General features: G+C 49.5%; 188 protein-coding genes and 7 rRNA genes (2 of these 195 only partly in view). 114 read left to right on the top strand and 81 right to left on the bottom strand.

What is annotated here, in order from left to right; all coding sequences use genetic code 11:
* Window positions 1-535, bottom strand: the 5' portion of a protein-coding gene (locus HRM2_RS23480) for a TRAP transporter substrate-binding protein (RefSeq protein ID WP_015906508.1). 473 nt of this gene lie to the left of the window's left edge; only the first 535 of its 1,008 coding nucleotides appear in the window; its start codon is at window positions 533-535; its stop codon lies off the left edge, out of view.
* Between the two features lie 669 nt (window positions 536-1,204).
* Between HRM2_RS23480 and HRM2_RS23475 the strand changes: the two genes are divergently transcribed.
* Window positions 1,205-2,914, top strand: coding sequence for an acyl-CoA dehydrogenase family protein (locus HRM2_RS23475; RefSeq protein WP_232364137.1), 1,710 nt, complete (start codon window positions 1,205-1,207; stop codon window positions 2,912-2,914).
* Between the two features lie 71 nt (window positions 2,915-2,985).
* Window positions 2,986-4,053: an AI-2E family transporter gene (locus HRM2_RS23470; protein ID WP_015906506.1), complete on the top strand. Its 1,068-nt coding sequence runs from the start codon at window positions 2,986-2,988 to the stop codon at window positions 4,051-4,053.
* On the opposite strand, the gene arfB is transcribed toward HRM2_RS23470, so the two are convergent.
* Entirely contained in the window at window positions 4,048-4,470 is a 423-nt protein-coding gene (gene arfB / locus HRM2_RS23465) for an alternative ribosome rescue aminoacyl-tRNA hydrolase ArfB (protein WP_015906505.1), read from the bottom strand. The two genes, HRM2_RS23470 and arfB, sit on opposite strands and share 6 nt — an antisense overlap.
* Window positions 4,471-4,742: 272 nt before the next feature.
* Here arfB and HRM2_RS23460 point away from each other — a divergent pair, with 272 nt between their 5' ends.
* The 4 genes from HRM2_RS23460 (at window position 4,743) to HRM2_RS23445 (ending at window position 12,788) form a co-directional block, all read left to right on the top strand.
* The gene (locus HRM2_RS23460; protein ID WP_015906504.1) at window positions 4,743-5,915 is read left to right on the top strand and encodes an efflux RND transporter periplasmic adaptor subunit; all 1,173 of its coding nucleotides are present in this window, start codon (window positions 4,743-4,745) and stop codon (window positions 5,913-5,915) included.
* On the top strand, window positions 5,912-9,163 hold the full coding sequence (locus HRM2_RS23455; RefSeq protein WP_015906503.1) for an efflux RND transporter permease subunit: 3,252 nt from the start codon (window positions 5,912-5,914) through the stop codon (window positions 9,161-9,163). The genes HRM2_RS23460 and HRM2_RS23455 overlap by 4 nt, the downstream gene beginning before the upstream one ends.
* 120 nt (window positions 9,164-9,283) lie before the next feature.
* Window positions 9,284-10,642 carry a TolC family protein gene (locus HRM2_RS23450; RefSeq protein ID WP_015906502.1) on the top strand — a complete coding sequence of 453 codons (1,359 nt, stop codon included), beginning with the start codon at window positions 9,284-9,286 and terminating at the stop codon, window positions 10,640-10,642.
* 451 nt (window positions 10,643-11,093) lie between these two features.
* Complete coding sequence (locus HRM2_RS23445) at window positions 11,094-12,788, top strand: potassium channel family protein (RefSeq protein WP_041273469.1); 1,695 nt, start codon at window positions 11,094-11,096, stop codon at window positions 12,786-12,788.
* Window positions 12,789-12,962: 174 nt separating this feature from the next.
* On the opposite strand, the gene HRM2_RS23440 is transcribed toward HRM2_RS23445, so the two are convergent.
* The 10 genes from HRM2_RS23440 to HRM2_RS23395 form a co-directional block, all read right to left on the bottom strand.
* Window positions 12,963-14,510 carry a bifunctional GNAT family N-acetyltransferase/carbon-nitrogen hydrolase family protein gene (locus tag HRM2_RS23440; protein WP_187149308.1) on the bottom strand — a complete coding sequence of 516 codons (1,548 nt, stop codon included), beginning with the start codon at window positions 14,508-14,510 and terminating at the stop codon, window positions 12,963-12,965.
* A 30-nt stretch (window positions 14,511-14,540) separates the two neighbouring features.
* Window positions 14,541-15,377 (bottom strand): SIR2 family NAD-dependent protein deacylase, encoded by an 837-nt coding sequence (locus tag HRM2_RS23435; RefSeq protein WP_015906499.1) that lies wholly within the window; start codon window positions 15,375-15,377, stop codon window positions 14,541-14,543.
* 412 nt (window positions 15,378-15,789) lie between these two features.
* Window positions 15,790-16,689 (bottom strand): GTP-binding protein, encoded by a 900-nt coding sequence (locus tag HRM2_RS25690; RefSeq protein WP_015906498.1) that lies wholly within the window; start codon window positions 16,687-16,689, stop codon window positions 15,790-15,792.
* A complete protein-coding gene (locus HRM2_RS23425) occupies window positions 16,686-18,044 on the bottom strand; it encodes a uroporphyrinogen decarboxylase family protein (RefSeq protein ID WP_015906497.1) in 1,359 nt (452 codons plus the stop codon). Before HRM2_RS23425 ends, HRM2_RS25690 begins: the two co-directional genes overlap by 4 nt.
* A gap of 868 nt (window positions 18,045-18,912) precedes the next feature.
* Window positions 18,913-19,473 (bottom strand): tRNA (N6-threonylcarbamoyladenosine(37)-N6)-methyltransferase TrmO, encoded by a 561-nt coding sequence (gene tsaA, locus HRM2_RS23420; protein ID WP_015906494.1) that lies wholly within the window; start codon window positions 19,471-19,473, stop codon window positions 18,913-18,915.
* Window positions 19,474-19,520: 47 nt separating this feature from the next.
* Window positions 19,521-20,333, bottom strand: coding sequence for an ABC transporter ATP-binding protein (locus HRM2_RS23415; protein WP_015906493.1), 813 nt, complete (start codon window positions 20,331-20,333; stop codon window positions 19,521-19,523).
* Window positions 20,330-21,400 (bottom strand): FecCD family ABC transporter permease, encoded by a 1,071-nt coding sequence (locus HRM2_RS23410; protein ID WP_015906492.1) that lies wholly within the window; start codon window positions 21,398-21,400, stop codon window positions 20,330-20,332. The genes HRM2_RS23415 and HRM2_RS23410 overlap by 4 nt, the downstream gene beginning before the upstream one ends.
* A 20-nt stretch (window positions 21,401-21,420) precedes the next feature.
* Window positions 21,421-22,542 (bottom strand): iron ABC transporter substrate-binding protein, encoded by a 1,122-nt coding sequence (locus tag HRM2_RS23405; RefSeq protein WP_015906491.1) that lies wholly within the window; start codon window positions 22,540-22,542, stop codon window positions 21,421-21,423.
* 110 nt (window positions 22,543-22,652) lie between these two features.
* Window positions 22,653-25,073: an ATP-binding protein gene (locus HRM2_RS23400; RefSeq protein WP_015906490.1), complete on the bottom strand. Its 2,421-nt coding sequence runs from the start codon at window positions 25,071-25,073 to the stop codon at window positions 22,653-22,655.
* Between the two features lie 28 nt (window positions 25,074-25,101).
* Complete coding sequence (locus HRM2_RS23395; RefSeq protein ID WP_015906489.1) at window positions 25,102-25,683, bottom strand: PhnA domain-containing protein; 582 nt, start codon at window positions 25,681-25,683, stop codon at window positions 25,102-25,104.
* 208 nt (window positions 25,684-25,891) lie between these two features.
* On the opposite strand from HRM2_RS23395, the gene HRM2_RS23390 reads away from it, so the two are divergent.
* On the top strand, window positions 25,892-26,569 hold the full coding sequence (locus HRM2_RS23390) for a methyltransferase (RefSeq protein ID WP_015906488.1): 678 nt from the start codon (window positions 25,892-25,894) through the stop codon (window positions 26,567-26,569).
* 64 nt (window positions 26,570-26,633) lie between these two features.
* Here HRM2_RS23390 and HRM2_RS23385 read toward each other — a convergent pair whose 3' ends face one another.
* The 7 genes from HRM2_RS23385 to HRM2_RS23355 form a co-directional block, all read right to left on the bottom strand.
* Complete coding sequence (locus tag HRM2_RS23385; protein ID WP_041273468.1) at window positions 26,634-27,440, bottom strand: energy-coupling factor ABC transporter ATP-binding protein; 807 nt, start codon at window positions 27,438-27,440, stop codon at window positions 26,634-26,636.
* Window positions 27,437-28,288 (bottom strand): energy-coupling factor ABC transporter ATP-binding protein, encoded by an 852-nt coding sequence (locus HRM2_RS26315; RefSeq protein ID WP_015906486.1) that lies wholly within the window; start codon window positions 28,286-28,288, stop codon window positions 27,437-27,439. The genes HRM2_RS23385 and HRM2_RS26315 overlap by 4 nt, the downstream gene beginning before the upstream one ends.
* Complete coding sequence (locus tag HRM2_RS23375; RefSeq protein ID WP_015906485.1) at window positions 28,285-29,070, bottom strand: energy-coupling factor transporter transmembrane component T family protein; 786 nt, start codon at window positions 29,068-29,070, stop codon at window positions 28,285-28,287. Before HRM2_RS23375 ends, HRM2_RS26315 begins: the two co-directional genes overlap by 4 nt.
* Before the next feature lie 27 nt (window positions 29,071-29,097).
* Window positions 29,098-29,700: an ECF transporter S component gene (locus HRM2_RS23370; protein WP_015906484.1), complete on the bottom strand. Its 603-nt coding sequence runs from the start codon at window positions 29,698-29,700 to the stop codon at window positions 29,098-29,100.
* Window positions 29,701-29,702: 2 nt separating this feature from the next.
* Entirely contained in the window at window positions 29,703-30,101 is a 399-nt protein-coding gene (locus HRM2_RS23365; protein ID WP_015906483.1) for a PPC domain-containing DNA-binding protein, read from the bottom strand.
* A 412-nt stretch (window positions 30,102-30,513) separates the two neighbouring features.
* Window positions 30,514-31,350 (bottom strand): HDOD domain-containing protein, encoded by an 837-nt coding sequence (locus HRM2_RS23360; RefSeq protein ID WP_015906482.1) that lies wholly within the window; start codon window positions 31,348-31,350, stop codon window positions 30,514-30,516.
* 5 nt (window positions 31,351-31,355) lie between these two features.
* A complete protein-coding gene (locus tag HRM2_RS23355) occupies window positions 31,356-33,227 on the bottom strand; it encodes a GspE/PulE family protein (RefSeq protein ID WP_015906481.1) in 1,872 nt (623 codons plus the stop codon).
* Window positions 33,228-33,553: 326 nt separating this feature from the next.
* Between HRM2_RS23355 and acsA the strand changes: the two genes are divergently transcribed.
* Both acsA and HRM2_RS23345 read left to right on the top strand, forming a co-directional pair.
* Entirely contained in the window at window positions 33,554-35,320 is a 1,767-nt protein-coding gene (gene acsA, locus HRM2_RS23350) for an acetate--CoA ligase (protein ID WP_015906480.1), read from the top strand.
* Between the two features lie 45 nt (window positions 35,321-35,365).
* Window positions 35,366-38,059, top strand: coding sequence for a bifunctional acetate--CoA ligase family protein/GNAT family N-acetyltransferase (locus HRM2_RS23345; protein WP_015906479.1), 2,694 nt, complete (start codon window positions 35,366-35,368; stop codon window positions 38,057-38,059).
* On the opposite strand, the gene HRM2_RS23340 is transcribed toward HRM2_RS23345, so the two are convergent.
* On the bottom strand, window positions 38,049-38,819 hold the full coding sequence (locus tag HRM2_RS23340) for a radical SAM protein (protein WP_015906478.1): 771 nt from the start codon (window positions 38,817-38,819) through the stop codon (window positions 38,049-38,051). The two genes, HRM2_RS23345 and HRM2_RS23340, sit on opposite strands and share 11 nt — an antisense overlap.
* 371 nt (window positions 38,820-39,190) lie before the next feature.
* Here HRM2_RS23340 and HRM2_RS23335 point away from each other — a divergent pair, with 371 nt between their 5' ends.
* Window positions 39,191-44,413: a RecQ family ATP-dependent DNA helicase gene (locus HRM2_RS23335; RefSeq protein WP_015906477.1), complete on the top strand. Its 5,223-nt coding sequence runs from the start codon at window positions 39,191-39,193 to the stop codon at window positions 44,411-44,413.
* Window positions 44,414-44,472: 59 nt separating this feature from the next.
* On the opposite strand, the gene HRM2_RS23330 is transcribed toward HRM2_RS23335, so the two are convergent.
* The 6 genes from HRM2_RS23330 to HRM2_RS27975 form a co-directional block, all read right to left on the bottom strand.
* Window positions 44,473-44,727: an acyl carrier protein gene (locus HRM2_RS23330; RefSeq protein WP_015906476.1), complete on the bottom strand. Its 255-nt coding sequence runs from the start codon at window positions 44,725-44,727 to the stop codon at window positions 44,473-44,475.
* A gap of 123 nt (window positions 44,728-44,850) precedes the next feature.
* Window positions 44,851-45,279, bottom strand: a complete 429-nt coding sequence (locus HRM2_RS23325; RefSeq protein WP_015906475.1) for a cytochrome c3 family protein — start codon at window positions 45,277-45,279, stop codon at window positions 44,851-44,853.
* Between the two features lie 24 nt (window positions 45,280-45,303).
* Window positions 45,304-46,065 carry a 4Fe-4S dicluster domain-containing protein gene (locus HRM2_RS23320; RefSeq protein WP_015906474.1) on the bottom strand — a complete coding sequence of 254 codons (762 nt, stop codon included), beginning with the start codon at window positions 46,063-46,065 and terminating at the stop codon, window positions 45,304-45,306.
* Complete coding sequence (gene fdnG / locus HRM2_RS23315) at window positions 46,065-49,124, bottom strand: formate dehydrogenase-N subunit alpha (protein WP_015906473.1); 3,060 nt, start codon at window positions 49,122-49,124, stop codon at window positions 46,065-46,067. The genes HRM2_RS23320 and fdnG overlap by 1 nt, the downstream gene beginning before the upstream one ends.
* 218 nt (window positions 49,125-49,342) lie before the next feature.
* Window positions 49,343-50,272: a formate dehydrogenase accessory protein FdhE gene (locus HRM2_RS23305; protein ID WP_015906472.1), complete on the bottom strand. Its 930-nt coding sequence runs from the start codon at window positions 50,270-50,272 to the stop codon at window positions 49,343-49,345.
* A 156-nt stretch (window positions 50,273-50,428) separates the two neighbouring features.
* Entirely contained in the window at window positions 50,429-50,626 is a 198-nt protein-coding gene (locus HRM2_RS27975) for a hypothetical protein (protein ID WP_041273465.1), read from the bottom strand.
* 43 nt (window positions 50,627-50,669) lie between these two features.
* Here HRM2_RS27975 and HRM2_RS23295 point away from each other — a divergent pair, with 43 nt between their 5' ends.
* Window positions 50,670-51,743: a patatin-like phospholipase family protein gene (locus HRM2_RS23295; RefSeq protein WP_015906471.1), complete on the top strand. Its 1,074-nt coding sequence runs from the start codon at window positions 50,670-50,672 to the stop codon at window positions 51,741-51,743.
* Between the two features lie 5 nt (window positions 51,744-51,748).
* Here the strand turns inward: HRM2_RS23295 and HRM2_RS23290 are convergent, their stop codons facing one another.
* From HRM2_RS23290 to HRM2_RS23265, 6 genes are all read right to left on the bottom strand, one after another.
* Window positions 51,749-52,699 carry an AEC family transporter gene (locus HRM2_RS23290; RefSeq protein ID WP_015906470.1) on the bottom strand — a complete coding sequence of 317 codons (951 nt, stop codon included), beginning with the start codon at window positions 52,697-52,699 and terminating at the stop codon, window positions 51,749-51,751.
* 75 nt (window positions 52,700-52,774) lie between these two features.
* Complete coding sequence (locus HRM2_RS23285; protein ID WP_015906469.1) at window positions 52,775-55,348, bottom strand: hypothetical protein; 2,574 nt, start codon at window positions 55,346-55,348, stop codon at window positions 52,775-52,777.
* A gap of 2 nt (window positions 55,349-55,350) precedes the next feature.
* Window positions 55,351-58,179, bottom strand: a complete 2,829-nt coding sequence (locus HRM2_RS23280; RefSeq protein WP_015906468.1) for a DEAD/DEAH box helicase — start codon at window positions 58,177-58,179, stop codon at window positions 55,351-55,353.
* 87 nt (window positions 58,180-58,266) lie between these two features.
* On the bottom strand, window positions 58,267-59,661 hold the full coding sequence (locus HRM2_RS23275) for an aminopeptidase P family protein (protein WP_015906467.1): 1,395 nt from the start codon (window positions 59,659-59,661) through the stop codon (window positions 58,267-58,269).
* A gap of 18 nt (window positions 59,662-59,679) precedes the next feature.
* Entirely contained in the window at window positions 59,680-60,456 is a 777-nt protein-coding gene (locus HRM2_RS23270) for an enoyl-CoA hydratase (protein WP_015906466.1), read from the bottom strand.
* A gap of 12 nt (window positions 60,457-60,468) precedes the next feature.
* Window positions 60,469-61,476, bottom strand: coding sequence for a methyltransferase (locus tag HRM2_RS23265; protein ID WP_015906465.1), 1,008 nt, complete (start codon window positions 61,474-61,476; stop codon window positions 60,469-60,471).
* A gap of 490 nt (window positions 61,477-61,966) precedes the next feature.
* Here HRM2_RS23265 and HRM2_RS23260 point away from each other — a divergent pair.
* The 4 genes from HRM2_RS23260 (at window position 61,967) to HRM2_RS23245 (ending at window position 67,974) form a co-directional block, all read left to right on the top strand.
* Window positions 61,967-63,529, top strand: a 16S ribosomal RNA gene (locus HRM2_RS23260).
* Window positions 63,530-63,829: 300 nt separating this feature from the next.
* A 23S ribosomal RNA gene (locus tag HRM2_RS23255) occupies window positions 63,830-66,821 on the top strand.
* Between the two features lie 84 nt (window positions 66,822-66,905).
* Window positions 66,906-67,022 (top strand): 5S ribosomal RNA (gene rrf, locus HRM2_RS23250).
* The 16S, 23S and 5S rRNA genes sit together here, the layout of an rRNA operon.
* Window positions 67,023-67,521: 499 nt before the next feature.
* Window positions 67,522-67,974, top strand: a complete 453-nt coding sequence (locus HRM2_RS23245) for a hypothetical protein (RefSeq protein ID WP_202944674.1) — start codon at window positions 67,522-67,524, stop codon at window positions 67,972-67,974.
* An 837-nt stretch (window positions 67,975-68,811) separates the two neighbouring features.
* Here the strand turns inward: HRM2_RS23245 and HRM2_RS23235 are convergent.
* Window positions 68,812-69,315, bottom strand: coding sequence for a rubrerythrin family protein (locus HRM2_RS23235; protein ID WP_041273462.1), 504 nt, complete (start codon window positions 69,313-69,315; stop codon window positions 68,812-68,814).
* A gap of 773 nt (window positions 69,316-70,088) precedes the next feature.
* Here HRM2_RS23235 and HRM2_RS23230 point away from each other — a divergent pair.
* The 11 genes from HRM2_RS23230 (at window position 70,089) to HRM2_RS23180 (ending at window position 83,905) form a co-directional block, all read left to right on the top strand.
* Window positions 70,089-70,778 carry a GntR family transcriptional regulator gene (locus HRM2_RS23230; protein WP_083776641.1) on the top strand — a complete coding sequence of 230 codons (690 nt, stop codon included), beginning with the start codon at window positions 70,089-70,091 and terminating at the stop codon, window positions 70,776-70,778.
* Between the two features lie 313 nt (window positions 70,779-71,091).
* Window positions 71,092-71,736, top strand: coding sequence for an acetate uptake transporter family protein (locus tag HRM2_RS23225; protein WP_015906463.1), 645 nt, complete (start codon window positions 71,092-71,094; stop codon window positions 71,734-71,736).
* A gap of 55 nt (window positions 71,737-71,791) precedes the next feature.
* Window positions 71,792-73,222, top strand: a complete 1,431-nt coding sequence (locus tag HRM2_RS23220; RefSeq protein WP_015906462.1) for an FAD-binding oxidoreductase — start codon at window positions 71,792-71,794, stop codon at window positions 73,220-73,222.
* Between the two features lie 50 nt (window positions 73,223-73,272).
* Entirely contained in the window at window positions 73,273-74,469 is a 1,197-nt protein-coding gene (locus HRM2_RS23215) for a (Fe-S)-binding protein (RefSeq protein ID WP_015906461.1), read from the top strand.
* Window positions 74,470-74,977: 508 nt separating this feature from the next.
* Window positions 74,978-76,540 (top strand): 16S ribosomal RNA (locus HRM2_RS23210).
* A 300-nt stretch (window positions 76,541-76,840) separates the two neighbouring features.
* Window positions 76,841-79,831: ribosomal RNA gene (locus HRM2_RS23205) — 23S ribosomal RNA — on the top strand.
* An 84-nt stretch (window positions 79,832-79,915) separates the two neighbouring features.
* Window positions 79,916-80,032 (top strand): 5S ribosomal RNA (gene rrf, locus HRM2_RS23200).
* A gap of 72 nt (window positions 80,033-80,104) precedes the next feature.
* A 5S ribosomal RNA gene (gene rrf / locus HRM2_RS23195) occupies window positions 80,105-80,221 on the top strand.
* A gap of 443 nt (window positions 80,222-80,664) precedes the next feature.
* Window positions 80,665-81,477, top strand: coding sequence for a methyl-accepting chemotaxis protein (locus HRM2_RS27265; RefSeq protein ID WP_015906460.1), 813 nt, complete (start codon window positions 80,665-80,667; stop codon window positions 81,475-81,477).
* Between the two features lie 260 nt (window positions 81,478-81,737).
* Window positions 81,738-82,820 carry an FUSC family protein gene (locus HRM2_RS23185; RefSeq protein ID WP_232364133.1) on the top strand — a complete coding sequence of 361 codons (1,083 nt, stop codon included), beginning with the start codon at window positions 81,738-81,740 and terminating at the stop codon, window positions 82,818-82,820.
* Window positions 82,820-83,905 (top strand): FUSC family protein, encoded by a 1,086-nt coding sequence (locus HRM2_RS23180; protein ID WP_015906458.1) that lies wholly within the window; start codon window positions 82,820-82,822, stop codon window positions 83,903-83,905. The genes HRM2_RS23185 and HRM2_RS23180 overlap by 1 nt, the downstream gene beginning before the upstream one ends.
* 156 nt (window positions 83,906-84,061) lie before the next feature.
* Here the strand turns inward: HRM2_RS23180 and HRM2_RS23175 are convergent, their stop codons facing one another.
* The 5 genes from HRM2_RS23175 to HRM2_RS23155 form a co-directional block, all read right to left on the bottom strand.
* Window positions 84,062-84,808, bottom strand: a complete 747-nt coding sequence (locus HRM2_RS23175) for an N-acyl homoserine lactonase family protein (RefSeq protein WP_015906457.1) — start codon at window positions 84,806-84,808, stop codon at window positions 84,062-84,064.
* A 5-nt stretch (window positions 84,809-84,813) separates the two neighbouring features.
* Entirely contained in the window at window positions 84,814-85,194 is a 381-nt protein-coding gene (locus tag HRM2_RS23170; protein ID WP_015906456.1) for a CGGC domain-containing protein, read from the bottom strand.
* 47 nt (window positions 85,195-85,241) lie between these two features.
* On the bottom strand, window positions 85,242-85,814 hold the full coding sequence (locus HRM2_RS23165) for a NifB/NifX family molybdenum-iron cluster-binding protein (RefSeq protein WP_015906455.1): 573 nt from the start codon (window positions 85,812-85,814) through the stop codon (window positions 85,242-85,244).
* A 313-nt stretch (window positions 85,815-86,127) separates the two neighbouring features.
* Window positions 86,128-87,513, bottom strand: a complete 1,386-nt coding sequence (locus HRM2_RS23160) for a sigma-54 interaction domain-containing protein (RefSeq protein WP_015906454.1) — start codon at window positions 87,511-87,513, stop codon at window positions 86,128-86,130.
* A 112-nt stretch (window positions 87,514-87,625) separates the two neighbouring features.
* Window positions 87,626-89,722: an ASKHA domain-containing protein gene (locus HRM2_RS23155; RefSeq protein ID WP_015906453.1), complete on the bottom strand. Its 2,097-nt coding sequence runs from the start codon at window positions 89,720-89,722 to the stop codon at window positions 87,626-87,628.
* A gap of 233 nt (window positions 89,723-89,955) precedes the next feature.
* Here HRM2_RS23155 and HRM2_RS23150 point away from each other — a divergent pair, with 233 nt between their 5' ends.
* The 6 genes from HRM2_RS23150 (at window position 89,956) to HRM2_RS23125 (ending at window position 96,467) form a co-directional block, all read left to right on the top strand.
* The gene (locus tag HRM2_RS23150; RefSeq protein ID WP_015906452.1) at window positions 89,956-91,485 is read left to right on the top strand and encodes an ATP-binding protein; all 1,530 of its coding nucleotides are present in this window, start codon (window positions 89,956-89,958) and stop codon (window positions 91,483-91,485) included.
* 15 nt (window positions 91,486-91,500) lie between these two features.
* A complete protein-coding gene (locus HRM2_RS23145; RefSeq protein WP_015906451.1) occupies window positions 91,501-92,853 on the top strand; it encodes a sigma-54-dependent transcriptional regulator in 1,353 nt (450 codons plus the stop codon).
* The gene (locus tag HRM2_RS25685) at window positions 92,850-93,392 is read left to right on the top strand and encodes a hypothetical protein (protein WP_049770505.1); all 543 of its coding nucleotides are present in this window, start codon (window positions 92,850-92,852) and stop codon (window positions 93,390-93,392) included. The genes HRM2_RS23145 and HRM2_RS25685 overlap by 4 nt, the downstream gene beginning before the upstream one ends.
* Window positions 93,393-93,539: 147 nt before the next feature.
* Window positions 93,540-94,148, top strand: coding sequence for a hypothetical protein (locus tag HRM2_RS23135; protein ID WP_015906449.1), 609 nt, complete (start codon window positions 93,540-93,542; stop codon window positions 94,146-94,148).
* Between the two features lie 355 nt (window positions 94,149-94,503).
* A complete protein-coding gene (locus HRM2_RS23130) occupies window positions 94,504-95,334 on the top strand; it encodes a rhodanese-like domain-containing protein (RefSeq protein ID WP_041274284.1) in 831 nt (276 codons plus the stop codon).
* 14 nt (window positions 95,335-95,348) lie between these two features.
* Window positions 95,349-96,467: an NAD(P)/FAD-dependent oxidoreductase gene (locus tag HRM2_RS23125; RefSeq protein ID WP_015906447.1), complete on the top strand. Its 1,119-nt coding sequence runs from the start codon at window positions 95,349-95,351 to the stop codon at window positions 96,465-96,467.
* Between the two features lie 2 nt (window positions 96,468-96,469).
* On the opposite strand, the gene HRM2_RS23120 is transcribed toward HRM2_RS23125, so the two are convergent.
* Window positions 96,470-97,387, bottom strand: a complete 918-nt coding sequence (locus HRM2_RS23120; RefSeq protein ID WP_015906446.1) for a glycine cleavage system protein H — start codon at window positions 97,385-97,387, stop codon at window positions 96,470-96,472.
* A gap of 270 nt (window positions 97,388-97,657) precedes the next feature.
* Here HRM2_RS23120 and HRM2_RS23115 point away from each other — a divergent pair, with 270 nt between their 5' ends.
* A complete protein-coding gene (locus tag HRM2_RS23115; protein ID WP_015906444.1) occupies window positions 97,658-98,470 on the top strand; it encodes an HAD family hydrolase in 813 nt (270 codons plus the stop codon).
* Here the strand turns inward: HRM2_RS23115 and HRM2_RS23110 are convergent.
* Window positions 98,458-99,639: a BaiN/RdsA family NAD(P)/FAD-dependent oxidoreductase gene (locus tag HRM2_RS23110; RefSeq protein WP_015906443.1), complete on the bottom strand. Its 1,182-nt coding sequence runs from the start codon at window positions 99,637-99,639 to the stop codon at window positions 98,458-98,460. The two genes, HRM2_RS23115 and HRM2_RS23110, sit on opposite strands and share 13 nt — an antisense overlap.
* 418 nt (window positions 99,640-100,057) lie before the next feature.
* Here HRM2_RS23110 and HRM2_RS23105 point away from each other — a divergent pair, with 418 nt between their 5' ends.
* The 6 genes from HRM2_RS23105 to HRM2_RS23080 all read left to right on the top strand — a co-directional run bounded on the left by HRM2_RS23105 (window position 100,058) and on the right by HRM2_RS23080 (window position 105,156).
* A complete protein-coding gene (locus HRM2_RS23105; RefSeq protein ID WP_015906442.1) occupies window positions 100,058-101,215 on the top strand; it encodes an ABC transporter substrate-binding protein in 1,158 nt (385 codons plus the stop codon).
* A 10-nt stretch (window positions 101,216-101,225) separates the two neighbouring features.
* Window positions 101,226-102,101 carry a branched-chain amino acid ABC transporter permease gene (locus HRM2_RS23100; protein WP_015906441.1) on the top strand — a complete coding sequence of 292 codons (876 nt, stop codon included), beginning with the start codon at window positions 101,226-101,228 and terminating at the stop codon, window positions 102,099-102,101.
* Complete coding sequence (locus HRM2_RS23095) at window positions 102,098-103,063, top strand: branched-chain amino acid ABC transporter permease (RefSeq protein WP_015906440.1); 966 nt, start codon at window positions 102,098-102,100, stop codon at window positions 103,061-103,063. Before HRM2_RS23100 ends, HRM2_RS23095 begins: the two co-directional genes overlap by 4 nt.
* Complete coding sequence (locus HRM2_RS23090) at window positions 103,035-103,826, top strand: ABC transporter ATP-binding protein (RefSeq protein WP_015906439.1); 792 nt, start codon at window positions 103,035-103,037, stop codon at window positions 103,824-103,826. The genes HRM2_RS23095 and HRM2_RS23090 overlap by 29 nt, the downstream gene beginning before the upstream one ends.
* A 198-nt stretch (window positions 103,827-104,024) precedes the next feature.
* Entirely contained in the window at window positions 104,025-104,324 is a 300-nt protein-coding gene (locus HRM2_RS23085; RefSeq protein ID WP_015906438.1) for a YciI family protein, read from the top strand.
* A gap of 13 nt (window positions 104,325-104,337) precedes the next feature.
* Entirely contained in the window at window positions 104,338-105,156 is an 819-nt protein-coding gene (locus tag HRM2_RS23080; protein ID WP_015906437.1) for a DUF3786 domain-containing protein, read from the top strand.
* Window positions 105,157-105,164: 8 nt separating this feature from the next.
* Here HRM2_RS23080 and HRM2_RS23075 read toward each other — a convergent pair whose 3' ends face one another.
* Window positions 105,165-106,175 carry a tetratricopeptide repeat protein gene (locus tag HRM2_RS23075; protein ID WP_015906436.1) on the bottom strand — a complete coding sequence of 337 codons (1,011 nt, stop codon included), beginning with the start codon at window positions 106,173-106,175 and terminating at the stop codon, window positions 105,165-105,167.
* A 117-nt stretch (window positions 106,176-106,292) separates the two neighbouring features.
* On the opposite strand from HRM2_RS23075, the gene HRM2_RS23070 reads away from it, so the two are divergent.
* Window positions 106,293-107,885, top strand: a complete 1,593-nt coding sequence (locus HRM2_RS23070) for an HDOD domain-containing protein (protein ID WP_015906435.1) — start codon at window positions 106,293-106,295, stop codon at window positions 107,883-107,885.
* A 141-nt stretch (window positions 107,886-108,026) separates the two neighbouring features.
* Window positions 108,027-110,237 carry a vitamin B12-dependent ribonucleotide reductase gene (locus HRM2_RS23065; protein WP_015906434.1) on the top strand — a complete coding sequence of 737 codons (2,211 nt, stop codon included), beginning with the start codon at window positions 108,027-108,029 and terminating at the stop codon, window positions 110,235-110,237.
* Between the two features lie 48 nt (window positions 110,238-110,285).
* Here the strand turns inward: HRM2_RS23065 and mutY are convergent, their stop codons facing one another.
* From mutY to HRM2_RS23045, 4 genes are read right to left on the bottom strand one after another with little or no spacing between them, the layout of a single operon-like run.
* Window positions 110,286-111,380: an A/G-specific adenine glycosylase gene (mutY, locus tag HRM2_RS23060; protein WP_015906433.1), complete on the bottom strand. Its 1,095-nt coding sequence runs from the start codon at window positions 111,378-111,380 to the stop codon at window positions 110,286-110,288.
* Between the two features lie 36 nt (window positions 111,381-111,416).
* Window positions 111,417-112,751, bottom strand: coding sequence for a TRAP transporter large permease (locus tag HRM2_RS23055; RefSeq protein WP_015906432.1), 1,335 nt, complete (start codon window positions 112,749-112,751; stop codon window positions 111,417-111,419).
* Window positions 112,748-113,164: a TRAP transporter small permease subunit gene (locus tag HRM2_RS23050; RefSeq protein ID WP_232364306.1), complete on the bottom strand. Its 417-nt coding sequence runs from the start codon at window positions 113,162-113,164 to the stop codon at window positions 112,748-112,750. Before HRM2_RS23050 ends, HRM2_RS23055 begins: the two co-directional genes overlap by 4 nt.
* Window positions 113,165-113,220: 56 nt before the next feature.
* Window positions 113,221-114,204, bottom strand: a complete 984-nt coding sequence (locus HRM2_RS23045; RefSeq protein WP_015906430.1) for a TRAP transporter substrate-binding protein — start codon at window positions 114,202-114,204, stop codon at window positions 113,221-113,223.
* 558 nt (window positions 114,205-114,762) lie between these two features.
* Between HRM2_RS23045 and HRM2_RS23040 the strand changes: the two genes are divergently transcribed.
* Window positions 114,763-115,254, top strand: a complete 492-nt coding sequence (locus HRM2_RS23040; RefSeq protein WP_015906429.1) for a hypothetical protein — start codon at window positions 114,763-114,765, stop codon at window positions 115,252-115,254.
* Between the two features lie 342 nt (window positions 115,255-115,596).
* On the opposite strand, the gene HRM2_RS23035 is transcribed toward HRM2_RS23040, so the two are convergent.
* Complete coding sequence (locus HRM2_RS23035; protein ID WP_015906428.1) at window positions 115,597-116,337, bottom strand: PEP-CTERM/exosortase system-associated acyltransferase; 741 nt, start codon at window positions 116,335-116,337, stop codon at window positions 115,597-115,599.
* A gap of 300 nt (window positions 116,338-116,637) precedes the next feature.
* Between HRM2_RS23035 and HRM2_RS23030 the strand changes: the two genes are divergently transcribed.
* Window positions 116,638-118,683 carry a ThiF family adenylyltransferase gene (locus HRM2_RS23030; RefSeq protein WP_015906427.1) on the top strand — a complete coding sequence of 682 codons (2,046 nt, stop codon included), beginning with the start codon at window positions 116,638-116,640 and terminating at the stop codon, window positions 118,681-118,683.
* A gap of 870 nt (window positions 118,684-119,553) precedes the next feature.
* On the opposite strand, the gene HRM2_RS23025 is transcribed toward HRM2_RS23030, so the two are convergent.
* Window positions 119,554-120,810, bottom strand: a complete 1,257-nt coding sequence (locus HRM2_RS23025) for an IS110 family RNA-guided transposase (protein WP_015903451.1) — start codon at window positions 120,808-120,810, stop codon at window positions 119,554-119,556.
* 784 nt (window positions 120,811-121,594) lie between these two features.
* On the opposite strand from HRM2_RS23025, the gene HRM2_RS28170 reads away from it, so the two are divergent.
* Complete coding sequence (locus HRM2_RS28170; protein ID WP_269719598.1) at window positions 121,595-121,726, top strand: hypothetical protein; 132 nt, start codon at window positions 121,595-121,597, stop codon at window positions 121,724-121,726.
* Between the two features lie 271 nt (window positions 121,727-121,997).
* Complete coding sequence (locus HRM2_RS25680; protein WP_015906426.1) at window positions 121,998-122,444, top strand: universal stress protein; 447 nt, start codon at window positions 121,998-122,000, stop codon at window positions 122,442-122,444.
* 415 nt (window positions 122,445-122,859) lie between these two features.
* On the opposite strand, the gene HRM2_RS25670 is transcribed toward HRM2_RS25680, so the two are convergent.
* The 4 genes from HRM2_RS25670 to HRM2_RS22995 all read right to left on the bottom strand — a co-directional run bounded on the left by HRM2_RS25670 (window position 122,860) and on the right by HRM2_RS22995 (window position 125,974).
* Window positions 122,860-123,318, bottom strand: coding sequence for a SoxR reducing system RseC family protein (locus HRM2_RS25670; RefSeq protein WP_015906423.1), 459 nt, complete (start codon window positions 123,316-123,318; stop codon window positions 122,860-122,862).
* Window positions 123,319-123,418: 100 nt separating this feature from the next.
* Window positions 123,419-124,474 (bottom strand): 5-oxoprolinase subunit C family protein, encoded by a 1,056-nt coding sequence (locus HRM2_RS23005; protein WP_015906422.1) that lies wholly within the window; start codon window positions 124,472-124,474, stop codon window positions 123,419-123,421.
* Window positions 124,452-125,204 (bottom strand): 5-oxoprolinase subunit PxpB, encoded by a 753-nt coding sequence (pxpB, locus tag HRM2_RS23000; protein WP_015906421.1) that lies wholly within the window; start codon window positions 125,202-125,204, stop codon window positions 124,452-124,454. The genes HRM2_RS23005 and pxpB overlap by 23 nt, the downstream gene beginning before the upstream one ends.
* Entirely contained in the window at window positions 125,201-125,974 is a 774-nt protein-coding gene (locus HRM2_RS22995) for a LamB/YcsF family protein (RefSeq protein ID WP_202944672.1), read from the bottom strand. Before HRM2_RS22995 ends, pxpB begins: the two co-directional genes overlap by 4 nt.
* 156 nt (window positions 125,975-126,130) lie before the next feature.
* Between HRM2_RS22995 and metX the strand changes: the two genes are divergently transcribed.
* From metX to HRM2_RS22965, 6 genes are all read left to right on the top strand, one after another.
* The gene (gene metX, locus HRM2_RS22990) at window positions 126,131-127,342 is read left to right on the top strand and encodes a homoserine O-acetyltransferase MetX (RefSeq protein WP_015906419.1); all 1,212 of its coding nucleotides are present in this window, start codon (window positions 126,131-126,133) and stop codon (window positions 127,340-127,342) included.
* Window positions 127,332-127,970, top strand: coding sequence for a methionine biosynthesis protein MetW (metW, locus tag HRM2_RS22985; protein ID WP_015906418.1), 639 nt, complete (start codon window positions 127,332-127,334; stop codon window positions 127,968-127,970). Before metX ends, metW begins: the two co-directional genes overlap by 11 nt.
* A 19-nt stretch (window positions 127,971-127,989) precedes the next feature.
* Window positions 127,990-129,720, top strand: a complete 1,731-nt coding sequence (locus tag HRM2_RS22980; protein WP_015906417.1) for a YcaO-like family protein — start codon at window positions 127,990-127,992, stop codon at window positions 129,718-129,720.
* Window positions 129,721-129,874: 154 nt separating this feature from the next.
* Window positions 129,875-130,333: a FecR family protein gene (locus HRM2_RS22975; RefSeq protein ID WP_015906416.1), complete on the top strand. Its 459-nt coding sequence runs from the start codon at window positions 129,875-129,877 to the stop codon at window positions 130,331-130,333.
* A gap of 12 nt (window positions 130,334-130,345) precedes the next feature.
* On the top strand, window positions 130,346-130,936 hold the full coding sequence (locus HRM2_RS22970) for an OmpA family protein (protein WP_015906415.1): 591 nt from the start codon (window positions 130,346-130,348) through the stop codon (window positions 130,934-130,936).
* Between the two features lie 21 nt (window positions 130,937-130,957).
* A complete protein-coding gene (locus HRM2_RS22965; protein ID WP_015906414.1) occupies window positions 130,958-132,946 on the top strand; it encodes a CHASE2 domain-containing protein in 1,989 nt (662 codons plus the stop codon).
* Here the strand turns inward: HRM2_RS22965 and HRM2_RS22960 are convergent.
* On the bottom strand, window positions 132,941-134,236 hold the full coding sequence (locus HRM2_RS22960) for an ammonium transporter (RefSeq protein WP_015906413.1): 1,296 nt from the start codon (window positions 134,234-134,236) through the stop codon (window positions 132,941-132,943). The two genes, HRM2_RS22965 and HRM2_RS22960, sit on opposite strands and share 6 nt — an antisense overlap.
* Window positions 134,237-134,658: 422 nt before the next feature.
* Between HRM2_RS22960 and HRM2_RS22955 the strand changes: the two genes are divergently transcribed.
* The 8 genes from HRM2_RS22955 to HRM2_RS22920 all read left to right on the top strand — a co-directional run bounded on the left by HRM2_RS22955 (window position 134,659) and on the right by HRM2_RS22920 (window position 142,115).
* Window positions 134,659-135,996 (top strand): glycosyltransferase family 2 protein, encoded by a 1,338-nt coding sequence (locus tag HRM2_RS22955; RefSeq protein ID WP_232364131.1) that lies wholly within the window; start codon window positions 134,659-134,661, stop codon window positions 135,994-135,996.
* Window positions 135,997-136,153: 157 nt separating this feature from the next.
* Window positions 136,154-137,182 (top strand): amino acid ABC transporter substrate-binding protein, encoded by a 1,029-nt coding sequence (locus HRM2_RS22950; protein WP_202944671.1) that lies wholly within the window; start codon window positions 136,154-136,156, stop codon window positions 137,180-137,182.
* 10 nt (window positions 137,183-137,192) lie between these two features.
* The gene (locus tag HRM2_RS22945) at window positions 137,193-138,344 is read left to right on the top strand and encodes an amino acid ABC transporter permease (RefSeq protein ID WP_148214697.1); all 1,152 of its coding nucleotides are present in this window, start codon (window positions 137,193-137,195) and stop codon (window positions 138,342-138,344) included.
* Window positions 138,345-138,346: 2 nt separating this feature from the next.
* Window positions 138,347-139,501, top strand: a complete 1,155-nt coding sequence (locus HRM2_RS22940) for an amino acid ABC transporter permease (protein WP_015906409.1) — start codon at window positions 138,347-138,349, stop codon at window positions 139,499-139,501.
* A gap of 16 nt (window positions 139,502-139,517) precedes the next feature.
* Window positions 139,518-140,255, top strand: a complete 738-nt coding sequence (locus HRM2_RS22935) for an amino acid ABC transporter ATP-binding protein (RefSeq protein WP_015906408.1) — start codon at window positions 139,518-139,520, stop codon at window positions 140,253-140,255.
* Between the two features lie 21 nt (window positions 140,256-140,276).
* The gene (locus HRM2_RS22930; RefSeq protein ID WP_015906407.1) at window positions 140,277-141,122 is read left to right on the top strand and encodes a DMT family transporter; all 846 of its coding nucleotides are present in this window, start codon (window positions 140,277-140,279) and stop codon (window positions 141,120-141,122) included.
* 229 nt (window positions 141,123-141,351) lie between these two features.
* Window positions 141,352-141,561: a SlyX family protein gene (locus tag HRM2_RS22925; protein WP_015906406.1), complete on the top strand. Its 210-nt coding sequence runs from the start codon at window positions 141,352-141,354 to the stop codon at window positions 141,559-141,561.
* 152 nt (window positions 141,562-141,713) lie between these two features.
* Complete coding sequence (locus tag HRM2_RS22920) at window positions 141,714-142,115, top strand: sensor signal transduction histidinekinase (PAS/PAC domain-containing protein) (protein ID WP_015906405.1); 402 nt, start codon at window positions 141,714-141,716, stop codon at window positions 142,113-142,115.
* Between the two features lie 307 nt (window positions 142,116-142,422).
* On the opposite strand, the gene HRM2_RS22915 is transcribed toward HRM2_RS22920, so the two are convergent.
* From HRM2_RS22915 to HRM2_RS22895, 5 genes are all read right to left on the bottom strand, one after another.
* Window positions 142,423-143,091, bottom strand: coding sequence for an ATP-binding protein (locus HRM2_RS22915; protein ID WP_041273016.1), 669 nt, complete (start codon window positions 143,089-143,091; stop codon window positions 142,423-142,425).
* 1 nt (window position 143,092) lies between these two features.
* Complete coding sequence (locus tag HRM2_RS22910) at window positions 143,093-144,781, bottom strand: integrase (RefSeq protein ID WP_015906404.1); 1,689 nt, start codon at window positions 144,779-144,781, stop codon at window positions 143,093-143,095.
* Entirely contained in the window at window positions 144,768-145,349 is a 582-nt protein-coding gene (locus HRM2_RS22905) for a hypothetical protein (RefSeq protein ID WP_015904472.1), read from the bottom strand. The genes HRM2_RS22910 and HRM2_RS22905 overlap by 14 nt, the downstream gene beginning before the upstream one ends.
* The gene (locus HRM2_RS22900) at window positions 145,349-145,720 is read right to left on the bottom strand and encodes a CHC2 zinc finger domain-containing protein (protein ID WP_015904473.1); all 372 of its coding nucleotides are present in this window, start codon (window positions 145,718-145,720) and stop codon (window positions 145,349-145,351) included. Before HRM2_RS22900 ends, HRM2_RS22905 begins: the two co-directional genes overlap by 1 nt.
* Before the next feature lie 300 nt (window positions 145,721-146,020).
* On the bottom strand, window positions 146,021-146,419 hold the full coding sequence (locus HRM2_RS22895) for a hypothetical protein (protein WP_015906403.1): 399 nt from the start codon (window positions 146,417-146,419) through the stop codon (window positions 146,021-146,023).
* 227 nt (window positions 146,420-146,646) lie between these two features.
* On the opposite strand from HRM2_RS22895, the gene HRM2_RS22890 reads away from it, so the two are divergent.
* From HRM2_RS22890 to HRM2_RS22875, 4 genes are all read left to right on the top strand, one after another.
* Complete coding sequence (locus HRM2_RS22890) at window positions 146,647-147,198, top strand: helix-turn-helix transcriptional regulator (RefSeq protein ID WP_015906402.1); 552 nt, start codon at window positions 146,647-146,649, stop codon at window positions 147,196-147,198.
* Window positions 147,199-147,322: 124 nt separating this feature from the next.
* A complete protein-coding gene (locus HRM2_RS22885) occupies window positions 147,323-147,517 on the top strand; it encodes a hypothetical protein (protein ID WP_015906401.1) in 195 nt (64 codons plus the stop codon).
* Between the two features lie 321 nt (window positions 147,518-147,838).
* Window positions 147,839-148,417, top strand: coding sequence for a YaeQ family protein (locus tag HRM2_RS22880; RefSeq protein WP_232364130.1), 579 nt, complete (start codon window positions 147,839-147,841; stop codon window positions 148,415-148,417).
* Window positions 148,418-148,419: 2 nt separating this feature from the next.
* Window positions 148,420-148,620: a YwbE family protein gene (locus HRM2_RS22875; RefSeq protein WP_015906399.1), complete on the top strand. Its 201-nt coding sequence runs from the start codon at window positions 148,420-148,422 to the stop codon at window positions 148,618-148,620.
* On the opposite strand, the gene HRM2_RS27965 is transcribed toward HRM2_RS22875, so the two are convergent.
* Window positions 148,604-148,768, bottom strand: a complete 165-nt coding sequence (locus tag HRM2_RS27965) for a hypothetical protein (RefSeq protein WP_232364129.1) — start codon at window positions 148,766-148,768, stop codon at window positions 148,604-148,606. The genes HRM2_RS22875 and HRM2_RS27965 overlap by 17 nt on opposite strands.
* A gap of 94 nt (window positions 148,769-148,862) precedes the next feature.
* Here HRM2_RS27965 and HRM2_RS28165 point away from each other — a divergent pair, with 94 nt between their 5' ends.
* The 6 genes from HRM2_RS28165 to HRM2_RS22845 are packed head-to-tail and all read left to right on the top strand — an operon-like array spanning window position 148,863 to window position 154,881.
* The gene (locus HRM2_RS28165; RefSeq protein ID WP_269719597.1) at window positions 148,863-148,994 is read left to right on the top strand and encodes a hypothetical protein; all 132 of its coding nucleotides are present in this window, start codon (window positions 148,863-148,865) and stop codon (window positions 148,992-148,994) included.
* 12 nt (window positions 148,995-149,006) lie between these two features.
* The gene (locus HRM2_RS22865; RefSeq protein WP_015906398.1) at window positions 149,007-149,999 is read left to right on the top strand and encodes a BMP family protein; all 993 of its coding nucleotides are present in this window, start codon (window positions 149,007-149,009) and stop codon (window positions 149,997-149,999) included.
* Window positions 150,000-150,043: 44 nt separating this feature from the next.
* Complete coding sequence (locus tag HRM2_RS22860; RefSeq protein ID WP_015906397.1) at window positions 150,044-151,621, top strand: ABC transporter ATP-binding protein; 1,578 nt, start codon at window positions 150,044-150,046, stop codon at window positions 151,619-151,621.
* Window positions 151,593-152,660 carry an ABC transporter permease gene (locus HRM2_RS22855; protein WP_202944670.1) on the top strand — a complete coding sequence of 356 codons (1,068 nt, stop codon included), beginning with the start codon at window positions 151,593-151,595 and terminating at the stop codon, window positions 152,658-152,660. The genes HRM2_RS22860 and HRM2_RS22855 overlap by 29 nt, the downstream gene beginning before the upstream one ends.
* A gap of 5 nt (window positions 152,661-152,665) precedes the next feature.
* Window positions 152,666-153,607: an ABC transporter permease gene (locus HRM2_RS22850; protein ID WP_015906395.1), complete on the top strand. Its 942-nt coding sequence runs from the start codon at window positions 152,666-152,668 to the stop codon at window positions 153,605-153,607.
* A 2-nt stretch (window positions 153,608-153,609) separates the two neighbouring features.
* The gene (locus HRM2_RS22845) at window positions 153,610-154,881 is read left to right on the top strand and encodes an amidohydrolase family protein (protein ID WP_015906394.1); all 1,272 of its coding nucleotides are present in this window, start codon (window positions 153,610-153,612) and stop codon (window positions 154,879-154,881) included.
* A 409-nt stretch (window positions 154,882-155,290) separates the two neighbouring features.
* On the opposite strand, the gene HRM2_RS22840 is transcribed toward HRM2_RS22845, so the two are convergent.
* Window positions 155,291-155,476 carry a rhodanese-like domain-containing protein gene (locus HRM2_RS22840; RefSeq protein ID WP_015906393.1) on the bottom strand — a complete coding sequence of 62 codons (186 nt, stop codon included), beginning with the start codon at window positions 155,474-155,476 and terminating at the stop codon, window positions 155,291-155,293.
* Between the two features lie 165 nt (window positions 155,477-155,641).
* Here HRM2_RS22840 and nth point away from each other — a divergent pair, with 165 nt between their 5' ends.
* Window positions 155,642-156,280 carry an endonuclease III gene (nth, locus tag HRM2_RS22835; protein ID WP_015906392.1) on the top strand — a complete coding sequence of 213 codons (639 nt, stop codon included), beginning with the start codon at window positions 155,642-155,644 and terminating at the stop codon, window positions 156,278-156,280.
* A gap of 65 nt (window positions 156,281-156,345) precedes the next feature.
* On the opposite strand, the gene HRM2_RS27260 is transcribed toward nth, so the two are convergent.
* Window positions 156,346-156,501 (bottom strand): hypothetical protein, encoded by a 156-nt coding sequence (locus HRM2_RS27260; protein WP_187149306.1) that lies wholly within the window; start codon window positions 156,499-156,501, stop codon window positions 156,346-156,348.
* Between the two features lie 385 nt (window positions 156,502-156,886).
* On the opposite strand from HRM2_RS27260, the gene HRM2_RS22830 reads away from it, so the two are divergent.
* Both HRM2_RS22830 and HRM2_RS22825 read left to right on the top strand, forming a co-directional pair.
* The gene (locus HRM2_RS22830) at window positions 156,887-157,384 is read left to right on the top strand and encodes a GatB/YqeY domain-containing protein (protein WP_015906391.1); all 498 of its coding nucleotides are present in this window, start codon (window positions 156,887-156,889) and stop codon (window positions 157,382-157,384) included.
* 136 nt (window positions 157,385-157,520) lie between these two features.
* Window positions 157,521-158,369 carry an amino acid kinase family protein gene (locus HRM2_RS22825; protein WP_015906390.1) on the top strand — a complete coding sequence of 283 codons (849 nt, stop codon included), beginning with the start codon at window positions 157,521-157,523 and terminating at the stop codon, window positions 158,367-158,369.
* 45 nt (window positions 158,370-158,414) lie between these two features.
* Here the strand turns inward: HRM2_RS22825 and HRM2_RS22820 are convergent, their stop codons facing one another.
* Window positions 158,415-158,627: a hypothetical protein gene (locus HRM2_RS22820; RefSeq protein WP_015906389.1), complete on the bottom strand. Its 213-nt coding sequence runs from the start codon at window positions 158,625-158,627 to the stop codon at window positions 158,415-158,417.
* A gap of 106 nt (window positions 158,628-158,733) precedes the next feature.
* On the opposite strand from HRM2_RS22820, the gene HRM2_RS22815 reads away from it, so the two are divergent.
* Together HRM2_RS22815 and HRM2_RS22810 are read left to right on the top strand one after the other, a co-directional pair.
* On the top strand, window positions 158,734-159,096 hold the full coding sequence (locus tag HRM2_RS22815; RefSeq protein ID WP_015906388.1) for a PadR family transcriptional regulator: 363 nt from the start codon (window positions 158,734-158,736) through the stop codon (window positions 159,094-159,096).
* Window positions 159,097-159,245: 149 nt separating this feature from the next.
* Entirely contained in the window at window positions 159,246-159,995 is a 750-nt protein-coding gene (locus HRM2_RS22810) for a hypothetical protein (RefSeq protein WP_015906387.1), read from the top strand.
* Between the two features lie 232 nt (window positions 159,996-160,227).
* Here HRM2_RS22810 and HRM2_RS22800 read toward each other — a convergent pair whose 3' ends face one another.
* Window positions 160,228-162,402 (bottom strand): acetate--CoA ligase family protein, encoded by a 2,175-nt coding sequence (locus HRM2_RS22800; RefSeq protein ID WP_015906386.1) that lies wholly within the window; start codon window positions 162,400-162,402, stop codon window positions 160,228-160,230.
* Window positions 162,403-162,995: 593 nt separating this feature from the next.
* Between HRM2_RS22800 and HRM2_RS25665 the strand changes: the two genes are divergently transcribed.
* Both HRM2_RS25665 and HRM2_RS22790 read left to right on the top strand, forming a co-directional pair.
* Window positions 162,996-164,180 (top strand): C40 family peptidase, encoded by a 1,185-nt coding sequence (locus tag HRM2_RS25665; protein WP_187149305.1) that lies wholly within the window; start codon window positions 162,996-162,998, stop codon window positions 164,178-164,180.
* A 42-nt stretch (window positions 164,181-164,222) separates the two neighbouring features.
* The gene (locus tag HRM2_RS22790) at window positions 164,223-164,762 is read left to right on the top strand and encodes an FmdE family protein (RefSeq protein WP_015906383.1); all 540 of its coding nucleotides are present in this window, start codon (window positions 164,223-164,225) and stop codon (window positions 164,760-164,762) included.
* 35 nt (window positions 164,763-164,797) lie between these two features.
* On the opposite strand, the gene sixA is transcribed toward HRM2_RS22790, so the two are convergent.
* On the bottom strand, window positions 164,798-165,262 hold the full coding sequence (gene sixA, locus HRM2_RS22785; protein ID WP_015906382.1) for a phosphohistidine phosphatase SixA: 465 nt from the start codon (window positions 165,260-165,262) through the stop codon (window positions 164,798-164,800).
* A gap of 146 nt (window positions 165,263-165,408) precedes the next feature.
* Here sixA and HRM2_RS22780 point away from each other — a divergent pair, with 146 nt between their 5' ends.
* From HRM2_RS22780 to HRM2_RS22760, 4 genes are all read left to right on the top strand, one after another.
* Window positions 165,409-166,332 (top strand): PHP domain-containing protein, encoded by a 924-nt coding sequence (locus tag HRM2_RS22780; protein ID WP_015906381.1) that lies wholly within the window; start codon window positions 165,409-165,411, stop codon window positions 166,330-166,332.
* Entirely contained in the window at window positions 166,332-167,054 is a 723-nt protein-coding gene (locus tag HRM2_RS22775) for an ABC transporter ATP-binding protein (RefSeq protein ID WP_015906380.1), read from the top strand. The genes HRM2_RS22780 and HRM2_RS22775 overlap by 1 nt, the downstream gene beginning before the upstream one ends.
* 286 nt (window positions 167,055-167,340) lie before the next feature.
* Window positions 167,341-168,453: an alanine dehydrogenase gene (gene ald / locus HRM2_RS22765; RefSeq protein ID WP_015906379.1), complete on the top strand. Its 1,113-nt coding sequence runs from the start codon at window positions 167,341-167,343 to the stop codon at window positions 168,451-168,453.
* A gap of 2 nt (window positions 168,454-168,455) precedes the next feature.
* Entirely contained in the window at window positions 168,456-169,505 is a 1,050-nt protein-coding gene (locus HRM2_RS22760; protein WP_015906378.1) for an ABC transporter permease, read from the top strand.
* Here HRM2_RS22760 and HRM2_RS26760 read toward each other — a convergent pair.
* Window positions 169,491-169,661: a hypothetical protein gene (locus tag HRM2_RS26760; protein WP_187149304.1), complete on the bottom strand. Its 171-nt coding sequence runs from the start codon at window positions 169,659-169,661 to the stop codon at window positions 169,491-169,493. The two genes, HRM2_RS22760 and HRM2_RS26760, sit on opposite strands and share 15 nt — an antisense overlap.
* Before the next feature lie 369 nt (window positions 169,662-170,030).
* Here HRM2_RS26760 and HRM2_RS27960 point away from each other — a divergent pair, with 369 nt between their 5' ends.
* The 3 genes from HRM2_RS27960 to HRM2_RS22730 all read left to right on the top strand — a co-directional run bounded on the left by HRM2_RS27960 (window position 170,031) and on the right by HRM2_RS22730 (window position 177,541).
* Window positions 170,031-170,264: a hypothetical protein gene (locus HRM2_RS27960; RefSeq protein ID WP_232364128.1), complete on the top strand. Its 234-nt coding sequence runs from the start codon at window positions 170,031-170,033 to the stop codon at window positions 170,262-170,264.
* Window positions 170,265-170,546: 282 nt separating this feature from the next.
* On the top strand, window positions 170,547-174,467 hold the full coding sequence (locus HRM2_RS22740) for an OmpA family protein (protein WP_015906376.1): 3,921 nt from the start codon (window positions 170,547-170,549) through the stop codon (window positions 174,465-174,467).
* Window positions 174,468-175,111: 644 nt separating this feature from the next.
* Complete coding sequence (locus HRM2_RS22730) at window positions 175,112-177,541, top strand: PEP/pyruvate-binding domain-containing protein (protein WP_015906375.1); 2,430 nt, start codon at window positions 175,112-175,114, stop codon at window positions 177,539-177,541.
* A 206-nt stretch (window positions 177,542-177,747) separates the two neighbouring features.
* On the opposite strand, the gene HRM2_RS22725 is transcribed toward HRM2_RS22730, so the two are convergent.
* The 5 genes from HRM2_RS22725 to HRM2_RS25660 form a co-directional block, all read right to left on the bottom strand.
* On the bottom strand, window positions 177,748-178,326 hold the full coding sequence (locus tag HRM2_RS22725; RefSeq protein ID WP_408605321.1) for a dihydropteroate synthase: 579 nt from the start codon (window positions 178,324-178,326) through the stop codon (window positions 177,748-177,750).
* A gap of 243 nt (window positions 178,327-178,569) precedes the next feature.
* Complete coding sequence (locus tag HRM2_RS22720; RefSeq protein WP_015906373.1) at window positions 178,570-179,202, bottom strand: corrinoid protein; 633 nt, start codon at window positions 179,200-179,202, stop codon at window positions 178,570-178,572.
* A gap of 96 nt (window positions 179,203-179,298) precedes the next feature.
* Window positions 179,299-180,393 (bottom strand): aminomethyltransferase family protein, encoded by a 1,095-nt coding sequence (locus tag HRM2_RS22715; protein WP_015906372.1) that lies wholly within the window; start codon window positions 180,391-180,393, stop codon window positions 179,299-179,301.
* 317 nt (window positions 180,394-180,710) lie between these two features.
* A complete protein-coding gene (locus HRM2_RS22710) occupies window positions 180,711-182,111 on the bottom strand; it encodes a sigma-54-dependent transcriptional regulator (protein ID WP_015906371.1) in 1,401 nt (466 codons plus the stop codon).
* Between the two features lie 76 nt (window positions 182,112-182,187).
* Complete coding sequence (locus tag HRM2_RS25660; RefSeq protein WP_015906370.1) at window positions 182,188-184,716, bottom strand: ATP-binding protein; 2,529 nt, start codon at window positions 184,714-184,716, stop codon at window positions 182,188-182,190.
* A 424-nt stretch (window positions 184,717-185,140) separates the two neighbouring features.
* On the opposite strand from HRM2_RS25660, the gene HRM2_RS22700 reads away from it, so the two are divergent.
* Together HRM2_RS22700 and HRM2_RS22695 are read left to right on the top strand one after the other, a co-directional pair.
* Entirely contained in the window at window positions 185,141-186,562 is a 1,422-nt protein-coding gene (locus HRM2_RS22700) for a trimethylamine methyltransferase family protein (RefSeq protein WP_015906369.1), read from the top strand.
* Window positions 186,563-186,582: 20 nt separating this feature from the next.
* Complete coding sequence (locus tag HRM2_RS22695; RefSeq protein ID WP_015906368.1) at window positions 186,583-188,127, top strand: BCCT family transporter; 1,545 nt, start codon at window positions 186,583-186,585, stop codon at window positions 188,125-188,127.
* Window positions 188,128-188,320: 193 nt separating this feature from the next.
* Here the strand turns inward: HRM2_RS22695 and HRM2_RS22685 are convergent, their stop codons facing one another.
* Genes HRM2_RS22685 through HRM2_RS22665 form a run of 5 tightly spaced genes read right to left on the bottom strand, consistent with a single transcriptional unit; the run spans window position 188,321 to window position 192,953 of the window.
* The gene (locus HRM2_RS22685) at window positions 188,321-189,628 is read right to left on the bottom strand and encodes a CCA tRNA nucleotidyltransferase (protein WP_015906367.1); all 1,308 of its coding nucleotides are present in this window, start codon (window positions 189,626-189,628) and stop codon (window positions 188,321-188,323) included.
* The gene (locus tag HRM2_RS22680) at window positions 189,628-190,236 is read right to left on the bottom strand and encodes a UbiX family flavin prenyltransferase (RefSeq protein WP_015906366.1); all 609 of its coding nucleotides are present in this window, start codon (window positions 190,234-190,236) and stop codon (window positions 189,628-189,630) included. Before HRM2_RS22680 ends, HRM2_RS22685 begins: the two co-directional genes overlap by 1 nt.
* Window positions 190,233-191,156: a UbiA-like polyprenyltransferase gene (locus HRM2_RS22675; RefSeq protein WP_015906365.1), complete on the bottom strand. Its 924-nt coding sequence runs from the start codon at window positions 191,154-191,156 to the stop codon at window positions 190,233-190,235. The genes HRM2_RS22680 and HRM2_RS22675 overlap by 4 nt, the downstream gene beginning before the upstream one ends.
* An 11-nt stretch (window positions 191,157-191,167) precedes the next feature.
* The gene (gene amrS, locus HRM2_RS22670) at window positions 191,168-192,178 is read right to left on the bottom strand and encodes an AmmeMemoRadiSam system radical SAM enzyme (RefSeq protein ID WP_015906364.1); all 1,011 of its coding nucleotides are present in this window, start codon (window positions 192,176-192,178) and stop codon (window positions 191,168-191,170) included.
* Window positions 192,147-192,953: a class I SAM-dependent methyltransferase gene (locus HRM2_RS22665; RefSeq protein WP_015906363.1), complete on the bottom strand. Its 807-nt coding sequence runs from the start codon at window positions 192,951-192,953 to the stop codon at window positions 192,147-192,149. The genes amrS and HRM2_RS22665 overlap by 32 nt, the downstream gene beginning before the upstream one ends.
* A 150-nt stretch (window positions 192,954-193,103) precedes the next feature.
* Here HRM2_RS22665 and HRM2_RS22660 point away from each other — a divergent pair, with 150 nt between their 5' ends.
* Entirely contained in the window at window positions 193,104-193,841 is a 738-nt protein-coding gene (locus tag HRM2_RS22660; protein WP_015906362.1) for a hypothetical protein, read from the top strand.
* Between the two features lie 398 nt (window positions 193,842-194,239).
* On the opposite strand, the gene HRM2_RS27955 is transcribed toward HRM2_RS22660, so the two are convergent.
* Window positions 194,240-194,440 carry a hypothetical protein gene (locus tag HRM2_RS27955; protein ID WP_232364127.1) on the bottom strand — a complete coding sequence of 67 codons (201 nt, stop codon included), beginning with the start codon at window positions 194,438-194,440 and terminating at the stop codon, window positions 194,240-194,242.
* Window positions 194,441-194,557: 117 nt separating this feature from the next.
* Between HRM2_RS27955 and yedF the strand changes: the two genes are divergently transcribed.
* A complete protein-coding gene (gene yedF, locus HRM2_RS22650; RefSeq protein ID WP_015906361.1) occupies window positions 194,558-195,274 on the top strand; it encodes a sulfurtransferase-like selenium metabolism protein YedF in 717 nt (238 codons plus the stop codon).
* A gap of 14 nt (window positions 195,275-195,288) precedes the next feature.
* Here the strand turns inward: yedF and HRM2_RS22645 are convergent, their stop codons facing one another.
* From HRM2_RS22645 to HRM2_RS22635, 3 genes are read right to left on the bottom strand one after another with little or no spacing between them, the layout of a single operon-like run.
* A complete protein-coding gene (locus tag HRM2_RS22645) occupies window positions 195,289-196,557 on the bottom strand; it encodes an SPOR domain-containing protein (RefSeq protein WP_015906360.1) in 1,269 nt (422 codons plus the stop codon).
* Window positions 196,554-198,551 carry a transglycosylase domain-containing protein gene (locus HRM2_RS22640; protein ID WP_015906359.1) on the bottom strand — a complete coding sequence of 666 codons (1,998 nt, stop codon included), beginning with the start codon at window positions 198,549-198,551 and terminating at the stop codon, window positions 196,554-196,556. Before HRM2_RS22640 ends, HRM2_RS22645 begins: the two co-directional genes overlap by 4 nt.
* Window positions 198,548-199,420, bottom strand: coding sequence for a hypothetical protein (locus HRM2_RS22635; RefSeq protein WP_148214696.1), 873 nt, complete (start codon window positions 199,418-199,420; stop codon window positions 198,548-198,550). Before HRM2_RS22635 ends, HRM2_RS22640 begins: the two co-directional genes overlap by 4 nt.
* A gap of 261 nt (window positions 199,421-199,681) precedes the next feature.
* Between HRM2_RS22635 and HRM2_RS22630 the strand changes: the two genes are divergently transcribed.
* The 8 genes from HRM2_RS22630 to HRM2_RS22595 all read left to right on the top strand — a co-directional run bounded on the left by HRM2_RS22630 (window position 199,682) and on the right by HRM2_RS22595 (window position 209,790).
* Window positions 199,682-200,113, top strand: coding sequence for a 4Fe-4S binding protein (locus HRM2_RS22630; RefSeq protein WP_015906357.1), 432 nt, complete (start codon window positions 199,682-199,684; stop codon window positions 200,111-200,113).
* Complete coding sequence (gene mnmA / locus HRM2_RS22625) at window positions 200,110-201,132, top strand: tRNA 2-thiouridine(34) synthase MnmA (RefSeq protein WP_049770503.1); 1,023 nt, start codon at window positions 200,110-200,112, stop codon at window positions 201,130-201,132. The genes HRM2_RS22630 and mnmA overlap by 4 nt, the downstream gene beginning before the upstream one ends.
* A complete protein-coding gene (gene mtaB / locus HRM2_RS22620) occupies window positions 201,129-202,442 on the top strand; it encodes a tRNA (N(6)-L-threonylcarbamoyladenosine(37)-C(2))-methylthiotransferase MtaB (RefSeq protein ID WP_015906355.1) in 1,314 nt (437 codons plus the stop codon). The genes mnmA and mtaB overlap by 4 nt, the downstream gene beginning before the upstream one ends.
* A 17-nt stretch (window positions 202,443-202,459) precedes the next feature.
* Window positions 202,460-203,359, top strand: a complete 900-nt coding sequence (locus HRM2_RS22615; RefSeq protein WP_015906354.1) for an ABC transporter substrate-binding protein — start codon at window positions 202,460-202,462, stop codon at window positions 203,357-203,359.
* Window positions 203,360-203,435: 76 nt separating this feature from the next.
* Complete coding sequence (locus tag HRM2_RS22610) at window positions 203,436-205,109, top strand: ATP-binding protein (protein ID WP_232364126.1); 1,674 nt, start codon at window positions 203,436-203,438, stop codon at window positions 205,107-205,109.
* On the top strand, window positions 205,102-206,499 hold the full coding sequence (locus HRM2_RS22605) for a sigma-54-dependent transcriptional regulator (protein ID WP_015906352.1): 1,398 nt from the start codon (window positions 205,102-205,104) through the stop codon (window positions 206,497-206,499). The genes HRM2_RS22610 and HRM2_RS22605 overlap by 8 nt, the downstream gene beginning before the upstream one ends.
* A gap of 350 nt (window positions 206,500-206,849) precedes the next feature.
* Window positions 206,850-208,154 (top strand): dicarboxylate/amino acid:cation symporter, encoded by a 1,305-nt coding sequence (locus tag HRM2_RS22600; RefSeq protein ID WP_015906351.1) that lies wholly within the window; start codon window positions 206,850-206,852, stop codon window positions 208,152-208,154.
* 271 nt (window positions 208,155-208,425) lie between these two features.
* Entirely contained in the window at window positions 208,426-209,790 is a 1,365-nt protein-coding gene (locus HRM2_RS22595) for an aspartate kinase (RefSeq protein WP_015906350.1), read from the top strand.
* A gap of 88 nt (window positions 209,791-209,878) precedes the next feature.
* On the opposite strand, the gene HRM2_RS22590 is transcribed toward HRM2_RS22595, so the two are convergent.
* A complete protein-coding gene (locus HRM2_RS22590; protein WP_015906349.1) occupies window positions 209,879-210,646 on the bottom strand; it encodes a sirohydrochlorin cobaltochelatase in 768 nt (255 codons plus the stop codon).
* A gap of 79 nt (window positions 210,647-210,725) precedes the next feature.
* Window positions 210,726-211,328: an LOG family protein gene (locus HRM2_RS22585; RefSeq protein ID WP_041274262.1), complete on the bottom strand. Its 603-nt coding sequence runs from the start codon at window positions 211,326-211,328 to the stop codon at window positions 210,726-210,728.
* A 92-nt stretch (window positions 211,329-211,420) separates the two neighbouring features.
* Between HRM2_RS22585 and HRM2_RS22580 the strand changes: the two genes are divergently transcribed.
* Both HRM2_RS22580 and HRM2_RS28160 read left to right on the top strand, forming a co-directional pair.
* Window positions 211,421-212,218 carry a S1C family serine protease gene (locus HRM2_RS22580; protein ID WP_015906347.1) on the top strand — a complete coding sequence of 266 codons (798 nt, stop codon included), beginning with the start codon at window positions 211,421-211,423 and terminating at the stop codon, window positions 212,216-212,218.
* Between the two features lie 163 nt (window positions 212,219-212,381).
* On the top strand, window positions 212,382-213,080 hold the full coding sequence (locus HRM2_RS28160; RefSeq protein ID WP_015906346.1) for an FKBP-type peptidyl-prolyl cis-trans isomerase: 699 nt from the start codon (window positions 212,382-212,384) through the stop codon (window positions 213,078-213,080).
* Window positions 213,081-213,082: 2 nt separating this feature from the next.
* On the opposite strand, the gene HRM2_RS22570 is transcribed toward HRM2_RS28160, so the two are convergent.
* Window positions 213,083-213,568, bottom strand: coding sequence for a CYTH domain-containing protein (locus tag HRM2_RS22570; protein ID WP_015906345.1), 486 nt, complete (start codon window positions 213,566-213,568; stop codon window positions 213,083-213,085).
* A gap of 375 nt (window positions 213,569-213,943) precedes the next feature.
* Between HRM2_RS22570 and glnA the strand changes: the two genes are divergently transcribed.
* The 17 genes from glnA to HRM2_RS22485 all read left to right on the top strand — a co-directional run.
* On the top strand, window positions 213,944-215,272 hold the full coding sequence (gene glnA / locus HRM2_RS22565) for a type I glutamate--ammonia ligase (RefSeq protein WP_015906344.1): 1,329 nt from the start codon (window positions 213,944-213,946) through the stop codon (window positions 215,270-215,272).
* Between the two features lie 280 nt (window positions 215,273-215,552).
* Window positions 215,553-215,780, top strand: coding sequence for a hypothetical protein (locus HRM2_RS22560; protein ID WP_041273446.1), 228 nt, complete (start codon window positions 215,553-215,555; stop codon window positions 215,778-215,780).
* A gap of 448 nt (window positions 215,781-216,228) precedes the next feature.
* Window positions 216,229-217,122: an OmpA/MotB family protein gene (locus tag HRM2_RS22555; RefSeq protein ID WP_041273445.1), complete on the top strand. Its 894-nt coding sequence runs from the start codon at window positions 216,229-216,231 to the stop codon at window positions 217,120-217,122.
* 191 nt (window positions 217,123-217,313) lie between these two features.
* Complete coding sequence (locus HRM2_RS25655; protein WP_232364125.1) at window positions 217,314-217,838, top strand: LPP20 family lipoprotein; 525 nt, start codon at window positions 217,314-217,316, stop codon at window positions 217,836-217,838.
* Window positions 217,839-217,884: 46 nt separating this feature from the next.
* Entirely contained in the window at window positions 217,885-218,817 is a 933-nt protein-coding gene (locus tag HRM2_RS22545) for an OmpA/MotB family protein (RefSeq protein ID WP_015906340.1), read from the top strand.
* Between the two features lie 139 nt (window positions 218,818-218,956).
* Window positions 218,957-219,907 (top strand): radical SAM protein, encoded by a 951-nt coding sequence (locus HRM2_RS22540; RefSeq protein ID WP_015906339.1) that lies wholly within the window; start codon window positions 218,957-218,959, stop codon window positions 219,905-219,907.
* Between the two features lie 33 nt (window positions 219,908-219,940).
* Entirely contained in the window at window positions 219,941-221,482 is a 1,542-nt protein-coding gene (locus HRM2_RS22535) for a hypothetical protein (protein WP_015906338.1), read from the top strand.
* A complete protein-coding gene (gene cobS, locus HRM2_RS22530; protein ID WP_015906337.1) occupies window positions 221,469-222,230 on the top strand; it encodes an adenosylcobinamide-GDP ribazoletransferase in 762 nt (253 codons plus the stop codon). Before HRM2_RS22535 ends, cobS begins: the two co-directional genes overlap by 14 nt.
* A 13-nt stretch (window positions 222,231-222,243) precedes the next feature.
* Entirely contained in the window at window positions 222,244-223,359 is a 1,116-nt protein-coding gene (locus HRM2_RS22525; RefSeq protein ID WP_015906336.1) for an aminotransferase class I/II-fold pyridoxal phosphate-dependent enzyme, read from the top strand.
* Window position 223,360: 1 nt separating this feature from the next.
* On the top strand, window positions 223,361-224,314 hold the full coding sequence (gene cbiB / locus HRM2_RS22520) for an adenosylcobinamide-phosphate synthase CbiB (RefSeq protein WP_015906335.1): 954 nt from the start codon (window positions 223,361-223,363) through the stop codon (window positions 224,312-224,314).
* A 14-nt stretch (window positions 224,315-224,328) separates the two neighbouring features.
* Window positions 224,329-225,141 carry a cobamide remodeling phosphodiesterase CbiR gene (gene cbiR, locus HRM2_RS22515; protein ID WP_015906334.1) on the top strand — a complete coding sequence of 271 codons (813 nt, stop codon included), beginning with the start codon at window positions 224,329-224,331 and terminating at the stop codon, window positions 225,139-225,141.
* A gap of 8 nt (window positions 225,142-225,149) precedes the next feature.
* Window positions 225,150-226,784 (top strand): ABC-F family ATP-binding cassette domain-containing protein, encoded by a 1,635-nt coding sequence (locus tag HRM2_RS22510; protein ID WP_015906333.1) that lies wholly within the window; start codon window positions 225,150-225,152, stop codon window positions 226,782-226,784.
* A 253-nt stretch (window positions 226,785-227,037) separates the two neighbouring features.
* Window positions 227,038-227,376, top strand: a complete 339-nt coding sequence (locus tag HRM2_RS22505) for a P-II family nitrogen regulator (protein ID WP_015906332.1) — start codon at window positions 227,038-227,040, stop codon at window positions 227,374-227,376.
* A gap of 67 nt (window positions 227,377-227,443) precedes the next feature.
* The gene (locus tag HRM2_RS22500) at window positions 227,444-228,757 is read left to right on the top strand and encodes an ammonium transporter (protein WP_015906331.1); all 1,314 of its coding nucleotides are present in this window, start codon (window positions 227,444-227,446) and stop codon (window positions 228,755-228,757) included.
* A gap of 323 nt (window positions 228,758-229,080) precedes the next feature.
* Window positions 229,081-230,151, top strand: coding sequence for a DctP family TRAP transporter solute-binding subunit (locus HRM2_RS22495; RefSeq protein ID WP_015906330.1), 1,071 nt, complete (start codon window positions 229,081-229,083; stop codon window positions 230,149-230,151).
* 32 nt (window positions 230,152-230,183) lie between these two features.
* Window positions 230,184-230,657, top strand: coding sequence for a TRAP transporter small permease (locus HRM2_RS22490; RefSeq protein ID WP_015906329.1), 474 nt, complete (start codon window positions 230,184-230,186; stop codon window positions 230,655-230,657).
* A protein-coding gene (locus HRM2_RS22485) for a TRAP transporter large permease (protein WP_015906328.1) crosses the window boundary here: on the top strand, window positions 230,657-230,686 show its 5' portion. 1,263 nt of this gene lie beyond the right edge of the window; the window shows 30 of its 1,293 coding nt (coding positions 1-30); it begins with the start codon at window positions 230,657-230,659; its stop codon lies beyond the right edge, outside the window. Before HRM2_RS22490 ends, HRM2_RS22485 begins: the two co-directional genes overlap by 1 nt.

The following is a 230,686-nucleotide window of genomic DNA, read 5'->3' as shown; positions in this document are numbered from 1 at the left end:
GGGCTTCAATGCATCGCATTTGAAGACCTTTGTAATCGGCTACACCCTTGATGGGATGTTTGGAATTGGTGGTATTGTTAATGCCGTCATCAAAAAATGCCAGGGCTTTAAATCCGGCGCTGTCCAGTTTGTTGAGAATTTCTCTTCCAATGGGGCCGTCAAGGACGGCATCCAGGTGGTTTGTGTTGCGAAAAAGGAAAGGGAGTTCCAACAGGTCTCCCGTCGGCTCAAAGGCTGACACCGGGCCAAGGGTTGCTGCAGAAGCGTCGATTATGCCACCCTGGATACCTTCCAGAATTTCCCGGTCGTTCCCCAGTTGGCGCTGGGGGAAAATTTGAATTTTGAGTCGCCCTTCCGTACCTTTTTCAACAAGTTCTTTGAACTTTAGTGATGTTGCATGATATGGATTGTCTGGTTCAGCTACGCACACATGTGCCAATTTCCACGTCTGCGCGGCCATTCCATTGCCTAAAAATGCCAGTGAGAAGACCATCACAAGAACCGTCATCGCAAATAGTTTAAATACTTTGTTCATCGGTTTGTTCCTTTGTTTAAGGGTTTACAACATATTTACTCAACTTTCGGACTTTAACTTTGATGATCGGGGGCAGGCTTGTGTTATTGGAGGCTGAATTTTTTATCAGGCTCCATGCTTTTGAACAATATCTTGTCTGCTTTCTAAACCGAACAAAAGTGCAATAATGCAAGCCTGACCCCCACCTAAACAGCCAATCCAAAAGTTGAGTTTAAATTTTATACTAAAATAGCAGGGCAATTGAGCCTTTGATGCAACGTTGCAGATGGGCCAAAAGACAAGCAAGTCAGTTCAAGTTATAAAATTTATGGTCCTTAACCTCTTTACAGGAACTTAAACCTGAGTTCAATAAAAATAATATCATTCCTAGGATTTTGAAGCACTGGTTCAGTTCATTTGGCCTCCCAGGTGTAGAGGGATCTGGGCTTTTTGGTGTTGTGAATCTGGAGGGGGGCAGTCGTTCCAATACTGAGTTATTGTCATGGCAGTATGCAGCCGTATTTAAAAAAATGCTTAAGTTTTGACATTTGGCTTATGAGGCGCTATATAGAATATCGGTTCTAGTTGATATCATGAAATTATTTAGTATATGTGGGCGCATCCAAACGGAGGTACCCGTTACATGATTTGGAAACATTTAGATCTTAAAGGCTTAGACTTAAGGAGTGAATGATGCTGCTGCTGAATCCCAAGAACTACCAGGAAAGAAACTACCCCGACGAAAGATCCAGAGAAATTATGCTCAAGACCATTGAGTGGTTTGAGAATAAGGGACACAAGAAGATGAAGGAAGATTTCTTGACGCCGGAATTCACCTATGATTTTGCCGATTTCATCAAACGAGAAAAAATTTTTGAGACCCTTTTTCTTCCTGAGGGATACGGCGACAAGGGCCAGTACTACAGCACCTACAGGATGTTCGAGTTCTCGGAAATCTGCGGATTCTACGGCAGCGCTTACTGGTACATGTACCATGTCTCTACCCTGGGCCTTGATCCGGTATTTCTGGGGGACAATGAAGCGCTTAAACACAGGGCCGTGGAAGTTCTCAAGGGCAACCCGCTTTGTGCCTTTGGTCTTTCCGAAAAAGAACATGGGGCTGACATCTATTCCTCGGATATGAAGCTGTATCGCCAGGCAGACGGGACCTACCTGGCAAAGGGCTCGAAGTATTACATCGGCAATGCCAATGAAGCCAGCACCATTACGGTTTTTGGCAAGATCGCCGACACGGATGAGTATGTGTTCTTTGTTGTTGATTCAAAACATGAAAAATTCGAATGCATCAAAAACGTCATCCATGCCCAGAACTTTGTGGCCGAATTTGCCCTCCACGACTACCCCATCACCGATGCTGACATCAGCTCCCGGGGCCCCAAGGCATGGGACGACATGCTCAACACCATCAATATCTGCAAATTCAACATCGGTTCCGGCGCCATCGGAATTGTAACCCACTCTTTTTACGAAGCCCTGAACCATGCATCCAAGCGAAACCTCTACGGGAAATACGTCACTGAATTCCCCCATGTAAAACAGCTGTTCGTGGATTCCTTCTGCCGCCTGGGCGCCATGAAGCTCTTTGGCCTCAGGGCCACTGACTATATGAGGGCGGCGTCGGCAGATGACAAGCGCTACCTCCTCTATAATCCGATTATGAAGATGAAGGTCGCCATCCAGGGCGAAGTGGTCCATGAGCTTCTCTGGGATATCATTGCCGCCAAGGGGTTTGAAAAAGACACCTACTTCAGCCAGGCGGTTTTCGAGCTCAAGGGGTTTCCGAAACTTGAAGGGACAAGACATGTCAACATGGCCCTGATTGCCAAACTGATTCCGAACTACATGTTTAACCCCAAAGAGTATCCCGAGATTCCCAGGCTCACCGGCAACGAAAATGACGACTATCTATTCAATCAGGGCCCCACAAGGGGATATGCAAAAATCCAGTTCCATGACTTCCGTAAGACATATGCAACAAAAGAGCTGCCCAATATCGAGATTTTTAAAGATCAGATCAAGGCCTATGAGGAGTTCCTCATCGGCTCAGGCATGGCCCTTGGTGAACAGATGATGAATGATTTTGCCTTTCTTCTGGGTGTGGGTGAAATTTTTACCCTGATCGCATACGGACAGCTGATCATTGAGAGTGCTGCCATGGAGAATATAGATGATGATCTCCTGGACCAGATGTTTGATTTCATGGTCAGGGATTTTTCCGCATACGGCGTGGATCTTCTCGGCATGCCCACCACCACCGAGGTCCAGCAGTCTGCATGCCAGAAAATGATCAAGCGACCTTTTGCCAATGCAGCGCGTTTTGAAAAGGTATTGAAAGATCATGTATACTCCCTGGTTGATACCTACGCGATGACGGAATAGATATTCAGATATCTCCTGAAAAACAAGGCGGGGGGCCTTCTCCGCCTTCACCTATTAGAAAGGCTTGTACGATGATTATTTCCGTCCGTGATTGGGTAAAAAAAAATATTTCGGACCCAAAATTATTCTATCTGTTCTTATCGATTTCTTTTGGTCTGGCTGTGATTTATCTCTTTGGAGAGATGCTTACACCGGTGCTGGTTGCCGTTATTATTTCCTATCTTCTGGAGGGGCTCATCCTGCAGTTGATGCGGCTTAAAGTTCCCCGAATCGTTTCTGTGACCATGGTTTTCATGGTATACCTGATCGCTTTCACCATTACCGTCATCTGGTTTATTCCTTTGATTTCCAGGGAGATCATTCAATTGTTCCAGCAACTTCCTTCAATGCTGGCCAGGGCACAAGGGCAGCTGGAGTCGCTGCCGGAGCACTACCCCGAACTGGTAACGGTTTCACAGGTTCAGGAGCTTTACGCCTTTATTTCTTCCTCTTTGTCGGCCATCGGCAAACAGGTGCTTGCCTTCTCCTTCTCATCAGTGAAGGAGCTTGCAACATTCACAGTCTACCTTGTGCTTGTTCCGTTTCTAGTGTTTTTTCTTCTCAAAGATAAGGAAATGCTCATCGGGTGGATCAATCGATATTCACCGCCTGCAAACGACCTTGTAACCACCGTCCTTACCGCGGTCAATCTTCAGATTGCAAATTACATCCGCGGAAAAGGGTGGGAAGTCCTTATTATCTGGGCCGGGACATGGGTATGCTATCATCTGATAGGGGTACAGTACGCCCTGTTGCTTTCATTTCTTTCGGGGATTTCGGTGATCCTGCCCTATATCGGGGTTACCGTCGTTTTTTTACCGACGATTCTGATTGGCTATTTCCAGTTTGGATGGGATGTCCGGTTCTTGTATACTGTTTCCGCCTACTCGGCTGTTCAGCTCCTGGATGGCTTCATTCTTGCGCCGCTCCTGCTCGCCGGGGTGGTAGACCTGCACCCTGTTGTCATCGTCATTGCTATTCTCTTTTTTGGGAATCTTTGGGGGCTATGGGGATTATTTTTTGCGATCCCCCTGGCAACGCTGGTGAAGGCACTCCTTGATATCTGGATGGTGCGGCAGAGGGAGAGAGGCAGTCTATAAATCACGGGTGCGAATTTTGCCCCTGAGTTTTTTAAGCTGGGCCCTTTGGGTTTTGCCTTCCAGGCGGCGTCGCTTAGACCCGGCCGTGGGTCGTGTTTTGCGTCGTTTTTTAGGGGTGACCATGCATTGGTGTATCAGGGCGACAAGCCTTGCAAGGGCCGCCTCCCGGTTCATCTCCTGGCTGCGGTGTTCCTGGGACTTGATGATGACGACGCCGTCGTTGGTAATCCTCTGGTCGTTGAGTCCCAAAAGCTTTTCCTTGTAGTACTCAGGCAGGGACGAAGCCCGGATGTTGAACCGCAGGTGAATTGCGGATGAAACCTTGTTGACGTTCTGCCCGCCTGCGCCCTGGGCACGGACGGCCGTCATTTCGATTTCTGCATCTGGGATGGTGATCTTGTTTGAAATTTTAAGCAAAATACCCCTTGGAAAAAATCATAATCATGGCCCGGGTATACCCCGGGGTCCATGGCGTTTTTAATTGTCCTGATTCCAAATGGACGATAACATTTGAGGCATAGGTTTACAATTGTTATTGCCCGCCAATACCCCATGGTCGACAGGGGCATTTTTTTGATTTTGCAATTGTTAAATTAAATGAGCATGTGGTAATAAACAGATGCAGCTGAGATTTCCATATTTGAGCTGCGTCTGGCGAAAAAACTGTAAAAAAAAATAAGGAGAAAACCGTGGGCAAAAAATCGCTGTTCGGGATATTGATCCCATTGGCTGTCATCTGTTCATTCATGGGCTGTGGCGATAAGATCGAACCTGGTACCACCCCAGCAGCTGCGACAACAGTCATTAAAACCCCTGTGGCCGTTGCAACCATAACTACTCAGCCTTTTGTCTACGAAGCCCTTGGTACAGTAACAGCCCAGAACGCCACCACCCTGTCGGCCAAGATCATGGGAACCGTGCGGGGGGTGAACGTCAAGGAGGGTGATCGTGTTCGCCAGGGGGACGTGCTGGTGGTGCTTGATAAACGACAGGTGGCCTCAGGGCTTCGCCAGAGTGAAGCCGGTCTGGCCGAGGCTGGAAAAACCGAAAATGCCGCCGTTTCAGCCCGGAATGCGGCCCGGGCAGGGGCGGACCTGGCAGAGGCCACCTACAGGCGTTATCAGAAACTCTTCCAGGAAGACTCCGCCACCCGCCAGGAATTTGAAGAAGCCGAAGCCCGTCATCTCCAGGCCCGGGCGGCCCTGGCCCAGGCCGAGGCCATGGTGGCCGCGGCCCGATCCCGTGTCGAACAGGCCCAGGCAGCGGTGTCCGGGGCTGGAGTCTCCCAAAAGGATGCCACCATCCTTGCCCCCTATGACGGTATTGTCACTGCCAAGATGATCAACCTAGGTGATCTGGCATCCCCCGGGACTCCCCTTGTTACCCTGGAAAAGTCAGGCGGATTCCAGGTGGAATTCCTGCTGCCCGAACATCATATCCAGGCAGTGGAGACGGGCCAGGTCATACAGGTCACTATTCCGGCACTGGAAAAGGCCCCGGGGATTACCGGTACTGTTAAAACCATTGCACCGGGAGCGGATGCAAAGAGCCGATCGTTTACCGTCAAAGTCGTGCTTCCGGAAAACACCCTGCTTCGTTCGGGCATGTTTGCCAGGGTCACCATTCCGGTGGGTCAGGGCGGCATGCTCCTGATGCCCCAGTCCGCCCAGGTGGTCCAGGGTCAACTCACTGGATATTTCATGGTGGATGACAAGAACAATGCTCATTTCCGCCTCATGAGAATCGGCAGGCAATTCAAGGATACGGTTGAAGTCATTTCAGGCATAAAACCCGGTACCCGTTACCTGGTGTCCCCCCCGGCCGGATTAAAGGACGGGGTTAAAGTGGAGGGGGCATCATGACCATCAAACAAGGCCCGGCTGGTAAAATCGCCGCATTTTTTATTGACTCCAAACTCACGCCCCTGATCATCATTGCCTCCATTCTTCTGGGTATTGCAGCGGTGATCGCCCTGCCCAGGGAGGAAGAACCCCAGATTATTGTTCCCATGATTGATGTATTTGTAAAAATGCCCGGGGCCAGCGTTAAAGAGGTTGAACAGCGGGTGACCAAACCCATGGAAAAACTGCTCTGGGAGATCCCCGGGGTGGAGTATATCTATTCCACATCCATGCCCGGCATGTCCATGGCCGTGGTGCGTTTTCTGGTGGGACAGGACGAGGAGGCGTCGATTGTCCGGCTGCAATCCAAGCTCATGGCCAACTATGACCGGATTCCAACCGGAGTGAGCCCTCCCCTTATCCGTCCCAGATACATTGATGATGTGCCCATTCTGGCCCTTACTTTCTGGAGCGAAGAGGTTGACCATTACCAGCTCAGACGACTCACCGCCGAGGTCGAGGATTTGGTGAAACGAGAGCCCAATGTCTCCATCACCAGTATCATCGGTGGACAATCGCGCCAGGTCAGTGTCCGCCTGGACCCCACCCGTCTGGCCGCCTATGGCCTGGATGTGGAACAGGTATCAGCCCTTGTGTCTGTGGCCAACCAGGCCTCTGATTCCGGCAGTTTTCCGTCACGCCAGGGTCAGATTGTCATCCACACCGGTGGTCTGCTTAAGGATGCAGAAGAGGTGGGCCGGGTGGTGATCAACGTCTCCAACGGCCATCCTGTATATCTCAGGGATGTTGCTGAGATTGAAGACGGTCCATCTGATCCAGAACAATATGTTTTTTTCGGTACCGGCCCTGCTGCCGGGGAAAAAGAGATTCCTGAAGTCCATGCCTCCCGGGGTGTGTTCCCGGCCGTTACCCTGACCGTGGCCAAAAGAAAGGGTACCAATGCCATCAGCGTGGCGGAAAAGGTGCTGGAACGGGTCGAGGATGCCCGGGGGAGGATCATACCGGATAACATCCACATGACCATCACCCGCCATTACGGCGAAACCGCTGAAGAAAAATCCAACGAACTGCTGTTTCACATGCTCATTGCCGTGGTGTCCGTGACCATTCTTATCTGGTTTACCCTGGGCCACAGGGAATCCGGCGTGGTGGCCTTTGCCATTCCCGTCACCCTGGCCCTGACCCTGACCACCTTTTATCTTTATGGATACACCCTGAACCGCATCACCCTGTTTGCCCTGATCTTTTCCATCGGTATTCTGGTGGATGATGCCATTGTGGTGGTGGAGAATGTGGTGCGCCATTACCGCCTTGTTGAAAATCAGGGCCGCTCAAAATTCAAGGTGGCCATTGAAGCCGTGGATGAGGTGGGCAATCCCACCATCCTTGCCACCCTTGCCGTTATTGCCGCCATTCTTCCCATGGCCTTTGTGGGTGGCCTCATGGGGCCCTACATGCGCCCCATCCCCATGGGGGCATCGGCGGCCATGTTCTTTTCCCTGCTGGTGGCATTTATTGTCACCCCCTGGGCTTCAGTACGAATGATTAAATTTGAATCTGGTCAGGGTCATACCGGGCACAATGACCATGACGGTGATGACTGGTCCATAAGGTTATATCGGAAAATCATGGACCCCCTGCTCCATAAACCCTTTTGGCGATGGAGTTTTCTTCTTACAGTAACACTTCTTTTGATCCTGGCCTGCGCCATGGTTGGGGTGGGGCTGGTCCGGGTAAAGATGCTGCCCTTTGACAACAAGAGCGAATTTCAGGTGATTCTGGACATGCCGGAAACCGCCACCCTGGAAGCGACAACGTCAGCGGCCATGGATATGGGGGAATACCTGAAAACCGTCAATGAGGTGGTGGATTACCAGATTTACAGCGGGACATCGGGCCCCTTTAATTTCAACGGCCTGGTGCGTCACTATGACCTGAGAAAGGGGCCCAACATGGCCGACATCCAGGTGAACCTTGCCGAGAAAGGTCATCGAAAGGATCAGAGCCACGCCATTGCAAGAAGGGTGAGACCTTCTTTGAAAGCCATTGCTGACCGGTATGGGGCACGGGTGAAGATTGCAGAGGTACCCCCGGGACCCCCGGTGTTATCCACCCTGGTGGCGGAAATTTATGGGCCTGACTACCCAGGGCAAAAGGATCTGGCCCTTAAGGTTAAACATATATTTGAGACCACCGAAGGGGTGGTGGATGTGGACTGGTACATGGAAGAGGATCAGGTGCGGTTTCAGCTGGATATTGACCAGGAAAAGGCGGCTGTCAATGGCATCAGTGTCGGAAGGATTGCCCGAACCCTCAAGCTTGTCCTGGAGGGTCAGCAGGCAGGGCTTCTCCATCAACCCCTGGAGAAGGAGGATGTGCCCATTGTGCTCCAGCCGACCCTTGCCAACCGGGCCGGGGTGGACCGGCTGGGAGCGGTTATGCTGCCCGCTGGTGACGGCACCCTTGTTGCCCTGACCTCCCTGATCCGAATCACCGAAACCGAACCTGACCGGAGCATTTATCACAAGAACCTGATGCCCGTGGTCTATGTCACCGGCGATGTGGCCGGCGCCAAGGAGAGTCCGGTGTACGCCATCCTGGAGATGTGGAAGAAAATCGACGCCATTACCACGGAACAGGGATACAAAATTGTCCAACATACGGCTGCCCTTCCGGAAAGTGACCGACAACTGTCCATGAAATGGGACGGGGAATGGCACATCACCTATGAGGTGTTCCGGGATCTTGGCCTGGCCTTTGGTGTGGTTTTGGTCCTGATCTTTGTCCTGGTGGTGGGGTGGTTTCAGTCGTTTTCAACGCCCTTTGTAATCATGGTGGCCATTCCCTTTTCCCTGATCGGGATTCTGCCTGCCCACTGGGCCATGGGTGCCTTTTTTTCCGCCACCTCCATGATCGGCTTCATTGCCGGGGCCGGTATTGTGGTACGAAATTCCATTATTCTGGTGGATTTCATTGAGCTTAGAATCGAACAGGGCATGCCCCTTGACAAGGCAGTGATCGATGCCGGAGCCGTGCGGTTCCGGCCTATGATGTTGACGGCGGCCGCCGTGGTGGTTGGGGCATCGGTGATTTTGTTTGACCCTATTTTCCAGGGACTTGCCATTTCCCTCATGGCAGGGGAAGTGGCATCGTTGGTCTTTTCCCGCATGACGGTGCCGGTGCTCTATTTCTTGGATAAACGCTGGGAGTCGGCCCATATCAAGGCGGCTGATACGCCCACGGAATGATTATCTTGTCGATTATTCAAAGGCCCAGGAATGGGGGGGCAGGGTTTTTGGTGATGGGTCCATGGAATGATTATAGTGCCGTTGATGCCCCAGGGCATTTTTGCTTGCAAGGAGGAATAGATGATGCAACTTTTTAAAACGAACAAGGGGCTGCCCTGGTTAATATGGCTGATACTGGCAGGGTTCATGGTCTTTCCCCCCCAGAATCTGGCAGCGGATCTTACCCTTGCCCAGGCCGTGGACACGGCCATTTCCCTGAACCCTGGACTCCAGGCCGCCCAGTTCAGGACCCATTCCGCCGGGGAGAAGGTTGTCCAGGCCCGTTCCGGAGCGCTTCCCCAGGTGCAGTTTATGGAGCAGGTGAACCGAACCACCAACCCCATGTGGGCCTTTGGTACCCGCCTCAACCAGGAAGTCATCACGACCCAGGATTTTTATCCCGACAGCCTTAATGATCCGGATGCCATTACCAACTACGCAACCCGCGTTGCCGTTGACTGGCCGGTGTATGACAGCGGTCAGACCTGGTACGGGGTGCAGCAGGCGAACCTCAACCAGGAGGCTACAGCTTTTTTACAGGAACGTATCCGCCAGCAGGTCATTGCCAATACCATAACTGCCTATCTTCGTACCCTGCTTGTCCGGGAAAATCACATTGTCGTTGGTCAAATTCTGGAAACGGCCCGGGCCCACCTCAAGATGGTACAATCCCGGTATGACGGGGGTTTTGTGGCCAAAAGTGACCTGCTCCGGGCCCAGGTACACATTGCCGATCTGGAGCAGCAGCTGGCTGAAAGCAGAAGCCAGACCGACATTGCCAGATGCATGCTCAACATTGCCATGGGAGGCGCCGGGAACCTGGACAAAACTCTGACAACCCCCCTGGAAGCCGGAGCCCCCATGCCCGGCACCCTGGACGACTGGATCAGTAAAGCCCTGTCCCACAGGCCGGACCTGAAACAGCTCATGGCCCAGAAGCGCATTGCCGAAAAAGAGATCGATAAATCCAGGGCGGCCCGTCTGCCCTCGGTGCGTCTTTCCGGAAACTATGAAATCAACACCGAGGATTTCAGTGATTCCGGCAACAACTACACCGTGGGTGCCGTGGCATCCCTTACCCTGTTCACCGGTGGCCGAATTTCGTCAGCCATCCGGGAAGCAGATCTGAATCTGAAACAGATCAACGCCACAATCCAGGCCATGGACCAGCGTATCTGCGGTGAGACCCGCCAGGCCTTTTTCAGTGCACAAAGTGCCTGGAAACGCATCCAGGTGGCCCAGGCGGCCATTGGTCAGTCCAGGGAATCGCTTCGAATCGTTAAAAATAGGTATAACAACGGTCTTTTCACCATCACAGATCTCCTGGACGCTGATGTTCTGGTACAACAGAGCCTGACCCATCATCTTAAGGCCATCCACGACTATCGGGCTGCCATGGCACACCTTGAACTGGCAGCGGGCACAATCGATAAACAATAAATAAGGGTCAACAGAAGGCAGGTTCGTAAAATTTTTCTTCCACCAATGCTTAAGTCTGAAAGTTGAGTTAAGAATAATTTGACCGGCAGCAGGAGATTCCCCTGCCGGTTCTGATCTTCCATGGATCTGGGAATTCCATTGTAAATCCCCTGGGTTTTTGATAAAAATATCTATGATTTTAACCTGGAAATTGACCATCATTTTTCAAAGGTTTCATCCAGATTGGGTTGCAGGATATAAATATTATTTTCGTGCAAAGCCACAAAGGCTATGATCCTTTTTGTGGCTTTGTGCGAATTTTTAAATGGACATGCACAGGAAGGCCTTTAGTCATATAGATCACCAGAGTGATTGATTTAAAGGGTACGGTATTCGTATCCGGCAAATGAGGTGATGGGCACTCCCATTGCCGGACCACACGAATGAGAGGAAGAGGTACGAGCGGCTGACCATGAAAACCGTAATTCCCCAGCTGGCCTATTTTTTCGGCAACAACACCTCCAGAAGAAATGTATTTCTGCTGGTGAGATTTTTTCTGGTTCTTGTGGTGATTGTCACTGTTTACAGTGTGATGTTCCACGTCCTCATGCTGCTGGAGGGCAAGGAGTACTCATGGATCACCGGATTTTACTGGTCGCTGACCGTCATGTCCACCCTGGGGTTTGGGGACATCACCTTTACCAGTGATATCGGCCTGGTCTTTTCCATTATTGTGCTGCTCACCGGGATCGTCTACCTGCTGGTCATGCTCCCCTTTACCTTTATCCAGTTTTTCTACGCCCCCTGGCTGGAGGCCCAGTCCCGGGCAAAAACCCCCAGGGAGCTTCCGCCGGAGACCAAAAATCATATCATTTTGACAGCCCTGGATCCCATCACCACCAACCTTATCAAAAAACTGATTTTCCATAAATATGAGTATGTGATTCTGGTGGATGACCTGCAACAAGCCCTGGAACTGCACAACCTGGGGTATAAAACCGTGTTTGGGGATTATGGGGACCCTGACACCTATCGCCGGCTTCAGGTGCAGAATGCCGCCATGGTGGTGGCCACCCATGATGACATGGTCAATACAGGGATTGCTTTTACCATCCGGGAGATCTGCAGGGAAATTCCCATTGTCACCTCTGCCGACAAGGCGCACTCCCTGGATATTCTGGAATTTGCCGGCAGCAACCATATTTTCCAATTCAGCAAGATGCTGGGAAAATCACTGGGGCGTAGGGTACTGGGGGTGAACATGGGGGCCAACATCCTGTGGCGGCACGAACAGCTTCTCATTGCCGAGGCCCCTGCCATGAGAACCGCTTTGGAAGGGAAAACTCTGGTTGCGACACGGCTTCGGGAAAAAACCGGGGTGACGGTGGTCGGTATGTGGGAGAGGGGGAAGTTTGAAGCCACGGGTCCCAATACCCTGATCACCGCCTCCACCGTCCTGGTGCTGGCCGGGTCTGCCGAGCAGCTGGAAGCATTTGACCACCATTTTTCCATCAGCAGTAAAAAGTTCTCCCATGAGTTTCCGGCCCTGATTCTCGGCGGGGGCCGGGTGGGGAAGGCAGCGGCAGGTGCCCTTAAAGAGCAGAAGATTCCCTACAAAATTGTGGAAAAAAGTCCCACACGGACCCTGGAGAGGGAGAACTACATCCATGGAAATGCCGCCGATATAGATATCCTGCAAAAAGCAGGTATAGGCAAAGCCCGATCCGTCATCATCACCACCCACAATGACGACATGAATGTCTATCTGACCATTTACTGCCGCCAGCTGCGGCCGGACGTCCAGATCATCAGCCGGGCCAACAGTGAACGGTCCGTGGCCAAGCTTCACCGGGCCGGGGCAGATCTTGTCATGTCTTTTGCCTCCATGGCCGCCAATACCATCGTTAATCTGCTCAGCAAGGAGCAGGTGCTCATGATGGTGGAAGGGCTCAGCATCTTCAAGGCCACAGCACAAAACCTCGGGGGAAAGTCCCTGGTCGAGAACCAGGTGCGGGAGAAGACCGGGTGCTCTGTGGTGGCCATCACCCGGGAGGAGGGGTTGATCCTCAACCCAGATCCGTTCACCCCCCTTGAAAAAACAGATGCGCTCATTCTCGTCGGTACGGTGGAGGCTGAAAAAACCTTTATGGAAAGATATGGAACATAGTCTGCTCTTGGCGAAAGTGCCCCATGGAGATGCTGCCCTCTAATGGGTCTTTTTTCCTTAAAACATGGAAAACATGGGGTAAATCGAATTAATATATCAAAAAGATTCCAAAACAGGTTAATTACGTCTAAAGAAATTCGGAATTTTCGAGTTTCAGCAAAAAGCCCCGAATTTCTACAATCCTGATTTGTCTGATGCAGTCCACACCAGATTATAGAGATCGGTTCGTCGGCTTTCCATGTTCCGGACACTTCCCTTGGCTCGCAGTTCTTTGATCAGATCCAGATCCAGATCTGTTATCAGTGTGGTTTCAACACCGGGGGTTGCTTCGGCAGCGATGGCATCGTGGGGAAAGGAAAAGTCGGACGGAGTAAAGATGGCGGCCTGGGAATACTGAATTCCCATGGTTTCAACCTTTGGGATATTGCCGACACTGCCGGAAATGGCCACATAGCACTCATTTTCAATGGCCCGTGCCTGGGCGCAGCGGCGCACCCTGAGGTAGCCGTTTCGGGTATCGGTCCAGAACGGTACCAGTAAAATTTTCATACCTTTTTCGGTTTGAAGCCTTGCCAGTTCCGGAAACTCCACATCATAACAGATTAAAATGCCGATTTTTCCAACATCGGTTTCAAATACCTTGAGTTTATTTCCACCGGTAAAATTCCAGTGAATCTCCTCATCAGGGGTGATATGCAGTTTTTCTTGACAGTCCCAGGTGCCGTCACGTCGGCACAGATAGGCCACATTCATCAGATCCCCGCTGGTGCTGATGGCAGGCACGCTGCCAGTCACAATGTTGATATTGTAGCTCAGTGCCATCTCCACCATGGCTGTCCGCATATTTTCAGTATGTTCAGCCAGCATCATCATGGCCTCTGATGGACTTTTTTCTTTGTACGTATGGATCAACGGGGCATTGAACAATTCTGGAAAAAGGACAATGTCAGATTTATAATCTGATACGGTATCTACAAAAAATTCCACCTGCTGCATGAAATCGTCAAAGGATACAAACCGGCGCATCTGCCATTGGACCACGCTCACCCTGGCAATGGATTTGGTTCCTCCGATGAGGCGTGTTTTTTTTTGATAATAAATATTCAGCCATTCAAGCAGCACGGCATTTCCCCGGGAATGACGGTCTTCAAGCCAGTAGTTGTCAAGAAGATTGAGCACATGAAAGTCATTGGAAAGTTGAAAGGTGAGTACATTATCCACCACTTCCCTGTTTTGAACCTTTAAAATATATGCCTGTGCTGACATGTGATGGGCGTATTCCTTATACCCGGGAATCCTGCCGCCAAGAAGAATCCCTTTGAGGTTCAGGCTGACGGCCAACTCTTTTCGAGCATCATACAGTCGCCGTCCCAGTCGCATACCACGATAATCTGGATCCACAAAAACCTCGATTCCATAGAGGTAGTCTCCCTCCGGGTCATGGGATCTGAACGTCCCCTTTCCGGTAATCTGGTCATAGGTGTGGTGTTTTCCAAACAGGCTGAAGGTAATTGTGATGGATAATGCCACCGCCACCGCTTTTCCTTTGTCTTCAATGCAGATCTGACCTTCACCGAAGCGGTTGATAAGGTTGTTGATCTCCTTTTCCGTCCACGGAGCAGATAATCCTTTGTAGACCTTGGCGCTGATTTGACGGACAGCATCATAATCCTCTATTGTCAGGTTCCGCAGATTCAGTTTGTGGGTTGTTTCAGTGCTCATATTACTGTTCATACTCCTTTGATGGGAAGGCTATCGGATGGATAGAGCATGGTTCTTCCAGGTGGAAACCATCTTATTTAAATGGTCGCCGGCCGGGCCGTCCAGCACCACCCCCCTGGGATGATTTCGGGCAAGGGTACGAAAGGGGTTGTCCGTTATATTGATGTCCACCAGAATCGCCCGGGGGTTTTTAAAAATCATATGGCCGATGTGCATGGGCAGAGTGGTGGCTCCGGCGGTACCCACCACCACCAGCAGATCCGTGGTAATGGCCCATTGAAAGGCTGTTTCCGCCTGGAACAGGGCTTCATCATAGTATTCGTCAAACCACAACACATGGGGACGGGCAAGACCCCGGCACCGGGGACAGCGCAACAGCTCTTTTTCCACCGGGGTGACCGCCTGATTTTTCTTCTTATATTCCACCTGATCGGGAAAGGGAAAAAGCGTGTTGCAACAGCCCTGGGCGCATCTCATGAAATTGAGGTTCCCGTGAATCTGAAAGGTTCTGGACGGACTGTTGCCCGCATTAAGATGCAGTCCGTCCACGTTCTGGGTCACCAGGCGGAATCGATCGCCCAACAAAGCCTCCATTTCCACAATGGCCCGGTGTCCGTGGTTGGGAGCAGCACTGGCACAGACGGTTCGTCGATAAAGATACCATGCCCACACCTCCCAGGGGTCCCGGGAGAACATGGCGTGGGTGGCCATCTCTTCTGGCCGATATTCCCGGGAACCAATGGTCCAGTAACCTTCAGGGCCTCTGAAGGTGGGGATGCCGCTCTCGGCGGATATCCCGGCACCGCTCAGCACCGTCAATCGGCCATTGCCATCCATGAACGCTTTCAAAAGATTTTCAAATGTCATTGTCACCCCTAGGATGAACGTCTTTCAAAACTTCATCGTTAATTCTTCTACCAATCTAACGGAAATCTTTGGGTCCCATTGTGAGCCTTTTCGTAATTTTGACATGATTCTTTAACCTCCCCCCCTTGTAATCTTCTCTCTTTTAATTCATATCTGCCACGATATTGTCATCTTAAGCTTTAAAGCAGTTTTACACCCAGTGCAGGGTACAAATAGCCTGGAGAATAGATATCCGAATTCCCATGGATAAAATATCATAAAATGAGAAAGATAAAAATCCCTACTTGGCGAAGAGCTATTCAGTCAGATGTTTACCCAGGGAGGGAGACCGGAACCCGACGTGACCAGGCCCGATACCGGTATTCTGTACCGGTATCAGGCTGGGGGCTTTTTCTCAACCAATGGTAACTTTTTAGAGAAAGCCCAGTTCGAACTGCAGGTTCTGGTCATGGGTGATGACCACCAGGCCCGGATCCATATGGCGCGGGGGCTTGCGCATCTCAATACCGGCTGAGGTTCCGTCAAAAAAGAGGGAACCGCGGTCGGTGGTTTCCACCTCTCCCTTGATACGGTAGAGTCTGCCCAGGTAAGGTGTCAGGCTTTGGTGCATTTCCCTGGCCGTTCTCCGGTGGGGGGTTATGACAAAGGATGTGGGCCGCCCTTTCTTGCCCCATCCGTTGAACCGGTCGGTGTCCAGGGAGAGGTAAGCATCACGGCGTTTGGCGAGGAGGTCAAGAAGATCGCCGTCGAATTTTCCACGGGTTGAGAAGAGAATCTCCTTGAAGGGGTAACGTTGGGTCAGATGGAGGAACAGTTCATCCCTGGCAGGTGTCTCCAGGAGGTCTGCCTTGGTGATCAAAAGTACGTCGCTGGCCTCCATCTGCTCGGTGAGTACCATGAGGCTTTGTTCCATCTGCATGTGGCGCTCCCCGTCCACGAGGCAGACCATCCCGCCGCAGGTGAATTCTCCCGGGGCTTCGAGGTCTATGGCCCGCGTGATATCCCTGAGGCCGGAGGGCTTGGCCAGGCCGGAGCACTCCACGATGAGCAGTTCGGGTTTTATTTCCCTGTAGGCCAGGACCGATTTTACAAAGGAGCCGGAGAGGCAGGAGCAGAAGATTTGTCCAGCCTTGAGTTCCTGGATTTCTTCTTCCAGGTCAAAGGTGTCAATGAGGGATGTGTCTATTCCCATTTCGCCGAAGTCGTTCACGATGACCCCGATCCTCATTCCTTTGTAGGTTTTGAGAAGGGTGTTGAGAAGGGTGGTCTTTCCTGATCCGAGAAATCCGCTGAGAAAAATATAGAGTGTCATAATACCTCCCTGATTTCAGTGAAGAGTTCTTGCTGGGAGGGGATGATCGACGAGTGCTTGAGTTCACCATTGATATAGATGGAGGGCAGCTGCTTGACACCCATGATGCGACAGCGGGCAATGTTTTCGGGAAGGGTGTACTTGTGCTCCACCACATCGATCTCTTCACCGAATTCCGCCTGGGCGTCCATGCCCACGGCCAGCATGTAAGTGCAGGCAGCGCAGGCCACAGAATCCAGGGTAAAGACTTCGACCAGGGGTTTGTCCAGGTTGTCGTAATCCGGCAGTTCCCCAGTGAACTCTGCTTCGGTGACTTCGTAGTTTTTCACCATCTCCCGTACCGATGCCGTGTTGTGTACGGCCTGTTCCGCGGCGAGCACATTCTCTATGGGGGTGGCGTAGGGCATGTCGCACCCGGGAGCGATGATAAGGTTGTGCTTTGTCTCCACGGAGTCGATGAGATCCACCACGGCCTTCATGTTGTCCTGCTGGGTACCGAAGAGCATGGCGGTGGTCAAAGGGATGTTTCCGCCCAGTACCACATCGTGGATGTCACAGATCCTCTTGGCCTTGGCCAGGTCCACGTTTTCGTCCACCGATATGGAGTCACAGCCGGTGCGGCACATGGCATCCAACTTTTGTGTGGCGTTTCCGCAGACAAAAAACGAGGATTTGGCGCCCCGCTCCCGGATATAATCAAAGACCCGCTTGAAGGGCAGGGCCATGTACTCCTCAAAATGGGCCGGCGAGATCTGAGAGATCATCGGGTCCACCAGCGCCACCACATCCATTCCCGTGTCAAGGGTATATCCGGCAATGGTGACAGCCACCTCTGCACAGTAGTTAAGGAGTCTGTGCATGTAACCGGCATCGGTCATCATGTCCATGAAGATGTTGGTTCCCCGCAGGTGGAGGGCCAGGGTGAAGGGACCGGTGATCAGACCGTAAAGAGCGGTAGTTTCTCCGAACTCCGCCTTCATGCGTCGCATGACGTCGAGCTCCATGGGCAGCCTTCCCTCAGCCGGTGACGGGATCTTGGTGGGGATTTCCTTGGTGTCTGCCAGGGGATGAGTGATGACTGTGGGGGGCGAATCTTTGGCCCAGAGCAGTTCACATCCCAGGATTTCCGCCTCCAGCTGGAGATCAAATATGATGGGCTGGCCATCGGGTTTGTAGAGCTGGTTGACTTTCTTGAGAGACTCGAAACATTTGTCGCTGTCCTGGTAGACTTCGTCTGCATCGTACCCGGTCAGAAACCCTGAATGGACACCTGCGAAGGGGACCCAGGGCAGGGAGTCTGCTTTCTTTCTGTTTAAAACTGTCATGATTCGTTCTCTGCCTGTCATTTTCTGCATTTTATTTCTCCTTAAGCATTTTTCTGTTCTTTTTCATCTGGTCCGCTGTTTTGCTTCCAGAGAATTGTCCGGTTTCTGCTTCCCATCCGGTGTTCCGGTTTTGTGCCGGAATGCTCCACTCGGAATTGAAGACGTTTCCTGTATAGCATATCTTGTGCCAATGCCTTCATGCAGGGGGTGGAGCGTATGCAGATCCGGACTGCGGAGGATACGCATGGGATCTGGGACCGCCATTGATTTTGTGTTTGTGTGGAAAAAGAAAAAACGGATTATCTTTTTGTATCAGGAGATATTTTCTAAATTATTTTATAATTGTTTTTATAAAATATAACGTTTTTGAAATATAGGGATCGTATAATTACATTTTTGTCGAAAATAATAAATGGGCAGCTGAAATTAAACAGCTAAAATCATAGTGTTATGTACTTGTTTGTTCTGCAGGACCTTCTGGTTGCATTGGTTTTAAAACCGGTTGTTTATCCATGCTTTTGAAAAAAATGTTTATAAGTATGGTCTTATCAACATTTTATCGGCATTGTTTTCAACAAAAAAAGCATGATGGCCTTTTAAATCACCATGTTTTTTAACCTGTGTTCATAAATCTTGAGTTTTGAACATTTTTTAAACAGGTGGGAATTATAGTTGAACCCAGTCCTCCATGGCCTGAAGATTCTGGAATGTCCAGATGTCTGATATCTGTCGTTTGATATAGGCCGAATACTGCCCCTATAATTTCAAAAACAGTGCTGCACAGAAAGACCGTGTTCAAAACGTGCGGTTGAGGAGTGGGCATCCAAGGATGTGCACCTGGATTTCAGGCTCGTTGGCAAACGGATGCTGGGCACAATCGACACGCAATAACCAAGGCTCAGATACCGAGTTCCTGGTTGATTTTCTGCATCCATTCCGGGAACCTGAGACCCTCTTTTTGCATATAGTGGGCGCTGTAGGGTTTGATATCAATAACCGGGCTCTGGTCAACGGCTTCAAAGCCCTTGACGATCAATGTGTTTGCTTTTCGCCCCACCAACGGCACGGCAGACACCAGAATTGGATTGGGCCGGGCCGGGCTGCAGGTGGCAAATATGCCCTGGAGGGGGATCTCCTGTCTGCCCATGGGATGAACCTGCTGGAGCTTTCTTCGTTCAGGATCAATCAGGTGGGGCCAGTAGAGAACCAGAATGTGGGAAAAGGCTTCGATCCCCTTGAGAAGCGGCTCCCATGGCTTGAATACCTGGATTTCAACCAGGGTGTTTTCAAGTTCCTGGTGCTTTTTTTTAAAGTCTTCCATTGAATGGGCATTTTCAAGATTCTCATCGTTGGCCCTCATGGTCGGTGTTTTCAGGGGGCTGTTGACTATGCCCACGGGTACAAGGTTCATCGCCGGCCAGTTAAACTGTTTGGGGTCGTAGGATTCCTGGTCATTCATTTTTATTGCTCCTTTGCATCGTTTCTGGGTTTGTCTGGGTACAAAAATCAGGCGGCCTGCTCAACCATTGCCGGCATCACCCTCTTTGTCCGGGAATCGTGATGGTCGTCCATGGGGATCACAATGGGAAGGCCCCTGTGGTGGGTGATTTCAACCTTGACACCGTATACTGCCTCGACCATTTCCGGGGTGATGTCAAGGATATTTCCGGCCGAATAAATGGTGGCCTCCTTCAGAAAAATATATTTGTCCGCATACCGCATGGCCGCGTTCAGGTCGTGCATGGTCATGATTGCGGCCATCTGATGATCCTTGATGATGTGGCGGATCAGGCCCAGAATCTGGGTCTGGTTCTTCAGATCCAGGCTGGCCGTGGGTTCGTCAAGGAGCAGCAGGTCGGTCTGCTGAACCAGTGCCCTTGCAATGCACACCTTCTGGAGTTCGCCGCCGCTCATTTGATCCAGGTATTTGAGGCTGAACTTTGAGAGGTTCAGATGGCGGATGACCGCATCCACCTTGATCAGGTCCTGTTTGGAAACCCGGTAGTTGATATGGGGCCTTCTACCCATGAGAACGGCGTCAAACACCGTTATTCTGGCGGGTTCGCTTTGTTGGGCCACATAGGCGATCTCCCTTGCGATCTGCCGGGGTGTCATCTCCTGGGTGTTTTGTTGCTTGATGAGAATATTACCCTTTTGGGGAGACAGGATGTTGTTCAGGCATTTGAGCAGGGTGGTTTTTCCCACACCGTTGGGACCGAGGATCACGGTGAGTTCCCCGGGCTGAATGGAAAAATGGATGCCTTTCAGGGTTTCGCAGCTCCTGTAGGTAAAGGTCAGGTCGTTCACGGTAAGTATCATTTTCTGCTTCCTTTCATGATCAGGTAAATAAACACGGGTGCCCCCAGAAACGAGGTAAATATGGATACGGGTAGCACATGGGGCAGCAGCACCAATCTTGCCGCGATATCGGCTGCCAGCAGGATCAGGGCGCCGGCCAGGATGGATGCGGGCATGAGGAAACGGTGATCGTCGCCAATGACCCGTCGGACGATGTGGGGGGCCACAAGCCCTATGAATCCGATGATCCCGGCAAAAGAGATGATCACCGAGGTGACAAGGCAGGCTGCCATCATTCCTGTCAGCCTTACCCGTTCCACCCGGACCCCCAGACCCCTGGCAGTTTCGTCTCCAACGTCCATGGCGTTGTAATTCCAGGCGTTGGCCAGAAAATAAACCAGAACAACGCCTGTGACCAACGATAAAAAGGCCAGGTCATGCCAGTCGGTCCTGGCAACATCCCCAAAGGTCCAGAACACCATGGCGGCAAGCTCCACATCATCTGCAAAAAACTGGAGCAGCATGGTGCCGGCCGTGAACAAGGCTCCCAGGGCCACCCCGGTAAGCACCATGACTTCCGGGGCAGATCCCCTGATCTTGGCAATGTAGGAGATCAGGCAGGCGGTGCCCATGGAAAAAGTAAAGGCAGAGATCAGGGTCAGCATGGGGCTGGAGATGGTCACGGCGTCCCCCAGGGTGCTTGCCATGGTGCCCGACCCCAGGACCATGACGGAAAAGGCTGCGCCAAATGCGGCGGCATGGGCGATGCCAAGGGTAAAGGGTGAGGCCAGGGGGTTTCTCAACACCGACTGCATCACGGTTCCGGCCCCGGCAAGGCCGGCTCCAGCCACCACTGCCGTTAAGGTCTGGGGCAGGCGGATGTTCCAGATGATCAGATCGAATTGTCGTATGGCCTGATGGGTAAAAAGGGTTTTGAACACATCCGCAAACCGGATGTGAACTGCCCCGGATGAAATGCTTGCCATAATGGTCAGGATAAGGGCTGCAAGGGTAAGGGTGATAAACAAAGACTTGCCCAGGGTATAGCGTTTGTAGTCACCTGGCACCACCCCATGGTCAAAATGCATGGATTCTCCTTAATTCGGGCTCAATTGAGGTTGATTCGTTTGAATACCTTCTGGTCAAAGGATTGGTTCATCCGCTGGAACACAGGTTTTGACAGTAGAAAGGTGTAGATCTCGTCGGCTTTTTGTTCAGGTTCAATATCGGTAAATTGTTCAGGGTAAAGGATTTTACCGATAAACCAGCTGTCGGCAAGTATGGAGCCAAAATTCTGGGCATACCAGTTATAGGGCAGCACCCCGAACACTGCCCCGGCTTTGACCGCTGACAGCCCCTGATAGACAGGGTCTTTTTGGAGTTCATAAAGCCCGCCCTGGTCAGACCCCATCTGGAGGGTGGAAAGATCCAGAAAAAGAACCCGGGGGTCCAGGGTCAGAATTTTTTCCCTGGAAAAGTTGCTCTGGCCGGGTGCTGTGCCATGGTCGGCAGGCCGGGCAATATTGCGGGCATTGACAAATTCAAACGGGGGATACCGGGGCTCTGTGGACTGGAATCCATGGGGACCCTTAAAGGCGATTCCACCGACAAAGCAGGTCTTTTTTTCAGCCCCGGGAACGTTACGGGTGCGATCTTCAAGGGCCTGGATTTCGGCGTCAAAAAAATGGATCACCTCTTGGGCCCGGGCCTGCCTGTCCAGGGCCTGGCCAAGGATGGTCAAGGCATTGTAAAAATCCTGGCGGCTGTGGACCAGGTCTCCATATTTAAGGGTGACCACGGGAATGCCTGTTTTCCTGGAAAGCTTTCCGGGGTCATCACCGGCCACCCCATGGATTTTGAAAATCACCTGGGGCAGAACTGGAAGGCCGAGGATTTTTTCAGGGATGTCCCGGCCCCTGAACCCACCAAAAACAGGAAGCGTCTTAAACTGAGGGTTGGCAAGGGCGTAAGGCCGTGCGTCAAATCTGTTATTGCGACGTTCAATGTCGTCAACCCCCACCACAAGATTCTGGGCCCCCAGGTAGGTCACAAGCCTGAGGCATCCGGAACCCGAGCAGATGATGTGGTCGACCTTGTCCGGAAGAACAACAATCTTGCCTGCTGCATCTGTAATTTTTTGGGTTGCCCCAGCCTGGGCGGCCACTGTGAATATAAAGACGAGCACACAAAGTCCCAGGCCAGCCCCCATAATTGCTATAGATCGATCCATCTTTCCTCCAAAAATAAAAAAAGCCACCAAAGATCCGTTTCCAAAAAATGGAAAATTGGGGCCTTCGTGGCTTGATTATCAATATGGCAGTCTGATCTTGTTCGCTGCCTTCAGGCAGACGTTGTTATATCCCTATTCGATTCATCGCGGTCTGTCAAGGAAATTTCCAGGGCCGGAAGATAGAGAGATACCGCGGTTCCACCGGTTTTGCCTGGTTTTATGGTTGTACAGCCGCCATGCTTTTCCATGATGGAATGGACAACGGTCAGTCCCAGTCCCATGCCTTTTCCCGAGCCCCTTGTTTTAGTTGAGAAATAGGGGTCAAAGACATTGTCAATGTCAGTCAGGTCAATTCCCGGTCCCTGGTCTTCAATGGTTATCTTTACGTATTGCTTGTCAGGCAAAAGAGGTAAAAAATCTTTTGCCGGGGAAATGGGGGCATCCTTGTCAATGGTAATCTTTAAACGTCCCCCAGGGGGCATGGCTTCCCTGGCGTTGGTGATGATGTTGTCAAGGACCTGGAAGAACTGTCCCGTGTCCAGTTCGACTTTACAGGAACAAGGGGGAAGGGTGGTTTCAAGGTTCATGCCGGTCCCGGCTATAATGGACGAAGCTGTCTTTTTAACAAAATGGACGATATCCACGGGTCGTTTGATGGGTGTTCCGCCCCGTGAAAGGGTGATGAATTTTGATGTAAGATTTCGTGCGCCCAGGGTTGACTGGTAAGCGTTCTGCAGAAACGAATATGTTTTTCCCTCAACGTCAAGGTTTGACTTTGCAAGTTCAATATTGCCCAGGATTGAAGCGAGCAGATTGTTGAAATCATGGGCGATGCCGCCCATAAGTGTTGCCGTTGCCTCAAGTTTTTTTGCGTTGATCAGCTTTTCTTCCAATTTTTTTTGATCTGTAATGTCCCGGTTACATGCCCTGCGCCCGAGAAAGGTCCCATCTTTTTTAAAAATGGGTTGGCAGATGTGATTAATCCAGTGTTTTTTTCCATCCTTTCCCAGAATTTCAAAATCAATGGATGTTGGGGGGGTGATTTGTATATCTTTTCCGTGGACGTGACAGGCAACTTCGTTTGAATCCAGGGATGTGCAGATTTCAGCCAGCAGGTTATTGTTCTTGAGAAAATCTTCAGGGGTATACCCGGTAATCCTTTCACACGAAGGAGAGATGTACAAGAGTTGATTATCAGGTCCTATCCAGTATTCCCAGTCATGGGAGAAATCCGCCACCGTTCGGAAACGCTCTTCACTGGTTTTTAATTGTTCATCAATAATCCTGAGGGAGATAATGTCCCGTTCAAGCTGAATGGCCATTTCCTTTAATATTTCAAGCGCTCTGGCCATTTCACCGAATTCATTTTGTTTTCCAATCAATGGAATCGCCACGTCGAGATCTTTATTTGCAAGTTTGTGAACCGTGGATGTTATCTGGAGGATGGGTTTTATCACCCGGAAATGCACATAAAAGAAAATTAGCAGAATCATTCCAAGGGATCCGGCAGCCCCGCAGCAATGGATGAGTATATGTCTTTTATTTTGGGTGAGCCGTGTCTGTGCATACGCCTTTGTTTCTGACACAATCTGTTCCATGAAAACGGCGATCTGTTTCAATGCTCCCACACCGTGGTCAAGAAATTCTGCCTGGGAAAAGGGGTAGGGCCTTCCACCATGGGCAAGGGGGAGGACCGCATTTCTGTAAGGCAGGTAATTTAAAAAATAGGAATCTTTTAACTTTGCCAGGGCCTGGGAAATCCCAGGGGATGACAGGGGCTGGCATAAACGGGTAAGGGTTTGAAAATGCAAGAGTGTAATCGTGTGGAGGGCGGCTATCTTTTCAGAAAGTTCTGATTCCATGGGGCTATTGGCGGCCATGGTTGCTGAAAGAATTGATATTTCCGGGCCTGCGGTATTACGCAGGGCCAAGGTTGCATGTTTCAGGGAGGAATAACGGCTGATAATACCGTCTGCATCGCTGATGTCGCTTGAGATGGTTACCAGAAGCGCCTCAATGGTTTCAATATATGCGGTCATGGCAGAAAACCATTCTTTTGCCAGTCCTGCCTGCCGTTGATCTTTGGGAACGACAAGATCTTTCCCGGTCTGTTCCCGTAATTCATGGATGCCCTGTTCCAAGGTCTTTATCCTGAAAAGCTCATCGGTTGTGCCTGGAATATCCATTGAATCCAGTTTTTTCAGGGCCTTGACCAGGGCTCTGTCCCCGTCGGAACGGTGGGCCTGGATGAATCGCCGGTTGGCTTCCATTTTTTCAACAGGGCCGTTATCATTTAACACCACGTTAACCCGGCCCCGTTCAAATCCAAAATTGCCCACAGCAGTAAACAGGTCATCACCCACATCGTTCAAGTACTGAACCTGCCTTGCCTGTTGGTATGATTCTATTGCGCTGTATATGGCCGGTAGGGATGAAAGAAAACTCAGCAGGAGAATTGCAACCAGAGCCAAAAAGATAATCGACTTGACATGGAAAAATTTTTTGTAAGCCTCTTTTAAAGCCCCATGCATGGCGTTGAATTCTCCTGGAGTTTGTTGGTCAGTTGGATTTTTTGACAAATTTTGTCAAAATAACAATGAGTTGGCCATTGACACGGCCTTCAATCTGTTCGTTGTTTGCCGGATCCAGGCTGATTCCCCGCACCATGGTGCCGCGCTTGGCCGTAAAACCGCCGCCCTTGACATTTAAATCTTTGATAATGGTGACCGAATCTCCGGCCGAAAGAGCTACGCCGTTGCTGTCAATGTATTGAAGTACATCTTCTTTGCCTTTCTCTCTGTCCATTGCCTTGGCCCAGGCCTGGGTCTCTTCGTCAAGGTAGAGCATTTCCAGAAGATCCTGGGGCCAGCCTTCATGCCTCAGCCGTGTCAACATGCGCCAGGCCATGACCTGGACGGCAGGGACCTGGCTCCACATGCTGTCGTTAAGGCACCGCCAATGATGGATATCCATTTTTTCGGGGTTTTCAATCTGGGCCAGACAGGTGTCACATACCAGTATGCACTGATCCGGGCTGCCGTTTGAATCCGGGGGAACTTCATACACTTCCAGGGCCTGGGTTGCCCCGCAAAGCTCACATTTGGATTCGCTGCGCATATGTAATTCTTGTTTTGTAGTCATTAATTCATTTTTCCTATGCGTTTAAGATCTCTATTGTGCCAAAAACAATTGGCATTGTATCCTGCTTAATAGTATATTTTTGTTTTTTTTCCAATACCCTGCCCTGGAAAATTCGTTACACAGGCTTTGGGTGGATACAAATTAGATTTGACGCAGGCAGCCTTCAACGGCTTGTGAAAAGCTCCAGAATCGTGTACGTTCACGGACCATGAAAAAATCATCAAAAAACAGGCTCACCCCCCGGCAGCAGTCGTTGTTTCCCGGCAACACCCTTTTTGATAAAATTGCAAGGGCGGTCTGCCGGGCCGGCACCCTGCCAAGAAAAGAGCTCCATGAAGCATGGGAGATGGCTCGACGGGTGCGGCGACGATACCGGGGCGGCCGGATTCTGGATCTTGCCTGTGGCCATGGTCTGCTGGCCCACATCATGCTGATCCTTGATGACAGTTCAGAATCGGCCATTGCCGTGGACCGGCGCATTCCTCCGAGTGCGACACGATTATCCGACACATTGGTGGAATCCTGGCCCAGGCTGACGAACAGGGTGGTGTTCAAGGAGATGGATATCCGTGACATCATCGTTCGTCCGGATGACATTGTGGTGTCTGCCCATGCCTGTGGATCGTTGACCGATCTTGTCATGGACAAGGCCATTGGAAGTCATGCCAGGATGGCTGTTCTGCCCTGCTGCCATGATCTGAAAACAGCATCCACCGCCGGCCTTGATGGCTGGATGGAAAGCACCCTTGCCGTTGATACGGTAAGGGCCGTCAGGCTTCAATCAGAGGGATACAAGATCGTCACCCAGGCCATCCCCTGTGAGATTACCCCCAAGAACAGGCTGCTCATGGGCGAATATCAAGGGGATACTGCCCATCCATCTTGACCCTCCCCGTGGTTTTTTATCCTGTGGCGCCTGCTGAATGGGCTAAATTGTACAAACGGAGCTTTTAAAATCCGTCAATAAATTCTTCTGGTGTCATGGCCGTTGTCGTTTGTTGAAAGTGGATGCTGAGGCGAACGACTTGTGGAGGTAACAATCGGCAACTTGAAAGAAGTTCATGGTTTGAAAAGAGTTCTCTGGAACTGCCGTCAAAAACTTTTTTTCCGTTTTGGAGGCAAATGGTTCGGGGGATGTTTTCCGCAACAAAATCCATGTCATGGGTGATGATCAGAACGGTTTTTCCTCGATCCTTCAGTCTTTGCAGGGTGGTGATGAACAGCCTTATTTCATATGGGTCAAGTCCTGCAGTGGGCTCGTCAAAAACAATAATGGGGGTATCCATTGACAGGATGGATGCCATTGCCACTCTTTTACGTTCACTCAACCCCAAATCATGGGGATTTGTTCTTTGGAATGGTAATAAATCAAAATCAGATAAAGCCCAGTTTACCAGCCGGTCTGTTTTTTCTTTGGGATACCCTAAATTCCGGGGACCAAATGCAACCTCATCCCTGACCACACGCTTGCAAATCTGATCGTCTGGATTTTGAAATAAAAGGGCCACTTTTTTTGCCAGTTGGGAGACCCTTTGGGTTGATGAATCAATGCCCTGTATCCATAATTTGCCTGAGAAAGGGTATAGTAACCCGTTGAGGTGCCTGGCAAGGGTGGTTTTTCCTGACCCATTGTGACCAATCAGAGCGACTCGTTCTCCGGCAATTATCTTGAGAAAGATGTTTTGTAATGCAATTATTTCGCTGGAATATTTAAAAGTCAGGTTGTCGGCATGAACTTGAATTTCTTTTGGGTTCATTTTTTTGTTAGTCCCTTGATCGTGGTGGAAAACGATGCGGATAAGGGTTCGCCAGCAGTCCAAAGGCCTTTTGTTCGGGCCAGTGCTGCCACCCGTGTAAACCGTGTCCATTCCATATTTACCTCTTTTAAGACCGGTGAGGTCAATATCTCCTGGGCGCTGCCGTCCAAAACCGTTGCCCCGTCTTTGAGAACGATGACCCGGCCTGCATATTCTGCTATGAACTCCAGTCGTTGCTCTGCAATGATAATGGTTGTGCCTTTTTTGTTGAGTTTGTGCAGGAGGTTAAATACCTCTTTTGCTCCCATGGGGTCCAGGAAGGTGGTGGGTTCATCCAGCACCAGAAAGGAGGGTTCTAGCGCAATGGCAACGGCTAAAATCAACCGCTGCTGCTGGCCACCGGATAGTTGATGGGGTGATCTTTGGGCTAAATCTTCAAGGCCTGTCATCCCCAGGACTCGTTGAACCCGGTGTATGATTTTCTCCTTTTGCAACCCTTGATTTTCAAGACCCAAGGCCACTTCCTCAAATACCGTATAACAAAAACCGGATAATTGATTCCTGGGTATCTGCATGACCATCCCGACATCCTGGGCGATCTCACCCATGTCCATGGTGGAGATATCTGTCCCGTTTACCCTGATTCTCCCCTGTATCCTGCCGTGATATAAATGGGGAACAATGCCCGAAATGGCATGGCAAAGGGTGGATTTTCCTGAATTGTTTCCACCGATGATGGCAGCAAATTCTCCGTTTGAAATTTTAAGGGACACATTTTTCAGTGAGGCATTGGCCGTTCCGGGGTAGTGATAGCTTAGATTTTCAATCTCGATTCCGGACTGTGTCACCCGACTACCCCATAAATGATAATGCATATTGTAAGGATCAGCATCAGCCATCTCATTCGTCTTTGCAGCATTGAATCGGAAATCGTTCTGACATGGGTTTTTGGGTTTTTTGACTTAAATCCACGTAATTCAAGGGCAACGGATCGCTGTTCCACTTCCATGAGTGATCCGATAACCAGGGGGATAAAAAGTGGTGGCAATCCCAAAAAGCGTTTGAGAAGATTTCCCTCTGTGTCAAGTCCCCTTGACCGCTGGGCAGATTGAATTGCCACAATACGTTCACCCATGGCTGGAAGTAAAAGCAGCGGGCTGCCGATCAGATAGGCAAGGGTGGGTGACCCGGCTGTCTGGGATAGGGTGCTGATCAAATCTGCCGGGTGGGTTGTGAGAACAAAAAGCAGCGAAGCCGTCAATAGAATCACTAATCTTAAAATTGTGTTAACTGCGAACACCAATCCTTCCTGGTAGAAATTGAACCATTGAAGGTCAAGGAGTATGGTATGGTTTTCTGGATAAAGAACCCCGTGGATCAATACCATGAAAAAGGCCAGGGGCAGCATGGTTTTCCAGACAACTTTCCAGGACGTCTTGAATATCCCGGCACTTAACGAAAAGCCCAGGTTGATCAACAGCAAGGCAACATTCGTCAACCATCCCCCGGGAAGTAAATAAACAGAGACCCCGGTTAAAAGCATATAGCCTAGTTTATTAAACGGGTGGGTTTGGTGAAGCCATGAATTCCCATCAATAAAAAGTGTGGGAAAGGATGTACGGGGTCGCATATTATAGCAACAACAGGAGAGCGTGCATTAATTTTTGGGCGTGACTGCATTGACTTGTGGCAAACGGTCTGCAGTTCTTTTTGGCAATGCATTGACAATTATCCAGGACAATACAGCCGTTACGATTTTATCAATAAGATTGGAGGTAAAAACAGTGACAACCACGGACCCAAACAGATCGTTACCCAGGGCAAGCATATAGGAAGTGACAAAATCAGCACCAGAACCGGTAATTCCGCCAAACATATACAGTCTGATCGGCACAGCAACCAGGGCATTGAAAACGGTAATGATGATACCGCTGAGGATTGCCAGCCACCAGGTCCTGAAGAGTCCATATCTTGCGCATAGGCCGGCGGCGATGCCGATGGCCATGGCTACGGGGGAAAAGGCTGCAGCCACGGGCGAGGAGATCATTCCCCAGATAAGATTCGTCAGCAATCCTGTTAAACCGCCTGCCCAGGGGCCGGCCATTATACCCACGAGAACAGTGCCTATGGAATCCAGAAAAATGGGAAGTTTAAGCAGGGATACCAATTGCCCGGCAGCAATATTGATAACAATGGCCGCACCCATGAGAACCATAACCGTGGTGGTAAAATTTTCTTTAATATTTTCAGAAAAACCCATTGTCATTCTCCTTTAACAATTTCAAGCTCAGGATATCCGGTCTGGGGATCAAAGGTTCTAAGAAAGCTGCAATCGGGAAGAATGCCAATGACAATCTCTGCCGTCGTATATATTTTGCAGCCTTCCATCAAGTGGGCACCCAACGTTGTACCTTGTTCATCTGAAACAGCCATGTGGCAGTGGGAGCCCTTGTCCGACAGTACGCCTGTAAGGGAAACGATTTCAAAATGTCCGGTAAGGATTTCAGAATTTTTCTGGTTGGCAAAACGCAGCACCGCCCGGGTTAAACTGCCAACGCAGGTTAATATACATGCCGCTTTAATTTGTCTGGCTTCCATAAGCCGATCAATCTCTCGTTTAAGATCCTGACCGGGATGCAAGCGAAGGGCGATCTGTTCCATTTTTTATCCCTGTTTCCTAATTGTTTGAACGAAAACTCACCCATCTGCCGCGTTGCTGCACAAACCTGCCAAATTATAAATCGGGCCCCATGTACTCCAGTACACTCCGGTTTCAGCTTTGCTTGCGCCTTGCATATGGGCAAGTTTGTGAGCATAGCTCCTCTTCGAGCCATCCAAACACAGGTTTTCAGTCAACCACTATCTATGGGCAAATGATACCCATGTCAAAGAGATTATACGGATAGGCAAACCGCATCTGGATTGAGATGTTCAATAAATACTTACAACGCAGATATTGAAACGCTTCAAATTGATGGGGTTCCTGTTCAACGAGTTTAAAAGTTAGGCATGGGTTCATAAATAAATCGTTCGAGCAAAAAAGTCGAACAATAGTAATCGTTTGAATTTCGGATTATTGCTTTCCTTGGGCATCTTCCAGGGCGATTTCAAGCAGAGCAACCCCTGTTTCAGAGATGCCCAGTATATCCGCCTCTTTTGAGCCGATAATAAATGTCAGGTCCTGGTCAGGGTCATTTTTTTCCATTTTATTACAGACCATATTTACCAGTCTGACAATGGTCAGGAGAATATCAGAAGAATCATATTCCTCGTTATGGTGCTCCTTTGCAATATCGCAATACTGGGCTGGCAGATGCCACCTGGTTAACAATTCATATCCCTGCTGGGTATGGAGATTGTCCAGGATTTTATCCACAAGATTTGGGGTGGGATTGAATCCCGAAATCTCTGTAACAAGCATTTTTTCCAAGGCTGAAAGAAGACACAGCTTTCCCATGTCATGGAGCAGGCCAGAGATAAAGGCTTTGGGAATAAGATCTTCCATTTTAAGATATCGGGTTGTCCACAGGGTTCCAATGGCACAGGCCACAGAATGATTCCACAGCCGCTTCTGGAATTCCTTGATCATGGGATTAGCAGATGAAAAGTTCTGTTTATGGATCACCCGCATGACAATATTTATCAGTTCATTCTGTCCCAGCCTTACCAGGGCATCCCGGATCGTTTCTACCTCACCCAGTCCTTTGTAAAAGGGTGAGTTTGCAATCTTTAAAATTTCACTGGTCAGGGTCGGATCTGTGCGGATAAGTTTTTTTACAGCATCAAAATCAGGGTCGTTTTTTATGATTTCATTTTGGAGTTTAATGGCCTGGGGGTTTAATACGGGGAAAGAATTTTCACTGGCAATATACTGCTGAACGATATCTATTATTTTTAGTTCCTTGTTCATCTAAACTACACTCCTAACAAACGATTTATTTCCGGGACCGGTCTTGGCAAGATCAACCTTGGCACGCACCTGAAAATTTCATCCAGGGTGGTTATTCCTACAACTGCTTTGGAAACGGCATCTTCCATTAATGTGACAAGATTTGTGGTATCAATACTTATTTTCCTGATTTCATAACTGGACTTATGGTTGAGAATTGCTTCCCTGACATACTCGTTGAGAACCAGCATTTCAAAGACAGGGATCCTGCCCTTATATCCGGTGTAATTACAGGCCGGGCATCCAGTGCCTTTCATGAATTTATACCGGGCAATGTCCTGGGGAGCATACCCCAGAAGCTTAAGTTCCAGGGAAGATGGTTTATAGGGCTGTGCGCAATGCCTGCACACTTTTCGCAATAGCCTCTGGGACAGGACGCACACCACGGTTGATGAGATCAAAAACGCTTCAATCTCCATATTCATCAACCGGATAAGCCCACTTATACTGTCTTCAGTATGAAATGAGGTCAGAACCTTATGCCCGGTAAGGGCGGCATGGACAGCCACATCAGCAGAATAGTTGTCCCTGATTTCACCGATTACGATGATATCCGGGTCTTGGCGCACCACGTGGCGAAGGGTCTCTTCATAGGTCAGGTTGATATTGGGGTCAATGGAACACTGGGTAATGCCCTCCATCACATATTCCACGGGGTCTTCCGCTGTGATAATGCTCAATTCCGGTTTTTTAATATAATTGAGACAAGAGTACAGGGTGGTTGTTTTTCCAGATCCTGTGGGGCCGGTAATAATCAGGACACCGCTGGGTACACTCAGAACATCCCGCAGGTAGCACTCCAGCATTTTGGGCTGCATACCGATGTCCTCAATGTGAATGATCTGATCAATCCGGTTCAGAACCCTCAGGACAATTTTTTCACCAAATATGGCCACATAGATGGAAACCCGGAGATCATAGGTGTTTCCCCGGTCTTCAAAGGACATCCGGCCATCCTGGTGACGTCTTTTTTCAGCAATATTTGCTTTGCTCATCACCTTTATGCGTGCCGTAACCATGGCCATAACATCCCGGGGAAACTCCTTGTAGATCACCAGAATACCGTCTATTCTGAATTTTACCTGGAGCTTGTTCTTCATGGGCTCCATATGTATATCGCTGGCCCCCTGCTGAATGGCGGCGCTGATGATGGTGTTCACGATACCAATGGCTGTATTTTCATCAATTACAGGCCTGGATTTTGTTTTTCCCTCTATTAATTGATCCAGATATTTTTCAATGGAGCCTGGGGAGGAAATGGCAATAATCAGGTTCTCTCCGTACAATTTCCTGGCGCTATCAATGGATGCCTTGTCAAAGGGATCGGCAAATGCCACAATCACTTTATCCTCTTTGCTGCGCACGGGCAAAAAATGATTGGACCTGCACCATTGTATGGGTGCCTGGTTGAGAAGTTCCGTATCAAGGTCTTCAACCGAAAGATTGACGTAGGGAAATCCCAGTTGGACGGATAAAGCATCAAGAAAATCGCTCTCGCTCATGAATTGATGCTCAATGATAATCTGGCCAAGCTGCTTTTTGATGTCAGTTTTCTGAATATCCAGGGCAGAACGAAGTCTTTCAGGAGTAAGATACCCGAATTCCACAAGGATATCCCCGATCCTCAGGGAGAGGTGGCTTGATCGAAAAACCTCTTTGAGCTGTTCAGAAGTCGCATATTTAAGATCCTTAACAACATCAACAATGGTTTTTCCCGGAGACAGCTTGGATTTTACCCGCAGGGCGGTCTTAGCCTTTACAGGGCTTAAAATACCGGTCTTTACAAAGGCCGCTAATATTTGATCTGATACCTGTTTTCCAGTATCCTTATTGTCCATACGCTTCCCTTTTCTTCCTGAATTTCTTGATCTCCATGTCTGCAGACAATTCAATATAGTATTTATGACATTTCAAAAGGTTTATCAAGCTTTCAAAGGGGTGGTTGATGATATCACCGTGGTAAATCGGGCAGACAAAGAATTATACCTTAAAATTCAAGTCCGAAAGTTGAGATAAAAATATTGAAATGATGATTCTTTTATGAAACTATGATGCTCAGTTAATACAATATTCAATTGACCTTCCTTATCACTAAAGCGCTTAATTTTATTTATAATTGTTATTAGACGAAATGAATGCCAGCACTCCACAGGAGCAGAGAAAAATGGGTTGGCAAACGATAACGAAAACAAAGGGGCATCACCGGGTTCAACCCAATCTCCTTGATTATGATGCCGCCTGTGCTGATTTTTCCTGGGAAAATATTTCCAGCGAGTTGAGTGGGTTGCCAGATGGCAGGGGATTTAATATTGCCCATGAAGCGGTAGATCGCCATGCAAACGGACCGCTTCGGAACCATCTGGCCATCCGGTGGCTGGGAGACAACGGCACGGTCCTGGATTTTACATACAGGGATCTGCAGGAGCAAAGCAATCGTTTCGCCAATCTTCTGTGCCGGCTCGGGCTGGACAAGGGCGAGTGTGTATCCGTGCTCACAGGGCGCATACCCCAGTTGTATATTGCTGTGTTCGGAACTTTAAAAGCATTGGGAGTTGTCTGTCCTCTGTTTGCCGCCTTTGGTCCGGAACCGATCTTCCAGCGGCTGGAACGAGGAAAGGTGAAGATTCTGGTGACCACCTGGGACTTATATCGAAAAAAAGTGGCAGGCTTAAGCGCCCGGCTGCCGGAATTACAGCATATTCTCATCGTTGATCAGGCGGATGACCCGGGAGACGGTCTCTGGTCAATGCCCAGGCTAATGAACGAAGCCTCCAGCGAATTCACGATTCCGGCAACGGATCTTGAGGACAGGGCTGTCCTGCATTTTACAAGCGGCACCACCGGCATGGCCAAGGGGGCCATCCACGTGCACAATGCAGTCCTTATCCACTATATGACAGGCAGGTATGTGATGGATTTTCACCCCGGGGATATCTTCTGGTGTACAGCAGATCCCGGGTGGGTAACCGGAACATCCTACGGCATTATCGCCCCGCTGCTCCATGGGATTACCAATATTGTTGACGAAGCCGACTTTGATGCCGGGCGCTGGTATCGAATTTTAGACCGGGAACGAGTAAGCGTCTGGTACACGGCGCCCACGGCAATCCGAAGGCTGATGCGCATGGGCACGGAACCCCGCGAGCAATTTAATCTGACCCACCTTCGATTGATCCACAGCGTGGGTGAGCCCCTTAATCCGGAAGCCGTTGTATGGGGTCGGGATGTTCTGGGGCTGCCTGTCCATGATAACTGGTGGCAGACTGAAACCGGAGGGATCATGATTGCCAATTTTGCCTCCATGGACATTTATCCGGGCTCCATGGGTCGGCCACTGCCGGGGATCGAGGTGGCCATCGTTTCCAGGGTGGCTGAAAACAGGGTCCAGGTCCTGGGGGTTCGGAATGTGGAAGGGGAACTGGCCATTAAGCCTGGCTGGCCATCCATGTTCAGGGGGTATATCAATGATGAGGAACGCTACCATAAATGTTTCCTGGACGGGTGGTATCTCACCGGTGATCTGGCAAAATGCGATGACCATGGTTATTACTGGTTTATCGGTCGAGGGGACGACATCATCAAGACATCCGGTCACATGGTTGGCCCCTTTGAAGTGGAAAGCGCCCTGATGGAACATCCTGCTGTGGCCGAAGCCGGGGTGATCGGTAAACCTGACCCGCTGACTGGAGAAATGGTCAAGGCCTTTGTCTGCCTCAAACCCGGGTTCGAACCCAATGACGAACTTTGCAGACAACTGATCGGGTTCGCCCGACGCCTGCTCGGGCCGACCATTGCCCCCAGGGAAATTGAGTTTAACAACCATCTTCCCAAAAACAGGGCTGGCAAAATCATGCGGCGCCTTCTCAAGGCACGCGAACTTGGCCTGCCTGAAGGGGATATTTCCACGTTGGAGACAGAAAACGAGGAATAATGGCCATTTAAAATAGAACAAAAGACACAACAGGGAGAATCTAACATGACAATCAGAAATCTGAAATATCTCTTTGCCCCTTGTTCGGTGGCCCTGATTGGTGCAAGTCAGACACCCGGAACCATTGGGAGGGTGGTGGCTGGTAATTTGTTCAGCGCCGGTTTCAAGGGAGAAATTTTTCCTGTAAGCACAGAGTTCAAAACCATTGAAGGTGTAAAAACCTATCCGGATGTTGCAAGTCTGCCCAGGGCACCTGATCTGGCAGTGATTGTAACACCACCTGATACCATTCCGGAAATGATTGCCCAACTTGGCAAACGGGGCACCCGGGCCGCGGTGGTCCTCACTGACGGATTTACCAACGATACTGACCCCCATCACCAGGAATTAAACATGGCCATGCTGGCAGCTGCCAGGCCCCACCTGTTTCGCATTGTTGGTCCAAGTTCCCTGGGGGTTATGGTTCCTGGAATCGGCCTCAACGCAAGTTTTGGACATGCTCCCCCTTTGTCTGGGAATCTTGCCCTTGTGGCCCAGTCTGGAACCGTCCTGACAGCGGTTCTGGACTGGGGAACCTCCCAGGGAATCGGATTCTCCAAGTGTGTTGCTCTGGGAGAGATGGCTGATGGGGATTTCGGCGATATGCTGGATTACCTGGCCTATGATTATTCAACCCAGGCAATCCTGCTTTACATTGAAGAAATTACCGGCGCTCGAAAATTTATTTCTGCGGCCCGGGCTGTCGCCCGTATTAAACCAGTGATTGTCGTCAAGGCCGGCCGGCATGGAGAAAATGTTCTGGCCCCAGCGTCACACACTGGTTTCCCAACCGGTTCTGATGCCTTTTATGACGCTGCCTTTAGACGGACAGGAATGCTGCGGGTCAAGGATATGCAGGCCTTGTTTAATGCGGTCCAGACCCTGGCAGTGGCCCGCCGGGTTTCAGGGAATCGCCTGGCAATTTTAACCAATGGAAGGAGCATGGGGGTGATGGCCACCGACACGCTGATTGATCGTGGCGGCCAGCTGGCAGTGCTTGGGCCTGATACCCTTGACCGTTTCAACCAGATTCTTCCGTCTGCCTGGTCCCATGGCAATCCAGTCAATATCATGAATGATGCCCCGGGCAGCCGGTATGGTGACGCCCTGGAGGCCCTTGCTAATGATACGGGGACAGATGCTGTTCTAGTGATCAATTGTCCCTCGGCCGTGGCTTCATCCACTGAGGCCTCAAACGCTGTGATCAATACCCTTCAAGACAAAATATCGACGTACAACCGCAAGCTGGTACTCACCTGCTGGATCGGTAATGAATCGGCCCTGGAGGCCCGGCGCATTTTTACTGAGAACCGTATTCCCACTTACACCACACCTGCCGAAGCCGTAAGGGGCTTCATGCAGATCGTCCGTTACCATAAGAGTCAGGAAATGTTGATGGAAACCCCACCCAACATTCCTGAGGTCTTCACCCCGGATTCAGCCACGGCCCAAAAAATTATTGATGGGGCATTGGCTGAAAATCGTTCATGGCTGACGGTATCAGAAGCCATGGCAGTCCTGGCAGCCTACGCCATTCCTGTGGTGGCAACCCATGAAGCCTCCTCTCCGGAAGCTGCCGCTGGGCTGGCTGAAACAATCGGCGGACCAACGGCCTTGAAAATTGTTTCACCAGATATTATTCACAAGTCTGATGTCAGCGGTGTCAGCCTCAACCTTGAAACCCCGGACGTGGTATGTAAAAACGCAGCTGCCATGCTGGAGCGTGTACGTCATCTGCGGCCTGATGCTCATTTCCAGGGATTTACGGTGCAGCCAATGGTTCACCGCCCCCATGCCCATGAACTGATTATCGGGATGGCTGATGATGCGCTTTTTGGCCCGGTGCTCATGGTCGGTCATGGTGGCATGGCCGTGGAAGTGATCGGGGACAAGGCCCTGGCACTTCCCCCGCTCAATATGAAACTGGCCCATGAAGTGATGGCCCGTACCAGGGTTTATCGTCTTTTGCAGGGCTATCCTGGAATGCCGGGGGCAAATCTGGACAGTATCGCCCTTACCCTGGTGAAAATCTCCCAGCTGGTTTGTGATATTGCCGATATTGCCGAGTTGGAGATCAACCCACTGCTGGCAGATGCGCATGGGGTGCTGGTTCTGGATGCCCGTATCAAACTGGTCAAGGCCATCTGTCCGGCAATCGATCGACTGGCAATTCATCCCTATCCCAAAGAATTAGAAGAAATCCTGAATCTGCCGGACGGGCAAACATTGCTCATCCGCCCGATCCGCCCGGAAGATGAGCCAGATTTTCAAAAGATCTTTGCCAGCCTGTCTCCGGAAGAGATTCGCCTGCGTTTTTTACATCCCATGAACACCATGCCCCATACCCTGGCTGCCCGGCTCACCCAGATCGACTATGACCGGGAGATGGCCTTGGTGGTGGAAGGTAAAAACAAAGAAGGAGCAACGGAACTTTATGGATTAGTGCAACTCAGTGCAGACCCGGACAAAGAGCGTGCAGAATTTGCCATTTTGCTGCGTGGCGACATGACGGGTCTGGGGCTCGGGCCCATGCTTCTTCGCCGCATCATCGATTATGCCGGCAGTCAGGGAATCGGTGAAGTCTTTGGCGATGTCCTCAGTGAGAATAAATCCATGCTCAAACTGTGCCGTGTATTTGGCTTTCAAGTCACATCGGACGGGGAAGACCCCGGCAATAAGCTGGTATCCCTTAAGCTTTAACTACCCCCATGGCTGGAGCGGAGTCTGGTATCAGGTATTCGGTATTTATCCCACGGTTGTCAAACACCTGGTAGGCCTGCTTAAGGGTTTGTTCTTCGGGAGGCTCTACCCATTTTTCAACAGGCGGCTGTGTTGGAATGCTCAAGTATGCTGTGGCGCAATTGATGCCCCGGATAAAATCAGCTGTTTTTTCAATGTCTATCATGTCGTCATTCAGCCCTTTGATCAGCATGGTTTCCGTTACAATCTGTCCGGTAAATTTTTTGGCAAAAGAACAGATGCCATCCAGCATGACATCAAATTTAATGATGTTATGGGGGCGATTGATTTTCCGCCATGTCTTTTCATCCAGTGTATCAATTTTAAATGATACTAGGTCTGCCTTGCCCAGGGCATATTGAACGTCAGCCCTGTGCAGGAGGGACGAGTTGGTGATGACGGCAATTTTGATACCCAGCGGACGCAGTCGGTCAATTAACAGTCCCAGTTTTACATCAAGTGTTGGTTCGCCATCTGAAACAATGGTCAAGTATTCAATGGATTCATTATTGGCTTGCGCATTGATTAATTTTATTTTCGTCTCTTCCACCAATGTGTTCGAATCATGAAAGACACACCTGTACATGATTATTTTTGGAGGTTTATCCAGGTGGCAGTATACGCAGGAATACGTGCATATTCGAGGGGAAATATTGTTGATTATGATACTTTTTCCCAGTTGTCTGAATGGCACAGGGCCAGATACATTTTTTGAACTCATGTGTGCTCCCTTGCAGTTTCGGTGGTGATAATCAATCTTTACAAACTTACCTGATGCAAGGTATCACATTATTCTTTTTAAAACTTATAATCTATTATTGACTTAAATTTTGCATTATACTTAAAACTCAACTTTCAAGATTGGCTGTTACATGGGGTCAAGCTTGCATTATTGCACTTTTGTTCGGCTTAGAACGGGGGCAAGATATTGTCAAAAGCACAATAAGGGCCATGGAAACAATAAAATGTACCATCCAACTTGTCTTTTTACCTGTTTTCTGCGTTACGTCAATGGGCACATATTCCAATATGCTCCAATTGATACTGCCCCATTTGAGATATCCAGATGTGGCAGGGAAAGGTTAAGCAGTCATGGCTGAACCTGTCTTGGATACAGATCTTCCGGGTAAGGATGTCAAACCGGTTGAGGAGTGGGTCAGCCGGATCTTCGGGAAGTTTAAGCACGTCCTTATCATCGATTTTGAAGCGGTTCCCAAAGGGGATGTATTCCATGTTGGTGCAGTCTTTAACGGCAGCACCTTTGAAAGAAAAGGCATCAAGGATACCCGGGCTGCCCTGGGGCAATTGTCAGAGTTTTCATCCGGGGCCGACTATATCCTGGGGCACAATATCATCAATCATGACCTTGTGCTTGCAAAAGAAGCGTTCCCGGACGCGCCGATTTTGCGTCTGCCGGTCATTGATACCCTTTATCTGTCCCCCCTGGCATTTCCGGAAAATCCCTATCACAAACTGATAAAAGATTACAAATTGATCAAGAACAGCAAGAATAACCCGGTGGCAGACGCCCATCTGACCTGGGCTGTGTTTGAAGATCAGGTGACGGCCTTTTCTGTGTTAAACCAGGAAGATCCTGGATTGATCTCATTTTATGCCTTTGCTTTTGAACCATTTTGTTCCAAAAATCCAGGCATGGGGATGACTGGCATTTTTGATCTGTTCCACGCCTTGTCCGAATCTGTTCCAGACACGGACAGGGCCAGACAGATATTCCTGGCGATATGCCGGGAAAAAATATGTTCAACCGCCTTTGAAACGGTCTGGGAGGAATTCTGCCATGATCCCCAAAAGAGACCTGTTCTTGCCTATGTCCTGTCCTGGCTCAGGGTGTCCGGCGGCAATTCCATCATCCCTCCCTGGGTGCGACACGAATTTCCTGGGATTTCCGACATCATCACCCGGCTTCGGTATGCCTGTGGCAGCAGCAACTGCGCCTGTTGCAGGGCGAATAATGACGCTGAAAAGCTCCTAAAGCGTTACTTTGGGTTTGACCAATACCGCAGGCTGCCCGACGGTCGGAAACTCCAGCAGGAAATCATTGAGGCAAACCTTGGGGGTCACCCTTTGCTGGGCATTCTGCCCACGGGCGGCGGGAAATCCATCTGCTATCAGATTCCAGCCCTTCACCGGTACCACAGGACCGGTGAACTCAGCGTTGTGATCTCACCGCTCAAGGCGCTGATGAAAGATCAGGTGGACAACCTGAACAAGACCTGCGGCATGGAGGTGGCCGGTGCCATCAACGGCAGCCTTACCCTTCCTGAACGGGGGGATGTCATGGAAAAGGTAAGGCTGGGTGATATCGGTATCTTATATATTTCTCCTGAGCAATTGCGCAATTTCAGCGTGGCAGAATTGATCAGTTCAAGGGAGGTGGGATGCTGGATCTTTGATGAGGCCCACTGCCTTTCCAAATGGGGCCATGATTTCAGGCCGGATTATCTCAATGTTGCCGATTTTATTGTGGAACACAACAAACAGGCCCAATGCCCTCCCCTTATTGCTGCATTTACGGCAACCGCAAAAAAGGATGTGGTTGAAGAAATCTCTACCCATTTTGCTGAAAAGCTTGGCATTGATATGGTTTGCTTTATCAGTGAAGTCCAGAGGGAGAACTTGAATTTTCAGGTATGGCCGGTGACAACGGCTGAAAAGCATGATGTGATTTTCAATTGTCTTAAAGAGAGTCTCTCTGACACGAGCAGTGGTGCCATTGTATATTGTGCCAGCAGAAAAAAAACAGAAGTGCTCAGTCGTTTTTTAAATGAAAGAGGAATTGAATCTTACCCATTCCATGCAGGGCGAAGCGAGCCGGACAAACGAAATACCCAGGATGATTTTGTAGCCGGGAAGATTTCTGTGATTTGTGCGACCAATGCCTTTGGCATGGGCATCGACAAAAAGGATATTCGCCTGGTCATCCATGCCGATATTCCCGGATCCCTTGAAAACTACCTCCAGGAGGCGGGTCGGGCCGGGAGGGATACAGCCCCTGCAGACTGCATTCTCCTGTACGAACAGGAAGATATTGAAAACCAGTTTTCATTAAATGCCTATTCAAAACTTTCGTTAAAGGACATCAAAAAAATCCTGGCTGTGCTGAAAAAAAGAGGGGCAAAAACCCCGGAGATAGTCATCACTCCCGGGGAAATCATGCGCCTGATCGGTTATTCCGACTCTGTCGAGGATGACGGCCGGGCAAGAATCGGCGTCAGCTGGCTAGAGCGAAAGGGCTTTTTAAAGCGCTCGTTCAACCAGACACTCTTTTTCAACGGCAAACCCCTTGTCAGGGACATGGAGGCAGCTGAAGAGAAGATCGCGGCATTGAACCTCTCCCAAATGACGGCAAGTGTGTTCCGAACGATTCTGCTTACCCTGTTCAATGCAGACAAGGACTCCATATTATCTGCCGATGTTATCTGTGCAAATCTGGGAAAAATCGAAAATCTGCCCGAAGAATATTTGGATCCACGGTTTGTGATCGGGCTTTTATCCCAGATGGCGGACGTTGGACTGATCAAGGAAGGGGCCCTCATGACCGCCTTTGTCCGGCCTAGGGGACAGGGCAGCTCATCCAGACTGCTCGAGGCCGTTATGGAGATTGAAACCCAGATGCTCGCGCTGATGGCTGAACTCTCTCCTGATGCAGGAATCTCTCCTGACACGGCCGATGTCATTCATCTCAGGCTGATGTCCCAGCGACTCAAGGACAAGGGGTTTGACCAGGTAAATACCGATGTTGTGGGCAGACTATTAAAGGCCCTTGCCGGTGACCGGGGAGAAAGTCAGGCAAAGAGTTTAAAAATAGCCGGCAGAAAAGGGGCTGAGCAGCAGATGGTGTATGTGAAATTTCCCTGGCAGGAGATCCGACAACGAATGCAGCTGCGCCACAATTGTTCAAGACTCTGCCTTGCAACAATTATTTCAGCCCTGGAAAAACCGCTGCAGCATGGCCAGGCCCAGGTGATGTCCGAATTTTTTCTTTCCCACATCACCCGGGAGATGCAGTCCGATGTTTTTCTTTCCGGATACAGGGGCGATCACAGGACGCTGATTGAACAAAGTCTTTTGTTCATGCATGACATGAAGGTGATTACCCTGCAGAACGGCCTGGGGGTGTTCCGCCAGGCCATGAACCTGACCCTTCTTCCTGAAAGCCTTAAAAGACAATATACCCAGGGCGATTATGAACCCCTGTCCCACCACTATGCCCAGAAAAACGTGCAGGTTCATGTGATGGAAAAATATGCCCGCCTGGGCCTTGAAAAGATCAAAACCGCCCTGGGGTTTGTCAGTGATTATTTTTCATCCTCCTATGATACCTTTATCCAGCAATATTTCCCCAGGGAGAAAACCCTGATTCAAACGGCCATGACCGCAGAGGCGTATAAAAAAATCATCCAGTCCCTTGAAGATCATACCCAGGAAGCCATTGTTGCAGCGTCCCCTGAAAAAAATATACTGGTCCTGGCCGGACCCGGCTCGGGCAAGACCCGAACCATTGTTCATCGTTGTGCCTGGCTGATCAAGGCCAAATCCATTGACCCCGCTTCCATCCTTGTGCTCTGTTTCAACCACCAGGCCATGATTGAGCTTCGAAAAAGAATCCGGGCCCTGACCGGCAGGAGCGCAAATGCGGTAACGGCAATGACCTACCACGGGTTTGCCATGCGCCTGACCGGCCGGTCTTTCCTGGCCAAACAGACAGGCCCTGCATCAGGGAAAAAAACCATGGGTTTTGATGCCATCATTGACGAAGCGGTTGAGATGTTAAACGGAGAGCGGGAAATCGTTGGAATTGATCAATCTGAGACAAGGCAGATTCTGCTGGCACAATACCGCTATCTCCTTGTGGATGAATACCAGGAAATTGATGATCGACAATACCGGTTTATCTCGGCCTTGACCGGCCGTCTTGAACAGGACCGGGATACGAGAATTTCCATCATGGCGGTGGGGGATGATGACCAGAGCATTTATGGATTTAGAAATGCCAACCTGCGTTTCATCAAGCAATTCCAGCAGGACTATGGGGCAAAAACCGTTTATCTGGTGGAAAATTACAGGTCTGCCTATCCGATCGTTCAGGCCTCAAACGCATTTATCGCTTTAAATAAAAACCGGATGAAAACAGACTGGCCCTGCCGGATCAATGGAAAAAGAAGATCCCAAGAACACGAAGCCCACACGATCAAAACCCATGAACTGGTCCAGGTGGTCCAGGTTAAAGATATCGCCTCCCAGGCGGTGTTTGTTGCCCAAAAGATCAAGCAACTCATGGCGGACAATCCTGAAATGGATTACAATGATGTCGCAGTTGTCGCCCGTAAGGGCATGGCCTATCCGTCGTTGGTGTCCCTCAGGATGGCCCTTGCCAGAGAAGGGATACCCTTTTGCCATTCGATCAAAAGTGGTGCGGGATTTCCATTATTCAGAATAAGAGAGATCCAGGTGTTTCTCCAATACCTGGAGAATCATAAAAACGAGAGCAGGACACCCCTTGACCTCAGGCAGGCGGTTCTGGATCAGTTCAAACAGAAAAATCCATGGACGGATCAGATCGGGCAGATTCTCGAATCATGGTGCGCTGTCAATTCGGACATGGAAATATCCATTGACCGCGCCAGGGCTTTTTTCCTTGAAACCCTTTTGGAAGAAAAGCGGGAGCACAAGACCGGGACCGGTGTTTTCCTGGGTACGGCCCACAGTGTAAAGGGTATGGAATTTCCCTTTGTATTTATTCTGGACGGCGATTGGACACAAAAGAATATTGAAGAAGAGCGGCGATTGTTTTACGTGGCCATGACACGGGCCATGAAGGCCGTCCATGTCACAAGGATTCAAGGCTCCCCAAATCCCCATGTGTCGTTTCTGGAACAACATGACTTTGCCCATGTCACAAGGGCAGAACCGTTGGCGATCCCTGGATTTAACGAATATTTAACCGTTTCGATCCTGGGGATGGAAGATCTTTTCCTGTCCTATGCCGGTTTGTTCGCCCGGAACCATCCGATCCATGGGGCGCTTTCGGCCCTCACCCCCATGGAAAGCGTCATTCTCAAAGAAAAAAACGATCAGGTTTTTATTGAAAACACCCGCCATCAAACCATTGCAAGGCTTTCGAACAGGGGAACGGCCAAATGGCAGGGGCGCACCCAAACCATCCTCCATGCCCGGGTGCTTGGCATTATCAATCGCAAACAGACAGATGGGCAGGATTATGATGGCAAACATGAAAAAATCGATTCATGGGAACTTCCGATTATTGAGATCCTTCACAAAAAACATATATAGACTGACCGGAAAATACTCCTCATACTGTTAAGGGACTCAGAAATAAATAATTCCCTTGATTACATTGCTTCCCGGTTCTTTCTATCCAGATAGGCAATGCCGCCGTTCAGGGTCGCCAGTTGGGGGTAGTCGGTCTCTGGAATTTTGATCTGGAAACGTTCCTGGAGCTGATCAATGAAATTGACAAAGTCTACTGAATCAAAATCAAACTGATCGCGAAAGCGAAGGTCTGGATTCAGGTTTTCAAGACTCGACTCGGGAGCGATTTTTTCAATGGTTTGCAGGATAATCGTTCCTATTTCCGTTGTTATCATGGCTTTTGCTCCTTGTTCGCATTAGTTGCCAGGGGAAATGCACCAGGGCCGCCCTTTACTGCCATGGGCGGCCCTGGTGTTGTTCCATGTGAACCGGCATGGCCGGTGCATTTTTCTTATCCGTTAATAGAGACCGTTCGGATGGCAGGCCGAGGTGGCGCAGCCGGTCATGTCTGGATCATCGCCGAACTCACGGGTGTGACAGGCAATGCACGAGGGCCGAAAGTTCTTCTTGATCATGTGCATGGCCTTGAAGTAGGGCTTGTAGCCCTTGGTTTCATTGATGTCCGTCCCGGTGTGGCAGGTGGCACAGCTCCTTGGGGGCTCGCCCTCCTTGAGCAGTTTCATCTTGTGGTGACATTCGGAACAGTCATAACTTTCATGGCTTGAGTGGTTGAACATCACCGACAGGTCACGCTCGCTGTTGCCCTCAATATGATTGATCTCAAGGCCGTCGTCCGGTGCCTCAAATTCCCCTTCGGCCCATACGGTAAGGCCGGTGCCCGCCATGATGGCAATGAAAAGCAGGAACACAGCAGATATGTTTTTCATGTTTACTCTCCAGTAAGGTTTGGGTTAAGCCTTGTTGGTCGTGTGACCAAACTTACCCGTGATAAATTCCCTTCGGGTTTTTTTTGTATCAGCAGCCGCCTTTGCAATCATCCGATTTTTTGTCTCTGTGGAGGCAATCAGGGAATCATGGTAATTTTCAGGGGCAGCCTCGCAAAGATAAATGACCCGGACGGATTCGGGATCGGCAAGATAGGCGTCGGGCTTGGTTTTTTGAACCTCGGCCAGCCGTTCTTTGGCAAGGGCGAGCATATCAGCCCTGTCGCCAAAGTTCATGGTTCCCGTGGGGCAGCTCTGGACGCAGGCCGGCAGCATACCCGCCTGGACCCGGTCAATGCACATATCACATTTACTCCACAGACCTGTTTCCTCATCCATGCGGGGTACATTGTAGGGACAGAGCTGCCAGCTTTCAAGGTGGTAACCCTTGGGCAGGATGGCCTTGTCGGTCATGACCACGGCGCCTGTTTCCGGGTCCTGGACCACGGCCCCGGGAGTGTACATGTTTAAAATATGCTTGCACGGCGGTTCGATGCAGTGACGGCATTGTTCCGGGAAAAAGAACCAGTTGAGCTTGCCCTTGTCGTTACGGGCCTCGTTGAAGCGAACCAGACGAATGGTCTTGGATGAAAGATCCTGGGGGTTCTGGTGGGAACCCACATTCCGGGTCTTTTCTGCAGGCAGTTTTTTCCACTGTTTGCAGGCCACCTGACAACCCCTGCAGGCCGTGCAAAGGGTGAGATCAACAAAAAAACTTTTACCTTTCATTATTTTTCACCCTCCCTTAGTTTGCGTACGTTCACCATGAACGCCTTGTATTCCGGGATGCCCGTGTTGGGATCTCCCACATTGGGTGTTACAATGTTGGCTGAATCGCCGCCGTCAACTGGAGTTACCCAGCCGTAGTGCCAGGGCATGCCGACCATATGTATCCGGGCGCCGTCAATGGTGAAGGTCTGAATTCGTTCGGTTACCATGGCAATGGCCCACAGGGCGCCCCGGACGCTTTCGACCATCACCCGTTCGCCGTTTTCTATCCCTCTTAATTTTGCAAGCTCAGGGCTGATTTCCACAAACATCTGGGGTTCGGCCTCCACGAGCCAGGACTGCCAGCGGGTCATGGAACCGGTCTGCCAGTGTTCGGTCACCCGGTAGGTGGTTCCCACAAAGGGAAATCTGGGATCGCAAACGGCCTTTTCTTCGCTCGAAATCTGAACCGAGGTGGGGTTGCTCAACCGGGAGGAAAAGGGGTGGGATTCCACCGGGCATTCCAGGGGCTCATAGTGCTCAGGAAGGGGTCCGTCGGCCCGGCCCGGCCCGAACAGCTGGCCAAACCCTTCTTTTTGCATGATGAATGGATGGCGGGTGCCTGGAGCCCATCCACCGTCCGGTACATCTCCCTGCCATTTTTCACCGTCCCAGCGGATGACGGATTTTTCAGGATTCCAGGGGTTGCCCTTCATGTCCACCGAGGCCCGGTTGTAGATGATGCGGCGGTTCACCGGCCAGCACCAGGTCCAGTTGGGAAACAGCCCGATCCGTTCCTGTTCAGGGGTCTGGGTGCGGTCACGGCGCTCGGCCTTGTTACCCTCGTCGGTGACTGAGTTGCAGTAGAGCCAGTTCCCCGAAGTGGTTGATCCGTCGGCCTGGAGATAGGCAAAGCTTGGCACCTGTTGGCCCTTTTTAAAAGTTTTGTCCTTGATGGTGACATCCCTAGTAAACCAGCCATTGGCAAGTTTCGCCGTCTGCTGGGCGCTGAAGTGATAATGACCTTTTTCATCCTTTTCACACATGTTGTTGAAGCTCAGCCGGGTGATGGGGTCAGGATAGGCACCGCCTTCTTTCTCATAGAGGCGGACAAGTTCTTCCCAGATTTCGTGGAAGTAGTGACCGTCGCTTTTGACTCCGCCAAGGGGGTCTGGGCCCTGGTAGCGCCACTGCATCCAGCGGCCGGAGTTGGCCACGGAGCCTTCTTTTTCAATGGCTGAAGCGCAGGGAATATAAAAGGTCTCGGTTTTGATCTTTTTGGGATCCATGCCCGGCCCCTTCCAGAAATCACTGGTTTCACACTGGAACAGGTTGACGTTGACCATCCAGTCAAGCTTGGACAATGCCTCCCTGGTCTTGACGGAGTCCGGGCTTGAGCAGGCAGGGTTCATGCCCCAGATCAGACCGCCGGTGAACTTTCCTTTGTGCATGCGGTCAACCAGGGGAATCCAGGAATACTGGTCTGCTCTGTGGGAATCAAGTCGGGGTAAATAGTTGTAGCCCGCCTCGGGTGTGTCGTCTGAATACATGGCCTTGATAAGGCTTGCCGAATACTTGGGATAGTTCTGCCACCAGTTGGCGCTCGCAGGATCCTGGCTCTTCGGGGTATAGGTGTTGTTGTATATCTCAAGGGTGTCCTGGCCGGCCAGGGGGGTTTTGAGGTAACCGGGCAGAATATGGTAGAGAAGGGCATAGTCCGTGGAGCCCTGGACGTTGCACTCGCCGCGAAGGGCATTGACCCCGCCGCCTGCAATACCGATGTTGCCGAGCATGAGCTGGATCATGGCCATGGCCCGGATGTTCTGGACTCCGACGGAATGCTGGGTCCAGCCCATGGCGTACATGATTGTTCCGGCCTTATCCCTTTTGCCCGTGGCTGCATAGGTCTGGTACAGGGTTTTGAGATCCTGGACCGAAAGGCCTGAAATCGACGAGACCTTGTCAAGGGTGTAACGCTCATAGTGCTGTTTAAGGAGCTGGAACACGCAGCGGGGATCTTTCAGGGTCATGTCCCTGAGGGGGACACCCTGTTTGTCCATCTGAAAGGCCCACTTGGACTTGTCGTAGGTGTTGGTTTCAGGATCATAACCTGAAAAGATGCCGTCTTCAAACCCGTAGTCCTCGCCCACGAGAAACGAAGCATTGGTGTAGTCCCGCATGTACTCGTAGAAATAGCTTTTATTCTCAATAATGTAGTTGATCATGCCACCAAGCACGGCAATGTCGGTTCCCGAGCGAAGGGCCATGTATATGTCGGACCTTGCCGAGGTTCTTGTGAATCTTGGGTCCACATGGATGATTTTTGCCCCGTTCTGCTGGGCCTTGACTGCCCATTTAAAGGAAATGGGGTGGTTTTCTGCCGCATTGCTGCCCATGATCAGTATGCAATCGCTGTTTTTAATGTCATTCCAGTGATTGGTCATTGCACCGCGTCCAAACGACTCTCCCAGAGCCGCAACTGTAGCGCTGTGTCAAATACGGGCCTGGTGTTCCACATAGACGAGGCCCAGGGAGCGCATGAAGCAATGCATGGCATAGCACTCTTCGTTGTCAATGGCCGCAGACCCCAAGGAGGCGATACCCATGGTTCGGTTGACCACCTTGCCGTCGGCGTTTTTTTCTTCAAAGGATTTGTCCCGGGAATCTTTGATCAGCCGGGCGATTCTTTGTTTGCACCAGTCCCAGTCCTTTTCGACAAAGGTGTCGCTGAAAGGCTCCCTGTGTAGACATTTGGTGGTCCGTTTGGGGTTTTCTGTCATCTGGATGGTGGCAGCGCCCTTTGCACAAAGGGCCCCTTCGTTGATAGGATGATCCGGGTCCCCCTCCACATTGATGGCCCGTTTGGTCTCAAGGGAGGTGTGAACCAAAAGACCGCAACCCACGGAACAAAAGGCGCAGATCGATGTGGTTTGTTTACTCCATTGGGGGGTGAGCAATTTGGCCCGGTCCTGAACCGGGGCAAGTGAGGCGTGCCCAAGTCCCCTGAACACGGGTGCTGCTGCAATACTTGCAGCTGCCGCAGATGCAAGCTTTACAAAATTTCTGCGGGTAATTTTCATTTGCTTCTCCTTAACGCTTTTGTGGTTATCAAATATATGTTTCCCACCCGGGAGATCACTTCACCCCTGGCGGTTTCATATCAATACCCGGAAAACCTTTGTGGACACAGCCTCCATATGCGGGTTGCAAGTGGCACGGGGTTTCCATATCAACACCGGACAGTCCGGCGGAGGTTTTTAAAATAATAGGTTTAAAATAAAAAAAAGGAGGTCTGAAGCTACATCCCCCAAACCGAAAGGGTTGCCCGGCTATACCCCTGATCCTGTGCTATAAAATCCAGAGCAAGGGATTCCAGGTCGTTGAGGGAGGGAAGAGATTCCCTGTCAAAGGCTCTGAAATCAATGGTCTTGATGTAGCTCTTGCAGATGTCACAGGTCTCCACGCGGAATCCCGGCTCTTCAGGAACGGTGAAGAATTTAAGCTTGTCCGTGTCGGTATTGTCACATACGGGGCAGGCCAGCCGCCGGATGCGGAAGTCATGCTGGCAGATTGAGCAAAAGGCAAATCGAAAGCCCTCTTTTTCCCTGAGTTCGAGCATATGGGGAAGGCTGCCGCAAATGGGGCAGGTGCCTGTCTGTCGAATCTCCTGATTTGACGGGTGTTGCTGTTTCTTGAGCCACTCTGCAAGGGCCGTGACCCCTGCCGTAAGCGAAGGTTCAATGGCTGCCCGGACCAGAAAATTCAGGGTTGCCGGGGCTTTAGGTGTTCGTTCGGCCCAATGGGCCATGATCGGTCCCGATCCCTGGAGACATTCGTCAATACACCTGTCAAGGTCGATTTCTTTATTGTTATAGGCGGTTTCAATCAGCTTTGCCGCCGCCACCATGGGACCTGGGAATCGGTTTTGCGGGTCAGTGGTTGCATGTTTTGTAATTTTTTCAATGAGGTGGGAAAAAAAGGCTGCAATGTGATCTCTGTCCAGGGGAAGGGTTCCAGGGGTGAGAATTCCTTTTTCATCATCTTTTTGTTTGTCCAGACTGGACAGTGTCAGGTCTGGGAGGTCAATTGAAATATTCTGGGCTGAATCTAATTGAAGGGTTGCTGTCTCGCCCAGAAGGGTGATGAGATCCTTGGGAATATGGTCTTTTTTTCTCAACTGCTTCAGGGTCTTTGCCAGCAGACGCTGCTGTTTTTCTATTGTATTCAAACGTACTCCTCATCTATACAGGAAACGCAATCCAGATTCACCATTCGTGGCGTTTCACATATTGTTGGGGTCGGAACCCAATATCATGCTCCGACCATGTCGGCTCTGGTATAAATCAATTAACTTTAATTAAAATATTTGAAAAAAGCTTAAATGTCAAAGATTTAGATGGGCCTTTTTTTTGTAAAAGCGAATTCCTGGTCTTATGAAAAAGATAAAATAATTTTTTTGTAGTTCTTCAAGGTAGCTTTTGGTTTGTTTTTTCTTATTATTTTTTTTAAAAAGACCATAATTCCCATGAATATCTGTTTTCGCCAGATCTATTAGGGGTTGACAGACTGTTGACGCCATCATAATTAAATAAAGCCTATTAATAAAAAATTAAAGGAATTGTACCATGACAGGGGATTTAATGTTTTTGGCAGGCCACAGGGCCCATGAACGGATCAAGACTAACGGCCTTTGTTCCGACGATGTCGCCATGGTGGTGGGGGCCTCGGGTGCCGCCAAGTGGCTCATTCTCAAGGAGCTTGAAACAGCGCTTTTTGGATTATGGTTCAGAAACCGGACAAAGCCACTGAACCTCTTTGGGACATCCATTGGTTCATGGAAGTCGGCGGCTGCGGCCCAGAATGATCCGGCCGCGGCCTTTGATCGACTGGCCCATGCCTATATCCATCAGTTTTATCGCAATAGTGCTTCTCCTGCACGCATAGACCGGGAATCCTGGCGTATCCTGGACGCCTATCTTGGCCGGGATAAGGTTGAACAAATTCTGGCCCACCCCTATTGCCGTCTGAATTTTTCAGCGGTTCGATGCACAGGGGCCTTTTCGTCGGATCATCCCATGGCCCAGATAACAAGTCTTTTAAAGGCCTGGGCCGTAAATCGGGTGTCCAGACGCCTGCTTCAGAAACAATACCTGCCAACCCTGTTCCATGATTCAAGATCGACCCCTCCTTTTGCCCTGAACGGTGAATTTCCCGGGGGGCAGGTTCCCCTTGATGGCGAAAACCTTCGAACCGCCCTTCTGGCGAGCGGGTCCATTCCCTATGTGATGAAAGGGGTTGAGGATATCCCCGGAGCACCCCCGGGCATCTACCGGGACGGGGGGATGTTTCACTACCATCCGGCCTTTGATTTTTTGAACGGCCGGGACGGGATCATTCTTTACCCCCATTTTTACAGCCAGGTGACCCTTGGGTGGTTTGATAAGAACAGACCTTCCAGAATTGCAGACGGTCATCGCCTGGCCGATGTGTTGCTTGTTGCACCGTCACCCGCCTTTGTGTCGCAGCTGCCCTTTGGCAGGATTCCCGACCGCAGGGATTTTGTAAGCCTCCATGGCCGGGACAACGAGCGTATTGATTTCTGGGAAACGGCTGTTGCCATGGGCAAACGACTTGGAACGGCTTTTCTTGAGGCCGTGGATTCCGGCCGCATCAAGACCCTTGTCCAGCGGATTCCATGAGATCGTTAACTTACCGTAAACTGCCAGGCTGAAATCCACAGCGGCATGGCCAGGATGCAGATGAGATACTGAATGAGCATCATGGAGCTGATGGACGGGGTGTCTCCCCCATAGTTTTCCACAATGATAATCAAGTTGGTTGCCGGGGGGGATGCCGCCTGTATCATCATCAAACTGCAGAAAAGCGGTATTGAGGCATAAACTTTTCCATAATAGAGGATGGCAAAAACCGCTGAAGGCACCAGAACGAATTTTACCCCGGCTACAATCAGGATGTCTTTTAATGAAGGCAGGCTTTTGAGTGTAATGGTTCCGATGGTGGCGCCCAGAATAAAAACAGCCAGGGGAACCGTCGCCTGGCCGAGTAAATCCAGGGATGCAACTACCGATTCAGGTATGAAAGACGATACACGGGTAAAAACAGCGGCAACTGAAATGAAAATGGCAATCAGCGGAGGCGTGATAAAATCCTTCCACTGAATTCTGCCCTGGGCCTGCCCTGAAATCATCACCTTTCCCACACTCCACATCACCGGATTCAAACCCATGACCATGAGAAAGCAATACAGGGCAAATCGATCAAACTGATCGGCAAAAAGAACCTGGCCAATGGGCAGAACGATATAGATGGCATTCTGCATGCTGGCCAGGGTCATGAACGGTCTCTTTCCAGGATTGAACCGGAACAAAAGTCCGCTGAAAACAAGCCCGCAGCCGATCATTAAAACCCCTGACACCGGCAGAATCCACCATAGTGTAAACGCTTCAGGGTGGAACTGGGCCAATGTCTTTGCCATGATCAGGCAGGGAAGAAAAACATTTACAGTAACGGCGGACAGGACCTGGATCTGTGGCTTTGAGACAAAATTTCTTCGTACCAGAATGCCTGCCGCAAGGGAAATAAGAAATAGCTGAAAGATAGCACTGAAAACCGTTAGGCCTGTTTGTATAAGCATTTAAACGCCTGTTTGTCTTTGGTTTTTGTTAGGGCAGCCACTGTATCATAACCGGCATCTTTCCCACAACCCGGATCAGCCCACAAAATAGCCAAACTGGGCCAGCCGTTTTTTTACCTTGGAAAGATGGGTTTTTTCAACAACCATGTGATGGTTTTCGGCCCGCATGACGTACTTTTTAAGCAGGCTGTCGCTGGTGAGCAGTGACAGGAGTTCCCTGTCTGGTTTGATCTTGAATACGGACAGGGCCGGAACCGGTTTAATGGGGTTTAATCTGTTAAGGAGATTCTCAAAAAAACGTTCCCACACGGCCGGTGGGTGTTCAGCAATGTTTTCCCGGAAAAAAGTAATCTTGTTTTTCACCTCTGTGGCCGTGGTGCATTCTTGGAGAAACGAGTTAAAGTCCACCCGGTAGCTCGACTGGTTGATGGGTTCGCCCACAGCCTCCAGGATCATTCTTTTTATGGGGTCTTGGCCCTGGATGGAGAGAAGGGTATTGTTTGCATCCACCTCGATTTCACCCGAAGGGGCGGTGATATCTGTGGTAAAGCGTTGGGTTCGGTCCAGTGCATACCGTCCAAATTCGGTGAGTCGCACATATTTAAGGCCATCAAAGGGGCTCAGATAGGGCTTTTTGTACTCCCTGTAAATGGGGTTTGTGGGCTTGGAATAGGCCAGATCCAGAATGCCCAGGGCGCCAAAGAGAAACATCATCCTTCGGATAAAGGGCAGGGTGGTCGTGTCAAGACAATAGAGACTGGTGTACCCCACCTGGTCCCGTTTTCTATGGGTGGTGGTGGTGTCCATGGGGATGTAGAGATCGCCCAGTTCAAATCCATTTGAAAAAGGACTGAAATTTAATTCTGCGTGTTCGCCGATCCGGGCAAGATTGCATACAGAGGCCCACTCCTTGTCCGGCAGTAATTCCAGGATCTTTTTAAGGTGGCTCCTTATTTGTTTTTCATGATTATCTGAATTGTAGTCGTAGGATTGCCGTTTAATATATTCAAAGGTGTCCCGGCATCGGTGGCTTTTAAACTCTTTAAATGCGAAATAGTCGTTGAGGCCTGTTTTGATAAATCCGGGCAGATCGCTCAGTTCGCTGGGTTTCCAGGTCGACCTGCTGGTGAAAAAATCGGCAATCAGCCTTGTCTTGAGGGAACGAACATCCTTGTCTCCCTCGGTATAAAATTCAGTTATTTTGCAGGTTTCAGCCATTCGTTTAAGGGAGCCAGCAAGTATTTTATCGCTATTTTTTGCATACTTGATCTTGTCCTGGGCGATGAAGCTTAGAATAATGGGAAGGGTCTTAAAAATCTCCTGGTTGTCCATAAAAAGGTGGTCCACCTTTTTTTCCACCTCCTGGACCTGGGCCAGCAGGGGCGGGTCTGGGTCAGGAAGAACCTTGAGGATATAGGGGAGCAACCCCGGGTTGATACCGATTTCAAATTTATTGGTCCTATAGCCACTATAGGACCTTCTTGTGTTGAACACGAAGAAAAAAAAGTCTGGATCTTTTGACCACTTTTTGTACAATGCACCTTCATCAATTGCCGGGGGAAACGCTTCTTCCATGGCCTGGATGCGTTTCAGTTCGGCCATATAAAGGTCAAGGCCATAGGTCTTGTCCTTGCAGATATAGAGCAGATCCCTGGCCCGTTTGGGCAGACGTTCAACGATGCCTGCAAAAAGCATCTTGTTACCAAGGGCCTGCCCAAGCAGATGCACCAGGGACTCTTGTGTGTTTTTCTTTAAATCCTCGATCTCCCCGGGGGCGTATTGCTTGGGATCGAGCAGATCGGGAATGTGGGCAAGATAGCGTTCATATATCTTTTCAAGGCTTGGAAAGGTAAGAGACCGCTTTATCCTGTTCTCGATGGGGTTGTGGGGCCGGGTCTTCTTTTTTGGGGGGGCTTTGGAGTTTGAACCGACTCTGGTTTTCTTTTTTGTATTGTTATCGTTTTTCGTGAATGCGTTCATGGTGTCAAAGCTTGTCGTTTTTTTCAGGCAGGCCTCCCTGACCAATGGATTTTTGTCCCTGGAAAGCTCCTCAAAAAGAGACCTTGCCCAGCCATTTGTATCGTTTTGTATGATATCGGCCACATGGGCTCGAACATTTGGACTTACGTCCTTTGCAATTCGGATCACAAGGCTCTTGACCCTGGCCATTGTCGGTGCCAGGCAATAGGCGGCCCGGGCAATATTTGCCTTTTGCTGCCATGTGGTATATTTTTTATGATTTAAAAGTGGACGGAGCATTCTATCCCTGTCCTTAAATGTGCAGCAGGCGTCAAAGGCTTTTTGCCGCACAAGGTTTGAAAGGGGGTGGTCGGTTTCAAAACCAAGGTTGTCCACAAGCAGTTTGGGAAGTTTAGCCATGCCCTGGAAATGGTTGAAGTGGACCAGGGCCATGAGACGGTCCGCCATACTGGCCTGGGATGAAAGGGCAAAGGTAAAACGTTCCCAGGTCCAGTCGGGTTTTCCAGCGGCCATGAGCTGCTTTTGAAGTGCTTGTGCAATACACTCCCGGCAGCCAAGCACCCCTTTGGATGTGGCATAAAAATAAGTCTTTTTTTTTCTGCACATGGGGCATGGTACGTTACCCAAATGCATGAAATTCATTTGACTGATTTTATCGAGTAAATTCAAGGCTACTCTCCCAGCACATAGTCGATATCGGCCTCGTCCATCTGTTTGATGGAAGCATTGTCCGCTGCGATCAGCGAGTCAAACAGCGCCTTTTTTTTGGCCTGGAGCTTGAGGATTTTTTCTTCAATGGTATTTCTGGCGATCAGCCGATAGCTGAACACCGTATTCTTCTGCCCCATCCTGTGGGCCCGGTCAATGGCCTGGTTTTCTGCGGCAACGTTCCACCACGGGTCAAACAGAAACACATAATCCGCTGCGGTAAGATTCAGGCCAAGGCCTCCTGTTTTCAGGGTCATCATCAGGGCGGCGCAGGAGTTGTCGGTCTGGAACCGCTCGACAATGGCGCTTCTGTCCCGGGTTGCCCCGGTCATGACCAGGTGGTCAAGGCCTGCCTTTTCCATGTCAAGGGAGATGCAGTCAAGGGAATGGAGGAAATTGGCAAAGATGAGCACCTTGTGGTTACCGGCAACGGCTTCTGTCACATGCTCCATGAGCACCTCCCGCTTGGGCGAGATGATTTGGTTGTCGCTTTTGATTTCTGGAATGGAGGCAATCTGGCGAAGTTCGCCCAGGGCCTGGAGAACGAACAATTGGGATTGTTTCAGTCCCTTTTTTGCGATCTCTTCTTTGATGGCGTTTTTGTACATCAAACGCCGCTGGTGGTAGAGTCTTTCCTGGTCAGCGGTCATATCCACATAAAGGGTCTGCTCCATCTTGTCGGGCAGTTCCTTGAGCACCTCACCCTTGAGCCTTCGCAGGATAAACGGGTAGATCTTTTTTTTCAGCTCTTTGACAGCGGTTTTGTTGTCATCCTTCTGGATGGGGGTCAGGTAGTTGCGGGAAAAATCGGCGGTGGTGCCGAACATGGAGGGGTTCAGGAACCGAAACAGGGCGTAGAGCTCACCAAGATTGTTCTCTATGGGTGTCCCGCTCAGGGCCAGTCGGTGGTCGGCGTTCAGCAGCATCACCGCCTTGGATATCTTTGAGTTAAGATTTTTAATCTGCTGGGATTCGTCCAGGACAACGGCGTGGAAGGTCTCATCCTTCAGGGTTTCGATGTCGTTTCTCACCACGGCATAGGTGGTGAGGATGATGTTGTTTTTTCGGGCATGGGATATATCCCGTAGCGGGCCGTAGTAGGTTATAAAGGTGAGGTTCGGTGTAAATCGTTCAAGTTCGCTTGCCCAGTTGAACAGCAGGGTCTTGGGCATCACCACCAGGGTCGGGTGTCGTTCCCTGGGGTATATGGAGGCAAAAAGGGCGATGGTCTGGATGGTTTTTCCAAGGCCCATGTCATCTGCAAGGCAACCGCCAAGTTTATGTTTGTACAGGTAGGAGGCCCATCTCACCCCCTGCTTCTGATACCCCCTGAGGGTGGCGTTTATTTTTGGCAGTCGTTTTTTTGATGTTTTAAGCCGGTTGAATCCAAGGAAAATATCCCTGGAACGCTTGAATGTTTTTTGGGCGACCTTTTCCCCGATCAGTTCTTCGACCACTGGAAGATCGAAAAAAGAGACCTTGATCCCGGATTTCTGTCGCTTGAATATCCGGGAAAGGGTTCGCATGTATTCCGGGTTGATAAGGGCGCTGGTTCCGTCGCTCAACCGCACATAGGTGCTTTTCTGGTATTGTTTCAGAACATCGTTAATGGAAAATTTCTCTCCGGCAAGCTCCAGGGTGCCCTCCCCCTCAAGGAAATCAATTCCGTGGGAGAGCTTTAACCCAAGGGTTGGCTGAACATATTTTACCCGGTAGGACTTGAGCTTTTCAGCACCCAGAACCATGTAGCGGGCGAGCAGGCCTGCAAGTTCCTGGGTGATAAATGTTTCGGCAAGGGCCGGTTCAACCACCATGAAATTGTCCTCAACATAGAGGCCGTTGTCCTGTTTCAAAGATCGGGAGTGCTTTTTGAGCATGGTCTGGATCTCCCGGAAACAGTCGGAAATCTCCCCGTGGACCAGGGGGCTTACGGTGATGGTTCGTTCCATTTCATTGACGGACACGATTTTGTCCAGATCAAAATTGTCAAAGAAATCAGGGGAGAACCCGGAATAGGTGGCCGACACCCTCAGATGAAGGGTCTTGTCCGGGGTGACATTATCAAAGATCAGGGCAGGCCTTGTCGTCTTGGGGCTTCCCTGTTTGAGTTTAAATCCTGAATAGTCGATCTCCACGTTGGACAGGTTGGAAAAGAGCATGGTCAGGTATTGTTCAAGCAGCTCCGGGCCCAGGGTGGTTTCAAACAGGGTAAGGGTGTTGAAATGTCTGCCCAGGGGGGTGACCTGGTAGATGGTTGTGCCGGACAGGATATGGGTTTCGGTCACCGGGATGATGGGATGGATCTGTTTTGCCCCCAGCCACAGGCCCATGGATGCCTCCAACACTGTTTCCTGGGGTGTATCGGTTGTTAAGGACTTTTCCTTGTCTGGGGATTTTCCGTGAATGGATAACTTTACCCTGGCCTTTTCCAGAGAAAGTTCAATTTTTTGATCCTCACCATCCACAAGGCAGCCCGATGCAAGCAGCATGGAGACCAGGTATTCGTTGCCGTCAATATAAAAACTTCTGTCCCCGGGTTTGGCCTCCCACTCAATGGTGAAGGCCTCTTGTTCTTTTATCCTGCTGATCTCCTTGAGGATGCTTCTTTTGCTGCCCGAGTAAAATTCATACTCCGGGTCAACCTCTTTTCCTTCACCGTCAATGACGGTAAGGCAGACGCCCTGGACTTCAGAGGTGATTCTGAAGGCGATGGCGTCTGGAATCTTGGCGTTGCGGATGATGGGGCGTGTCTTTTTCAGAGATTCAAACAGGGTTTCGATTTTCAGGGCCATGGGGGGTAGCGCATCTCCTTGGGCGTGGGTTGCAGCAAAAGTATGACCCGCATTTATATCGTGGTTTCCCTTAAGAATCAATAAAATTTAGCCAAAGGCAACTGCCCTGAGTGCCTCCACCTGTTTTACGCTCCTGGGCTTGGGTTTGCCAAGGAGGCGATAACCCGTGTCTGTGATCAAATAGTTCTCTTCGTTTCTGATGCCGCCAAAGTCCCGGTAGGCCTCCAGGCGGTCATAGTCGATGAAATCCATGAACCGGTTTTCTTTTTTCCACAGGTCCATGAGTTCGGGAATAAAGTAAACCCCGGGCTCCACGGTGAGCACAAACCCGGGCTCAAGGGGTCTTGCAAGGCGCAGGGATTTCAGTCCGAACTGGTCGCTTTTGGGATGGCCGTCGTATCCCACCCAGGTTTCGCCCAGGTTTTCCATGTCGTGGACATCAAGCCCCATCATATGGCCCAGACCACAGGGGAAGAACATGGCATGGGCCCCTGCTTCAACGGCATCTTCCAAGTTGCCCTTCATCAAACCCAGGTCTTTCATGCCATGGGCAATCTCAAGGCTTGCCGCAAGGTGGATCTCTTTGAACGTAATCTTTGGGGCAAGCATGGATACGGCCTTGTCATGGGCTGCAAGAACAATTTCATAAACCTGACGCTGTTTCGGGGTAAAGGTTGGGGACACGGGAAAGGTGCTTGTCAGATCCCCGTTATACCCCATGGCTGTTTGAGCTCCGGCATCCAGCAGGAACAGCCGACCCTCCTTGAGGATGTTGCCGTGGTAGTGGTTGTGGAGGGTCTGGCCATTGACGGTGGCGATGATGGGAAAGGCCAGATCGTGGTCAAAGGCCTTTGCCACCCGTTCCACATCGGCTGCCACCCGGGCCTCGGTCATGCCTGGCTGGGCTGATGTCATGGCGGTTGCGTGCATGCCCACGCTTGTATTGACGGCCCTTTCGATTTCAGCCACCTCAAGGTCGGATTTGTAGATGCGCTGGGCAATCACTGCTCGGATCAGGGCAAGGGAGGCCATGCTTTCCATGGCGCACAGGGGAGCACCCATGAGTTCCATCAGGCAAATCCTGTGGTGATCCCGATAGGGTGGCAGAAAATGAACCGGTCGCCCCTGGTAGACGGCGGCATTCAGGGTCTGTTTGAGGTTGGCAAGGGGCTGGACATCGGAAATGCTGGTCCTGGCGGCCCTTGTGCCAAGGGAAGGCTGGGGACCCATCCACACAATCTGGTCCATGGTACCGTCGTCACCAAAAAGGATTTCATGGCCCGTGTCGCAGTCCATCACAAGGGCAAGGTCTGGATGGCTGATGCCTGCATAGTATAGAAATGTGCTGTCCTGGCGAAATGAATAGCAGTTGTCTTTAAAATTAATGGGGCTTTCTGAGTTCCCCAGAAGCAGGATGATGCCCCTGCCAACCTTGGTTTTAAGCAGGTTCCTTCGATCCTGATAAATCTCTTTATTGAACATTTTTATCCTTTTTATCCTTTATCGGTTTGTCCATTTGGGGGTTGTTTTTTCGAGAAAGGCAGTGATGCCGTTCTGTGCATCGTCCGAGCAGTTGTTCATGACGATGGTCTGCTTGGCATAGTGGAACGCCTGGTCGTCGGTCATGTCCGCCTGGGCATAAAAGCCCTGTTTGCCGATGGACAGGGCAAATCCGCTGGCTTCGGCAATGCCATGGGCAAGCTCAGAGGTTGTGCCATCAAGGGCCTCAAGGGAAACCACCCGGTTGACAAGGCCGAGGTCCTTGGCCTCTGATGCCGGAAATTCCCGGCCGGTCAACAGCATCTCCATGGCAGCCTTGCGGCCAATGGCCCGGGTGATGGCCACCATGGGTGTGGTACAGAAGAGTCCGATTTTAACCCCAGGGGTTGAAAACCGTGCATTGTCAGCCGCTATCACAAGATCGCACCAGGCCGCAAGCTGGCAGCCAGCTGCCGTTGCAATGCCCTGGACCTGTGCGATGACCGGCTGGGGGATCTCGTGGAGCATCATCATCATGCGGGTGCACTGGTCAAAGATGGTCCTGTACTCTTTTACCCCGGAATCCACCATTTCGGCAAGATAGTGGCCGGCGCAGAAATGGTTGCCCGCCGCCTTGATTATCAGCACCTTGATGGTTTCGTCCGTGGATATTTCGGTGAGGACATGGGTGATTTCCCGGATCATTCGACGTGACAGGGCATTTATTTTGGAAGGGTTATTTAAAGTCAGGCAGCCAACTGCCTGGTCTTGGGTGAACAAAATTTCTTGATACTCCATGGGTGATACCTCCTAAATATGAATGGGCTTGATACCCATAATGATGCCCGAATCCATGGGGCCTTTGTAGGGAGTGCGTTTGATTTTTTCAATTCCTGCATTTGTCATCAGGGTCATGATTTCAGCCTCGGAATAGGACTGGCCTCCCTCGGTTCTGACCAGCATGTTTAATGAAAACAGGGCGGGAAAGAGCGGGCGGTCCCTGGTATTGTCCAGGATAAAATCGTGAATGATGAGGGTTCCGCCCGGTTCCAGGGCCGAAGCGGCCTTTTGAACGATTCGATCACAGTCTTCGGGGGCGTCTCCATGGAGGATGTGGGAGAGCCACACCACATCATAGGAGCCGGGAATGGGATCTTCAAGGAAATTGCCCCCCTTGAATTCAATGGTGTCGTCCAGATTGAACCTGGCAATGGTTTTTTCGGCAAAGGGTCGGGTGGCGTGCTGGTCAAAGATGGTCGCCCTGAGCCCGGGGTTGTGCTTGCAGAAGTGGATGGCATAGGTGCCGGGTCCACCGCCCAGGTCCAGAAGATGCTTTCTCCGTGAGATATCAATGGTCAGGACAAGGGAGGGGGCCGTTGCCATGGCAATGTTGAACATTCCCATGAGAAAACTCTCCCGTTGTGCCTCGTTGCTTGCGGGTCTTAATTCCTCAACAGCCTTGCCGGTTCTGACCGATTCGTCAAGTCTTGACCAGGATTCCACCAGGTGGTGGTGGTGCATGATCATGAACCCAATGTACCGTGGAGACCTCTTTGATAGGAACGTGGCGGCCATGGGGGTATTGATATAGGTGTTATTTTCTTTTCTCAGAAGGTCCATGGCACACAGGGCATTGAGCAGCATGGCAGCAGCACGTGGTTCAAGACCAAGACCAGAGGCGACTGCTGTTGCAGTTGCTGCACCCTGATCAATGGTGGTGAACAGATCAAGCTTTACAGCGGCATGCAGGGTAAAGGTCTGCCAGTAGGCTCCGGACAGTTGAAGCAGTTTTCCAGGATTGAGTACTGGTGCAGTCATGGATGGTCTCCTTATTAATGATCTCCTTATTAGGGGCGAGCATTCCCTGGTTGTTAGTATAGGGAGCTCCAGGGGTCAAGAAAAATAATGAAGGTTTGAGGGTTTGTGCGGTCGTCAATTGTGCAATTCTATCTTTTACCTTGGATTTTTACCTTTTTTTTTGGGAAAGATAAAATTGATCCATTGAAAATTGATATTATAGTTAAATTAGGTCTTTGTAGCGCTTTCCATGGCCGTCAAAGTCCGGGGTGGTTAAAAAAAATGGGGTAATTGAAAAATATCCTTTGACAGGCAGGATAAATTCACGTAGAACGCTTGAGTCTTTGTGAGACGCGAACATTTTTCACAACGCTTCTTACAAAGACTTTTTTGTGTTCAGGATCTGGAATACAGTTCCTGGAAGTTGATCTTTGAAAACTGGTTAGTGACAAAAGAGACGAAGCGTGTCTTTTGAGTGCTGTGAAAGCACACAAAAGATATTCAAAGAATTTAACTGGAGAGTTTGATTCTGGCTCAGAATGAACGCTGGCGGCGTGCTTAACACATGCAAGTCGAACGAGAAAGGGATTGCTTGCAATCCTGAGTAGAGTGGCGCACGGGTGAGTAACACGTGGATAATCTACCTTTGAATCCGGGATAACTGTTCGAAAGAATCGCTAATACCGGATGAAGTCAGTCTTTCCTTGGAAGGATTGATGAAAGACAGCCTCTTCTTGAAAGCTGTTGTTTGAAGATGAGTCCGCGCACCATTAGTTAGTTGGTGGGGTAACGGCCTACCAAGACATTGATGGTTAGCTGGTCTGAGAGGATGATCAGCCACACTGGAACTGACACACGGTCCAGACTCCTACGGGAGGCAGCAGTGAGGAATTTTGCGCAATGGGGGCAACCCTGACGCAGCAACGCCGCGTGAGTGAAGAAGGCCTTTGGGTCGTAAAACTCTGTCAATGGGGAAGAAGTTATTGCATATTAATAGTATGTCGTATTGACGGTACCCATGAAGGAAGCACCGGCTAACTCCGTGCCAGCAGCCGCGGTAATACGGGGGGTGCAAGCGTTATTCGGAATTATTGGGCGTAAAGGGCACGCAGGCGGTCTTGCCAGTCAGATGTGAAAGCCCGGGGCTCAACCCTGGAAGTGCATTTGAAACTACAAGACTTGAGTACGGTAGAGGAAAGGGGAATTCCTGGTGTAGAGGTGAAATTCGTAGATATCAGGAGGAACACCGGTGGCGAAGGCGCCTTTCTGGACCGAAACTGACGCTGAGGTGCGAAGGCGTGGGTAGCGAACAGGATTAGATACCCTGGTAGTCCACGCAGTAAACGTTGTATACTAGGTGTAGCGGGTATTGACCCCTGCTGTGCCGGAGCTAACGCATTAAGTATACCGCCTGGGAAGTACGGTCGCAAGACTAAAACTCAAAGAAATTGACGGGGGCCCGCACAAGCGGTGGAGCATGTGGTTTAATTCGACGCAACGCGCAGAACCTTACCCAGACTTGACATCCTGAGAATCTGTTAGAGATATTAGAGTGCCTTCGGGAACTCAGAGACAGGTGCTGCATGGCTGTCGTCAGCTCGTGTCGTGAGATGTTCGGTTAAGTCCGGCAACGAGCGCAACCCCTATCTTCAGTTGCCAGCACATCATGGTGGGAACTCTGAAGAGACTGCCCCGGTTAACGGGGAGGAAGGTGGGGATGACGTCAAGTCCTCATGGCCCTTATGTCTGGGGCTACACACGTGCTACAATGGTATGTACAACGGGCAGCGAACCTGCGAAGGTGAGCGAATCCCTGAAAGCATATCCCAGTCCGGATTGGAGTCTGCAACTCGACTCCATGAAGTTGGAATCGCTAGTAATCGTGGATCAGCATGCCACGGTGAATACGTTCCCGGGCCTTGTACACACCGCCCGTCACACCATGAGAGTTGATTGTACCCGACGTCATTGGGCCAACCCTTCGGGGGGGCAGGTGCCTAAGGTATGGTTGATAATTAGGGTGAAGTCGTAACAAGGTAGCCGTTGGGGAACCAGCGGCTGGATCACCTCCTTTCTAAGGAAAGAAATACAATACAGAAGATACGTTTTATCTCGTCACTAACCGGTTTTGAGGGATCAATTTAATTGATTCTTTGTTCTTTGACAATCTGTTGAAAGTTAAAATGAAACAACATGACCCAGAGGAATGGTCGCGTTCGGATAATATCTGGACAAGGGATTCCAATGGTGTTGTATCGTATAACAAACAGGAATAGAAGCTTTTGTAATTTTTTTTACAGGGGTGAAATTTTCTGTGACGTTGTATCTGTATATTTGCATTAAAGCGTTTAAACTTAATTTGTGGTTTTATAGTGGCTAAGCTATAAAGGGCAAACGGTGGATGCCTTGGTGCCGGGAGGCGATGAAAGACGTGGAAAGCTGCGATAAGCTTCGGGGAGTTGCTTAACAAACTTTGATCCGGAGATTTCTGAATGGGGAAACCTGTCATGGTAAATACTGTGACATGTTCAGGTGAATACATAGCCTGATCAGGCCAACGGGGAGAACTGAAACATCTTAGTACCCCCAGGAAGAGAAAGTAAAAACGATTTTCCTAGTAGCGGCGAGCGAACGGGAAACAGCCCAAACCTGCCATGTGTGATAGCCCGAAGGCGTTGCATGTCAGGGGTCGTGGGATCTGAATTGTACCTGTTTCGGAAGGTGCGGAGAGTTACAAAGGTGATGTGTAGTCGAACGGACTGGAAAGTCCGGCCATAGCAGGTGACAGCCCTGTAGACGAAATGTATCGCTCTCTCTTTTCAGACACCCAAGTACTGCGGAACACGAGAAATTCTGTGGGAATTTGTGAGGACCATCTCATAAGGCTAAATACTACCCGGCAACCGATAGTGAACCAGTACCGTGAGGGAAAGGTGAAAAGTACCCCTGTGAGGGGAGTGAAATAGTACCTGAAACCGTTTGCCTACAAGCAGTGGGGGCTATGGCATTAGCCATAGTGACCGCGTGCCTTTTGCATAATGAGTCAGCGAGTTACTTAATGTAGCAAGGTTAAGCCGTGAGGTGTAGCCGCAGGGAAACCGAGTCTTAACAGGGCGGCAAGTTGCATTGAGTAGACCCGAAACCAGGTGATCTAGCCATGGCCAGGTTGAAGCGCGAGTAAAATCGCGTGGAGGACCGAACCCATATAGGTTAAAAACTATTGGGATGAGCTGTGGTTAGGGGTGAAAGGCCAAACAAACCTGGAAATAGCTGGTTCTCTCCGAAATATATTTAGGTATAGCCTCACATGTTTCTCATCGGGGGTAGAGCACTGGATGGGCTAGGGGTCTCACCAGATTACCAAACCTAACCAAACTCCGAATACCGATGATGTAAAGTGTGGGAGTCAGCCCGCGGGAGCTAAGTTCCGCGGACGAGAGGGAAACAACCCAGACCGCCAGCTAAGGTCCCCAAGTCTATGTTAAGTGGGGAAGGATGTGGAAATGCCCAGACAATCAGGAGGTTGGCTTAGAAGCAGCCATCCTTTAAAGAAAGCGTAATAGCTCACTGATCGAGTGGTTCTGCGCCGAAAATGTAACGGGGCTCAAACATAGCACCGAAGCTGCGGATAGAAATTTATTTCTATGGTAGGAGAGCGTTGTGTAAGTATTGAAGCGTGACTGTAAGGTCATGTGGAGTTTACACAAGAGACCATGCTGACATGAGTAGCGATAAAGGGGGTGAGAAACCCCCTCGCCGATAGCCCAAGGATTCCTGAGTAAAGCTAATCTTCTCAGGGTTAGTCGATCCCTAAGCCGAGGCCGAAAGGCGTAGGCGATGGAAAACAGGTTAATATTCCTGTACCACCGAGTTATCGTTTGAGAGAAGGGGGGACGCAGGAGGGCAAGTCATCCGTCTGCTGGAATAGGCGGTTCAAGCTGGTAGGCTTAAGGAGCAGGCAAATCCGTTCCTTTTTAAGGCCGAGAAGCGATGAGGAGGGATCTGATCCCATAAACTGACTGCACCCATGCTGCCAAGAAAAGCCTCTATCGAGATAACAGGTGATCGTACCAAAACCGACACAGGTAGGCAGGGAGAGTATCCCGAGGCGCTTGAGAGAACCCTGGTTAAGGAACTCGGCAAAATGATACCGTAACTTCGGGATAAGGTATGCCCCCCCGTGTTAGAAGACTTGCTCTTCAAAGCGTGGGAGGGTCGCAGAGAAACGGCGGTAGCGACTGTTTACTAAAAACATAGGACTCTGCAAAGTCGTAAGACGAGGTATAGGGTCTGACGCCTGCCCGGTGCCGGAAGGTTAAGGGGATTTGTTAGCGCAAGCGAAGCTTTGAACCGAAGCCCCGGTAAACGGCGGCCGTAACTATAACGGTCCTAAGGTAGCGAAATTCCTTGTCGGGTAAGTTCCGACCTGCACGAATGGCGTAACGACTTCCGCACTGTCTCAACCAGGGACTCAGCGAAATTGGAATGGCGGTGAAGATACCGTCTACCCGCGAAAAGACGGAAAGACCCCGGCACCTTTACTACAGCTTGACATTGGATTTTGGTACATGATGTGCAGGATAGGTGGGAGACTTTGAAGCGGGCACGCAAGTGTTCGTGGAGTTACCCTTGAAATACCACCCTTCATGTACTATGGTTCTAACGTGGGTCCCTTACCGGGATTACGGACAGTGTCTGGCGGGTAGTTTGACTGGGGCGGTCGCCTCCCAAAGAGTAACGGAGGCGCGCGAAGGTTCCCTCAGGCTGATTGGAAACCAGCTTAAGAGTGTAAAGGCATAAGGGAGCTTGACTGCGAGAGAGACATTTCGAGCAGGTAGGAAACTAGGTCTTAGTGATCCGGCGGTTCTGTATGGAAGGGCCGTCGCTCAACGGATAAAAGGTACGCCGGGGATAACAGGCTTATCGCCCCCAAGAGTTCACATCGACGGGGCGGTTTGGCACCTCGATGTCGGCTCATCACATCCTGGGGCTGGAGCAGGTCCCAAGGGTTTGGCTGTTCGCCAATTAAAGTGGTACGTGAGCTGGGTTTAAAACGTCGTGAGACAGTTTGGTCCCTATCTTTCGTGGGCGTAGGATATTTGAGGAGATCTGTTCCTAGTACGAGAGGACCGGAATGGACGAACCAATGGTGTTCCTGTTGTCGTGCCAACGGCATTGCAGGGTAGCTAAGTTCGGAACGGATAACCGCTGAAAGCATCTAAGCGGGAAGCCAACTTCAAGATTAGATATCCCATCACATAAAGTGACTAAAGACCCCTTGAAGACTACAAGGTTGATAGGCCGGGTGTGTAAGCACAGTAATGTGTTCAGCTAACCGGTACTAACAGGTCGTGAGGCTTAGCCACTAACTACAAACCCTTTTAGGTTTGAACGCTTTAATGCGGATATACAGAAAATACTTTCAACAGATTATAGATTGCCAAGTTTAATCCGGTGGCAATGGCAGAGGTGCCACACCCGTTCCCATCTCGAACACGGAAGTTAAGACCTCTAGCGCCGATGGTACTGCAGGGGAGGCCCTGTGGGAGAGTAGGACGCCGCCGGGTTATTTTTATATAAGTCCTGATCATCATTTATGATGGTCAGGACTTTTTTTGTTTGGAAAAAGGCCTCTGCCTTTTTGGGGTTTCCTCCGTGGATGACTTCTGTGCTTTGTCTTACAAAGGCATGATTGTGACATAAGGAATTTTTATAATAAGGATTAAAGCGTTTGCAGTCTTGTACCCAAGCTAAGAAAGGCTTTTTAGAATTGGCGTATTGAAAATACACCTTGAATAAAATACTCGTTTATGCATAAGCTTTTTCAGCAAAAATTAATGATTGTTAATTCCCAAATGGCTTTTTGGAGTCTTTGAATTATATCCGGTTCGTATATCATGAATATTGCAATGATATACAGTTAGAATTTTGCAAATTTCACCTGTATATCACCACCAAAGTATGGATAGCATGAATGATCCCCAGATCTGTTCATGTACTTGTTGTTATCCGCCTCATTACAATCGACTTAAGTAGTACTAACGGGGTTAATTACCTATGAATGGAATGGAACGTGATACGATGGTCTCAAAGCAAAAGCTTGCTTGGTGTCTGTTAATTCTGAGAATGGGCATTGCGACTGTTTTCACGATGTGGACCATTGACAAATTCATCAACCCTTCTCACGCTGCCGCCGTGTTTGAAAGGTTCTATCAACTTTCAGGCCTGACGTCTGAAATCACCTATGCAATCGGTGTTGCCCAATCCGTTTTAATTCTCGCCTTCCTATTGGGACTGTTTCGGACATTTTCCTATGGAGCGATTTTGATTCTTCATGCGATATCAACGGTCAGTTCGTACATGAAATACATAGACCCGTGGACTTATCCCAACCTATTGTTTTTCGCCGCCATACCTATGCTTTCTGCATGCATAGTACTGTGGGTGCTGCGAACATATGACACCTACACCCTCGACGTGTGGCGAACGACAGCAAAAATAGACCAGGGGGCGGACTGATGTTGTTGACGGTGTATAACAGATAAATACAGGGGACGCAAAAAGACGCACCCCTGATTTCAGCGTTGATCAATCAGCGAATTAATTGATAATTCACACTCAAGAAGAATTATCCTATGGGTAATTGAAACAAAACATCAAAAGGATCAATGATACCAGATCAAACCTTGATAACATTTTAGGCATAGACTACTGGCTATAGTCCTGCCTTTTGAGATTTCAATAAAAGGCGTGGACTTTCCCTGTTAGTCCTTACTTTATTCAAATTCATTCAAATTTCAAGAGTCAAGGATTCTTACATGAACCGTTTTATTATTCAAGGCAAGTATTTGTTTGTTTTGGTCTCCTTAATAATTTGAGTCCCTCGATACTCTGGACTTGGATAATAATACTTGAGTGCTGTTTTCAACAACCGATCATGTTCATATAACCAGCACGGCCGGAGTGAGGTATGGCTCCGGCCACAACGAATATTGAAACGACGCCAATGGCAATGCTTCGGAACGAGTTTCTTATAAAACACCGCTATTCAACCGCGTTGTTTTTTGCGTCGGCTGAAATAGTCTTGTTTAAGAGTTCTGTTTTTGTGGCTCAATCTCGTAACGATTCTTTTTGTACCAAACATGAAAATATCCCGGATCTTTAAGCAATGCTTACACTATCAGCTCTATCTACCCTTTAGATAAACGGGTATGATTCCCAACTTTTCACTTCACACATTCATGCAATATTGCTTGTAATTCAGGCCAACAAAATGGGCTTTTACTTAGTGCATACGAAGTATCAATTTCTGATGAGCAGCTCTTGTCTTTCATAGCTTTATTTACACTTAACCATTTATTCAATGGTTTTAAACATTTCCTTGGGTGCGCCGCAGACTGGACATTCGTTGGGAACTTTTTTGTGGGTTACATAACCGCACACCTGACAAACGTGGTAAGCGTTAACTTTGTCCTTAATCACGTCCATCATTGCCCGTTCATAGAGCTTGGCATGATAGCTTTCCGCGTCCCGGGCAAAAGTGAACACTTTGGCCGCGGCGGTTTCGTCTTCTTCTAAGGCTTCTTTGATAAAGTCCGGGTAAACATTTTCACTGACGGTTTTTTCGTTCTGGAAAGATTTTTCCAGGTTAGTCTCCGTATCTTTGACAATGAGGTCTTTAAGCAACCCTAGCTGACGGGTGGCATGGATGCGCTCTGCCTCGGCAATGGCCCGAAACAGCATCGCCACCTGAGGCAGCTCTTCTTCCTCAGCTTTTTCGGCAAAGGCCAGCAGTCGAAAATAGGCTTTGGCTTCACCGATAAATGCTGTATCAATGTTTTTCCTGGTTTTTTCTTTCATCAGTATCCCTCCTTCTAACCCGAACATTTTATAATTTATTTTGACGTTACTTTGCTTTTTTTTAACAAGTGCGTGAATAGATCTGGGAATCATTCATGCTATCCATTCTTGGTGGTGATATACAGGTGGAATTTGCAAAAATCTATCTGCATATCATTACAATATTCATGATATACGACTCGGATATCATTCAAAGACTCCAAAAAGCCGGTTAGGAATTAACAATTATTCCTTTTTGCTGAGAAACTTACGCATAAACGAAAATTTTATTCAAGGTGTATTTTCAAAACGCCAATTTTAAAAATCTTTTCTTAGCTTGGATATAATACAGAAAACTCTTTAATCCTTATTATGGAATTTCCTTATGTCACAGCTATGCCTTTTTGAACCTTCAAAAGGAAACCGGACTATCCCTTTCTGTCCACACTCGGTACTGTATGAAAGGGCCATCGCTCAACGGATAAAAGGTACGCCGGGGGTAACAGGCTTATCCCTCCCAAAAGTCCACATCGACGGTGCGGTTTGGCACATAGATATCGGTCCATCACATCCTGGGGCTGGAGCAGGTCCCAAGGGTTTGGCTGTTTGCCAATTAAAAAGCTCCGTGGGTTAGGTCTATGTGATTTTTCCATAAGGTTTTAACGATAATTTGTGATACTGTCCTTGACAATAAGCAATGGCGTGTCCTAAATATTGCCGGGATGTAAACGACCATATCCTTCATAATTAAGGTGGCCTGAATTCAATTTTCAATGAGGAATAAAAATAAATAAATGGTGACCAGCATGCAGTTCTCCCCAATAAAGAGTGTCACAGAAGCAACAGCTTGCCGGTTACGTGAGCAAATTGTCACCGGGGGAATTTTGCCGGGTACCAAGCTTAATGAAATTGAACTGGCCGAATCATATGGCGTCAGCCGTCCGCCGTTGCGTGAGGCATTCAGAAAATTGGAGCAAGAACAACTCGTTGTCAGCATTCCACGCAGAGGATCCTATGTAACGAAAATTTCCGTTAAGGATTGTACTGAACTTTACTTCACACGGTGCGTACTTGAAAGCGGTGCCATCGACGCCATTGCTGAAAAAAAAATAAAGAATTTCGCAGCCACAGAAAAACACCTTAATGACTTGAAGAATATTATAGTTTATAGAGAAGGGGAACCATCAAATCTGTTTAATTCCATATACGGTATCACTGCATTTCATTTGGAATTGTTCGAAGCAAGTGGCAATCAATGGCTGCTGCACTGCTATAAAAATATTATTTCTACCCTGAATCGTTACCAGTATATCTATTTCTCCGTGCCAGGGACGCAACTGCCGTCAATTGTTGATCACACAAAGGTTTTAAACTTTTTGAAGAAAAAACAATACCAGGACGCTAAGATCGTTATTCTTGAACACATTAATAATTCATTTAGTAAATTGATCGAAACCATCAAAGAATCGTCAATCATGGCCTGACCCCACCATCCCCCATCTCCCCCCAAGCAAATTTTATTTTCTTCGCCCTAGTGCACCGGATAAAAAAAATATTAAAAAAGATTATTATCCCCTTGACATTTGTTTTTGTAGACAATAGACAATAGACACTCGTGAGGCATTTCCGGTTTTCATTTTGTTGCCTTGATGAACCGTAACGGAATGTATGGCCCCACAGGTAAAACCTGCAGGTTTTTGTAGACCATGTACAGAATTTCCATGCGCTTTCCATCTGCAATCGCATGGAGCGTCTGTGTAATATGTAGTTATTCATTAAATGCATAGGAGTTTACAAATGTCTAAAGAAGAAAAGGGTTGGGCAAATGCTGCACCAGCTGGATTGGTTGGGTTGGCAGTGGCATGTTTTTGTTTTTTCGCACTTTTGGGTGGCAGGGTTGAACACAGCTGTTTACCACTGCTTGGATGCTGGCTGATTGGCGGTGCATTGGTCCAGTATACGGTGGCAATTGTCGAGTACAAAGAAGGGGCGATTACTGGAGGAAATATCTTTCTTGTGTTTGCTGCCTTTTTTATGATGGTCAGCGGTTTGGAAATGATTTTCAAATACCTGGCCCTTGCACAGGGATGGCCCGCCATTGATTCTCGCATTGATGGATATGCGTGGATGTCCCTCTGGATATGTATCTGGCTTATGACCCCCGCCTATTTCAAAAGCCCGGTTCTTATGACCGTATTAATTGTTGGTATAGATATTGGTGTCCCCATTGTAAGTCTGCACGATCTGGGGTTGATCAGTAATGATTATCTTGGAATTGCATCTTATGCATTCCTCGGTGCAGGCATTTGTGGCCTGTACATATCTGGAGCAACGGTCCTCAATGCAGAGTACGGCAAAACAGTGCTGCCTCTTCCTGGACCACTGTTCAGGGAAAAGACAATTGTTGTCCAGTCCGGCCCCATAAAGGAATCTCTCATTTAAGCGCAACAAGCGAATGTGTTTTTTAAGCATATCATTTAACTGAAGGGTGAAAACAATGGCAATTTATTCAGAGTACGATCCCAAAATAGTCCAGGATGAATTAAAGGCGCTTTTGCCAGAAGCGGCATTATCCACAAGTTATTTCGAAAGGATTAACAACGCGCTTGATCCATACACCTCATCGGATGTCATTACCCAGGATCAGGTCCCATATGCTGTGGTTCGGCCCGGTTCAACTGCTGAAGTCAGCCAGGTGATGAAGTACGCCAACGATAAAAAAATTCCTGTCTTCGTGCGGGGGTCTGGAACCAGCCTGCACGGGGCTTCCAAGTATCGCCATGCAGGCATTGTGATCAGCACTCGCCGCCTGAACCATCTCAATATTGATAAAGAGAACGGCTATGCCGAATTTGGTCCGGGGCACAGGGTTCTGGAACTTAAGACAGCCCTGGAAAAGGAAGGATACTTTCTCCCCCTGGTTCCGGGCAGTATAAGGGTGGCCAGTGTGGGCGGAATGATCAACAATAACAGTAGCGCCCACGCCGTGGATACCTGTATGGGCAAGCCCCGGGATTACATCCTGGGATTGGAAGTCGTTCTGCCCACCGGAGAAGTCATAGAAACGGGAACAAAAGGGCTGCGTCGTCCGGCTGGCACAGATCTGACCCAGTATTTTGTGGGCGGAGATGGTCTTTTAGGGGTCATTACCGGCATCCGCATGCAGACGGTTCCCATGTTCTGCAGCGCTTATGGCGTAGCATACTTTTCCGATGAGATCACGGCAGCAAAAGCTGTTCAGCGGATTTACCTGGAAAAGGCGCCCGTTCCTCTGTTCCTGGAATACCTGGACAGTCGTGTGGCCAAAATTGCATATCAAATCCAGGATCTGCCCGAACCTGAGGGTTCCCTGATCATGTTCCACGCCATCGGCCAGACTAATGATGAGGCCACCCACAAGATCAACCGGCTGGTTGAGACCATTCAAAAAGAATCCATCATTGAAGCACATCGCATTGAAGACCTTGATGAATGGCACAAGATATGGCTGGCCAGAGAATCTGCACTGCCATATATCTGCCAGGGAGGAAAAGGGGTGTTCGGTCTTTCCGAAGTCGTTTCCACGGTCAAGGATCTTGATAAATGCATGGAAGATACCAAAAACATGCACAAGGGAATGCCTACACTCGAAAAATTGGGAGAACCCTATATCATGGGCCACATCGGTGCCCTGACCTTCCATCCTGTATACATTTTCCCCGCAGACTGGTCTGAGGAAGAAAAGGCTAAAGGCATTGAAGAAATGTTTTTCAAAGAAGCCGAAATCAATACCAGGTATGGAACCGTCGGCGGAGAATGGGGACAGTTTGCCAAAAGAACGCCGTTTTATCTTCAAAGGTACGGCAAAGAGATGTACCGGCTGGTTAAGGAAATCAAAAAGGTCTTTGATCCCAATGGCATCTTAAACCCGGATATTTTTAGAGACTGACATCCTGTTCTGTTGGCCAATGTCTATAAATATCTATAAAGGAGCGGATTATGCTAAATAACGCTGTTCAAAATAATTTGGAAGAAGAATTAAAAACGGGAATACTGGATACCCTGAAATATTGTATCAATTGCCGGTTCTGCTTGCCCAGCTGTCCTCTTTTCAACATCACTTCAGGCGAAATAAGCCATGGCGGTTCAGGTATTACACGGTCGCTGTACTATGCTGTTCAATGGGGCTTGGAAGATAAAGAGACCCTCCATGAATTGAGAGATATCCTTTACGAGTGTACCACATGCGGCAGTTGCGAGTTGGCCTGCAAGAATTTGAGTACCGGCACCAAGCTTGTGGATGCCATTATGAAGGGAAGGGAGCTGATGATTGAGAAGCAGATCGGTCCCATGCCGGAACAAAAGCGGGTTCTTGAATCCCTGTATAAAAATGGTAACCCTTATATGATAACTGCCAAGAAAAGAAAAGCGGTCGTAAACGAGTTGAACCTCAGGACCTTTGATGAAAAGGCCGATGTGCTTCTCTACCTCGGGTGCTCCACCTCAATTGATCAGGATGTTCAGCAAACAGCTGTGGCATTGGGACAAATTCTTGACAATTCAAATGTTCGTTATGGTGTACTGGAAGACGAGTCCTGCTGCGGAGAACCATCTCTTAAGATGGGTGAAACTGGATTATTTGAAGAGATGATTGAAAAGAATCTAACCTTTTTTAAAAAGCACAACATTAAAAAAATAGTGACTCTCTCTCCCCATTGTTATGATACCTTTACAAAAAAGTATCCCCAGGGGCAGATGCAGGGTCTCCAAGTGCAGCATTATACGCAATTACTGGCCGAGTTGACCGCAAACAAAATGCTTAACTTTTCCACGGCAATTGAAAAACGGGTCATTTATCATGATCCATGCTATCTGTCCAAGTCCAACACCATTTGGGAAGAACCGCGCGATGTTATCAAAAGCATCCCCGGAATTGATCTGGTGGAGTTTGCCGACAACCGTTCCGACAGCCTTTGCTGCGGAGGTGGCGGTGGGCGTATGTGGACGGATTTCACTGCAGAAAACAATCGCCTGGCCAATATCCGTGTCAAGGAAGCAGTGGAAAAAGAAGCGCAAGTGTTGGTGACTACCTGCCCCTGGTGTTTCATCAACATGAGTGACGGAGTAAAAGCGGTGAACGTTGAAGGCAGACTTGAAGTCTTGAGCCTTGCTGAACTTTGTGCCCAGGCGCTTTAATATAATCATAAATAGGAAGTTAAGAAATCCAGTACCAATGGTCTGCAGGGGAGGCCCTGTGGGCGAACACTAAATAAGCCCTGATCATGGAAACCTGGTCAGGGCTTAGCAATTAATCTGTCAAGATGCCCATTTATAGACACAATATCATTCTAACGTTTTTTGTTTTCAAAAGAACTGGAGCGTGAATCCGAATTGTTTTAAAATGGCTTAAGTTTATGAAAAATAAGGGTTTAATTTGGTTTCCCCGGCGGATATTCCACAGGTTTTGAAGAAGATATATATGTTTTTTAAAAAAACATTTGACAGGCAGGATAAATTCACGTAAAACGCTTGGGTCTTTGTGAGACGCGAACATTTTTCACAACGCTTCTTACAAAGACTTTTTTGTGTTCAGGATCTGGAATACAGTTCCTGGAAGTTGATCTTTGAAAACTGGTTAGTGACAAAAGAGACGAAGCGTGTCTTTTGAGTGCTGTGAAAGCACACAAAAGATATTCAAAGAATTTAACTGGAGAGTTTGATTCTGGCTCAGAATGAACGCTGGCGGCGTGCTTAACACATGCAAGTCGAACGAGAAAGGGATTGCTTGCAGTCCTGAGTAGAGTGGCGCACGGGTGAGTAACACGTGGATAATCTACCTTTGAATCCGGGATAACTGTTCGAAAGAATCGCTAATACCGGATGAAGTCAGTCTTTCCTTGGAAGGATTGATGAAAGACAGCCTCTTCTTGAAAGCTGTTGTTTGAAGATGAGTCCGCGCACCATTAGTTAGTTGGTGGGGTAACGGCCTACCAAGACATTGATGGTTAGCTGGTCTGAGAGGATGATCAGCCACACTGGAACTGACACACGGTCCAGACTCCTACGGGAGGCAGCAGTGAGGAATTTTGCGCAATGGGGGCAACCCTGACGCAGCAACGCCGCGTGAGTGAAGAAGGCCTTTGGGTCGTAAAACTCTGTCAATGGGGAAGAAGTTATTGCATATTAATAGTATGTCGTATTGACGGTACCCATGAAGGAAGCACCGGCTAACTCCGTGCCAGCAGCCGCGGTAATACGGGGGGTGCAAGCGTTATTCGGAATTATTGGGCGTAAAGGGCACGCAGGCGGTCTTGCCAGTCAGATGTGAAAGCCCGGGGCTCAACCCTGGAAGTGCATTTGAAACTACAAGACTTGAGTACGGTAGAGGAAAGGGGAATTCCTGGTGTAGAGGTGAAATTCGTAGATATCAGGAGGAACACCGGTGGCGAAGGCGCCTTTCTGGACCGAAACTGACGCTGAGGTGCGAAGGCGTGGGTAGCGAACAGGATTAGATACCCTGGTAGTCCACGCAGTAAACGTTGTATACTAGGTGTAGCGGGTATTGACCCCTGCTGTGCCGGAGCTAACGCATTAAGTATACCGCCTGGGAAGTACGGTCGCAAGACTAAAACTCAAAGAAATTGACGGGGGCCCGCACAAGCGGTGGAGCATGTGGTTTAATTCGACGCAACGCGCAGAACCTTACCCAGACTTGACATCCTGAGAATCTGTTAGAGATATTAGAGTGCCTTCGGGAACTCAGAGACAGGTGCTGCATGGCTGTCGTCAGCTCGTGTCGTGAGATGTTCGGTTAAGTCCGGCAACGAGCGCAACCCCTATCTTCAGTTGCCAGCACATCATGGTGGGAACTCTGAAGAGACTGCCCCGGTTAACGGGGAGGAAGGTGGGGATGACGTCAAGTCCTCATGGCCCTTATGTCTGGGGCTACACACGTGCTACAATGGTATGTACAACGGGCAGCGAACCTGCGAAGGTGAGCGAATCCCTGAAAGCATATCCCAGTCCGGATTGGAGTCTGCAACTCGACTCCATGAAGTTGGAATCGCTAGTAATCGTGGATCAGCATGCCACGGTGAATACGTTCCCGGGCCTTGTACACACCGCCCGTCACACCATGAGAGTTGATTGTACCCGACGTCATTGGGCCAACCCTTCGGGGGGGCAGGTGCCTAAGGTATGGTTGATAATTAGGGTGAAGTCGTAACAAGGTAGCCGTTGGGGAACCAGCGGCTGGATCACCTCCTTTCTAAGGAAAGAAATACAATACAGAAGATACGTTTTATCTCGTCACTAACCGGTTTTGAGGGATCAATTTAATTGATTCTTTGTTCTTTGACAATCTGTTGAAAGTTAAAATGAAACAACATGACCCAGAGGAATGGTCGCGTTCGGATAATATCTGGACAAGGGATTCCAATGGTGTTGTATCGTATAACAAACAGGAATAGAAGCTTTTGTAATTTTTTTTACAGGGGTGAAATTTTCTGTGACGTTGTATCTGTATATTTGCATTAAAGCGTTTAAACTTAATTTGTGGTTTTATAGTGGCTAAGCTATAAAGGGCAAACGGTGGATGCCTTGGTGCCGGGAGGCGATGAAAGACGTGGAAAGCTGCGATAAGCTTCGGGGAGTTGCTTAACAAACTTTGATCCGGAGATTTCTGAATGGGGAAACCTGTCATGGTAAATACTGTGACATGTTCAGGTGAATACATAGCCTGATCAGGCCAACGGGGAGAACTGAAACATCTTAGTACCCCCAGGAAGAGAAAGTAAAAACGATTTTCCTAGTAGCGGCGAGCGAACGGGAAACAGCCCAAACCTGCCATGTGTGATAGCCCGAAGGCGTTGCATGTCAGGGGTCGTGGGATCTGAATTGTACCTGTTTCGGAAGGTGCGGAGAGTTACAAAGGTGATGTGTAGTCGAACGGACTGGAAAGTCCGGCCATAGCAGGTGACAGCCCTGTAGACGAAATGTATCGCTCTCTCTTTTCAGACACCCAAGTACTGCGGAACACGAGAAATTCTGTGGGAATTTGTGAGGACCATCTCATAAGGCTAAATACTACCCGGCAACCGATAGTGAACCAGTACCGTGAGGGAAAGGTGAAAAGTACCCCTGTGAGGGGAGTGAAATAGTACCTGAAACCGTTTGCCTACAAGCAGTGGGGGCTATGGCATTAGCCATAGTGACCGCGTGCCTTTTGCATAATGAGTCAGCGAGTTACTTAATGTAGCAAGGTTAAGCCGTGAGGTGTAGCCGCAGGGAAACCGAGTCTTAACAGGGCGGCAAGTTGCATTGAGTAGACCCGAAACCAGGTGATCTAGCCATGGCCAGGTTGAAGCGCGAGTAAAATCGCGTGGAGGACCGAACCCATATAGGTTAAAAACTATTGGGATGAGCTGTGGTTAGGGGTGAAAGGCCAAACAAACCTGGAAATAGCTGGTTCTCTCCGAAATATATTTAGGTATAGCCTCACATGTTTCTCATCGGGGGTAGAGCACTGGATGGGCTAGGGGTCTCACCAGATTACCAAACCTAACCAAACTCCGAATACCGATGATGTAAAGTGTGGGAGTCAGCCCGCGGGAGCTAAGTTCCGCGGACGAGAGGGAAACAACCCAGACCGCCAGCTAAGGTCCCCAAGTCTATGTTAAGTGGGGAAGGATGTGGAAATGCCCAGACAATCAGGAGGTTGGCTTAGAAGCAGCCATCCTTTAAAGAAAGCGTAATAGCTCACTGATCGAGTGGTTCTGCGCCGAAAATGTAACGGGGCTCAAACATAGCACCGAAGCTGCGGATAGAAATTTATTTCTATGGTAGGAGAGCGTTGTGTAAGTATTGAAGCGTGACTGTAAGGTCATGTGGAGTTTACACAAGAGACCATGCTGACATGAGTAGCGATAAAGGGGGTGAGAAACCCCCTCGCCGATAGCCCAAGGATTCCTGAGTAAAGCTAATCTTCTCAGGGTTAGTCGATCCCTAAGCCGAGGCCGAAAGGCGTAGGCGATGGAAAACAGGTTAATATTCCTGTACCACCGAGTTATCGTTTGAGAGAAGGGGGGACGCAGGAGGGCAAGTCATCCGTCTGCTGGAATAGGCGGTTCAAGCTGGTAGGCTTAAGGAGCAGGCAAATCCGTTCCTTTTTAAGGCCGAGAAGCGATGAGGAGGGATCTGATCCCATAAACTGACTGCACCCATGCTGCCAAGAAAAGCCTCTATCGAGATAACAGGTGATCGTACCAAAACCGACACAGGTAGGCAGGGAGAGTATCCCGAGGCGCTTGAGAGAACCCTGGTTAAGGAACTCGGCAAAATGATACCGTAACTTCGGGATAAGGTATGCCCCCCCGTGTTAGAAGACTTGCTCTTCAAAGCGTGGGAGGGTCGCAGAGAAACGGCGGTAGCGACTGTTTACTAAAAACATAGGACTCTGCAAAGTCGTAAGACGAGGTATAGGGTCTGACGCCTGCCCGGTGCCGGAAGGTTAAGGGGATTTGTTAGCGCAAGCGAAGCTTTGAACCGAAGCCCCGGTAAACGGCGGCCGTAACTATAACGGTCCTAAGGTAGCGAAATTCCTTGTCGGGTAAGTTCCGACCTGCACGAATGGCGTAACGACTTCCGCACTGTCTCAACCAGGGACTCAGCGAAATTGGAATGGCGGTGAAGATACCGTCTACCCGCGAAAAGACGGAAAGACCCCGGCACCTTTACTACAGCTTGACATTGGATTTTGGTACATGATGTGCAGGATAGGTGGGAGACTTTGAAGCGGGCACGCAAGTGTTCGTGGAGTTACCCTTGAAATACCACCCTTCATGTACTATGGTTCTAACGTGGGTCCCTTACCGGGATTACGGACAGTGTCTGGCGGGTAGTTTGACTGGGGCGGTCGCCTCCCAAAGAGTAACGGAGGCGCGCGAAGGTTCCCTCAGGCTGATTGGAAACCAGCTTAAGAGTGTAAAGGCATAAGGGAGCTTGACTGCGAGAGAGACATTTCGAGCAGGTAGGAAACTAGGTCTTAGTGATCCGGCGGTTCTGTATGGAAGGGCCGTCGCTCAACGGATAAAAGGTACGCCGGGGATAACAGGCTTATCGCCCCCAAGAGTTCACATCGACGGGGCGGTTTGGCACCTCGATGTCGGCTCATCACATCCTGGGGCTGGAGCAGGTCCCAAGGGTTTGGCTGTTCGCCAATTAAAGTGGTACGTGAGCTGGGTTTAAAACGTCGTGAGACAGTTTGGTCCCTATCTTTCGTGGGCGTAGGATATTTGAGGAGATCTGTTCCTAGTACGAGAGGACCGGAATGGACGAACCAATGGTGTTCCTGTTGTCGTGCCAACGGCATTGCAGGGTAGCTAAGTTCGGAACGGATAACCGCTGAAAGCATCTAAGCGGGAAGCCAACTTCAAGATTAGATATCCCATCACGCAAGTGACTAAAGACCCCTTGAAGACTACAAGGTTGATAGGCCGGGTGTGTAAGCACAGTAATGTGTTCAGCTAACCGGTACTAACAGGTCGTGAGGCTTAGCCACTAACTACAAACCCTTTTAGGTTTGAACGCTTTAATGCGGATATACAGAAAATACTTTCAACAGATTATAGATTGCCAAGTTTAATCCGGTGGCAATGGCAGAGGTGCCACACCCGTTCCCATCTCGAACACGGAAGTTAAGACCTCTAGCGCCGATGGTACTGCAGGGGAGGCCCTGTGGGAGAGTAGGACGCCGCCGGGTTATTTTTATATAGGGGCACCCTGAAGTTTTATGCTTCAGGGTGTCCTGTTCTTTTTCAGACTTTATTTTTAATTCGGTGGCAATGGCCAAGAGGCCACACCCGTCTCCATTTCGAACACGGAAGTTAAGTTCTTGAGCGCTGATGATACTGCAGGGGCAGCCCTGTGGGAGAGTAAGACGCCGCCGAATTATTTTTATATAGCCCTGGTCATCTTTATTGATGGCCAGGGCTTTTTGGGTTTGGGGGACAGATTTAAATTGCATGGTCAATATGTCTGACAAATTTGTACCCCGGGATCAACATTTCTAATTATTGTGGTTGGAAGGCTTTCTTCAAAAGCGATACATACAATAATCGTCGCTGCCCCCCAATTGTGAAATTCTGAGTCTTTCTTCTGGAAGTTGTCACCGTATTAGAGATATTGTTCGTCTTTGATTGTAGCATTTGTGAATACGAGCAAATTAAATTGTTTTAAACAAAAAAAAATGTTAAGTAAGTAGCTCATTTTTTTAAAAAAACCGTAAAATCATAACTTGGATGGACAAAATGTTAAATCTTTTTTCTGTTAAACAACGCATGTTTTTTATCCTTTCCCTGTTTTTTATTCTATTTGTATGCATGATCCGGAAATATGACTAATGTGGCCCAAAACACATCAGATCAGGCCGATAGCGTAGCCTCTGCCTCTGAAGAGATGAGTTCCAGTCTCAACAGCGTTGCTGCCGCCATGGAAGAGTCCTCCCAGAATGTAAATCTTGTAGCCTCTGCTGCAGAGGAAATGAACTCTACGATAAATGAAATAGCAGGCAATGCAGAAAAGACCAGGGTAACCTCAGAAGAGGCATCTGTAAAAGCGACAGAGGCCGGGGAAATGATGAAAGAACTAAGTGAAGCTGCAAGATCAATAGGGCAGATCACAGAAACAATAACAGACATTTCCAATCAGACAAACCTTTTGGCTCTCAATGCAACGATTGAAGCAGCCAGAGCGGGAGAAGCCGGTAAGGGCTTTGCCGTTGTTGCGAATGAAATCAAAGACCTGGCGAAGCAGACAGCAGATCCAACACTTAATATTAAAACCCAGATTGAGAATGTCCAGAGCGTTTCAACGTCCACAATAACATCCATAAAAGAAGTTACGGAAGTCATCAACACAGCTAAAGAGATGATTGCTACTATTGCTGCAGCGGTGACACAACAATCTTCTGCCACCCAGGAAATCTCCAGCAATATCGAACAACTCTCTTTGGGAATACAGGAAGTGAATGAGAATGTAAGCCAAAGTTCAGTGGTCGCAGCCCAAATTTCAGAAGATATTTCAAATGTTAATTCTGCCTCAACTGAAATGACTTTCAATAGTAAGACAGTAAAAGATAGCGCCGCCAAGCTAAAGGAAATGGCTGAACAACTTAAAATTATTGTGGATACCTTTAAAGTTGAATAGGGAAAGCCAAACGGTTTTATTTTACACTCTATATATCTTCAGCCATTGATTTGTTTTTTAATGGCTGCAGGCCCTTCTAACAGCACTTAAACGATATAAATAAGAATAAAGTCCAGTTTTGCCGTTAAAAGAACACCTTTCTTTCTAACGGGCTCAGAGGCAAAATTAGAAATTTTTTACCTACAACTGTCGAACACGAGATAGGGAGAACGTCTGGCCAACGAGTAAATGTCATGTCCCGATTTTTAAATAAAATATATGTGAAATACATACGCCCTAAAGATCCGGGCTTTTTCATTGCCAGATATGCCGGTAAGGCCGCGATATGCTGTCTTGCGGCATTTGTTACAGCCCTTGTGGCCGGGATTGAAGAAAGATATCTTTTCTGGTGGATGGTGGGGGCGGTCTGTACTGTTTTGTTTCGTACCGGAAGCACGCTTGAGCGGCGTAAGGGATATACGCTGATTCTCCTGGCTGTGGCATCTCTGTCCGTTCCGGCTGCTGCCCTTGCCGGGAATCATGCCTGGCTGAGTCTTGGTTATGTTTTTATTTTGTCCTTTGCCTGTTTTTTTGTATCTTCCATGGGAGTGTCAGCCTCTACCCTGGGAATCGGATGTCTGGTCGTCTCTTTGATTTCAATCTCTTCACCAACCAGTCCTTACCAGGGGGTGTTACGGTCGGCATGTATACTGTCTGGAGGGGGGATCTCCTTTCTGGTCAATTTTTACCTGTGGCCGTTTGATCCGGAAAGAGTGCTGCTCTCGTCTGCAAAACTTGCGGTTGAAGACATGGGACTTTTTTTTGACAGCCTGTGCGTCCGGATTAAAAATCCAAGGGTGACAGATGAGGCATTGGCATATTTGAGCAAAGAGGCCATCGGTTCTGTCCGTCGTTACCGTTCATTTATGGAAAGTTTTAACATCGATCCCCTCAAAGGCAGCTCCACCAGAGGTGGTCCCGGCCTTTTTTATTTTGCCCTTATCCGGCTTTTTGAATCCATTGTGGGCCTGTTCAACCACATTCATTTTTCAGACAACCATCCTGAGTTTGAGGTTGTGCGGGATCTTTTCCATGGTACGGCGACTGATGTTTCCCAGGGATTTGATGCGTTTTCCCGAATCAAGGCAGGTCATTACGACAGGCCTGATTTCGACAGGATGTTCCTTGATATTGAACGGATTCACGAAGCGCTGTTGAATATGGGGGCCTACAAGCGGGGAGATGAAGTTCGGGATAAATTTCTGGATGCCTGGGGTGCTGTTTATGAGCTTAAGAATGTGGTGCAGGGGTTGAAGGATATGATGGCACTGGCAAATGAGCGGTTTCGGCTGGGAAAACCCTGATGGAGTTAAAAAAAAGCCCCCTCTTTTTGGGTGAATTCAAAGTCTCATCCCCGGTCTTCAGACATGCGCTGCGGGCTGCCCTTGCCATTACCGCAGCAATAGCTCTGGCAAGGGTTCTTAACCTCAGCCATTCCGTCTGGGTTCCCATCAGCGTGATGGTGGTCATGCGCCCCTCCCTAGGCGGGACCCTCCATATCAGCTGGAAACGGTTGGTCGGAACTGCCATCGGCGCCTTGGCCGGGGTCCTTATTGCATGTCTTCACCTGCCTGTCCCGGCCATAGTTGCCATTGTGCTTTTAATGTTGTTTTTTATTTTTTATTTTAAGGGACAAAATTATATCGTTTTCACGGCCATCCTGACCACGGACCTTGTGTTGATTCTGGGAACGGTTTTTTCACATTCCTGGCAGGGTGGGGTGGAACGAATGCTGGATACCTTTTTGGGTATATCCATTGGTCTTATTGCTTCTTTTCTCATCTGGCCCAACTTTGCCCGGAAAAATCTGCGGCAGGAAATGGGGGATCTGATTGCTGCCCAGCGCCTGCATTTTAGTCAGTTGCGCAGGGCTTATTTCAGCGACAACCCCGAAATGGCAACGGTTCTGGCAGGGCGGATCAAAGCCCTTACCCAGCTTGAGTCCTGTACTGAAAAGTTCAGAGATGCGTCCATTGAACCAGGATTGATATCCGGCCAGCGCCAGGGCCTGGTCAACCTTGTGGATATTTTTGCAAGGATCCACCGTACCCTTACGGCATTGTCCTCCATCGTAAGCAAATCCAAAGGGGTGTTCCACGGCCGTATCCGTCCTGAATTTGAGGTCCTGATGGATAGTATTGAATCTAGGTTTTCAGAATTGGAAAATTGTGCAAGAACAGGGGAAGAGGAACAAAGTGCACAGCGCTTTAATATCGAATTCAGCAAATTCATGTTTTTTTTAGGTGAAATGCGTTCCCAGGGGGAATTTGAACGATTCTCCCTGGACAGCAGGAACAACTCTTCAGCTTTTATTCAGCAGATAAACCGGCTTGGAATGGAGCTGGAAAGGGCAGCAAGCAGGATTCATACACTAAGAATGGACCGGTGAGCAAATCCGAGTTTAGCTGATTTTCAGCAAAGGAACTTAATCTCAGGGGGTTGGCACGGGAGACGCCGGAAGGGGGTTCCCCGTATCCTGCCGGAAGAGGTATAGGTGAATAAAAGCGAGGGCGTATGATGGGCAGCCCCCGCTTTTTTTGATTATTTAAGGAATGGTCTTGATCGATGCAAATTCAGGTTCGTGGAGGGGCAGAAGAATGTCGGCCATGTCCCTGATTTTGATCATGATATCATAGGCGTCCCAGGTGTTGACTACCGTTCCTGGAGGAATCACCTCCATCTCCATGGCCCGTATCTCCTTTGGCGGGTCAAAGTTTTCTTTGATTACACAGAACCCCGTGATAACGGCCTTGCCCTTTTCCGTGTCAACAACAACGCTCATGCCGCCATCGGTGTGAACCGGTGTGTGAATGCATTTGATTCCGGGAACGATTTGTGTATCGTCCGTAAGAATCTTGATCTGGCCGTTATCCTCCACATCCTCGATATAATCTTCAAGATAGCGAAAATCCAGGGGATGGGGATTGTGTATCCTTTGCATCTCCTTTTCATGGACATAAAAGGTGGCATTGGTGCACTTGTAATCATTTTCACAGTGGTCGGTGTGCAGGTGGGTGTGGATGACGATATCAATGTCTTCGGGTTTTAGATTAAAACGGGCAAGTCCCTGTTCAAAGTTGTAAATCTTTCCGTTGATGGCAGTCTCCCGCTCCAAAGACTGGATGGGGTTCATCTCACCCGTGTCCACGAGGATGGTCTTGTCACCGCCTTCCAGGTACCAGCAGTAGATGGGGATGGTAAATGGCGTTCCTGCACCGTGCTGGTAGGTCATCATGCTTTTGTCAAAGACTTTGGTTCCCATGACAATGGGATGTATCTTATAGGCGCCCATGGTTGTTATTCCCAGACCTTGGCGGTGTAATCCTTGGGCAGATGGGCCGACCCTTTTACGCAGGGTAATCCCGTGGCTTCATGGACCTTGGCAATGAGGGTGTCGATGGATTTGCAGAACCCGCCCTTTTCCTGGCTCCACCCCTGGTCTGTCTTTGTGGCAAAGGTGCAGGTGCAGAAATGGATCACGTCCGCCCCTTTGGATTTTATGATTTTTGCAAGATCAACGGCATTGTCCCCTGGACAGCGGCAGGTGAATACCCCTGCCGGCATGCATTCGTCATAACCTGCAAATCCCTCTTTTGTTTCCACAAGGCACTTGAAGCAGTTTGTCAGGGGGCATCTGGTTTCATTTTTTTCACATCGGATAATTGCAGCCTTTATCATTAGGAACTCCCGGTTTATTGAATTAAAATTGCGGGTTAAGGGTACTATTACCTTCTGCCGCCCATACCCATTCCGCCGCCGCCGCCCATACCCCGGCCGCCGCCTCCGCCCATGCCTCTTCCACCACCGCCGCCCATGCCCCGGCCGCCGCCGCATCTTCCCATGCCGCCGCCGCAACGGCCCATGCCTTGACCTGTGCCCATGCCCATGCCCATACCCATACCCGTGCCCGTGCCCATGCCCATGGCGGATTGTGATTGGAGGCCTTGTTTTTCCGGTACGTTTGCCGTCATGGTTGATGTGATCTGATTGTTCTGAAACCGTTCCACAGCCTCTTTGACCGTTCCAGTCTGGCCTGTGAATACCTTTACTCCGGCTTCGTTAAAGGCCTGCATGGCCTTGGGGCCGCAATTGCCTGTCAGGACGGCCTCTACACCTTTGGATGCCACAAAACTTGCCGCCTGAATGCCTGCGCCGCTGTTGAGGTTCATGCTTTCGTTGTCAAACACCTGGAGATCCATGGTGACGGTGTCGACGATTGCCAAAAAGGAACATCTGCCAAAACGGGGGTCGATCTGTGCATTTAAATCCCGGCCCGTGGAACTGATAGCTAATTTCATTTTTTTCCTTACTATTTGGGTTGTTTGTATTCTTTACTGCAAAATTAAAAATAAAGCAAACCATGTGCCAGGAGGATTGCTTCTTGTCGTATAACAATAAAATCGTTTTATTGCAAATGGTTGTCGAGTTTATATTGTTGGTAAAAATATAGAGGGGAATCAAGACAGTCTCGTTATGGCAACACTATTCAGTCTTAAATATGCGACTCTCCATGGTACGGCTGAACCATAATTCAAGGTTCCGTCCCATGAAACTATGTCAACCTGTCGTGTTCATGGGCGGTTGCATCCACATGGTTGATGAAACAAAGGGTCAGGTTTTCCGGGTACGTCCATCCTTTGCCGGCAGGATGATGTTCAGGCGGTTGATCCGCCTGAAAAAGGTGCTTTTGTGCATACCGAGCATTTTTGCCGCTGCTGTACGGTTATAGTTGTTTTGCCTCAGGGCATCCAGGATTAGCTCTTTTTCTGCCGATTTCAGCCGGTCCTTTGGGGGGAATGCCCTGGAAAAATTTTCTTTTACCAGGGACAGCGGAAGTCGATCCGCCGTTATCATGCCCGATGAACAAAGGACTGAAGCGTGCTCGATGATATTTTCAAGCTCCCGTATGTTGCCTGGAAAATTATGATTCATGAGAATCTCCATTACCCTGGGGTCAACCCCTTGGATTTCCTTACCCCTGAGGGTATTGAGCCGTGTAATAAAATGAGCGACCAGCAGGGGGATATCTTCCATGCGGTCCCTCAGGGGTGGAAGTTCGATCTGGATGACGTTGATTCGATAGAAGAGGTCCTCACGGAAATCGCCGGTCTTGACCAGTTCCACAAGGTTTTTGTTGGTGGCGGCAATGATTCTGACATCCATGGGCTCTGTTTTGACTGCACCCAGGGGTTGAAACAGGTGTGCCTCAACAACCCGGAGAAGTTTTACCTGGAAGGCCGGGCTTGTTTCAGAGATTTCGTCCAACAGAATGCTGCCCCCCTTGGCTGCGGAAAACAGTCCGGGCTTGTCTTTGACGGCACTGGTAAATGCCCCGGCTTTGTATCCAAAGAGTTCAGATTCCAGGAGTGAGTCGGGAAGGGCTCCGCAGTTGATGGAAACCAGTGGTTTGGCGGCCCTGGCGCTCAGATTGTGAATGGCCCTTGCCATGAGCTCCTTGCCCGTTCCAGTCTCGCCTTTGATGAGAACTGTGCTGTCACTTTGGGCAATCTGGGGCAGGATCTTGAAGATCTGCTGCATGGCAGGGCTTGAACTTACCATGTCGTTGCGGTGAAATTTGCCTGAAATTTTGTTCCTGAGCTCCTCCACCAGGGTGTGGTCCCTGAATGTTTCAACCCCGCCGACCACCTCTCCTTCGGCATTCTTTAAAAGGGAGGTGGACACGGTGATCGATCTTTGTCTGTTGCGGTTATCCAGGATGTGGGTGGAGGAATTGATAACATCTTTGCCCTGTGCCATGGTGCGTTTGAGGGCACAGTCTGATTTGCACATGTCGGACCGGAACACCTCCCAGCAAAAACGACCAATGGCTTTTTTGCGTGGAATGCCGGTGATTTTTTCCGCGGCCCGGTTGAACGAGGTGATCCGCCAGTCAAGATCAACGGTAAAGACCCCATCTGAAATACTTTCAAGGATGATTTGTGTGACGTCTGTCTGGTCTATATGATTCTCCCTGTCTCTGGCTGGCAAGGTTTCCATGGTTGAAAGTCTTGCCCTTTAAATATTCAATGAAACATCCTTTGAATCATTGCAATTAGAGGCGTGTATTATTTGTTGGACCGGAGCAGATAACCTGCTCCGGCCATGTCGTTTATTTTATTTTCACGCTGGGAAAGAGGCGCATCTCCGTGTGGGGCAGAAACTGGGCCTTGATGAATTCGTCCATGAAGCGTGTGGACGAAGAAAAATCTATATAGGTCATGTTGTTTGAGATGGTAAGGGCCTCCTGTCTGAAATCCCTTGAAAGAAGTGCCATATAAGCGCCAGCAATGGAAGAGTTGCCCTTGTAGTGGAATTTGTTTCGCTCAATGTCGGGTAAAAGCCCCATGATCACGGCCTTTCCAATGTCAAGGTGCTGGCCGAATCCGCCGGTGATGATCATTTGGTCCACCATGGAAAAATCCATACCCACCTCGTCAAGAAGCACGGTGAATCCGGCATAGATAGCGGCCTTGGACAGCACAAGGCTCCGGATGTCCGACTCGGTAAAGATAATATCTTCCTCAGAGGCAAGATTTTTGCCATATTCGAGAATAAAGGCAAGTTCATCCTTGAACAGGGTCATGCGGTCATGGGTGGCGTCGAGTCTGAACTTTCCGTCCTGGCCGATCACCTTTTTGAGCAGCATCTCTGATATGAGGTCAATCATGCCTGAGCCGCAGATTCCCCTTGCCGGTTTATTCTCAACGGTCGCATAGGTAGGAACAAAGGTGACGGGATCAAGGGTGATTTTTTCAATGGCGCCGTCTTCGGCCCGCATGCCCCAGCGGATGCCGCCTCCCTCAAAGGCCGGGCCTGCTGAACAGGCTGCGGTCATGAGGAACTCGTTGTTGCCAAGGACAATCTCCCCGTTGGTTCCCACGTCGATGAACAGGGTCAGGGCTTCGTCCATGTGGAATCCTGTGTAAAGCAGTCCTGATACGATGTCTCCACCCACATAACTTGCAGGCCCCGGCATGATGAAAACCCCTGCATGGGTGGCGGCTCTGAGCCCCATCTCCCCGGCCTTGATAATGGGAAATTCCGATACGGTAGGAATATAGGGCTCCCTTCGTATGTATTTGGATTCCAGCCCTAAAAGGAGGTGAACCATGGTGGTATTACCCGATATGACCACGTTTTCAATGGCAGACTGGTCCTGCTCAAGGGTTGCAAGGGCCTGTTTAGTCAGATTGTTGATGGTGGAAAGTGCCATGAGCTTGAGCTTTTTTACCCCGTCTTTTTCGGCGCAGACCATCCGGTTGATCACATCGTCGCCACAGGCCGCCTGGCTATTGTGCCCCGATGCTGCGGACAGGATTTTGCCGGTCTCCATCTCCACAATGTAAACAACGATGGAGGTGGTTCCAAGATCAATGGCAAGGCCAAGGCTCACAGATTCATCGTAGGCCGGAACCACCTTGACAATTTCGCTGGAACATTTTTTATGGAGCACTGACACGCATATTTTCCAGTCCCCCTTGTGGGAAGCCTCGGTGATCTGCTGCATGACCTTGAGGCTGGTACTCAGCTTTGATGTGTCGATGCCATTTTTTTTCAATCCCCGGATGACCCTGTCAAGGTCACTCACCGTATCCTCCATGGTCGGGGCAGGAAGATGGAGAATGGTTTTGCTTACCATGGGGGTGATCACTTCCACAAGTCCATGGAGTTTTTCCGTTGCCTCTTTTCCCATACCCTCGGCTCGGAGCTTTTTTTCTATGGTCTCTTCGGGTATCCTGACTTTGACCTCGGAGCCAAAGATCCGGGTCTGGCAGGCCAGGAGATATCCCTTGCTTTTTTCCTTGTCACTTAAAAGGGCGGTGGGCGTGCTTTCCACCTTTCCTGCTTCAAGGATTAATCTGCATTTGCCGCAGGAGCCTTTGCCGTTGCAGGAGGCGTTGATGTAAATATCAGCTTTTTCTGCGGCCCGTAAAAGGGTTGATCCTTCGGGAACGGTGACGGAAATATTTCCAGGAGAGAAGGTGACGGTGCAGGGCTCAAATTCGGTCTCGCGTCCAACGGGCAGGGCCTCCTGCTCCTCGACATCAAATCCCTTTTTTGACATAAAATAAATTGGGCAGGATGTTCTGAACTTGCAGTAGATATCTGGATCCGGGCATTCAAGGCAATGTTCGCACTGGTAGATGTTGTGTTTCATGCATTTGTAGGGTGTTTCGGTATCGGGGTGATTTATGCATTTGCCCATGGTCTCTCCTTTTTTAATGCAGGTTCTGCAGTTTTCAAATTGAGTTCGCTGGAAAACATACCTAACTGATCAATAAAAAACAAGAAAATACGGCTGTTTCTTGGGGTGGATCAAATAGTCCTTAAACCTGCTTTTTTTATCCAAAGGATTGTGGTATCTTTTTTTAATACATCTGCCATTTCCCAGGATGGATTTTCAATGCGTTAACCGATACAGTTGAATTTGGGGGAACCATGGAAAATATTTCCCAAAAGCCCCATGAAGTGCTGGATTTTAATATCGCCATTGTCGGGGGCGGAAGGGCCTGCCGGTTTTTCCTTGAACTCTTGAAACGTGAGTCCTTTCCCTATCTGCACATCCATATTGTCGGTGTCTGTGATATCAATCCCATGGCCGAGGGCATTACCATGGCCAAGGCCATGGGTATATACACCACGAATGATTTTAAGAATTTGTTCAAGATTGTAAATCTTGACGCCGTGATTGAACTGACCAACTCAAAAACCCTTCCCGAGTTGATCGCATCCCGGCCCAAAGGGGTCGGGGTGATCGAGCACAATGTGGGCAGACTGTTGCGCCATCTGTTTGAAACCAGCCAGCGGCTTGCCTCTGCCCGGGAAGAGGTGCTGGTGGAAAAAACGTCCACGGATATTCTTTTCCAGCAGATTAACCTCGGGGTGGTGGTGCTCAACGTTGATTTCACCATCATTGACGCCAACGAGATGTACTTAAAGGCAGTTCGAAAGACCAAAGACGAAGTGATCGGCAGGTACTGCTACAATGTGGTCAAGGGCTTTTACGCCCCCTGCCATGCCCAGGAAGAGGGGTTTGATTGTCCGTTGGAGCGCACAGTCAAAACCGGGAAATCCTATCACATCATCCATGAACACCCCCTTGCCAATGGCGAGACCGCATATTTCAACATTGCCACCTATCCTGTTAAGGACTCCCAGGGCCGGGTGATCCGCATCGTGGAACTGTGGCGGGAAATTACTTCCCAGATCAAGGACCGGTGGCGGCATAAGGTGAGGCAGATTGAGGCGGACATGAAAAAGGTGGTCCAGGAGGACAGGCTCGTTTCCCTGGGCAAGCTTGTTGCCTCAAGCGTCCATGAGATCAACAACCCTATCCAGGGACTGCTCACCTTCAGCCATATCATGGCCGACATGGTCCGGGACGGTGAAACAGGGCCCGAGGATATGGAGCGTTTCAAGGAGTTCCTCTCCCACATGACCCGGGAGCTCGAACGGTGCGGCAATATCGTGTCCGGGCTGTTGACCTTTTCCAGGGAGGCCCCCCAGGCCTTTGTCCAGGTGGATGTGAACGAGGTGCTCAGATCGGTCCTTGCCCTCACCGGGCACAAGCTTGAACTGACACAGATTACCCTTGAAAAGCGTCTTTCCAATAATCCCCTGGTGGTCCAGGGTAACAACAACCAGCTCCAGCAGTGTTTTCTCAACCTGATCTTCAACGCCATCGAAGCCATGCCCCAGGGGGGCAGACTCATGATTGTGTCAAGAAAAGAGACAGACGACCTTGCCTGTGTGGAAATAAATGACAATGGGTGCGGCATCAGCCAGGAAAATATGGAGCATATCTTTGATCCTTTTTTTACCACAAAGGAGGCTGGCCATGGAACGGGGCTCGGGCTCTCCATTGTTTACGGCATTGTCAAGGACCACGGGGGAACCATAAAGGCAACAAACCAAGCGGCAGGGGGAAGTTCGTTCAAGATGACCTTTCCCCTGGTTTCGGACCTATAGGCAGGAGGTAAACAGATGAAACAGAAGATCAGCGTTTTAATCGTGGACGACGAACTCATCGTCCGGGAGTCCCTGTTTCACTGGTTTAAAAAGGAAGGATACACGGCGGACACGGCACCGTCCGGTGAGGCGGCCCTTGGGATGCTGGAAAAGCAGAGCTTTGACGTTCTGTTTGTGGACATGAAGATGCCGGGAATGGACGGCCTGGAGCTTGTGCGGCAAACCAGGGAGCGCTATCCTGATTCGTCCGTTGTTATCATCACGGCCTACGGTTCCATTGACACGGCCGTCACGGCCATGAAAAAGGGGGCTGCCGACTATCTTTTAAAGCCGTTCAAGCCGGATCAGCTTGCCCTGGTCATGGAAAAGATTCTGCACCAGAAACGCATGGACAATGAATGTCGGTTTTTAAAGGGTGAGCTGAGCAAGAGGACCCGGTTTGACAACATCATCGGCGAATCCGCCGGTATGCAGCAGCTTTATACCATGATAACCGATGTGGCTGAAACCGATGCTCCTGTGCTGATTCTCGGAGAGACGGGAACGGGCAAGGAGCTTGTGGCAAAGGCCATACATGCCAAGAGTTCCCGGAAAAATTCGCCGTTTATTCCCATCAATTGCGGCTCGCTTCCCGACACCCTCATGGAGAGCGAGCTCTTTGGTTTTACCCGGGGGGCGTTCACCGGCGCCCATACCGGCCGTAAGGGGTATTTTGAGGTGGTCGAGGGTGGGACTCTTTTTCTTGACGAAATCGGCGAAGTGAGCCAGAGGATGCAGGTGGATCTTTTGAGGGTGCTGGAGGATAAAAAGATAACAAAGATCGGCGAGACAACCCCCAGGGAGGTTGACTTCAGGCTGATATCCGCCACACGTCAGAAGCTTGACCAGATGATCCGGACCGGTGCCTTTCGTCAGGATCTCTTTTTCCGGATAAACGTAATCACCCTTGAGGTGCCTGCCCTGAGAAACAGGGCGTCGGATATTCCCCTGCTGGTGGACCATTTTCTTGAACGATACAGCAGTGAAACCAATCGCCAGGTGGACCGGGTAAATCCGGCCGCCATGGAGGCCCTGATCTGCTATGACTGGCCCGGTAACGTCCGGGAGCTTGAGAATGCCGTTGAAAGAGCCGTGGTGCTTTCAAAATCAAGGACCCTGACCCTTGCCGATTTTAGATTCCTGTTCCAGGGGGAGGGTTCGACACCTGCCCAAGGATCAATGGGCACGCTCAAGCAGGTGGAAAAGGATCATGTGACAGGGATTCTGAACCGTACGGGGTGGAACATCACCCGGACAGCCAAGATACTTGATGTGAGCAGAACCACCCTCCACAGGATTATCCGGCGAAATGAACTTGAAAAACCGTGATCGATTCCGGGGCACATCCCCTTGGGATACTTCCCCTGGGAGGGGTGGATCAACGGATGGTCAGTGCTGTGGCAGTTGCCTTTGCCGACGAACTCGGCATTGAGGTGAAGGTCTTCGCCCCTGCACCATCACCAGTCCATGCCTTTGACCGGCACAGGATTCAGTATGATGCGGCCCTTATCATCAAAAGCCTTGAATCCACGGATTTCGAACCCTGTCTGCGGGTGGTAGCCCTGGTGGATGTGGACCTTTTTGTACCCGTGTTCACCTTTGTGTTTGGCGAGGCAAGAAAGGGGGGGCGGGTTGCCGTGGCCTCAGCTTTTCGCCTCAAAGATCAACCTGAAAGGCTTGCCAAGATCAGCCTGCACGAGTTCGGCCACCTGTGCATGCTCGACCACTGCCATTGGGATGATGGGTGTGTCATGAATTTTTCCTGTGACATCAAGGCACTTGACCGGATTCCAGACCGTTTTTGCCGCTATTGCCTGGAACAGGTGAAATTCATGGCCCGGTCGCCGATTTCGCAGTTTGAACCATGAGTTGGTTTGCATCGTTGATAATTACTATTTGCTTTACATAATAACTCTCTATTTGATATGGATTTCCACAGTGCGGTCCTGAGATAATCGTGCTGAACCCTTGGCTCTTATCAATCCTTAATATCAAAATCTCCATGGGAGTTGTTCATGAAAACCATCTTAAAGCAAACGATCATGATTGTTGCCATGACAGGAATGGTCGTATGTGGATCTGTCGTTGCTGTATCTGCCGATGATATCACCGATTCAATCACGGAAGGCCTGGAATCTTACAAAAAAGGGGACGCATCGGCGGCCATCCAGAGCTTGAATTACGCCACCCAGCTGATGATGCAGAACAAGGCCCAGGGCCTGGAGGCTTTTCTGCCCGCACCCCTGAATGGGTGGCGCTCGGAAACCGCGAGTTCCAGTGCCTCTGGTGCTGCCATATTCGGAGGCGGCGCATCTGCAGAGCGCGCCTATTCCAGGGGTGATAAACAGATAAACATTCAAATCATCACGGATTCGCCCATGATGCAGGGCGTGATGATGATGTTTTCCAACCCCATGTTCGCCACCGCTGATGGTGGAAAACTTGAAAAAATCGGAAAACAGAAGGCCATTGTAACATACGATGAAAATGCCGGAGAGGGAGATGTCAAACTTGTCATTGCCGGCCGTTTTTTTATTACCATTGATGGTAGCGGCATCACCAGGCAAGACCTGACCGATTATGCTAAAACGATAGACTATGATAAACTGGCAGCCATGCCTTGATCCTTGCAGTCTGTCCGTGGATGGGCATATAACCCACATGTCCTGGCGGACACAACGAAGCATGAAACTCGACAGTAGTAGGCCGGTGGGAACGGGTGTTGCCCTGAACGGGTTAAATGGCAACGGTGGACACGAGGTCCAAGGAGTTGCCATTTTCCTCGGAGCAGGCCATGGACGGCCTGCGAGAATGAGTGAAGGGCAACACCCGTTTCCGCCAGCCGGTCGAAGCGAGTTTCATATAAAACCGGCACGGCCGGAGCGAGGGATGGCATCCGGCCACAACGAATATGGAAACTCCGCCAATGTTAATGCTTTGGTGAGTGTTTCATATAAAAAAACATTGGGAGAGAATACCATGAAATGGAAACAGTTTTTTACCTCGGTTGATTCCCTGGATGCCGTGCAGGCAGAGACGTATATTACCCAGCATCCTGGAGATGAGATTACTATTCTGGATGTCAGGCAGCCCTCGGAGTATAAGGAGAGTCATATCCCCGGGGCACAGTTGATCCCCCTTGGCCAGCTCACGGATCGGTTATCCGAGCTGGATCCTGAGAAACCAACCCTGGTCTATTGTGCCATTGGCGGGCGCAGCCGTGTTGCTGCCCAGATGTTGTCAGGCAAGGAATTCAAAAAGGTCATCAATGTTTCCGGGGGTATCAAGGCATGGCATTCAAAAACAGCCATTGGCGCCCCGGACCTTGGCATGGAACTTTTTACGGGCAAGGAATCGCCCAGGGATGTTCTGACGACGGCCTATTCCCTGGAACAGGGATTGCGTGAATTTTACCTTACCATGGAAAAAAAGGCTGTTCTTAAAGAGGTGAAAGACCTCTTTGGCAAGCTTGCGGAAATTGAGCTTCATCACCAGACGTCGATCTTAGATGCATACAATCGGCTCGGGGACGCATCCATGGACCAGGAGGGGTTTGAACGGTTGGTTGAAACCGATGCCCTGGAAGGCGGACTTTCCACCCAGGAATACCTGGATCTGTTCAAGCCGGATCTCAATTCTCCAGTTGAGGTAATCTCCCTTGCCATGTCCATTGAAGCCCAGGCCCTGGACCTGTACCAGCGGGCCAGCCTGTCGTTCAAGGATCCCGAATCAAAGGCCATTGTCCAGAAGATCGCAAATGAAGAAAAAACTCATATCGCAAGTCTGGGAAAGCTATTGGATCGACTTTAACGGAGGGTTGAAAAATGGGAAAGCACCTTGTAGTGGCAGGGGGCGGACATGCCCACATGCTCCTGCTTGAAAATATCGGCCCCATTGTGGCAAAGGGCCACAAGGTTACAGTCATCGGGCCGTCGGAATATCATTTTTATTCAGGTATGGGACCGGGTATGCTGGGAGGCACCTACACCCCCGACGATATTCGGTTTGCCACGGCAGATGTGGTGAAAAAACAGGGGGGCGTTTTTGTCCGGGACAAGGTGATGACCATTGATCCTGTGAAAAAAAGTATTCTCACGGAAAAAGGTGAGACTTTTTTTTATGATGTCATTTCGTTCAATGCCGGCAGTTATGTCCCCATGGGCGGGTTCACCGGGGAAGGCGGCAATATTTACAGTGTCAAACCCATTGAAAAACTCATGGAGGCGGGGGAAAAGCTTAAACGCCTGTTCCAGGAGAGGGAAATAAAGATTGCCATTGTCGGTGGCGGGCCGTCGTCGGCCGAAGTGGCGGGAAATGTCTGGCAACTGGCAAAAAAGATCAACCGTCATATGCCGGAAATTCAGGTTTTTGCAGGCAAAAAATTCATGTCAAGATTCCCCCGGTCCATACGGGTGAGAATTCTTTCCATTCTCAAGGCCCGGGGGATTGAAATTATTGAAAAGGGGTATGCTCAAAAGATTGAGACAGATAAAATTACCCTTGATTCCGGGGAGAGTTTTAAAACCGATTTTATTTTCATGGCCCTTGGGGTAAAACCGTCGGCCATATTTGAAAATTCCGGGCTTCCCCTGGGACCGGACAAGGGGCTTCTTGTCAACCAATACCTCCAGTCGACCCAATACCCGGAAATCTTTGGCGGCGGGGATTGCATCCATTTCCAGGACCGGCCCCTTGACAAGGTCGGGGTGTATGCGGTGCGCCAGAATCCGATCCTGGTTCACAATCTCATGGCATCCCTTGAAGGAGAGCCCCTGATTCCCTTTGACCCGGGACCCGACTATCTGTTGATCTTCAACCTGGGCAACGGCCAGGGGGTGTTGAAAAAGAAAGGAATTGTCTTTGGCGGTAAAATAGCCTTTATGATTAAGGACTATATTGACCGCAGGTTCATGCGGCGATTCCAGGCCATAGAGAAGAAATAGCCTTAACTCTTGTCCGGTTCCCGGGGAGTGAGGAAGGTGTTGACCAGCCTGTCCCAGCCAACCCCGGGGTTCAGGCCGAAAAAGTCGCTGACCGGTTCCCCGCCGGTTGCAGCCAGTCCTTCGTATTCCGCTCCCATGAGCCTGTTGAGTTGCGAAAATGCGTCGTTTATAAAGTCGATTCCCCTGTCACCGTAGAAGAGATCGTTGTATCCCTTTACCGGGGAGGTGGTGTTGACAAGGAGGAGCCATCCATTGTCATAGGGGTGGGTGTGCATCATCTCCGGGTGATTCTGGACCTGCTGATTCACTGCAACCACTGTTCCAGTGACCGGCGAAAGTATCGGTGCCAGGTTGCCCTGCTGTGCCAGGGTCAATGCCGGACGGTCTTTGGTAATCCGTGTACCGACCCTGGGTAGAGCGTTTATGGTTGCCGTTCCAAAGAGGTGCATGACAAAATCGTCAATCCCGATTCTTGCAAGTCCGCCATGCTCCACCCTTACCCAGGTATGGCCGGTGTGGTAGTAGTAGTCGTCGGCCACGGTGAACCCGGAGGCTTTGTGGTAGCTGACCCCGGTTCTGAGCTGGGTTGCTTCAACATCGTCTAGCATCTGGTCAAATTCGCACCGCCCGCAGTCATAGTTGTTAGTGCAGATTTTAGGCTGCTGGATTCTTCCGGTGGCAAGGTGGCGGCAGGGTCGAGAAGCGCCGTCATGGTTTTCTTTCATGGCGTCGGCCCAGTCTTGTTTTTTGTTGCCGGATCGCCCCATGGCCTTGGACATGGCCTTGTCAAAGGCACAGTCGTAGCAGTTGTAAGCCTTGTCGCACAGCCTGAAGTTCACAACACCGCTTAACATCCAGATGCATTGGTCCTCAAGGACCTGGAATCCTTTTACCCTGAATTTTGTGGATGATGGTTTCATTTTGTGCCTCCTTTTTGTGGGGTTTTTTCTTTGGCCTTGTCAGTTAAAGATTGCAAGAGTGGTGCCCCCGGGCCAAAAAATGGAGGGGATGACTCTAACATGCTGATTTTTAATCCTAAATTCTTTCTAACTGTGGGGAAATAAGCGGCTGAAGAAAGGGCTGAGGACTCCCCGGGGTGTATTGTTTTGAAACAAGGTGTATCGTTTCAGGTCGGTGCCATGGAAGATGCTTGTTGGAGATGAATCATTCTTCTGGTATAGTCCGTCTCCATGGAGAAAAATGAAAAAAAACAAAGCGGCATGGAGAATATCCGGAACGTCCGGGTGATTGCCTTTGATGCCGATGACACTCTCTGGGTGAATGAGCCCATGTTCCGCAGGGTCGAACAGGAGTGTCTGGAGATGCTTGGAGGCTATGCTGACCCGGCATCCATACGGGCGCAGCTCTTTGCCGTGGAGCAGAAGAATATTCAATTTTTTGGCTATGGGGTCAAGGGGTTTATCCTCTCACTGCTCGAGACGGCCCTGGCCGTGGGAAGGGGCAGGGTGAGTCACATCGATCTCCAGCGGATCATGGATTATGGGCAACAGATGCTGGCTGCCCCCGTGGTGCTTTTGGACGGAATTGAAGGGGTGCTTGAGGCCCTTTGCCTGCAATACCGGCTCATGGTTATCACCAAGGGGGATCTGGTGGATCAGGAAAGCAAGATGACGCGTTCCAACCTGGTCCCCTTTTTTGACCATGTGGAGATATTGAGCGAAAAGGATGAGGCCGCCTATAACCGAGTGCTACGAAAACATGGGATTGCAGCCCATGAGTTCATGATGGTGGGCAACTCGTTGCGGTCGGATATTCTGCCCGTGGTCAACATCGGCGCAACCGCCGTTCATGTTCCCTTTGAGACCACCTGGGAGCATGAGGATGTATGCCTTTCAGCCATTGACCCGTCTGAATGGGTTACCCTTTCGACCCTGGCTGAGCTGCCCGATTTCCTTTGTTCGCCCAAGGTTTGGGACCATGGAGAAAAAAGGCCGAAACAGGCAGACCCGGTCGCCATGGACTGCCCGTTTCAGGCATACTGACCGGCCACCCAACCTGAAGACCAGGCCCATTGGAGGTTGTATCCCCCGAGCCATCCGGTCACATCCAGCACTTCACCGATGAAGTATAGCCCTTTTTTTTGGGTGGCCTCCATGGTTTTGGAGGAAATTGCATCACAGTCCACTCCGCCCTTTGTTACCTCTGCGGTTCTGTACCCTTCGGTTCCGCCGGGTTTGACCTCCCATTGTTTCAGGCTTGCTGCAATCTGTTCAAAACGGGTGTGGGAGACTGAACCCAGGGGGGCCTCTGCAAGTTCTGCCGGGACCATGGCCTGGACAAGGCGTCTGGGCAGAAGATCGGTCAGCATGGATTTTACCTGTTGTCTGGGGCGTTCGCTCTGTGCCTGTTTGAGCTGTGATAAAAGGTCAACCCCCGGCAGCAGGTCCACCACAAGGCTTTGTCCGGGCTCCCAATGGACCGAGATCTGCAGGATTACAGGTCCGCTCAGTCCCCGGTGGGTAAAGAGAAGGTTTTCCCTGAAACATGTTTGTCCACAGCTGACCACGGCATCTACGCTCATGCCCGACAGTCCTGCCAGGCGTTGTTTCTCCTGGGGTTGGAGGGTAAAGGGAACAAGGCCAGGGGACGGGGGCCATACCTTGATGTTGAACGATTCGGCGATTTTATAACCCAGGGGGGTTGCACCCACCCCGGGGATGGAGAGCCCGCCCGTTGCCACCACAAGGGACGATGCTGTGAATTCACCCTTGTCCGTTGAGACCTGGAACATCTGGTCGTTTTTTCTGTCCACGCTTTTTATCTGTGTTTCAAACATGAAGTTCACCTTTGCCTGCCTGCATTCAGCCTCCAGCATCTCCAGGATATCCCTTGCACTGTTATCGCAAAACAGCTGGCCGTGGTCCCTTTCATGGAAGGGGATCTTGTGATTGTCCAGTTTTGCGATGAAATCCCACTGGGTAAACCGGCTCAGGGCTGACTTGCAGAAGTGGGGATTTCTTGAGATGTAGTTGGAAGCCTCCACACAAAGGTTGGTGAAGTTGCACCGGCCCCCGCCGGACATGAGGATTTTTTGTCCGGGGTGTTTCTGGTGGTCAAGCACAAGGACACGCCTGCCCCTTTTGCCAGCTTCGATTGCACACACAAGGCCTGAAGCACCTGCCCCGATGATGATGACGTCTGTTGTTGCCATTGATGGTTATTTACCTTTAATATCTTCGTGGTTTTATGGCCATGGTCCTGAATTCTCATTTCTCCTATACCATGGAATCGGCTCTGTTTAAAAGGCGTATCCCCTTAAAATAACACTTGACACAATGAAAACCTTCTTCTATATTCGAACGAATAATTTTATTATACGGGGAAATATGAACAACAGCGCTTTCTTATTTTTTAGGTTTACCTTTTTTGGTGGCTTCTTTATGAAGTCTGGCCATGGAGGAATCTTTTAGAGAGCCTGAAGGATACCACGAGAGTCGAAACCATGGACAGACTGAACCAGTCAGGAAATCCATGGTTTTTTTGTTTTCAGGAGACCGGATTTCCAACTGCCGGCCGCCTGGTTTGACTCCTGAACATTAACGCACACGTTTATCAGGAGAAATTGTCCCATGTCCATCAATTGTATGAAGCGAATCGTTCAACTTGTCATCGTCCTCACCCTTGCGGTGGGTCCCCTGTCAATCCTCCATGCTGCATCGGTCTACAAGATCGGCGGTATTTTTTCATCCACGGGACGGGCATCGTTCCTGGGCGATCCTGAAAAAAAGACCATGGAGATGATGGTCGATAAGATCAATGCTGCCGGCGGCATTGACGGCCATATGCTCGAAGCCGTGATCTACGACTCAGAAGGTGATCCTGCAAAGGCGGTGAGCGCAGTAAACAAGCTCATTCACAGGGACGGGGTTATCGCCATTGTGGGACCGAGCACTACCCCTACCACCCTTGCCATTGTCAACTTTGTCGAACGGGCCAAAATTCCCCTGATCAGCTGTGCCGCAGGCATCAAGATCACTTCGCCCGTGAAACCCTGGGTGTTCAAGACGGCCCAGAGCGACCGTCTCGCCGTTTCTGCCCTGTATGAACATATGCAGGCCAAATCTATTAAAAAGGTGGGGATCATCACCGTTTCCAATTCGTTTGGCGAAAGTGGCCAGGAGCAGCTTGTCTCCCTTGCCGGGGATTATGGTATCACCATTGTTGCTAAAGAAAGCTTTGGCGCAAAGGACACGGACACCACCCCCCAGTTGACAAAATTAAAGGGGGCCTCTCCCGATGCCATCATCTGCTGGGGAACCAATCCCGGACCTGCCGTTGTTGCAAAGAACCTGAAACAGCTCAAAATAAATATCCCCCTGTTCCAGAGCCATGGTGTGGCATCAGCCAAGTTCATCAGCCTTGCGGGTGAGGCTGCAGAAAACATTGTGCTGCCGTCGGGCAAAATCCTTGTCATGGACCAGCTCCCGGCGGATGATCCCCAGAAGCAGATCCTTAAAGACTATGAAACCATGTATGTGTCTAAGTACGGTGGGGCCGTGTCTGGATTCGGCGGGTATGCCCACGATGCCATGACCCTGGTTGCCGAGGCGTTAAAGGCAAGCGACGGTGACCGGCAGAAGGTGCGCAACGCCCTTGAAAATATCAAAGACCATGTGGGTGTGACGGGTCGTTTTTCCTTTTCCCCCGAAGACCACAACGGTCTCACATCAAGCGCCTTTGTCATGGTTGAGATCAAAAATCAAACCTGGAACCTGTTGACCGATTAGGAGATTTTTTGTGGAGGATCTGCTTCAATACCTTTTTTCAGGCATCACCATCGGCGCCGTGTATGCAGTGGTGGCCATCGGACTTTCCATGCTTTACCGGTCCACCGAGTTGATCAATTTTGCCCATGGTGAGTTTGCCATGTTCGGTGCCCTGGGGCTTGTGACCCTGTGGGGGCAGCTGCACCTGCCCCTGCCCCTGGCCTTTGTCCTGTCCGTTACCGGTGTGGCCTGCGTGGGAATGGTGTTTGAGCGTTTTGCCCTTCGGCCCGTAAAGGACCCAAATCCCATCACCCTTGTGATCATAACCGTTGGTGCATCCATTGTCTTTCGGGGAATTGCCATGAACGTGTGGGGAAAGGATCCGGTGTCTCTGCCGCCATTTTCAGACCTTGAGTCCATTGAAATTGCCGGTGCAGTCATCGTTCCCCAGAGCCTTTATATTGTGGGTGCGGCCCTGGTGCTTGCCGGAACCCTCCACCTGTTCTTCAGGTACACCATCCAGGGAAAGGCCATGACAGCCTGTGCCGTCAATAAAAAAGCGGCCTGGCTCACGGGTATCCCTTCCGAGCGCATGGGATTGTTTGCCGTTCTCATCAGTGCAGTGTCAGGGGCCGTTGCAGGAATTTTTATCGCACCGGTTACCATGAACACCTATGACATGGGAACCATGCTCGGTCTCAAGGGGTTTTGTGCGGCCATGATCGGCGGTCTTGGAAGTCTGTGGGGGGCGTTTGCAGGCGGGATTCTCCTTGGGGTTCTTGAATCATTGGGAGCGGGGCTTATCTCGTCAGGTTCCAAGGACGCCATTGCCTTTGTACTGCTGCTGTTAATTCTTTATCTTTGTCCGGGTGGACTGTTTGCCCAGAAACAGGCTGAACGGTTTTGAAGGGGACGGGCAGTATAATCAACAAAGGCCTGGTTCAGAACACATTGTTTGTCCTGGCAGTGATTCTCATGGGGGCTATGGTTGAAAACACCTATCTGCTTCAGATCATGACCTTTATCGGAATCAACACCCTGCTTGCCCTGGGGCTTAACATGCTCATGGGGTATGCAGGACAGGTTTCCCTTGGCCAGGGAGCTTTTTACGGCATTGGGGCCTATGCAACGGCCATTCTTTCGGGAACCCATGGCGTTTCTCCCTGGCTTGCCCTGGTTTTCGCCATTGCCCTTGCCGTGGGTGTTGCCTGGGTGGTGGGCCGTCCGACTCTACGACTGTCCGGTTATTATCTGGGCATGGGTACCCTTGGATTCGGCATGATTGTCCACATTTTCTTTCGCGAGGCAGGCAGCCTCACGGGCGGGGCCTCCGGGTTTGTGGGCATCCCAATGCTTGGTATTGGATCGTTCATGTTTGAGGGGGGGCGCAGCTATTTTTACCTTGTTTGGGCCGTTGTCTTTGGGACCATGCTGGTTTGCAGGCGAATCATTGATTCCAAGACCGGCCGGGCCCTTGCCGCCATCCATGGAAGGGAAAATGCAGCGGTTGCCCTTGGGGTGGACGCCCACAGCGTTAAGCTTACCATCTTTATGTTCAGTGCGGCCCTTGGGGCTATGGCCGGCTTTTTTTACGCCCATTTTGTCCTGTTTATCAGTCCGGATTCCTTTGGGTTCATGGCCTCGATCAAGATGGTGACCATGGTGGTGATCGGCGGCATGGCCAGCGTGTGGGGGGCCGTTCTCGGTGCTGCTGTGATTACGCTTTTGCCCGAAGTGCTCCACGGATTTGCAGACTATGAGATGATTGTTTTTGGAGTGATATTGATGGGGGTGATGATCGTCATGCCCCAGGGGTTGACACAGGGGGTGGTGGATCAGTATGACCGTTATCGAAAAAAAAGGGCATGATGACCGCCTTTTAAAGGTGCAGGGGCTGACCAAGAATTTTGGTGGAGTCAGGGCCCAGGACAACGTCTCGTTCGAGGTTGAAACGGGCAGTGTCCTCGGTCTCATCGGACCCAACGGTGCGGGTAAGACCACCCTTTTTAACCTGATCACAGGGGTTTATGCTCCGGACCGGGGCGATATTGTTTTTAATGGACAATCCATTGCTCAATTGCCCGTTCACCAACGGGTGGCCCGGGGGATCACCCGGACCTTCCAGAACGTGGAGCTCTTCTCGGGCATGAGCGTTCTTGAAAATGTGATGGTTGGCATGCACGTTCGACTCACGGGCGGGTTCTGGAGCGCCGTGATCCGGCCGTCATCCTTTGTCCTCCAGGAGCAGGCCGCAAGGGACAAGGCCATTGAAATCCTTGAGTTCACAGGGCTTGCATCCTATGCCGCAAGGCCAGCCGGAGATCTTCCCGTGGGCCGTCAGAAGACGGCCGAGATCGCACGGGCTCTTGCCTCGGATCCGTTGCTCATGTTGCTGGACGAACCTGCCGCCGGATTGAACCGGGTGGAAACCAGCGCCCTTGGCGATTTGATCAATCGGATCAAACAGCGGGGGATCACCCTCATGCTGGTCGAGCACGACATGGGGCTGACCATGGAGGTGAGCGACAATGTGCTGGTGCTGGACCAGGGCGGGGTCATTGCCTTTGATACGCCCCGGGAGATCATGAACAACACCCTGGTCATGGAAGCCTACCTTGGGGTCGAGGAATAACCACTAAGTCCAAGCTATCCGACGCCGTTTTTGGCAAATTCACCCCTGCCGCTGGCGGTTGAGGGAAAAATTTATTGTTTTGAATAATCGACATGCCGGAATGATATTCGTTTCATAAAAATCCCTTTGCCGGATCAATGGAAAGAATGTAGTATCTTTGATTGATAGCTTAAAAACAAAATATGAGGAAATACCACCATGCAATTCATCGTTACAGGTTATGATGGGACAGATGACAAGGCCCTTGACAGAAGAATGGCGGCAAGGCAGGCCCATCTTGCCATGGCAAAAGAGATGCACGAATCCGGTCACTGGCTCTATGCAGCCGCCATCCTGGACCAGGGGGGCAAAATGACCGGCTCCATGATTGTGTGCGAATTTGAGTCAAGGCAGGCCCTTGATAAAGAGTGGCTGGACAAAGAACCCTATGTGCTGGGAAAGGTGTGGGAAAAGATTGAGATTACAGGGGCCAAGGTTGCGCCCTTCTGGGATAAATAAAGGATGACGGCTTATGGCGCTTTCAGTTGTTGATCTGTACCGGGATGTGCTGCCGAAAACCAATTGCAGGGATTGCGGGTTCTCCACCTGTCTTGCCTTTGCCGGTATGGTGGTGTCAGAAAAACATCCCCTGAAGAACTGCCCCCACCTTGATCCGGCCGTTGTCGAACAATGTAATATTGAACTCAACGAGCAGTATCGAGCCGGAAAATGGCTTAAACGGGACATGGCCGATGATGCCCTTGCCTGGGCAAAAGAGCGGATGGCCTCCATGAAACTTACGGACCTTCCCGACCGGATTGGTGGAACCCTTGAGAACCAGGCCGGAGGAACTGTTCTTGTGCTGCCCTATTTTAACACCACCGTATTGATATCGGACCACACAATAACAAGGGGTGACGGCTCTGCCCTGACCCGGTGGGAGCAGGTGTTCTTGTACAATCATATGGCCCAGGGCGGCAGCCGGATGCCCACCGGGAAATGGAAGGGACTGGTGGAGTTTCCCAACACGGTGTCCAAGATAAAGAGCATGGTGGATAAGGTTGAAATTCCACTGATGCAGGCGTTCAAGGGGCGGGGTGAAGCACTCAGGGCTGCAGCTGAAAAATACGGTGCCATAGTGGTCCCCAAGGATCAACATTCCGCAGATATTGCCCTGTATTTCAAGGCGTTGCCAAAGGTGCCGGTCATGCTGATGTTCACGGACCAAGACCTGGACGACGGGTTTCCCGGAAGCGTCAAGCTTCTGTTTGACGAAACCATCATCACCCACCTGGATATTGAGTCAATCATGTTTTTAAGTGAACGGATCAAGCAGATGCTCTGTGATTGACAGTCCCTTTACACAAGGCCGATATCAATGGCCTTGATCACCTGCCTGGCTTCATCAAATCCATGGTCCTTGTCCAGGGCCGCCTGGAAATAGAATTTGGCTTTTGTCGTATTTTTCATGTCCAGGTAGATCCGGCCGATATTGTAGTAAATATAGGGTTCGTCCGGGTGGATTTTCAATGCTTTTTGGTACTGGCGGAGAGCCTGTTCCTTATTGCCCTTTTTTCGATGGATAACCCCAAGGGAGTTGAAAACGTTCAGGGAGGTTGATCCGGCTTCAAGGATTTCATTGAGCAGGCCTTCGGCTGAACCCAGTTTATCAGAATCCAGGTAAATATCTGCTGCTATCTGCAGGCATTCTTCTGATTGCTGATGATTTCCAAGGGCCATGTGTGCCCGTCCCATGGCTTCATAGGCCTTGACAAAAAGTCGGTCGAGCTGGGTGGCCTTGGAAAAGGCTTCAATGGCCTCACTGTGTTTTCCCTGGGATGTCTTGATATATCCGATGTTAAAATAGTACTCAGGGTTTTCTCCCTGCGTAACAAGGGTTTCAAACAGTTCCAGGGCCCTGACGTATTCCTTTCTTTCAATGAGATAAATTCCTTGTTCCAGGCTCTTTTCTACCTCGGTGATGACTGGGGAACAGATGTTTCCAATGGCCAGGGAAAGTTTGTCTTTTATTCCATTCCGGTCATAGGGGATCACAAAAAGACCGGTCACACCGATTTGTCCGGCGCGCAGCACCTTGATTTTGTTAAAGGCGTTGTCCGTAAGGAAAAAGGGCAGGGTGGCCAACGATTCTTCTTTTCGAAGAATTGTCAGCAGGGACAGGCCGGACATTTCTGTCATTTCATAGGAAGAAATGACACAGTCAATCTTTTTTGATTTTAGATAAGCCCAGGCATTACCTCCGCTCTGGGTGGTGAAGATTTTATCATACCCGATTTTTTTTAAAATCCGGATCAGGTCGATCTGCTCTTCTTTCTTTTCACTGACAATCAGTATGGATTTATCTTCCATCTGTTTTCCTATATTAAAATTGAATTGATAATCAAACCCATAACGTCTAAGATGAATTTTAAATCATAATGGATAATTATCATTGATTACAAGGTTGTTTTTTTGAATGGAGTTTAAATGTCTGGACCAGACATCTCCCATGCCGGGATAGAATTAGATGCAATCTGCCTGCCTTGCCTGGGGGGAGAAACAGGGAGCAGCGATACGGGGCAAATCCAGTCAGATCCTTCTGACCGCCGTGTGTTTGTCAATGCCCTGTTCAAAAAAATGATGGATCAGAATTCTTTTTTATCCTTTTACAGGCAGGTCAGTGATCTCAATCAAATTTTGACAATGAAATATTCCTCGGCCACTGATATTGCCCGGGTGATTCTAAAGGATATGGCACTGACCACAAAGGTGCTTAAACTGGTAAATGCTCCTTTTTATCGGCATTTTTCAAACAGGGGGATCTCAACAATTTCAGAGGCCATGATTATCCTGGGGACAGACGAGGTCCGACTGGCGGCTGCGGGTATGAAAATATATGAAATGATGAGTAGCCTTGGTAATGTTGCAATTCTTAAACAAAAGACATTAAAAGGCCTTCAACGGAGCATCATGGCAAGGCAGATTGTCCGGGAGGGTGAATTCAAAGAGGCAGACGCCATTCAAATTGCTGCAATGCTTTATGACCTGGGGGAATACATGGTGGCATTGTTTGCTCCGGAAAAATATATCAGGATTGAGCTGGCCATGGATGAACACTTTTTTTCCCGTGCAAAGGCGTCAAAATCGATACTTGGACTTTCCTATAGCGATCTGGGAATGATCGTGGCTTTAAAACTCCATCTGCCGAAAAATATTGTTAATGATATGCGACCGGTGACGGATTTTTGTGTGAATTGGGAGGGGCTAATTGAGGGCGATCGACATCGATATGTTTGCGCCTTTGTCAATGAAATGTGTAATATCCCCCTGGATGATGAGGGTTGTCAAGATATTGAACAGGCCCAGCTTGTTGTAGAAAAATACAATGATATATTGAACCTTGACATGTCAACGTCATTGGCAATTTTTACAAACTCATGGGATAAAATGATAAAACATGAAGCCCTTCTGAACATATCTCCTTCCCTGGATTTGAACAATGCAGGGCCAGGGATTTCCGGGGTAAAAAATCAGGAAAGGCTCAATGCCGGGTTGAAACAGTTAGAGCAAAATCTGGATAAGCAGCTCAGTATTCATGAGATCTTTACCAGTATAGTAGAGACCCTTTTTAAAAGTTTTTATTTTACCCAGGTTTGCATTGCCATTAAGAAAAATGAGACCCAGATGATGGATGCCCGGTTTGCAAAAGGGGATCGCTCAAAGGAATTCCTGAAGTGGTTTTCGTATAAAATAGAAAACAGCCAGGATCTATTTAACGAGGCCATCATGGACCATAAAGATATTATTATCACGGAGATCACCAGGCCGGAATACGAGAAAAAGATTCCCGCCTGGTACAGGGATCGGTTAGCGGGAGATGAGATATCTTCAGCCATCGCTGTTTTTCCCGTATTTGTGGATCAGAAGATTATTGCAATGATTTGTGTAAACTGGAATAACAGTCTTTATCCAATGAACCAGAGAATAGTTGATTATATCAATAATTTCAGGTCTGTTATGGTAAAAATATTTACACTCCATGGTCGAGAACCTGACAACTTGACCGCTTATTCTCAATGAAGAAATTTTATCCATGGACGTTGTGGCTTTGCCTGTTCGTTCAAACACTAAATGAAAAGAACCTTGCTTGACTGAGCAACATATTGTGTGTATATACCCTATGGTCACACGATAGGGTATACTTAACCGGGAGGCACCACCATGACAGAAGCGGTATTGGCCATTGAGCCTGAAATATCAGAAGCAACATTAACCGTCCTGAAAAGACGCTATCTCCAGAAGGATAAAAGGGGGAGGGTCGTTGAAACACCGGGTCAGATGTTTATGCGGGTGGCGTCCTACATCGCCGCTGCAGAAAAGGCCCATGGCAATGACCCCGGGGTCTATCGGGATCTGTTTTACGGCATCATGGCAAGGCTGGAGTTTCTGCCTAACTCCCCGACGCTCATGAACGCTGGTACGGATCTGGGACAACTTGCCGCCTGCTTTGTGCTCCCGGTCGAAGATTCCATTTCCGGTATTTTTGAAACGGTGAAAAATGCGGCGTTGATCCATAAATCCGGGGGAGGTACGGGGTTTTCCTTTTCACGGTTGAGGCCCAAGGATTCCAGGGTGGGAAGCACAGGCGGTGTTGCCTCTGGACCGGTTTCGTTCATGAAAATTTTTAACGTTGCAACCGAGCAGGTCAAACAGGGCGGCACCCGAAGGGGGGCCAACATGGCTGTTCTCAGGGTGGATCACCCGGATATCATGGAGTTCATCCTCTGCAAGCAGGCCAGTGCTGATCTGAACAATTTCAACATCTCCGTGGGGGTGACCGATGAGTTCATGGTAAAGGCCAGAACGGGGTTACCCTACAACCTTGTGGATCCAAGGGATGGCCGGGTGGTCGGTACCCTGAATGCCACGGATGTGTTTGAGGCCATGGTTAAGCAGGCATGGCACAACGGTGATCCTGGCATCATTTTTCTGGACCGCATCAACCAGGACAACCCTACGCCGCTTCTCGGGGAGATTGAATCCACCAACCCCTGCGGTGAACAGCCCCTGTTGCCCATGGAGGCGTGTAACCTCGGCTCCGTCAATCTGGCAAAGTTTGTTGTCGAAAAAAAGGGCAAACCCACCATTGACTATGCCTCCCTTGGAAAAACCATCGCCCTTGCTGTTCGGTTCCTGGACGACACCATTGACCGATCCATCTATCCCCTTGACGAGATCACAGCCATGGTACGGGGCAATAGAAAGATCGGCCTGGGCGTGATGGGGTTTGCAGATCTCCTTTTTGCCCTTGAACTTCCCTACAACTCCGACCGGGCCGTGGCACTGGCCGAAGAGGTCATGGCCTTTGTCCAGAGTGAGGCACGCAAGGCATCCCGGGCCCTTGCCCAGGAGAGGGGAGTGTTTGAAAATTTTGACAAGAGTGTTTTTAGAAACGATAAAGACCGGCGTTTCAGAAATGCCACGGTCACCACCATTGCGCCCACTGGCACCCTGAGCATCATTGCCGGCAGCTCAAGCGGGATTGAGCCCCTGTTTGCCCTGAGTTTTATCCGAACCATCATGGATAATGAAACCTTTCTGGAGGTTAACCCCCATTTCATGGCCGTGGCCCAGGCCCAGGGGTTTTACAGCGAAGCCCTTATGGAGAAAATTGCCAAAACAGGCACCATCAAGGGAATGACCGAGATTCCGGAGAGCGTCAGAAAGGTTTTTGTCACGGCCCACGATGTTTCGCCTGCCTGGCATGTGAAGATGCAGGCCGCCTTTCAGAAGCATACGGACAACGCCGTGTCAAAGACGGTGAATCTTCCCAGGGATGCCACAGAGCACGATGTGGCTGAAATATACACCTCAGCCTTTGACTTTGGCTGCAAGGGGGTCACCATCTACCGGGACGGAAGTAAGGCAAACCAGGTGTTGTCCATTTCAGGAGCCACTGCCCCCCAGGATCGATTTTCAAAGAGCGTTCGCCAGCGGCCGGAAACCCTGGAGGGCTTTACCACACGGATGAAGACCGGCATGGGCCAGCTCTATGTCACTGTTACCGAGCTTGACGGCCGGCCGTTTGAGGTGTTTGCCACCATCGGCAAATCCGGCAAATCCACAACTGCAAAAACCGAGGCCATTGGCCGGCTGATTTCCCTTGCCCTCAGGGCCGGGGTGGATGTTCGGGACATCATCGACCAGGTTGCGGGCATTGGCGGTGAGCACGCCGTATTCCAGGAGGGTGGAAGGGTGTTGTCCATTCCTGATGCCATTGGTCGGGTCCTTGAAAAACGCTATGGTCGGAATGGCAAAAAAAAGGTCAACAATACCCTTACAGAGGATCTGTGTCCCGAGTGTGGTCATGTGATCAGCCATGAAGAAGGGTGTGTCACCTGTCATTCCTGCGGCTATACCCGGTGTGGTTGATGGTTAAGGACCGGACCGCAGATAAAATAAGTTATAAAATTTGTGGTCCTAAGTGACAGCAGACATGGTTTTCAAGGGTATTTCGTCTGGATTTTCCAGCAGGGGAATGAATTTGAGATTGGCCTTGGGAAAGGGGTATTGACGGATCTCATGGGGGAAAATCCAGCGATGGTCCACAGGTCCGTTGAGCCTGACATTGCCGGAAATATATTGGCAATTGAAAATGTCCATTTCAATTTTAAAATGGGTATAGGCATGCTTGACCCGGGCCAGATGGGAGGTCACCGCCACCCTGAGGCCCGTTTCTTCGGCAAGTTCCCGGACACAGGCCGAAGAGGCCTGCTCGCCGGTTTTTACCTTGCCGCCGGGAAATTCCCATAACCCGCCCAGAAGTCCTTCCGGCTTTCTCAGGGTGATCAAAAGTTTATCTCCTTTTTTTACCACTCCTGCGGCAATGTGAACCGTTGGCACCGGTTTAGTCTTGTTGCGAAGTGGGTATTTATCCACACTGTCCGATTCCAGGGCCCGGCAGTACTGCCCAAGGGGACAGATCGTGCAACCGGGGTTGCGCGGGCTGCAAACCAGGGCCCCCAGCTCCATGACGGCCTGGTTGAAGGCTCCCGGGCAGGAGCGATCCAGAATAAGATCGGCCTTTGCCTGGAATTTTTTGTGGGACGGACCGTGGTTCACCGGGTCGTCCATGGTGAACACCCGGGCCAGCACCCGTTTGACATTGCCGTCCACAACGGCCAGGGGGATATTAAATGCGATACTGAGAACGGCTGCGGCAATGTAGTCCCCCACACCGGGCAGGGCCTTGAATCCCTTAAGATCCCGGGGAATGATTCCCTTGAGATCCGTTGTCACGGTCTGGCATGCCTTGTGGAAATTTCTTGCCCTGGCATAGTATCCAAGCCCTTCCCAGAGTTTGAGCACCTGTTCAAGATCTGCCCGGGCAAGGGACGCAACCGTGGGAAAGGCTTCCATGAATCGGCCGTAATAGGGCACCACGGTCTTTACCTGGGTCTGCTGGAGCATCACCTCGGAAACCCAGATACTGTAGGGGTTTGCCGTTTTCCTCCAGGGAAGTTCCCGGTGGTGGGTGTGGTACCATTTCAAGAGAGCGGTTTGAATTTCCATCATTTAACTTGTTTCCCGGCCATCGGCATCTGTTGTTGTTTATTGAACCATTTTTTCCGGCAGGTAAAAGACAATGTCGGGAAAGAGAGTGATCATAACAACCATCAAGACCATGATGATGAAGAATGGCAGGGTGGCCCTTAAGATGGTGCCCACTGTTTCCGTTGATATGCCCTGAATTACAAAAATGCTGAATCCCACGGGTGGGGTTATCTGGGAGAGTTCGACCATGAACACCAGGAAGATGCCGAACCACAGGGGTTGAAATCCGGCTGCAACAACAATTGGCAGCACAATGGGAAGGGTCATGACAACGATGGAAATGCCGTCCAGCATCATGCCAAGGACAATGTACATCAGGCCGACCACAAGGATCAGCATATAGGGCGAAAGTCCCAGGCCTGTGATGTAGACACTCAAGGCCCGGGCAATTCCCACAAAACCCACCACCTGGGAGAGAAACGAGGCTGAAAGAATGATAAAGCAGATCATGCAGTTGGTCTTGACAGCATTGATCAGGGCGTCCTTGAAGTTCGCCCAGGTGAGGTTTTTAAAGGCAAAGGCAAGAACAATGGAGCCGATCACACCAATGGCCGCGGCCTCGGTGGGGGTGGTGATGCCCATGTATATTCCCCCGAGGACGGCAAATATCAGCCCGAGTATGGGCGTCAGATCCTTGAGGGCTGTGAGCTTCTGGGCCAGGGTGAAAGTCTCGTTCTCATGGGGAACCACATCGGGATTAACCAGGGCCACCAGGATAATATAAATGGAGTAGGCCCCTGCCAGCATCATTCCCGGGATCACGCCGCCCATGAAGAGCTTGCCAATGGAGGTGTCGGATAGAATGCCGAATATGATCATGATCAGGCTGGGGGGGATGAGAAATCCCAGGGTGCCGGCACCGGCAAGGGAGCCGATGGCCAGGCGCTTGTCATACCCCCTCCGGGAGAGCTCGTCCAGGGTGATCTTACCCACCGTTGCCGTGGTGGCGGCGCTGGAACCAGACACGGCGGCAAACAGCGAGCAGGCAAACACATTGATGTGCAAAAGCCTTCCAGGGATGTTTGCAAGCCAGGGCAGAAGCCCGTTGAGCAGTTTGGTGGAAATTTCGGTGCGGTAGAGAATTTCGCCCATGAGGATGAACAGGGGAAGGGCCGTCAACGACCAGGAGTTGGTGCTGTTGTAAATGGAGTTGGCCAGGAGACCACCGATCTTGTCCCACACGGAAATGACCGGTGGCAGGTTAAGATTAAAGACCAGCATACCGAATATGCCGGTTCCCAGCAGGGAAAAACCGATCCAGAGCCCGGAAAAGAGGCACAAAAACATGAATCCGAACAATACAAGGGACATTAACAACGGATCGGAAATCATAGAAACCTCTTTAAAAAGTTTGCCGCAAGCTGCAGGTCAAACATGGCAAGACCTGCGGGTATGACCATCTGGGAAAGAAAGATCGGGGTTTCGCTGATGGTGTCGGCGGTCATGTCGAGCTGCCACGACTCAAACACCATTATAGAAGTGTGATAAAGGGCAAAAGTGGTGATGGCAATGGCTGCAAGTGTAGACATAATGTTCAGAACCTGGTTGGCACGCTCGCCCACCAGGGAGGTGACCAGGGTGATGCGAATGTGGGCACCCTCCTTGAGAGTGAACCCAAGCCCCAGGAGCACCACTCCCACAAAGAAGTAGGCGCTGTACTCGTCTGCGATCAGTGTGGATGTATTGAACACCGATCTTAACACAATCTCAACGGCAATGATAAGAACAATGAGGGACAGGAACACTGCGGACAAAGAGGCTCCCCAAAGTGAGAGCCTCTCTATGAATTGAATGGTCCGTCTCATTTTGTGTGCTTTTTAAGGATGGCCTTGGTTGCGGCATCTGCATTGGATGCAAACTCGTCGACGATTTTAGCCGCAGCTTTGTCCATCTCAAGGGAGAAGGCCGGGGATGGTTCTGAAATAGTGAAACCGTTCTCCTTTATGACGGCAAGAGCTTCCATGGTTTTTGTTTCAGACTGACTCCACTGATTGGTTTCCGTTTCAGCCGCAGCCTTGAGCATGGCCGTTTTCTGATCCTTTGATAAAGATTTCCAGTAGTCCAGGTTGATGGTAACCATGTTCAGGGGAAAGGCGTAGTTGATGTTGGAAAAATGGGCGAGCACCTCCCAGAATTTTCCATTTTTAGTGGATTCAGCCGAGGTGAGCACGGAATCAATCATGCCGGTTCTAAGGGACGAGTAAACCTCACCCCAGGGCAGAGAAAGGGGTGATCCGCCAAGCTCTCTGAGGAAGTTGGCGCCGTTTTTGTCGTAGGTCCTTGTCTTTAGACCCTTGATGTCGGCGGCGGTATTGACGGCTTCTTTTGTGACAAGCCCACTGGGAGGCCAGGGTGCTGCATAGAGGAACTTCTGGTTCCATTTCATTGCTGCTTTTTCATACAGGGGTTTGCAATCGTCGTACAGGGCCTTTGCCTCGCTGAACGAACCGGCAAGCCGGGGAAGGGAGCTTAAACCAAACACGTTCTCGCTGCCGGCAACAACCCCCATGAGAATGTCGCTCATGGGCAACTGGGCGTCTTTTACGGATTTTAAGAGCTCAGGCCCTTTGAATCCAAGACTGCCGCCCGGGTGAACGGTGATGTCGATACTACCCTTTGAATAGTCCCGGGCAAGTTTTGCAAAATCCATGGCACCCATGGTGTGAAAGCTTGTTGCCCCGTATATGGCGTTAAGATCGAGCTTAACAGTTTTTTCGGCCCAGCCAAGGGTTGCCGAAAAGAGAACAAGGGTGAATATGATGAGACCTTTTTTAAATGACTGCATTTTTTCTCCTCTTCATTTGAATGAAATGCTCTTTCTCCGGTCGGTTCCCAAACGAACCGGATAGATTTGTTAAGGTATACTACTCGATATCCGGCGTCAATTTTTTTCGGTTTAAAGCGTTGCTTCGTTCCGGCCAAATCTTAAAACCAGCCATAAGGCAGGCAGCCCCATCGTACAAAGTAATCCCCCGCAATAAAAGGGTAAGGACCGCAAATTTTATAACTTGACCGAAATTGCTTGCCTTTTGGTCCGCCTACCTCGTTGCATCAAAGGCCAAATAGGCCTGTTATTGAACCTTTAATGCGCCTTGTATATGAACTACCCAATTTTATAGATTGGTCGGCGCTATTTCTGGTCAACTTATTTCATTTGCGGTCCTAAGCAGCTAAGGGACAAAGAGAGTTAACCTTTTTATATGCAAATTGTTTGAATTTAGATATAGCAGTACCCGGGTTGCCTGGGGCGTTGCAGAAATCGAACTCCCTGGGCCGGCAATTGAAGTGTCTCTTAAGAACAAGGACAATGATTTATAAAAAAAGTTTAAAGGGCGGGAGCAAGATGTGGAAATTATCTGATATTAATGAAGTCAATGGAGGTGACGGGCCCCTGATTCAAAGGGTTGAATCCTATATCACGGACAAGAATCTTAACTTTATCGTGGCCGGGGCAGAACTTGTCAATCAGCGGCAGGTGGTCCTGGGGCAGGAGAAAGTCAAGGCCCACCTCAACGCCTATGCCGGGTGCGATTTCTCCATGATCAGTATCTTCAACGGGCGTCCCTCAGCACCGTTCATTGCAGCAGACACGGATCCTGGGAACAAGATTGCCAGGGTCCAGTATCTCATTGATTTTAACGAAGAGGCAAAACAGGGAGCAGCATCACCCTTTTACAGTAAGGTGCTTGGTGCCTTTGCCACCCATTTTTTTTCGGTTCAGCCCAAGGTGGACCGGCTCTGGTTTCCCTTTGTCATTCACGATATTGTGGGCAGTAAGATGGGGGTTCAGCCCGAGGATTCCGGCACCTCGATTCTTCGGTTTCAAGGGCTTTAATTTCTCCAGGCACCAGCGGTGCAGCAGCCATTTGGCAAAAGATATTCAATACAGTCATCCCCGGATCGATAAGTGCCATTTATTAAAAAATAAAATACACCACCCAACTTGTTCTTTTACCCGCTTTCAGCGTTGCGTCAATGGGCACATATTTCAATATGCTCCCATTGCCGCGCCTTGAAATCAGATAAAAATCCGGCGTTGGTCTGGTGTGTTTTAAAATTTTCATGACCCTAAAACCCAGGTTTTTAAGCAGTTGAGCAGCTACAATGAACTTTTAGATCCTTGCTGTGGGGAGTATGTTATGGGTAGTGATGGCCTGTAACAGGCATCAATTCAAAATTATAATTTTGGGTGATACTTGTTATCAAGTTTAAACAACAAAAATTCAAGCAGATCTGGATGCTTTTTATCCATGTGTACTTCAATCTCTTTCCATGAGGTTGCATAGGGTGTTCGTTTCCCATGATATTCTACTGGATTTCCAACCTGTCTGAAAACAAAACCGAATTTATAAAGGGCATGAAAAAGCTTGTCTTCTGTAATCATGTACATGTGGGTAATGCCGAGTTCTTTGCATTTGTGATAGACTGCCCGGTAAAGCCCCAGGATAATGGCAGGGCGCTGCCTTTTTTCCTTAAATGATTCATCTTCTTTTCTTGGAATGTCTGAAACGCCTCCCTGGGATTTGGGGATATACGATTCCACACCGTGCATCCCGTCTTCAGGCCTTCTGCGCAGTTTTTTGGAAACAGCCAAGCGGGACACCTCAGTTATCATCTCAGGTGACGGCTTGTCATCAAAATCGTTAATTTCCGAGGCCTGTTCAACAGGAAAGCCTTTTTCAGAATTAAGAATCATCCGGACTGTTCCTATGATGTCGTTGTCTTCGTTCAAAGCTATGAAGTGAACGGAATGGGGATCATACGGGTCTTTCTCTAATTTATCGGGAAAGTCATAGGGGTTTTCAAAGCCAAACTCCAGAGCATAGACCTCATATCTTAAGCGGTATATCTCTCTTCTTTGTTCTTCTGTGATGGCTTCGCAGAATTTGAATTTTCCGTATGTTAAATATTCAGACATTGGTTATCCCATATAATTAATTTGACATGGTCATAGAATAAAAGCATTATTCGGACAAAGTAAATAGGTTGTGCTTCAGAAGTCAAGAAGAATGTTTAATGTGGAAGCGTGATGAATCAGATCATTGAGATGGTATCTGGACCATGGGTCCTTGTGGAGGAAATTGATCAGCCGGAAGGGATAAATAACAGTCTTTCGCAACTTGGTCTTTCATTCACAAGACTGCACACAACAAAACATTATAGAATTTAAGCTAGTTGCATGATGTTTTCATGAAAACCAATATACGAGGGATCAAAAATGCCAATAAAATCATATCTGGAAAAACTTCAAGAGTATGGCATATCTTCCCAAAAAGAATATCATATTGAAGCCTTTTCAAGGAATATTGGTTTGCTCACCCCTGAAGAACAGGAAATCCTTGCCAAGAGTAAAATAGCCATCCCCGGCATGGGTGGTGTAGGCAGCGCCCACCTTATTACCATGGTCAGGACCGGAATCGGCAGGTTTAATATTGCAGATTTTGATATCTATGAGCCAGCCAATGTAAACCGGCAGTTTGGGGCCCGGGTGCCTGATTTCGGCCGTCCGAAGCTGGACGTCATGAAGGAACAGGCCCTGAGTATCAATCCGTTTCTGGAGATCACTGAATTTCCCGATGGTATTAATGCAGAAAATATGGACTTGTTTTTAGATGGGGTCTCTGTTGTTATCGACTCCCTGGATTTTTTTGCGTTTGATATCCGCAGGCAGCTTTTTAATCGGGCCAGGGAGAAAGGGATTTATGTGATCACGGCAGGTCCTCTGGGATTTGGCTCAGCCATGCTGGTTTTTGCCCCGGATCGGGGCATTGCATTTGACGATTATTTCAACATTATCGAGGATATGAAACCCGAGGACCAATATCTTGCCTTTGCCATGGGACTGGCTCCAAAGGCCCTTCAATTCAAATATATGGACACCTCAAAGCTTAGTTTCAAATCCAGAAAAGGTCCGTCCTTGAATATTGCCTGTCAGCTTTGCACGGGCATGGCTGGAACCGAGGCCGTCAGGATTATTCTGGGGAAAGGGATGATTAAACCGGTTCCCTACTATTCTCAGTTTGATCCCTATCTCAGGAAGTATTGTATAAAAAAGCTGAATATGGGCAATAAGCATCCCTGGCAGCGTATCAAAACCGTACTCGTAAAAAAAATGCTGACCAGAAATACCCCCATCGGGCCGGAAGAGCCAGAGAAACCTGTGAGCCTGTGCCGGGATGGAAAAATTTCGGGAGAATTACTGGACTATATCATTAAGGCCGGTATCCAGGCACCCTCAGGGGACAATGTCCAGCCATGGAAATTTGCCAAAACCAACAATCGGATCACCCTGTATTTAGACAAAGCGGCTGACGAGTCCTTTTTCAATGTTCATCAGATGGCCTCTGTGATTTCCTGTGGTGCTGTGATTGAAAATATGAAAATCACCGCCACCGGATTCGGGCTTAAGGCAGATCTCAGTTATGGAGAGGGTGATACCATGGCACAGGTGGATCTATCCATAAATGATGCCGTTGAAAAAGATTTGCTGGCCGATTATATCTGGAAACGAAAGACCAACCGAAAGTTATTTGAGAAACGAAAAGCCTCCCAGGGTTTGCTGGTTGAGTTGAGGGATTCAATCCAAAATATTCAGGGTACCGGTATCCATTTTATAACGGATACGGATTCTCTTGAAAAATTGGCCCGGGTGGTAAGTAAAGCAGACAGAATCAGGACAGAACGGCAGGATCTCCACGAACACTTCTTTAAGATGATTCGATTTTCACCTGAAGAAACCCTGGATAAAAGGGACGGATTTTATATCAAGAATCTTGAGGCCGGTGTGGACGGTGAAGCCTTTTTGCGGACCACCAGGTCCTGGCCGGTGATGAATATAGCCAATAAACTTGGATTTGGCAAGATTGTTGCTAAGGCTGCCTACGATGCCCTTATCCATTCATCCGGGGCCGCCCTGGTGGTTGTCCGGGGTATAAACACAGAATCTTATCTCAATGGGGGACGGGCCCTTGAACGGGTCTGGCTTACCCTCTCCCGGTATGGGTTTGAACTTCAACCAATGACGGCTATCACCTTGTTTCTTTTGCGAAAACAGTTGGATGGCGATGGGGCGTTTGACTCCAAACACAGAAAACTGCTCAATGAAATTCGGGGTGAGTATGGCGCATTGTTTCCTGACTGCGATTTTACTCAGGACGGGCAGGTCATGCTGTTCAGGTTTGGGAAAGCATCTCAAATCAAATATCAGACTCTGAGGAAGTATAACTCGCATTTTGCACCTATGGGGAAGTGTGTTTTGAATTAATAACATGTTTTTTTTATAAGAAACTCTTGTCGAAACATCATTGTGAAAGTCTCGACTTTAGAGCCCTCTTTGGTTTCCCTGACTGGAACATTGTAAACCAAAGGGGTTAGGATTTTTGCCCTTCCAGGCGTTAAGAAGCGCAGGCTGTTTGAGGACTTTAGCCCGCAGTTCCTGCGCTTTAGTCTGGAAGGGCAGAAATTCCCCCGACGTTTACCGTTCCGGTCAGGGTAACCAAAGAGGGCGGAATGGTACTATCGCCTGCCCGGTATTATCGTGTTTCATGCTTCGTTGTGTCGACAGGCCGACATGGCCGTTATATGAAACACCCACCAAAGCATCACCGATGGAGGCGTTTCCAATTTCGTTGTGGCCAGGGCAGATACCATGCTCCGGCCATGCCGGTTTTTTATAAGAAACACTCACCGAAGCATTGCAAACAGGGGCGTTTCATTGTTCGTTGTGGCTGGAGCCATACCACGCTCCGGCCGTGCCGGTTTATATGTAACACTCCCCTCGAAAAAGGGAATAGTATCCTGTTGGTTTTTGGGTCTTGTCCCAAGAACACTTTGATTGACGCTACAGATTGAAAATATCAAATCGATAGAATTCTTCCTGTCGGGTTAATAATTCAGGCACGGAAGACAAGTTTTTAAATCATCAGTAGTGGTCGGTTTATTTTAGATAAGTTTTATATGCGTAGTTCCCCCGATGGAGGACTAACAGTTTGTTGTGCAAAAAACCGACCCGTCATGTTATATTCGCGCTCTAAGGCTTCATTTGATCATCCGACGTTTGTTTACCGAATCAATAATTTCTTTGTCTGCTGTCCTTCTCTAAACAACACCTGTTAAAAGCGTGCTGTCAATTCGATTAATTTCCACAAGGCACAAGTTTCATGCCTAATTCATCAGCCTTTTTTGCTAAATTTTTTAATACTCTTTGCTTGTTGGGCTTGCTCAGGTACTCTTCGCCAAGATCTTTATACGTGTCTGCATTTTTAATGATGCTGTAAATGGCTTTTGCAATTCTATGGGCTATAGCAACAATGGCCTTTCTGGCACCTCTCCTGGATTTCAGTTTGTAATATTTGGCCTTGTAATAAGAGCCTTTTTTCTTGATTGCTGCCCATGCAACCTGGACTAAAATCGTTTTGAATGGATGATTTCTAACTGCATTTCTGCCACTTTTCCGTTTTCCTGCACTTTCATTATTCCCGGGGCACAGGCCTGCCCATGAAACAAATGCTGACATAGTTTTGAATTCATTTAGCGTAACCCCGACTTCTCCTATAATGGATTGTGCCGATTTTTTATCAACACCTGGAATTTCGTCTAAACGCTCCAATAAATCTTTGTGCTCACGTGTAAGAGATTCCAATCGAGTATTAACTTGTTCAATCATTTTTTTAAAAATATTGATAATTTCCATCATCTCAACAAGTTGAAAACGATGGTGATCTTTGAAATATCCATTAAGGCTTTTATGCAGTTCCTGCGTTTTTTTCTTAAGGCCGCCTTTGGTGCACTCCTGGACCTTTTCCAAGCTTAGTTCACTATTATTGCATAATAAATTGATCAGGTTCGTGCCTGTCAAACCAAACAAATCCGAAACTATTGAATCAATTTTTATATTTGCAGTAATGAACAGCTTGTGAACACGTCTTTTATAATCGGCAAGGGATTCGGTGTATGTTTTTCTCAATCGGCTTAATTCTCGCCATTCCCGGACATTCCCCGGAGGGATGAAACTACCTCTTACTAAACCGTGTCGAAGCAGTCCGGCAAGCCACTTGCTGTCACAGATATCAGTTTTTCGGCCAGGAACGTTTTTAATATGTCTGGCATTTACCAAAACGACTTCAATTTTATCTTCAATGGTATTATAAACCGGATGCCAGTATACCCCGGTACTTTCCATTGCTATAATTGGGCAATTATTATCAAGCAGCCATTTTTTCATTTCTTGCAGATCGTGAGTGAATGTTGAAAACTCTCGAATCTCATGGTGCTCACCTCCTGCATTATTCAAAGTGATTAAACAAGCTGAAATTTTGTCTTTATGAACATCCAAACCACAACAAATAGGGTGAACGATTTGGATTAATGTGCTATTTGATCTCTTGGTCATGACTATCCTTTCGCTTTTGTTTGGGAAGATAAAAAAAATTGGATAGTTATGACCATTTTTCATTTTTTGCAAGTGTTTCATGCTTCGTTGTGTCCGCTAGGACATGTGGGTTATATGAAACTCTTTTCGGGCCGGCAGACGGAAACGGGTAGTACCCTCCACTCATTCTCGCAGCCCGTCCTGGGCTGCTCCGAGGGAAACGGCAGCTCCTTCAGCGTCCATGCTGACCGCTGCCGTTTAATCCGCTGCGGGCAATACCCGTTCCCGCCCGCCTATGCTGTTGAGTTTCTATCTTCGTTGTGTCCGCAGGACATGTGGGTTTTTTTATAAGAAATTCCTGTCGAAACATCATTGTGAAAGTCTCGACTTTCGAGCCCTCTTTGGTCGCCCTGACCGGAACATTGTAAACCAAAGGGGATAGGATTTTTGCCCTTCCAGGCGTTAAGAAGCGCAGGCTGTTTGAGGACTTTAGCCCGCAGTTCCTGCGCTTTAGTCTGGAAGGGCAGAAATCCCCCCGACGTTTACCGTTCCGGTCAGGGTAACCAAAGGGGGCGGAATGGTACTATCGCCTGCCCTGTATCATCGTGTTCCATATTCGTTGTGGCCGGATGCCATCCCTCGCTCCGGTCGTGCCGGTTATTAAAAACGAAAATTTAAAGTAACCCTCGGAGACGATAGCGTGCAGATGCGGATTAAAATTTAGAAAATCGCCATAACCTTACTTGCGCAGATTGACAATTTTGCCAACAGTTTTTAATCATAAGGAAAATAGATCTGTAACCGTTTGGGAATACTCAAAACCCACGACTATCTTGACAGCCTCTGTGGCGTGGCCGGTCAGGATATTGTCCGTGCCTATAACAAGCGCTTTAATCAGACCCTGGCCCCCAAGTTTGTAGCAGGCTGCAGGAGCTAATGAGTGAAAACTTGCGGTCACCCGGGAGGTGGATGTGGACATATCTCCTTGCCCAAGGGTTACAAGATGCAAAAGGAGCTGACACCCCCATGATAGGGTTGAACCCTGACATCGTTTCCATGTGATGACATGCCAGACAATGGTTGACCGGCGTCAGGCCCTTTTAACTGCCATTGAACGTCCCCACACCTCGTGTGGTATGGTTGTTGCTATGAAATAAATTAAAACTGGTAGTAAGGTTTTAATTTAATCTCTTAAAAGGGAGGCAGGGATGTATAAAACAATACTTGTTCCCGTGGATGGTTCCAAGCGGGCAGAGGTAATCTTGAGCCATGTGGAACACCTGGTCAAAGATAATAATACCAAAGTAATCTTTCTCAAGGTAGAGGAAGAGGCTCTTTTGCTGGAACGTGACGAGGTCGTTAATATCGAAAAATATCGAGAGGCCCATGCAGCCCGGATTGAAATTTCGAATGCCTATCTTAACACCCTCAAAGACAAGTTCCTTGGGCAGGGAATCAATGCTGTCACACAGATTGTATCTGGCTCTGTTGTTAAGGCAATCTTAAGCGTGGCCGCGGAGACTGGCGCTGATCTGATTGCCCTGGCCACCCACGGTTTTGGCGGTCTTGCCCGGGTTTCCTATGGGAGTGTGGCTGCAGGGGTGTTGCAGGCGGCCAGGATTCCTATTTTATTGATCAGATCCTTTCCTGATTAACCGGCATGGCCGGAGCATGGTCTCTGCTCTGGCCACAATGAAGTTTGAAATGCCTCTGGTGGTAATTTTTTTCAGTGGCTGTTTTCATGGGCACTGCCAGGTCCAGACTGTTCTGATATGCTGAAGAGAAAAGCTTTTTCGGCGCAAACTTTTTACATGCTTCCAGCAGTTTCGGGCCGGCAGTCCTGGGAATCACTCCATTCACCCGCCATTGCCGAGCATTTGGAAATTGGCAGCATTGACAATGACATCTACAGCCGCCAGGGTGATATCTCCCTGTACCAGTTTTATGGTATCCATATCATTATATTTCCTGGGTTTGCCCTCCCGGATAAATTTTTTACTGGCCGAAACTATGATCAAGGCCAAAAATAAGCAAGGGGTCGCTCCCACTTTAAAACCAGATGAAGGACAATCACCCCGGCCCGCTATCCATTGGCCGGACAATTGAACTAATGACCGGCTCAAGCATTTTGCTGATTTTAGTGGTTCGGCCCAGCACCGTAACAAAAAGTATGCCAACCGCCAGTCCTGCAAAAGAACATCCAATGGCTGTGGTGGTTTCAGACACGCCCAGGGTTTCTGAAACATATATTCCTAACAATATCCCCAGCAACAGGGTGAATACGGGCAGCAGGTAAAACATTCCTGCTGCGGTATACAGTTTTTGGGCAGATATGTGGATTTTAACCGTATCACCGACCCGGGCGCCAACAGGATTGGCCACCCTGCCGATGACTTTGGGGTTCAGCAGACAGCTGTAGCACACAATCTTGTTGTGATAGCACTCTCCGCAAACATTTTTCCGTTCTGTCATCACCTGGGCATATCCACCCGGTTCGGTTGCCTTGACGATCCCAATTCTGTAACCCATAGGGTTTACCTCCCTTTTTTAACCGTATCAATAAAAACATAATCATTCTAATGCAGGGGGTAAACCGGCAAATTACATAGGGGGGCAGTTATTCTCAAAATTAAATCTGGATCATGTAGCGTTCCAGGAGGCTGGTGAAGCGGGCAAGGTCGGATGTTGACCATTTCTGTGCCCCCCATGGTCGGTGATTCTTGGCATCCATGGCCATATCCAGGCTAAGGTCCATGGCTTTAAGGGCCTTGAAAAAACGGTGCCTTGATTTGTAGGCTTCATGGGCCTGTTCCAGGGTGACAGGGGTAAACCGAATGGTGTCGCCGGGAAGGGCCTGGGCAAGCTTTGGGAGGTCAGTTGAGATTACCGTTGCGATCTTGGTGTAGCCGCCAACTGTCTGTTCGCCCAGGAGAACAATGGGCTGGCCGTCAGGGGGAACCTGAATGCCTCCGGCAACACTGGGTTCAGAGATGATGGTTGCAGGCATGGACGGTTTCTGGCGGATCACCGGTCCTGTGAGTCTGTATCCCATGCGGTTGGCCTGGGGGGAGACGGTAAATACGGCATTGAAAAACAGGGTCAGCCCCTGATCAAAGTAATGGTCCTGGGGACCGGGAACGGCCCTAAGGGTGATCTCATGTTCCTGGGATGGAATAAATTCAGGGGCAATGGTCCTGGTGCGTTCGAGAAGGGCGCCGTCCCTGCGGGAAAGAATGTCCCCTGATTTAAGAGCCCGTCCATCAAGGCCCCCGATGCCGGCACCTGTATAGCAGGAGCGGCTTCCCATGATTTCGGGTACATCAATTCCCCCTGTGACGGCAAGGTAACTCCTACATCCCGTCGTTGCCTGGTCAAAGGCAAGGATGTCGTTTTTTTCCACCCGATGGGATCGATGGTTCTCAATTTTTCTGCCGTTCAGGGTTGGGTTCATCAAAGCCCCTGTGACGGCGATGTCGGCCGAACAGAGCACTTCCAGGACCGGGCCGAAAAAGGTGATTTCCAGGACAGCGTCGTTGGCCTGGTTGTTTACCAGAAGATTTGCAAACTTTGCTGCATCCGGGTCCAGGGCACCGCAGGGAGGAACCCCGAAGCGCTGGAACCCGAAACGGCCAAGGTCCTGGACCAGGGTGTGGCCGCCAGGCTCAATGGTTCTGAAGGTCTGCATCGTCTGCCTCTCTTTTTTTGATCGTTTCGTACTCGTCAAGGTCAATGGCCTTGAATTTCAGCAGATTACCGGCCTTGAGAAGAATCGGGTTCTTCTTCTGGGGATTAAACAGCTTGATTGGGCAGCGTCCGATGAGTTGCCATCCCCCGGGGCTTTCGATGGGGTAGATGCCTGTCTGGTTGTTTGCGATGCCCACCGAGCCTGCAGGCACTTTTTTTCTGGGTGAGTCAAGCCTTGGGGTGTAAAGTTTTTCTGAGAGCCCTCCGAGGTAGGGAAATCCCGGGGTGAACCCGATCATATAGATGGGGTACAGGGGCTCTGTGTGGATGCGGATCACCTCGTCCACGGTGAGGTTGTGGCGTTTTGCCAAGTCCTCCAGGTCTGGTCCCAAAGCGGGGTGGTAACAGACGGGCAATACCGTGGTTTCAGGCTCTGGGATTTCCATTGTTTCAAGGGCCTTGTCCATGGCAGACAGGATCGGGGTGAGGGTTGCAGGATCGGTGTGACAGGGGTCATACACCACGATGATCGCACAATAGGTGGGTATCACCTCCACAATGCCCCTGGGCGGTTTGCCGTCAATGGCCATGGCCATGGCTCTTATTCTATGATTGATGTCGGGGTCCACGGCATCGCCAAATTCCATGAGAAGTCCCCGGTCTCCTGCAATTCGGAAAATGGGGGCAGGATATAGTCCCTTTGCCACGGTTGCTCTTTTTTTTTGTGTCATCCCAGGGCAGGGGCCAGTAAAATTCCCCTGGTCCCAAGGGTTGTTCTGATTCCCTTGATCAGGTCCACGGCCCCTTGATTGTCCCCGTGGATGCACAGGGTTTGGGCTTCAAGTTTTATCCGGGAGCCGTCAATGGCCGTGATGGCTCCCTCCTCTGCCATCATGAGGGCCCGTTGTGCAACCGTGTGGGGATCACTGATCACGGCGCCGGCCATGGATCTCGGTGCCAGGGTGCCCTCAGGAGTATAGGCCCGATCTGGAAAGGCCTCAAAGATCACCTTTAATCCCAAGGTGCGGGCGAGTCTTTCCATGTTTTTTCCCTTTTTTCCGGCAAGGGCGATGTAGGCCATTTCCGGGTCCACATCCAGGATGGCCCGGGCAATGGTTTCAGCTGTTTCAGGGTCCTCCACGGCCTTGAGGTAGAGGCTGCCGTGGGGTTTGACATGGGTCACACGGGTGCCATGGGCCGCTGCAAAGGCCCTGAGGGCACCGATCTGGTAAATCATGGTGCTTCTGAGCTCTTTGGGGGAGAGTTCCATCTTTCTTCTGCCAAAGCCTTCAAGATCAGGATAGCCCGGGTGGGCGCCGATGTTCACCTTGTTGACTTTGGCCAGGATCACGGTTTTTTCCATCACCCAGGGATCTCCCCCATGGAAGCCGCAGGCAATGTTTGCCGAGGTGATCAAAGGCATCACAGCTTCGTCCATGCCAATGGTGTAGGTGCCAAAGCTTTCCCCCATGTCGCAGTTAAGATCCATTGTCCCGGTCACTTTTTTCTCCTTGTGTTTTGTATGGCCTTTCCCGGGTTTGATCATAATGGTGGTCTTCTGTCAATACAACAGACCTGACCGTGCTTAAAAATCTGCTTTATATCTTGTCCATGACAGGGTAAGATTACCCGGCACAATGAATAGACTGGAGATCTGATGGAAAAAAAGAACATTTCCGACCCCCGCATTTCCGACACCCGGGTGAATCAGGAAAGTAGTGTAAAGGATGGTCGGACCGACAATGGATCGGCTGATCAGCAATTCTTCACCTTTGCCGGACCTGGAGAGGAGATGACCCTTGAGGTTGGCTCTTGTCTGGGTCCCATCACCATTGCCTATGAAACCTGGGGGCATCTGAACGCGGACAAGAGCAATGCCGTTCTGGTCTGCCATGCCCTGAGCGGAGACGCCCACGCGGCAGCCACCCAGGGCGGGCAGAAATCCAGACCCGGGTGGTGGGATTTCATGGTGGGCCCGGGCAAGGCCATTGACACGGATCGCTATTTTGTCGTGTGTTCAAATGTGCTGGGCAGCTGTGCCGGCACCACCGGCCCTTCGTCCCTGAACCCTGCAACCCATAGGCCCTATGGCAGCGATTTTCCCATGATCACCATCACGGATATGGTCCGGGCCCAGGGGCGGCTCATGGATCATCTTGGCATTGACAGGCTTTTGAGCGTTGTGGGGGGGTCTGTGGGGGGGATGCAGGTCCTTGAATGGTGCGCCCGGTATCCGGACCGCATGGTGTCGGCCATTGCCCTTGCCACCACCACCCGCCATTCAGCCCAGGCCATTGCCTTTAACGAGGTGGCCCGCCAGGCCATCATGGCCGATGCCAACTGGAACCTGGGCAACTACTATTCAAGCGATACACCGGACATGGGGCTTGCCGTTGCACGGATGATCGGCCACATTACCTATCTTTCCGATGAGGCCATGGGCACGAAGTTCGGCAGAAGGCTCCAGAACCCGGCCACCCTTTCCCTTGAGTTGGGCAATGATTTCCAGGTGGAGAGCTACCTGCGTCACCAGGGCAGAAAGTTTGTTGAACGGTTTGACGCCAATTCCTTTCTCTACATCACCAAGGCCGCCGATTATTTTGATCTTGCCAGGGAGTATGGTTCAGGATCGCTTGAGCAGGCTGTTTCAAGGTTTAAGGCCCGATTCCTGGTGGTGTCGTTCACCTCTGACTGGCTCTATCCCACCTACCAGTCCAGGGAACTTTTAAAGGCCATGAAGCAAAACCGCATTGATGCAAGTTTTTGTGAAATCAAGGCCAAGTGGGGACATGACGCCTTTCTTTTGCCTGGCACAGGTCTTGACCGGCTGGTTGCAGGTTTTCTTGGGGGGGTATGCCATGGCAGATGATGGACCACGGATGCGGTTTGACCTTAAACTGATTTCCTCATGGATCAAGCCCGGATCAACGGTTCTCGGGCTCGGATGCGGTAATGGGGATCTTATGGTCCACCTTAAAGAGGAAAAGCAGGTAAAGGCTTCGGGTATTGAGATCAAGGAGTCAAGGGTGGCCGCATGCATTGACCAGGGGTTGTCGGTCATCCAGGGAGACATCAACGAGGAGGTCAGGGATTATCCGGACAACGCCTTTGACTATGCCGTCCTTTCCCAGACCCTGCAGCAGGTGTATGCCCCTGACGACCTCATTCGTTCCATGCTCAGGATTGCCCGGAAGGGGATAGTCAGTTTTCCCAATTTCAGCCACTGGCGGGTGCGCATGCAGCTTCTGGGTACGGGTCATGTGCCCAAGACAGGTGAACTGCCCTATGAATGGTACAACACCCCGAATATAAGGGTCTTGAGTCTTAAGGATTTTCAAGGTTTTGCCCGGAAGGTGGGGTTTGAGATCCTGAAAGAGGCGGCCGTAAGAACCTGTGAAAACGGGACCCGGGGAAGGCTTGTAAATTTTATGCCCAATCTTTTTGCCACCTATGGTATCTTTATGATCGGTCAGAAAACACAGAAACAGGAAAAATAGACAGCGATAAGGAAAATATATGAACGCCAGGATAACACTCAAGGATGCCTTTAAAACCCATACCCTGGACCAGGACAAGATCATCTCCCCGGAAGAGACGGTAAAACGCTTCAGGGAGCGAACCCGGCTTTTAGATCTCAAAATTTTGAAAAAAACTGAGCGGATCGATAATGGCAGGCTCGATATTCCCGTATTTTTCAGTGAGTGCGGCACGGATGCAAAGGATGTAATCGGAACAAACAAGCAGATGGGCAAGGGGGCAGACCCGGCCCAGTCTGAGGCCAGCGCTGTTATGGAGCTTGCCGAACGATACAGCTTTTTCAGTTTTAAGAACGACCCTGAAAATTTTATTGTTGACACCTATACGAAGGTTAAAGCCGGGGCTATCCCCTTTGAAACCATTCTCCAGAGCGTCCATGACCGGGGCGGGGATGAGGGGGCAAAGGAGAAGCTGTTTGAAGATCTCCCACTCCAGTGGACAAAGGGGTTTAACATGACCCGGGACAAAGAGGTGCTGATTCCCTTCAACTGGTTCTACATGATCAACGAGTTTAACGGTCCCGCAGCCGGTAACTGTGTTGAAGAGGCCATCTGTCAGGGCTTGTCTGAGCTTGTCGAACGTCACACCTCTTCCCTTGTGAGCCACAAACAGCTTTCGGTTCCAGCCATTGACCCGGACTCTGCCACGGATCCTGCAGTCAGGGAGATGGTGGAAAAATACCGCCGGGCCGGGATTCAATTTTATATCTCGGATTTCACCCTGGACATGGGCATTCCCACGGTGGGGGTGCTGGCCTATGATCCAACCACCTTTCCTGGGGCAAGCGAAATTGTCTGGACCGCAGGAACTGCCCCGAATCCGGAAAAGGCCCTGAGCCGGGCCTTGACCGAGACGGCCCAGCTTTCCGGCGATTTTAACACCTGCTCCAATTATGTGGCAAGCGGGTTGCCAAAGTTTACTACCATTGAACAGGCGGCCTATATCATTGGTCAGCAGCCCCTGACGCCCATTTCACTGCTGCCCAACCTTAGTGACAACAACATTCGCATTGAGGTGGAACGCTATGTTGCGGCCCTTGAAAAAAGGGGAATGGACGCGCTTTTGATCAACACCACACACCCGGGGCTCCAGATCCCTGCCTTTTATACGATTCTTCCGGGCGCCCATTTCCGGGAACGGGCTGCCGAGGCAAGTCTGGGCATGTTTGCTGCCCGCTTGATTACCGAGAGTTTTGATCCCAAGGAGGCTGTGGCACGCCTTGACCACATGGAAACACTCCTACCCAGCCGTTATTATACCCGGTTTTACCAGGGGCTCACACATCTTTCCCTGGGGGACCCCCAAACGGCTGAAATCTATCTCCAGGCGGCCCTTGACCTTGACCCTGCAACCGGGAATATTCCGGACATCTGTTCCTACCTCGGGGTAAGCCTCAAGGAGATGGAGATGTACGATCGGGCCCTGGAGGTCCTTGAAAGGGGTGAGGCCATTGATCCCGATCGCACCGATATTCACAACCTCAAGGGGTTCTGTCATTTTAAGATGAAAAATCATGAACAGGCCGTCGCCTGTTTCAAGCGGGTCATTGAGATCGATCCCTCGTCGGGCATAGACTATGCCAATGTGGCTGCCAATTTAAGGGAGCTTGGCCAGAGGGGCGACGCCATCCATTATTATGAACAGGCCCTCAGGATTGACCCTTCCCTTGATTTTGCAAGGGATGATCTGGATCGATTAAAGGGGATTTAATGCCCGAAGATATACGTAAAACAGGTGACGTTGTGGTGGGCAAGCGCCTGGAACTGGAACTTGATAATGTAATCCCATCTACACCAACGAGGTCAGAGCCTTACTGAATATATCAGTGGGAATTGTTTTAAGCGATTAACCGGGGGGCATGAATATGAATTACAGGGACCAATTTTTTTTGAAACTCCTTGTCCTTTGTTTTATTGGGCTTGGACTGTCTTCAGCCCGGATATTTGCCATGGAACATGTTGGAATGGTGAAAAATATATCCGGTGATGTTCAAATTCAAAGGGGAGGTGTTTTGATCCCGGCCCACCCGGGAGTGAAACTCATGAATGCGGATATTTTGATCACCCGAGCAAAAGGGGCGGCAGGTGTTGTGTTCATAGATGGAAGCACCCTTGCCATTGGGCCGGATACGCAATTTAATATCAAGGGTTACCAGTTTGAACCGGATATCAAGGCCTATGATTTTTCAATGTACCTCACGCAGGGATCAGCCCTTTACACCTCAGGAAAAATTGGAAAGCTCTCACCAGATTCTGTGAAAATTTCTACACCAAGGGCCACTGTGGGTGTCAGGGGCACACGATTTATTGTAAAAGTTCAATAGCAGGAGTTTGATATGGTTCGATATTCGGTTCTTTTTTTCTGTTTGTTCTTTGTGTGTGCCTGCGGCTCAAAAACTACGGTTATTCTTCTGCCCCAGGCGGATGGCAAAACAGGTTCGGTTGTTGTAAAATCCCGGTCTGACTCAATTGTTCTTGATAAACCCTATACGTACACAATGGTCAGCAACGACCGGCTTGATACGTCTGAAAATTCCATTGCAAAAGAAAGGGTGGCCAGTGAATATCAAAATCTTCTGGCATCGGAACCTGTCGCACCTGTATCGTTTATTTTTTATTTTAATACGGGTGATACCAGTCTTACAAAGGAGTCCCTGGACCTTATTCCTGAGGTGTTGAACAGTGTAAAAGAGCGTGCACCCTCAGAAATAAGCATTATCGGTCATACAGACACAAAGGGGGCGTCAGTCTACAATAATAAATTATCCCTGGAGCGGGCAAACAAAGTTGCAAAAATTATAACCCACATTGATGCAAATCTGAAAAATATTTATATCCAGTTCCATGGGGAAAATGATCCCCTTGTTATAACGGGTGACAATGTTTCTGAAAAAAGAAATCGGCGTGTTGAAATAATGGTTCGTTAATAATTAACGATTGAGTGGCCTTTGAAAATTGCTTTCCAAAGAGAGAATAGTTCAAAAAAAGCGAGTCTGCTTGTTGCAGGCCTTGTGATCTTTTTGTCTGCTATCTTTGCCTTTGGGCTGTATCTTAAAAATCCCTTTTTTACGGGCATGGAGTTTTTCTTTTACGATCAGTTTATGAAGTCCTCTGCTTCCAAGGGGACGTCAGGCCCGATTACCATAATTGATATTGACGAAAAAACCCTCTCTGCAGTAGGTCAGTGGCCCTGGCCTCGATATCGGTTGGCCCAGCTGGTTGGCACTCTTGCTGAAATGAAGCCCAAGGCGATTGCGCTTGATATTATTCTGCCAGAACCGGACCGGACATCCTTGATTAATATTCAGAAACAATTTGAACGGGATTTTAAGTTAAACCTTGGGTTCACAGGTGTTCCCTCTTCTTTAAGAGACAATGACGGATATGTGTCCCATGTTTTTAAACAAGCCAAAGCGGTGGGTGCAAGATACTTTTATTTTGATCATTTTAACCAAAAAAAGAGTCACCCCCATAACCCTTTTCAAATAACAGATACCACCGGCCTTTTGGACCTGCACCGGGCAACGGGAGTGATGTGCAATACCCCTGAGGTTGAGAAAGGACTTGAATTTACGGGGTTTATAAACAATCAGCATGATGGGGACGGCCTTCTCAGGCAGACCCCTTTGTTGATTGAGTTCCAGGGGACTATTTTTGCCAACCTTGCCCTTTCAGCCCTTATGAAGGCCCAGGGAATACAAGGGGCACAGGTTTTTAGAAATGTATATGGATTCTACCTGAAGGTCGGTAACTACAAAATACCCGTCACACAAAAGGGGGGAATTCTCCTGCGATTTGAAGGCCCTTCAGGAAAATACGAATTTGTTTCTGCCGTGGATATTTTAAATCACAATGTCCAGCCAGCTGATTTTAAGGGAAAAATTGTTTTTATTGGTTCTTCAGCAGTCGGGTTAAATGACGTTCACCACACCCTTTTTGATTCACAGTTCCCAGGAGTTGAGGCACACACCGTTATTGTTGATAATATCTATAACAATGAACATATCATACGGCCCCTCTGGTCTGATCAAGTTATTTTTGCCGTCACGGTTTTAACGGGCCTGATCATGATCTTTCTGTTTCTCACCCTTCCTGCGCCGGCACCATTTTTTGTCGCCTCCCTTGCATGGATCTGTCTGATTCTTTTCTTAAGTTATTTCTTTTACCTTAAACTATCGATCTTTGTTTCCCCAGGGAGCCCTGTTCTGTTGGCTGTGGTTCTGTTTGTTTGTCTGGCCTATGCCCGGTTTGCCCTTGCCAGGCGAGCCTCTTTTTTGTGGTATGAAAGACTGGCAGGTTCACAGCAATTAACCATGGAAGCCATGGTCAACATTGTAGAAACCCGTGATCCTGAGACGGGTCAGCATGTCCAGCGAACCCAGTATTACGCAAGAGCCCTGGCCCAGGCGCTTAAAAAAAAGGGGCAATATTCAAACATTTTAACGGATCCTTTTATTAAGGATCTTTTTTTGTCAGCACCCTTGCACGACATTGGAAAGGTGGGGGTTCCGGACAGCATTCTGTTGAAACCCGGGAAATTGACGGATGAAGAATTTGCCATCATGAAAACCCATTCAATCCATGGAGAAAGAACTCTCCAAAAGGTGGCAAAAAAAATCCAAGGGGATAATTACCTTGTGATGGGTGCTGAGATTGCAGGTTCCCACCATGAACGATGGGATGGAAATGGCTACCCCAGGGGACTCTCCCTGGAAGAGATTCCCCTGTCTGGCAGAATAATGGCCATATCAGATGTGTATGATGCGCTGATCAGCAGGCGGTGTTATAAACCGCCCTTTTCCCATGAAAAATCCATGGCCATTATCGTTGAGGGCAAAGGCTCTTTCTTTGATCCTGTGGTTGTGGATGCCTTTGTCACAATTGAACATGAAATAAAAGCCATCGCTGCAAGGTATACAGATTCCCTGGAACTATAGTCCCTCAAAGGCCCGTTCTCCGTGGATGGAATTGTCCAACCCTGTGATTTCTTCATCCCGGGTTACCCTGAGGCCTGAGGTAAGATATTTTACCATGAATATAACGGCAAGTGTGGCAACCGCACTGTAGGCGGCTGTGCCAAGAACAGAGATCAACTGGATCATAAACTGCCCGGGATTGCCGAAAAAGAGCCCGGCTGCACCCGGAGTGATTGAAGGGTCGGCAAAGAGGCCGGTTGCCAGCGCGCCCCAGATTCCGCATACCCCGTGAACCCCAAAGGCGTCAAGGGAATCATCATAGCCTAATTTTTTCTTGAGAAGTCCCACGCTGAAATACCCAAGGGCACCTCCCACAGCTCCCATGATCAACGAACAGGGCAGGTTGACAAAACCGGCCCCAGGCGTAATGGCAACCAGGCCTGCCACAACCCCTGAAGCAATGCCGAGCAGGGTGGGGCGCTGGCTGTGATACCACTCCACGGCCATCCAGGCAAGGCCGCCAGCTGCAGCCGAGGTATTGGTGACAAGAAAGGCAGATCCGGCAATGCCGTCTGCTGCAAGTTGACTGCCCGCATTGAATCCGAACCAGCCAAACCACAGAAGGGCAGCACCCAGGGAGGTGAGGGCAATACTTGAAGGAAACATGGCTTCGCGCCCGTAACCCTCCCGTTTTCCAACCACAAGGCAGAGTACAAGACCTGCAACACCGGCATTGATGTGGACCACGTTACCCCCTGCAAAATCAAGGGCTCCCATGGCGTGCATCCATCCGCCGCCCCAGGCCCAGTGGGCAACCGGCGCATATACAAAGGTGATCCAGACAACGGTAAAGAGAATCCAGGATGAAAATTTCATCCGGTCCACTACGGCACCCAATACCAGGGCTGCTGTAATGCAGGCAAAGGTCATTTGAAAAACGACAAACACGAGGGTTGGAATGGTTCCCGTGAGGCTTGTATGGTCTATCCCCATGAGAAAAAGATATTCCAGGGTCCCGAAAATGCCACCCACATCACTGCCAAAGGCAATGGTGTAACCCCATATAACCCATACCACGCTTGCCAGACAGTAGGCCGTAAAGGTCATGGCAACGGTGTTTAAAAAATTTTTTGATCTGGACATACCCCCGTAAAAAAGAGCCAGTCCCGCCGGTGTCATCACCATAACAAGGGCCGTTGCCACAATGACCCATGCCGTATCGCCCGAATTCAGAGTCGCGTCTCCGGCAAAGGCCATTGTTGACGATGCCGTCACCATGGCCCCGGTCATGAATAAATTTTTCAGTTTCATTTCCCCTCCCTCAAAAAATTATAAGTTAGCAAACGTGTTTTAATTTCGTAAACCTATCAATAAAATGCAAAGAGGATGCCATGGGAATCTGGAATAAGTTATCCAACTGAAAGCATTCGTCTTTTTGTTTTTTGAACCGGGCAGCAGGTGTTGACTAATAACAGATTTGTAATAATAAAAACAACATAATTACGTTTTTGCACGATCAAATGAGGGGGGTAAAATAGTGCTTGCAAACATCATGGTTCAGGCGTATATTCCTCCGCTATCATGAATCAGACCGTGAGGATTTCGTGAGGATTTCGTGAGGTTTTTGATTGTCCCTATTAACACATATCAACGTATGAGGCATGCTCAAAATGGAATCTCTATCAAGCAGAGTTTTCAAATTAACCTTTATCTTATGTATCGCATTTTCAGGAATGATGATTGGTCTTAGGGGCGCCACGCCATGGACAAGAATTTCCTGGCCCCAGGCATTTACGATTCATCCTGCCATGTGTTTCGGGTCATTGCTTTTGACCCTTGTTGTTGTAGAACTTGTCTGGCGGATTGTTCTGGCTGTTCGATACCGGCCGATATCCGACTGCGAAACATCCCAGTTACCCCATTGCACGGTCATAGTTCCTGCGTTCAACGAAGGCGTTCAAGTTTACAAAACCCTGAAAAGTCTTGTCGCGAGTGACTATCCAAAGAAAAAACTACAGCTCATTGCCGTTGATGACGGCAGCCAGGATGACACCTGGGACTGGATTAAAAAGGCCAAACAGGAGTTGGGCAAGGGCCTGAAAATCATCCGGCTGCAGCAGAATCAGGGGAAACGCCATGCCCTTTATTCGGGCTTCGTGAAAAGTACGGGCAGTATTCTCATTACCGTGGACAGTGATTCCATGGTTGAACCGCTGACCATCAGACATATGGTGGCCCCTTTTGTAAAGGATGCCAGGGTCGGTGCCGTTGCCGGAAATGTCCGGGTGCTTAACCGGGAAAAAGGAATGATTCCCAGGATGCTGGATGTGGCTTTTGTCTACGGTTTTGATTTTATGAGGGCAAGCCAGAGCATGGTCAATACGGTGATGTGTACCCCGGGTGCCCTTTCCGCCTACCGAAAAAGCGTTGTCATACAGGTGCTGCCCGAATGGCTGCATCAGACATACTGCGGTCGTCCAGCCAATATCGGCGAAGACAGGGCCATGACCAATCTCATTCTCCGGGAGGGGAATCACGTCCTTTTCCAGCAGAATGCCATGGTTTACACGGAAATTCCTGTCACCTACACCAAGCTTTGCAAGATGTACCTGCGCTGGGGCAGGAGCAATGTGAGAGAGACCATTGCCATGAGCCGGTTTGCCTTTAGAAAATTCCGTAAAGGCTCCATGGTTGGCGCACGGATTAACCTGCTTTCCGGATGGCTCTCCCTGATCAAAACGCCCTTGTTCGTGATTACCCTTGTCAAGATCATGCCACAAAATTTCTCCTCCTTTGGGATCTCCATTGTGGCAGGAATCCTTGTCTTTCAGAGTCTTGCCGCCGGAATCTATGCCTGGAAATACAATCGCACCAGTGCCCTATGGGCCTATACATACGGGTTTTACGGGTTTCTGGCGCTTTCCTGGATTAAGCCCTATGCCCTGATGACCTCCCATCGATCCGGCTGGCTTACCCGTGATATTGCTCCAAAACAGGCCCAGTCTCTGTCGTTGATGGGCGAACAGCCCCGCTTGATAACGGACGCCCTGCACCCAGCCCACATCATCTGATTTGTGGTGTAATTTTCGGCAGCAATACCATTCCGGTATTGCTGCCGCTGCAAATGCTGCCTTGACAAGATGTAAGCCGTTGTCCTAAATACAGTCTGATCGTACTGTTTTTTTATGGATCAAATTTGAGCTTTTTACATTTTGGAAAGGAGAAATTATGCTGAAAAAGTTATTGGGTCTTTTGACCATGATTTTTATCATGATGGGGGCTTTCCCATGTACTGGACCATGGGCCGGAACCCTGGAGGATGTCAGGGCCAAGGATGTTTTAACCTGCGGTATCAGCGAAGGTATTCCCGGATTTTCAATTCCCGATTCCACGGGGAAATGGGTGGGCTTTGATGTGGACATGGCAAGGGCTGTTGCAGCCGCTGTCCTGTCGGATCCCCAAAAGATTAAGTTTGTTCCCCTGGCGTCCAAGCAGAAGATCATTGCCGTCTCTTCTGGTCAGGTGGATCTGACCTCCAGGACCACCACCTGGACCTTGAAACGGGATGGAAAACAAGGGGTTGATTTTACAAAAATTGTTTTTTACGACGGTCAGGGATTCATGGTCAAAAAGGCTTTGGGCGTTGACTCTGCAACCAAGATTGACGGCGCAACGGTATGCGTCACGGCCGGCACCACATCGGAATTGAATCTGGCCGATTTTGCCAGGGCCAACGGCCTTAAAATTGAGGCCCTTGTTTTTGATGGCAAAAAAGAAGCCCTCAATGCCTATGCCACGGGCCGGTGCGATTGTTTTACCACGGATGTAAGCCAGTTGGCCTCTTTAAGAACCACCCTGCCCAATCCCAATGATCATGAAATCATGCCTGAAGTCATTTCCAAGGAGCCCCTGGCACCCCTGGTTCGCCATGGGGACAACCAGTGGAAAGACATTGTCACCTGGGTTCTCAACGGACTGGTTGCTGCTGAAGAGTATGGCATCACATCGGCCAATGTCCTTGAAATGAAAGAAAAATCTGAAAATCCCGTTGTCCAGCGCATGCTGGGTAAGTCCGGTGATACGGGCAGCTATATCGGCCTTGACAAGGACTGGATGGTACGGGTAATACAGGCTGTTGGCAACTATGGCGAGATTTATGACCGCCACTTTGGACCTGCCACCGCATTGAATATTCCCAGGGGAGTGAATCGGCTGTGGACCAAAGGCGGACTTCAGTACGCCCTGCCCATCCGGTAATTTGAAACCATTGGCGTTTTTTCGTTCAAAGACAAGTGTCACAACGGTGGTGCTCCAGGCGGCAGTTCTGGGCATTATCTTCTATGCTGCCCATGGACTTCTGGTCAATACTCAGGCAAATCTTGAAGCCCGGAATATTGCGTCGGGCTTTGGGTTCCTGTCCCTTGAATCGGGCATGCCCATCAGCAACTCCCTGTTGCCTTACACACCTGCGGATTCCTATGGGTATGCCTTTCTCATGGGAATCCTCAACACCCTTTATGTGGCTTTTATGGGAATCGTCCTGGCCACCATTATGGGCATTTTAATTGGTGTTGCACGGGTGTCCAGCAACTGGCTCATCTCAAAACTGGCAGAGATATATGTGGAGGTTTTGAGAAACATTCCCCTGCTTTTGATCTTGTTTTTCACCTATTCCATTGCCCTTGCTGCGTTGCCCTCTCCCCAAAAAAGCTTGATTCCTTTTTCCGGTTTTTTCTTGAATAACCGGGGCATCTACCTTCCAAGACCCATGCCAGAGCCAGGGTTCTGGTTTGTGGGCATGGCTTTTCTGGCTGGAATCCTGGTTGCTGTTTTAATCAATCGATATGGGGCAAAGCGCCACAGGGAGACGGGCCGGATCATCCCCTCGTTTTTTCTGGGGATGATTGCCGTTGTTACACTTCCCACCATTGCATGGTTCCTGGCCAGCACCCCATTATCCTGGGAGTTTGCCGTTTTAAGGGGGTTTAATTTCAAGGGGGGGCTTGTGATTCGTCCTGAATTCTCAGCCCTGATGACAGGTCTTGTCCTGTACACGGCCGCCTTTATCGGTGAAAATGTCCGAAGCGGCATCCAGTCGGTGAACATTGGGCAGATCAATTCATCCAAGGCCCTGGGGTTGCCACCGGGCCTGACCATGAGAAAAGTCATTCTGCCCCAGGCCCTGCGGGTAATTATCCCCGCCACTACCAATGATTACACAAGCCTGGTTAAAAACTCTTCCCTGGCCGTTGCCATCGGGTACCCGGACATGGTCTCCATCGGGGGCACCATTATCGGTCAGAACGATCAGGCCATTGAAGTGATTGCCATCTGGATGGGGGTTTACATGACCATCAATCTGATCGTCTCCATGATCATGAACTGGCTGAATGGTAAAGTTCAGCTCATTGGAAGATAACCATGACAGCCCTGCTCGATAAACATGAACTCGATAGACCTGAGCCGGATGTCCACGACGGGCTGCTCGTGTTCAAACCCAGCCCGGCCCTTCCGGCTCCTTTGGAGTCTGTGGGCGTCATTGGCTGGCTCAAACAGAACCTTTTCAGCAGTCCGCTCAACGCCATGCTCACCCTTGCAGCCCTTGCCCTCCTGTGGAAAATTTTTCCACCCCTGATTTCCTGGGCAATCCTTGATGCTAACTTTAGCCTGTCAGCACTGCCCCAAGGTGCAGATCCGGGTACCATTGAACGAACAGGTGCTTGCTGGACATTTATTTTTGTCAAATTCCGGGTGCTCATGACCGGTCTTTACCCTGAACAGCTGTTGTGGCGACCGGTTATGGCCTTTGTCATTTTTGCTGCGGTGTGCGCCGTGACGGCCCTCCGGTTGCTGGGGGTAAGGATGATAATGGGAATGTGGTTGTTTTTGCCCCTGCCCCTCTATTTCCTGATCAATGGGGGAATGGGGTTAACGGTGGTGGACCAGTCCCTGTGGGGTGGCCTCATGCTGAGTACAGGGCTTGCCGCCATCGGGATCATCATGTCTATTCCATTGGGTATCCTGCTGGCCCTGGGCAGGCGGTCGGAATGGGTGGTGATCAGATCCCTGTCCATTGGCATGATCGAATCCATACGGGGGGTTCCTCTGATTACGATTTTATTCATGGCCTCGGTCATGCTGCCTATTTTTCTTCCCAGGGAGATGAATATCAACAACCTTCTGAGGGTGCAGATCGGTATCATACTGTTTTCTGCAGCCTATATTGCCGAGGTGGTCAGGGGGGGGCTTCAGGCCATTCCCCAAGGCCAGATTGAGGCGGCAACCTCCCTGGGGCTGCCAGGCTGGGTGGTCACGGCCTTTGTGGTGCTGCCCCAGGCCCTTCGTCATGTGGTTCCCTCTCTTATTGGCCGTTGTGTGGCCCTGTTCAAGGATACCTCCCTTGTGATTATTGTGGGGCTGCTTGATTTTCTTGGAATGATCAAAGCCTCTGCCCAGGACCCTGACTGGTTGGGCTATGATGCCGAAGCCTATGTGTTTTGCGCCCTGGTTTACTGGATCATCTGTTTTTCCATGAGCCGGTATGGTCGATCCATTGAGCATCGAAACAAATGGTAGTTCCAGGAGATATGCCATGAAGCCTGAATCCATGATTGAAATTATCAACTTAAATAAATGGTTTGGCAATTTCCATGTGCTTAAAAACATAAACATGCGTGTGGACAAGGGCGAGATTATTGTGATCTGCGGCCCTTCAGGATCGGGAAAATCAACCCTTATCCGCTGTATCAACAGAATTGAATACCATCAAAAGGGTAAAATTGTTGTTGCCGGCACCCCATTGACAAACCGGATGAAGAATATTTCCATGGTGCGCAGGGAGGTTGGGATGGTGTTTCAGGACTTTGATCTTTTTCCCCACCTGACCATTCTGGAAAATCTCATCCTGGCCCCCACCTGGATTTTAAAACTACCCAGGAAAACGGCCATGGCAACGGCCATGGCATTACTTGAACGGGTGAGAATCTCAGACCAGGCCCAGAAAATGCCGGGTCAGCTTTCCGGGGGCCAGCAGCAGCGGGCAGCCATTGCAAGGGCCCTGTGCATGAACCCCAAGGTCATGCTCTTTGACGAACCCACATCGGCCCTGGACCCGGAAATGGTAAAAGAGGTGCTGGATGTGATTCAGGATCTTGCCCAGGATGGCATGACCATGATCTGTGTGACCCATGAAATGGGGTTTGCACGGCAGGTGGCCAACCGAATCATATTCATGGACGAGGGTGAAATCGTGGAGGAAAATGATCCGGATAATTTTTTTTCCCACCCCAGGTGGGACCGCACCCAGAAATTTTTAAGCCAGATTCTTTGATCTGATAAGGACGCCTGCTGAATGTCTCCCCTTGTCATGTTGACTGTCTTGATTGCAGCCCTGCTCCACGCCTCATGGAATTTTCTAATCAAACAGGAACAGGACAAGCATATCAGCATGACCGCAGTGGTCCTGGGCCATGTGCCTTTCGGCCTTGCAGCCTTTATCTTCTCCCCGTTGCCCCAAATTGAATCCCTGCCCTACGTGGTCATTGGCGCTTTGTTGCATACGGGGTATCAGCTGTTTCTGCTCTATTCCTATCGTATTGGTGATCTAAGCCAGGTGTATCCCCTGGCACGGGGCGTAGCCCCTCTGGTTGTAACGGGTGTCTCAGTTGCATTCCTTGGCGTAACCCTGGGCCGGATGGCGATGGTTTCCATCGTGATCATCTGCACCGGAATCATGAGCCTGGTCCTGGTCCGGCGAAGCAATGGTTTAAGAAATCATCGGGCGGCAATACTGTCAATTGTAACCGGTGGGTTTATTGCGGCCTATTCCCTGATGGACGGTATGGGGGCCCGGGTTGCTGAAACCTCTTTGGGGTTTTACGGGAGTCTCTCCCTTTTGAATACCTTGTTTTTCACCTCGGTCATGCACCTTATCCGACCGGGTGTTGTCAAGGACGTTTTTTGTAATCATCACAGGTTGGCTGTGGCTGGTGGTGGTGCCTCGTTCTCGGCGTATGCCCTGGTCATCTGGGCCTTTACCATTGCGCCCATACCAATGGTGACGGCTTTGAGAGAGACAAGCATTGTCTTTGCACTTTTACTGGGTGTGATTGTACTCAAGGAGCGGCTTGATTTAGTCAAAGTCGTGGCGACCCTGGCTACGATTGTCGGTGCCGGTCTGATGCGCTTTAATTTTTGATCAGGCGGGAACTTTTTCTCCTGATGTGCCGGTCCAAACTAAACGGGATACTCAATTTTGGGGGCATCATATCCTTTTTTCCATACTGTGGCAAACCATTCCAGAAGATTGAAGCGCTATATTTACCTTGCAAGCCCATAAAGCAAACGATATAAATCGGGATCGTACTATACACGAATCATAACTGTCCTTCCTTGAGCCATGGGAATGGGCTGGAGAAAGATTAAAAATGAGTGAACAACGTCTGGTGGACATTGAAATTAAAATTGCATTTCAGGAAAAAAGTATTAAAGACCTGAATGATGTGATTTACGAACAACAGCGGGAAATAGACAGGCTCAGGGGAATCTGTGACCTTTTGGTGAGTCGGGTGAAAGACCTCTCGGATTTCATCCCGGGAAGCGATGCGCCGGCAAATGAAAAGCCGCCCCACTATTAATACTTAAGGCCAAGGTTCGCCTGGAAAACGCTTTTGTGGGGCGGGTGAAAATCATTCACGCCAGATTCTGCACTGCTGGAGCTTCGGGCTGACATGGTGAAAACTATTTGCGAATAATGAACAAGTTCCCCCGGCATGGAGGCGGCAAAACCATGGATTCCCAAAAAGCCAAAGAGATCATCAAGCAGACCCAGGCCTATGCCAGGACGATTCTCAACTCCCTGTCGGCCCATATCGCCATCATTGATGAAAACGGCAGGATCCTCGAGACCAACCAGGCCTGGAACGAATTTGCCCGGTCAAACCAGATCAAGCTCCGGCCGAGTTCCCCGGACATCAACTACCTGGACATCTGCGAAAGTGCCCGGGGGAATTCGGCAAAAAATGCAGCTGTGGTGGCCCGGGGCATCCGGCAGGTGATCAACGGCGAGATCCACGAATTTTCCATTGATTATCCCTGTCATTTGATAAGATGCAAATACTCTAACGCTTTTTATCTGCCCTGTTTTTATAAAAAAGGCCTCAATAACATTTATAATCAGCTACTTGCATAGCATTGGCCCTAATCGTGTTTTCGCAAAATACTCTAACGCTTCAAATAAACATCATTTTTTACAGTAGGTTAATGCTATTTTATAGCAGTGTTGCACGGAATGTGTATTTCAAAAATCAGTCAATGAAGTTTGAGAAGTTGTAAACAAAAATAGACCATTCGCTAAAAAAGCGTAATGGTCTATCCTGATTTAATTATCTTGTCCGAGGTATCTAATCTGGACGATCTAAAGTTTTAGAACAGCAAAATCAGTCCTTTCTGGCCTCACATTATTTCTTGGTGAAATTTTTCCATGTGCCTTATGTTCGTTATTGAGGAGGAAGATCAGAGAGAAATTCCAAGGCAAGATTGATGTCAACAAAGGTGTATTTCAACTCCTTTGCTCTGTCCCTGCAGTCTGTACAAATTTCTCTGAATTTTCTCATATCGCCTTTGGTCGTCATATAAATCTGTTCAATGGCCTCCTGTTCAATATCCTTGTACTCGACAATGAAATCTTCTACCACAATCGGGTATAGAATAAGCGTTTTCAAGCGGCTGAGGATGTCTGGATGCTCGCGGGTTAAAAAGGTCCTCACCTTTGGTAATCCTGCAAATACAATGGGAACACCGGCATCGATAACCCTTTTGAGGTAGGGCCAGACCCGGGGATCAAGATCGTTTGCCTCGTCGATTAAAATAAAGCAGTTGGACAGACTGCATATCATTTCCAAATATTGAGGGGTTCGCCGGTAGGTGGCGATTGTGTCGTAATTTAGCTTCTTTAAAATCGATGCCAGGGTTTCATGTATGTTGAACAGTGACTCCACCCAGACGGCATGAAGTTTTTTCGGTTGCAGCAATTTCAAGAAACGGGTTTTACCCACGCCATAATCACCCTCGATCAAGACGCTCTGCCTACGATAGATTCGGTTATATGTGGCCCCCAGATAAGAAATGCGGCGTTTGTCATTTATAAAATCTTCTTTTCGTTTCATGTCATATTTCTCCAGAAAACGCATACGGTGCCACATGGATTCTTCGATAATGGCTTTCACAATCGAGAATAAAAGCATTGAACAGCACTGCCCCTTTTATATTCGTGGGTTGCTGCATCTTTTTTATATAGGTGGTGTATCTTTTCTGGTTATGCTGAAGGATTTGCTTTGCCATGGGCATGGAAAGACCTTTTTCATAATTTTTGATCAGGAGGGGTCGATCGACGACCATGCTGTTGTGCTCCAAAAAGTCGATGATCTGGTCCAGTTCATTTTTTTCCGGCAATATGGTCAATACTTTTAACGGCTTTTCAAAGGGCTTCCGGGCAAGGGCTTCTCCCCAAAAAATACCATCCTCCCTGGGCTCAAAAAGGAAAAGCTTGTCATTGTATCTGGATATCTGAACGGGTGTACTTTTATGGGAGCTGAACTTGTCTGCACCCATGGTCACATAGTAATCCTGATTTTCAAATCTGATGGTCTTCTGCTTTGATACCGTGGCTTTTGTTTTCCTAAATCCATATTTCATGTGCTCCTTAACCTGATCAGGACAAAAGGTCAGTGTGCTGGTAAATGTTTCAAAAAAGTCTGTAAGCTTTTTATCCGGCACCCAGGCATTGACTTTTCCTTTTTCAGAGAAATAGTGGCGTGTGCAGTTGTGTTCATGGCGATATTCCTCCATAAGTGAGCTTGTTTTTAACTCATCCAAATTTATGTCAAGGAGGGTAACGGTGATTTTTTCTTGTTTTCCTTTTTTGAAGATATACCCGGGCTCTGTCTTTACGATCCTTTTTTCAAACGCTTTGATGATTCGGATTTCAAAATTATGAAGGCTGCGGTGGGATGATTCCAGGTGGGCCTTATCCTTGGGAGCATGTATCCTTGAGAAATCAGGTTCCATATAAAACCCGTTCGGGGTGGAATGTTTCAAATTCAAGTCGTTGATGGGGCGCTTAAGATTCAAAAAACCCTTGGCATTATCGGGCCGGATACGAATCTTCTTTTGGGGAAATGGCCTGGCCAGTAAAAATTTGGTGAACAGGTTCACGGAGTTCCAACTGCTTTCGGAAAAATACGCATCCAGGATAAACATATAACGAGAGCCCGTATCATAAAATTCTATGACTTGGGGCTTTTGCCAATGACCCTTGTCGTTTCTGATCTTAAAATATCTAAAAACACAGCCATCCATCTGAATCAGGTCAAACACCGGCTCTGGTTTAAAACTGTTTTGGACCGGGACATCGTCCTCGAAATCTGGTTTGTTTAAATATGATTTGAGGTTTTCACGGTAGACACAGTGCCTGAGGGCATGGATGGAGATTTTTTTTTTGAACTCTTTTTCAAGCCAGTGGTGATAATTTTTAATGGTTCTTGCCTTATGGGTAATAAAGATGAACTGTTGGCTTGATGGATCACACGACTCTTTTACCATTTCTATAAAACGTCTGCGGACCTGTTCGGAGAAAGAGCGGGGACGTCCACTGCATTTGCGGCCTTCCATGACTTTCTTTTCCACAAGTAGGAGTGGCCCCGGAATAATGCCGGTTTTTTGATATTGATCTTTGTAATATTTTTTACTTGCTCGTTTGGCTGAGCCTTTTTTGTTCATGATCTTTTTATGGAGCAGAAGATTGAAACGGTCATCAAGCGTCAGATTAGGTATGACCTTCAGGTTATCCGTGTCCATTGTCGTTCTCCTTTGACAAGATTCTTTCCCGAATGACCCGGTTCCACAGCAGCCCAGCCTGGCGTGATGTCTTTTGCCAGTGATCCTGTTGGGCCAGTTGAACCTGGTCAAGCATTACCTGAACAGCATCCATATAGGCTTTGCTGACCTGATCGGTTAAATCCACAGGTTCGTCTTTACTGCCGGTGTCGTTTTTTTTTGCGGAATCAATGAACTGTTTGATGTTTGGTGCGGTTATCTCCATGGCGGTTTTTAAAAACGCCTTCCATATTTTACGCTGTTCGATGGGACCCAATGGGGCCAGGGGGCGCACCTGGGATTCATTGCTGGGGAGAATGTCTCCAATTGGAGACAAATTGCTGATAACCTTATAGGATTCTATCAGGCGATAGGCTTGGGCTCTGCCCATATCCCAGCGTACTCTGGCATAAGTTTCAAAGCTACTGAAAAGATTGAGTTTATACAGCCGGGTATCTTTTATCTCTTTCAGAGCTTTGCCTATTTCATGGAAACGACCCTGATTACGGGCAATAAGATTCTCCAGACGGGTCAACCGATCCTGTTCCATTATCCTAATCCTCCCGGCATGGTCTGGCCGATGCCTCCGACAAGATTTTGCAACCCCTGTCTGGCATCTTTGTTCTGATCCGGAACTTTGCCCATCAGGCGTTTTAAGAACAGAACGCTCTCTTTAAAACCGATTCTTTGAACTGTCATCACAAGATCAATGGTGTTGAAGTTTCTTTCACATCGAAAGCACCGGGCCAGGTTGGTGGCTGGGTTTATGGCTGTCTGGAATTCATTACAGATCGGGCATAGAAAACGGAAAAAGCCTTCACTGATTTTTGACGGCATTTCCAGTTGCTCCCTTATCAACATCTCCACAGGGATAAAATTTCTTAATTCAAACAACTCTTGGGATGAAAATTTTTTTGGCATGAGTCCTCACATTTGTCGGGGTTATCAAGGCACTTTGCCTTAAGCTCAAGGCAAGGTGTAAAAATCCTATTTTTAAACTACTATAATAGCCCCATCCTTGTCTGTTGTGTCTTAAACACCCTTATGTATTAGTCTGTTCGTATCTCCTTTATTTACAGAGGTTTAGGTTAATGATGCGTCTTAAAACCCTAAGTCGATTACTTTGTTGGGATATCAATGAATTACAGTTGGTTAAGTCTATGATGCGTCTTGAAACTCCGATTCGATTAGTCGAGGTTTTTATCCATAAACACCCCCCCCCTATCTGAACGCAGTTTTTGAATCGTATGACTGATTCAGAATCTGCCAAGCTACATATTGGATGACGATCATATTTCTTGTTCCATACTCGTTTTCTAAAATTTCATATGGCAATACGGGCTTTGCCAGGCAGTTGGGCGGGGGGTGTCCATGGGGAGGTATGCTGGATTTAAATTCCTTAGAAGATTCTTCCTCAATCTTTTCTAATTTTTTACCCAGATAGTTATTTTTAAAATATTCACCGTTTTTTTTGTTCCATTTTTGACAGTTTCTTCGGTGCTGTTCAGTTTTGCAGGCAGACCTTCCACATGTTGTCTGTCGTCCTTTTTGGCGGACATCCGGCTTAAACCATTTGCGGCAAATACAGCAGGGGCGTTTTCCACTTGAACTTTTTGCCATTATATTTTCTCCAAATTTAAATCTGGATGAAAATATAGCCCTAAAAATTGATTTTGTCGTAAAAGCGGCGGGGTAAGCGGGGTATGATTTATTTTCTATTTGGCGGGGTATTCGCGGCGGGCTGCCCTAATCATAGCGTTATAGTATTTTGCGAACGATTTTGGGGGTAGGCGTTAGAGTATTCGCATCTTAACAGTCATTCCCCCGGAGAGAAGCGGTGGTTTTACATGAGGGTCACAAAAGCGGCGGATTCCGTTCCCGTAAAAGTGGTGATCAGTCATGAGAATATCACGGCCCTGAAACTTGCCCAGGAAAAGCTCACGCATCGGGAAAGAGAACTTGAACAAAAGTCGAAACGCCTGGAGGAGGCCAATGCTGCCCTGGGTGCCATCCTCAGACAGCGGGACAAGGATCGAAAGCAGTTGGAGCAGACGGTTCTCCAGAATCATAGGGTGAAGGTTCTGCCCAATATTCAACGGCTGAAATCGATTTCCCAAACAGCTGAAACCGCCGGGCTCCTGGTTCTCATTGAAAAAGGGCTCCAGGAAATCGCATCTCCTTTTTTGCAGCATCTCACAAGTCTTGGGACGACTCTCACCCCCCAGGAACTCCAGATAGCCGCCCTGATCAGGGAAGGCAAAACCACCAAGGAGATCGCAGGACTTTTGAACCTGTCCGCCTTTACCATCAATTTCCATCGTCGAAATTTGAGGAAAAAACTGGGACTGACAAACACAGAAACCAACCTGAGAACATTTCTGCTCTCCCTGACAGATTGACTGTTTTTACCCGTTATTATACAGTTATTCTTCCCCCATTGTCCCATCATAATCTATTCCCTATAATAGAAGAATCGGAGTCCTTCGACTCAAGGAGAAAACCCAAACCTAGGGAGGAATCACCATGATCTGTTCTTTGAGCAACGTTAAAAATGTCGATCTCGACAAGATCAAGGCAATAGAAAAAGAGCTGGGCGTAACGCTTCTGGCCTTTTCATGCCACGACACAACCATTGCACCCGTGGATGCAGAGGTGCTGAAAAAGATCCAGGCAGTTGAAAAGGATCTTGGCGTCTCCCTCGTGGCCGTCAAAGGGTAAAAATAGACAGGGCCCTGCATGCCGGTCGTGGCATTCAGGGCTTTTTTCCCGCACCCATCTTTTTTCCAGGGTGTTTTAACCGGTGGCATTCAGGTTGAAATTTGGTACTGAAAGGCCTTCTCCATAAGTCACTGGCAATCATTTGTCCCAAATCCTTTCCTAATCAAATTCCCACGCAATCAGCGTATTTAATCCCTGGATTTTTTTAAAAACACGGGGTCACCTGTTTCAGATTCAGGTCAGAGAAAGCTTGTTGTCCTGAAAAACGCCCTTTTGTTTTCAACGGGATTGCTATAGGATACCCCTTAAATTTCAACTGATGTGTTAACTCTTATCGAGGGATCCGTGGCATTAAAACCGACTATTTATAAATTAAGAATTACCCTGGCTGATATTGACCGGGATCATTATGATAGCCTTGGCTTGACGATTGCCCGGCACCCTTCTGAGACCCTTGAGCGAATGATGGCAAGGGTTCTGGCTTTTTGTATGAATGCCCGGGAAACGCTTTTGTTTACCAAGGGCCTTGCTGCCGTGGAAGAACCCGATATCTGGGCCCGCACCCTGGATGATCGCATCTCATTGTGGATCGATGTGGGAGAGCCCCTGGTCGACAGAATAAAAAAAGCATCACGGGTGTCGCCTGTGGTTAAGGTGTACAGTTTTAATTCAAAATCAGATGCATGGTGGTCCCAGGCACGGGAGAAATTTAACGGGCTTGGTGGGGTATCCGTGTTTCAATTTCACTGGCAAAGCGTGCAGGCACTGGCTGCGCTGGCCAAACGGACCATGGATCTTTCCGTCACCATTACAGACGGTACGGCCTATGTTGCTGCTGGAACCGGGGAGTGTGAGGTCGTCTGGTCGGTCTTGCAGGAATCCGGACTGGAGGAAAATTAAAAATGAGTGACGGAACCAGAAGGGCTGATATCAAGGCCGGTCAGAGCGTTTCCATTGTATTGAAGCAGGACCAGAGAACCAATAAGCTTACCCAGGGCATTGTCCGGGATTTGCTGACTAAATCGCCTCGCCATCCCCATGGGATCAAGGTCCGCCTGGAAAACGGACTTGTGGGAAGGGTCAAAATCATTCATTGTGATTAATATCATTTCTGGTTGGCAGTTTTTCTTCTTCCTTTCCCCCAATCGCCCAAGGATTTTTTTTCAAGCCCCACTGCGGGCTGTTCAACAAAAACAATGTTGCCTGACTGATTCCGGGCATGGTCGGGAATCCTTGTTTCTGCGGTTTCAAGAACAGGCTATGGTACAAATATGTAATTTTAACCCCGCTGAAATCACAAAAAAGTCAGTGTGGTTTGGGTCGAAATCTCCGGGTATTAAAAAAAATGGAAAAAAAGGTAGCTTTCACCCTCCCCTCTGAAATGGTGACTTTAAAGGGTATGTTTATTGCTTCTGTGGATCCCGATGAAGCAGACAACCAAGGGCCCTCCCCCTTTTTTATTAACCCTGTTTATTGAGAAGGATTTTTTATGATGCGTTTATCCGTTATTGCCAGTACCCTGTTCTTTTGCATGGCTCTTTTTGCCGGCAGTGCTGCAGCCTCACCAAAAATCAAAGTGGCTGGTATTTACACCCAGCCCATCCAGCAGAAATGGGACGCCTGCCTTCACAAGGCACTCCAGAAGGCGTCTGATCAGGGAAAAATTGACTATGTGTACTCAGAAAAGGTATCCAACACCGATTATATCCGTGTGCTTCGGGAATACGCTGAAAAGGGGGTCGACCTTGTTGTGGGGGAAGCCTTTGGCATATCCCGTGATGTAAGAAAGGTGGCCCGTGACTATCCTGGGGTGGCCTATCTCATGGGTGACACCTTTGGGCCGGAAAATCCTAACCTGTCTGTTTTTGACAATTATATCCATGAGCCCTGTTATCTGATGGGCATGCTTGCCGGAACCATGACCCAGACCAACAAAATCGGCATGGTAGGGGGATATCCCATTGGTGAGGTAAACCGGCTGTTCAATGCATTCATGGCCGGTGCAAAATCCGTAAACCCCGGGGTTGAGTTCAAGGTGTCATTCATCGGTTCCTGGTATGATCCACCCAAGGCAAAGGAGTTTGCCTATGCCCAGGTTGAATCGGGTGTTGATATCCTCTATGCCGAGCGTGCAGGTGTAGTGGACGCGGCCCGGGAAAAGGGCATTCTTGCCTTTGGCAATGTGAATGATATGAACAAGGAAGAAAACGGTGAAGGTGTGGTCGTGGCCTCTGCCCTCTGGCATATGGACCCGGCTGTGAACCGGGCGATCTCCCTTGTTAAAGAGGGTAAGTTCAAGGCAGAGGACTACAGGGCGTGGACCATGATGGCCAAGGGTGGTGCAGCTCTTTCAGGATTTTATGAATTTGAAGAAAAAATTTCGGCCCCCATCAAATCCAAGATTGCTGAAACTGAAAAGGCGATAAAAGCAGGCGACCTGATTGTTGAAATCAATGACACAGAACCCAAATCAACCTTCTAGGCCTTGGGGACCGATTCTAAAAAGGTCCCCATTGTCGTGTAATTATGAATGACACCATACTCAAGCTGTCCGGGATTACCAAGCATTTTGGATCTGTTGCCGCCAATGAGGATGTCTCTTTTTCCCTTAAACAGGGGGAAATTGTCGCCCTTCTGGGTGAAAACGGTGCGGGAAAAACCACACTCATGTCCATCCTGTTTGGTCATTATGTTGCCGATCAGGGCTCGATTGAGGTGTTCGGAAAAAAACTTGCCCAGGGCTCTCCACGGGCAGCCCTGGACGCCGGGGTCGGTATGGTGCATCAGCATTTTACCCTTGCCGGAAATATGACTGTTCTCGAGAATATCATGGTGGGCACGGCTTCCCTTTTTGGGGTTGGAAACAAGGCTGGACGGGCGGCAGGAAAATTGACCGCCCTTATGGCACGGTTCGGGCTTACCGTGGATCCCAATGCCCTGGTCCGGGATCTTTCCGTGGGAGAACAGCAGCGGGTGGAGATTCTGAAGGTCTTGTACCGGGATGCCAGGATTTTGATCCTTGATGAACCCACCGCCGTGCTGACTCCCCCGGAGTCGGATGCCCTTTTCAAGACCTTGAAACAGTTGGTCCGTGAAGGGTTAAGCGTTGTCTTTATCACCCATAAAATGCGTGAAGTCATGGCCGCAAGCCATCGGTGTATTGTCCTTCGCCAGGGCCGGGTGGTTTTTGAGTCCCGAACCGAACAAACTGACCCGGAGGCCCTTGCAAGGGCCATGGTTGGGGCTGATATTCCAAGGGTTGTTAGAAAAAAACGTTCGCCCGGACGAGAGGTGCTCTGCTTAAAAGATATTTTTATTGGGGCCAGGGACGGAAAAAATGCTGTAAAAAGGCTTGATCTAAGGCTCAGATCCAATGAAATCATTGGTATTGCAGGTGTTTCAGGCAATGGCCAGTCCGAGCTTGCCGATATGATATCCGGGCTTATCACCCCTTGCCGTGGCCGGATTTTTCTGGGTTCAGGGGAATTAAAAAAAATAAGCCCCAGGATCATGATTGAACGGGGGGTGGGGCGGATTCCCGATGATCGAAATGGAACCGGCCTTATCGGTGACATGTCCATCATGGAGAACCTTGCCAGCAAAAACTATGGTGATCCCGAATCTTCAAGAAAGGGGTTTCTACGGTTCAACGCCATGGCCAGGCAGGCAGAAAAGCTTGTACGGCAGTTTGATGTGCGATGTCCTGGAATTAACAGTCCGGTTAGACAGCTGTCCGGCGGCAATATGCAGAAATTAATACTTGCAAGGGAACTTTCCGGAGCTCCTGGAATCATTCTTGCCAACCAGCCCACCTGGGGACTGGATGTGGGGGCTGCGGCCCATGTCCACACCCAGCTGATCCAGGCGGCAAAACAGGGTGCAGGTGTGATCATAATCTCCGAAGATCTGGATGAGCTTTTCCAGGTCTCCGACCGGATCCAGGTCATGTACCATGGACAACTCTCCGCTGCCGAGGATGTTGATACCCTGGACAGGGCAAGGATAGGATTGATGATGTCCGGGCAGGGGACCGACCTGGGATCTGGGCGGAGCTTTGGTCCCAAAGGCCAATCCAATGGAGGCAATAAAAATCATGCGGCTTGAAATTCGAGAAAACAGGTCTTTTTTGAGATTGATTGCAGCCCTTTTTATCGCCGTGGGATTTGCCATGGCCGTCTGCTCTGTTCTTATCCTCTGGGGAGGTGCGTCCCCAGTTGAAGGCTGGATGCTCATGTTCAAGGGCGCCCTGGGGTCCAGGTTTGCCGTGAGTGAAACCCTCACCCGGGCCACCCCACTGATCTTTACCGGGCTGGCAGCCGCTGTGGCCTTCAGGGCAAAGCTGTGGAATATCGGGGGGGAAGGCCAGTTCTACGTTGGCGCATGCATGGCTGTTTTTCTGGGAACCCGGGGCGAAACCCTTCCCGCCATTGTGATGATCCCCTGGCTCTTTACGGCCGGTGCCCTTGCCGGCGGGCTTTTTCTTCTGGTGCCCACCTTTCTTAAAACAAGGCTCAATGTGGACGAGGTGGTCACCACCCTTTTGCTCAATTTTGTTGTGCTTTTGTTTGTAAACTGGCTTGTTTTCGGCCCCTGGAAGGACCCCATGGCCATGGGGTGGCCCCAATCAGCGCCTGTGGTTGATACGGCAATGCTGCCGGTCCTCATGGCAAAGACGCGGTTTCACCTTGGTTTCATAATCGCTGTTGTGTCTGCCGTGTTTGTCTGGTGGTTCATGGCGTACACCACCTGGGGGTTTGAAATAAGGGCCGTTGGGTCAAGCATCACGGCCAGCACCTTTGCCGGCATGCCCGTGGGTGCCACGATTGTCCGCACGGCCCTTATCAGCGGGGGACTTGCCGCAATGGCAGGGGTCAGTGAACTCTGCGGGGTCAAGGGGTATTTGACCACGGATCTTTCTCCGGGGTTCGGCTATACGGGCATTGTGGTTGCCATGCTCGGTGCGCTGAATCCTTTGGGGGTGATTGCAGGCGCCCTCTTTGTTGCAATGATTTATATCGGTGCTGATTCCATGAGCCGGGCCATCAACATTTCAAACTATATTGCTGATGTAACCACTGCCGTGTCGCTTTTGTCCGTGCTTGTTGCCCTTTTTTTGACAACCTACAGGATACGAAGGGGGTAGGCCGTATGGATATCATTGGTTTTCTTGTTGAAACAGGGTTCTGGATGGCCACCATCCGCATGGCTACTCCGCTTGTTTTTGGCACCCTGGGTGAACTTGTCTGTGAACGGGCAGGGGTTTTAAACCTCGGTATTGAGGGCATCATGGCTGCAGGCTGCATGGGCGGCTGGATGTGGGTCTACCAGGGGGGATCCCTCTGGGGAGGGGTTGTTTTTGCCGCAGTTATCGGCGTTATATTCGGCCTTGTTCACTCTCTTTTTACGGTTTACCTGGGACTTTCCCAGCATGTGACAGGGCTTGGCATCACCATGCTCGGCTCAAGCCTGAGTGCCTTTGTATTCAGAATGCTGCTGCCCAAGGCAACAACGCCGCCTAAAATCATACCCTTTCACTCCCTGGATATCCCCTTGCTCAGGGATATTCCTTTCCTGGGAGAGGTGCTCTTCAGCCAGAGTGCCCTGACCTTTGTTGCCCTTGCCGCAGTGGTCCTGGTGGCTTTTGTTCTGTTCAAGACCCCCCTGGGTCTTGCCCTTCGCATGGTCGGTGAAAATCCCCTGGCCGTTGAAGCCCAGGGTCTGGACGTCTTTTTGCTCCGGACCCTTGCCGTATGTGCAGGCAGTGCAATGATGGCCGTTGGCGGTGCCTTTCTGACACTGTCTGCTTTTGATGCCTATTATATCGGCATGGTCAACGGCCGGGGCTGGATCTGCATTGCCCTTGTGGTGTTTTCCTCTTGGAAACCCTACAAGGCCCTTGCCGGCTGCCTTCTTTTTGCCGCCTTTGATGCCGTCCAGATGCGGGTTCAGCAACAGGCCGGCATGGCCATCCCCTACCAGTTTTATCTGATGCTGCCCTATGTCTGTTCCATTGTTGCCCTGATCATCATGTCCAGAAAGGCAGCCTATCCCAAAGCCCTGCTCATCCCATTTCGAAAAGGAGAACGATAATCATGCTTGATCTTCTGGTGGTAAACGCACACCTCCACGGAGGTAAAACACCCGTTCAAATCGGCTGCAGGGACGGCAAAATAGTTGAGATTGCCCCTGTCATCCAATCAAAATTTCTGAATACAATTGATGCCGGTGGATATCTGGTCACCCCTCCCTTTGTGGAGAGCCATATTCACCTGGATGCTACCCTTTCCATGGGCATGCCACGGTTGAACCGGACAGGAACCCTGCTTGAAGGAATCAAGATCTGGGGGGAGTTAAAGCCGGAGCTTACCTTTGAAGCGGTCAAGGCCAGGGCCAAAAAACTACTGATGTGGTCCATTGCAAAGGGCAACCTTGTTGTCAGGAGCCATGTGGACACCACAGATCCCACCCTCATGGCCGTGGATGCCCTGCTTGAACTGCGCCGGGAGATGAAGGCCTTCATGGATATTCAGCTGGTTGCCTTTCCCCAGGATGGGGTTCTTCGGTCCAAAAACGGCATGGCCCTTTTGACCCGGGCTCTTGATCGGGGGGTGGATGTTGTCGGCGGCATTCCCCATTTTGAAAGAACCATGGCAGAGGGCAGAGAATCGGTTCGTCTGTTGTGCGAGCTTGCCGCACAACGCGGATGCATGGTTGACATGCACTGTGATGAATCAGATGATCCCCTTTCCCGCCACATTGAAAGCCTCAGCTTTGAGACCCAGCGCCTCGGGCTCCAGGGCAGGGTGGCAGGCTCCCACCTCACCAGCATGCACTCCATGGACAACTACTATGTGTCAAAGCTTGTACCCCTGATGGCAGAGGCACGGCTGAACTGCATCTGTAATCCCCTGGTGAACATGAATCTCCAGGGCCGCCATGACACCTACCCCAAAAGAAGGGGACTCATGCGGGTTCCCGAACTCCTTGATGCTGGCATAAACGTAAGTCTCGGCCATGATGATGTCATGGATCCCTGGTATCCCATGGGCACCCACGACATGCTGGAGGTGGTCCACATGGGTGCCCATGCCCTTCATATGACAGGGGTTGACCAGCAGGCGGCCCTGTTTGACGGGGTCACTGAAAATGGTGCTAAGACGTTGAATCTTGAGAATTACGGGCTTAAACCGGGCTGCAATGCAGACATGGTCATCCTCCAGGCCAGGTCTAAACAGGAGGCCATCCGCCTTCGCCCGGCAAGACTTTTTGTTGTCCGCAGGGGCCGGGTGATCAGCCGCATGCCAGAAGCGGCTGCCACGGTGAACCTGGGGGCAGGGGATATGACGGTTGATTTTTGCCTTTAATCTAGGGCTATTTACTCAACTTTCGGGATTGGCTGGTTAAAGAAATGCGTGGCAACCCGAAAAGGGAAATTGACAACACCCACCCCATTGCGCTGATCGCAAGGAATCAGCCTCTGGAAGCATATCGCTGTGAAAGCTATGCCGGGAGTGCATGTGTGAAAGAGACTACTGCATATTCAGCCAACGACCGTTTGCAAATTTTAGGTGTCAATTCACCCCGCCTGGGAATGTGCGGCTATGACAGTCTGGCAACGCCGCCTTATTCATCCTGTTTTTTGAGAAATCAAAGAACGGAAAGACCTGCTTGTTTCCAGCCCTTAATGCCATTTTCCAGAACCTTGACGTTGGTGTAGCCGTTTTCGGCATATTTTGCGGCAAGCCTTGCCGCAGATGAATCATTGACTCACCCTCAGTAGAAAATGATTTCCTGGGCTTTGGAAAGGGAGGGCTTTTTCAATTCAAATTCGCTCATGGGAATGGCACCGTCCAGATGGGCTGTGGCATTGAATTTTGCATCGGCATAAATACATACCAGCAAGGCTTTTCCTGCATCCACCCTTGATTTGGCTTCAATGGGAGAGATCTTTTTGACCATTTGAACACCTCCGGGTTATCTGTTCATGGTTGGTACAGCCAATTGATACATTTAATATGATAGGCACGATAAAGTAATGTTGCAATGTTCTGTAATTTTAAATAGGGTTCCAACTGGTTTCGATCACAATTGTGGTTTTTTTTACAGTGATGTATATATGCTCCCATGGAAATATCGACTGCATATATCAATACCATACTCCGGATATTAAAAAGGCAGTATCCAACGGTAAAGACCCAGTTGGCACACAAGACACCGTTTCAACTGCTGGTTGCCACGATTCTGTCTGCCCAGTGTACGGATGTTCAGGTCAACCGGGTGACGCCTGTGCTGTTTGACCGTTTCCCAACCCCTGATAAACTGGCCGGGGCAAGTCTGGATGAAATTAAACCCATTGTTTTTTCCACCGGGTTCTACAACAACAAGGCTAAAAATATCAAGGCCTGTGCCCAATCGATCATGACGGTCCATGGCGGCATTGTCCCAACATCCATGACCGCATTGACCGGTTTGCCCGGTGTGGGACGGAAAACCGCCAACCTTGTACGGTCTGTTGCCTTTGGCATGGACACCATTGTGGTGGATACCCACGTTTATCGCGTTTCGCGGCGGCTGGGTCTGAGTAAGGGGCTTAATCCCGCCAAAGTTGAATCTGATCTCATGGCGATCATTCCCCAGAAGTCCTGGAACGATTTGTGTCTGCAGATGATTTATCTGGGGCGAGAGTTCTGTGACGCCAGAAAGCCCCTATGCCGCAAATGCCCTCTGCAGGAAATTTGCCCCTCAAATATGAAAAACAGTTAATACCGGACCACAACGCCCACCAGATATGGTTGCCTGCCAGACCGGCAGGCTGTTTTTTATTTGCCTCACTTGCCGCAGAGTGAACCTTCCTTCTGTGCTTTTTCAGCCCCCCTGGCGATCCATGTAAGAAATTTTGTAATAAGTCCCTGCTTTTTTGCTGGCGACTGAACTGTTTTGTCGGTTGATCCCGGTTGCTGGGGTGCGCTGTTATGCTTTTCCATCTCTGTTTCCTTTTTTGTTGTTTATTGCTGCGTCAGGCCCTGGTCAAGGTCAGGGGGATCAGAAACAAATAATCCCTGTATTTTGCCTGTCTTTCAGCTCGTATTCTGGGTTGCATCAAAGGGCACATATTTCAGACCCTTTTTAAGTTTACCATCAACACCCCCTGCAACAAAGTAAAATTAGGATTTCATCAGCAGGAGGTCTTAAATCCGCCGTCCATGGCGGCAAACAGATGGAAATGACTTCTCCAACATCCATGGGTTGTTCAGTATAAACCTCGTTCTATGATGGATTTTCCCTGTGGAGATGGGTCCTTGAATGTGTTATGGTGACAGGATAATATATGGTTGTAAATAAACGATGATAAAAGGAGCAAGGTTGTCAATGTCAGATACCAGCACCGAATACGGATGGGACGCGTCAATGGGGATTTCCCTTTACGATAAGATCCGTCAGGATATGAAGCATGCCATGGTCAAAAAGGATATAGCAGTACGGGATACCATGCGACTCATCATGGGGGCCTTTCCCTCCCTTACCGTTTCCATTACCCTGGAGAGCGGGAAAAAAACCACCCGGGTCAAGAAGCCCGAAGAGATTACCGATGAAGACCTCCATGACATCATCCGTAAATTTGTTAAATCGGAAAAGACCATGCTCGAGATTAAAAAAGAGACCACCTCGGATTACCTGGAGCTGTTGAACCGTTATCTTCCAAAGATGGCAACGTCAGAAGAGATCGAACAATGGATACGGAACACGGTGGATTTGTCTCAGTTCAACAGTCCCATGCAGGCCATGGGAACCGTGATGAAACATTTTGGAAAACTTGCCAACGGCAACCAGGTAAAAGAAATCCTCAAGAACATGGGCCCATCCTGAAACGGGTGGATATTAAAAATAAAAACATGCCGTTGCCTTGATTCCGTCCAGGGACGGTGTTACCTTTCAAAGATCCATCTGAATCATCATGCCAGCGTTATCAGGTTTTTTCAATGTCGCAACCAAAGGGGGAACCATGGGTAAATTGATCAAAGAAGAAGATGAAAAAGGGAGACTCCATATTGATACCCCGATGATGGGAGAGTCCCTGGTCAGTAAAACATTCCTCAAGAAGACCGAATCCAGCGAATATTTTCGCATGCACCCGGATGTCAATGTCTTGAAGATCGGGGGGCAGAGCATCATGGACCGGGGAGGCAAGGCCGTTTTTCCCATCATTGATGAATTGATCAAGCTCAAGGAAGAGTATAAGATTCTGCTCATGACAGGGGGAGGAACCCGGGCGCGTCATGTCTACAATATCGGTGTGGACCTTGGTATGCCCACCGGTATTCTTTCCAAGCTTGGGGACAAGGTCTCCTGGCAGAATGCAGAGATGCTTGCCGCCCTTCTGGCAAAGCATGGCGGGGTTAAGATCGGCCACGGTGATCACCTGGAACAGCTGACCATGTTCTGCCGGCAGGGATATCTGCCAATCACCTACGGCATTCCTCCCTATGGTTTTTTTGAACATCCGGCAGAGTTCGGATCCATTCCTCCCCATCGGACAGACTGTGGAGCCTTTTTGCTGGCCGAGAACATCGGTGCCCGCTCGCTGATCTACCTCAAGGATGAAAAGGGATTGTACGGCAAGGACCCCAAAAAGGCCGAGGATCTTGAAAAACTGATGTTCTACGACAGGATTTCGGTTGATGAACTCCTGGCACTTGACCTTGACGATCTTATCATTGAACGCCCGATTCTAACCTTTATGAAGCGGGCTAAATGTCTTAAAGAGTTCCAGATCATTGATGCCCTCAACCACCCCGAATACATCGGTGCAGCCCTCAAGGGTGAACATGTGGGCACTATCATCTACAAATAGTCGCACCTGTGATCCCCCCGGCTTGTAAAAGGGCCGGGGGGATTTTTATTTTCCAGAACCGTCTTTTTTGCCGCTGTCATGGGTGGGAAGATAAACAACATCCGCCCCCGTGTCGCCGGCAATCTGTGTAAGTTCGTTTCTGCGGATATGCTTTACATAAAGTTTGATATCTCCACCGCTCACGCCCACCACACGGAATCTGGGCTTTTTTTCCCCTTCTTCTACTTTACGTCGTTCCCTGACAAAAATTTTTGCCATGACCTGCCTCCCTTGGTTGCTGTTTTTGGGGGGATATACTACTATGGTGCAGTATGTCTAATAAATATTATATGTCCTTGTAGGATATATGTCAAGGAAGGGATTTATGAAAGACAAGGAAAAAAAGAGTACGCTGTCCGGACGTCAGGAGCGATATATTCAGCCGTCTATCCTCATGGGCCTTCTCTCAAAACCCTGCTATGGGTATGAGTTGATAAACACGATTCACCTTTACGGGTTTGTCGAGGGGCAGGCCCCTCCGGGAATGATTTATCGCCACCTTCGCCGGCTGGAGGAAGACGGACTTGTGGTCTCTGAATGGGATACCACTGAGGCTGGGGCTGCCAAGCGAATGTACACCATTACCCATGAGGGACGGGAGGTGCTTGCCATCTGGGTAGACTATATGGCGGCCCAGGCTGAAAAGCTTCAGCGATTTGTGGCCATGTATGGAAAAAACCAGAAGTAAATTCCGTTGGTTTTAGTTGTTTCCCATTGGGTGCTTCTTTAATTTACAGATAAGATTGACACATTGTACGGAAGGATTTATAAAAACCGTTTGTCGGAAAAACAGTGGTGGCACTGTCGGGTTTTTAAATTTTAAGCGGGAGAAGGTGTGTGAAGGTACTGGTTTGTGTTGATGATACAGATAATCTTGAGAGCATGGGAACGGGAAAGCTCTCCCAGATCATGGCTGAAAAAATAGAGTGCAAACGATGGGGAAGCTGTTCCGCAGTTTCCAGGCATCAACTCTTTGTGCATGAGGATATCCCCTACACCTCCCATAACAGTTCCATGTGCTTTTGCATCGATTTCAGCGCAGATCTGGAGGGATTGATCGATTTTGGAGCAGGCTTTCTTGAAGAGCGATCTGCAACCGGTTCCGATCCCGGATTCTGCGTGGTTCCCCTTGACCGGGACCTTGACTGGGGGCAGTTGATTGATTTTGGAAAAAGGGCAAAAACAGAGGTGTTGTCAAAGCGTCTTGCCTACGATCTTGCAAAGGATATAGGGGTTCATCTTTCCGAACATGGCGGTACCGGGGACGGTGTGGTGGGTGCCCTGGCCGGCATAGGGCTGAGGCTTTCCGGCAATGATGGCCGATTCCGGGGATGGAACCATTTCGGGGCCATGGGAACCGTATCAACGGTGCAGACCCTGTGTTCAGAGGGCTACGTTGACGGGGTTCAAACCGTTGACGGGGTTGATCTGGATTCCGCAACCCGGATATTGATGGGAGCAGACAAGGTAAAGACCATGCTCTCATTCAACCGACGGGTGGTCCTAGTGGACCGGATCGCTTCTGCCGAAGGCGACGGCAGCGTCCATTGGCGAACATTGACCAAGCCGGAGATCCGGGAATACTGAACATCCAGCTGCTGTTTAACGCTGTCCTGGATATCTTCAAGCCGTTTTTATTTGATGAAATCATGGGCAATGGTAAGCTCCCAACCCCCCACCAACCGACCTGGGGGGTGTTTCTTCGCCCAATGCGGCCCCATGAAAATCCACGCTTGCATCCAGGTTTATCCAAACTTTTGACGAAAAAAAACCCCCTCATCTTGTTTGCTGTATCAGAGCCTATCCCTTAATCGACCTGCTAACTTTTTAAGAATTGGCCGTATCCCACCATTTTTGACAATGCCACTACTGCCCGGTCCGGGGTGGGATAAAAGAGACCTTTATAAATACCATCACCCACCGGATATATGGTGCGGTCTTTTTCTTCATCGTAGAGGGTAACACCGAAGATCGGCTTTTGGTATCGTTCAATCAGCCCCACCAGATCCGCAATATATTTTTCTTCCGATTTAAGCGCCGTTTCCAGTAAAAAGTCTTGTTCCTGGGTGGAAATTGCCCCCCGGGTGCTGGCGGCTGAGATCACCCGCTTGATGAAAAATTTCTTTCCCAGAATACCCAGGTTGATCACGGCGTCGCATCCATCCCATTTGAGCAGCTCCTCCAGTATCAGGGTCGGGGTTTCCAGGCCCAGGGTGCCAACAATATCGACGGGGTTTCCACGGCTCCAGAAATCGGGCAGCAACCCATCAATCGTCTGGATGATGCCGGGTGTTAAGCAGGGGACCTCCAGGCCTGAATTGCTGCACAGATCTGCTGTCAGAACCCCCCATCCTCCGCCCAGGGTCAAAATGGCGACCCGGTTTCCCTTGGGAACTGGTTGCGAGGCAAAAGCGGCCACCACATCCAGAAGGGTTCTTGATTTTGAAACTTGGACAATTCCTGCCTGACGGCATGCGGCATTAAAGACACGTGAGTCTGATGCAATGGCTCCGGTGTGGCTTGTGGCGGCCTTTCTGCCTGCATCGCTCTGTCCGCCCTTGAGTAGAACGATGGGTTTTTTACGACTGACCCTCAGGGCTGAATCAAAGAAACGACGTCCGTCTTTGATACTTTCGATATATAGCATGACAATTCGGGTCAGGGGGTCCATTTCAAATGCATCCAGATAGTCGGGAATGGTAACCATGGCTTCATTGCCTGATCCGCAAAATCCACGGATGCCAATACACTGCTGTTCTGCAAAGGCCAGGAATTGGAGTCCCATATTACCAGACTGGCACACCAGGGCTGTGGAGCCAGCCCGGGGTGTTACCGGGAACGGCAGGCAGGTTAAACCGATGTGGGGATTGCAAAGCCCCATGGTATTGGGACCGATGACCAGAATGCCCGCCTCTGAAGCCTCCTTGATCAGGGTTTTTTCCAGATCGAGCCCGGATTCTCCAATTTCCCTGAAACCTGAGGTGATGAGCAGCATGTTTTTTATCCCCTTGGCCTTGAACTGGGGAATTAAATCCAGCACCCGGGCCGCAGGGATGGTAACGACTGCCAGGTCAACCGGACCTGGAATATCCGTGACTTTTGGATAGCCCGTTTGGTCAAAGAGGGTGGCACCAGTGGGATTGACCATATAAACCTTTCCCTTGTAATCCCAGGACAAGGTGCTCAAAGGAAGCAGATAACCCCATTTGCCAAAGGTTGAAGAGGCCCCGACAAAGGCAATGGATTCGGGGTAAAAGAATCGATTGATCCGGCGGTAATCCACGGGTGATGTTATCCCGGTGTTTTTTTCTTTTTCCCGGAAACAGACCAGTGCATCCACTGCGGTAATTCTGCCTGTGGCATCTGCAATCAGTGGGTTGATGTCTATTTCTGCAATGTCGGGTTTTTCCATGGCCAGCCGGGATAATCCCATGAGGATATCTTTTATTGAATTCCGGTCAACCCCTGCCTCGCCCCTGAATCTTCCCAGCATGGCCTGGGCATTTATTTCGTTGAGCATCTCCCCGGCATCAATCAGACTGAGGGGGGCCAGACGAAGGGAGACATCATGTACCGCCTCTGTAAAGACTCCTCCCAGTCCGAACATGACAACCGGTCCGAACAGTTGATCTCGAAACATGCCTGCCACAAATTCCCTTTGTCCGGTCAGGCAGGGCTGAATCAGCAGTCCTTCAAGCTCCGAACCTGCCTCGGTCATGATCGAAGTTGCCGCCATTCTAACGCTTTCGGCATCGCACAGGTTCAAGTGAACCAGTCCCCGTTCGGTTTTATGCTGGAGGGTGGTTCCATATCCTTTTAGTACCACTGGATATCCCATCTTCTGGGCCGCTGCCAGGGCAGTTTCAATATCACTGGCTGTCATTTCCATGACCATGGGTACACCATATGATTTTAAAAGTTGTTTTGCATCCCTTTCATTCAACGTTTGAGGATCCTGTGTTTTTGTTTTTTCAAGTAAGTTCTGTTTCTTCATAGATTCAACTCCTGTTTTTTTAGGGTATATTTTCTTATACCTGACATCCATTCTGTTTAAGTACTTGCCGAACCTTCATTTTCAGCCTGGGGTCTAATTTCTCAAATAGAATATTCAGCTATCTATCAGCAAATTGTGTACCGAAACCTTTATTAAAAAACAGGGGTTTTAACTGTCTAAAATAATGAGATGAAATGGTTTTAAAGTTCGAAGGGCAAGCCTTTTTTCGTGATGTCCGTGCCTGTCAGATGCTTTTACATAGTGGAAAAAAGGCTGAATGAAATCAGTTTCAGTTTGCTGTTGGCCTGGACAGGTCTTTTGCCCCCATGATTCCATGGCTTTGGGTAAGTTGCCAAAAACAAAAAATTCGCCATTGCCTTAGGTTATAACCATAAATTTGCAGGCAATGAAGATTAAGGATTGATAATTCCCTCCCAAATGTTTATGATCCCTGCAATCTTCGGGACTGTTTCCTGATAAATGGTTTCGATAAATTTTAAACTCAAACAGTGAGACAGGACATAACACCTAAATTATACAGACAAATGTTGCCTTCTGCATTTTTTAAATGTTTCATCTGTGTCTTTTCTTTTATGGTCATCACCGTGCAGGGCTCCCAGGCAACCGATTTCGAAGGTCGGACTGCTTCGTCATTGTCCTCCCTTAATCTCACTGCCCGCCAGTTTGAACAAAAAGTTAAAAAATATCTTGGAATTCCCTATCTACGGGGGGGGACATCCAGAAAAGGCATGGATTGCTCAAGCTTTGTCAGGACGGTTTATAGCAAGTTCTTTGGTATTAACCTGCCCTACACCGCCGGTGCTCAATTTGATTCTTCTAAGTTTAAAAAAATCAGTACCCATGAGATACAACCGGGTGATTTGATCTTTTTTGCCACGAACAAGAGAAAGAGGATCAGCCATGTTGGCATGTACGTCTCGGACGGTCAGTTTATTCATGCCTCCAGCAGTCTGGGAATAACCATGTCAAGCCTGGATGATCGTTACTGGAAAAAACGTTTTGTGGGGTCCAAGCGTCACAAGGCCTTGAATATTTTTCAACCCGATTTTGATCAATACCAGCTTGAAGGCAGTCTGACTATCCCTGTCAATCAAAACGGAGAGATCCAAATCCTTGCCGGGAATGATTTCCGTTTCAACAACCTTGCACTGGAAAATGATTTTAACCCCGTTGATGACACAGCCTTTGAAAGCCATGATGTAAATGTGCTTTTATTGCCCTTTTATGAAATTGACTATGGCCATACCTTGTTCGATGGTTTAGATATGCATTTGAGCGCCATACATGAAAAATTTGACCTGCTGACCACCAATTCCCAGACCCCTGGGGCTCTGCCTGATACCGCAGAACGCATGGGGATTAAATTGTCCGGTGATTTTTGGCCTGGTAATGGGTTCAACATCAAACCATCCATTACCTATTTTGATTATTCCAAAGAAAACGAGACGCTTTTGAATGTTCCTGAATGGTCATTCGGGCTCAATACTCTTTTGTCCCCGATTCATAAACAATGGGCGTTGTACATGCAGTTGGAGTATTCAAAAGGTGAAGAGTTGGCCAGTAACACCTCCTCCCACAGCGCTTTCAGTTCGATGGATATGGAGATCAAACTGCGGATCAATCTAAGGGATAATCTGGAGTTTTCCATCACAGGTCAGCATGATATACAAAATTCAGCAGATGAGGCTTCGGATGATTCCTTGTTGATGCAATCCGGAAGCAGCAATGTGTTAATGATGTTCAATTGTTTTTATTAACATGTGAACATTAAAATCTTTCTGTTTACAAGGAGAATCCCCATGGCATGCACCATTGATAAAATTAAGATCGACAAAACCATTGAATTCCACGGCCACTCATGTCCGGGGCTTGCCATAGGCATCCGTGTGTCAGAGCTTGCCATGGAACGGCTTGACATCAGTGAATGTATATCTCCGGTGTGCGTTGCCGAGACGGACATGTGCGCCCTTGATGCCGTTCAGTTTCTCACCGGATGCACCTATGGCAAGGGAAATCTGGTGCACAAAGATTATGGCAAGGCCGCATTTACCTTTTTTGACAGGAGCAGCCAGAGGGGATTTCGGGCCGTGCTGGTCAATCGACCCAATGTAACAGATGGAGCCGCAAGAAAGGATGCCATTGAAATGATCATGGCAGCCGACCTTGATGAGCTGTTCAGGGTGCAGGAGATTAATACGCCCCCCGTGAAACCGGCCAGGATACTTGAGAGCATCCAGTGTGAGGCCTGTGGTGAGATGGTCATGGAGTCGCGGATACGCCGCTTTGCCGGCAGGAATCTGTGTATTCCCTGTTTTACCGGTCAGGAACAGAAGATCTGATACCACTCGGATACCGATCCCAAGGCGTTGAAAAATTAAATGTCCTTTCCAATGTTCGGCATGAGTGTCCAGGAGATAAACCAGCCGTTTTCGTCCTTATCCAGGCAGACAATTCCCGAGTTCTGGAATTTGAATATCCGTTTTTCAGGGTTTCCTGCCACAAGATAGCCCACAAGCCGTTCCATGAACGGCAGATGGCCGACCACCATGCTGTTTTCCTTTGTATCAAGGGTGATTGCAAAGGTTTCCACATCGTCCATGGGATCAATTCCGTCAATCTCTTCGATTCCCCGTTCCGGCGTTAAAAACTGGGCAAAGATTCTTGCTGTTTCAAAGGCCCGTTCCTTGCGGCTGTGGCGGATGATCGATACAGGGACCCTGTAACCCTCGGCCACCTGGGCGATTCGCCGTGTGTCAGCCCTTCCCAAGTCCGATAGCCGCTGTTTTGAATCCTCCGCTTTGGAGCGGCTTTTTCCGTGCTGTATCAGGTAAAGTGCCATGGAAAATCTCCCTTAATTAAAAGATGTTGAAATACTCGCTGTTACTGTTACCACCTGCTTCCACTCTTTTCAACGAAAAAGGACGTTGAAAAAAGATCCTTTTCAGCGTATTTAAAACTTTTACCCCATCCAAAGAGGAGACAAATATGAAAGGCCCATTTTACGCAGATTTGCACAACCATACCACTGCTTCTGACGGAGATTATTCGCCACAGGACCTTGTTGCTGCAGCTAAAAAGGCGGGTCTGTCGGCCCTGGGAGTGACCGATCACGACACCATTGACGCCGTCGGGGAGGCCATTGTGGCAGGAGACCGCCATGGGCTGGAGGTCGTTCCCGGGGTGGAGATCTCGGTCCGGTTCAAGCGTCCGTTTTTTACAGGGACCCTGCATCTTCTGTGTTATTTTTCAAAAAACCTGGTGGCGGATTCAACCTTCCAGCAAATTATTTCAGACACCCTTGCCAACGGCCGGGGGCCGTTGCTTGTGGCCCAGCGGGTCAGGGAGATCAATCGGTTTTTCGGCCCCCAGGGCAGCACTCCCATGCTCGAGCGTGCCCTTACATGCGAAGAGATTGCCCGTTTTGCTAAAAATGCGTCAAGGCGACATTTTGCCCTGGCTTTGAGTGAAAATCACGGCATTCGATCCCCGGAACAGGTGAATGCAATCATCGGAAATCACAGCCCGGCCTATCTTCCTTCGGGGATTGACCTTGACACTGTAACCGGTTTTGTCAGACAATTTCCCATGCTCAGTGTGCTTGCCCACCCTGCTGCAGGATCCTTTCCAGGTAAAGGCCATTACAGGGAGGTGCTGCCGCCCTTGGAGATTGTGGAACAGCTTTTGCCGGAATTCCTGGCTGCGGGGCTTGGGGGGATTGAAATCGATTATCCAGGCCATATTCCGGCACACCGGGACATTCTCAGGACCTGGGCAAAAAAATACAACCTGGTTGTTACGGGCGGGTCTGACTGCCATGATGCCGTGGCTCGACCCATCGGGGTTTGCGGCATTTCCCGGGAGGCGTTTGAGACGTTCAAAGACCACATTCCCATGAAGGGAAATCTGTAATGCTGCTTGAAATAAATGGGCTGGTAAAACGCTATAAGAACATCACGGCTGTTGACGGGATTTCTTTTTCCATTGAGGAGGGGATCTGTTTCGGGCTCCTGGGGCAGAACGGGGCCGGTAAAACCACCACTGTGGAAATGCTCGAGGATATCATCACGCCAACCCGGGGCACCATTCTCTTTAAGGGACGAGAGAGGGATCGAAATTTTCGCGAAAAAATAGGTATCCAGTTTCAGCATACAGAGCTTTTGTCATTTCTAACGGTGGACGATACCCTCAGAACCTTTGGCCGGTTTTATAAAAATTCTCTTCCCATGGAAGAGGTGAGACGACTGTGTATGCTTGAAGCCATTGGAAAACAGATGAACGACCGGATATCCGGTGGACAGAAGCAGCGACTTCTTCTTGGACTTGCCCTGATAAATGACCCGGATCTTCTTTTTCTTGACGAACCTTCCACAGGTCTTGATCCCCTGGCCCGCCAGCATATGTGGAAAATCATCCGGGGGGTGAAGGCCCAGGGTAAATCCATCGTTTTGACAACCCATTACATGGAAGAGGCTCAAACCCTGTGCGACGACATTATCATCATGGACCAGGGCCGCATAATTGCCCAGGGATCTCCTGAAACCCTCATGGCCCAGCATTGCAAGGATGACGGTGAGCCTCGAAATCTTGAGACTGTGTTTTTAAATCTCACCGGACGACACCTCAGGGCATAAGGGACTCAGAAATTAATAATTCCTCAATCTTGCTTGTCTTTCAGCTCGTCTTCTGCGTTGCATCAAAGGGCACATATTTCAATATGCTCCCTTTGATACGCCTTGAATACGAGCTGAAATTCTGCACCATCTTTGTGGAATTATTTACATCTGAGCCCCTAAATGGAAAAATCAATGGAATCTGGATCAAGACCCCAGGCGTTTATTGATCCATTGGTTGATCTTTTCTGTCTGTTCCATTATCCTGGAATGGCGTTATTTAAATCTTAAATCAGGAGATCTGCAAATGATTGTTGGAATTTTACGGGAGATCAAAGTTGCTGAGAAAAGAGTGGCCATGACCCCTGCAGGGGTTGTTGCCATGGCTGAAAACGGGCACACGGTCCTGGTGGAAAAAGAGGCGGGTGTTGGCAGCGGATACCCTGATGCCGCATATTTAGAAGCCGGCGCAACCCTGGTTGACACCCCTGCCGAGATATATAAGGCCTCGGATCTGGTCATGCATGTCAAAGAGCCCCAACCCTCCGAGTACGATATCATCCGGGAAGATCAGATCGTGTTTACCTATCTCCACCTTGCCGCTGATGAACCCCAGACAAAGGCACTTGTGAAGAGCAAGGCGGTCTGCATTGCCTATGAGACCATTGAAAAGAAAAACGGATCCCTTCCCCTGCTCGTTCCAATGAGCGAGGTTGCCGGCCGCATGTCGGTCCAGGAAGCGGCAAAGTACCTGGAAATGCCCGAAGGCGGAATGGGGATTCTCCTGGGTGGGGTCACCGGTGTCGAGCCTGCCACGGTAGTTGTTCTCGGCGGTGGCATTGTCGGCCTCAATGCCGCTAAAATGGCCTGCGGCCTGGGTGCAAAGGTTTATATCCTTGATACCAACCTTGAACGTTTGAGGTATCTGGATGATATTATGCCTGCCAATTGTTTCCCGGTGATGTCAAACCCTGCTGTTCTAAGGGATCTTGTCCTCAGGGCCGATGTTGTCATCGGTGCGGTTCTGATTGCCGGTGCAAAAGCGCCCAAACTGCTGACCCGGGATATGCTCAAGGAGATGAAAAACGGTTCGGTCATTGTGGATGTCGCCATTGACCAGGGCGGTTGTTTTGAAACATCCAGACCCACCACCCATGCGGATCCAACCTTTGTCATTGACGGCGTCACCCACTATTGTGTTGCCAACATGCCAGGAGCCGTTGCAAGGACCTCTACCCTTGCCCTGACCAATGCAACCCTTCCCTATGCCCTTGCCATCGCCAACAAGGGCTGGAAACGAGCAATGCAGGAGAGCGATGAGATCAAGCTCGGGGCCAATGTTGTCAAAGGCAACATTACCTTTAAGGCGGTGGCCGATGCCTTTGGAATGGCCTACACACCGGTGGAAACATTCCTATAGCTATGAACCTGAAACGAATGTGGGCAGTGTTTGTCTCGAGAAACTACGAGTTCTTAAGGGACAGGGCCGCCTTTGGCTGGAACTTTCTCTTTCCCTTTCTCATTGTGGCGGGCTTTGTCGTGGTGTTCGGCAACGATAACCGTGCCCAGTTCAAGGTGGGCGTATTTCCAGTTGTCCCGGACACGGCTGTTGAAAGCCTTGACCTGCCCCATCGGTTCAAGCAGACAAAGTACCTGGATCTGGTCTGCTTTGACGATTTTGACCAGGGAATGGACAGGCTGAGCCACCACAAGATCGACATCCTCATCAAAAACGCATCCCGGCCCTGGCAATACTGGGTCAGCGACACCTCTCCCAAGGGGTATGTGGTGGAGAAAATTTTCAGGGAGAGCACCATAGCGCCTGAAGCTGTTGACGCCCTTGTCAGGAAAGAGGCGATAACCACGGTCCAGATCCGCTATATTGACTGGCTGTTTCCCGGAATTCTCGGGATGAACATGATGTTTTCGGCCCTTTACGGGGTGGGGTTTGTCATTGTCCGATATCGGAAAAACGGTGTGCTCAAGCGCCTCAAGGCGACCCCGGTGACTGCCCTTGAGTATCTGACGGCCCAGATGCTCTCCAGGGTGTTTCTCCTTCTTTTCACCGTTGCCATTGTCTGGGCGGGGTGCGATTTTGCCTTCGCCTTTCACACCCAGGGGTCTGTAGCGGATGCGGCCGTTGTCTTTGTCATGGGCAGTATTGCCCTGACATCCATGGGGCTTTTAGTGGCCGCAAGGGGCACCAGTGAAGAGGTGGCCAACGGAGTCATAAACTTCATTTCCTGGCCCATGATGTTTTTGTCCGAGGTGTGGTTCTCCATGGAGGGTGCCCCCCACTGGATACAGACTGTGGCCAGTTTTCTGCCGTTGACAAGGATGCTTGCCGCCCTTCGAGAAATTCTGAACGACGGGGCCACCCTTGCCCAGGTGACACCGGATCTCCTGTTCCTTGGCGCTGTCAGCCTGGTCTGTCTTTTGGTGGCCTCCTGGCTTTTTTCATGGACCCGGTGACAGCACAAGGGTTTCCATGGCCGACGGGGTGTTGAGGTCGGGGGTGTCCAGGACTTGGTCAAACAAAACGTCCATGATCTGTCCCACCTTCGGCCCCGGGTTAAGGTTTAAAAGCGCCATGATGCGGTTTCCGTTAATGGCGAGGTCCGCCCCCATTTTCCCCTCATTAATACAGCATGAACCAAGAAGATAATTTTCATGATGACCATACCCTATAGGTTTGATCATGTTCACCGGTGTTTATTTCTTTGATTAAACGGGAGTCATTTATGATGTTGCACCTTATACTGGTTCCCATAGGGCCTGCTATTGGTGATATCTCCCTCGGATTGGAAGAGGTGTCTCTTGTAATGCATGATAACGCACCGCTATCGAATATGTATTGACAAACTACCACATTGTGGTATTTTTTAATAAAAAGACAATCATCACTCAGCGCACACCTCTTTACACTATGCTTTTGGTTTGTAACTGTTTACATCCCATTGTCTAAAACTTTTAAATTTGATTGCATCGAACAGTTTCATGATGGCGCAATTTGAGATGAAGATAGCGTGGTTCTTTAACTGTTTTTTATATGAAACACTCGCCAAAGCATTGCAAACAGAGGCGTTTCATTGTTCGTTGTGGCCAGAGCAGATATCATGCTCCGGCCATGCCGGTTTATATGAAACACTTGCCAAAGCATTGTCAATGACGGCGTTTCAAAATTCGTTGAGGCCGGAGCCATACCTCGCTCCGGCCGTGCCGGTTATATAAAATGTTGTCATTACATTTGTACCTGATTGTAGAATTCTAATTTATAAGATTTTCTCACTGCCTCTGTAGTTCAAAATTGGCATGGTTCTTCCTGTAAAACCTCACAAAGGTGATGATCAACAGTTTTCACAATAACCATTTAGATCTTACCAAGTTTATTTTTTTTGTCGTCAACGGTTCTTTGAAAAATGTACCCAAAGCACAATCATCTGGATCAAATAGTCGAATTATCTGAAATATAAATTTTTATGCACGAGCCATTGATAATTCTGAGGAGGGAAAATGATTAAAAAAAATAATATAGTATCGGATAAACATATCAGTATTAAAGAAATAAAATCCATCCGCACCCTTAAAGGTCTGGATGAAATGCAATTAAAGAGCCTGGAGGCCACAGGGATACAGACTGTGCTGGACTTGGCTACCTCAGTCATATTCAGGACAGCCACGACATTATTACGGTTGTCTCAAAATCCTCAAAGTGACGCATCAAATATTGCATTTCTCCTTGACCCAAATTATACTAATCGGCCTTTAAATGACTGTATGCAGTGGCCGGTCTCTTCCATCAAAGGCGTTGGCAAGGTTCAGCAGGAGGCCATGGAAAAAGCCGGTATGCTGACCGTGGCAGATCTGGCACAATTTCCAGGATATCATGAAGCCACAAAAATTCTGGGGTATTACCGGCGGGATGAAGATCCAGACACAGTCTTTTTTGAACCGCCGTCTGCACCACAGTCTCTGCTGCCGGACATTGTGGGTGCCACTGATTCATCTGCCCGGTTTTCTCATTTTGTGACCGAGCGGGACATCCGGGATGCACTGATTCTCGTGGATAATCAGTGCGGTCCCATATCCCCTGTCAGCAGAATTTTTACTGAAAATCACTGCCCGCTGATTTCTCTGGGATACGTGTCCATGCTCCGTCAGACCTGGACCAATGTCGGAACCAGTCTGGGGGAAGTGGTTCACAGCCTGGCCCTGGCGCCGGGAGAATCCCGAAATATTGTCACCATTGACTGGAAACGGACCCACCTGAGTGTCAGGGATGAAAAAACCAAAGTCACGGAACAGGTCAACAGCGTACAGGTCCACAAGCGGGCGCTGGACGAAGTTGTCCGCACTGTGGCGGAAGAACACCAGGCCGGGTCCACCCAGACCGCTGCCGCCAATGCAGCAACTGCTGGATCATTTGTAGCCGCAGGTGCTGTTGTCGGTGGTATTGGCGGCGGTGTCGCCGGTGCCGTCACCGGATTGGTGGCGGGAAATGTTGCCAATGTGGCCGGGGGTACCCCCACTATTGCCGGTGCCGGCGTTGGGGCCGCTGTGGGCGCCGGTGCTGGAGCGATTGCCGGCAGTGTGATTGGTACCGGCGCCGTTGCCCTGGGTTCCATAGAATCAGATTCCAGTGGCAATCGTGAAATTATTGGAAAAAACCAGCAGCGAATCACCCAGGCAACCCAGCAGAAATCATCAGCCATCCGGTCTTTATGGTCCAGTATCGTACTTGAAAATCAAGAAGCTGAGCAAAGCCATGTGGTCACGACAACGGTGACCAACTATAATCACATGCATGCCCTCACTGTTCAATACTATGAAGTAATGCAGCATTATTGCGTGACCATGTCGTTAGATGATATTGAACCGCTGTTGTTTTTACCGTTCAAACCCCTGTCTTTTGGGTTGGAGGACATCGAACAGTTCTGGCCTATCCTCCGGGACGCGGTGGAGGATGATTTTTTGGTGAGCCGCCTGGACGAGGCCTTTGGGCTGGACGGGTTTATTGTACCACCCGTCACCCCGTTTGACCCGGATGCTGCCATTTCAGACCGAATCACCCTGGAAATACAGGACCGGGACTGGAATCCCAGTTTTCCCATGGAACCCAAAATCATCAAAAAAAATGGAACCAGAGTCGCCTTGTCCATCATCAACAGCAGTATCCGCACCCTGCGTGTGAATGGTCAGAATGTGGTTCAACTCAGATACCGCACCTATGAAGACATTCAAATTGCTGATATTGAAAAAGTGGTTGTCGAAAGACTGGCCGCAGCAGTTGACAGCCGGATAACCGTTCGTATCCGCACAAAAATAAAAGAAACCATCAACGGGGAACTGATCACGGCAGTGACCCCCTTTCAATCTCTGGGAACAAAAACAATTCCCAGTTTTTCTCCCGGCGGTAAACCAGCGGCAGAATTCAACTGGCGGATTGCCGACAACCTGAATGATGTGTTTGAGGATTTTAAGGAGATGATTCGTGAGCAGCAGAATGCTCTGCTCCAGATTACCACCATTGTACAGCGTCAGCCTTATTTTTATACCAAGGTACTCCTGCAATCTTTGGAGGCCGGTGAACTCATCGACGTATTAAGCAGCCTGAAACTGAAAATTAACGACAGTGAAATCCATCTGAACGACCTGGTTCATGTTGTCCCGGTGGGAATTACAGCCAACAGCATGGTGTTTAAAATGAAGAATGCTGCAGCATTGGTGCTGCAGGGAAAATCTGATCCATTCCGCGATATGAAGCTCTACGCCAAGGAGCTGGCAACCTTTTTGGCCCGCCAGGTGAATTTGTTCAAAACCGAGTCTGAAGTTTTCCTGCCGACCTCTGGATTGTTTGCTGAAGCCATTCTTGGCCGGTCCAACAGTGCCGAAATCCTGGATTCTTCTCGATTTACCGACTGGGCTGATAATCCTATTCCCCACACGGCACCATTGATTCAACCTGTGGATGCCGATCAGATACGGCATGTGGATCAGGATGTGTCTCCGACATTGCCGCCCGCTACCATCAACTTGGTCAATCCGGTCAGTTTTCCAGATCCCTCCCTGGGTAAAGCCTTGGATGCGATCCAAAATGGAAATATATTCCGGGATATGTCCAAATCAGACCAACTGGTTTCGGTGCTTGGAGATCTGACCCAATTGTCCGGCCGACTCGGGGAGGCATCGTCCAAATTAACCGGTGATGCCGCCACCGAGGCCTTAAAGTCTGCCACTCAAACGGCTGCGCTTGTGGAAAGCTTGAGCAAGGCCCTGTTAAACAGTATTCCCCAGGACTTGAAAAGTGCCTCGGCCAAGCCGCCGGCCACAGCATCGGAAAAAGGGGCCGCTGCTAATTTTTTCAAAGACTTGATAAAATCCGGTAATGCACCGGTAAGCGAACGTGAATTGCTGGAATCCGCTGCCCGGGCACTGGGTGTGCCATTGTCTGGGGACCCCCTGGCCAATCCGGTCACCTTTGCCGGTACCAGTGGCGATTTTTTTCCCCCGTCACCCGGCTTAGGTGGATTTTCCCCGGATGGATTCTCCATTAATGACTTCCTGGCCGGTGGAGATGTTCGAGAGGGTCTTATCTTTCCCGACCAGAGCAATCGCGTGGATAAAATTCTATTATCCAATTTTGATATTAACCAAAGTGATCTAACCGAAGATCACAAAATGGCTTTGGATCTATTGGCAAAGATTATGGACAATGATCTGGATATTCGCATTCTTGCCTTTGAAGGAAGGGCCAGCAGCACAGGCGATGATGAAAACAACATCACCTTATCCCACAACCGAGCCAAAACAGTGAAAGACTATTTATCGGTCAAGGGGGTGAGTGATGAGCGCCTGGGCTTGGTGAACGGGTATGGCAGTGCATTGTCCTTGTCCAATACCCCCAACCAGGAAAATCGTATTGACCGCAGTGTTGTGATTTCCTACCAGTGGAAGCTTGCTGCTGTTTCTGAACCACAACCATCGGTAGATCCATCGGCATCCCGCTTTTGGGCGATCTCCTTGAGTTTCTCAGCCGGTGGTGGATTTGTTATTGGCGGCAGCGTTTTCATCGGCACTCTGCGAAATCTGACAACCAATAAAATCCGTGCCATTTATATTTTTGTGGGTGGATTGGATGGAGCCCTGGGAGTCCCCTTTAATGCAACTGGATCTGCGGATTCAACCGGGGAAGTTTCTTTTACCACCCGGCAGCCGCTGACATTCGAGTCATTCGATGCCACGCTGGTCTCTGTGTTTGGGTATCAGGTCGGCATTTTTGCCGGTGTCACCCAGACCCGGATCCGATTCCCCATGATTGACAGTGATGAACCAGGCAAAACCGTAACCGTGGATATCCCTGGTGTAGGTATCGGACAAATACAGTCTGCTTCTGCTATTGCACAACTAGGCGTTTTAAATGTTCAAGATAATTAAAATGGAAGGGCTGGATTGAATCGGTGGGAACAAGGTAATGGCTTGAGTAGAACTATTATTCACAGCCACCTTGTTTCACCCGGTTCATTTTCCTGTTGATCGTTGTTACGGATGGAATTTTATCTGTGGAATTCCCCTTTATTTTAACCAATCTCCTGTGTCTACGTTCGATCATGTCCAGGCGGTTTTTGTTCTTTTATAAAAAGGGAGACTTATTTATGAAATTGAGCCTAATTACAATCTACTTTGCTTGAATGCCAACATTAATGGCTCTTTAAACCATCGCCTCGAGCAACCTAGTTGATTTTGTTATCGCCTCCTTTCCGGGCTGATAATTCCAGGTCCTTTTATCAATGTCAGGGCTGATTTCATTGCCTCTCAAGGTTTATTGTTTGATTTTGATGTGCTACCAGGGTATTATGCATTTTAACGAGGTTCTTTTTTCTTTTTCATTTCTTGGTAATACCATCGAATCTTTCCCTTCTTTCCTGTTGCTTTATATCGCAACCAGAATGGTCTACTCCAGCTTGATGGAAATTTTTACCTGTTACGCCGGGACGAAGGCAAAGCTGGCAGGACAGCAAGGGTAGGGTTGCAATAAGTTGATACACTGAGGTCTCAACTCTTCAGCAGGGAAAAATGCTATGTGGCTCATCTGTCGTCATTGGTTCAAGAAACTTTTCATGCCGGGCCGCCTGCTGCAAGAAAAACATGTTGCCTTTCGTAAGGTCTTGCAACTCGACAGTCTGTCGCTTGATTTTCTTGCCGATCTGGAATCCCATCTTCTGGGACAAGACCCGGCTGATGATTTTCGGATTAATAACCTCTGCGACCAGGCCATCGAGGCGGTTGGAGCCATGGCAGAACATCTTTATGCCATGAATCCTCCTGCCTATGGAAAATTGCTTGAACGGCACGCCGAATTAACCACAGAAATTAAAGGGATGATGGGCCAGGTTGAGACTCAATCCTCTCCTCCTTATATCCTCCCACTGCAACAGGCTGCCGATTATCCGGAAATTGCTGGTGGTAAGGCCGCCAATCTGTCTGCCGCTGAACGGGCAGGAGTAATTATTCCAAGCGGTTTTGTCATTACCGCCAATGCCTTCCACCGCTTTATTTGTGACAACAAATTAGAAAATGAGCTGATCAGACAATTGCGACAGGTCCATGCCGACGATAATGATACGATTATTCGTATCACCGGAGAGTTACAGGCGCTTATTCTTGGTTGTGAAGTTCCAGCCGATATTTCAGACCACATAGAACAAAGTGTCGAGTCGTTAATGCCTGCTGATCGACTGGCGGTTCGCTCCAGTGCACTGGCGGAAGACGGTCTGGTCTCCTTTGCCGGCCAATACGCCAGTGAACTTGACGTCCCAGCCTCAAAAGTCATTGCCGCATATAAAAGAGTCATTGCCGGAAAATATTGTCCCCGGGCTGTAACATACCGAATCCGCCACGGATTAAGTGATACAGATACCGCCATGGCCGTACTTGTCGTGCCGATGATCCAGCCACAAACCTCTGGGGTGATGTACACACTCGATCCTGGGACCCCGGCGAGGAAAGATTCTCTTGGTGTATATGCCGTGGCAGGTCTGGCAGAAGGTCTTGTGGATGGATCACGAACTCCTGAAAGATATCATCTCCCCCGGGAAGATAGCCTGATTTCTCCACAAATATTGTCTGCCCATGACGACTCTTTGTTAAACACAACACAATTGCAGCAACTTAGAACTTGGGGATTACAACTTGAGACATATTTCGGCTATCCCCAGGACATTGAATGGACCCTCGATAATGACGGTTTAACAGTTCTACAATGTCGCCGCCTGCACCAGAAAAAAGATCCTCATCCGGCGATTGTGCCGGCTGTAGATCTTACCAGGGTTCTTTACAGCAATCTGCATTGCGCGTCGGCTGGAATTTCCTGTGGCCCTGTTTTTTTTGCACCCACCGGTAAAACCTTCCGCAATATCCCCCCTGGTTCTGTTGTTCTCACCCCAACCCTTCGTTCGTCCCTGTCGCAGTTCCTCGATAGGGTCGTCGGTGTAATTGCCGCCAACGGCAGTCGGGCCAGTCATTTTTCCTCAGTAGCCAGAGAGAGGGGCATCCCGGTATTGGTCGGGGGCGAGGTCGAACTGGCAGCAGGTCAGGTTGTAACCGTGGATGCCGTTTCCGGGAGGATATTTAACGGCTGTGTCAATACTGTTTTACAAAATGGAAAACTGCATTTCAATAAAGATTTTCCAGCAGAAAAATATGTGAAACTTGCCGCCCGCACCACCCACCTCAGTCTCACCAATCCCGATGGAGACACCTTCACCCCGGCCCAATGCCATTCCTTGCATGATATGGTCCGGTTTTGTCATGAAAAGAGTGTTTGGGAGATGTTCCATCTGGTTGGAAAAAAAGGGAGAGGTTTAGGTAAAGCACGAAAACTTGTTACTGATCTGCCCCTGGTTATCTATATCCTCGATCTTGAAAAGCGTACATCTGTTAAAGCACCCGCTCGGCTGACTTTGGCAGAAATATCCAGTGTGCCCATGCAATCGTACTGGCAGGGAATGTCGGATTCGAGGATCTTTTGGGATAACAGCCAGCATCATGTTGACTGGGGGGCGTTTGATCAGATCAGTGGAGGCATTTTTTTCCTTGATACAAAACTATTAGCCAGCTACGCCATCGTGTCCCGGGATTACCTGCATCTGAACATTCGTTTCGGGTATCATTTTTCCATCGTGGACGCAATCTGCGGTGAGCAGGCCAGCACAAACTATTTGAATTTCCGCTTCAAAGGTGGGGGGGCTGCCCACCGGCAAAAACTTTTCCGCCTGGAATTCATTGATAAAGTCCTCACCGCCTTTGGTTTTGAAACCGCCAGTCGGGGTGATATGCTTGATGCTGCTTTTGCACGGGCCTCCCAATCAGAAACCAAACTCGCCCTTACCCGACTCGGCATGCTCCTTGCCGCCACCAGATTGATGGATATGCGTTTAACCAAAACCTCCCAGGTAACTGAAGAGGTTGAAAAATTTTTGATTCTTGCCAAAGAAACCAAATCGTTTTGATTCTTAAACGAGGCATTTTATTCTGAACCAAAACCTTCGATAAATTTAACTCCAGCCATATAACTCGGTATCGAATATAGCGGCCCCCCCACAACAGGGCAAAAATTCCCCTGATGGTCCCGGGCCAGTCCCATTACCCGCCGGGGGCGGCATAATACTATTTTCATTATTCGTTGTGGCCGTGAGCAGATTCCCGGCGAATGTTTTTAACTTTCGATAGCACCAGAGCGAATGCCCTTAAGATACTTCATACAAAACGGGTCTTTACCTAAAAGCATATCTGCGGTGCGTATGGTTGCCATGATTTTTTTATCCAGAGGATCAATAATCGCTGAGTCCATTCCCGCATCCATCATTAAAGTGACAAAGGTCCGGTTAATTATGTGGCGCTGGGGCAGTCCGTAGGAAATGTTGGACAGGCCGCCGGTAATATGGACGTCGGGAAATTCGGCCTTGATCGCTCGAACCGCATCCAATACCATGGTTCCTTTGTTTGCATCCGTGGAGATGGGCTGAACCAGGGGGTTCACATAGATGTGCACAGTCGAGATGCCGATTTTATTCAGTTCAACTACCAGGTTTTTGGCGCGGCCTAGGATATCCCCGGCGGATTCGGGCATTCCGGTATCATCCATGCAGAGGGCAATGACACAGCAGTCTTTGTCGTTAAGAAAAGGCATCATGGCGTTAAATCGCTCTTTTTCCAGGGAGATGGAGTTGATCATGGGGGGCCTATCCACCATGGAAAATGCCATTTCAAGGATGGCTGGATCTGGACTGTCCAAGGCTAATGGTATCGTACAAACGGGTTGTATTGTGTCAAGAAGCCAGTGCATATCTGCTTGCTTGTGGCCGATGCGGGCACCGGCGTTTCACATCTATGAAGGTGGCGCCTGCCTCTAACTGCTTTTTTACATCGTTGATGATGTAGCTTACGTTTCGGTCAGCCACGGCTGCCTGGACCATTTTCCTGGAGGTGTTGATTTTTTCCCCCGATTACTTCAAACATTCTTTCATTCTCCCAGAGCCTATTTGATAAAGGATTTAGCCATTTTAGAAGCAGATCCTGCATCTACGGCAAACCCGTCAGCACCTATTTCATCGGCAAAGACCTGGGTTACGGGGGCACCGCCCACCATAATTTTGACCTGGCCTCGCAGGCCAGATTCCACAATGGCGTCTACAGTTTGTTTCATTGCCGGCATGGTGGTGGTGAGGAGCGCTGAAAGGCAGACGATCTGGGCATTTTTCTTTTTGATCTCTGCCACAAAGTCTTCAGGGGCAATGTCTACGCCCAGATTGTGAACTTCCAGGCCCGCGCTTTCCATCATCATGGCCACGAGATTTTTGCCGATGTCATGGAGATCGCCTTTTACAGTACCGATGATTACGACAGCGGCTGCATTGCCTTCACCTTCACCAAGAAGGGGTTTGAGAATCTCCACGCAGGCACCCATCGCCTGAGCTGCCATGAGAACTTCGGGTATGAACATGTCACCGGATTCCATTTTCTCACCCACAATATCCATGCCTGCAATCAGGCCTTTGTTCAGAATATCGTTGGGAGCTATGTCTGCGGCCAAGTCCTGGTTGACCAGGTCGATTAGTTTGGCGGCATCACAGGATACCAACGCATCTATCATTGCATTAAAATCTGTCATTGTTGCTCTCCTGAATGGTATACAAGAATAAAGATATCAGACGGCCCTGATAAAGGGTCGTCTGATGCTTGGCTATTGAAAGCAAAAACGTGCGGGTTACCGGGTTTTAACGTCGTAAACCGGGAACTTCACCACCGTGGCGGTGCACATGCCTTCTTCTCTCTGAATTTCAAGTTTGGTTCCCACGGCTTTGAGCTCGGGTTTCACCTGGCCCAGGGCCAGGGATTTTTTCATGCGATGGGTCCAGACCGGCTTGTCATTGACTTTGCCCACTTCCTTACCATCGGCAAAAACCTTTTCACCGCCTTGCAGGGCTTCCTGAATGTCAACTTCCAGGCCCACCAGTTTGAAGCGTTCTTTACCTTTGGCGGCCATCAATGCTTCCTTTCCTCGGAAATCGGCCTTGTTGCTGTCTACCACCCAGCCCATGTTCACCTCCCAGGGGGTGTTTTCCATCAGATCAAAACGTCTCCACAGAAGGCCGGCTTCCATACGTAATGGAAACACACTTTCAACGGCACAGGGCAGAATTCCCATGTCTTTACCGTGTTTTAGAATGCTGTCCCAGATGATGACAGCTTTGTCGGGGCCAACCATGATTTCATAGCCGCGCTCACCGGAAAAACCGGTACGGGAAATCATGACCTTGCAGCCGAACAATTCGGTTTCATTGAGATGGGTGAAATAATCAAGGGCGGAGATATCGTCGGAGGCATGCTTGTTGAGCAAATCTAAGGCCTTGGGGCCCTGGAGTGAGATCAGGTGGGTCCAGTAATCATACTCCACCAAGCAATCTCTGCCTTCGGCGGAGAGTTCCACCATGTTTCTGGCGCAGCCGTCGCCATGGCAGGCCAGCCATTGGTTATCACCTAGGTTAAACACAATGCCGTCATCGCAGATGACACCGGTTTCCCTGAGAAAGGGGCCGTATTTAGAGTGACCGGGTTTGATCGCGGTCACATCAAAAGTGACAGCATGATTGAGAGCGTCCGCTGCCTCCGGTCCGGAAACCCGGAATTTGAGAAATGCCGTGAAATCATACATCCCGGCAGCTTCCCGGATGGCGTCATGCTCCTTTTTCGGGTCGGTATTGTAGGTCAGAGGTACCCCCATGCGAATGTATTCCTGAAGGTTGCCTCCCAGGTCGAGGTGGCGGGCTGTCAGTGCTGATGTTCGTGTGATTTTGGTCATATATTGCTCCTTTATTCCTTTATGGCTTCATCTTTCTTGGCCTTCTTTAGGTTTGCCTGCAGCAAACGCTTTGTGCAGGAAACCTTTGTTCAATTTTCAATCCATTACAGCAAAGGATGTGCCAGGAGGTCTTTGTTTGCTGAAAGCACTTTTTATTACAATATGTTGTAGATTAAGGCCCATGGAGGGATGTGTGGAATGGAGGCTGTGAAACTGATAAAAATATTAAACCGGGACAAAAAAAATTAAGGATTTTCTCAGATGGGAATTCAGTTCGTTCTTCCGAGCCCCTAACCGAACGACTCAACCCGATGGAATTACGCCTCTGTTGGAGGGAATTCCTCCATGAGTTTCTTATATTGGTACCTAAAAGCGTGGTGCTTCATCTTCAGCAGCCTGGCGGCCTGGCTCTCATTGCCTCCGGCCAGTTCCATGGCCCGGCTAAAATAGAACCGGTCGATCTCTTCTTTCACGGCTGCAAGATCAACTCCATCCGCGGGAAGGGGTGGCAAATCAAGAAATAATTCATCGTCCTCTGGCCGGGTGGAATCGGTCTGGTCAAGGCCTAAATCCCCAGGTGTCAGTTCCGGGCCGTCGGCAGTGAGTACCCCGCGTTCCATCATATTTTTCAACTCCCTGACATTCCCCTTCCACTGGTACTGCCTGAGCAGTGCCATGGCATCCCTATGAATACCGGTAACATTGCGATTAAATTTTTCATTAAAAAATTTCAGGAAGTGTGCTGCAAAGATCTGAACATCCTCCTGGCGCTGATTCAGGGTGGGTACCTGGATTTTTATTACCGAGATCCTGAAATACAAATCGGCCCTGAATTCCCCATTTTCAATCATTTCTTCCAGATCCCTGTTGGTGGCTGAAACGATTCTGGTGGAAACATGCTGTTTCTTGGTGGAGCCCACCCTGTAGAATTCGCCGTTTTCCATAAACCGCAAAAGCTTGGCCTGGGCATCTGGATTCAGGTCCCCAACCTCGTCGAGAAACAGAGTGCCCTTGTCTGCCATTTCGATGAGCCCCATTTTTCCGCTGGCCGAAGCCCCGCTGAACGCCCCTTTTGCATAACCGAACAATTCGCTTTCAATAAGATTTTTTGGGATGGCGGCGCAGTTCACCGTGATAAAGGGGCCGGCAAAATTAGGGCTTCTGTAATGGGTCGTGGAGGCCAGGAGTTCTTTTCCCGTGCCGGTTTCCCCTAGGATGAGAACCGGTGTATCCGGGCTTTTGGCCACCTTTTCAATGTAGGTCATGATATCGTAGATCACCTGACTTTCACCGATGAAACAGGGGACCTCCTCTTTAATGCGTCCCTCCTGAAGGTCCTTTATTTCCCGTCGCAGCCGGATGGTTTCAAGGGCATTTGAAATGGTAACGTCCAGCCCCTCCATCTGTAGCGGTTTGACAATATAGTCCCAGGCCCCCTGTTTCATGCATTTAATCACCGATTCCACGTCTTCATAGGCCGTTATCATTATCACCACCAAATCGGCATCCACTGCCTTGAAGCGGCTGAGAGCGGTAATGCCGTTCATACCCGGCAGGCCGATGTCCAGGAGTATGAGGTCCGGTTTTTTTTTGCTGAAATCCACGAGGGCTTCTTCAGCGGTTGCATAGGTAAATACGCTATAATCATCCTCAACATAGGCGGTGATACCTTCCCGGATTGTTTTCTCGTCGTCGACAATAAAAAGGGTATAATTCATTAGGGTCCGTCCGTTTTTTGTTTGCCTTTTGCTGCGTGTTTTTTTGATTTATGCTGCCTGCTTCGCCTTTAAGGTACTATACCACAGTTTGCCGTGGAAATGGCAGTTCCACCCGGAAACAGGCCCCGCCTAACGCCGAAACGCCGATCTCCAGTTTGCCTTTATGGTCCGTGATAATCCGGTGACAGAGGCTGAGGCCGATGCCGGTACTGTGGCTCTTGGTTGTAAAAAAGGGATCGAAAACCTTCTGCCGGACATCCCTTGACACCCCGGGACCGTCATCTTCTACCCTGATAATGATTTTCGTTTCATCCTGCCGGGAAGAAATCCGGATATGCCCTTTGTCTCGATGTTCAAGGATGGCGTCTGCAGCATTGTTGATAAGATTCAGGACCACCTCTTCAATGAGATGGGGTTCGGCAATGCATGCAGGCAGGTTCTCGGCCAGGTCGTCCTCGATTTCGATCCCTTTTTTATTCAGGGTGAAAAGGGTCAGATTTACTGCCTCTTTGATCGGGTCATTTATATGGACCACATCAAACCTGGGTTCTCCCGGCTTGGCAAAATTCATCACTCGCTTGATCACCGATTCAATTTTTCCGGAAGCGGCCCGGATCGCTTCAATGGATGAGGCGATTTTTTTTGCTTTATCGGGATTCCTGAAATATTTTTCAATGGTGCCCAGATAAATATTAATTCCGGAAAGGGGATTTCTGATCTCGTGGGCGATGCCCGCAGAAACATTCCCCAGGGAGGCCATTTTGTCCTGGATGGTCAGCAGTCGTGTCAGTTTTTTAGCCTCAGTCAAATCAATAAAAATCAATAAAAATGCGTTGCGGTCATGGTAGTCTATGGGAGTGGCGATACAGCCCACCCAGGTCATGGCACCGTTGTTTTCTGCAGGGTTATCAAGGTGAAACCTGAAATCCACTTCGGATTCATTCAGCCGGTTCTCCCTGATTTGGGAAAAAAAAGATTTGATTTTAGGCAGATCTTCCCCATGGATTCTGGATTCTGAGTCTGGATCCATGAAATTTATATCCCCCATGAGGTGTACCTGGTTGGCATTCTGGTGAACCACCCGATTGTCCTGGACAATGGCAATGCCGTTGGGGGTGTTTTCCACCAGATCCTGGAATCTTTTTTCGCTTTTCTGCATGGCATTTTCTGCTTTTTTACGCTGAATCAGCCGCCACATGCCGTGGGCCAGCAGGTTGAGCTGACGCAGGTCTGAACGGGTATAGTTGCTTTTCTTGTTGCCCATTCCCGCCACCACCACGATTCGGCCCTGGTTGGAGATGGGAACATTCATATACCGGACAATTTTTTTATGGGCTTCGGGTACCCCCTTGAATTTTGGGTTGGATAAATGGTAATTATTTGAGATAACGGGTTTTTCTTTTTTAACAGCATCCCCCCAGAATCCTTTGGTATTTTCCTCAAATCCGCCATCCCAGACCTGAACATTCACCTGGCCCCCAGCATCGCCTTCCCGGTTCTCCACCACATAGGTTCGTCCTTCCTGTTCTCGCAGGGTGAGGTAACCAAACCGGCTTTGGGTCAGATCCAGCATTTGCCGGAATGAAAATTCAACAATGTCTTGAATGGATTTGTGGGGGGTCTCGTTTAGTCTGAGAAGTGCTTCCAGGCCGATCTCATTAAAACTGAGCGCTTCAGTTCGCTGGGCTACCTCCCGTTTTAAAGACCGGTTCCAAAACAGCACGGTACTGGTCATGAGAAGGCTTAGGCCTGTCGAGCCAAGAAGCCAGTACCAAAAAGTGCGGGAGAGATAAAACCCGGGACGGTCCAGCGTGACCCAGCGGCCGTAAATGGCCTGGTGTTCTTCCTCTGAAATTGAAACCAGGGTTTTTTCAATGATCCGGCTGAGTATGCTCCAGTCCTTTCTAATCCCCATGCCGTGGTGAAGTTCAAACCCTGTATCCCCGGCCAGGCTCAGGTTGGTGATTTTTTCGGTTTCAATAATATACAGGGCATTGGGCACCTCGGTGATCATGGCGTCAAGTTCTCCAAAGGAAACCTGTTCAATGCCTGTCTTGGAATCTGCCACATCTATCATGTTTAGATCCGGGTGGTGTTCCCGGATAAACTCCCCGACTGCATATTTGCGGACGACCCCGATTTTCATACCCTGCATCCGGTCCAGGGTGAGATTTGCATATTTTCCTTTTTGAACGATAATTGTGGTCTTGAGGTTTAAAAAAGGGGTGGACCAGTTCATAAATGTACGGCGCGCAGGTGTTTCCTGTCCGGCTGAAATGACGTCGATCTCCCCCTTTTTTGCCAGGGAGAGCATCTCATCCCAGGAGGAGACGGGAACTCTTGCAAACCTGAACTTGAGCTTATCTTCTATCAGATGGATATAGTCCGCGGCCATGCCTGCAGGGTTGCCATTCTTGTCCAGAAAATCCATTGGAGGCCAATCCGGAGTAAGTACCAGCCTAACTTTACCGCTATGGGAATCCAGCCAGATCTGCTCTTCAACGGTCATCCCTGGAACGCTGTCCTCATGGACAGATGGATAGAAAAAAAAGACCGCAGTGATTGTTAAAAAAGCGGCACTGATACTGTATAGGATGGGTCTCATATTAAATTTTCCTTGATTCAGCTCCATGTCGGTACAGGCTGTGGGCCTTCAATATTCATACCATAAATGAATCCTGGTTTAAATGTAAGACAGCTTATTCCATTTAAAGGAAATATTTTACACCCCTTCTTTGAATGCACCGGCCTGTTTCAAAAAAGAATGATAATTTTATTAAATTATCTTTTTTGAATTTGACATTTTTCCTAAATTTCTATCTGCTCCTTTTTTATCTGTCTTTGGCTAAATGTTTAACTTTCTGAAATTAATAAATAAAAAACCCGAAAGATCTATGGCACGCCTATTGCTATTAAGGTTATGTTAAGTGGAAAATCGAATGATTTAACCGATATTCTAAGAAGTTCCGGCGTTTTGAATTCCATTTGCCCGCCGGAACCTTTCTGGTATCTGAAAAGGAAAGATTGACATGGGAAACAGATTACAACCCCTCACAAAAGAACAGATTAATATTATCCACAATGCTGCCATGCGTATCCTCGGAGAAACCGGTGTGGCATTCAAACTGCCAGAGGCCATCGAAATTTTTAAAGAACACGGATTCAAGATTGATGGCAGCACGGTTTTTTTTGAAGAATCCCAGGTGCTCAAGGCGCTGGGTACCGTGCCATCGGAGTTCACCATCATGGCCCGGAACCCGGATAAATCCGTCCGGCTGGGTGGAGACCACTATGCCTTTGGACCTGCCTGGGCCGCTCCTTTTGTCATTGATGCAGACGGTACCCGGCGCAATGCCTCTCTTGCTGATCAGGAAAATATGTGCAGGCTGGTCCAGACCTCGGACCATGTGGATTTTGCCGCAGGCTCCATGGCCGTTCCGGCTGAGTTTACCCCCAGGGAAGCTGCCACCCGCATGCTCCATGCCGCCATTACCATGACTGATATGCCCCTGATCTCCAACCCATGTGCGAGGGAGAACGGCATAGAAATCGTTGAAATGGCTGAAATTGTCTGGGGTAAAAAAGTGACGGAACTGGCACACCCCGTCTCCATTGTATCTGTGAATCCCCTGTCTCCGCTCTCCTATTCGGACGACACCCTGGAAGGGCTCATCGAGTTTGCCCGCAACGGCCAGGCCCTGCTCATTTCCTCGATGGTCTTGGCCGGAATAAGCGGGCCAATCAGCATTGCCGGTACCGCTGCCCTGGAAATTGCCGAGAGCCTGGCAGGCATAACCCTTGCCCAGCTCATTAACCCCGGTGTCCCCTGTGTCTGCGGTGGCACCTCATGTGCTTCAGACATGCGCACTGGCGGGGTCAGCTTAGGGGGCCCCGAATCCCTTCAACTCACAGCCATTGCTGTACAGATGGCCGAACACTACGGCCTGCCCTGCCGGTATGGTGGAAACCTGACCGACGCCTATTCCGTTAATGCCCAGGCTGGAATTGAGTCTGCCCTGCTAATGGCCGCTCCCATCATCTCAGGTGCCCATTTCATTCATCAATCCTGTGGTATCCTGGGGGCCTACGCCGCGGTCAGCCTGGAAAAATTCGTTATTGATGAAGAGGTCTGCGGCATGATCAAACGTGCCGTGGCCCCGCTTGAAATCACCGATACCAGCATTAACACCGACCTGATCAAACGGGTTGGTCCCTGCGGTTCTTACCTGATTCAGCCTGAAACCGCCGCAAAATGCAGGACTGCTTTTTTCCCGGCCAACCTGACTTGCAGAGGCACCTATGACGACTGGGCTGCCAAAAACAGGGGAGACATGGTTGCCAGGGCGGCTGAATATGTAAAAAAGAGGATTGAGTCCTACAATAAACCTGAAATTGATCCGGATGTCGAACGGGATCTCAATGCCTATGTTGAAAAAAAATATAATAATTAACAGAAAGGGAAAGTAACAAAATGGCTACACAAACGAACAATCAAACAGGCTTTATGGAAAAATTTCTGGGAAAAACTGACCACCAGTTGTTCTGGATTACCCTGGTGATTTTTGGTATCATTGTGGGCTTGGGCGTTGCAACACCTGAAAAACTTGCCGCTGTGCTCAAGTCCATGCAGTCGTTTATTACCACCAATTTTACCTGGTACTATATGCTGTTCACCGCTTCCTGCCTGATCTTTTCCTTCTGGATGGCTGTGGGCCCCTTTGCCAACTTGAAACTGGGTAAGGATGAGGATGAACCCGAATTTTCAACCATGGCCTGGCTGGCCATGCTCTTTTCAGCCGGCATCGGCCTCGGCTTTATCTTCTGGGGTATTGCAGAGCCCATTTATCATTACATGCAGACGCCCTACGGGGCTGAACCCGGTACTGCCGCCGCCGTACCTGTTGCCCTCCAGATTTCCTATCTCCACTGGGGGTTTCATCCCTGGTCCTTCTATGCCGTCGGTGGTTTGGGAATCGCATATTTCTCCTTCAAGCACGATCAGCCCATGACCATTGCGACCTCCCTTTACGGCCTGCTGGGTGATAAAACCGAAACCAGCATCTGGAGTAAACTTGCCAACCTTGTCACGGCTTTTGCCACAATCGCTGGTATCAGCACTGCACTGGGGCTGGGCATCCTTTCCATCAAATATGGCTTGACCCACATTACCGGCATAGAGATGACCCCGGGTGTTACCGTTTTCGTACTTATTCTTTTCATGATAGCTTACATTGCTTCTTCGGTTTCCGGTCTGAAACGTGGCCTGAAATACATGAGTCTGATCAACATGTGGCTGGCCTTTGCGGTTATTGCATTCATTTTCTTTGCCGGGCCCACCCTGCAGTTGCTGAATCTGTTTCCCGATTCCCTGGGCCTCTACCTGTCCAATTTTGTCACCATGACCTTCTGGACAGATTCCATGAACCAGGCTTTTGAAGGCAAATGGCTGGGATGGTGGACTGTTTTTTATTGGGCATTCTGGATTGCCTGGGTTCCTTTTGTCGGTGGTTTTATTGCGCGTATCTCCAAAGGCAGGACCGTCCGGGAATTTATCCTCTGGGTTGTACTGATCCCTTCTTTTGTCATGTTTGTTTGCTTTGATATTTTTGGCGGTGCTGCCATCCTTGCTGAAAGAGCGGGTACCGTTGAGTTGTGGAAAGCCATCCAGGCCGACATGGGATCGGGTATCTTTGTTCTTCTGTCCGCCTATCCCATGGGTTATTTCGCCTCCATCATGATTTTTATCAGCCTGATCATCTTTTTGATTACCTCTGCCGACTCCGCATCTTTCCTGGTCGCCATGCTCATGTCCAAGGGTGAACTGGAACCCAAGGCCGGTATGAAAATCGTCTGGGGATTTGTTCTGGGTACATTGGCCATCATTTTGCTGCAGACAGGTGGGCTTAAGGCGCTTCAGACCGCATCCATTGTCTGTGCCCTGCCATTCACAGTCGTTATGATTGCCATGATGTTCTCGATTGTAAAAGGATTTCGCAAAGATTTGAAGAATAAATAAATTTTCATCTAACAATTAAAAAGGGTGTGAGGCCGAAAAAATAGTTTCGACACCACGCCCTTTTTTATTATTTTGACCCCATCTCTGCATGGTGAATTGAAGTCTGCCGATGAAAATGGTTCACGGAGCCCCAGAAAAATCACATCCGGCCTTTGCTGATGATAGTCTATTGGTGTTTTATCCATGGCTTTTTTCATGGATCCAGTGACAGCACCAGGGCTTCCAGGGCCGACGGGGTGTTGAGGTTGGGGTCGTCCAGGACCCGTTCAAACAGCACACCCATGATTCGTCCCACCTCCGGCCCTGGATCAAGGTTCAAAAGTGCCATGATACGGTTGCCGTCAATGGCGAGATCCGCCGGTGTAAACGCCTGGATGCCTCTGGGGGCAAGTTCGTTTTTAAACTTTTGAACCCGATTGCGAATCTCTCCAAGGGTGTAAGGCTGTTTTGCAAGGTTGGACCGCTTGTCTGCAATCCGCATGCGCATGAATTCCTGGTAGGAGACACCGTGGGACTCAAGAAGGGCCAGGATGCGCCGTACCGCCCGGGGTGTAGTCTTTTCAGTAAGGGGCCGCATGTGAACATCTATGATCGACAGAATGTATCGCCTCTCCCGGGTTGAAAATTTCAGGTTGACAAGATCCGCCTCTATTTTATCCCGGGCTTTTTCATGGCCGTGGAAGGTGAGATTTCCCTCTTTGATCGCTGCCGTATCAAACTTGCCGGCATCGTGGAGAAAACCTGCCAGCCGCAGTAACGGCCGTTTTGGGGAAAGGGCATCGCCGACCATCATTGAATGTTCAAATACGGTTTCCCCATGGAAGGGACCCCCGTCAAGATCCACAAGCCTGTCAAGGCAGGGAAATATTTGGATGAGCAGGCCTGTGGCCTGGAGGGATCGAAAGAACAGTGAAGGCCGGTCATGGGCCATGGCCTTGAGGATCTCCATGCGGATACGTTCTTTTGCCACATTCGCCCCAACCAGCCTGCCATGGGTTTTGATGTCCCCAAGGGTTTCAGGGGCAAGGGTGCCACCGATCTGGGAGACAAACCGGCAGGCCCTGACCATGCGCAGGGGATCTTCCCGGATACGCAAGGGCCCGTTGCCGGTGAATTGGATGATTTTGCGTTTCAGGTCCTGTTCTCCTGAAAACGGGTCGAAGATCTGACGGGTTACAGGGTCCCAGGCCATGCTGTTGATTGTAAAATCCCTCTGTTCAAGGTCGGCAAGGGGAAACTTGGTTCGGTCTCCTCTAAAGGAGGCCACCTCTATGCCGTTCACCAGGCAGACATGAAAACTTTTGCCAACGATTTTGACCCTTTGGTTTTTGAAGGTTTGTTTGATGGTTTCAAGGGAGGCGTCGGTGACAATGTCAAAATCCGCCGGTGGGAGACCGGCAACCATGTCCCGCACGGCGCCCCCCGCAATAAAGGCCCGGCATTGGTTTTCAAGGAGCAGGGTCAGGATTTTGTGAACTCCCCGGGGAAGGTGAGTTTCCATTATGTTGTCCCGTGGCACCACCTGGGAACAAGGTCGTGCCGTACATTGAGATGGTCAAGGATCCTTGCCGTAATGGTATCCACAAGGGCCTCCACCGTTGCGGGAGCGGCATAAAAAGATGGTGAGGGGGGCAGAATGGTGGCGCCGGCCCGGCAGGCCCGGGTCATGTTTTCAAGGTGAATCAGGCTTAATGGGGTCTCCCTTGGTACCAGGATCAACGGGCGTCGTTCCTTGAGGCAGACATCCGCCGACCGTGAGATGAGGTTATCGGCATATCCTGTGGCAATGGCTGCAAGGCTCTTCATGGAACAGGGAACAATGACCATGCCTGAATGGACAAACGAACCGCTGGCAGGAGAGACGGCATAATCGGTTTCGCAAAAGATCTCAATGGCGCTCTGACTGTGGCAGACCACCCCCTGGTTCACCAGAAATTGCTGTAAATCTTTTTCCGGGGTAAAGCCCATTTCATGAGCAAGAACCCTGAAACCGCCCTGGGAAACCATGAGAATTACCCGGCAGGGGGTTTGAACCAGGGCCTTGAGGAGTCGGACGCCGTAGATTACGCCGGATGCACCGGAAATGGCAACCACGTAGGTGGGCTTCATCCGACCAGGGCCTCGATGAGAACACCGGCAAGAAGAGTGATGGAGACAAGGCTGTTCATGTGAAAAAAGGCGATGTTGATGTGTTTGAGATTGTCCGGCTTGACCAGGCGGTGTTCGGCCGCAAGGAGCAATGCGATTATCCCGAGGAAGATCAGAAAAACAGGATGCATGTCAAACGACAGATACATGGCAAATAAAAGTACAAGGGTGAACCCGTGGAGGAGTAGTGAGAGGGCCATGGCGTTCCTGGGGCCAATGGCCGACGGAAGCGAGTAAAGTCCGCTCTGGGTGTCAAAATCCATATCCTGGCAGGCGTATAGGATATCAAAGCCTGCAATATAGGTCATCAGGGCCAGGGTCAGAAAGACGATGGGGATGGAAATCCCACCTGTTACGGCAATCCACGCCCCCAGGGGGGCAAGGGAGATGGCGAACCCGAGATAGATGTGGCAGTATGCTGTGAACCGCTTGGTATACGAGTAAAAAAGCAGCAGCAGGAGAACGGGAAATGAAAGCCCGAAGCAGAGGGGACCGAGCATTGCTGCCGCAAAAATAAATAATAGGGATGCTGCTCCGACAAACAGGGTAGCCTGTTTCTGGGTTAAAATGCCGGCAGGGATTTCCCTGTTGGCCGTTCTGGGGTTTTTCAGATCCATGGGGGCGTCAATGATCCGGTTGAATCCCATGGCGGCTGAACGTGCCCCCACCATGGCCACAATGATCCATAGGAGCACTGAAACATCGGGTTTAATTCCCTTCCAGGCCATAACAACAGCCGAAAGGGCAAAGGGAAGGGCAAAAATGGTGTGGGAAAACTTGATCATTCGTCCAAAAATAAGGATTTGATCCTTAAATGCTGACTTCATCGGGTCGTAACTCTCCTGGTCTGTTATCCGTCCAAGGGTATTATATCCCTGCACAATTAAAACCCTTAATATAAACCATAAACATGGGAATTACAATCCGGACATCTGCTGTCGGCGGTGATGGCGCTGGATACCCCATAACCCATACGTTTTACCAGAACTCTGCCGCAGTTATGGCAAAGGGTGTTTTCACCTTCAATGCCGGGCACGTTGCCCGTGTATACATATCTGAGTCCGGCAGTTTTTCCTGCTGAGACAGCCCTTTTAAGGGACGAGACCGGTGTGGGGTCACGGTCGGTCATTCTGTAGCAGGGGTGGAACCTTGACACATGCCAGGGGGTTTCCACACCCAGTTCGTTGGCAATAAACGCGGCCATGGCTGCAAGCTGATCCGGGTCGTCGTTGAGGCCGGGGATGAGCAGGGTGGTCACCTCCACAAGGATGCCCAGGGATTTCATGAGCTTGAGGTTCTCCTTGACCGGTTCAATCCTGGCCTTGCAATATTTTCGGTAGAAATCGTCGTTAAAGGCTTTTAAATCCACATTGGCCGCATCAATATATGGGGCCACCAAATTGATCACCTCCCGGCTCATGTAGCCGTTGGTGACAAGGATGTTGAAGATTTCCCTGCCCGCGGCAATTTTCGCTGTCTCAAGGACCGTTTCGATGAACACGGCAGGCTCGGTGTAGGTGTAGGCAATGCTTGCGCAGCCGTTTTCTATGGCTGCATCAACAATCTGTTCTGGTGAGACTTTAACGCCCTGGATCAGGCCGTTCTGGTCCGTTGGCATCTGGGCAATGTCGGCATTCTGGCAAAAGCTGCACCGAAAGTTGCATCCGACCGTTGCAACAGAATAGGCAAGGGAGCCTGGCATGAGGTGAAATATGGGCTTTTTTTCAACGGGATCAACCCCCCTGGCAATGAGCCTTCCATGGACCAGGCTGATGAGTCTTCCCCCCTGGTTCTCCCGGACGTTGCAGAGGCCCCGTCGTCCCTCGTCAATGGTGCAGAAATGGTTGCAGATGCCGCAGCGAACCCTTTTATTATCCAGCTTTTCGTAAACAAGAGTCTCCATTTTTGTGTTCCTTGTGGATGATGCGTGCAAACCCTGACACCGGGTCATAGTTCCTTGCCAGCTTGACCCTCAGCCACAGGGGCCGGATCCTGAATTTTGGTACGGGTTTGATTTTCATGATAATCATGGTGCCAAGGGGGGACCGCTCCACCAGGGCCTGCTGTTCGATAAAACCTGCCAAGGGGCCTGAGCACCATGGAAATTGCAGGGTAGTTCGCCAGGTGAGGGGCACATCTCCGAGAATGGCATAGAGAATTTTTTTAAGCTCCCATATGCTGAAATAATGGGCCTGGGAAAAGGGGGTGGACACAAAGATATTTTTAATCCGGCGCAGGAGGTTCAGGGGCGCATGGCTGTTGAAAACACCTATGATGACGGACTTTCTGGCCACCCGGCACGCCTCTTCAACGGCTTTGGCCGGTCTTTCTGTAAATTCAAGACTGGTAAAGAGAATGGCATGATCAAAGGCGTTGTCTTCAAAGGGGAGGGCCTCGGCAGATCCCTGGTGAAGATCCACCTTTTCACCGAGTCTTCCCCTGGCAATGTCGAGCATGGGGGTGGAGGGGTCCACCCCGGTGAGGTGAAGCCCTTTGCTGAGAAGCGGTTCCAGGCTTCTGCCCGTTCCGCAGCCGATGTCAAGGATCCTGTCGCATTCATGGGGTGCCAGCATCCTCAAGAGCAGGTCCATTTCAAGATTAAAGGCATGGCCTCTGCATGCCTTGTCAAACCAGGCATCATAAAAACGTGCATCGTTGGAATCAAATATATAACCCATGTAGTTACATTATTCCAAATGAGGGGCATCCGGCAAGATCAATCTTCAGTATTTTGATTTTTATTTGACTTTAGCCGGTTATGCCACTATATCCAGGTCTGTGGAATAAAAACAGAGGTTTATACGTGCAAGATCTGGGATGAAAATCAAATGGGATATTGTCCCAAATGTAATCATGAACAAAAACAAGAGAATACCGAGTGTGAAAATTGCGGTATTGTTTTTGCTAAATATAACTCTTGGCTGAGTTCGAGGGATGCCATTAAGTCAACGTGTTTGTCGACAAAAGAACATCCTTCTTTTTGTTCATTGGGCAATTTGCTGTTTTACGTCAAAGCAGATGAAAGCATATTCGTTTTTTACGCCAGGCTCGTTCTTTTGATTGGAATTGTTCTTTGGGGATTTCGGTTTATCACCTCTTCAATTGAAAGCAATTACGCGGGTGAATCCTACATGCATCTTGTTAACTTGCCTTTCCATGAGGCCGGGCATATTTTTTTTCGTCCTTTTGGGCCGTTCATTGCCTCTTTCGGGGGGACAATGGGGCAGTTTATTATGCCGTTGATCTGTTCGTTTGTTCTGCTTTTAAAAACAAGGGACACTTTTGGCGCTTGTGTAACCCTATGGTGGTTTGGCCAGAATTTTTTCGATATAGCCCCCTATATTAACGATGCCAGGTCATTGAATCTGCCTTTGGTTGGTGGAAATACAGGACATTCATCTCCCTATGGATTTCATGACTGGGAATATCTGCTCACGGAATCTGGATTGTTAAGCCATGACCATTTAATAGCAAAGTCAAGCGTCACCCTGGGAACAATAATTTTTGTGTTGTCTTTTACATGGGGGGCAATCCTCCTATACAAACAATTCAGAAATCGGGTTTAAGGCGCCTAATCAGAAAAACATCTCCCACTTGCCTTGTCTCTTAAGCCGTATGCTTCATTGCGTTTTTTATAAGAAAATGCAGTCTCAACTTGTCGACAGCAGAGCCCCCGGCGGGCGATGGGACCGGCCCATTGGGACCCAAAGGCGATGAGCCCTTTTGGCCCTGCCGGTCGTTAAGAAGCGCAGGCTGTTTGAGGATTTTTAGCCCGCAGTTCCTGCGCTTTAGACCGGCAGGGCAAAAGAGCCGCCGACGGTCCCGGGCCGGTCCCATCGCCCGCCGGGGCGGTATAATACCATTTTCATTATTCGTTGAGGCCGGAGCCATCCCTCGCTCCGGCCGTGCCGGTTTATAAGAAACTCGCTTCGACCGGCCGGCGGAAACGGGTGTTGCCCTTCACTCATGTATGCATGCGCATCTCTTCGAGCCTCGCAGGTTGTCCATGGCCTGCTCCGAGGGAAATGGCAACTCCTTGGACCTCGTGTCCACCGTTGCCATTTAATCCGTTCAGGGCAACACCCGTTCCCACCGACCTACTACTGTCGAGTTTCGTGCTTCGTTGTGTCCGCAGGACATGATGGTTATTGGGTATATATTTCAATTGTATTTTCTATGGCATCGTCCGATCCCATAGAAATTTTCACTTTGACAAACAGTTACAACACCAATACGATTACTTTTTTTGATTATTCGGCATGGTCGGAGCAGGGTGTCGGCCATGGCCGCAATAAACGATGAAACGCTCCTGTTTAAAATGCTCCGGTGGATATTTAATATAAAAAAAAGGCGGGTGGAACTCTGTCCGTCAGGTACATTTGAGGAAATTGAGATGAAGATAAAGATAGACGGACAAGGCCTTGCCTGCCCGGGACCCGTGTTAAAGACAAAAGAGGCCGTTGAATCCCAAAATCCTGAACAGATTTCGGTGACGGTGGACAATGATGCTGCCGCAGAAAATGTAAGCCGGTTCCTGACCCACAGCGGGTTTGAAGTTTCCGTTGATTCCGACGGCAGAACCTCGGTGATCGAAGGGACACGGTCGGGTGATTATCTGCCGGCAGCAAAACCGGAAAGTCCGGCCGTGGATCAGACCGATCATCCGAAAATCATGGTGATGATCGCCTCCCAGACCATTGGCAGGGGAGACGATGTTCTTGGTGAAAAACTTATGCTAAGCTTTCTTTTAACCCTCAGGGAGATGGGTGAAGATTTATGGCGGCTGGTGTTTGTCAACTCAGGCGTCAAATTCACCATCGAAGGCTCACCTGTTCTTGAACAGATCCAGGCTCTTGAGGCCGAAGGCATTCACATTCTTGTCTGTGGCACCTGTCTTACCCATTTTGATATTCTTGACCAAAAAAAGGTGGGCGAGACAACCAACATGCTCGACATTGTCACCTCAATGCAGCTGGCACACAAGGTGATCAACCTATAGGTGTCCAAACGGGCCTATTCGTTGTTGTCCACAAAAAAATCATCGATCAGGTGCTGCTGCTTTAACTGCTCGCCATACTGCGCAGCACTTTCCCTGTCTGAAAAGCGTGAAATCCGCACGATGAACCAGGTGCGCCCTCCGCCGTCGGCCTTGTAGATGTATGCGTCAAGCTTCTTTTGTTTGAGCTTTGCCACATACTCGTCGGCATGAACTTTCTTTAGATAGGCTGCCACCTGGATGGTAAACCGCATGGGGCTTTCAACCTCGACCTTGCTGACCTCAACCTTTGTTTTTTTGGGGGAGATATGCACGATATGAAAAAGGGTTGAGATTCCAAAACCTGCTATGATCGCTACACCAGCAAGGGCCATACCCCATTTTAACACCCGTGCCGGGCGCTCTTGTCCCTGGAAAAAAGCGTAACCGGCTTTCAGGGGGGCGACAGCTTTTTGAAAAACAGTGGGCAAGCCTGCTGTAAGCTTTCTTAATCCCCTTGCCAGGGGGTTGACCCGGCCGGTAATGTTTATATTGGCCCCAGGGGAAGGGGGAGAAGGTTGTGGTGCTTCTTCCATGACCGTAAATTCAGGACGGGAAATGGGTTCAGAGATCTGGAGAGCCTTGATGTCTGAGAGAGTCTCCGGGTCGGGGGTGTGGCTTGTCTGGGCTGCCTTGTATACTTTTCTTGCCGTATAGTCCGTTCGTCCTGCTGCCAGGAACAGCCGGGCGCAAAGGGCTGTTATTTCCGGATGGTCAAGGTTAATTTCTGCGATCTGTGTCACTGTTTCATGGGTCTGTCTTGTCAGGTCTTTTTGCCGGCATAGTTGTTTCAGCCACAGCAATGCGATTTCCGCTTCTCCGGGATAGAGCCGGAGAAATGTATTGACGGCCTTTTCAAACCCGGGATGGAGTGTGGACGAGGTCAGGCTGAATTTTGCCAGGGAGGCAAGGAGGCCATGGGCGACCCATTTTGTCCTGAAGGGGGAGATCAATCCCATGTCGTAGCGTTCCAGGGCTTTTAGATAGCGTTGTTCACTTCTTCGGGTAATGCCTGAACGGTCCCAGGATTCTGCCGATCGCAATGCGGCCAGTATCCGTTTTTTTCCCACGTGATTCATGGCAAATTCAGTCAGTCCGAAAACGATCAACATGAAAGCAAGGGCCACCTGGAGATCATGACCGGGGAAAAAACCGTTGACAAGGGGCAAGATCCAGAAGGCCGGGGCTAGACCCAGGATCGTTGATAGCCAGAGCAAGAGGGTCAGGTGGCGCAGCAGGAGGATCATTGTATTCTCCCCTGGCAGAGGATCTGATTGTCCTTGAGGGGTACCCTGACGGCCTGTGCTCCGCCATCCGAGTCAGGGGCGCAGCCTGTGGCTGTATCCACGGTCTCGAACCGAATTCCGGCAGGGATTGAAAAGTCCCGTTCGGGTTCGTTTTTAAGGGCCTGTTCCATGAATTCCGCCCAGATGGGTGCGGCGGCCCTTCCGCCGGTAATGCCAGTTCCTCCCCTGACGGCAAGCTTTTTCTCCCTGTCAAATCCGGTCCACACGGATACTGAAAGAGAGGGGGTAAATCCCGTGAACCAGGCATCGTTGAAGGAATCCGTGGTGCCGGTCTTGCCCGCAGCCGGGCGGGTGAATCCCAATCGGCGGATAGAGCGTGCACTTCCCTCATCCACCACGGAGCGCATCATGTCCACCACCTGGAAAGTGGTTGCCGCATCCAGAACGCGTTTTCCCTGGGCGATGTGTTCGTCGATTATCCGACCAAAGGGGTCCTCCACCCGCCAGATCATAAATGGTTCATGGTGGACACCGTTGGTGGCAAAGGTGGCAAAGGCCGATGCCATTTCCAGGGGGGTGACCCCGCTGGTACCAAGGGCGATGGAGTAGACCTCCTTAAGGGGGCTTGTAATGCCGCAGCTCCTGGCCGTCTGGATGACACAATCGGGCCCTGTTTGTTCCACAAGCTGGGCTGCAATGGTATTTATGGAATGGGTGAGGGCCTGCTTTAGAATGATTCCCCCCTGGAAGGTTCTTTCGAAATTTCTGGGTTGCCAGGCAGGCGCACCCTTGACCGGGATGGTCACGGGTCTGTCCTCCATGAGGGTTGCCGGATGGAATCCAAGTTCATTAAAGGCGCAATAGTAAAGAAAGGGCTTGAAACCGGATCCTGGCTGGCGGCGGCTCTGGACGGCCCGGTTGAATTCAGTTTTAAAATAGTCCCTTCCCCCGACCATAGCCTTGACCGCACCTGAACCTGTATCTATGGCAACAAGGGCCGCCTGGGGCGTATCTTTGTCGCGACTGTCGATGTCCATCATTGCATCCAGCTGTTCCAGCCCTTTTGTAACGGCTGTTTCAGCAGCGGTCTGGAGTTCTGGGTCAAGGGTGGAATAGACCTTGATCCCTCCGTGGAACACCACTTCCTCTCCATATTTTTCCACAAGGCGGTTGATCAATGCATCCACAAAATATGAACCGGTTCTGGAATCTGCCTGGCGGACGGCAAGTTCGGGTCGGATGGCCATGGCATCTGCCGCCTCCTGGGTGGTGATTTCACCCACCTCGACCATGCGTTGCAGTACAAAATTTCGTCGGGCAAGGGCCCTTTCATAATGGCGAAAGGGGTTATACTGGGTGGGGGATTTTGGAAGTCCGGCCAGAAGGGCCGCCTGGCTGAGGGTAAGCTTTGATGCAGGGATGCCGAAAAAAACCTGGGAGGCCCTTTCAATTCCCTGGGCACCGGCGCCAAAATGGATCTGGTTGACATAGGCGTGGAGGATTTCCTGTTTGGTGCTTGTGGCCTCGATCTGGAAGGCCACCAGCAGTTCCCTGAATTTGCGCAGATAGGTTTTTTCAAAGCTGAAAAAAAGGTTTTTTGCTAACTGCTGGGTGATGGTCGACGCTCCCTGTATCCTGCCTGGCTCAAAAAGTGTGACATAGAGGGCCTTAAGGGTTCGAAGTTTGTTTATCCCATGGTGCTCAAAGAACAGATGGTCCTCGGTTGCAACCACGGCATTGAGAAAATGGGGAGAGACAAACGACAGCTGGACAGGCTCACGCCCGCCAAGGGTTATGATCCGCTGGCCTGTGGCGGCAAACACTTCGGTCTGGGGCACATCAATGATCCGTCCAAGGGGCTGGGGCACCTGGGGGAGATCCTTTACTGAAACAAGAATCAGACCTGCCGTCACCAGAACCAGAAAAGCGCCGAGGATAAGGGTCAGATAAAGCGTGATCCTTCCACATTGGTAAATAAATCTTAACCCCTTCATTGTCCCCCCCGGCTAAGGGCCATGCTCAACCGCCACACGGCCCACTCCCTGGCCCTTACAAGGACAATTTTTGTGTCGTTGTTGGCATGGAATTCAAAACCCAGGCGGATGTAGCCGGAATTTGCCTCGTTCCAGATACCGGCCCGGACAATGGTTCCCTTTTCCCTTAAAAGGGGTTCCGGGGTTGTGATCAGGTCAGGCAGCACCTCCATTGGAAGGGAGAGAAGGGCCTTGAAAAACTGGTCTGCCGGAAAGATCCTTCCTGCAAATCCAGGAATGGTTTCAAGGGTTCCTGAAAAAGAAGTCTCTTGGTTTTCAAGGTTTGAGAGAAATTGATGATCCAGGTCAAGCTGCCGGATGACCCGGTTGTCAGGGCCCAGAAAATAGATTTCAAGCCCCTGGGATTTGCCCTGGCAGAAGATCCGGTTAAGGGTCGGGGTGCCAAACAACCAGACAAGTTCGGCCGGTGGGATGAGCTCGGCGGCCATATTGTCCGGCAAGTCAAGATAGAGTGTTTTGAACCGCTCCCTGTCAAGTCCGGTCCACTGGCCGGGAAGCACCACCCGGGCAAGTTCTGAAAACGAGGTGGCCTCCTGGGCCGATCTTGCCTGGTGCTGTCGTTCGGTCACAATGGTGTCAAGATAGGAGTGGGCTCGATCGGCCTGGTTGCCCGTCTTCCAGATGATACCGGTTTCTGGGCGAAGTGCATTGGTCGAGGCAAGGTACCTGCCCAGCAGTTGTTCTCCCCAGTCAAATCTGAACTCGGAAACGACAAGAACGGTCAGCACTGAAAAGAGCACCAGGTTAAACATGGACAAGGTTCTCTTGATCCACGCAGCAACGCTTGTGGGTTCGTACCAATATATCATGAACCAAGACTTATGCATAATTCGGGGTGGTTTTGCAAGAAAATTTACCGGGGAACTTCCCTCCCTCGTTCCTGGATGTCGGTGTAAGCAGCATCCTTCCGTGGCCGGTCCTATACTTTGGCGACAAGTGGGGACAAGATAAGCCTTGACCCGGGATGCAATATTCCTTAAATTAAATGGTTAGGCAAAAAATATGATCAACTTTGAATATGATCAACCTTGTTTTTTATACTGGTCGACTATTTATAATGGAGGACACGGGTGTACTCAAAAATTTTAATTCTCTACTTTCCAACGGAAATGGCCCACAACGCCGTGGTCTGCTATCTTGCAAAGGATTATGATATTATTTTCAACATCCTTGGGGCAAAATTCTCAAACAAAGAGGATGGGATCATGGTGCTTGAGGTGACCGGCACCCGGGAAAACTACAAAAAAGGGGTCCGTTTTCTCAAGGACCAGGGGGTTAGGGTCTCCTATGCAGAGCAGGAGATTTTCCGGGACGAGGATAAATGCACCCACTGCGGTGCCTGCACGGCCGTCTGCCCCACGGCAGCCCTCTGGGTTAAACGTCCTGAGATGGAGGTCATCTTTGACAAGGACAAGTGCAGCATGTGCGAGCTGTGCATCCTCACCTGCCCCACCCGGGCCATGGGCCTGTTTTCCAAGGATACCGATTCGATCCTTCTGTGAATTCCCCGACAGCCATAGCCATGAGCGGTGGGATAGACTCCCTTGTTGCAGCCCATGTTTTGAAACGCCAGGGCCATGACCTTGTGGGTATCCATTTTACCACAGGGTTTGAGTCGGAAGCCGTTGACCTGTCATCCATTGAAGACCAGCTTGATATTAAAATCCATCAGATGGATTTAAGTGCTGAATTTAATCGGGCAGTGGTGGATTATTTTGTGAAGACCTATGCCCGGGGAAAAACACCTAATCCCTGTGTCGTCTGCAATCGAACCATAAAGTTTGGCGTCCTTGCACAAAGAGCAAAGACCCTGGGTGCCGAAAAAATTGCAACCGGTCACTATGCCGGCACCCGGACCAGGTCAAATGGAGGCATTGCCCTTGTCAAAGGGGTGGATGGGGTCAAGGATCAGTCCTATTTCCTGGCCATGCTCTCCCAGGAGCAGCTCAAACAGGCTGTCTTCCCCCTTGGCCGGATGACCAAAGAGCAGGTTCGAAATATTGCCCGGGACAACCGTCTCATGCCTGTGGAAGAAAAGGAAAGCCAGGATATCTGTTTCATTAAAGCGCCAGGGTTTTCAGGGTTTGTTGCAGCAAGACTGTCAACTCCCCCGTCACCCGGGGACATTGTCCTTACCGATGGAACGGTGGTGGGCAGACACCGGGGCCTGCACCGTTATACCATTGGCCAGAGAAGGGGGCTTAACAGTCCCGGGCCTGAGCCCTATTACGTAAAGACCATTGACATGGAGAACAATCTTCTTGTGGTCGGCGGGAAAAAAGAGCTTTACACGATAAAGGTGGCCGTTGGCGACCTCAACTGGATAACACCCCCTTTGGCGTCAAGCTTAAAGGTAACAACCAAAATACGATACAGTCACAAAGGGGCCGCTTCAACGTTGAGCATTGAAAACGATCGGACAACCCTTGTCTTTGATGCGCCTCAGCTGGCCGTCACACCCGGCCAGGTGGCTGTTTTTTACAGGGACGAAGAGGTCCTTGGCGCTGGAATTATTCAATGAACTTATTTTACATCACCACCCTTGGCTGCAAGGTCAACCAGTATGAATCCAACGGCATTGCAACAACCCTCATCAACAACGGGTGGACACGGGTAGAAGCGGTGGAAAAGGCCTCGGTCTGCATCGTCAATACCTGTGCTGTCACGGCAAGGGCGGCTGTGCAGTCCCGCCAGGCCATACGCAGCATCATTCGCACGAACCCTGGGGCAAAGGTGATCGTTACCGGATGCCATGCCCAGACAGAACCCGACCTTGTGGGAAAAATAGAACATGTCCATTCTGTCGTTGGCCATGGGGATAAATTTAAAATTGCTGAAACCCTGATTTCTCCGGACCAGGGAATTGATTCCCTGCCTTTTCCTGAAAAATCCTACTGCACCCTGACCCAATTCCAGGGATTTGAACCTGCTGTGACCGGGAATATGACCCGGGCTTATTTAAAAATACAGGACGGGTGTAACGCTTTTTGTTCATACTGCATTGTTCCCTATGCCAGGGGAAGAAGCCGGAGCATGCCCATGGATGAGGTGCTGGCTCACCTGGCCTATCTCCATGAAAAAGGGTACAAGGAGGTAATCCTTACGGGCATTCACACGGGGGCCTGGGGCGCTGATTTTCCAGAGAAGCGATCGTTCCTGGACTTGCTTAAAACCATTGTTGAAAAATCTCCCATCCACCGGGTCAGAATCAGCTCCATTGAACCCATTGAAATCAGTGACGAGATCATCGGGCTTGCAGCAGATCATGCCATTATCTGTGACCATTTTCACATCCCCCTCCAGAGCGGGGATGACGGCATTTTAAAAAGAATGGGCAGGCCCTATGATACGGGATATTTCAGGGAGCTTGTCTTGAAGATCCATGAAACCATGCCCCGGGCTGCCATGGGCATTGATGTCCTCCAGGGGTTCCCCGGGGAATCAGACCAGGCCTTTGAACGTACCCACGCACTACTGGCCGGTCTTCCCATCTCCTATCTCCACGTGTTTCCCTTTTCCCCGAGAAAAGGTACCCCGGCCTTTGATTATCCCGACCGGGTGGCCCCTGGGATCCTGAAGCAACGGTGTGCTGCCATGCGCGCCCTGGGACGGGAAAAACGCCGGGCCTTTGAGCTGGGAAATATCGGTCAAAGGTTTGGGGCCATAATCCAGGAACAACGGGACAGGGAGACAGGCATGCTCAAGGCCGTCACCTCCAACTACCTGACCCTGCTTGTCAAGGGCGGGGATGACCTGAAAAGATCTGCCGTAGACATCCTGGTTGATTCCATTGATGCCAGGGGACGGCTGCATGGCATTCCTTTGACCTGAACCCTGGTCTTCTATCCATGATAAAAAAAATAATAAATATAGGTCTGACGCTTTTCCTCCTCATCATCTGTGGAGCGGCGCCTGGGGGGTCGGATGAAATCATGGACAGGATAGAGCGAACGGGCATTATCCGCATCGGCTTCAGGCAAGACGCCATTCCCTTTGCCTATCTGGATCCTGTGTCGGGCGAGCACATTGGTTTTTCAGTTGACATGGCAGGGTTGCTGGCTGAAAATCTGTCAAAGCATTTTAGAAAAAAAATCCGTATTCAACCCGTTGTGATCAACACTGAAAACCGGATTCCCCTGATTGTAAAACATGAAATTGATGTGGAGATGGGTTCTTCGACCTATAATCTGGAGCGTGAACAAACCGTTGACTTCAGCCTGATGTTTTTTATTTCTGAAACCACCTTTATGGTAAGGTCCCAGTCCGCAATTCGAACCATGGATGACATCAACGGAAAAACCGTTGGCGCTGCCGCTGGAACAACCAATCTTTCGGCATTACAGTCCATGGTTCAAATCAAAAGATTAAAGTCGGTCAATATTAAAATTATCAAGACGATTTCCCAGGGGTTTACGGATCTTAAAAAAGGAGTGATAGATGCCCTCTGCCTGGATCGTACCCTGCTCAATGTTATGCGCATAAAGGATAGTGATCCAAATGCGCTCACCATTCTTAATTTTGCCATCTCCTACGAACCCTATGCCTATATCGTACCTGAAAATAATTCAGATTTTCGTGATTTCCTGAATAACACCATCCGGTGGTCCCTGAATACAAACAGATTTTATGAAATTTATGGGAGATGGATGGGAGCAACAGGGGAATACCCCATTAAAATGCCTCCAGGGTTTAAAGAGTATCTGAATGTGATAGCCTTTCCCATGAAACCGTCCTGGTGGGAAGATTAGTCGTTAAATGTTAAAATTGCCTTTAAAATGGCGGATATTCTGGCTGTATTTCGTTTTTGGATTTATCCCCCTTGTCATGGTTTTTTATTTTTCTGTAAATGCCTATACCCTATCCATTGAAACCGTCACTGAAAAACAGGTGTCCCAGCTTGTTCAGCGGATTGCAGAACAGACGGAAACGCTCTGTCTTCAGATCGTCCATGACATGGAACAGTTGTCGACCCTTCCCTATGTACAAATTGCGTTTGTGGAATATCAAAATACCCATCGGCTAAACCTGCTCAGGGAAAAACTCGATCGGTTTAGAAACGGTCGAACGCTTTATGAACGCATAACCCTTTTCACAAACCACGGGAGAGTGCTGGCAGCAAATCACATGACTGAACAAACAAGTCCAAATCAGTTTGTTCTAGGAAAAAACAGGTCCATGGCCGGGGTAGATGATGTTTTTTATAAAATATTCAAGGAAAATGACCAAAACCATATTGCCATATTTAAAAGGGTCTACGATTTTCAGGAACAACATCAACCCGTGGGTTTTGTATCCGTTCTTATCCCCTTGGATCATGTTGTCGCCTTTTTGGAACGCTTGGAAATGGGACCGGACAGTGAAAAACTTATTGTAATGGAAACAGGTGAGCCTGTTTTCAGTCAAAACGAGTTTCAACGCCATGAACAGGTTAATGATAAAAAAAAAGAGTATGCCGCACAGATTCCTGTCATGAACTGGCGTATTCTGCTCCGTATTCCTGAACGAGAACTTTTTAAAGATGTGCACCAGCTTGTTCAAAGGAATCTTTTTTTTATGTTCGTTGTCTTGCTTCTTGCCATGGGGGCTTCTTTTTTCTTTAGTAGACGAGAGATCCATCCTTTGACTGAAATTATCAACGGGACAAGGGAATTTGCAGCGGGAAACCTGGATCATCGAATCCAAACCCCTTCGGGCATTGAAGTCAGGCGGCTTTCAAATGCATTCAACCAGATGGCAAAACAACTCAAGGAACGGCAGCTTGAACTGATAAAATCAAATAAACTGGCCGCCCTGGGGCTTTTGATTGCCGGTATTGCCCATGAGATCAAAAATCCCCTGGCCGGGATTAAAACCACGGCCCAGGTCATGGTGGAAGTTCTTCAATTATGTCCCAGGCATGAAACACAGGTTAACCTTGACGAAAACGACTACTACGATATCAAGGGGATGGCCCAGGACATCGGTCAGGAGGTTAACCGGTTAAATAAAATTGTTACAGACCTTCTCAACTTTGCCAAACCCCGGCCTTCAAGAATAACCCGATGTGATATGAAAGAAATTGTTGATGACTGCCTTCGTATTTTACAAAAGGAGATCAAGAACAGAAAGATTACCATATCCAACGAGGTGAGAAACTGTATTTCCATGGCAGACCGGGATCAGATGGTTCAGGTGTTTATCAACCTTCTTTTAAATGCAATTTCAATCGTGGCCCCTGGTACCGGGATTATTTCCCTTGCCAGTTTTAAAAATGAATCCACTGCCCCTGTAATTATCATCAAGGATAACGGGCCGGGAATACCTGAGGAAAAAGTCGATCATATTTTTGATCCTTTCTTTTCCATGTCCGGTACCGGCACGGGACTGGGACTGTCCATCGTTTATACCCTGCTTGCCCAGAACAATGCCCGCATCAAGGTCTCAAGCCGGGTTGGAAACGGAACTCAATTTCAACTGACATTCAAAGAATATCATGACAGGGAGCCTGGAGATGGCTGAAATCGCAATTGTGGATGATGAAAAAGTGCTTGTAAACTCCCTCAGGATTGGTCTGACTAAAAAAGGGTATCGGGTATACCCCTTTTATGATGCCAACGGGTTTTTATCCTATCTTGGCGCAAATGAGCCTGATCTTATTTTACTTGATCTTCGATTGCCTGACATGAACGGATTGGAGGTGCTCCGACAAATCAGGCTGATGAACAGGCAGATCCCCACCGTTATGATTACGGCCCACGGTGATGTTCAATCTGCTGTTCAGGCCATGAAAACAGGCGCCTTTGATTATCTTAACAAACCCTTTGATATGGAAGAGCTTGAACTTATCATTAAAAAAGTGCTGGGTGAGGCACAGCTTGTAAAAGAGGTGGAGCACCATCGTCAGCGATCCTATAAGGCCGTTATTCTTGAGAATATCATCGGGGACAGCCCACCCATGCTGGAACTTTATAAAACCGTGAAAAAATTGAGCCATGTCAAGACCACAACGGTTTTAATCCGGGGGGAAAGTGGAACCGGAAAAGATCTACTGGCCAAGGCCATACATAATCTCAATCCAAGATCGGGCAGGCCGTTTATCGAAATTAACTGTGCATCGCTTCCTGAGCATCTTTTGGAAAGTGAACTTTTCGGCCATGAAAAAGGCGCTTTCACCGATGCCAAAAATCGTAAGACAGGCCTGGTGGAAATTGCAAACAACGGGACTCTTTTTCTGGATGAAATTGGTGAACTTTCCATTCTGTTACAGGCAAAGCTTCTTAAATTCATTGAGACCAAAACATTCAGAAGGGTCGGTGGAACCTCTGAAGTCAGTGTGAATGTATTTATTATCACGGCCACAAACCGTAACCTGGAACAGGCCATTCGTGAACAGACCTTTCGCCAGGACCTTTTTTACCGGCTCAATGTGGTCCCGTTATTTTCTCCCCCCCTCCGGGACAGGAAAGAAGATATTCTTAAAATCACGGACTACTACCTGGATCACTATTGCCGGAAATTCGGTAAAGATCTTTTGTCCATGGCCCTGGATGCCCAGCACATCTTTTTGAACTATGATTGGCCCGGCAATGTACGGGAACTGAAAAATCTTATAGAGCGTCTGGTCATTCTTTCCGATGGTGCCACAATTACGGGCAGACACCTCCCAGACGGGATGATACAACCGATTGCTGCTTCAGAAAGAGAGAACCGGTTCGATCCGATGCATGTTTTTAAGCAGGATTTTTCCAGAGGTGAACAGATACCCATGGATGAGATTTTAACAGCCGTTGAAAAAAAGATGATCGTCAATGCGCTGGAAAAGGCGGACAATGTAAAGACAAGGGCTGCAAAGGCCCTTGGAATCAGCCGCTACTCCCTCTTGAGGAGAATCAGCCGTCTCAAGATTTAAAGTTCCTGCACCTCGCCATGGGTCTAAAACCGGTGCGTTGTCTGTGTGAAGCGTGCGAAACCGCACGGCCTGTCCGCACGATCTGTGCGGATTCCAAACGGCTTCACCCTTTTTTCCCAATTATAGAAAAACCGGTGTGCAAGGCTTTTTTGTTTTTAACCCCATGTAATTCCAGGTTTATTTTTTTTGTTTTGAGCGCCACTGCCCTACTTGTGTTTAAGGGGCATGGGTATTGCTCTGGTTGTCATGTGATGGGTAATGGAATCTGGAGGTAACCGTTCCCATGGTGACAGGTTTAACAGAGTCAATCGTGACATGGAATTCAAACATTTAAATGGAGAATTAAAAACATGAAAGTGCTGAACTGGTATTTTAAATCCAATCTTTTAATCAGAATCTTACTTGGTCTGATTCTGGGAGCCGTTGCCGGATTGTTCTTTGGTCCGCAAATTGCGGTTATAAGTCCCCTTGGAGATATTTTCGTTCGCCTTTTAAAGATGATTGTCATGCCCGTTGTTATTCTTACCCTTGTTGTGGGGGCTGCCAGCATTCAGCCTGCCCGTCTTGGTAAGGTTGGTGGTAAGACTGTTCTATTTTATATGCTGACCACCGGTTTCGCCGTTGGCATCGGCCTTCTCATGGGCAACATTTTTCATCCTGGAGCAGGAATGGATCTTGCCGGTGTGTCATCGGAATTTGGCAAGGCACTGACAAAACCGTCAATGCTTGATACACTTGTAAATATCATTCCTAAAAATCCCTTTACCGCTGTATCATCCGGCCAGATACTGCCGACAATATTTTTTACCCTTATCTTTGGAATCGGTCTTGCCTTTATCCGGGACAGTGAGGAGGAGCGGATAAGAGATGCGGCTGAGACGGTTTTTCGGTTTTTTGAAGGGGGTGCAGAAGTTATTTACAAAATGGTAAACTGGATTCTTCAATACGCACCCATCGGTGTTTTCGCCCTTATTGCCGTTGTGTTTGGAAAGCAGGGCGCCCAGGCGTTCGGCCCCCTTGGAATTCTCACCCTGTCCTTTTATCTTGGCATTGTCATCCATGCCGTCCTTGTTTATGGCGGATTACTCGCCTTTTTTGGGATTTCTCCCATTCAGTTTTTCTCAAGGGCCAAGGAAGCGACCATAACGGCTTTTGTTACCCGCAGCAGCGGTGGAACCCTTCCGGTGACCCTTGGGATTGCCCAGAAAAAAATGGGCGTTTCAAAGGGAGTCTTTTCCTTTACCCTTCCCCTGGGCGCCACCATCAACATGGATGGAAACGCTATTTACCAAGGTGTGTGTGCCATCTTCATTGGCTTTGCCATTGGTTCACCCCTTACCATTGACCAGCAGTTTACCGTCATTATAACAGCGGTGCTTGCATCCATTGGCGCGGCTGGTGTTCCCGGAGCCGGTGCCATCATGCTTCTGCTGGTTTTAAATTCAGTTGGATTAAAGGTTGAACCAGGAACAACCGTGGCAATGGCCTATGCCATGATTTTCGGTATTGATGCACTTCTTGACATGGGTAGAACCGCTTTAAATGTCACGGGTGACCTTGCCGTAACCTGTGCGGTTGCAAAAAGTGAAAAGGAACTGGATCAAGCCATCTGGAATGATGGTGGAGATTCTAAAAAAATGAGCAAGGTGGCCTGATCCTGGCAGAGGATGGTGCCGACCAAATCCACTGTCCTGGGTTTCAACCGTTCGTCATCGGTAAAGATCCCCCATGGATTTACTTGCGCAATTGGGACCTTTCGGTGTATCTTTCTGGCATTTTTGTGAAAGACCATTCCAAGCTTCACATTTGGAGGCGTTTGAAATTTGGTGTGGCCAGGGTAGGGTAGATACCTTGCTCTGGCCATACCCTTATATCATGATAACGATATGCTTTGCGGGAGATTGATCCCGGGGGATAGGTCGGACAATGAAGGTTATTAAAATCGGTGGGGGATGTTTACGGGGACAAGGGGTTGTCGCCAGGATCGTGGAGTTGATTGGCGAAAGGGGACGGGGGAACGTGTTTGTTCTTTCGGCACTGTCAGGCATCACAGATCAGCTGTCCATTGGCATAAAGATGGCATTGGTCGATGAGGAGACGATTCCGGCGCTGATTGACGGGATTCGCCAGGAGCATCTTGTGCTTGCGCAAACACTGATACCGGAAGAACAGGATTTTCTGCGCCTGGCCCAGAAACTGGAAAAACATTTTATAAAGCTTGAACGGTACTTTTTCGGCATCAATTTCACCCGGGAAGCCACATCCCGGATGCGGGATATCATCATCAGCTATGGTGAGAGACTTTCCGTGATTCTCATGGCAGGGGTGCTTCAGGCAAGGGGTGAACAGGCCGTTTATATCATGCCCCGGGAGGCGGGCATCATCACCGATGGCCGTTTCGGTGACGCCACGGCCAACATGGAATTGACCACTGAACAGATGGAAAAAAATGTGCGACCCCTCATGGCCGTTGACACCATTGTGTTTATTCCCGGTTTTTTTGGCGTGAGCCAGACAAATGAGGTCACCACCTTTGGCCGGGGAGGAAGTGACTATTCCGCAGGGGTTGTGGCGGCCGCCCTCAAGGCTGGAATTCTCGAAATCTGGAAGGACACCGAGGGGTTCATGAGCGCCGACCCTGGTGTGGTTCCCGGGGCAAAGCTCATTTCAGTGCTAAGTTATGAAGAGGCGTCTGAGCTTGCCTATTTTGGTGCATCCATTCTACACCCGAGAACGGTGGAACCGGTTCGTAAATCCGGTATCAATATTACAATTAAAAACACCCTTAACCCCGACGGTCCAGGAAGCCTGATCACCGAGCAGGCAGTATCTGCTGAAAACGTGGTTAAAAGTGTCTCCCATTCACGGGATATTGCCATTTTAAAAGTTTATGCGTCGGGGGTGGGGCTGCGCCAGGGAATTCTTGCAGCCATTGCAACCTGCCTGTCCGATGCCGGGATCAACATCAAATCCGTGGTTACCTCCCAGACCTGCATCTGTCTTCTTCTGTCCCGCAAGGACATAGAACAGGCCCACAGGGTTTTGAGCGATATCCGGCCAAGGCTGTTTAGGGAGCTCGAAGCAATCAATGACAATGCCCTGGTCTGTGTGGCAGGAGACGGTCTTCACAACCACCAGGGCATTGCGGCTCGTTGTTTTACAGCCGTGTCTGAGGCCAATGTCAATATTGAAATGATCTCATTTGGTCCGTCCAAGGCTGCTCTTTATTTTTTGGTCCATGAAGATGATCTTGAAAAGACCCTTCAGGCCCTTCATTCCCATTTTGTCTGAATCCCATGGTAATTTACCCCGGGTAAACGGATTGATGCGGTTCGTAAGTCTGGAATCGTCTGATTTTTAATGTTTTGTGCACTAGGCATCACCTTGGGATTACATCCAGGGCTTCCTTGATGTGGGTTGCAAAGATTTCGATGATGCCGGGGATTTCGCCCATGGCCCGGGGTTCTACCCTGACCTGGATGCCCTCTTGTTCAAGCCGTTTTTCCCAGGAAAAATCATCCAGGGTTAGATCTTTTTTAAAGTGAAACCCGGCCACGAGCAGAAAGGGAATAAGGCAGACCTTTGTAAAACCGTGACGTTTGAGTTTTGCAATGGTTTCTTCGATCTTGGGCATCCCTTCTAAGACCCCTGTAAAGACACGTTCCCCATACCGATGGCAAAGCACGTTTTCCAGGGCAGGGTAGACGGCCCAAGCCGGATGGTCGGTGCCATGTCCCACAAAAACCACGGCTTCGTCGTCGGTATTGGGTATCAGATAGGCCAGGGCATCGGCCACTGCCAGATAATCTTGAAAGGAGGTCAGCAAGGGGAGCCCCATGGACGTGCGGATAGTGGTGTTCCCGGCCGTCTCCCTGAGGCGTTCAAATTCGTGGCCCCAGGCAAGGTGCAACGACTGGACCACGGCCCATTCATGGCCTTTTTTTCTGAGATCTTCAAGGACCTGGGATGGGGATCTCGGGTTTGTTCCCCCTTTTTTTTTAAGGTTGTCCCTTACCATTCTTGATGAGTAGGCCCAGTACAAGGGCGTTTCCGGGATGAGTCTCCTGAAGGCTGCATCCATCCGGGCGTAGGTGGAAAAGGCCTTTTCTGTGGTGCCAAATGCTGTCAACACAACGGGGATGGTCATTTTTACTCCTTGATTTGTTGCTGCTCAAGACCTGCCATGGGCCAGGCCTTTTGGGATCTTTTTTCCACGGTCATGCCGGTTAGCCAAGGCACTCGTTGGCCGCAAGACGTTTACTCCATTCACCCTTGTTGGTGGGTAAAGGCGTGTAGTTGTGGAATTTTTCAAGAAGCCCTGCCGGGTCTTCATCCACCTGGACCAGGGGTCTGCATGCCTGATTGATAAAGTTTTTCAGGATCATGTGATCAATAAATTCGATGAGCTTGTTGTAATATCCATTAACATTGAGAAACCCGCAGGGTTTCTGGTGGAGGTTGAGCTGGGCCCAGGTGATGATTTCAAACATTTCATCCATGGTGCCAAACCCGCCGGGAAGGGAGATAAAACCGTCTGAAAGATCTGCCATCAGGGCCTTTCTTTCGTGCATGGTGTTGACAACCCTGAGGTCGGAAAGTTCGGTAAAGGCCACCTCCATTTTATAAAGGTGTTCCGTGATAACGCCGGTGACGCTTCCTCCGTTTTTGACGACGGAGTCGGCAAGAACGCCCATCATTCCGACACTGCCGCCTCCATAGACAAGCCCGATGCTTTTTTCTGCAAGGGCCTTTCCAAGTTTGGCTGCCATGTTAACATATTCCGGATCCGAGCCGGCGCTTGATCCGCAAAATACGCAAATTTGTTTCATAATTGATTTTTCCTGCAGGGTCATGGTTGTTTGTACTCCCAGCCGTGATTCGCGGCTGTATCTATTCTGTTCAATGTGGTAGGTAACATACTATGACAAGCTTAAAAGAAACAGCCGTTTTTTTTGTATGGATTGTGGTTTGCCTTGTTTTATCACCCTACAGGGCAATGGCCTGCAACGGGATCGAATGTTTGCCTGACACCATCGAACGGGTCAAACCCGCCATTGTCGGTATCGGCACGGTTCAGAAAACACGCCGTCCTCCCGGGGTGCTCGGCGGAACAGGGTTTGTGATAGCAGACGGAAATCATGTGATCACAAATGCCCATGTGATTCCAGAAAAATTCAACACAAGATACCATGAGTTTCTGGCCGTGTTCACAGGCCGGGACAGAAATCTGTCCGTTACCCCGGCCGAGGTGGTGTTGACGGACAGGGAGCATGATCTTGCCCTGTTGAAAATACCGGGAGATCCCCTGCCTGTATTGACCCTTGGAAATGATGAAACAGTTCGGGAAGGAGAGGTGTATGCCCTGTCGGGATATCCTTTGGGGGCAGCCCTGGGTCTCCATGTGGTGACCCACCACTGTCTGATATCTGCCATCACGCCCATCATTCTTCCCGTGTTCAGAGGCCGCAAACTGGATCAGTCACGGGTGGATCTTCTTATCAATCCCTTTGATGTTTTCCAGCTCGACGGCACGGCCTACCCGGGAAACAGCGGTAGTCCATTGTATGACATCAGGACGGGTGCTGTTGTGGGCATTGTCAATATGGTGCTGGTAAAAGGGGCAAAGGAAAATGCCATCACTGATCCCAGCGGTATCACCTATGCCATTCCCCTCCGCCATGTAAAGGCAATCCTTAAAAAGGCGGGCCTGAATTATTGAAGATCATACCATGGCCGATTGTATCAGGTGGCCCATGGTGTGATAAAATTTCCATGGGATTGTCCTTCTGAAGTCAAGATAAAAACTTTGATTGCTATTGTCTCAAGTTTCTGGTAGCAGAAATGGTTTAATTAACTTTTTAGTCCTTTAAAGGAGCTTCTTCATGCTAGCAAAGAACATCACCCGTGGCCTCACCGTTGCAACCGCCTTACTCTTTATTGCCGGTTCAGGCTTTTGTGCCGATGAAACATTGAAAACTGAAAAAGAGAAGATCAGCTATGCCCTTGGCGCAACCATCGGAAACAACATCAAACAAGATTATGCCGTTGATCAGGAGGCTTTTTTCAAGGGGTTCACGTCGAGCACCACAGGAAAAATCCTCATGACCGCTGAAGAGATGCAGCAGAGTATGGCGATCTTTCAGCAGCAGATGCAGGCAAGCCAGATGGCAAAAATGCAGGCAGTTGCGGACAAAAACAAGATCGACGGGGATGTGTTTCTTGCTGAGAACAAGGTAAAAGAGGGGGTTGTTACCCTTGAAAGCGGTCTTCAGTATAAGGTTATTAAAAATGGTGAAGGTAAAAAACCGGTGGCCTCGGACACGGTGGAGTGCAATTACAGGGGAACGACCATTGACGGTGTAGAGTTTGACTCTTCCTACAAAAGGGGGAAGCCTGCGTCATTTCCTGTACAGGGCGTGATCAAAGGGTGGACAGAAGCCCTTCAGCTCATGAATGTGGGATCCAAATGGATGCTCTATATCCCTGCTGACCTTGCCTATGGTGACCGGGGTGCAGGTCCCACAATCCAGCCGGGTACCACCCTGATTTTTGAGATCGAGCTGCTCGGCATCAGCGGATAGTTTCAGGGAACGGGTCTGACTTTCCACTCTAAATAGGGGTGGTTCACCAGGCTGGCGTTGTAGTAGCGGGGATCTTTCGTTACCTCCCGGCCAATCCAGGCGGGTGGTTCAAAGGTCTGGTCTTCCGACTCAAGTTCGATCTCTGCAAGGACCAGTCCCATGTTGGCACCTGTAAACTGGTCAACGCACCAGGTGAATCCCCCATGATCAATGAAAAATCGCTGTTTTTCCACCAGGGGTTTGGGGCAGAGACGGTCCAGCATTTCCTGGGCATCGGCGATGGGTATGGGGTATTCATACTCCAGGCGGGTGAAGCTGCAGGTTTGGCCTTTGATGGTTAGAAATGCCGCGGTATCGACAATCCTGACCCTTACCACACCTTCCACACTATTCTTGATATACCCCTGACGCATGGCAACATGGGTTTTAGCCTGTTGTTGCCAGGTGTCGTGCCGCAGCAGAAATTTTCGTTCTATTTCAATGGCCATTATTGAAAATACCCCGAATGCCAGGCAAAAGGCAAGAGGCTAAAAACGACTTGTCACCTAAAAGTTGCAAGCCCCTCTGTAGCAGCAAGGAAATCAAGCCCCATGTTTATTAAAGTCTGTTCTTACATAAGTGTGTTTTTCGGGATAAAAATATTGCAAAAATGTATTTTATTGTCCCAGGTAGACAAGCCTCGGGAGGTGTTCTTTCTGGAATTTTTTCGTTTGGAAATGTATGTAACTTCCTGTAAATAAAGCATTGTATGTTTTTAATCTGTTTCTTTCTAATTCCCTGGCACGCTTAGTGCTTTTATGTCAGAACCAAATGATGGATATTAACCAGGTAATTACTAACGATACTGAAAGGGAGCGTTTGAAATGACAAAAGAAGAGATTCTAGCAATCATAGAAAAAGAGAATGTTAATTTTTTTAGAATTCAGTTCTGTGATATCAACGGGTTCATGAAAAATGTTGCCGTGCCAAAGAGCCAGATTGAAAAGGCTCTGGACGGAAAGATCATGTTTGACGGTTCTTCCATTGACGGGTTTGCCCGGATCCAGGAGTCTGACATGTATCTTAAGCCCGATTACAACACCTTTTGTGTGTTGCCATGGCGGCGCAGGAACGGCGTGTCTGCCGCAAGAATCATGTGTGACGTTCACAAGGCCGACGGCACTCCGTTTATAGGATGTCCCCGGGTGAACCTTAAGCGAATCCTGGCCGAGGCAAAGGAGATGGGATTTACCATGAACGTCGGCACAGAGGCCGAGTTCTTTCTCTTTAAACTGGATGAGAAGGGAAACGCAACAACCACAACCGACGACAATGCCGGGTATTTCAACCTTGATCCCGAGGATACCGGCCTTGACTGCAGAAGGGAGATCATCGAAACCCTGGAGGAGATGGGGTATGAGATCGAGGCGTCCCACCATGAGGTTGCCGAGGGCCAGCATGAGATCAACTTCAAATATGCCGATGCCCTGACCTGTGCCGACAATACTGTAACCTTTAAATGGGTCGTAAAATCCATTGCAAAGAAACATGGGCTCCACGCCACCTTTATGCCAAAACCGATCTTTGGTATCAATGGTTCCGGTATGCACACCAACCAGTCCCTGTTCAATCTTGATGGAACTAATGCGTTCGCAGACGAATCAGACCCGCTGAAGTTAAGCCAGGTGGCCTACCAGTACATTGCCGGTATCATGAAGAATGCCAGGGGGTTCTCAGCCGTAACCAATCCCATTGTCAACTCATACAAACGCCTGGTGCCGGGTTATGAGGCGCCTGTGTATGTGGCCTGGTCAACTTCAAACCGAAGTGCCCTTGTCCGGATTCCCGCCTCCCGTGGCATTGGCACAAGGGTTGAACTCCGTTGCCCGGATCCCTGCTGTAACCCCTACCTTGCCTTTGCCATGATGCTCAGCTCAGGCCTTGACGGGGTCAAGAACAAACTTGCGGTTCCAGCCCCAACGAACAGCAATATCTTTGATATGACGGCTACAGAAAAGATTGAGGCCGGCATTGCCTCCATGCCGTCTTCGCTGAGTGAAGCCATAGAGGAGTTGAAGGCAAGCCCCCTTACCCGCCATACCCTTGGAGAGCATATCTATGAGAAATATATCATCAACAAGGAGGCGGAATGGGATCACTACCGGATCAGCGTCACCGATTGGGAAGTTAAAGAATACCTGAATATTTATTAACCGGCACGGCCGGCGTATGATGTCTGCTCCGGCCGCAACAAATTAATGGTTGACTGAAAGAGAAATTGTAATAAAAAATTGTTGTACAGGGAGGGCCATGGGATGAAACGCCATGGCCCTCTTCTTTTTTATGTATGTTTTCTTCTGAACATTCTTTTGCTTTTTTGTTTAATCTGCTATTAAAGACCCCTGTAGTGATCGGGTATGCCCGGTCTGTTTCTGTTTAAAGTGCAAAAGATATATAAATATATGTCAAACAGATTGAAAAGGAAGGGGAAATATGGCTATGGACCGCAGCAACGAAGATGTTAACCCATCAATGTACCAGAGCGTGGACGGGGGTGCAGATAGCTCTGGTCTGGTTGATTACTATTGTCCCCACTGTAAGGGAAAGCTCTTCAGGGGGAAGGTTACTGAGCTTAAAATGGTTTGTCCCCACTGCAATATTCTGGTCAGAAGTTCCGGCGCTCAGGATCTGGAATTAGCAGGAGAACCAGAAGAACAATAAACAGCGGTTGTTTCAATTTCCATTGTGAACCTGTTCTTGTTCTCCCCTTGCCCCTGAAAGCATGGGGGTCCTCCCCCGCAAAGGATTGGATCCAAAGAAGGGTCTGAAGATGCACAATAGAATCGAACAGGTGTCAAATACAATCCCTGGTGGGTATTCCCAGGGATTGACCTTGGTGCCAATCCCCCCTGTAGGTTAACCCCCCCATCGTTCCGGGCGAAGGTTTTTATTTCTTTCCCATTTCTCAATTGGGTATTCCTCGTTCTTGAAGACTCAAGGCGCACATTCCATGGGGACAAAGAGATTAAAGATTCAATCCAAGGTGTCGATATCTCTTTTGTCGGATATATGGTACTTCTTATCCTGTGCTGTTCAGGGATGTTTCACCTGGTGTCAAACATTTCTGTCGCAAGCGATTATTTTAAACCCGGATCTAGGCGGAAAAAAGATGAGAAAGGTTACTCTGCTCAAAACGTTGATTTGTTTTATCATCCTCATGCCCTTTAATGTCCAGGCTGAGCCCGTTTCCTCTTCTGACAGTAGTGACGCCTTTAAACTCGTTGAACGGGACAGTATTCTTGACTTGGTGAAATCCTATGAAACAGAGCTGGATTTGACGGACAAAGACATTTTAAATTTTAAAATGGAGAGGGAATGGCTTTATCTTAAAATTTCGACGATCCAGGACCAGAACAGACTACCGCCCGAGGTTTTAAAGGCATCAAGGAGCGCTTTAAACCAAAAAATAATGACTGCCCAGGCGAGAAAAAAACAACTGATGGAATTGATACAGATCCATGGGCGCGATATTGAACAATTAAATAAAATGATTGATCATGCAGGCGGTTCTGATCTTTCTTATCCATCAAAAACTGCCAAATCACGGTCCCGTGGAATGCCCCCTTCTGGAGTTGAGAAAGCACTGGAGGAGAGCCTCATCCAGGCCGGGCTTGAGAACCACTTTGAAGTTGCTGTTGAGGGCCCAGGACTGGTTCTGGAGAGTGTTTTTCCAATACTCTTTGACCCATGTAAATTTGCATTAACGGATGCCCACAAAAGGTTTCTAGGCCGCCTGGCAGGTTTTCTTAAACCCTATTCGGTTCTGGTTGAGGTAACAGGATTTACCGATTATCGGAAGATCCGGGGAACGAAAATGACCAACATAGAACTTAGCGCAAAAAGAGCGGGCGCCGTGGTTCGAGAGTTAAGGGAAAGGGGGATGAAATCTTCTGTTTTCAAGATTACAGGCATGGGCGAATATAAAAAATGTTTGGAAAAAAGTGAGCGGTGCCGGGTGCTGAGCAGGCGTGCCGATATAACCATACATTTTGTCCAAGAATGAAAGTGTCGAAATTGGTGCCGATCACCCCAGGCATGAAAAATGTATATCTATTTGTTTGTTTGCACTCAAGTTTGACTTGGTGCTCTTTTTCAAGTGGGGAAATCTGTTCTTCTAATCGGTTTGTTTGGAAAAAAGGGAAAATCAAAATGAAAAATGTATTTAAACCTTTCCATGGGCTATTATTATTTTTAATGATTTCAAGTTTCATGTTTGCAGGCTGCGGACCTTATTCGTTCATGGGAAAAGGGCGTGGGGGTGGAAAAAATCCCCAGCCACTGGTGGATGGTGCATTAAATTCTTCTGATATGCAGAAGGTCGTGACCTATCGTGTGATTGGGAAGGGAATTGAACCCGAACGTTCCAGGAGCAGGGTCGAAGCCCAACTCATGGCTGAACGTGCTGCAGTTGCAGATGGTTACAGGCTGCTTGTGGAAAAAATTCACGGGGTTTATCTTGACTCCCAGGCGTTTGTCCGGAACGGGAGCGTGGACTATACTCTTTTACGTACTGAGACACAGGCCTGGCTCAGGGGTGCTGAAGTTGTTGAAATTAACAGATTAAGCAATGGCATTACCGAGGCTGTAATGACCGTAAAACTTAATTTCTTCAGAAAAGATAACAGGTGGCATCCCGGCTCTTTTTTTGGGATATCCTCATCTCCCACTACTGGTCAATTGTCGACGCCCCCGTCTTACATGTCAGATGCCGGGAACTAAATACCGATCTCGGTCATGGGATTTAAAATTTAAGCAGGGGGGAATCATGAACAGATCCGGTGCCAAAACATTGTTTTATACTGTAGCTTTTTTGACGGTATTGATGGTGTGGGCGCTTAATGGCTTTGCCGATATGGCCGCAGTTGAGATAAACCCGGATGTGGAAAAAGAGATGCTTCTCCTGAAGCGTGACAATCTCAACGACGCAATAGACGAGTATGGGGCAAAAATCGAGGCCATTGATGGGTTCCTTTTGAATTTGAAGATGGACCAGGAATGGCTTGATTTAAAGTTTCTTGATATCCAGGCCCAGGACAGGCCTATCCCCCAGGAATTAATCGAGTCACGGAATCTCATGGTGGAAAAGCAAAGCAGTGCAATAAAGGAACGAGAGAGCTTGCTTGAACAAATCCAGGCCCATACCCTTACCCTGAAAAAACTGGAGATCCCCATGGGGCAAAAGAGGATTCAAAGCAAAAATTTGTTTGAAACCGGGGAGGAACTACCCGGTAACACTGATTTTGTTGAGGATGACCTTGTTTCCCTGGATCTTGAAAAAGAGTTGACGACCAAAATTAATGCCATGGGCATCCGTGATTGGGTCGAATTGGCAAATAATAACTCAGGGCTTCGTCTTGAAGTGCAGCTGCCAATTCTCTTTGCACCTGGACGTTCAACAATTATCGGCTCCTATGAGGGTTTTCTGGAAAAAATTGCAACCCTGGTCAAACCCTATGAGGTTTTTGTCCACGTAAACGGGGTCACAGATGGGGCTAAATCTAAAAAAATATCCAATATTGACCTGGGCGCACGAAGAGCCACCGCAATTGTCAATCGTCTTGTAAAATATGGTTTGCCGCCTTCGATTTTTAAAATCACCAGCAGGGGGGAATATTCAGAAGGTTCCCATATGAAGGTAAATAGTCCTTCTTTAAACCGGCGTGCTGAAATCACAGTCTATTTTTCACATACCGGTTAGCCCCCGAAGATTATTACTGTCCTGATTTGCAGATTAAATGTTAAAACATTATTCAAATTATGTTATTAAACATCCTGCCGGAATTTTGCCCAGGTGAAATCCGGGTTGAAAAAAATTAATCTGTATCGAGGGCTTTAAAATGTATAAATATCTGTTTGGACCGGTACCTTCCAGGCGCCTGGGAATCTCCCTGGGTGTTGATCTTGTCACCCATAAAACCTGTTCACTTGACTGCATCTATTGCGAGTGCGGCAAAACAACCGACCTCACCGTTGAGAGAAAGGAGTATGTGCCCGTGGATGCGGTGCTTGCTGAGCTTGAGGATTATTTCTCCAACCATCCTGATCCTGATTTCATCACCTTTTCAGGTTCCGGCGAACCCTGCCTCAACCTGCGCATCAAGGATGTGATTGATTTTATAAAGACAAGAAAACCCAATGTCTCCATCGCCGTTCTGACCAACGGCACCCTGCTCAATGATCCGGAGGTGAGAAAGTCGATTCTTGGGGCGGACCTTGTGATGCCCTCCCTTGATGGCGCAATGCCGTCTTCGCTTAGAAGAATCAACCGGCCCCATCCTTCCATCAATGCAACCACCTATATCGACGGACTTGTCGCCTTCAGGGCAGAATTTCACGGCAGGTTTGCCCTGGAAATTTTTATTCTGCCCGGATATAACGACACCCCTGAAGAGCTTCAGGCCCTTAAGGCTGCTGTGGAACGGATTCAGCCTGACATTATCCAGCTCAATACGCTGGACCGCCCCGGTGTTGTTCCTAACATCCATGCTTCAACCCGGGAGTCCCTTGACCAGATAGCGGCTTTTTTCAAGCCCTTTAATGTGGAGGTAATCGCAGCGGCACCCAAACGAAAGAAAATTGAATCCTATCGAACGGATATGGAGTCGGCCATCCTTGAGACCGTCCTTAGAAGGCCCTGCACCCTGGAGGATCTTGCAGCCATCCTGGGCACCCATGCCACCGAGATCAACAAGTACCTTGCCGTTCTTGAAGAGGCTGGCAGGATCGAGTCTGTACGAGAGGCGAGGGGACTGTTTTACCAGGCCCGGAATAAATTTGCCAAAGAGTAGAATTAAATTGAAGGTTGTTTTCGACCGGTTTAAATGGCCGGGGAAAGAGGTCCGGGCGTGATCGAAGAGACCATTCAGATCCACGATAAAAAACAGTTTGAAATCAAGCTGGGTTACCCGTTTACCGGAGAGGAGGGGGCAAAGGTCTATGATGTGGAGACCTACTTTTTCTTCCCCAACAATCTGGGCATCAACCGCTATACCTATACCCGGGAAGATTTTTACAACAGTACTCAGATATATGTGAGGCTTCAGACCCCGGTGGTGCTTCTCCGCAACATGGCTGCGGGTAAGGATTCCCCCCTGGAAAAACTCAAGGACGCAATCGAAGGCCTTTTTGCCACAGAGTCTGCCGGAGAAGATGAGAAATCGTTTGCCGATTATGAGTACCAGCTCAAGATGTTCTGCTGTATCTTCAAGAGTGCCGTCCGGGATCATGTGCAATTTATCTCCCGCAAGAAACATGACCTTAATTCCAGGAATACCAGCCTCAGACAACAGGATTTCAAAGACCTGGTCGATAAATACCTGGCAGGCATCAATGCCACGGTCACGGCCTTCAGAAGCTTGAGAACCCTGGTTAATGTCCCAACCAGAAACAAAGAGATCTTTTCTGTTTTTCTCTTTGGTGACGAGTACCTGAGCCTTCTCATCGAGTATTACACCTATGATCTCATCCAGGTGATTAACCGGCTCGATTTTTCTGAAAAAGAGAGTTTTAATCCAAGGCTTTTAGCCCTGATCAAAACTGAGCTTGATTATCGAAGGGCAAACAACTATCCCTCGATTCCCAGCATAAACTCGACCAACGAAGAGTTTTTGTTTCGGTCAAGTGTTTTGAAAAAATTCATGGGCAATGTGCTTTTCTTAACGACAAAATTCAAGCATGAAGGTGAGTTGCTTGAGCAGATCGCCTTTGCCCTTGCCGCAGGCATTGCCATGATGTTTGCCACCACGGCCGTCTTTTTTGCCCAGGCAGCATACTCTACTGTTTCCACCCCCCTTTTTTTGGTGCTGGTCATCAGCTACATGTTCAAAGATCGTATCAAGGAGTTTATTCGCACCTATCTGGGCGCCAAACTCAGGACCCGGCTGTTTGACCACAAACGAAAGATCTACTTTAATGCAAAGCAGAAGTTGGGGTGGTGCAGGGAGAGCTTTGTCTTTTTAAAAAGTGAAAAACTGCCCCGAACCATTGTAAAACTCAGGGCCAAGGATCACATTACTGAAGTTGAAAACGACTGGGTTGGTGAAAAGGTCATTCTCTATCGGAAACAGGTAAAAATTTTAAACCGGCAGTTTCGGTCCATCCACCATGACTATCCGGTAAACAGCATTGTGGATATCATGCGGCTCAACGTCAGTCGCTTCCTCACTCGCATGGACAATTCCAAGACCCCCATTTATGTGTGCGACAGCAAGGGCTGTCAGAGGATCTTCGGTAACAGGGTCTACCATGTGAACATGATCATGAAGCACTCGGGAAACGGCCGGGTCGTGTACCGCCGCTTTCGCCTGGTGCTTAACCAGAACGGCATTAAACGCATTGAAGAGGTTACCATTGACACGAATTAAACTGTTTGTAAGGGATTTAAGATCGGCCGTTATGTTTATCACCATTCTGCCTGCAGGCAAAAACGCTGAATTTTCACCCACAGGCATGATACGGTGTTTTCCCGTGGTGGGAATGATACTGGGTGGGCTGCTTGTCGGGGTGGACTTTTTAGCCTCACTGCTATGGGCCGATTCTGTGGTGGCGGTTGTTGATGTGCTTTTTCTGATTGCCGTAACCGGGGCCTTTCACCTGGATGGTCTTGGGGATGCAGCAGATGGGCTTTTCAGTCATCGCTCAAGGGAGCGTGCCCTGGAGATTATGAAGGACTCAAGGACCGGAATGATGGGGCTTGTGGCTATCTTTGCCATGCTTTCAGTCAAGGTGGCGGGGATCTATGCCGTTAAAACAACCTGTACGCCTTTTGACTCCCTGGTGATCCTGTTCATGGTGCCTGCCCTTTCAAGGGGAGGCATGCTGTTTGGTATCCGGTTTCTGAACTATGGGAGAAAAAATACGGGTACAGGACACGATCTCTTTGAAAAAAAACTGCCTGTTCGCGATTTTATATTTTTGGTGCCGGTGCTTGTTCTGGGATTCCTGCTTGGTGTTAAAGGCCTTTTTATCGCCCTGGTCTTTGGCGTCACGGTTTTTCTGATCCTTACTTTTTACAGGATTAAGATGGGGTGCATCACCGGCGATATGCTGGGGGCAATGACAGAGGTTTCTGAAGCCGTTTTATTTCTTGCGGCAGGGACCGCAATTTTATGAAGGATTATAGGTTATGATTACAGGTCACGGGGGCAATGTAAACGCCCTGGCACAGCGGCTCGGATGCACCATTGATGAAATCATTGACATGAGCAGCAACTTAAATCCCCTGGGGCCTCCCCCCGGGCTTGAGGCGTTCCTTGCCGCCAACATGGCCAGGATTCGATCCCTTCCCCAGGCCGATGCCGGTGGGATGGTATCAGCCTTTGCCCACCGTCACAACATGGACGCCAACCGGGTTATGGCGGGTAACGGAACCACCTGGTTTCTCTATACCCTTCCCCTGGCCCTGGCAACGAAAAAGATGCTCATCTTCGGCCCCACCTATTCTGACTACAGGGATGGGTGTGCCATGCACAATATCGACTATGGGTATGCCATGGCAACCGTAGACAACCTGTTTGTTCCAGATTTTGAGGCAGTGTCAAACATGCTTGCCACCGGCGGATTTGACACGGTAGTCATCTGCAACCCCAACAACCCCACCGGGGTGCTTGTTGAAAAACAGGCCATTCTTAACCTTGTACAGGCTTACCCCGAGATCCGGTTTGTGGTTGACGAATCCTATCTGCCCTTTGTTGAAGATGCGGAAAATATCACCCTTGTGGGGGACGATCGATTTCCCAACCTGATCGTGCTCTCGTCCATGTCAAAGATATTCAGGATCCCGGGGTTGAGGACCGGCTTTATCTGCGCTGATCCACGGGTGATCGAAGGTTTCATGCACTATTCCCAGCCATGGTCGGTGAACGCCCTGGCCCAGACTGCCGTGACCCATCTCCTGGGGCAGGGTGCTGAAACAGGGGCGTTTACGGCAAGGACCCGGGAGTTTGTGCACGAGGAAAAGGCGCTGTTTGCGTCACGTCTTGCCGATTGTCCGGGGATCTGTATTTTTCCCTCCCAAACCTATTTTGTGCTGGCAGCCCTTGAACCGCCCATGGATGCTCCGACCCTTTGCCGCCTCATGGGCGATGAACACATTCTCATCCGGGACTGCACTAATTTTGACGGCCTTTCAAACCGGTTCGTGCGATTTTCCCTTAAAAGCAGAAAGACGAACATGGCCCTTGCCAATGCCCTGAATAAGCATTTTTCAGGCAGCACCGGTTTGAACCCGGAGGGGAAATGAAATGATTGCTGATATCAACTGGTACATTATTCCGGCAGCCTTTGTTCTGGACCTTGTGATCGGTGATCCAAGGAGCCTTCCCCATCCCGTAGTCTTCATGGGGCGGGCCATTGAACGACTGGAGCCCTTTGTCCGAAGGCAGATTGAAAACGAGTTTGTCGGCGGTATTCTCTTTGCCGTATTTCTCATCATTTCCACCTGGATTGCTGCCTTTTTGGTGGTGGCTCTTGCCATGACCCTTAATCCGATTCTGGGAGATGTGGTGCAGACGGTACTGCTTTTTTTCTGTTTCTCCACCCGAAGTCTTGTTGCGGCTGCAACCGAGGTGAAGGATGCCCTTGAAACCCGGGGGCTTAAGGCAGGGCAGAAGGCCGTTTCCATGATCGTGGGCCGGCAGACCGAGACCCTTGACCGCACCGGGGTGGTCAGGGCAAGCATTGAAACCGTGGCGGAAAATTTTGTGGACGGTTTTCTTTCTCCGCTTTTTTTTGCCGTTATTGGTGGGGTCCCCCTGGCCGTTGCCTACAAGATGGTCAACACCCTGGACTCCATGGTCGGCTATAAAAACGAACGTTATCTTTTTTTTGGAAGGGGTGCGGCCCGCATCGATGACGTGGCAAATTATATTCCGGCAAGGCTCAGCATTGCCATGATTTCCCTTGCCGGGGCAATACTGTCAGGTCCAAGGGGCCGGCGGGCTTTTAAAACGGCCCTTGCCGAGGGGCAGTGCCACAAAAGTCCCAATGCCGGCTATCCTGAGGCGTGTTTTGCAGGTGCCCTTGGTGCAAAATTCGGTGGCCCCAACGTTTACCATGGCATCCTTGTTGAAAAACCCTTTATCGGCAATGATTTCAGGGACCCCGACGAAACGATGATCGCCCGGTCCTGTGAACTCATGGTTCTGGCAGCCCTGGTTTCCACCCTTGTTGCGACCCTTGTAACCGCTTTAATTTAACGGAGAAACAGATCGTGTCAATCGAAAAAAAAGCCCGGTTGTTCAGGCTGGGCACCACCTCATTTATCTATCCGGACCACATCATTCCCAATGTGAAAAAGCTGGGCCCGGGGTTTGACGAGATAGAACTTTTGGTCTTTGAGAGCAAACCCCTGGCATACCTGCCATCTTCTGCTGAAATAGATGAGCTTGCAAGGCTTTCAGCCGAACTTTCAGTGACCTACAACGTCCATCTGCCGACGGATATTTCCCTTTGCGATCCGTTAAAGGCCAACCAGGAAGAGGCCCTGGATATCCTGGAAAAGGTCATCACCCTTGCTGCGCCACTTTGTCCCACCACCCATACCCTTCACCTTGATTTTACAGCTGAAGACAGGGATGCAGGCGTTGATGGCATCCGCCGCTGGCAGGAGCGGGCGATCATGATGCTTGACCGGCTCGGCCGGAGGATCCCGGATTCCTCCCAGATCTCCCTTGAAACCCTTGATTTCCCGCCTGAAGTTTTGTTTCCGGTGCTTGACGCTACCCCCATGGCCCTGTGCATTGATGCCGGCCATCTGATCCGGTACGACTATGATATCTCAGGGCTGTTTGATCGCTACGGCCAGAGGGTTCCACTGATGCACTTCCATGGGGTTGACTTTTCCCATGTTGAACCAAAGGATCACCAGGGCCTTGGCCGAACACCCATGGACCGGGTGGAACCCACCCTTGAGGTGTTGAAAAAATTTACAGGCGTGGTGAGCCTTGAGGTGTTTAATCTGGATCACCTCAAGGATTCCCTTGCGTGGATGGAACGTTATTTCTATGCTGAATCAAAGGTTTAACTGATCTGATGATTCACCTGACAAAAATATCAAAGCAGCATGGGGCCAGGATTTTATTTAAGGATGCAAGCTTCCAGGTTCCGGCCGGTACAAAGACCGGGCTTGTGGGGGCCAATGGTTCAGGCAAAACCACCCTTTTTAATCTGATTACGGGCAAAGAGGTGGTGGATTCCGGGGAGATCGCCTCGTCCAAAAAAATAAAGATTGGTTATTTTTCCCAGGATGTGGGGGAGATGGCCGGTTGCTCGGCCCTTGCCGAAGTAATGTCCGGGGCAGCCGATGTGATGGCCCTGGGTGACGAGATGAAAGAAATGGAGATCCTGATGGCAGAGCCCATGGACGGCACTGCCATGGACGCGTTGCTGGAAAAATATGGGGAGGCTGTTGAGGTGTTTGAAAACCGGGGTGGTTATGACCTTGAACCCCGGGCACAGACCATCCTCACAGGCCTGGGCATTGGTCCCGGTGACTACAACCGACCCGTGGAGACCTTCAGCGGTGGTTGGAAAATGCGAATTGCCCTGGCGAAAATCCTTGCCATTCAGCCGAATCTTCTGCTTCTGGATGAGCCCACCAACCACCTGGACGTGGAATCCATTGTCTGGCTTGAAAACTGGCTGGTCAGTGATTTTACGGGGGCACTTTTGATGACCTGCCATGACCATGATTTCATGAACCGGGTGGTGGACCGTACCATTGAGGTGGCCAACACCACCATCACCACCTATGGCGGCAATTACGATTTCTATGTCAGAGAACGGGAAATCCGGATGGCCCAGCTACTGGCCACCCACCGTCGCCAGCAGGAGATGCTTGCCAAGGAGGAGAATTTTATTGCCCGTTTCAAGGCCAGGGTATCCCATGCGGCCCAGGTCCAGTCCCGGATTAAAAAGCTTGAAAAAATTGAGCGCATTGAACTGCCGGAACAGCAGCGAACCATCAATTTTGAATTTTCAGAGCCGCCCCGTTCGGGGGATGATGTTGTGGTCATGGAGTCCCTGGAAAAAACCTGGAACGGCCAGGATACTGAGCCTCAGACTGTATTCAGTAACATTTCAGGGCTGATCAACCGCCAGGATAAAATAGCCGTGGTTGGGGTCAACGGTGCTGGAAAATCCACCTTTTTAAAGGTCCTTGCAGGCAGGACCCCTGCCACCTGCGGCAGCGCAAGAGTTGGAGCCAATGTCAACATTGGCTATTTCAGTCAGCATGCCATGGACATCCTTGAATCTGGGAAAACCGTTTTGGAAACCGTTCAAGCAGCCCTGCCCCAGGCCGGACTCGGGGTGATCCGCAATCTTTGCGGTGCCTTCCTCTTTTCTGGCGACGATGTGGAAAAGCGGATACAGCACCTCTCAGGTGGAGAAAAAAGTCGGGTGGTCCTGGCAACTCTTCTTGGTCGGCCACTCAATTTTCTGATCCTTGACGAACCCACCAACCACCTGGATATTCAATCCAGACAATTTCTGCTCCAGGCTCTGAAGTCGTTTACCGGGACCCTCATTCTGGTCAGTCATGACCGGTATTTTCTGCGTTGTCTTGTGGACCGGGTCTTTGAGATCGACCAAGGGAAAATGACCGCCTATAGCGGCGGTTACGACTACTATCTTTCAAAAGCAGCAGGCATTCACAATTTGGTTTAGTCTGTGTGGACGCAAGTTCTGGTTTTCTTGTCTTGACTCTGTTTGCAAAAACGTAGTTTTTGTAATTTTTAATTTCAAAAATGTAATATTCCTGTTGTTTAGATTTTTTCTGGTTCAATCAAAAAGCATATAAACAATTTAAATTTCAGCCTGTTATCGTTTTTTTGGGTTTCGTATGAGGGCCTGGCACCATGTGTGCAATATAGGGTTCTTGTTACAATAAATTAAAACTCAAAAACAGGAGATAAGGCGTATGAAAAAGATTGAAGCGATCATCAAGCCCTTTAAGCTGGACGAGGTAAAAGAACAGCTCAACAAGATCGGCATCACAGGAATGACGCTTTCCGAGGTCAAGGGGTTCGGCCGTCAGAAGGGACACACCGAGATATACAGGGGTGCTGAATATCAGGTTGATTTTGTGCCGAAGATTCATCTCAGCCTGGTGGTGGATGACGCATTGGTGGAAATGGCCGTTGCGGCCATTATCAAGTCGGCTGCCACGGGAAAAATCGGAGATGGAAAGATTTTCATCGTTCCAGTGGAAGATGCCGTCCGAATTCGAACCGGGGAAAAGGGGGCTGAAGCCCTTTAACGGTTATTCCATCTTATATCCGCATATGTCTTTTTGTGTAAATTTATCACACCATGGAGAGTTAATAATGAAAAAAATAATTATGATCACAGTCCTTTTTATTCTTTACCTAACCCCGGCCTTTGCCGAAGATACACCGCCGACACCCTTAAGTAACAAGGCTGCCATCGAACTGGTCCAGACCCATGCAAACTATATGTGGACCATGGTGGCCGCAGCCCTTGTGTTTTTTATGCAGGCAGGTTTTGCCATGGTCGAGGCCGGATTTACAAGGGCCAAAAACAGCATCAACATTATGATGAAGAACCTCATGGATTTCTCCGTGGGCAGCCTTGCCTTCTGGGCCATTGGGTTTGGTCTGATGTTCGGCAAGAGTGCCACGGGATTCTTTGGCACCTCGGGTTTCTTTTTAAGCGATTTCACCCCGGACGGCGATCCCTGGGTCCTTGCCTTCTGGATGTTCCAGGTGGTGTTTGCCGCAACAGCTGCCACCATTGTTTCCGGTGCCATGGCCGAACGAACCAAATTTACCGGTTATCTTGCCTACAGTTTAATTGTTTCAGCCGTGATTTACCCCATTTTCGGCAGCTGGGCCTGGGGAAGCCTCTTTAACGGTTCCGGCTGGCTTGAAGGGCTTGGATTCATCGATTTTGCAGGCTCCACTGTGGTTCACAGTGTGGGTGGATGGGCTGCCCTGGCCGGAGCCATTGTCCTCGGCCCCCGCATGGGAAAATACACCAAAGATGGTGGCATCAAGCCGATCCTCGGCCACAATATCCCCCTTGCGGCCCTGGGTGTGTTCATCCTGTGGCTGGGCTGGTTTGGATTCAACCCCGGTTCAACAACCACGGCTGATAAGAGCATCGCCATGATCTTTGTCAACACCAACCTCTCTGCTGCCACTGGCTGCGTGGTTGCCATGATTGTCGCCTGGTTGAAGATGGGAAAGCCAGATGTCGGTATGAGTCTCAACGGCGCCCTGGCAGGACTTGTGGGAATCACGGCCGGCTGCGCCAATGTTACCCCCACAAGTTCCATCATTATCGGTGCCATATCTGGTGCCCTGGTTGTTTTCTCGGTTCTGTTTTTTGACAAGATTCGGATCGATGATCCGGTGGGTGCCGTGTCTGTCCACGGGGTATGCGGTGCCTGGGGAACCCTGGCTGCGGGTCTCTTTAACATGGGCGGCGTGACCCTTTCCATCGTCATGGTTCAGCTGGTGGGCATTGTGGCCTGTTTTGCCTGGACATTTACCCTGGCATTTCTCATGTTCAAGATGATTTCAAAGACTATAGGTCTGAGAGTTACACCTGAAGAAGAACTTGAAGGACTTGATTTCACCGAGCACGGTGGACACGCCTACCCTGATTTTACTGCCTGATCCAGGCATCATTAAATAGATTCGGCAGGGGGCTTTTTGCCCCCTGCTGATTTTCTGTGTCTAAAAAACCACAGTATTTCTAATTATGCTGTATCTGTAATTGGCCGCCGATGTCTGCCTGCTGAACCTGGAACGTCGGGGAATTTTTGTTTCTCAATGTTCAGCAAGCAAATACAGACAGCCCTCCCTCTGTTGATTTCCACGATTAGAATTGCTGAAAAAACCATTGACATCATCCCTGGCCTTATCTATTTATTAAGATTGTCTGCCTGTCATTTCTTGGGTACAAGGTAAAACGATTTTAATAAAAAGGGGGGGTATAGATGAACATGTGGCTGAAAAAAGGCACCATTGCCGTTGTGTCAACATGGCTTGCAATAATGGTTGCCTTTCCGGCAAGTGCCGGAACGTTTAAGCGAGAGTATAAGATGACCGTCAACGTGGGGCCAAGCTTCTACTGGGGCATGGGTGCCACAAAATTCAGTGAGCTGGTCAAGGAAAAAACCCAGGGCCGAATCAACATCAAACCCTACTTTGGCAGTTCTCTGTTAAAGGGTGCCCAGCTCAAATCCCCCCAGATGGTTGCCAAAGGGGTCATTGACTGCGCCTTTGAGTCCACCATCAACTCTTCCCCGGTGATTCCGGAAATGAACATCTTTTCCCTTCCCTTTTTTATCAACAACTTTGAACGCCTCGACCAGATTGAGTATGGAGAGACGGGCAAGGTGCTGTTCGGCAAAATGAATAAGATTGGCCTCACCCCCCTTGCCTGGGCGGAAAACGGGTTCAGACAGGTGACCAACGGCAAACGGGCCATCACCACACCCGACGACATGAAGGGGTTGAGACTCCGGGTGGTGGGAAGTCCCATTTTTATTGACACCTTCAGGGCCCTTGGGGCAGATCCTGTGAACATGAACTGGGGTGATGCCCAGACTGCCTTTCAGCAGGGTGTGGTTGACGGCCAGGAAAACCCTGTGGGGGTGTTGATTCCCGTGCAGATATGGCAGTACCACAACCATGTGTCGTTCTGGAATTATCTGGTGGATCCTGTGATCGTCTACTGGGGTACCCGGGAGTGGAATAAATTTCCCGCGGATATAAAGCAGGCCATTGGTGAGGCTGCAACCCAGGCGGCTCGGTTTGAAAAGGCCCTGTGCCGGGCTGGGCTTGACGGCGATATTTCGATCAATATCTTGAAAAATGAGTTTAACTACACCATGGAGGTTCCGGATCCGATTCGCTTTCTTCAGTCCAAGGGCATGGAGGTGAATTTCCTTACCCCTGAAGCTGAAAAGGCTTTCAGGACGGCAACTGAATCCGTTTATAAAACCTGGGTACCAAAGATCGGTCAAACCCTTTATGAAACGGCAAAAAAAGACATGGGTGAGTAGCCCCTGTTAATTCAGATGGCCAGGGAAACGACATGAAAAAAGAGTTGAGAATCGACTATCTGGTGGCTGCCCTGCTTTTGTTTGCCATGGCAGCCATTGCCTTTGCAAATGTGGTGAGCCGTTATTTTTTCCATTTTTCCATTGCATCCACCGAGGAGATCACCATCAACATGTTTGTGTGGATGACGGTGGTGGGTTGTGGAATCGCCTTTGAGCGGGGGGGGCAGCTGGGGGTGGTGACCTTTTTTGACCTTTTTCCTGAACGAATGCAGAAGTGCGTGATTCTGACAAGTGCTTTTCTGAGCGCCCTGCTGTTCGTTCTGGTGGATTTCTTCATGCTCCAGGCCATCCATGATGAACTGACCATCTTCCATGCCACCTCGGCCTCGTTGAGCATTCCCGTATGGATCTATTATGCCGGTGTTCCCTTTTTGTCGGTGTTTGTGTTCCGGGGAATTTACCGGGATGCCATTAAACGACTGAACCCGGTGGAGAAGAGCCTCTGATGGACATTTTTGTCATTGCTGCAAGTTTT

The organism is Desulforapulum autotrophicum HRM2 (genome assembly GCF_000020365.1).
GTDB classification, from domain to species: domain Bacteria; phylum Desulfobacterota; class Desulfobacteria; order Desulfobacterales; family Desulfobacteraceae; genus Desulforapulum; species Desulforapulum autotrophicum.
This window is presented reverse-complemented; position numbering and strand designations above follow the sequence as displayed.

Excerpts from the sequence above, each read along its gene's own strand:
- HRM2_RS23475 (WP_232364137.1), top strand. The coding sequence starts at position 1,205 with ATGATGCTGCTGCTGAATCCCAAGAACTACCAGGAAAGAAACTACCCC.
- HRM2_RS23470 (WP_015906506.1), top strand. The coding sequence starts at position 2,986 with ATGATTATTTCCGTCCGTGATTGGGTAAAAAAAAATATTTCGGACCCA.
- HRM2_RS23455 (WP_015906503.1), top strand. The coding sequence starts at position 5,912 with ATGACCATCAAACAAGGCCCGGCTGGTAAAATCGCCGCATTTTTTATT.
- HRM2_RS23450 (WP_015906502.1), top strand. The coding sequence starts at position 9,284 with ATGATGCAACTTTTTAAAACGAACAAGGGGCTGCCCTGGTTAATATGG.
- HRM2_RS23445 (WP_041273469.1), top strand. The coding sequence starts at position 11,094 with ATGAAAACCGTAATTCCCCAGCTGGCCTATTTTTTCGGCAACAACACC.
- HRM2_RS23440 (WP_187149308.1), bottom strand. The coding sequence starts at position 14,510 with ATGAGCACTGAAACAACCCACAAACTGAATCTGCGGAACCTGACAATA.
- HRM2_RS23435 (WP_015906499.1), bottom strand. The coding sequence starts at position 15,377 with ATGACATTTGAAAATCTTTTGAAAGCGTTCATGGATGGCAATGGCCGA.
- HRM2_RS25690 (WP_015906498.1), bottom strand. The coding sequence starts at position 16,689 with ATGACACTCTATATTTTTCTCAGCGGATTTCTCGGATCAGGAAAGACC.
- HRM2_RS23425 (WP_015906497.1), bottom strand. The coding sequence starts at position 18,044 with ATGCAGAAAATGACAGGCAGAGAACGAATCATGACAGTTTTAAACAGA.
- tsaA (WP_015906494.1), bottom strand. The coding sequence starts at position 19,473 with ATGAATGACCAGGAATCCTACGACCCCAAACAGTTTAACTGGCCGGCG.
- HRM2_RS23415 (WP_015906493.1), bottom strand. The coding sequence starts at position 20,333 with ATGATACTTACCGTGAACGACCTGACCTTTACCTACAGGAGCTGCGAA.
- HRM2_RS23410 (WP_015906492.1), bottom strand. The coding sequence starts at position 21,400 with ATGCATTTTGACCATGGGGTGGTGCCAGGTGACTACAAACGCTATACC.
- HRM2_RS23405 (WP_015906491.1), bottom strand. The coding sequence starts at position 22,542 with ATGGATCGATCTATAGCAATTATGGGGGCTGGCCTGGGACTTTGTGTG.
- HRM2_RS23400 (WP_015906490.1), bottom strand. The coding sequence starts at position 25,073 with ATGCATGGGGCTTTAAAAGAGGCTTACAAAAAATTTTTCCATGTCAAG.
- HRM2_RS23395 (WP_015906489.1), bottom strand. The coding sequence starts at position 25,683 with ATGACTACAAAACAAGAATTACATATGCGCAGCGAATCCAAATGTGAG.
- HRM2_RS23390 (WP_015906488.1), top strand. The coding sequence starts at position 25,892 with ATGAAAAAATCATCAAAAAACAGGCTCACCCCCCGGCAGCAGTCGTTG.
- HRM2_RS23385 (WP_041273468.1), bottom strand. The coding sequence starts at position 27,440 with ATGAACCCAAAAGAAATTCAAGTTCATGCCGACAACCTGACTTTTAAA.
- HRM2_RS23375 (WP_015906485.1), bottom strand. The coding sequence starts at position 29,070 with ATGCGACCCCGTACATCCTTTCCCACACTTTTTATTGATGGGAATTCA.
- HRM2_RS23370 (WP_015906484.1), bottom strand. The coding sequence starts at position 29,700 with ATGGGTTTTTCTGAAAATATTAAAGAAAATTTTACCACCACGGTTATG.
- HRM2_RS23365 (WP_015906483.1), bottom strand. The coding sequence starts at position 30,101 with ATGGAACAGATCGCCCTTCGCTTGCATCCCGGTCAGGATCTTAAACGA.
- HRM2_RS23360 (WP_015906482.1), bottom strand. The coding sequence starts at position 31,350 with ATGAACAAGGAACTAAAAATAATAGATATCGTTCAGCAGTATATTGCC.
- HRM2_RS23355 (WP_015906481.1), bottom strand. The coding sequence starts at position 33,227 with ATGGACAATAAGGATACTGGAAAACAGGTATCAGATCAAATATTAGCG.
- acsA (WP_015906480.1), top strand. The coding sequence starts at position 33,554 with ATGGGTTGGCAAACGATAACGAAAACAAAGGGGCATCACCGGGTTCAA.
- HRM2_RS23345 (WP_015906479.1), top strand. The coding sequence starts at position 35,366 with ATGACAATCAGAAATCTGAAATATCTCTTTGCCCCTTGTTCGGTGGCC.
- HRM2_RS23340 (WP_015906478.1), bottom strand. The coding sequence starts at position 38,819 with ATGAGTTCAAAAAATGTATCTGGCCCTGTGCCATTCAGACAACTGGGA.
- HRM2_RS23335 (WP_015906477.1), top strand. The coding sequence starts at position 39,191 with ATGGCTGAACCTGTCTTGGATACAGATCTTCCGGGTAAGGATGTCAAA.
- HRM2_RS23330 (WP_015906476.1), bottom strand. The coding sequence starts at position 44,727 with ATGATAACAACGGAAATAGGAACGATTATCCTGCAAACCATTGAAAAA.
- HRM2_RS23325 (WP_015906475.1), bottom strand. The coding sequence starts at position 45,279 with ATGAAAAACATATCTGCTGTGTTCCTGCTTTTCATTGCCATCATGGCG.
- HRM2_RS23320 (WP_015906474.1), bottom strand. The coding sequence starts at position 46,065 with ATGAAAGGTAAAAGTTTTTTTGTTGATCTCACCCTTTGCACGGCCTGC.
- HRM2_RS27975 (WP_041273465.1), bottom strand. The coding sequence starts at position 50,626 with ATGATGGCGTCAACAGTCTGTCAACCCCTAATAGATCTGGCGAAAACA.
- HRM2_RS23295 (WP_015906471.1), top strand. The coding sequence starts at position 50,670 with ATGACAGGGGATTTAATGTTTTTGGCAGGCCACAGGGCCCATGAACGG.
- HRM2_RS23290 (WP_015906470.1), bottom strand. The coding sequence starts at position 52,699 with ATGCTTATACAAACAGGCCTAACGGTTTTCAGTGCTATCTTTCAGCTA.
- HRM2_RS23280 (WP_015906468.1), bottom strand. The coding sequence starts at position 58,179 with ATGGCCCTGAAAATCGAAACCCTGTTTGAATCTCTGAAAAAGACACGC.
- HRM2_RS23275 (WP_015906467.1), bottom strand. The coding sequence starts at position 59,661 with ATGTTCAATAAAGAGATTTATCAGGATCGAAGGAACCTGCTTAAAACC.
- HRM2_RS23270 (WP_015906466.1), bottom strand. The coding sequence starts at position 60,456 with ATGGAGTATCAAGAAATTTTGTTCACCCAAGACCAGGCAGTTGGCTGC.
- HRM2_RS23265 (WP_015906465.1), bottom strand. The coding sequence starts at position 61,476 with ATGACTGCACCAGTACTCAATCCTGGAAAACTGCTTCAACTGTCCGGA.
- HRM2_RS23245 (WP_202944674.1), top strand. The coding sequence starts at position 67,522 with ATGGAACGTGATACGATGGTCTCAAAGCAAAAGCTTGCTTGGTGTCTG.
- HRM2_RS23235 (WP_041273462.1), bottom strand. The coding sequence starts at position 69,315 with ATGAAAGAAAAAACCAGGAAAAACATTGATACAGCATTTATCGGTGAA.
- HRM2_RS23230 (WP_083776641.1), top strand. The coding sequence starts at position 70,089 with ATGGTGACCAGCATGCAGTTCTCCCCAATAAAGAGTGTCACAGAAGCA.
- HRM2_RS23225 (WP_015906463.1), top strand. The coding sequence starts at position 71,092 with ATGTCTAAAGAAGAAAAGGGTTGGGCAAATGCTGCACCAGCTGGATTG.
- HRM2_RS23220 (WP_015906462.1), top strand. The coding sequence starts at position 71,792 with ATGGCAATTTATTCAGAGTACGATCCCAAAATAGTCCAGGATGAATTA.
- HRM2_RS23215 (WP_015906461.1), top strand. The coding sequence starts at position 73,273 with ATGCTAAATAACGCTGTTCAAAATAATTTGGAAGAAGAATTAAAAACG.
- HRM2_RS27265 (WP_015906460.1), top strand. The coding sequence starts at position 80,665 with ATGACTAATGTGGCCCAAAACACATCAGATCAGGCCGATAGCGTAGCC.
- HRM2_RS23180 (WP_015906458.1), top strand. The coding sequence starts at position 82,820 with ATGGAGTTAAAAAAAAGCCCCCTCTTTTTGGGTGAATTCAAAGTCTCA.
- HRM2_RS23175 (WP_015906457.1), bottom strand. The coding sequence starts at position 84,808 with ATGGGCGCCTATAAGATACATCCCATTGTCATGGGAACCAAAGTCTTT.
- HRM2_RS23170 (WP_015906456.1), bottom strand. The coding sequence starts at position 85,194 with ATGATAAAGGCTGCAATTATCCGATGTGAAAAAAATGAAACCAGATGC.
- HRM2_RS23165 (WP_015906455.1), bottom strand. The coding sequence starts at position 85,814 with ATGAAATTAGCTATCAGTTCCACGGGCCGGGATTTAAATGCACAGATC.
- HRM2_RS23160 (WP_015906454.1), bottom strand. The coding sequence starts at position 87,513 with ATGGAAACCTTGCCAGCCAGAGACAGGGAGAATCATATAGACCAGACA.
- HRM2_RS23155 (WP_015906453.1), bottom strand. The coding sequence starts at position 89,722 with ATGGGCAAATGCATAAATCACCCCGATACCGAAACACCCTACAAATGC.
- HRM2_RS23150 (WP_015906452.1), top strand. The coding sequence starts at position 89,956 with ATGGAAAATATTTCCCAAAAGCCCCATGAAGTGCTGGATTTTAATATC.
- HRM2_RS23145 (WP_015906451.1), top strand. The coding sequence starts at position 91,501 with ATGAAACAGAAGATCAGCGTTTTAATCGTGGACGACGAACTCATCGTC.
- HRM2_RS23135 (WP_015906449.1), top strand. The coding sequence starts at position 93,540 with ATGAAAACCATCTTAAAGCAAACGATCATGATTGTTGCCATGACAGGA.
- HRM2_RS23130 (WP_041274284.1), top strand. The coding sequence starts at position 94,504 with ATGAAATGGAAACAGTTTTTTACCTCGGTTGATTCCCTGGATGCCGTG.
- HRM2_RS23125 (WP_015906447.1), top strand. The coding sequence starts at position 95,349 with ATGGGAAAGCACCTTGTAGTGGCAGGGGGCGGACATGCCCACATGCTC.
- HRM2_RS23120 (WP_015906446.1), bottom strand. The coding sequence starts at position 97,387 with ATGAAACCATCATCCACAAAATTCAGGGTAAAAGGATTCCAGGTCCTT.
- HRM2_RS23115 (WP_015906444.1), top strand. The coding sequence starts at position 97,658 with ATGGAGAAAAATGAAAAAAAACAAAGCGGCATGGAGAATATCCGGAAC.
- HRM2_RS23110 (WP_015906443.1), bottom strand. The coding sequence starts at position 99,639 with ATGGCAACAACAGACGTCATCATCATCGGGGCAGGTGCTTCAGGCCTT.
- HRM2_RS23105 (WP_015906442.1), top strand. The coding sequence starts at position 100,058 with ATGTCCATCAATTGTATGAAGCGAATCGTTCAACTTGTCATCGTCCTC.
- HRM2_RS23090 (WP_015906439.1), top strand. The coding sequence starts at position 103,035 with ATGACCGTTATCGAAAAAAAAGGGCATGATGACCGCCTTTTAAAGGTG.
- HRM2_RS23085 (WP_015906438.1), top strand. The coding sequence starts at position 104,025 with ATGCAATTCATCGTTACAGGTTATGATGGGACAGATGACAAGGCCCTT.
- HRM2_RS23080 (WP_015906437.1), top strand. The coding sequence starts at position 104,338 with ATGGCGCTTTCAGTTGTTGATCTGTACCGGGATGTGCTGCCGAAAACC.
- HRM2_RS23075 (WP_015906436.1), bottom strand. The coding sequence starts at position 106,175 with ATGGAAGATAAATCCATACTGATTGTCAGTGAAAAGAAAGAAGAGCAG.
- HRM2_RS23070 (WP_015906435.1), top strand. The coding sequence starts at position 106,293 with ATGTCTGGACCAGACATCTCCCATGCCGGGATAGAATTAGATGCAATC.
- HRM2_RS23065 (WP_015906434.1), top strand. The coding sequence starts at position 108,027 with ATGACAGAAGCGGTATTGGCCATTGAGCCTGAAATATCAGAAGCAACA.
- mutY (WP_015906433.1), bottom strand. The coding sequence starts at position 111,380 with ATGATGGAAATTCAAACCGCTCTCTTGAAATGGTACCACACCCACCAC.
- HRM2_RS23055 (WP_015906432.1), bottom strand. The coding sequence starts at position 112,751 with ATGATTTCCGATCCGTTGTTAATGTCCCTTGTATTGTTCGGATTCATG.
- HRM2_RS23045 (WP_015906430.1), bottom strand. The coding sequence starts at position 114,204 with ATGCAGTCATTTAAAAAAGGTCTCATCATATTCACCCTTGTTCTCTTT.
- HRM2_RS23040 (WP_015906429.1), top strand. The coding sequence starts at position 114,763 with ATGTGGAAATTATCTGATATTAATGAAGTCAATGGAGGTGACGGGCCC.
- HRM2_RS23035 (WP_015906428.1), bottom strand. The coding sequence starts at position 116,337 with ATGTCTGAATATTTAACATACGGAAAATTCAAATTCTGCGAAGCCATC.
- HRM2_RS23030 (WP_015906427.1), top strand. The coding sequence starts at position 116,638 with ATGCCAATAAAATCATATCTGGAAAAACTTCAAGAGTATGGCATATCT.
- HRM2_RS23025 (WP_015903451.1), bottom strand. The coding sequence starts at position 120,810 with ATGACCAAGAGATCAAATAGCACATTAATCCAAATCGTTCACCCTATT.
- HRM2_RS25680 (WP_015906426.1), top strand. The coding sequence starts at position 121,998 with ATGTATAAAACAATACTTGTTCCCGTGGATGGTTCCAAGCGGGCAGAG.
- HRM2_RS25670 (WP_015906423.1), bottom strand. The coding sequence starts at position 123,318 with ATGGGTTACAGAATTGGGATCGTCAAGGCAACCGAACCGGGTGGATAT.
- HRM2_RS23005 (WP_015906422.1), bottom strand. The coding sequence starts at position 124,474 with ATGCAGACCTTCAGAACCATTGAGCCTGGCGGCCACACCCTGGTCCAG.
- pxpB (WP_015906421.1), bottom strand. The coding sequence starts at position 125,204 with ATGACACAAAAAAAAAGAGCAACCGTGGCAAAGGGACTATATCCTGCC.
- metX (WP_015906419.1), top strand. The coding sequence starts at position 126,131 with ATGGAAAAAAAGAACATTTCCGACCCCCGCATTTCCGACACCCGGGTG.
- metW (WP_015906418.1), top strand. The coding sequence starts at position 127,332 with ATGGCAGATGATGGACCACGGATGCGGTTTGACCTTAAACTGATTTCC.
- HRM2_RS22980 (WP_015906417.1), top strand. The coding sequence starts at position 127,990 with ATGAACGCCAGGATAACACTCAAGGATGCCTTTAAAACCCATACCCTG.
- HRM2_RS22975 (WP_015906416.1), top strand. The coding sequence starts at position 129,875 with ATGAATTACAGGGACCAATTTTTTTTGAAACTCCTTGTCCTTTGTTTT.
- HRM2_RS22970 (WP_015906415.1), top strand. The coding sequence starts at position 130,346 with ATGGTTCGATATTCGGTTCTTTTTTTCTGTTTGTTCTTTGTGTGTGCC.
- HRM2_RS22960 (WP_015906413.1), bottom strand. The coding sequence starts at position 134,236 with ATGAAACTGAAAAATTTATTCATGACCGGGGCCATGGTGACGGCATCG.
- HRM2_RS22955 (WP_232364131.1), top strand. The coding sequence starts at position 134,659 with ATGATGATTGGTCTTAGGGGCGCCACGCCATGGACAAGAATTTCCTGG.
- HRM2_RS22950 (WP_202944671.1), top strand. The coding sequence starts at position 136,154 with ATGCTGAAAAAGTTATTGGGTCTTTTGACCATGATTTTTATCATGATG.
- HRM2_RS22940 (WP_015906409.1), top strand. The coding sequence starts at position 138,347 with ATGACAGCCCTGCTCGATAAACATGAACTCGATAGACCTGAGCCGGAT.
- HRM2_RS22935 (WP_015906408.1), top strand. The coding sequence starts at position 139,518 with ATGAAGCCTGAATCCATGATTGAAATTATCAACTTAAATAAATGGTTT.
- HRM2_RS22930 (WP_015906407.1), top strand. The coding sequence starts at position 140,277 with ATGTCTCCCCTTGTCATGTTGACTGTCTTGATTGCAGCCCTGCTCCAC.
- HRM2_RS22925 (WP_015906406.1), top strand. The coding sequence starts at position 141,352 with ATGAGTGAACAACGTCTGGTGGACATTGAAATTAAAATTGCATTTCAG.
- HRM2_RS22920 (WP_015906405.1), top strand. The coding sequence starts at position 141,714 with ATGGATTCCCAAAAAGCCAAAGAGATCATCAAGCAGACCCAGGCCTAT.
- HRM2_RS22915 (WP_041273016.1), bottom strand. The coding sequence starts at position 143,091 with ATGAAACGAAAAGAAGATTTTATAAATGACAAACGCCGCATTTCTTAT.
- HRM2_RS22910 (WP_015906404.1), bottom strand. The coding sequence starts at position 144,781 with ATGGACACGGATAACCTGAAGGTCATACCTAATCTGACGCTTGATGAC.
- HRM2_RS22905 (WP_015904472.1), bottom strand. The coding sequence starts at position 145,349 with ATGGAACAGGATCGGTTGACCCGTCTGGAGAATCTTATTGCCCGTAAT.
- HRM2_RS22900 (WP_015904473.1), bottom strand. The coding sequence starts at position 145,720 with ATGCCAAAAAAATTTTCATCCCAAGAGTTGTTTGAATTAAGAAATTTT.
- HRM2_RS22895 (WP_015906403.1), bottom strand. The coding sequence starts at position 146,419 with ATGGCAAAAAGTTCAAGTGGAAAACGCCCCTGCTGTATTTGCCGCAAA.
- HRM2_RS22890 (WP_015906402.1), top strand. The coding sequence starts at position 146,647 with ATGAGGGTCACAAAAGCGGCGGATTCCGTTCCCGTAAAAGTGGTGATC.
- HRM2_RS22885 (WP_015906401.1), top strand. The coding sequence starts at position 147,323 with ATGATCTGTTCTTTGAGCAACGTTAAAAATGTCGATCTCGACAAGATC.
- HRM2_RS22875 (WP_015906399.1), top strand. The coding sequence starts at position 148,420 with ATGAGTGACGGAACCAGAAGGGCTGATATCAAGGCCGGTCAGAGCGTT.
- HRM2_RS28165 (WP_269719597.1), top strand. The coding sequence starts at position 148,863 with ATGGAAAAAAAGGTAGCTTTCACCCTCCCCTCTGAAATGGTGACTTTA.
- HRM2_RS22865 (WP_015906398.1), top strand. The coding sequence starts at position 149,007 with ATGATGCGTTTATCCGTTATTGCCAGTACCCTGTTCTTTTGCATGGCT.
- HRM2_RS22860 (WP_015906397.1), top strand. The coding sequence starts at position 150,044 with ATGAATGACACCATACTCAAGCTGTCCGGGATTACCAAGCATTTTGGA.
- HRM2_RS22855 (WP_202944670.1), top strand. The coding sequence starts at position 151,593 with ATGGAGGCAATAAAAATCATGCGGCTTGAAATTCGAGAAAACAGGTCT.
- HRM2_RS22850 (WP_015906395.1), top strand. The coding sequence starts at position 152,666 with ATGGATATCATTGGTTTTCTTGTTGAAACAGGGTTCTGGATGGCCACC.
- HRM2_RS22845 (WP_015906394.1), top strand. The coding sequence starts at position 153,610 with ATGCTTGATCTTCTGGTGGTAAACGCACACCTCCACGGAGGTAAAACA.
- HRM2_RS22840 (WP_015906393.1), bottom strand. The coding sequence starts at position 155,476 with ATGGTCAAAAAGATCTCTCCCATTGAAGCCAAATCAAGGGTGGATGCA.
- nth (WP_015906392.1), top strand. The coding sequence starts at position 155,642 with ATGGAAATATCGACTGCATATATCAATACCATACTCCGGATATTAAAA.
- HRM2_RS27260 (WP_187149306.1), bottom strand. The coding sequence starts at position 156,501 with ATGGAAAAGCATAACAGCGCACCCCAGCAACCGGGATCAACCGACAAA.
- HRM2_RS22830 (WP_015906391.1), top strand. The coding sequence starts at position 156,887 with ATGTCAGATACCAGCACCGAATACGGATGGGACGCGTCAATGGGGATT.
- HRM2_RS22825 (WP_015906390.1), top strand. The coding sequence starts at position 157,521 with ATGGGTAAATTGATCAAAGAAGAAGATGAAAAAGGGAGACTCCATATT.
- HRM2_RS22820 (WP_015906389.1), bottom strand. The coding sequence starts at position 158,627 with ATGGCAAAAATTTTTGTCAGGGAACGACGTAAAGTAGAAGAAGGGGAA.
- HRM2_RS22815 (WP_015906388.1), top strand. The coding sequence starts at position 158,734 with ATGAAAGACAAGGAAAAAAAGAGTACGCTGTCCGGACGTCAGGAGCGA.
- HRM2_RS22800 (WP_015906386.1), bottom strand. The coding sequence starts at position 162,402 with ATGAAGAAACAGAACTTACTTGAAAAAACAAAAACACAGGATCCTCAA.
- HRM2_RS25665 (WP_187149305.1), top strand. The coding sequence starts at position 162,996 with ATGGTCATCACCGTGCAGGGCTCCCAGGCAACCGATTTCGAAGGTCGG.
- HRM2_RS22790 (WP_015906383.1), top strand. The coding sequence starts at position 164,223 with ATGGCATGCACCATTGATAAAATTAAGATCGACAAAACCATTGAATTC.
- sixA (WP_015906382.1), bottom strand. The coding sequence starts at position 165,262 with ATGGCACTTTACCTGATACAGCACGGAAAAAGCCGCTCCAAAGCGGAG.
- HRM2_RS22780 (WP_015906381.1), top strand. The coding sequence starts at position 165,409 with ATGAAAGGCCCATTTTACGCAGATTTGCACAACCATACCACTGCTTCT.
- HRM2_RS22775 (WP_015906380.1), top strand. The coding sequence starts at position 166,332 with ATGCTGCTTGAAATAAATGGGCTGGTAAAACGCTATAAGAACATCACG.
- ald (WP_015906379.1), top strand. The coding sequence starts at position 167,341 with ATGATTGTTGGAATTTTACGGGAGATCAAAGTTGCTGAGAAAAGAGTG.
- HRM2_RS22760 (WP_015906378.1), top strand. The coding sequence starts at position 168,456 with ATGAACCTGAAACGAATGTGGGCAGTGTTTGTCTCGAGAAACTACGAG.
- HRM2_RS26760 (WP_187149304.1), bottom strand. The coding sequence starts at position 169,661 with ATGGGGGCGGACCTCGCCATTAACGGAAACCGCATCATGGCGCTTTTA.
- HRM2_RS27960 (WP_232364128.1), top strand. The coding sequence starts at position 170,031 with ATGATGGCGCAATTTGAGATGAAGATAGCGTGGTTCTTTAACTGTTTT.
- HRM2_RS22740 (WP_015906376.1), top strand. The coding sequence starts at position 170,547 with ATGATTAAAAAAAATAATATAGTATCGGATAAACATATCAGTATTAAA.
- HRM2_RS22730 (WP_015906375.1), top strand. The coding sequence starts at position 175,112 with ATGTGGCTCATCTGTCGTCATTGGTTCAAGAAACTTTTCATGCCGGGC.
- HRM2_RS22720 (WP_015906373.1), bottom strand. The coding sequence starts at position 179,202 with ATGACAGATTTTAATGCAATGATAGATGCGTTGGTATCCTGTGATGCC.
- HRM2_RS22715 (WP_015906372.1), bottom strand. The coding sequence starts at position 180,393 with ATGACCAAAATCACACGAACATCAGCACTGACAGCCCGCCACCTCGAC.
- HRM2_RS22710 (WP_015906371.1), bottom strand. The coding sequence starts at position 182,111 with ATGAATTATACCCTTTTTATTGTCGACGACGAGAAAACAATCCGGGAA.
- HRM2_RS25660 (WP_015906370.1), bottom strand. The coding sequence starts at position 184,716 with ATGAGACCCATCCTATACAGTATCAGTGCCGCTTTTTTAACAATCACT.
- HRM2_RS22700 (WP_015906369.1), top strand. The coding sequence starts at position 185,141 with ATGGGAAACAGATTACAACCCCTCACAAAAGAACAGATTAATATTATC.
- HRM2_RS22695 (WP_015906368.1), top strand. The coding sequence starts at position 186,583 with ATGGCTACACAAACGAACAATCAAACAGGCTTTATGGAAAAATTTCTG.
- HRM2_RS22685 (WP_015906367.1), bottom strand. The coding sequence starts at position 189,628 with ATGGAAACTCACCTTCCCCGGGGAGTTCACAAAATCCTGACCCTGCTC.
- HRM2_RS22680 (WP_015906366.1), bottom strand. The coding sequence starts at position 190,236 with ATGAAGCCCACCTACGTGGTTGCCATTTCCGGTGCATCCGGCGTAATC.
- amrS (WP_015906364.1), bottom strand. The coding sequence starts at position 192,178 with ATGGAGACTCTTGTTTACGAAAAGCTGGATAATAAAAGGGTTCGCTGC.
- HRM2_RS22665 (WP_015906363.1), bottom strand. The coding sequence starts at position 192,953 with ATGGGTTATATATTTGATTCCAACGATGCACGTTTTTATGATGCCTGG.
- HRM2_RS22660 (WP_015906362.1), top strand. The coding sequence starts at position 193,104 with ATGGGATATTGTCCCAAATGTAATCATGAACAAAAACAAGAGAATACC.
- yedF (WP_015906361.1), top strand. The coding sequence starts at position 194,558 with ATGGCCGCAATAAACGATGAAACGCTCCTGTTTAAAATGCTCCGGTGG.
- HRM2_RS22645 (WP_015906360.1), bottom strand. The coding sequence starts at position 196,557 with ATGATCCTCCTGCTGCGCCACCTGACCCTCTTGCTCTGGCTATCAACG.
- HRM2_RS22640 (WP_015906359.1), bottom strand. The coding sequence starts at position 198,551 with ATGAAGGGGTTAAGATTTATTTACCAATGTGGAAGGATCACGCTTTAT.
- HRM2_RS22635 (WP_148214696.1), bottom strand. The coding sequence starts at position 199,420 with ATGATATATTGGTACGAACCCACAAGCGTTGCTGCGTGGATCAAGAGA.
- mtaB (WP_015906355.1), top strand. The coding sequence starts at position 201,129 with ATGAACTTATTTTACATCACCACCCTTGGCTGCAAGGTCAACCAGTAT.
- HRM2_RS22615 (WP_015906354.1), top strand. The coding sequence starts at position 202,460 with ATGATAAAAAAAATAATAAATATAGGTCTGACGCTTTTCCTCCTCATC.
- HRM2_RS22610 (WP_232364126.1), top strand. The coding sequence starts at position 203,436 with ATGGTTTTTTATTTTTCTGTAAATGCCTATACCCTATCCATTGAAACC.
- HRM2_RS22605 (WP_015906352.1), top strand. The coding sequence starts at position 205,102 with ATGGCTGAAATCGCAATTGTGGATGATGAAAAAGTGCTTGTAAACTCC.
- HRM2_RS22600 (WP_015906351.1), top strand. The coding sequence starts at position 206,850 with ATGAAAGTGCTGAACTGGTATTTTAAATCCAATCTTTTAATCAGAATC.
- HRM2_RS22595 (WP_015906350.1), top strand. The coding sequence starts at position 208,426 with ATGAAGGTTATTAAAATCGGTGGGGGATGTTTACGGGGACAAGGGGTT.
- HRM2_RS22590 (WP_015906349.1), bottom strand. The coding sequence starts at position 210,646 with ATGACCATCCCCGTTGTGTTGACAGCATTTGGCACCACAGAAAAGGCC.
- HRM2_RS22585 (WP_041274262.1), bottom strand. The coding sequence starts at position 211,328 with ATGAAACAAATTTGCGTATTTTGCGGATCAAGCGCCGGCTCGGATCCG.
- HRM2_RS22580 (WP_015906347.1), top strand. The coding sequence starts at position 211,421 with ATGACAAGCTTAAAAGAAACAGCCGTTTTTTTTGTATGGATTGTGGTT.
- HRM2_RS28160 (WP_015906346.1), top strand. The coding sequence starts at position 212,382 with ATGCTAGCAAAGAACATCACCCGTGGCCTCACCGTTGCAACCGCCTTA.
- HRM2_RS22570 (WP_015906345.1), bottom strand. The coding sequence starts at position 213,568 with ATGGCCATTGAAATAGAACGAAAATTTCTGCTGCGGCACGACACCTGG.
- glnA (WP_015906344.1), top strand. The coding sequence starts at position 213,944 with ATGACAAAAGAAGAGATTCTAGCAATCATAGAAAAAGAGAATGTTAAT.
- HRM2_RS22560 (WP_041273446.1), top strand. The coding sequence starts at position 215,553 with ATGGCTATGGACCGCAGCAACGAAGATGTTAACCCATCAATGTACCAG.
- HRM2_RS22555 (WP_041273445.1), top strand. The coding sequence starts at position 216,229 with ATGAGAAAGGTTACTCTGCTCAAAACGTTGATTTGTTTTATCATCCTC.
- HRM2_RS25655 (WP_232364125.1), top strand. The coding sequence starts at position 217,314 with ATGATTTCAAGTTTCATGTTTGCAGGCTGCGGACCTTATTCGTTCATG.
- HRM2_RS22545 (WP_015906340.1), top strand. The coding sequence starts at position 217,885 with ATGAACAGATCCGGTGCCAAAACATTGTTTTATACTGTAGCTTTTTTG.
- HRM2_RS22540 (WP_015906339.1), top strand. The coding sequence starts at position 218,957 with ATGTATAAATATCTGTTTGGACCGGTACCTTCCAGGCGCCTGGGAATC.
- HRM2_RS22535 (WP_015906338.1), top strand. The coding sequence starts at position 219,941 with ATGGCCGGGGAAAGAGGTCCGGGCGTGATCGAAGAGACCATTCAGATC.
- HRM2_RS22525 (WP_015906336.1), top strand. The coding sequence starts at position 222,244 with ATGATTACAGGTCACGGGGGCAATGTAAACGCCCTGGCACAGCGGCTC.
- cbiB (WP_015906335.1), top strand. The coding sequence starts at position 223,361 with ATGATTGCTGATATCAACTGGTACATTATTCCGGCAGCCTTTGTTCTG.
- HRM2_RS22510 (WP_015906333.1), top strand. The coding sequence starts at position 225,150 with ATGATTCACCTGACAAAAATATCAAAGCAGCATGGGGCCAGGATTTTA.
- HRM2_RS22505 (WP_015906332.1), top strand. The coding sequence starts at position 227,038 with ATGAAAAAGATTGAAGCGATCATCAAGCCCTTTAAGCTGGACGAGGTA.
- HRM2_RS22500 (WP_015906331.1), top strand. The coding sequence starts at position 227,444 with ATGAAAAAAATAATTATGATCACAGTCCTTTTTATTCTTTACCTAACC.
- HRM2_RS22495 (WP_015906330.1), top strand. The coding sequence starts at position 229,081 with ATGAACATGTGGCTGAAAAAAGGCACCATTGCCGTTGTGTCAACATGG.
- HRM2_RS22490 (WP_015906329.1), top strand. The coding sequence starts at position 230,184 with ATGAAAAAAGAGTTGAGAATCGACTATCTGGTGGCTGCCCTGCTTTTG.